Genomic DNA, 228051 nt, shown 5'->3' on the forward strand with positions numbered 1-228051 from the left:
ATTGCGCACGGCTGGGGCCGGAACCGAGGTTGATGTCCTGGCCCGCGCGCAGGTACAGGACGATGCCGGGGATGGCTGCCAGTTGCGGGCGCAATCGATCGATGAAGCCGCTGGCCGACACGTCGCGCTCGCTGCGATCTTTCAACGTGATGAAAAACCGGCCGTTGGCGATGGTCTGGTTGCTGCCGGTCACGCCCACCAGGTGGGAAAACACCTGCACTGCTGGATCGGCGCCGACGACCTGCGCCAATTGCCGGTGTTTGTCGACCATGTCGTTGTAGGAAATGTCGGCTGCCGCCTCGCTGGTACCGACCACGAAGCCGGTGTCCTGCAAGGGAAAAAAGCCTTTGGGGATGACCACGTAGCCGCCGATAGCCAATGCCAGCGTGAGGGCGAACAGCCCCAGCATGGCGTTCTGATGCGCCAGCGCATAGCGTAACCCGCGTTCGTATCCGGCCAGCAGGCGCTCACCGAAGCCGGGCCGGGCCTCGGCGCGGTGCGTCGGCCGGCGCATGCACAAGGCCGCCAAGGTCGGGGCCAGCGTCAAGGACACAACGGCGGAAATCAGGATGGTCGCCGTCGCCGTCAGGGCGAACTCCTTGAACAGCCGCCCCACCACGCCGCCCATGAACAGCAGCGGAATGAAGGCGGCAACCAGGGAAATGCTGATCGACATCACGGTGAAGCTGATCTCGCTGGCACCCTTGATCGCCGCTTCGCGCAAGCTCTCCCCGGCCTCGAGGTGGCGGTGAATGTTTTCCACGACGACAATGGCATCGTCGACCACAAAGCCTACGGCAATGACGATCGCCACCAGTGTCAGGTTGTTCAGGCTCATGCCCATGGCGTACATCACGGCCAACGTGGCAATCAGTGACACGGCCAGCACGGCGGTGACGATCAGCGTGGCCGACCACTGGCGCAGGAACAGTGCCATGACGGCCACCACCAGCAGCACCGCGATCAGCAGGGTCAGCTGCACCTCCTGCAGGGAAGCGCGAATGGTCTGGGTCCGGTCGGTGAGAACCTCCACCTGCACCGACGCCGGCAGCATCGCCTCCAGCGCTGGCAGCGCCGCCTTGATGCGCTCCACCGTGTCGATGATGTTGGCGCCCGGCTGGCGCGAGATGATCAGGTTCAGCCCCGGGCGCTCGCGCGACCAGGCCTGCACGTAGGCGTTTTCGGCGCCCGCCACGACCGTGGCGACATCGGCCACGCGCACTGGCGCACCCTCGCGGTAGGCGAGAATCAGCCCGGCGTAGTCATCGGCTTCGAACAGCTGGTCGTTGGCGGCGAGAGTGGAGAGGCTGCTGTCGCCATACAAGGCGCCCTTGGCCAGGTTCAGGCTGGTGTCCTGCAGGGTCAGGCGCAGGTCGGCCAGGGTCAGGCCGAGGGCGGCGAGCTTGTCGGCCTGGGCCTGCACCCGAATGGCCGGGCGCTGCTGGCCACCGATATTGACCAGGCCGACGCCTTCGATCTGGCTGATCTGCCGCGCCAGCACGCTTTCGACGAGGTCGCTGAGCTGGGTGCCAGGCATCTGCATGGAGCTGACGCTGAGAATCAGCACCGGGCTGTCCGCCGGGTTGACCTTGCGCCAGGTCGGCAGGCTCGGCAGATCCTTGGGCAGGCGGCCGGCGGCGGTATTGATGGCCGCCTGAACCTCCTGGGCGGCCACGTCGATGCTCTTGTCGAGGCTGAACTGCAGCGTCAGCACGCTGCTGCCGAGCGCACTGGTCGAGGTCATCTGGGTCATGCCCGGTATGGCGCTGAACTGCACCTCGAGTGGGGTGGCCACGGAGCTGGCCATGGTCTGCGGGCTCGCACCGGGCAGCTGCGCGCTGACTTGCAAAGTGGGAAACTCGGCCTGTGGCAATGGCGCCACCGGCAGCTGCGGCAAGGCCATCAGGCCGAGCACGACGCAGGCGACGGTCAGCAGCAGGGTGGCCACGGGGTGCCCGACGCACCAGCCTGACAGCGATGCGCGCGGACTCATTGCGCAGGCCCCTTAGCGCTGGCGGTGGACGATTCGCCGACCACCTGCACCCTGGCACCGGGCTTGAGCCGCGATTGGCCATCGCTGACCAGGGTATCGCCTCGGGCGACCCCCTCGACCACCGTCAGCTCGCTGTTCTGGAACAGGACTCGCAGTGGCACCGATTCCACCTCTTCACCGTTGACCCGGTAGGCAAAATGATTTTCCAGGCCGCGCTGGACCACCCGCGTCGGTACCACCAAGGCATCACGCAATGGCTCAGTCGCCAGCGAGACATTGACCAGCTGCCCGGGCCAGAGGCGGGCATGGGGGTTGGCGAATTCGGCTTTGACGCGCACGGTGCCAGTGCCACCTGCCACCTGATTGTCGATCAGCACCAGATGGCCCTCGCCCAGCGGCGCCGCACCTTCTGAGCCTTCATCCGCGCGAGCCTGGACCTGGGCGGGCGGGATCTGGCCGGCCAGTTGGTGAAGCATGGCCAGGTGGCGCTGAGGCAACGCGAACTCCACGGTGATCGGGTCCAGCTGGGTCACGCTGAACAGGCCTTGGGCGTCGCCAGCGCGCACAACGTTGCCTGGGTCGATGTTGCGGATACCGACTCTGCCGCTGGCCGGTGAGTGGATCAGCGTATGCGACAGCTGCACCTGGGCCAGGGCGACACTGGCCTGGTCGCCAGCCACGGCCGCCTCGAGCTGCTCGGTCAAGGCGTGCTGCTGGTCGAGCACCTGGTGGGAAATGCTTTTGTCGCCCCCCAGCTGGCGGTAGCGGTCAAGGTCGATCTGCGCGACTCGCAGTTGCGCCTGGCTCTGGCGCAGTTGAGCTGTGGCCTGGGCCAGAGTCGCACGAGCGGCGCGATCATCGAAGACCGCCAGCAGATCGCCGGTTTTGACCTGCTGGCCTTCCTTGACCGCGATGCGCATCAGCAACCCGTCGATCTGCGGGCGCACTTCGACGTTGTGCCGGGCCTTTACCGCGCCAATGGCGTCGAGGCTGCGCGGCACGTCGCGTTGCTCGACGCTGATGACTCGGACCGGAATCACCGGCTGGACGCCAAGGGCCGGAGCTGGCCGGCGCAGAGTCGATAACGCCACGGCGAGGCAGCAGGCCAGCAACGCAGCGAGGAGGAGTTTCGAGCGGATTTGCATGGGAGGTCGGGGCCAGCAGGGTCAGTGGATAGACCCGCTGTTATAACGCGTGGGGCAGGGCAAACCTGTCGGCAGGCCGTCGATGGCGAAGAAACTCCGGACCTTTTAGTGACATTTCATTGCCGGGCGTTTTCCAGAGCGATGCTCCGGCGGCGTCCATAGGACAAAGGCAACAGGGTGGGTACGAAAAAAAGCGGCCAGAGCCAAACTTTAAGGCTTTTCCTACAAGCTTCTCGGAATTTGCCAATGTAACAATTCTTCCTAACTCCAGAGAATCAGGGCTCGAGTCGTTACCCAGAGGTAGCTCCGATGATTGCTTTGGTAAACGTCAGATACGGCAAAGCCTTGGCCCTGCTGGCCGTGGCGGTCATATTGCTGTCGCTGCATGGCCTGACCCCCGCCTGCGGCTGCCGGGTGCTCGTCGTGTTGCTGGCGGGGTTGCTGGGCTGCGCCTGCGCAGCCTTGCAGCGTGACTTCTGGCTCAAAAGCCTGCTACTGGCAATGTTCCTGCTCAACCTGGCGGCGCTGGGCCTGGAACGCAACCAGGCGGCGCACCTGTCGTTGTTCCGGTGGCTGCAATGGTTCGTGCTGGCCTGAGCGTTGTGCTCAGCTGCCAGCGACGGCGCGCGCGGCAGTGACCAGGCACTCGGTCAACTCCGGCGAGGAGAACTTGGTCAGCACGGCATTGGCACCGGCGTCCCTGGCTTTCTGGGCGTTCATGGTGCTGTCCAGCGAAGTGTGCAGCAGGATGTAAAGCTCCTGATAATCCGGCGTTTCGCGCAGGGTACGGGTCAAGGCGAAGCCGTCCATTTCCGACATCTCGATGTCCGACACCAAAATGTTGATCTGCGCCGCAGTGCCCTGTAGTTCGAGCAGCACATCGATGGCCTCCCTGGCGCTCTTGGCGGTGTGGCATTCAAGCCCCAGGTTGCGCAAGGTCAGGATCGACTGTTGCAACGCCACCTGGCTATCGTCCACCACCAGGATCCGCGCGCCGGCCAGCAGCTGCGCATGTTCGGCTGGCAGTCCCTTGGGCGGCGCGGTGATGCGTGCCGGGGCGATACCGTGGATGACCTTCTCGATGTCGAGCACCTGCACCAGAGTGCCATCGACCTGGGTGACACCGGTGATGAAGGATTTCACCCCCGAGGCGTAGGGCGGCGGGCGAATGTCGGTGGTCAGGCAGTGGATGATCTTGCTCACCGCCTGCACATGCAGGCCCTGCTTGGAGCGGCTGACATCGGTGACGATCAGGCAGCCGGCCTCGGGCGCCAGCAACGGCTGTTCACCGATGGCGCGGCTAAGGTCGATGACCGAGAGGGCTTCGCCGCGCAGGGTGGCAACACCTTTGACATGGGGATGCGACTCGGGCAACCGGGTAAGGGGAGGGCAGGGAATGATCTCGCTGACCTTGAGCAGATTGATTGCCATCAGCTTGCCGCTGCGCAGGGTGAACAGCAGCAAGGAGAGCGAATCGGCACGGGCGTTCCTGGACATCATGCAAACCTTATGGTCGGACCGTTCGGTATGGGTTTACCGGGTGCGTATGGGGTTATCGGCGCTTGGCCGTCGAGCTTGAGTGTAGGTGGTGGCGCGGGCAGCCTGGGCTCTGCGGGCAGATGATGCATTGCCTGGCAGGCCGGTTCGAGGTCCGCAGCAGGCGCTTGACTGCCCGGTCGCTTAATCCTGTTTTAATCATGTCGCCCTTTACTCGCGCGCTGAAACACATCGCGGGTCGCCAGCGTGTAGACTGGCCGCCCTGAAATCAGCGCGTTGGACTGCCACGCCCGGCAAGCCCCGAGGCGAGCAGTCCGTAGAACCAAGGGACAAGCAATGGCCAACGACACCGTGCAACTGGCGCGTGAAAAGCGTTTCCTGGTCCTGCTGGGCATTATCTGCCTGGCGATGATCGGCGGCGCACTTTATATGCAGATCGTGCTCGAAGAAATGCCGTGCCCGTTATGTATCCTGCAACGTTACGGCCTGCTGCTGATTGCCGTGTTCGCCTTCGCCGGCGCCGCCATGCGCAGCCGCGCGGGCCTGACGGTGTGTGAGGGGTTGGTGGTGCTCAGCGCCCTGGGCGGCATGGTCGCGGCCGGCCAGCACGCCTATGTGCTGGCCCATCCTACCGAAAGCTGTGGGGTCGACGTGCTGCAGCCGATTGTCGATGGACTGCCACTGGCCAACCTGTTGCCGTCGGTGTTTTCGGTGCAGGGTTTCTGCACCACGGCCTATCCACCCGTGCTCGGCCTGTCGCTGGCGCAATGGGCGCTTGTGGCGTTCGCCCTGACTGCGGTACTGGTGCCGCTGGGCGTCTGGCGCAACCGTCGTTCATCGTCGCGGCGGGGGTCATATTGAGTTTGCACAAGCGTGCCAGGTGGGTGCGGCGAAATGCCCGATTTTTGCGGGTGCGACAATTTGGCGAGGGCCGCAAAGCCCCGTGGCGTCTAGGCTGCGGGCAGTTTTCAGGAGGTGCGACATCATGTCGCAAGCTATTGAAATCAAGCGCTATTGTTGCATAATGAGGGAATAACTGTTGTTGAGATAGCCATAGTCTTCGCAGGGTTACCTCACTACAATCGCGGCAATTTCAGCCTGGCTGAGGTTGTGCGAAGCGAGGTGCCGAGCCGCTTCACAGCGGGCTCGGCAAGCTCTCGAAGCCGTCTTGGCGTTCCGCTCCCGTACCTGCGGTGCAGCCTCGGAACCCGACGGAATGCTTCTGAAAACAGGCCGTTTTCGCCAGCGTCAACTAGCCTGCGAAGTCATAAGAAGAAAGTACTGCGTCACACAGGTCTGCCACCCAGTAGCTGCTGACTTCGAGGCAAACCCGTATTCAAATCCGATAAATGCTGGCGCTTGGCAGGTTGAAGTGTTGGCAATCAAAACACAATTGCATTGAAGCAAGCTGCTCTAGAGGTCGTGAGATGAGTAAAAAGCGTTACCCCAGACTGTTTGGCATACTGCCCTTTTTAGGCATGCTTTTTCTCGGTGGGTGCAATTGGACCCTGCTCGACCCGAAAGGGCAGGTGGGCATCGACGAGAGAAACCTGATCTATATTTCGTTCGCGCTGATGTTGCTGGTGGTGATCCCCGTGATCGTCATGGCGTTCGTCTTCGCCTGGAAATATCGTGCCTCCAACAAGGACGCCACCTACACGCCTGAGTGGGCCCACTCCACCAAGATCGAAATGGTCGTCTGGGGCGTGCCTCTGCTCATCATCATTGCGCTGGGCTACGTGACCTACGTCTCCACCCACCACCTTGATCCGTACCGCCCACTGGATTCCGACGTCAAGCCGGTCACCATCCAGGTCGTGGCGCTCGACTGGAAATGGCTGTTCATCTACCCGGAACAGGGCATCGCCACCGTCAACAAGATCGTTTTCCCGGCGAACACTCCGGTCAACTTCCAGATCACTTCCGACTCGGTGATGAACTCGTTCTTCATCCCGGCCCTCGGCGGCCAGATCTACGCGATGGCCGGCATGCAAACCAAGCTGCACCTGATCGCCAACGAAAATGGCGAGTTCGACGGTATTTCCGCGAACTACAGCGGCGCGGGTTTCACCGGCATGAAGTTCAAAGCAGTCGCCACCTCCCAGGCCGATTTCGACGCCTGGGTCAGCGAAGTCAAAGGTGCACCTAAACAGCTGGATTCGGCTGAATACGCTGCCCTGGCCAAACCAAGCGAGAAGAACCCTGTCGAGCTCTACTCTTCGTACCAGCCCAACCTGTTCCAGGTCATCCTCGATAAATACGAAGGCATGAAACCGGGCAAGGGCATGAACCACGAAGAAAAAGGCATGGCCTCGATGGAAGGGATGGACATGGGTAAGCATTCAGCTGCTGGGGCAGAGGAGTAAGAGATGTTCGGTAAATTAAGTCTGGAAGCGATACCCTTCCACGAACCGATCGTGATGGTGACGCTTGCCGTCGTCGCGGTCCTCGGGGCAGCGGTACTCGGTCTGATCACCTATCACAAGAAGTGGCTGTACCTCTGGACCGAATGGTTGACCAGCGTCGACCACAAGAAAATCGGCGTGATGTACATCCTGGTTGCCGTGGTCATGCTGATCCGCGGCTTCGCCGACGCCATCATGATGCGCTCGCAACTGGCCGTGGCCACGGGCGGTTCCACCGGCTTCCTGCCGCCGGAACACTATGACCAGATCTTCACCGCTCACGGTGTGATCATGATCATCTTCATGGCCATGCCTTTCATGATCGGCCTGATGAACATCGTCGTTCCGCTGCAGATCGGTGCGCGCGACGTTGCCTTCCCGTTCCTGAACTCGGTCAGCTTCTGGCTGTTCGTGGTCGGCGTGCTGCTGGTCAACATCTCCCTGGGTGTCGGCGAGTTCGCCAAGACCGGCTGGGTCGCTTATCCACCATTGGCGGGGTTGCAATACAGTCCTGGCGTAGGCGTCGACTACTACATCTGGTCGCTGCAGATTTCCGGCCTGGGTACCTTGCTGACCGGCGTGAACTTCATCGTCACCATTCTGAAGATGCGTGCCCCTGGCATGACCCTGATGAAGATGCCGGTGTTCACCTGGAACTGCCTGTGCACCGCTGTACTGATCGCGGCCTCGTTCCCGATCCTGACCGCTGTACTGTTCATGCTGACGCTCGACCGCTACCTGGGTTTCCACTTCTTCACCAACGAGCTTGGTGGCAACCCGATGATGTACGTCAACCTGTTCTGGGCATGGGGCCACCCTGAGGTTTACATCCTGATCCTGCCGGCGTTCGGCGTGTTCTCGGAAGTCACCTCGACCTTCGCCAAGAAGCGTCTGTTCGGCTACGTCTCGCTGGTATGGGCAACCATCGCCATCACCGTACTGTCGTTCGTGGTATGGCTGCACCACTTCTTCACCATGGGTTCGGGTGCCAACGTCAACGCCTTCTTCGGCATCATGACGATGGTGATCGCGATTCCGACCGGTGTGAAGATCTTCACCTGGCTGTTCACCCTGTATCGCGGCCGTATCGAGTTCACCGTGCCGATGCTGTGGACCCTGGGCTTCATCGTGACCTTCAGCATCGGCGGCATGACCGGCGTACTGCTGGCGGTACCGGGCGCCGACTTCGTGCTGCACAACAGCCTGTTCCTGATCGCGCACTTCCATAACGTGATCATCGGTGGTGCGGTATTCGGTTACCTGGCAGGCTTCAGCTTCTGGTTCCCGAAAGCCTTCGGCTTCAAGCTCAACGAGCGTCTGGGCAAGTACTCCTTCTGGTGCTGGCTGATCGGCTTCTACCTGGCCTTCATGCCGCTGTACGCACTGGGCTTCATGGGCATGACTCGCCGCCTGAACCACACCGACAACCCGGAGTGGACCCCATGGCTGCTGGCCGCCTGGGTCGGTGCGCTGTTCGTCGCCGCCGGTATCTTCTTCCAGCTGCTGCAACTGTACGTCTCGATCCGCGACCGTGCGAAGAACCCGGACGTTTCGGGCGACCCATGGGATGGCCGTACCCTGGAATGGTCGACCTCGTCGCCACCCCCATTCTACAACTTCGCCGAGCAACCTGTGGTTTCCGACCTGGACGCCTACTGGGGCATGAAAGAACGTGGTGATGCCACGACCAGGAAGGCCGATTACAAGCAGATCCACATGCCACGCAACACCGGCATGGGTGTGATCATGGGCTTCTTCGCCCTGATCCTGGGCTTCGCGATGATCTGGCACATCTGGTGGGCAGCTGCCATCGGCCTGGCCGGCATGGTCATCACTCTGATCGTCCGCAGCTATGACGACGACATCGATTACTACGTGCCGGCTGAAGAAGTGGCGCGAATCGAAGGCGAACATCAGGCTAAATTGGCGAACGCCGCACGTCTGAACTCCTCGGTGGGGAAGGCTTAAACAATGTCCAACGCTATTCTTAATTCGGAAGTGGCTCACGAGCACGAGCACGGTCATGATGACCACCATGACGCCGGGGGCATGACTGTCTTCGGTTTCTGGATCTACCTGATGACCGACTGCATCCTGTTTGCGTCGATCTTCGCGGGTTATGCCGTACTGGTGGACAACGTGGCGGGCGGGGTGTCCGGCAAGGACATCTTCGAGCTGCCTTACGTACTGGTTGAAACGGCGCTGCTGCTGTTCAGCTCGATCACCTACGGCTTCGCCATGCTGGCCCTGCACGCTGGCAAGAAGAACGCGGTGATGGGCTGGCTGGCCATTACCTTCCTGTTCGGCGCCGGCTTCATCGGCATGGAGATCAACGAGTTCCATCTGTTGATCTCCGAGGGCCACGGCCCGCAGACCAGCGGTTTCCTGACCGGCTTCTTCACCCTGGTGGGTACCCACGGTCTGCACGTGACCAGCGGTCTGATCTGGATGGCCGTGCTGATTGCTCAGGTCAACAAGAATGGCCTGACCGCGACCAACAACACGCGCATGAGCTGCCTGAGCCTGTTCTGGCACTTCCTGGACGTGGTCTGGATCTGCGTGTTCACCGTTGTCTACCTGATGGGGAAGATTTAAATGGCAAATGCTCACACTTCTGCCGCAGGTAGCAGCCACGGCAGTTACAAGTCCTACATGATCGGTTTCATCCTGTCGGTGATCCTGACCGCCATACCGTTCGGCCTGGTGATGTTCCCATCCATGTCGCGAGAGGCCACCCTGTGGATCGTAGTGATCTTCGCAGTGATCCAGGTGCTGGTGCACCTGGTGTACTTCCTGCACCTGGATCGCACCTCCGAGCAACGCTGGAACGTGATCGCCTTCGTCTTCTCGGCGTTGATCATCGCGTTCCTGGTGGGCCTGTCGCTTTGGATCATGTTCAGCATCCATCACTTCATGATGGCGAAGTAGGAACCCCAATGTCCGTAAAGCACTTTATCCAAATCACCAAACCGGGGATCATTTTCGGTAACGTGCTTTCTGTGGCAGGCGGCTTCTTTCTGGCCTCGCAAGGAACAGTGAACTACCTGCTGTTCCTGGCTACAGTGATTGGCACTTCATTGGTGGTGGCGTCCGGTTGTGCATTCAATAACTGCATCGACCGCGACATCGACGTGAAAATGGAGCGTACCAAGAACCGTGCACTGGTCCAGGGCCTGATCTCCACCAAGGTCGCCCTGGCCTATGCCACGCTGTTGGGCGTTGCCGGCCTCGCGATGCTGTACAGGATGGCCAACCCGATTGCGGCGCTGTTCGGCCTGATCGGTTTCGTGATCTACGTGGGTTTCTACAGCCTGTACCTCAAGCGCAAGTCAGTGCATGGCACTCTGGTTGGCAGTCTCTCCGGAGCCATGCCACCGGTGATTGGTTATGTAGCCGTCAGCGGTCACTTCGACCTGGCGGCCCTGACCCTGCTGGTGATGTTCAGCCTGTGGCAGATGCCGCACTCGTACGCGATTGCGATCTTCCGCTTCAACGACTACCTCGCAGCTTCCATTCCGGTGCTGCCGGTCAAGCGCGGTATCGTCGTGGCGAAGAAACACATCCTGCTCTACATCCTGGCCTTCGTGCTGGCGACCCTGATGTTGACCATCGGTGGCTACGCCGGCATGAGTTATCTGGCGGTGGCGGCAGCGATGGGCATGTACTGGCTGCACATGGCGTGGACCGGCTACAAGGCGGTCGACGACAAGGTCTGGGCACGCAAGCTGTTCGTGTTCTCGATCTTCACCATCACCGCGCTCAGCGTGATGATGTCGCTGGACTTCAAGGTGCCGAGCGAGCTGCTGCTCACCTACGCACATTGATTTCTGGAGCTCGATAAAAACCCCGAGGCCTTATAAGCCTTGGGGTTTTTTTTTGCCTCCCGGTAAGACCGGCGTCATCATTTTATTCAGTAATGGTATCGGCACTGCACTATTTGCAATGCCCCATTTTCAATGGTGTAAATCAGGCGATGTTCGTCGCTTTGCTCCGATTGAAACCTCTGGACAAACATCCCCGCCGAAGATTATCGTCCGCCCTGTGCCACCGCAGTGGCCAACGTCGCTCGGACGGTTCCGGGCGCTCACGTTTTCGAGGAAGTCATGGCTGACAGCTCCCGTTCGCCGCGCCGTTTTGCGCGCATTGATCGTCTCCCCCCCTATGTATTCAACATCACTGCCGAGCTGAAGATGGCCGCGCGCCGTCGTGGCGAGGACATCATCGACCTGAGCATGGGCAACCCCGACGGGGCCACGCCGCCGCACATCGTCGAGAAACTGGTCAGCGTGGCCCAGCGTGAAGACACCCACGGCTACTCGACTTCGCGTGGCATTCCGCGCCTGCGCCGGGCGATCTCGCGCTGGTACGCCGACCGCTATAACGTCGAGATCGATCCGGAAAGCGAAGCCATCGTCACCATCGGCTCCAAGGAAGGCTTGGCGCACCTGATGCTGGCCACCCTGGACCAGGGCGACACCGTGCTGGTGCCCAACCCCAGTTACCCGATTCACATCTACGGCGCGGTGATCGCCGGAGCTCAGGTGCGCTCGGTGCCACTGGTGCCCGGCGTGGACTTCTTCGCCGAGCTGGAGCGGGCCATTCGCGAGTCGATCCCTAAACCGAAGATGATGATCCTCGGCTTTCCCTCCAACCCCACCGCACAGTGCGTGGAGCTGGATTTCTTCGAGCGCGTGGTAGCCCTGGCCAAGCGCTATGACGTGCTGGTAGTACACGACCTGGCCTACGCCGACATCGTCTACGACGGTTGGAAAGCCCCGTCGATCATGCAGGTGCCCGGCGCCAAGGACATCGCGGTGGAATTCTTCACCCTGTCCAAGAGCTACAACATGGCCGGCTGGCGCATCGGCTTCATGGTGGGCAACCCGGAGCTGGTCAACGCCCTGGCACGCATCAAGAGCTACCACGACTACGGCACCTTCACCCCGTTGCAGGTGGCTGCCATCGCGGCCCTGGAAGGCGACCAGCAGTGCGTGCTGGACATCGCCGAGCAGTACCGCCAGCGCCGCAACGTGCTGGTCAAGGGGCTGCACGAGCTGGGCTGGATGGTCGAGAACCCCAAGGCGTCGATGTACGTCTGGGCCAAGATCCCCGAGGCCTATGCCCACTTGGGCTCGCTGGAGTTCGCCAAGAAGTTGCTGGCCGAGGCGAAGGTCTGCGTGTCGCCCGGCATCGGGTTCGGCGAGTACGGCGACGATCATGTGCGCTTCGCCCTGATCGAGAACCAGGACCGCATCCGCCAGGCCGTGCGCGGCATTCGCCAGATGTTGCGCGCCGATGGTTTCGACACCGGCCTGAAGCCGAAAAAAGCCGCCAAGCCGGTCTGAGCCTTCAGCCGCCGTGGTCCTGCGCTACGAGCAACTGCTCGAACTGGCGCCAGGGCACGGCGGGTGAAATCAGAAAGCCCTGCACCTGATGGCATTCCACGCGTTCGAGGAATGCCATCTCTCGGTCGGTCTCGACCCCTTCGGCCACCACGGTCATGCCCAACTTGCGCCCCAACGCCACAATGCTGCCCACGGTCGAGGCCAGGCAATGGTTTTCCAGGCACCCGGTGATCAGCGAACGGTCGATCTTCAGCTCGTTGTAGGGCGTCGACGCCAGGTTGAAATACGAGCTGTAGCCGCTGCCAAAATCGTCCTGGGCCAGACCGAAGCCCTTGAAGCGCAAGCGGCAGGCATTGGCGTAGTAGTTGCCCTCGTTGCGTACTGTGGAGTTTTCCAGCAGTTCAAAGCCGATGTCCTGGGCCTCGCCACCTTGTGCCTTGACCTGCTTGAGCAGGCGATCGGCCAGATGGCCGTCGTCCAGCAGATGGGTCGGCAGGTTGATGCTGACCTTGACCTGGTGGCCGTGCCGACGCCAGCGGCTTTGGGCTTGCACCGTCTGCTTGATCACGGTGCTGAGCAGCCCGCTTTCGAGGTTGTGCTGGATCATTGCCGGGAGGAACTGCGCCGGCAGCAGCACACCCAGCTCGGGATGTTCCCAGCGTGCGAGCGCCTCGGCGGCGACGATGCGCCGGCGGCGCAGGCACTGCTTGGGCTGGAACCAGGCACGCATCTGCCCGCGGCGCAGGGCCATGACCAGGCTGCGCCGGTCGGGGGTGTGCACCCAGGGTTCGGCGTCGCTGGCGGCAGCATGGGCGTCGGGCACCTGTTCGATCAGGGCCCGTAATGCTTCCACGCCCAGCGGCTTGCAGAGCAGGGCGAGGACCTTGAAGCCGGCAAAGCGTGCCACCTGGCTGGCACTCAGCAGCACCCGTTCGGGCAGGGTGCTCATCAGCGCCAGCGCCGGCTTGTGGGCCAGCAGGGCGAGTTCCTGAATCAGCTGGACGCCGTCCATGTTGGGCATCATCAGGTCACTGATGACCAGGTCGTAATGGCTTTGGCGCAGGCGATCCAGGGCGATGCAGCCGTCCGCCACCGCTTCGACGCTGACGTCGGCGATCTGATTGAACTGGCTCAACAGGCAATAGCGCTGGAACGGGTGATCTTCAACGATCAACACCCGGCAAATCGGCATAAGCATTCCTTGGCAGCAAGGCCCGGTGGTGGAGGTCAGGCGCAGTATTGGCGGGTCAGCAATACCAGGTCGTCGGCGTGGCGAGCTTCCCAGCCATGCTTGATGGCCCAGCCGCGGATGTGTTCGGCGTCGAGTTTGAGGCCGCGCCGGCCAAAGCCTTTGAACACCCGCAGGGCCGAGTCCTTGTCCAGTGGGTCCTTGAGGCCGGTGCGCAGGTTGACCGCGCCGGTAAGGCGCGTGAGTTCATGCTCCACCTGCAACGGCAGGCTCAGCGGCGGCACCTTCCAGCTGGCCGGGCCCCACACCGCCGGGCTCCAGATGCCCATCCAGTGCTTACCCTCGGCCTCGGTCCAAGGCAGGAAGGCCAGGGCCTGCAGCGACGGATTGGCGTCGATGCCGGCGAGGTCTTCGAGGGTCAGGAAGGCTGCGACCACCAGGCCATTCTTGCCCTGCTGGGACAGCTGGCAAGGGATCGCCAGGCGCAGGTCCAGCTGCTTGACCAGGCTGACCTGGGCGTCACGCACCAGGCAGCGGGTGACGGTGGTGCCTAGGTAGTCGGCGATCACGGTGTGGGCAAAAGCGGCCTTGACCGGCACCACCAGGGTGATCAGGCCGATGCGGTTACGCAGGCAATAGGCCGCCGACTCCTCGAACAGCTTCTGCACCGTGGTGATATTGGGGCCGTTGTTCTCGACGATAAAGCGTTGGGTGCTCATCGGTGTTCATCCTTGAGTACTGTTGATGTGGATCCATTTATTCCCCCTACTTTAAACAGGGTTGATCCACAGAAACAGACACAGGATTGCGCCAAAAAACCTTACAGATGCCGGTCGCTCAACTGCACAGCGGCTTGAGGCGCAGACGCACCAGTTGCACCCAGAACAGGTAGACGCTGGCCAGCATCAGGCCGACGCCCAGTACCGCGCAGCAGCCACCCAACGCCTGGCACTGGTGCTGCTCCTGCACCATGCGCAGCAGCTCCTGGAACAGGCCCAGGCGGCGTCGGCTGAAGAAAACTTCGCAGGAGTCGTCGTTCCATGCCTGCAGCCCGCGGCACAGCATGTCCAGCGCCACGATCAGGATGAACAAGCCGCCCGCCACGGCAAAACCGCGGTAACGGCGCCGACCGCTGGTGAAATAGCCATAGAACCACAGGATCAGCAGGGCGATGGCCGCCAGATTGAAGGCGGTCAACAGCCATGGCGTGCCGGGCGCCATGGCCATGAACAGCAGCAGGTTGAACGCGCCGAAAACGGTCAGCCAGAGCAACAGAAAAACCCATCTCACCCGCAACGCCCCTCCCGTGGGAATATCCAGCCGCGCAGCATGGCAGATTTTGCCACAGGTGCCATCCGCCCTCGGTCAGGGCAGGATGATCAAGCGGTCGGGCAATTCGTTGCGCGCCTGGGTGAGGGGCACATGTTGCTGAAGATGCACGCCGCAGTCGGCGATGCACTTGAGGAAGCCTTGCAGGGTCCGGCCCTGGCCGACCGAGGCCGTGAAGTCGCTGACGATGGCCGCCCAGGTGTCGTTGCCAATGCGGCTGGAGATACCATGGTCAACGATGATCTCCACATAGCGCTCGGCTTCTGAAACGAAGATCAGCACGCCCGTGCCGCCTTGGGTGTGGTGCAGCTGGCGTTCGAGAAACTGTCGCCGGGCCAGGTTGGCCGCGCGCCAGTGGCGCACATGGCGCGGCACCAGGCGCGTGGTGATGGCGGGGATGCGAAACAGCAGCCCGAGCACGATGAAGGTCGCCCACTGGCTGGCCAGCAACTCATGGGCATTGAGCCAGCCCGGGTAGTAGTTGACGATACCCGGCACCAGCAGGGCGGTCAGCCCGGCCCAGAGCAACGGAATGTAGGTGTAGTCATCGGCGCGTGGCGCCAGCACCGTCACCAGCTCGGCGTCGGTATGTCGCTCGACCTCGGCGATGGCCTCGGCCACCTGGCGTTGGGCGTCTTCGCTGAGCAGGGTCATGGTGTGTGCCTGTGCATGATTGAGTTCAAGTCGTTGTCCTGGCTGCCAGCCTGATAGCTTACCAACCGCCCGAGGCTCCGCCGCCGCCGAAACTGCCACCGCCGCCGCCGAAGCCTCCCGAACCCGAGCCCAGGCCGCCGCCCGAACCCCGGCCGCCGCCCAGCACGCTGCCGAGCACCGCGCCGGTCAGCACCGAGCCGCCACCCCCACCACGTCCACCACCACCGCCGCGCAGGACCATCACCAGCACGAAGACGATCAGCAGGAGGAATGCCGGCCATGGCAGGTGTTCCTGACCCCGGCCATGTTGCGCAGCCTGCTGGCGTGGTTGGGCCAGTGGGTTGCCGCCCAGTACCTGGATCATGGCGGCGACACCGCTGCGAACGCCACCGGCATAATCGCCCTGGCGAAACGCGGGGATGATCACGTTGTTGATGATGATCGACGATTGCGCGTCGGTCAGCTGGCCCTCAAGCCCGTAGCCGACTTCGATGCGCACCTTGCGTTCGTCCTTGGCCACCAGCAGCAGGGCACCGTTGTCCTTGCCCTTCTGGCCAATGCCCCAGGCACGGCCCAGCTGGTAGCCGTAGTCCTCGATGGCATTGCCCTGCAGGTTGGGCACTGTCACCACCACGATCTGCTGGCCGCTGGCTTGTTCCTGGGCTTCGAGGGTCTGCGTGAGTTGCGCGCGGGTGCTGGCGTCGAGCAGCCCGGCCGCGTCGACCACACGCCCGGTCAGCGCCGGAAACTGCGGTTCGGCCTGGGCCAGCAGGGCGCTGGCGAACAGGCACAAGCCGAGCAGCAGTGCCGGCCAGCGGAGCAGGGCAGCGGCTTTCACTGGAATTTGACAGCGGGGGCCTTGTCCGCGTCGGGGGCGGTGGCCTTGAAGTTCTCGCGTACCTGCATGTCACGGTACATGGTCATCTGCCACAGCTTGCCGGGGAAGGTGCGGATCTCGGTGTTGTAGCGCTGCACGGCAGCGATGAAATCGCGACGTGCCACCGCGATGCGGTTCTCGGTGCCCTCAAGCTGCGACTGCAGGGCCAGGAAGTTCTGATTGGATTTGAGGTCCGGGTAACGTTCGGACACCACCATCAGGCGGCTGAGCGCTCCGCTCAGCTGTTGCTGGGCCTGGTCGAACTGCTGCAGCTTCTGCGGGTCGTCGAGGGTGCTGGCATCGACCTGGATCGACGTGGCCTTGGCCCGCGCTTCGATCACCTTGGTCAGGGTGTCCTGTTCCTGCTTGGCATAACCCTTGACGGTCTCCACCAGGTTGGGGATCAGGTCGGCGCGGCGCTGGTACTGGTTTTCGACCTGCGCCCAGGACGACTTGACCTGCTCGTCGTACTGCGGAATGTTGTTGATGCCACAACCGGCCAGCAGTGTGGTGAGAAACCCGAGAAGCACCAGCTTGAGGCGGGGTGAATGGGTGATTAGCGCGTTCATGGGGCAGCTCCTGCTCGATTTGCAACAATTCGATGACAATGCGACGACGATACGGCGACGGGTCGGGTGCCTGGCGTCGCAGTTTGTGTGCAGGTTAGAAGGGGGCGGGGGGAGCGAGTTCCTCCAGGTTACAATTGTTGGCGCGCAAAATATTTTACGGCTCATGCCGAAGTTCCGGTTGCCGATACATTCTGTATCACAACTGCGGCGCTAGAGCGGTTGCCGGTCGCGGCGCGCTGGTTTCGACCAGTGTCGCCTTGTAAAGTACGCCGCCTGGTTGCAGTCCCCAGTCTACCAATACGCCTGTCCATCAAGCCGTGGGTCGTAGGCGGCTTTTTGCGAGGAGTTTCGATGCTGGGCTATACCATCGGCCAATACGGTGGAATCACCGTCATGATTCCCGGCGCGACCCTGATCGGCTGCTGGCTGTGGTTCTGCGCTTCGCGCAAGGCCGCCTACGGTTGGCTGATCACGCTGCTGGCGGCCTACACCGTGGTCGGCGCCAGCAAGATTCTCTACAAAGGCTGGGGCGTGGGCGCCGAGAGCCTGAACATCGCCGTTATCAGCGGCCACGCGATGAACACCTGCCTGGTGGTCACCACCTTGCTCAGCCTGCTGGCGCGGCAGATCGACCACCGCCTGCGCTGGTTCGGCGCGGGCCTGGGCCTGGTATTTTCCTGGTGGTTCGCCTGCTTTTGCGTGGCCCCGCACATTCACCCGCTGTCCGAGGCCCTGGCCGGCGTGCTGGTCGGCACCGTGGCCTCGAGCCTGTTCCTCTGGGCCACCCGCGACGAGCACATCGCGCCGTTTTCACGGCGGGCGTTGGCGTTCGGCTTCGTGGTGATGCTGGTCAGTGCCAGCTTTCCCAAATACACCGCCGAGGCCTTGCTGGGCCATGTGGCGGTGACCCTCTCGGGCGCCCCGGCGCCTTATGACAAGGCGCATTGGCGGGCGAAGATGGACGAGCAGCTGGATGCGCAGTGACGCTGCCGGCCGGTGGGCGGGGCAAAACCCGTGGTTTTGCCGGATGATGGCCTAGCGCCGGGCCAGGACTGTCGTCACGAAGCGCTCAGGGTCTTGCACCATCATCAGATGCCCACCCGGCAACAGCGTCATGCTCGACGCCGCCTGCAGTGCCCAGTCCGGCACATGCCAACCGTCGCGCGAATCTTTACCGGCCAGCAGGTGCACCGGTATAGGTCCGGCAAGCACCGCCCGCACGCTGTGCAGGTAGCCCTCGTCGCCCGTCACTTGCAACACTGATCCGGCTGTCGCCTGCAAGGTGCTGGCCGGCTGGTTGTTGAGCAGGTGCAGGGCCGTTGCCCGATGTGCCGGGGTGTTGTCTATGCCGGCCTTGGCCAGCCAGGTGTCCGGATGTGCGCGCAGCGTTTCGAGCATCGTTTCAGCGTCCACCGGGCTCATCCGTGCCACGCCCGCCGACCAGAACGCATCGTCCAGGGTGAAGTTGCCTTCCACGCTGACCAGCGAGGCCACGCGCCCGGGGTATCGCTCGGCGAACAGCATGGCGATGGCGCCACCCACCGAGTGACCGACCAGGTGCACGCGGTCGATGCGCTGCTCGTCGAGGTAGGCCAGCAGGTGCTCGACCTGGGCGTGGAGCGTGATAGAAGCGGGGTCGATGGCTTGCAGCGTGCCGTAGCCCAGCAGGTCGGGGGCATGGGCTGCAGCGCCATGGCGGGCGAATATCGGCAGCAGCGGGCGCAGGGTGCCGATGAGGCCGTGGATGAGCAGGTAGGGAGTCATTGAGCGTCCATGCAGCACCGATCAAAGGGCTGGGTCAGTCTGGCATTCGTTGCTGTGTTGCGGCAAGCGCTGCTTCGCCGCACCGCGCTTTCAGGTCAACGCCTGTTCTGCAGGATCCAGTAGCGACAACTGATCGACAAAGGCCGTGGCGAAGGATGCGGTGCCTACCGCTCCGGCCGCGCGCTGGGCGGCCACGGCGAACAGTGCGTGGGCTGCGGCGGTTGCCACCAGTCGGTCGCTGGTGTTGACCAGCATTGCCGCGATCAATGCCCCCAGGCTGCAACCGGCGCCCGTCACCTGGGTCAGGCGAACATCGCCTCCGCCGACTGCGTACACCTGGGCGCCGTCGGTGACGTAATCCACCGGGCCGCTGACAGCGACAACCGCGCCGCTTGCCCGTGACAGGTCTTTGATGAAAGCCAGTGCCTCGGCTGAACTGGCAGTAGTCTCCACGCCCTTGCCCCCGCCACTGCCGCCTGCCAAGGCGATCAGCTCACTGGCGTTGCCCCGGATCACCGTGGGATTGAAGTCCAGCAGCCGGCGGATCACGCCATCATATTCCGGGGCGCCCGCGCCCACGGCCACAGGGTCCAGCACCCAGGGTGTGCCCGCCTGGTCGGCTGCCTCTGCTGCCGCCCACAATGTCTCGGGGCCGCTGCTCATGAGGGCGGCAGTGTTGATCCACATGGCGTTGGCGCCCGCGGCAAATCGCTGCGGCCAGTCCATCGCCGTGCCAATGGCCGGCCCGGCGCCCACGGCCAACAGGATATTGGCACTGAGGTTGGCGGCAATGTAGTTGGTCAGGCCATAGACGAACGGTGGGGCCATCTTCAGTGCGGCCAATGACTGTCGTACGACGGGGGTATCCCAGGAGAGTGCTTGCATGGCGGTATTCGTCGCTCGGGGATGAAATAGGCAAGTATTAGGCGGGGAAGAAGTTTGATAAACCCAATAGTTTTTCCCTGCGGCATTGACCGCCAGTGCCCACGGCGTTCGAGCTGCCAGCCTTGCTGGGTTCCGCGCTCAGCCAGCCTGCGCAGGGCGGTCACACCAACGGACGAGATGGCTGCTGCGCCCCAGCACTTTAGTTGCACAACGGCCTTGATCTCTGACAAAACTGACCTATTTTTCATCTAGCACTTTATGAGCAGTCAGTCGCTGCGGTACCTCGTACCCATCCGAACATTCGGAGTGATTGCCATGGTCCTATCACCGACAGTGATCTGGATTGCGCCCGCCACCGTGCCTGAACTCGGTAAAGGCTCTTTGCAGCCCAGAACCCTCCAATTCTTACCGTCCATCTTCCGTGGTTGTCGATGTAGGCGCCTGCGGCCGATCCTGTTATTTGCCATGGTTTAGTTCCTGGACCATGGCAGATCCGTTTTTATACTGACAACAGTTCTTTTCAGAGCGAATATTCCTATGTTTGCTCGAGGAGGAGGTGTGGAGAGCATTCATCAAAGTTTTCATCTTGAGGAATTTCGCCAACTTAAAGGTGAGATCAGCACTTTGTTGCAGCGGATTGAAATGTTGATAAAGCTTTCACTGTTCGGCGGCGTGGCAATCTATGCCTGGATATTGATCCATGTATCGCCCGAGGTTGTATCAGATACTACCAAGAGCGCTCCCCAACAGAGCGATTCCATCCGGTTTCTTGGATATGCCGGCTTCCTACCCCCAGCGCTGCTGGTGTTTTCAGCGGTCATGGCCTGGCTGACCTTCCGCCACGTGAATGTGATCGCTGATTACCTGAAGCGTCTCGAAGGGCTACTAGGGATTTACAAATACGGCTGGGAAACTCACTGGCAAACGAAGCAGAGGCCTATGGAGTACTCATTGTTCGGCTTTCTTATGCTGGTGCTGGTTATCGAATGCGCTGTCAGTTTCTACCTTCAACAGCACCTTGCTGTCCTGGTGATAGCCGCGCATTGAGTCTGTTTCAGTGTTTGCAGAACAAAACCTAGTCATTTGCACCTGCTCGCCATGACGGCGAGCGTCAGGAGATGTTCACCATGGGCGAAGGTGAGGACGAGAGTCTGTATAAAGGCGAGGCGGCGCGGATCAAGTATCGTCGCGAGCAGTTGAACCTGCAGCCCTTCAACACGGATGCAGGTCGGGCCTGGGGCCTGGCGCTCTCAGGCGGTGGCATCCGCAGTGCCACGTTCTGTCTCGGCGTACTTCAGGCCTTGGCACGGACCGGGCGTAGTGACAAAGAGCGGATATTGCTGGAGCGCTTTGACTATCTTTCCACCGTCAGCGGCGGCGGCTATATCGGCGCGTTTTTCTCCAGTCTGTTCTTGCCTGATCGTCTGCGGGGAGAGGGGCAATCCCCGGCCGCCGCAGCCGCGCAGGCTTACGCAGTGCTCGCTTATGAACCCCCCGGCAAGATCAGCAGCTCGATCGATTATTCCAAGGCACCTGCGGGCAGCGGCCCGGCGGCCTGGCTGCGCGAGAACGGGCGTTACCTAACGCCGACCGGTGGTGGAGACATGTTCTATGCACTGGCGACGACGTGGCGCAACTGGCTTTCCCTGCATTTCGTGATTGGCATGCCGGTGCTCATGGTGCTTGCGTTGCTCTTTGCAGTGCAGGCCATCTTCTACCTGAACCTTTTCTGGTGCCCCTTTGCCCTGGCGGTGGGCTGGATGCTGCCCAGTGCGTTGGCCTACTGGTTGGTCATTCCTGGTCGGTCACTTGACGAGAAGCCCAATCTTGCCAACCCGGCGTGCAAGGGCACTCTGGCTGTCACGTACTGCCTGGTCGGAATTGGCCTGGTACTGCAATGGCTTGGCGATTGGCGCCGCGTGGACAATCTGGTTTTGTGCCTGGCAGTCATCACAGGCGTCGCAGGGCTGTTCGCGGCACTCTGTGTGCGCACGCTTCCCTCGGTCAAGGCTGGCAATACGGTTCGCAATTACCGCGTCGTCATGACCCGCCACCTCAGCCTGGCCATGCGCGCCTTGCTTGTTTGCTTCTTTCTCGCCTGCATTGCCAAGTTGGGGCAGGAGCTCTACACATCGCTGTTCAATCGGACCCACGCGGTCAGCGTTGGCGTATTACCCGCGCTGGTCTGGTTGATTCGCAAGTTGGCGCTACTGCGCGACGAGAAGGCCCTGCCCACCTGGTTGCCGAAGTTGCCACTGGAACTGTTGGCACTGGCCGCCGGTGTGGTACTTAGTGTGGTCGTCTGCCTGGGTTGGTCACTGGCGGCGCTGTGGTTGGTTACCAATGGCAGTGATCGACCCTTGGCGCATCATGACAGCGCGGCGCTTGTGCTGTTGGCAGTCATTGCCCTGGCGCTGACCTGGTTGTCGGGGCAATTCAAGGGTTTCCTCAACCTGTCGTCATTGCATGCCTTCTACGCGACGCGTTTGACCCGGGCCTATCTGGGCGCCTCCAACGGCAAGCGCTTCACCACAGCAGCCGATGAGTACCGCAGTGTGGCCGAGCCAATGGTGGACGATGATATTTCGCTGGATAGATTCTACGGCACCTGCACTGCCGGGCCGCTGCACTTGATCAACGTGACCATGAATCTCACTGTGGACCCGGCAGAGCAGCTGGTGCAGCGCGACCGCAAAGGCCAGCCACTGTGTCTGGCCCCCGATCAGTGGAAAGTCGATGCGACGTCCACCAGCTTCTTTCTCGATGGAGTGAGGTACCGACGCGACACGGCTTGCGGGCAACTATCGGAGATCCTGTTGCCACACACACTGGCGCAGTGGATTGGCACTTCGGGCGCTGCGTTCACCACCGGCCTCGGGCGTACCACCAGCCTGGGCCTGTCCCTGACACTGGGCCTGGCCAATATACGGTTGGGCGTGTGGTGGCCTAGTCGGTTTCTAAATGCGAGCCAGACCGGCTACGTGCCGGTTGATGGTCCATGGGTCCAGCGGTTCGCGACACAGTCCTATCTTTTCCGCGAATTTACCGCGCAGTTTCATGGGCATCGCAACGACCTGATGTACCTTTCCGATGGCGGGCATTTTGAAAATACCGGGGCCTACGAGTTATTGCGCAGTGATCGAAACATCGAACTGATCGTGATGTGTGACTGTGGCTGCGACCCGGAGTATCGGTTCAACGACCTGGCCAATCTGGTGCGATTGGCCAGGATCGATATGAAGCTTGATATACGTGAAGATACCGCCGTGTCCAAGCATTTCGAGCTCGGCCGGGTGTTTGGCACACCCGACCACTTCCAGCATTCGCGCAAGGAGCCTGGCGAAAAGTGCGCGCTGCTGTATGACGTTTTCGACATGCCCCAGGACGGTCGATCGGCGACCTTGAAGTGCCGAATCCTGGTGCTCAAGCCGCGGCTGATGACGACGCTGGGCGTCGATGTGCTGAACTACGCACAGTCCAATGAGGCGTTCCCGCAACAGCCTACCAGCGATCAGTTCTTCGACGAGGCGCAGTTCGAAAGTTACCGCCAATTAGGCCTGGCGATCGGCAGGGCTGTCTTCGGTGACATGGGTATCACCGATGTGCAGGAAAAGATGAGCCAAGCGTTATGGCGTTACCTGGCGCTGCCCTGATTCGTCATGCTTTCACGCTGAGCGGTCGGCAGCGCGTGTTCAATAGCGGCTGCCATCCCTGTGCGTGAACTGCCACTTGCCATCGGCGCCGGCCACCGCCTGAATATCATCGCTGGGATAGGCCACCGTATCCCCCGGCGTGCGGCAACCCACCTCCAGAATCACGCACATCTGCTCAGTGCGGTTGTGCAGATGATGCGCCTGCCCGCCGGCTGCAAAACCCGCCACGCTGCCCGGCTGCAATTCGATGATCTGCTCGCCCAGCAACAGCGTCGGCCGGCCCTCCAGCACGTAGATGAACTCCTCCTGCCGTGAATGAACATGATGCAGGGCCGACACGCAGCCTGGCGGCAGTTGCGTCAGGTTGACCCCGAAATGGCCCAGGCCGAACAGGTCACCGAGCGGGCGCTTGATGCGGCCGTTCATCATCGACGCGAAGGGCTCGGGGTAATGGCTGGGCCGGGTGCGGGCGGGGGCGTCGATGGCTTGGAGAGTGCAGGGCGGTGCTTCGTTGTCCGAGGGGGCCATGGCTTGTCCTCTGTACGAGTTGGGAGAGCGGGTTTGCAAATCCTAGCTCATCGCATCGCAGCCAATGTGGAAGGCACGCAAGGCCTGTGAGGACTTTCGCTCGTTATAGGATGACTAGTCATCAGTCTGTAGATTTCTGCATACACCCTGAAATTCAGTAAGCGCTCTAAAACGGTGCTTACAGCCAATCAGGCACCACCAGAAGGCTTTTTAGTAATTTTTTGATGTAATTGCTGCAATCCAAATTTATGTAGTGGTACGATCTCTTCGCCCGTGATGAGCCAGACGATACCCGAGTATCGCGCCCTCTCCGGCGGACCGGCTCTTGCCCGCCGCCGCACCGTGACCCAGCACAAGTAGAGCAGCCAACCAGGCTCGCCAGCCCTCTTCGAATCCGCGCCCTGCGCCCCCCGTTCGCCCTCCGACCCGGCGAATGCGCGGCAGGCTGGCCGTCGTATTGCCGAACGGGTTGCACAGCGTCCCTGGAGAGCGCTCGGCCGTTTTTCTTGCGTCATCCGGTTTCGCAAGCAGACTAGGTGAGCCCCACATGTTGTTAGCCTCGCAAACGTCCCGAAGAAAGTTTCTGCTTTCTTCTCTGATCGCCCTGCCAGCCATGGGCGTCATGGTCAAAGGCCTGAGCGCCGCGGCCGCCGCCGAAATGGTTGCGCCGGACCTGCACAGCTACAAGCCAACCTTCTTCGATGCCACAGAGTGGGCCTTCATCATGGCCGCCAGCGACTGCCTGATACCCGGCGGCGGGCGTGCACCTGGGGCGCTGGACACCAACGTGCCGGTGTTCGTCGACCAGCAACTGGCCCAGGGCCTGGGCAGTGACGTGTACCTGGAGGGCCCATTCGACCTCAAGGCGCCCGCGACCCTCGGCTACCAGCTGCCGTACAGCACTCAGGACATCTACCGCAAAGGCATCAAGGCTGCCCAAGCCTGGTGTCAGAAGACTCATGGCGCCAATTTCGCTGCCCTCGACGACGCCGCCAAGACCGACATGCTGCAGAACCTGCAGGCCGGCAAAATCGACTTCGCGGCCTTCGGCGAAGAGGTCATGGGCGCCAAGCTGTTCTTCGGCGAGCTGCTGAAGAACACCCGCAACGGCTACCTCGCCGACCCCATCTACGGCGGCAACAAGGGCATGAAGGCGTGGATCGCCATCGGCTTTCCTGGCGCCCGTGCCAGCTACCTGGAGTGGGTGGCGCAGCACAACGTCAAATACCCCCTGGGCCCCGTCAGCCTCAGCGGCGCCCGCGGCTAACTGCCGCGCGCCCCAACTATCGAGAGATTTATGGCAACTATTACCAATGACGAGGTCGACGTCGTTGTCGTCGGCCTGGGCTGGGCAGGCTCGCTGATGAGCATCGAACTGGCCCAGGCGGGCTTGAAAGTGCGCGCCCTGGAGCGCGGTGAAGACCGCACCAATGCCGACTTCGCCTACCCCAAACCCGCCGACGAATACGCCTACGGCGTGAAGAACAAGATCATGGTCACCCCGCGCGATGGCGCCCTGACCGTGCGTCACACCGCCACCGACACTGCATTGCCGACCCGTCAGTGGGGCGCCTTCGTGCCCGGCACGGGCGTCGGCGGCTCGGGCCTGCACTGGACCGGCGTGCTGATCCGCCCGACACCTACCGACATCAAGCTCAAGACCTACGCCGACCAGGCCTACAAGCCCGGCCAGCTGGGCGAAGGCATGACCGTGCAGGACTTCCCCTTCACCTGGGAAGAGATCGAGCCGTTCATGGACCGCTTCGACAAGATCTGCGGGCTGTCCGGCAACACCGGCAACCTGCAGGGTCGCATCATCCCCGGCGGCGACCCGTTCGAAGGGCCGCGCTCGGAGGCCTTTCCGCTGCCGGCGCTACAGGACACATTGAACACCACGATGTTCAGCGAAGCCGCGCGCAAGCTGGGTTACCACCCGTTTCCCAACCCCTCGGCCAACGTCTCGCAAGCCTGGACCAACCCCTACGGCAACCAGCTGGCGCCGTGCAACTACTGCGGTTATTGCAGCAAGTACCCCTGCCTGAATTTCTCCAAGGCCTCGCCGCAGACCGCCGTGCTCGATGCGCTCAAGCGCATGGACAACTTCTCCTACCGGGTCAACTGCAACGTGCTGCGCGTCGATCTGCACCCGGACGGCAAGACCGCGCGCGGCGTGACCTACGCCGACGGCCAAGGCAATGAAGTGTTCCAGCCGGCGAAGATCGTCGTGCTGGCGGCCTTCCAGTTCGTCAACGTGCGCCTGATGCTGTTGTCGAAAATCGGCACGCCCTACGACCCGATCAGCAACACCGGCACCATCGGCCGCAACTACGCGTTCCTCAGCAACGGTGCCACCACGCTGTTCTTCAAGGACAAGAACTTCAACCCGTTCGCCACCGCCGGCGCCACCGGGCAGATGTTCAACGACGTCTCGCCGGGCAACTTCGACGGCCCGGGCCTGGGCATCATCGGCGGCGCGAAGATCCACAGCTCGCAGTCCACCGGCACGCCGATTGGCACCTCGCTGCCCAAGGGCACCCCGGAGTGGGGCCAGGGCTGGAAGGACGGCATGGTCGACTGGTATGGCCATTCGATGAAGATCGGCATCACCACCAGTTGCATGTCGTACCGCGGCCATTACCTGGACCTCGACCCGACCTACAAGGACCCGTGGGGCCTGCCGCTGCTGCGCATCACCTTCGACTGGAAACAGAACGAGCTGAAACTGCAGCAGTACCTGCGCGGCATCGTCCAGAACATCACCCGGGAGCTTGGCCCGGACAGCTTCTCCGAGAGCTACCTGAGCATGGACTCGCATTGGGACATCACCAAATACGTCTCCACCCACAACGTCGGTGGCGCGGTGATGGGCGACTCGCCAAAGACCAGTGCGCTGAACCGCTACCTGCAGAGCTGGGACGTGCATAACGTGTTCGTGCCGGGCGGCAACGCCTTCCCGCAGAACTTCCAGGCCAACCCGACTTCGATGATCGGCGCCCTGAGCCTGTGGGCCGCGCAAGCCATCAAAGACCAATACCTGAAAAACCCCGGCCCGCTGGTGAGCGCATGAGAAACGACGCCTTGAGAAGTAGCAAACGCCGTAGCCCGTGGCTCATCCTGCTGGTGCTGGCGATCCTCCTGCTGATTGCCGCCTGGGCCTTGAGCCGGGTACTCAACAGCAGCGGCGATGCAGCGGCACAGCTGTCGCAGCCGGTCACTCCCGCGCTGATCGCCCAGGGTGAAGTGCTGGCCCGCGCCGGCGACTGCGTGGCCTGCCACACGGCCCACGGCGGCAAGCCGTTCGCCGGTGGCCTGGGCATCCAGTCGCCGATTGGCACCATCTACTCCACCAACATCACACCGGACAAGAGCACCGGCATCGGCAGCTGGAGCTACGGCGACTTCGAACGCGCCGTGCGCCGCGGCATCGGCCACGACGGCAGCGCGCTGTACCCGGCGATGCCGTTCCCGTCCTACGCCAAGGTCACCGACGCCGACAGCGAGGCGCTCTACGCCTACTTCATGAACGCCGTCGCGCCGGTGCAACAAGCCAACCAGGCCAACGACATCCCGTTCCCGCTGTCGGCCCGTTGGCCGCTGGCCTACTGGCGCAGCCTGTTCGCACCGTTGCCCGGCAGCGGCGCACCTGTGGCGGCCGCGACCGACCCGCAGATCGCCCGCGGCGCCTATCTGGTTCAGGGCCTCGGCCACTGCGGCTCATGCCACACGCCACGGGCGCTGACCATGCAGGAAAAAGGCCTGGACGACAGCTCCGCGCACTACCTGGGCGGCGCCGAGCTCAACCAGTGGGCAGTGCCGCCACTGCGCGGGGTCAAGCACTGGTCGGCGCAAGAGCTGGTCGCCTACCTGGCTACCGGCCGCAACAGCACCGCTTCGGTGGCCGGCGAAATGAAGGACGTGGTGCAAAACAGCACCTCGCACATGAGCCAGGAAGACCTGCAGGCCATCGCCGCGTACCTCAAGTCGATCCCCGGCGATGACCGCCCGGTGGCGGCCGATCTGGAGGCCCGTCGCAGCGCGACCATCCACACACTCACTGCCGCCACGGACCTGGATCTCGGCCAGCGCCTGTACCTGGACAACTGTGGCGCCTGCCACTTCGTCACCGGCCAAGGCGCACCGCGCACCTTTCCACGTCTGGATGGCGCGTCGATCATCAACAGCCCGAACCCGACTGGCTTGATCCATGTGATCCTGGCCGGGGCGCAGACGCCGTCCACTGCACAGGCGCCATCGATACTGCCGATGCCTGGGTTCGCCGGGCGGATGGATGACAGCGAAGTGGCTGCCTTGGCGACCTTCCTGCGCCAGGGCTGGGGCAACGATGCGCCGGCGGTGTCGGCGGGGCAGGTTGAGGATGTACGCAAGGGGTTGCCGGTGAAGCATGTGGGGGAGGCGGCTTTGGGGGCGAATAATGCTCAGTAAGGTGGTTTGAATTGGAGGAGGGGCCTTTTTGGGGCCTCTTTTTTATGCAAGTGGCTGGCTCACACAGCAAGCCCGGTGGCGGGGAAAAACAACTCAAAACACGTCACCCCATCCTGACTCGTCACGCTGCACCGACCGTTATGCAGCTGCATGATGGTGCTGACAATCGCCAGCCCCAGCCCGCTGGACTGGCTGGACTGCTCTCGCGCCTCATCCACCCGATAAAACCGCTCGAACAACCGCGGTAGATGCTCAGGCGCGATGGTCGCGCCATGGTTGCTGACGGCAATGGTCACGCCGTCATCGGCCTGGTTCACTGCCAGGCTCAATTTGCTGTTCGGCGCGCCGTATTTGATGGCGTTGGAACAGAGATTGGCCAGTGCCCGGCGCAGCAGTATCGGTTCGGCCCAGACTTGCCCCGCACTTGCGATACGAATGTCCATGCCGACATCGGCCGCCGGCCCTTCGAAGTAATCGGCGATGCGCTCCAGCTCTTCCTTGCCATTGAGTAGCTGGCGCTGGCCGAGTGCGCTGGTTGGATCGGTGCGGGCGAGAAACAGCATGTTGTCGAGCATGCGCGAAAGCCGTTCCAGCTCTTCGACATTGGAGGCGAGCAACGTCTGATAGCCTTCGACGCTGCGGTGTTGCTGCAATGCCACCTGGGTTTCGCCGAGCATGTTGTTGATCGGCGTGCGCAGTTCGTGGGCCATGTCCGTCGACACTTCTCCCAACTGGGTGAAGCCCTTGGAAAGCCGGTCGAGCAGCGTGTTGAACGAGTCGATCACTGGCAGCAGCTCGCGCGGTACCCCTCGGGTGTCCAAGCGCTGGGACAGGTTTTCGATGCCGATGCGCCGCGTATGCCGGGCCACCCGGCGCAGCGGCATCAGCCCGCGATGCACCAGCAGGCAGCCGCCGAACGCCAGCAGCAGTGCGGCAATGGTCGCCAGCAGGTAGATACGCAGCCGGTAGCCAGCCAGCAGGGCGGTGCGCTCGCTCATCAGCCGGCCCGCCACCACCTGCAGCTCGCCAATGTCGCTGGGCATGGTCACGGCCACCATGGCGAAGGGCACATCCTGGACTTCGGGGTAATGCTGCACATCATCGAGGCTCAGGGAGGTGGCATCGACCACGCGAGTGACGGGCGGAATGTGCAAGTTGCCCGGGTTGGTTTCCAACAGTGTATTGCCGCCTTTCAAGCTGATTCGCAGCACTGCCTCGCGGTTGCCCATCATGTTCTGGAACAGCGCCGGCTTGGTCTTGATCAGTTCCAGCACGTTGCCGTCGCTGAGAAAGGTGCGCAGCTGCTCGACCCGGCTGATCAGCGCGGCCTCGTCACGGCGCACCAGTTCGTTGACCAGCCCCCGGTACAGCCCTACACCCAAGCCGACGATGGTGATGAATGCCAGCAGCGCAAACAACAGCGCCAGGCGCAGCGTCAGTGAAGGGTGGCGTGAAGTGCTCATGGTTGCGTGTCGAATTGATAGCCGACCCCTCGTACGCTGTGGATCAACTTCAACTCGAACGGCTCGTCTATCTTCACCCGCAAGCGGCGTACGGCTACATCCACCACATTGGTGTCGCCATCGAAGTTCATGTCCCAGATGCGCGACGCAATCATCGAGCGCGACAGGACCTGACCCTGATGAGTGGCAAACAGCTGCAGCAGGGCGAACTCCTTGTTGGTCAAGGTAATGCGTTTGCCGCCCCGGACGACTCGACGCTTGATGATGTCGATCTGCAAGTCGGCAATCTCCAGGTGTTCTTCTTCGCGCGAAGGGCCGCGTTTGGTCAAGGTACGCAACCGCGCCACCAACTCGGCGAAAGAAAACGGCTTGATCAAATAGTCGTCCGCGCCCAGCTCCAGCCCTTTGACGCGGTCGGCGATGTCGTCGCGGGCGGTGAGGAACAGCACCGGCGTATCGGCCTCCTTGCGCAGCCGGCGCAGGACTTCCCAGCCGTCCATCTTCGGCATCATTACGTCCAGCACGATCACGTCGAATTCGTTCTCCAGCGCCTGATGCAGGCCATCGACGCCATCGCGTGCCAGGGTGACGGAGTTGCCAAGTTCCTGCAGGCCTTTGAGCAGGTAATTACCGGCTTTCGGCTCGTCTTCGACTACCAGGATGTTCATGAGCTTTGGCCTGCGACTGTCATGGATAACGGCCTCAATTATTGTCGGTGCAACCATAACCGTACACCTGATAGTCCAGCACATGCTCCTGGCCGGCGTGGTCCAGATAATCCAGGCGGGCCGGAACGATGCCACATTGCGCGGTCAGATCGGTCTGGGCGAGCACCTTGTCGACGTCCAGATGGGTGAAGAAACCGGGCTTGTCGTGGATGACGTTGGGCTGGGTGGTGTCGGCCATGGCGGAGCCAGCGGCGAGCAGGGTGGCGATACCGAGAATGAGCGCTTTCATGATGAGTCCTCTTGAGTGGGGCAGCGTGTTGCTGACGGGGCCACTTTATGAGGGCAGGGTGGGGGGTTGGCTGACGGGGGGATTACAAATGCGTAATGGAGTGGGAGGGGTCGTCAGGCCGGCCTGGCGGCCTCTCGGGGGCTTTGCCCCCTCCCACCTGGGCCTTGGGCGCTGCAGGTGCACGGCCAAACGCAAAATCCAGGCGAAAAAAAACCCTGCTTTCGCAAGGTTCTCAATCTTGGTGCCCCGAGGGAGACTCGAACTCCCACTCCTTTCGAAAACGGATTTTGAATCCGCCGCGTCTACCAATTCCGCCATCAGGGCTTGTGGCGGCGAAGTATAGAGAGGCTCCGACCGTTGGTCAATCACGTTTCATGGTCAAATTTTCAGAAATTTGCTAGACTTTTCAGCCCTGTATAGCCGAACACCATCATGCGCGTCGCTGATTTCTCCTTCGAACTCCCTGATTCCCTGATTGCCCGCCACCCACTGGCTGAGCGCCATGGCAGCCGGCTGTTGGTGCTCGACGGCCCGACGGGCGAGTTGGCGCATCGACGCTTTCCCGATCTGCTGGACTATCTGCGCCCCGGCGACCTGATGGTGTTCAACAACACCCGGGTGATTCCGGCGCGGGTGTTCGGGCAGAAGGCCTCGGGCGGCAAGCTGGAGATTCTGGTCGAGCGCGTGCTGGACAGCCATCGGGTGCTGGCGCATGTGCGTTCGAGCAAGTCGCCCAAGCCGGGCTCGATGATCCGCATCGACGGCGGTGGCGAGGCCGAGATGGTCGCCCGGCACGATGCCTTGTTCGAGCTGCGTTTCAATGAAGAGGTGCTGGCGCTGCTCGATCGCGTCGGGCACATGCCGTTGCCTCCTTATATAGACCGGCCGGACGAAGGCAGCGATCGCGAGCGTTATCAGACCGTGTACGCCGAGAAGGCGGGCGCGGTGGCGGCGCCGACGGCGGGGCTGCATTTCGACCAGGGGCTGCTGGCGCAGATCAAGGCCAAGGGCGTGGACACCGCCTTCGTCACCCTGCACGTCGGCGCGGGTACCTTCCAGCCAGTGCGGGTGGAGAAGCTCGAAGACCACCACATGCACAAGGAGTGGCTGGAAGTCAGCCAGGCGGTGGTCGATGCGGTGCAGGCGTGCAAGGCGCGCGGCGGCCGCGTGGTGGCGGTGGGCACCACCAGTGTGCGCTCGCTGGAAAGCGCCGCGCGCGATGGCCAGTTGAAGCCGTACAGCGGCGACACCGATATTTTCATTTTCCCGGGCAGGCCGTTCCATGTGATCGATGCCCTGGTGACCAATTTTCACCTGCCGGAATCCACGCTGTTGATGCTGGTGTCGGCGTTTGCCGGTTACCCGGAAACCATGGCGGCCTATGCCGCAGCCGTGGCCAACGAGTACCGCTTCTTCAGTTACGGTGATGCCATGTTCATCACCCGCAACCCGGCGCCGCAAGCCCCCAAGGAATCCGCATGAGTCGCACCTGCCGTATGTCGTTCGAGCTGCTTGCCACCGATGGCAAGGCGCGTCGTGGCCGCCTGACCTTTCCCCGTGGCGTGGTCGAGACCCCGGCCTTCATGCCGGTGGGCACCTATGGCACGGTCAAGGGTATGTTGCCGCGCGACATCGAAGCCACCGGGGCCCAGATCATCCTAGGCAACACCTTCCACCTGTGGCTGCGCCCGGGCACCGAAGTGATCAAGGCCCACGGCGACCTGCACGACTTCATGCAGTGGAAGGGCCCGATCCTCACCGACTCCGGTGGCTTCCAGGTGTTCAGCCTCGGCGCCATGCGCAAGATCAAGGAAGAGGGCGTGACCTTCGCCTCGCCGGTCGACGGCGCCAAGGTGTTCATGGGCCCGGAAGAGTCGATGCAGGTGCAGCGCGACCTGGGCTCGGACATCGTGATGATCTTCGACGAATGCACGCCGTACCCGGCCGACGAAGACGTGGCGCGGGTGTCGATGGAGCTGTCGCTGCGCTGGGCGCAGCGCTCGAAGAACGCCCATGGCGAAAACACTGCGGCGCTGTTCGGCATCGTCCAGGGCGGCATGCACCAGAGCCTGCGCATGCGCTCGCTCGAAGGCCTGGACAAGATCGGCTTCGACGGCCTGGCCATCGGCGGCCTGTCGGTGGGCGAGCCCAAGCACGAGATGATCAAGGTGCTCGATTACCTGCCTGGCCAGATGCCTGCTGACAAACCTCGTTACCTTATGGGGGTTGGCAAGCCTGAAGACTTGGTCGAGGGTGTGCGCCGCGGCGTTGACATGTTCGATTGCGTCATGCCGACCCGCAATGCCCGCAACGGCCACCTGTTCATCGACACCGGCGTGCTGAAGATCCGCAACGCGTTCCATCGTCACGATGATTCGCCGCTCGATCCGACGTGCGATTGCTACACCTGCCAGAACTTCTCCCGCGCTTATCTGCATCACCTGGACAAGTGCGGGGAAATGCTCGGCAGCATGTTGAATACGATCCACAACTTGCGGCATTACCAGGTGCTTATGGCTGGTTTGCGCGAGGCTATTCAACAGGGTACATTGGCCGCCTTTGTCGATGCCTTCTATGCCAAACGCGGGCTACCTGTGCCGCCGTTGGACTAATCGTCCGTACGACTTTTCGCGTCAACTTACTTTGTTACTGGAGCGCTGAATGAGCTTTCTGATCCCTGCCGCTTATGCGGATGCTGCTGCGCCTGCCGCTGCTGCCGGCCCTATGGGCGGTGGTTTCGAATGGGTTTTCCTGGTTGGTTTCCTGGTCATTTTCTACTTCATGATCTGGCGTCCACAGGCCAAGCGCGCCAAAGAGACCAAAAACCTGCTGGGCAACCTGCAAAAAGGCGACGAAGTTGTGACCTCCGGCGGCATCGCCGGCAAGATCAACAAAGTGACCGACGATTTCGTGGTCATCGAAGTTTCCGACACCGTGGAACTCAAGATCCAGAAGGGCGCCATCGCTGCAACCCTGCCTAAGGGCACGCTCAAAGCGATCTAAGCTCCAGACTTTTACCCATGTCGGGGCGCGCAAGGCGCCCCGCGTCTTGAACGGGCGGCGTGATGCTGAACAAATATCCTCTGTGGAAATACTTGCTGATCGTGGCCGTACTGGCGATCGGCTTTATTTATTCCGCACCCAATCTTTACCCTGACGACGCGGCCATTCAGGTCAGCGGCGCGAGCTCCGCGCTGCAGGTCAAGCAGGGCGACCTGGACCGTGCCAGCAAGGCCTTGGCCGATGCCGGCATTGAAGTCAAGGCTGCTACCCTTGCCGAAAACGGCAAAGGTGGCCTGCTGCGCCTGGTCAAGTCCGACGACCAGTTGCCCGCCAAGGACGTGGTCCGCAAGGTGCTGGGCGACGACTACGTCGTGGCGCTGAACCTGGCCCCCACCACGCCCAAATGGCTGCGCAGCATTGGTGCGCACCCGATGAAGCTGGGTCTGGACCTTTCCGGCGGTGTGCACTTCCTGCTGGCAGTGGACATGGACAAGGCCATCGACGCGCGGCTGAAAATCTATGAAGCCGACGTCAAGACCGAGCTGCGCAAAGAGAAGCTGCGCTATCGCAGCCTGCCGGCCCAGGGCAACTCGATCCAGCTGGGCTTCGCCGACAGCGAGACCGCCGACCAGGCGCGTGCCCTGATCCGCAAGAATTACAGCGATTTCGACATCGTGCCGAGCACCCGTGGCGACCAGCAAGTGCTGAGCCTGACCCTGACTCAGGCCAAGCTGGCGGAAATCCGCGAATACTCGATCAAGCAGAACTTGACCACGGTGCGTAACCGCGTCAACGAACTGGGCGTGGCCGAGCCACTGGTACAGCGCCAGGGTGCCAATCGCATCGTGGTCGAGCTGCCAGGCGTGCAGGACACCGCCGAAGCCAAGCGTATCCTCGGCAAGACCGCCAACCTGGAATTCCGCCTTGGCGCAGGTCCCGATGACTCGCGCGCGACCAGCGAAACCTTCGAGTTTCGCGATGGCAGCCGTCCGCCGGCAGCGGTGGAACGTGGCCTGATCATCACCGGTGACCAGGTCACCGACGCCTCGGCCAGCTTCGACGAACACGGCCAGCCACAAGTGAACATCAAGCTCGATGGCCACGGTGGCGACCTGATGAGCCGCGCCACCCGCAGCAACGTCGGGCGCAGCATGGCGGTGATCTTCATCGAGCAGAAACCGACCACCACCTACCAGAAGCAGACGGTGGATGGCGTCGAGAAAGACGTGGCGGTGCAGACCTTCACCGAAGAGAAGAAGATCATCAGCCTGGCGACCATCCAGTCGCCGCTGGGCGCGCAGTTCCGCATCACTGGCCTGAACGGCCAGGGCGAATCCTCCGAACTGGCGCTGCTGCTGCGTGCCGGTGGTCTGGCCGCACCGATGTACTTCGCTGAAGAGCGCACCATTGGCCCAAGCCTGGGTGCCGACAACATCACCAAGGGTATCCATGCATCCCTGTGGGGCATGCTGTTCGTGTCGCTGTTCATCATGGCCATCTACCGCTTCTTCGGCCTGATCGCCACCGTGGCACTGGCCTTCAACATGGTCATGCTGCTGGCGCTGATGTCGCTGCTGGGCGCTACGCTGACCCTGCCGGGCATCGCCGGTATCGTCCTGACCATGGGCATGGCGGTGGACGCCAACGTGCTGATCTTCTCGCGTATCCGCGAGGAAATCGCCGCCGGGATGACCGTGCAGCGGGCAATCAACGAAGGTTTCGGCCGCGCTTTCACGGCCATCGTCGACGCCAACCTGACCACCCTGCTGGTCGGCGGCATTCTCTTCGCCATGGGCACAGGGCCTGTGAAGGGCTTCGCCGTGACCATGTCCCTGGGTATCTTTACCTCGATGTTCACAGCCATCATGGTGACCCGCGCAATGGTCAACCTGATCTACGGCGGCCGTGACTTCAAGAAGCTGTGGATTTAAGGGGCTGACATGAAAACGATCAACTTCATGGGCGTACGCAATGTTGCGTTCGGCATCACACTGCTCCTCACGGCCCTGGCCCTGTTCAGCTGGTTTCACAAGGGGCTGAACTTCGGCCTCGACTTTACTGGCGGTACGCTCATCGAGCTGAACTACCAGAAGGCTGCGGATTTGCCGCAGCTGCGCAAGGAGCTGTCCGACGCCGGCTACAAAGAGGCGATCGTGCAGAGCTTCGGCGACACCACTGACGTGCTGGTGCGGATGCCAGGCGACGACCCGCAACTGGGCAACAAGGTCTCCGACGCCCTGCGCAAGGTCGACATCGACAACCCGGCCACGGTCAAGCGCGTCGAGTTCGTCGGCCCGCAGGTCGGCGAAGAGCTGCGCGACCAGGGCGGCCTGGGCATGCTGATGGCGCTGGGCGGCGTACTGATCTACCTGGCTTTCCGCTTCCAGTGGAAATTCGCCGTGGGCGCGATCATCTCGCTGATCCACGACGTGGTGGTCACGGTCGGTATCCTCTCGTTCTTCCAGATCACCTTCGACCTGACGGTGTTGGCGGCGGTGCTGGCGATCATCGGCTACTCGCTCAACGACACCATCGTGGTCTTCGACCGGGTGCGCGAGAACTTCCGCATGATGCGCAAGGCCAGCCTGATCGAGAACATCAACGTATCGACCACCCAGACCCTGCTGCGCACCATGGCGACCTCGATCTCGACGTTGCTGGCGATTGCCGCGCTGCTGTTCTTCGGTGGTGACAACCTGTTCGGCTTCTCGGTGGCATTGTTCATCGGCGTAATGGCGGGTACCTACTCGTCGATCTACATCGCCAACGTGGTGCTGATCTGGCTGAACCTCTCCAGCGAGGACTTGATCCCGCCGGTGAGCACTGAAAAGGTCGATGACCGCCCCTGAGCGACCGCTCTAGATCGGCCATAACCCCCTGAAAAGGCGCAAGTATTGAACTTGCGCCTTTTTTTGTGCTCCAAGGCTGGGAGTACAAGGTAACAAGACTGTTACCGACTTCAGGAGGTTCATCGTGAACAAATCGTTGCTGATTGGTGCAGTGCTGGGTGCTGTTGGCGTAACTGCCGGCGGGGCTGTGGCTACCTACAGCCTCGTCAAGAAGAGCGGCCCAGAGTACGCCGATGTTCTAGCTGTAGAGCCGATCAACCAGCAGATCAAGACCCCGCGCCAGGAATGCAAGGACGTACAGGTGACGCGCCAGCGCCCCGTGCAGGACCAGCACCAGGTGGTGGGCAGTGTGCTGGGCGCGGTAGCCGGCGGCCTGCTCGGCCACCAGGTCGGTGGCGGGCGCGGCAACACCCTGGCCACGGTGGCCGGTGCGGTCGGTGGCGGTTACGCCGGCAACAAGGTGCAAGAGCACATGCAGAACGGCGACACCTACACCACCACGCAGACTCGCTGCAACACGGTCAACGACATCAGCGACAAAGTGGTCGGCTATAACGTGAAATACCAGCTCAAGGGCCAGACCGGCCAGGTGCGCATGGACCGCGACCCAGGACCGAAGATTCCGGTGAACGAGCAGGGCCAGCTGATCCTGGGGCAGAACCCGGCGCAGCCAGCACGGTAAATTCCCTAATCGCGGTGGGTTTATCCGGAGCCATAAAAAAAGCACCCCTGAGGGTGCTTTTTTTGCGTTGCGAAACTCAGCGCTTCAGTGAAGCCGGCAGGTGCGGCTGGATCGCCGTCAGCACCGCCTTGAAGCACTTGGTGTTGCCGGCAACTACATGGCCCTTCTCGAGGAAGTCATGGCCGCCGGTGAAGTCGCTGATCAAGCCGCCCGCTTCCTGAATCAGCAGGGCGCCTGCGGCCATGTCCCATTCCGACAGGCCCGACTCCCAGAACGCATCGAAACGGCCGGCTGCGACATAGGCCAGGTCGAGGCTGGCAGCGCCGGCGCGGCGGATGCCGGCGGTCTGGCCGACCAGGGCGCGGAACATGCCCAGGTAGTTATCGAGGTTGTCCATCTGGTCGTCACGGAACGGGAAGCCGGTGCCCAGCAGGGCGCCTTCCAGGCTGGTGCGGCCGCTGACGCGCAGGCGACGACCGTTGAGCTGAGCGCCACGGCCGCGGCTGGCGGTGAATTCTTCCTGGCGAACCGGGTCCAGCACTACGGCGTGCTCGAGGCGGCCGCGGTATTTGCAGGCGATGCTGACGGCGAAGTGCGGTACGCCGCGCAGGAAGTTGGTGGTACCGTCCAGTGGGTCGATGATCCACAGGTACTCTTCGCCTTCCAGGCCATTGCCGGCGTGCATGCCGGTTTCTTCGCCCAGGATGGAGTGGTTCGGGTAAGCCTTGCGCAGGGCGTCGATGATTTTCTGCTCGGCGGCGCGGTCGACTTCGGACACGTAGTCCTTGGCTTCTTTCTCATCGACCTTGATGGTATCCAGGCGCTCGATGGAGCGGAAAATCAATTCACTGGCGCTGCGGGCGGCGCGCAGCGCGATATTCAGCATGGGCTGCATGGACGTTTCACCTAGGTCGTTAAAGAAAGCCGAACATTCTAACAGAAAAGTTTTGCGCAAACAGTGGGTCGTCGGCATTCGTAGCGTTGGGCCATGACCTTCTGTAAGATTTCCAGCCCTTGAGCGCAGCTTCGTGCGCGCTCGCCTTGCTGGAACCCACCATGCTAGAAAACATCCGCGTCGTTCTCGTCAACACCAGCCACCCCGGCAACATCGGCGGTGCCGCGCGTGCCATGAAGAACATGGGCCTGTCGCGACTGGTGCTGGTCGACCCGCTGGATTTCCCCTCCCATGAAGCCGATGCGCGGGCCTCCGGCGCCAGCGACGTGCTGGAAGGCGCGCAGGTGGTGGGCACCCTGGAAGAGGCCCTGGTGGGCTGCAATCTGGTGCTTGGCACCAGCGCTCGCGACCGGCGGATCCCCTGGCCTCTGCTGGACCCGCGCGAGTGCGGCCAGAAGAGCGTCGAAGAGGCCGGGCAGGGCGGGCAGATCGCGTTGGTCTTCGGTCGTGAATACGCCGGCCTGACCAACGAAGAGCTGCAGCGATGTCATTATCACGTGCATATCCCGTCCAATCCCGACTTCAGTTCGCTGAACCTCGCGGCGGCGGTGCAGGTGTTGAGCTACGAGGTGCGCATGGCCTGGCTGGCCGCCGAAGGGCAGCCGTCCAAGGTCGAGAAGCAGGAAGTCAATTCGGTGCGCAGCGCCGACCTGGCGACGGCCGACGAGATGGAGTCGTACTTCGGTCATCTCGAGCAGACCCTGGTGGCCATCGGCTTTCTCAATCCCGAGCAGCCCAAGCACCTGATGGCACGCCTGCGCCGGCTGTATGGCCGCAGTTCGGTGAATCGCTCGGAAATGAGTATTTTACGCGGCATCCTCACCGAGACCCAGAAAGTGGCCCGGGGCGATGCGCACAAGCGCAAGGATTGATCCATGTTCGAACGTCTGCGTGAAGACATCCAGGGTGTGTTCCACCGCGATCCGGCGGCCCGCAATGCCTTTGAGGTGCTGACCTGCTACCCGGGGTTGCACGCCATCTGGATTCACCGGGGCGCCCACGCCCTGTGGAGCATGAACCTCAAGTGGCCGGCGCGCATGCTGTCCAATTTCGCCCGCTGGATGACTGGCATCGAGATCCACCCGGGCGCCAAGGTCGGGCGGCGATTCTTCATCGACCATGGCATGGGCATCGTCATCGGCGAAACCGCCGAGATCGGCAACGACGTCACGTTGTACCAGGGCGTGACCCTGGGCGGCACCAGCTGGAACAAGGGCAAGCGCCATCCGACTCTGGAAGACGGCGTGGTGGTCGGGGCGGGCGCCAAGGTGCTGGGGCCGTTCACGGTCGGCGCCGGCGCGAAGATCGGCTCCAATGCCGTGGTCACCAAGCCGGTGCCGGCCGGTGCCACGGCGGTGGGTATTCCCGGGCGCATCATCGTCAAAAGCGATGGCGAGCAGGATGCCAAGCGCAAGGCCATGGCCGAGAAGATCGGCTTCGATGCCTACGGCGTGACCGAGGACATGCCCGACCCGGTGGCTCGCGCCATCGGCCAGCTGCTCGATCACTTGCACGCGGTGGATGGCAAGCTCGACGGCATGTGCGGCGCACTCACCCGCCTGGGCAGCGACTACAGCGCCGGCAAGCTGCCGGAGCTGGAGGATGAGGTGTTCGAGTGTGTGCAGGGGCAGCAGAAGACGGCCTTGTAGGGACATAGGGTCTCCTGTGGGAGCAAGCGAAGACCGCGAGCTCTTCGAAAATCCAGCCGGCCTGGCGGCTTCTTGCAGGCCGAGCCCGCTCCCGCAGGGTCCATCCCACTCCGGCCCCACAACAATTCATTCGTCTGCTATCATTCGCGCCGCTGTTTTGCACCCAATCCCGACTACAGCGCTAGGTCTTGTAGTTGACTAAATTGGTCGGGAATAGCATACTTGCGTCATGTCCTCACTCCCGCAAAACCGTGGTAATAGCCATGCGACTGACTACTAAAGGCCGATACGCCGTGACCGCCATGCTCGATCTGGCGTTGCATGCGCAGCATGGGCCAGTCTCGTTGGCCGACATCTCCGAGCGCCAAGGTATCTCCCTGTCCTATCTCGAGCAGCTGTTTGCCAAGCTTCGTCGCGGCAACCTGGTGTCCAGTGTGCGTGGGCCAGGTGGTGGCTACCAGTTGTCCCGCGACATGCAGGGCATCCAGGTGGCCCAGGTGATCGACGCCGTCAACGAGTCGGTCGACGCCACCAAGTGCCAGGGGCTGGGTGATTGCCATGCCGGCGACACCTGCCTGACCCACCACCTGTGGTGCGACCTGAGCGACCAGATTCACGAATTTTTAAGTGGCATCAGCTTGGCCGATCTTGTGACTCGCCGTGAGGTGCAAGAGGTAGCCCAGCGTCAGGATCTGCGGCGGTGCAACAGCGCTGGCAAGACGCACTTCCTGGGCAAGATCGAAACGTCCGCTGTCGAGTAACCGCCGTCCAGAGAGTGGCTCGTCAGCCTGATGGGACCTGATTAGGAGAATTTCAAATGAAGTTGCCGATTTACCTCGATTACTCCGCTACCACGCCGGTAGACCCGCGCGTTGCGCAAAAAATGAGCGAATGCCTGCTGGTCGACGGAAACTTCGGCAACCCGGCCTCGCGTTCCCACGTCTTTGGCTGGAAGGCCGAAGAGTCGGTGGAAAACGCTCGCCGCCAGGTCGCTGACCTGGTCAACGCCGACCCGCGTGAAATCGTCTGGACCAGCGGTGCCACCGAGTCCGACAACCTCGCCATCAAGGGCGTTGCGCACTTCTATGCGAACAAGGGCAAGCACCTGATCACCACCAAGATCGAGCACAAGGCGGTCCTCGACACCATGCGTCAACTGGAGCGTGAAGGCTTCGAGGTGACCTACCTCGAGCCCCGCGAAGATGGCTTGGTGACCCCTGAGATGATCGAAGCTGTGCTGCGCGACGACACCATCCTGGTCTCGGTGATGCACGTGAACAACGAAATCGGCACGGTCAACGACATCGCTGCCATTGGCGAGCTGACCCGCTCGCGCGGCATCCTGTTCCACGTCGACGCCGCTCAGTCCACGGGCAAGGTGGAGATCGACCTGGCCCAGCTCAAGGTCGACCTGATGTCGTTCTCGGCCCACAAGACCTACGGCCCCAAAGGTATCGGCGCGCTGTACGTCAGCCGCAAGCCGCGGGTGCGTCTGGAAGCGGCCATGCACGGCGGCGGTCATGAGCGTGGCATGCGCTCGGGTACCCTGGCTACCCACCAGATCGTCGGCATGGGTGAGGCCTTTCGCGTGGCCAAGCAGGACATGGTCGCCGAAAACGCGCGCATCAAGGCCTTGAGCGACCGCTTCTTCCAGCAGGTCGAAGGCCTCGAAGAGCTGTACGTCAACGGCAGCCTGAGCGCTCGCGTCCCGCACAACCTGAATTTGTCATTCAACTATGTCGAAGGCGAGTCGCTGATCATGGCGCTCAAGGACCTGGCCGTTTCCTCCGGCTCGGCCTGCACCTCGGCTTCGCTGGAGCCTTCGTACGTGCTGCGCGCCCTGGGCCGCAACGACGAACTGGCACACAGCTCCATCCGCTTCACATTCGGCCGCTTCACCACCGAAGAAGAAGTGGACTACGCCGCGCAGAAGGTCTGCGAAGCGGTCACCAAGCTGCGCGCTCTGTCGCCGCTGTGGGACATGTACAAAGACGGTGTCGACATCTCGAAGATCGAGTGGGCGGCGCACTAAGCAGTCGCCACCTAGAGCGACTTCCCTGATGAGTTTCAGTAAGGATCAATATCATGGCTTACAGTGAAAAGGTCATCGACCACTACGAGAATCCGCGCAACGTGGGCAAGATGGATGCGCAAGACGCGGACGTCGGCACCGGCATGGTCGGCGCTCCGGCGTGCGGCGACGTGATGCGTCTGCAGATCCGGGTCAACGAGCAGGGCATCATCGAAGACGCCAAGTTCAAGACCTACGGCTGCGGTTCGGCCATCGCCTCCAGCTCCCTGGCCACCGAGTGGATGAAGGGCAAGAGCCTGGATGAGGCCGTGACCATCAGCAACACCCAGCTGGCCGAAGAACTGGCCCTGCCGCCGGTCAAGATCCACTGCTCGGTGCTCGCCGAGGACGCCATCAAGGCGGCCGTGCGCGACTACAAGCAGAAGAAAGGTTTGCTCTAACACTGCTGCGCAAGGAGTTACCCGATGGCTATCAGCATGACAGAAGCCGCTGCCAACCACGTTCGCCGCTCCCTTGAAGGCCGCGGCAAAGGGGATGGCATTCGCCTGGGCGTTCGCACCACTGGCTGCTCCGGTCTGGCTTATGTGCTCGAATTCGTCGATGAATTCGCCGGTGAAGACGAAGTGTTCGAGAGCCATGGCGTCAAGGTGATCATCGATCCCAAGAGCCTGGTGTACCTTGACGGCACCGAGCTGGACTTCGTCCGCGAAGGGTTGAACGAAGGCTTCAAGTTCAACAACCCCAACGTGCGTGGCGAATGTGGCTGCGGCGAAAGCTTCAACATCTGAGGCCGATCGTGGGTACTCCCTGTCATTTCGCCCTGTTTGACCTGCAGCCGAGCTTTCGTCTGGACCTCGACCAACTGGCCGTTCGCTACCGCGAGCTGGCCCGTGAGGTGCATCCCGATCGCTTTGCCGATGCCTCCGAGCGCGAGCAGCGCATTGCCCTGGAAAAGTCTGCGGGCCTCAACGAGGCCTACCAGACGCTCAAGTCCGGGGCAAAGCGCGCCCGTTACCTGCTGGCCATTGGCGGCCACGAAGTGCCGCAGGAAGTCACGGTGCATGATCCGGACTTCCTGCTGCAGCAGATGCAGTGGCGCGAGGAGCTTGAAGAGTTGCAGGACGAAGCCGACCTGCCGGGTGTTGCTACCTTCAAGCGCCGCTTGAAGACGGCCCACGCCGAGCTGGACGAAAGCTTCGCCGCTTGCTGGAACGACCCGCAACAGCGCGAGCAGGCCGAGCGCCTGATGAGGCGCATGCAGTTCCTCGACAAGCTCTCCTACGAAGTGCGCCAGCTCGAAGAGCGCCTCGACGATTAACCCAGTGCCGCTCCGGTCGCACGCCTGATACCCGAATAAGCATGGCCTTACTGCAGATCGCCGAACCCGGCCAAAGTCCTCAACCGCATCAGCGTCGTCTGGCGGTCGGGATCGACTTGGGCACCACCAATTCGCTGGTCGCCGCCTTGCGCAGCGGCCTGTCCGAGCCTCTGGCCGATGAGCAGGGGCGGGTCATCCTGCCGTCTGCCGTGCGCTACCACCCTGACCGCGTCGAAGTGGGCGACAGCGCCAAGCTGGCCGCGGCCAGCGATCCGCTCAACACCATTCTTTCGGTCAAGCGCCTGATGGGCCGCGGCCTCTCCGACGTCAAGCAGCTGGGCGAGCAATTGCCCTACCGCTTCGTCGGCGGCGAGTCGCACATGCCGTTCATCGACACGGTGCAGGGCCCGAAAAGCCCGGTCGAAGTCTCTGCCGACATCCTCAAGGTGCTGCGCCAGCGCGCAGAAGCGACCCTGGGTGGCGAACTGGTCGGTGCCGTCATCACCGTGCCGGCCTATTTCGACGACGCCCAGCGCCAGGCCACCAAGGACGCCGCGCGCCTGGCCGGGCTCAACGTGCTGCGCCTGCTCAACGAGCCGACCGCTGCTGCCGTGGCCTATGGCCTCGACCAGCACGCCGAAGGCCTTGTGGCCATCTATGACCTGGGTGGCGGCACCTTCGACATCTCCATTCTGCGCCTGACCGGTGGCGTTTTCGAAGTGCTCGCTACCGGTGGCGACAGCGCCTTGGGTGGCGACGATTTCGACCACGCCATCGCCAGCTGGATGGTCGAGCAGGCGGGCCTGTCCGCCGACCTCGACCCCAGTGCCCAGCGCCGTCTGCTGCAAACCGCCTGCGCCGCCAAGGAAGCCTTGACCGACGCGCAGAGCGTGGAAGTGGTGCATGGCGACTGGCGTGCCAGCCTTACCCGCGAGGCGTTCAATGGGCTGATCGAGCCAATGATCGCCCGTAGCCTCAAGGCCTGCCGCCGCGCCCTGCGCGATTCCGGAGTGGAGCTGGACGAGGTCGGCGCCGTGGTCATGGTCGGCGGTTCGACCCGCGTGCCGCGCGTGCGCGCCGCCGTCGGCGAGCTGTTCGGCCGGGAGCCGTTGACCGAGATCGACCCGGATCAGGTAGTGGCCATTGGCGCCGCGATCCAGGCCGACACCCTGGCCGGCAACAAGCGTGACGGCGGCGAGCTGTTGCTGCTCGACGTGATTCCGCTGTCCCTGGGCCTGGAAACCATGGGCGGGCTGATGGAAAAGATCATCCCGCGCAACACCACGATTCCAGTGGCCCGCGCCCAGGACTTCACCACTTACAAAGACGGCCAGTCGGCGCTGCTGGTGCACGTGCTGCAAGGCGAGCGCGAGCTGATCAGCGACTGCCGTTCCCTGGCACGCTTCGAATTGCGCGGCATTCCGGCGATGGTTGCCGGCGCTGCGAAAATTCGCGTGACCTTCCAGGTCGACGCCGACGGGCTGCTTAGCGTCGCGGCGCGCGAGTTGGCTTCGGGCGTCGAGGCGAGCATCCAGGTCAAGCCGTCCTACGGCCTGACCGACGGCGAAATCGCCAGGATGCTCAAGGAATCTTTCCATTACGCCGGCGACGACAAGGTCGCGCGCCAGCTGCGCGAGCACCAGGTCGACGCCGAGCGCCTGCTCGAAGCGGTCGAAGGGGCCCTGCAAGCCGATGGCGAGCGTCTGCTCGACGCCGAGGAGCGCATGGTCATCGAACTGCAGATGGACGAGCTGCGCGCACTGGCTCAAGGCACCGATGGCCCGGCTATCGAACAACAGACCAAGCGTTTGTCCCAAGTGACCGACGCTTTTGCCGCTCGCCGTCTCGACTCCACGGTGAAGGCCGCGTTGGCCGGGCGCAACCTGAATGAAATCGAGGAATAACTGATGCCGCAGATCATTTTTCTGCCTCACGCCGAACACTGCCCGGACGGCATGGTGGTAGAAGCCGAGACCGGCAAGTCGATCCTGGAAGTCGCCCACGACAACCACATCGAAATCGAAAGCGCCTGTGGCGGCGTGTGTGCCTGCACCACCTGCCACTGCATCATCCGCGAAGGCTTCGATTCGCTGAATGAAGCCGACGAGCTGGAAGAAGACTACCTGGACCGCGCCTGGGGCCTTGAGGCGCACTCGCGCCTGACCTGCCAGGCCAAGGTCGGTACCGAGGACCTCACCGTCGAGATTCCCAAATACTCGCTCAACCACGCTGCCGAAGCGCCGCACTGAGACCAGGAGCCATCATGAGTCTGAAATGGGTTGATGTGCAGGAAATCGCCATCCAGCTGGCCGAGCTGCACCCCGAAGTCGATCCGCTGACGGTCAACTTCGTCAAGCTGCGCAATCTGGTGATGACCTTGCCGGAGTTCGACGACCTGCCCGAGCGCGGCGGCGAGAAGGTTCTTGAAGCAATTCAGGGGCTGTGGATCGAGGAGCGGGGCTAAGAGCTGGTCTATTCTTGGTTCGGCGGGGGCGGCCAATGGTACTTGCCCCAGTCTACGACCCTGCACAGTGCTCGATACCTTTCACAGTTAGGCATTCCCAAAGAACCCGCGTATAATTCGCGGGTTTAATTTTTCGCTTTAATCAACGTTTCTGGAGTTTCACCATGGCTGTTCAACGTACTTTCTCCATCATCAAGCCTGACGCCGTTGCTAAGAACGTCATCGGCGAGATCACCACCCGCTTCGAAAAAGCCGGTCTGCGCGTTGTTGCCTCCAAGCTGAAGCAACTGTCCAAGGCCGAGGCCGAAGGCTTCTACGCCGAGCACAGCGCTCGTGGTTTCTTTGGTGAACTGGTTGCCTTCATGACTTCCGGCCCGGTTGTTGTTCAGGTTCTGGAAGGCGAAAACGCCATCGCCAAGAACCGCGAGCTGATGGGTGCCACCAACCCTAAAGAAGCTGCTGCCGGCACCATCCGCGCCGACTTCGCTGAATCGATCGACGCCAACGCCGTCCACGGTTCGGACTCCGAAGCCGCTGCTGCCCGCGAAATCGCATACTTCTTCGCAACTACCGAAGTAACCACTCGCTAAGCTTCGGCTCGATGAGTGAAGGTGAAACCATGATTGCAACGACTGGCAAGACAAACCTGTTGGGCTTGACCCAACCAGAGATGGAACAGTTCTTCGACTCGATCGGGGAGAAGCGCTTTCGTGCCGGTCAGGTCATGAAATGGATTCACCACTTTGGCGTCGATGATTTCGACGCCATGAGCAACGTCAGCAAGGCCTTGCGCGAGAAGCTCAAGGCCTGTGCTGAAATCCGCGGCCCCGAAGTGGTCAGCGAGGACATCTCCAGCGATGGCACCCGTAAATGGGTGGTGCGCGTTGAGTCCGGCAGCTGCGTCGAGACCGTGTACATCCCCCAGGGCAAACGTGGCACCTTGTGTGTTTCTTCCCAGGCGGGCTGCGCGCTGGATTGCAGTTTCTGCTCCACCGGCAAGCAAGGCTTCAACAGCAACCTCACTGCCGCCGAAGTCATCGGCCAGGTGTGGATTGCCAACAAATCCTTCGGCAGCGTCCCGGCAACCATCGACCGCGCCATCACCAACGTGGTGATGATGGGCATGGGCGAGCCGCTGCTGAACTTCGACAACGTCATCGCCGCCATGCGGCTGATGATGGATGACCTGGGCTATGGCATCTCCAAACGCCGGGTCACCTTGTCCACCTCGGGCGTCGTGCCGATGATCGACGTGCTCGCCGACCATATCGACGTCTCGCTGGCCCTGTCGCTGCATGCGCCGAACGACGCGCTGCGCAACCAGCTGGTGCCGATCAACAAGAAATACCCTCTCAAGGTGTTGCTCGAATCCTGCCAGCGCTACATGTCCCAGCTGGGCGAGAAGCGCGTGCTGACCATCGAGTACACCCTGCTCAAGGACGTCAACGACAAGCTCGAACACGCCGTAGAGATGGTCGAGCTGCTCAAGGACGTGCCCTGCAAGATCAACCTCATCCCGTTCAACCCGTTCCCGCACTCCGGCTACGAGCGACCGAGCAACAATGCCATCCGTCGCTTCCAGGACCATTTGCATCAGGCCGGCTTCAATGTCACGGTGCGCACCACGCGCGGCGAAGACATCGACGCGGCCTGCGGGCAGCTGGTCGGCCAAGTGGCGGACCGCACCCGTCGCAGCGAGCGCTACATCGCCGTGCGCCAGCTGGGCAGCGAGGCCGAGGTCTCCCAGGCCGCTGCAACGCGCACTTGAACAACGGACGAAGAGGACCTTTATGACGTTGCGCGCCGCGCTCTTTTTGTTGCTCGCCAGCTTGCTGGCGGGGTGTGTTTCCACGGGCAAAGTCAACCCGATGGACACCCGCAAGGGGCGCGACCAGGCGCGTGAAGCCTACGTCCAGCTGGGCCTGGGCTATCTCCAGGAAGGCAACAGCGAGCGCGCCAAGACGCCGCTGCGCCAGGCCCTGGACATCGACGGCTCGGACCCGGCGGCGAATGCCGCCTTGGCTCTGGTGTTCCAGGTGGAAGGCGAGAACGAACTGGCCGAGCAGCACTTTCGCAAGGCCTTGAGCAGCAGCGGCAACGACGCGCGGATCCTCAACAACTACGGCAGCTTTCTTTTCGAGCAGAAACGCTACAAGGAAGCCTACGATATGTTTCTGAAGTCTGCGGCCGATCCGCTCTACACTGAGCGCTCGCGGGTGTTCGAGAACCTCGGCATCACCGCTCTGGCGCTGGGCCAGCGGGCCGAAGCGGGGCAATACCTGGAGCGCTCGCTGCGGTTGAACAACAAACAACCCCGTGCGTTGCTGGAAATGGCTGAGTTGTCTTACGAAGACAGGCAATATGTGCCAGCCCGGGGCTACTATGAGGGCTTCAGCCAGGTCAGCGAGCAGAACGCCCGCAGCCTGCTGCTGGGGATCCGCCTGGCGAAAGTGTTTCAGGACAAGAACAAGGCCGCCAGTTTTGGCCTGCAACTCAAAAGACTCTATCCCGGCACGCCGGAATATAAGCAATACCTGTCGGAGCAATGATGAAAGCGGCGCATCCCGAAGTTGTAGCAGCGACCCGCGTGAACCCGGGTGAGACCTTGCGTCATGCCCGCGAGAGCCGTGGGTGGTCGCTGGCCGACGTGGCCAAGAAACTCAACCTGACCCAGACCTCGCTGAGCAACCTGGAAGCCGGGGCGTTCGACAAGCTGCCGGGGCATACCTTCGCCCGTGGCTACATCCGCACCTACGCGAAATTGCTCGACATGGATCAGGCCGTGCTGGTGCAGGCCTTCGACCACATCACCGGCACCAACGCCCAGGGCAGCAGCGTGCACGGCCTGGGCAAGATCGAGGAGCCGTCGCGCCTGGCCCACAACATCCTGCGCATCGTCAGCCTGCTGTTGCTGGTGCTGGTGATCGGCGGTGGTTTCGTCTGGTGGAAAGACCAGTCCGACCAGCGCGCCAAGGATGCCCCGCCGGTGGCCATGGAGCACGTCGAGGTCGAAAGCGCCGACGGCACCACGCAGATTCATCCACTCGATGGCCCCGACGCCAGCACCGACGCCAAGCAGCCTGAAGCGCCTGCGGCGGCTGCCGGCAGCGATGCCGTAGTGGGCAGTGCGCCGGTCAACCCAAGCCCGGCGACCAGCCAGCCATCAGTGCCCGGCAGCACCCCTGCGCCGACCGTAACGGCGCCGGTCAAGCCGATGTACGGCAGCACCGCCAGTTCGACCACGCCGGTGGCACCCGTCAACACCGCCCCGGTCGCGGCTCAGCCAGCGGCCCCGGCCACGGCGGCGGCTGCCCCGACACCGACTCCGGCTGCCGGAGAAGGCCAGGTCGCCATCCAGTTCGTCGAGAACTGCTGGATCGAAATCAAGGACGCCACCGGCAAGGTGTTGTCCAGCGGCGTCAAGAAGAAGGGCGACAACATCTCGGTGATCGGCAAGCCGCCGTTCTCCGCGCGCCTGGGCTTTGCCCGCGGCGCTCAGGTCACCTACAACGGCCAGCCGGTCGACTTGAAACCATTCACCTCCGGCGAGACCGCTCGCCTGAAGCTGGGGCAATAAGTCATGCACGGCGAATCTCCTATCAAGCGGCGCGTTTCGCGCAAGATCTGGGTCGGCTCGGTGCCGGTCGGCGGCGATGCCCCGATCGCAGTGCAGAGCATGACCAACACCGACACCAACGACGTCGACGCCACCGTCGGCCAGATCGAGCGTCTGGTCGCGGCCGGCGTCGACATCGTGCGCGTCTCGGTGCCTGACATGGATGCTGCCGAAGCCTTCGGCCGCATCAAGCAGCGGGTGCAGGTGCCGCTGGTCGCCGACATCCACTTCGACTACCGGATCGCCCTGCGCGTGGCCGAGCTGGGCGTCGATTGCCTGCGCATCAACCCGGGCAACATCGGCCGTGAAGACCGCGTGCGCGCGGTGGTCGATGCCGCCCGCGACCGCGGCATCCCGATCCGTATCGGGGTCAATGCCGGCTCGCTGGAAAAGGACCTGCAGAAGAAATACGGCGAGCCGACGCCCGAAGCGTTGGTGGAGTCGGCCCTGCGTCATGTCGAGCACCTGCAGCGCCTGGATTTCCAGGACTTCAAGGTCAGCGTCAAGGCTTCGGACGTGTTCATGGCCGTCGAGGCGTACCGCCTGCTGGCCAAGCAGATCATCCAGCCGTTGCACCTGGGCATCACCGAAGCCGGTGGTTTGCGCTCGGGCACGGTGAAATCTGCGGTCGGCCTAGGTATGCTGCTGGCCGACGGCATCGGCGACACCATCCGTATCTCGCTGGCGGCCGACCCGGTCGAAGAAGTGAAGGTCGGCTACGACATCCTCAAGTCCCTGCGCCTGCGTTCGCGTGGCATCAACTTCATCGCCTGCCCGAGCTGCTCGCGGCAGAACTTCGATGTGGTCAAGACCATGAACGAGCTGGAAGGGCGCCTGGAAGACCTGCTGGTGCCGCTGGACGTGGCGGTGATCGGTTGTGTGGTCAACGGCCCGGGTGAAGCCAAGGAAGCCCACGTGGGGCTGACCGGCGGCACGCCGAACCTGATCTACATCGACGGCAAGCCATCGCAGAAGCTGAACAACGACAATCTGGTCGAGGAGCTGGAAAAGCTCATCCGCCAGAAAGCGGCCGAAAAGGTCGAAGCCGACGCGGCACTGATCGCCCGCGGCTGAACCGCCGAATAAAGAGTTTTAAGGACATTTTGTGAGCAAGTCTTTGCAAGCCATCCGTGGCATGAACGACATCCTGCCGGACCAGTCGCCCCTGTGGCGTTACTTCGAAGGCACCGTGGCTGGTTTGCTGGACACCTATGGCTATCGGCAGATTCGCACGCCGATCGTCGAGTTCACCGAGCTTTTCAAGCGCTCGATCGGCGAAGTCACCGACATCGTCGAAAAAGAGATGTACACCTTCGAGGATCGCAACGGCGATTCGCTGACCCTGCGCCCTGAAGGCACGGCTGCCTGTGTGCGCGCCGTGCTCGAGCACGGCATCAGCGGCGGCGGCCAGGTGCAGAAGCTCTGGTACGTGGGCCCGATGTTTCGCCACGAGCGCCCGCAGAAGGGCCGCTATCGGCAGTTTCACCAGATCGGCCTGGAGGTGTTCAACCTCGAAGGGCCGGACATCGACGCCGAGCTGATCGTGCTGACCTGGCGCCTGTGGGGCCTGCTGGGCATTCGCGACGCGGTCAAGCTGGAGCTCAACAGCCTGGGCACCAGCGAGGCGCGCGCGCGTTATCGTGACGCCCTGGTGGAGTTCCTCACCCAGCACATCGCCGTGCTCGACGAAGACAGCCAGCGCCGCCTGAAGACCAACCCGCTGCGTGTGCTCGACACCAAGCACCCCGAGACCCAGGCCATCCTGGTCGACGCGCCGAAGCTGGCCGACTACCTGGACGAAGAGTCGCGGGTGCACTTCGAGGGCCTGAAGGCGCGCCTCGATGCTGTCGGCATCCCTTATGTGATCAATCCCAAGCTGGTGCGTGGCCTGGACTACTACAGCAAGACCGTTTTCGAATGGGTCACCGACAAGCTCGGCGCCCAGGGCACGGTCTGCGCCGGTGGCCGCTACGACGGCCTGGTCGAGCAGATGGGCGGCAAGCCGACCCCGGGTGTGGGTTTCGCCATGGGCATCGAGCGCCTGATCCTGATGCTCGAGACCCTGGGCAAGGTGCCTGAATCCATCGCCCGCCAGGTCGATGTCTACCTCTGCGCCTTTGGCGAAGCAGCCGAGTTGGCCGGGCTGGCGTTGGCCGAGCGGCTGCGCGACGAACTGCCGACCCTGCGCCTGCAGATCAACGCCGGCGCGGGTAGCTTCAAGAGCCAGTTCAAGAAGGCCGACAAGAGCGGGGCGTTGTTTGCCCTGATTCTTGGTGACGACGAAATGGCCGCGCGCCAGGTTGGCGTCAAGCCCCTGCGCGGCCAGGGCGAGCAACAGAATATTGCCTGGGATGCTCTCGCCGAGCACCTGGCGACCTGCGCTGTGCAGGCTTGAAGCCGGCTGCCTGACGTCTCCGTCAGGCCGAATTTGTGAGAAGGAGTGTTTGGGTGTCGAATACCGAAGATGAACAGATCGCCGAGCTGAAAGACTGGTGGCAGCGCAACGGCAAGCCCTTGGTCACAGGCGGCCTGCTGGCGCTGGTGATCGTGTTCGGCTGGCAGGCCTGGACCCGCTACCAGAGCAACCAGAGCCAGGGCGCCTCCAACCTGTATCAGCAGCTGCTGGAGTCGGCGTTGACCCCGGGTGGCAAGCCGGACGCCGCGCAGGTGGCCGACATTGCCGGCAAGCTCAAGTCGCAGTATGCCGGCAGCGCCTACGCGCAGTACGGCAGCCTGTTCGTGGCCAAGGTCGCGGTCGACGCCGGCAAGCTGGATGACGCCGCTGCCGAGCTCAAGTCGGTCAACGACAAGCCGGCCAACGCCACGCTCGGCGAGCTGGCCCGCCAGCGCCTGGCGCAGGTGCTGGCCGCGCAGAACAAGGCCGATGAAGGCCTCAAACTGCTCGACGGTGACACCGACCAGGCGTTCGTCGCCACGCGCGAAGAGCTCAAGGGCGACCTGCTGGTGAAACTCGGCCGGCATGACGACGCCTACGCTGCCTACCAAAAAGCCAAGGCCGCACTGTCCGACGAGGCAGCGGTCGGTGGCCTGCAAATCAAGCTGGACGACCTGGCCAAAGGGGATGCGTGACGTGATCCGTTGGAAACATGCAGCATTGCTGGCTCTGGCCCTTCTGGCCGCGGGTTGCAGCAGCAACAGCAAGAAAGAACTGCCGCCGGCGGAACTGACTCCGTTCAAGGAAGAAGTCTCGCTGCACAAGGAATGGAGCCGCTCGATCGGCGACGGCCAGGGCAAGACCTATAACATGCTGGTACCCGCGGTTGAAGGCGAGCATATCTACGCCGCCGACGTGACCGGCGAAGTGGTTTCGCTGAACCGCATGACCGGCGACGTGAACTGGAAGAAGAGCCTCGAGCAACCGGTTTCCGGTGCCGTCGGCGTCGGTTCCGGCCTGGTCCTGCTGGGCACCCTGCGCGGTGAAGTGATCGCCCTGGACGCCAGCAATGGTGAAGAAAAATGGCGCGCCAAGGTCGGCAGCGAAGTACTGGCTCCCCCTGCCACCAACGGCGACATCGTCGTCGTACAGACCCAGGACGACCGTGTCGTCGGCGTCGATGCTGCCACCGGCACCCAGCGCTGGCTGTATGACAGCACTCCTGCGGTGCTGACCCTGCGCGGTACTGGCGCACCGATCGTCACCGATCACCTGGCCGTCGCCGGCCTTTCGACCGGCAAGGTCGTGGCCTTGGATACCCGCAACGGCGTGCCGGTGTGGGAAACCCGCGTGGCCATTCCGAGCGGTCGCTCGGAGCTGGAGCGTGTGGTCGACATCGACGGTGGCCTGCTGCTCAACAACGGCACCCTGTACGTCGCCAGCTATCAGGGCCGCATGGCCGGCCTGGATCTGGAAAGCGGCCGGGTCAACTGGCAGCGCGATGCGTCGAGCTATGCCGGTGTCGCCCAGGGCTTTGGCAGCGTCTACGTAGCCTTGGCCAACGGCACCGTCGAAAGCGTCGACGAACGTTCCACCAGCGCCCTGTGGACCAACGATTCGCTGGCCCGCCGCCAGCTGTCGGCCCCGGAAGTGTTCTCCAGCTATGTGGCTGTCGGCGACTTCGAAGGCTACCTGCACCTGCTCAGCCAGGTCGACGGTCGCTTCGTTGGCCGCGAGAAGATCGACGGCGACGGCCTGCGGGCGCGTCCGCTGGTGGTCGGCAACATGATTTATGTATTCGGTAATAGCGGTAAACTCGAAGCCCTCACCATCAAGTAAGGCTTTGACTATGCTTGAGGCCAGCCACTGACGTTTGGGTGATGGGGCTCAAGCCACCTCCTGGAGAGGTGCACGAACTTCGGCCGCTGCCTGCAGCGGCCTTTGTATTTTCTGAAATAACGCAGTGGAGAGCCGCATGGTTCCCGTAATCGCCCTGGTGGGCCGACCGAACGTCGGCAAGTCCACCATGTTCAACCGCCTGACCAAAAGCCGCGATGCGATCGTAGGCGACCTGTCTGGTCTGACTCGTGATCGCCAATACGGTGAGGCGCGCTGGCAAGGGCGTTCCTACATTCTGGTCGACACCGGTGGTATTTCCGGTGACGAACACGGCATGGACGAAAAAATGGCCGAGCAGTCGCTGCTGGCCATCGAAGAAGCCGATGTCGTGCTGTTCCTGGTCGATGCCCGCGCCGGTTATACCGCCGCCGACCAGATGATTGCCGAGCACCTGCGCAAGCGCAACAAGCGCTCTATCCTGGTGGCCAACAAGATCGACAACATCGATCCGGAAATGGCCCGCGCCGAATTCGCGCCGCTGGGCATGGGCCACGCCATCGGTGTGGCCGGTGCCCAGGGCCGCGGCGTGAACACCTTGCTCGAAGCCGCGCTGGGTGAGTTCCCGCGTGACGTCGAGGAAGAAGACCTCGGCGCCGACGTCGCCGAAGGCGAAGAGCAGGTGCGCATACCTGGGCCGAGCGAGAAGGATGGCATCAAGATCGCCATCATCGGTCGGCCGAACGTTGGCAAGTCGACCCTGGTCAACCGCATGCTCGGTGAAGACCGGGTCATCGTCTACGACCAGCCGGGCACCACCCGCGACAGCATCTACATCCCGTTCGAGCGCAACGAGGAGAAGTACACCCTCATCGACACCGCCGGGGTGCGCAAGCGCGGCAAGATCCACGAGGAAGTCGAGAAGTTCTCGGTGGTCAAGACGCTGCAGGCGATCAAGGACGCCAACGTGGTGATCTTTGTCATGGACGCCCGCGAAGGGGTGGTCGACCACGACCTCAACCTGCTGGGCTTCGCCCTGGAAGCCGGCCGCGCCATCGTCATCGCCCTGAACAAGTGGGACGGCATGCAACCGAGCGAGCGCGACTTCGTCAAGGTCGAGCTGGAGCGCCGGCTGTTCTTCGTCGACTTCGCCGACATCCACTTCATCTCGGCGCTGCACGGTACCGGCGTGGGCAACCTTTACGCTTCGGTGCAGAACTCGTTCAAGTCAGCGATCACCCGCTGGCCGACCAGCCGCCTGACGCAGATCCTCGAAGATGCGGTGCAGGAGCACCAACCGCCGATGGTCAACAGCCGCCGCATCAAGCTGCGCTATGCCCACCTCGGTGGCGCCAACCCGCCGCTGATCGTGATCCACGGCAACCAGGTCGAAAAGGTGCCGAACTCCTATGTTCGCTACCTGGAAAACACCTATCGCCGGGTGCTCAAGCTGGTGGGTACGCCGATCCGCATCGAGTTCAAGGGTGGCGAGAACCCGTATGAAGGCAACAAGAACACCCTGACCGACCGCCAGGTCAACAAGAAGCGCCGCTTGATGTCGCACCACAAGAAGGCCGACAAGAAGCGCCGCGACAAGCGCTGATCGGTCGCTTTCGAACAGCTTGCGGTCTGCGCCCGCTCCCACCTGGTACGTGGAGGCGGGTGAAGGCCGCAAGTTTTTCAGCATGTTTCATCCGCCACTTCACATGGGCTATCCTGCGCCATCACCCGCCCAGGTTCCTGCCCCATGATCAGCAGCAAGTTGCCGAATGTCGGCACCACCATCTTCACTACCATGTCTCAGCTCGCTGCCGAAGTGGGTGCGATCAACCTGTCCCAGGGTTTCCCTGATTTCAACGGCCCGCAAGGCCTGCTCGACGCCGCCGCGCAGCACGTGCTGGCCGGCCACAATCAATACGCGCCGATGACCGGCCTGCCAGCCCTGCGCCAGCAGGTGGCGGCGAAGATCGCCCGGGCCTATGCCGCCGACGTCAACCCGGACAGCGAGATCACCATCACCCCGGGTGCCACCGAAGGCATCTTCTGCGCCATCCAGGCGGTGGTCCGCCCTGGCGACGAGGTGATCATCTTCGACCCGTGCTACGACAGCTACGGCCCTTCGGTGCAGCTGGCTGGCGGCCACTGCGTGCACGTCAAGCTCGACCCGCTGGACTTCTCCATCGACTGGCAGCGCTTCACCGATGCGCTCAGCCCACGCACGCGCATGGTGGTCATCAACAGCCCGCACAACCCGACCGGCGCCTTGATTACCCGCGCCGACCTCGACCAGCTGGCTGCGCTGATCGCCGACCGGGACATCTACATCATCAGCGACGAAGTCTACGAGCACCTGATCTACGACGGCGTGCAGCATGCCAGCGTGCTGGCCCACGAACAGCTGTACCCGCGCGCGTTCGTGGTCAGCTCGTTCGGCAAGACCTACCACGTCACCGGTTGGAAGACCGGCTACGTGGTGGCTCCGCCAGCGCTGACCGCCGAGTTGCGCAAGGTGCATCAGTACGTCAACTTCTGCGGAGTGACCCCGCTGCAGTGGGCGTTGGCCGACCACATGGCCGCGCACCCGGAACACGTCGAACAGCTGCCAGCTTTCTATCAGGCCAAGCGTGACCTGTTCTGCGACCTGCTCAAGGGCTCGCGCTTTGCCTTCACTCCCGCGCCGGGCACCTATTTCCAATTGCTCGACTACGCGGCAATCCAGCCGGACATGAACGACATCGAAATGGCCCAGTGGATGACTCGCGAACACGGTGTGGCGGCAATCCCGGTGTCGGCGCTATACCAGACGGCCGAGCCCGGGCAGCGCCTGATTCGCCTGTGCTTCGCCAAACGTGAGGAGACGCTGCGCGAGGCGGCGCACAAGCTATGTCAGATCTAGCCGCCCCGTCATTAAAGCTGGCCCTGGTCCAGACCACCCTGGTCTGGCACGACCGCAACGCCAACCTGACCCACCTCGAGCCGTTGCTGGAAGAAGCCCGGGGCGCCGACCTGATCGTTCTCCCGGAGATGTTCACCACGGGTTTCTCGATGGATTCCGCGCAGCTCGCCGAGCCGCAGGAGGGGCCCACCACTCAGTGGCTGCGTGCCCAGGCACAGCGGCTGATGGCCGTGGTCACCGGCAGCGTCATCGTGCAGGCCGCCGATGGCAGCTACCGTAACCGCCTGCTCTGGGCCCAGCCCGATGGCCAGGTGCTGCACTACGACAAGCGCCACCTGTTCCGCATGGCTGGCGAGCATCAGCATTACACCGCTGGCGAGCAGCAGGTACGTTTTACCCTCAATGGCTGGAACATCCGCCCGCTGGTCTGCTACGACCTGCGCTTCCCGGTGTGGAGCCGCGACCCTGCGCACACCGACCTGATCCTCTACACCGCCAACTGGCCAGGCGCCCGGCGCCTGCACTGGAACCGCCTGCTACCGGCGCGAGCCATCGAAAACCTGTGCTATGTGGCAGCGGTCAATCGGATAGGCGTGGACGGCAAAGGCTTTGCCTACACCGGCGACAGCCAGGTGCTGGACTTCCAGGGCGAAAGCCTGGTGTGTGCGGGGGAGGCGGATGGGGTGTTTCATGTCAGCCTCAGCAGGGCTGAATTGACGGCCTACCGGGAGCGATTCCCGGCCTATCTGGATGCCGATGGGTTTGAATTGCGCTGAAGAAAGAAGCATCGATAGCGTAGGAGCCGGCGAAGCTGGCGACCCAGGCAACCCCGGACGCCCGTCATGGTTGGTCACGGGCTGCAATCTCACCCGGTCATCCGCCCGAACACCGAGGTGATGCCGTCGCCAGCTGCGCCGGCTCCTACGCCAATTCGGGTGACGCCACCGGTGGCGTAGGAGCCGGCGAAGCTGGCGAGCGATACGCCGCGATCGCCGAGCTTGTTGAACCGAGTTACTGCCTTCGCCAGCTGCGCCGGCTCCTGCATCAGGCTGCTTTCGCTTCCTGCTGGCTCAGTGAACGGTTCAGCGCGCTGAACAGCGCGCGGAAACTGGCCGTGGTGATGTTCTCATCCACACCCACCCCGTGCACTGGGCGGCCACCCGCCACGCGCAGCTCGATGTAGGCGGCGGCCTTGGCGTTGGTGCCGGCGCCGATGGCATGTTCGTTGTAGTCCATGATCTCGACACCGATCGGCAAGGCCGCCACCAGGGCCTCCAGGGCGCCGTTGCCCTTGCCGCGCCAGTTCTGGGTTTCGCCGTCGCTGTGCACTTCGACGTTGACCGCGCTGTTGCCGTTCTCTTCCTGCAGGCGGTGGCTGATCAAGGCGTAGGGCACGTTGGCTTGCAGGTATTCCTTGTGCAGCAAGGCGTAGATCTGCTGCGCGGTCATCTCCAGGCCCACGCGGTCGGTTTCGGCCTGTACCACCTGGCTGAATTCGATCTGCATGCGGCGCGGCAGGCTGATGCCGTATTCCTGTTCCAGCAGGTAGGTGATGCCGCCCTTGCCCGACTGGCTGTTGACGCGGATCACCGCCTCGTAGCTACGGCCGATGTCGGCCGGGTCGATCGGCAGGTACGGCACTTCCCAGAGGGTGTCTTCCTTCTGCTGGGTGAAGCCCTTGCGGATCGCATCCTGGTGCGAGCCGGAGAACGCGGTATGAACCAGGTCGCCGACGTAGGGGTGGCGCGGGTGCACCGGCAGCTGGTTGCACTCTTCGACGACCTTGCGCACGCCGTCGATGTCGGAGAAGTCCAGCTCGGGGTCGATGCCCTGGGTGTAGAGGTTCAGCGCCAAGGTCACCAGGTCGACGTTGCCGGTGCGTTCGCCGTTGCCGAACAGGCAGCCTTCTACGCGGTCGGCGCCGGCCATCAGGCCCAGCTCGGTGGCGGCCACGCCGGTGCCGCGGTCGTTGTGGGTGTGCAGGCTGATAAGCACGCTGTCGCGGCGCGACACATGACGGCCGAACCACTCGATCTGGTCGGCGTAGATGTTCGGCGTGGAGACTTCCACGGTGGCCGGCAGGTTGAGGATCACCTTGTTCTGCGGGGTCGGGTTCCACACTTCGATGACCGCGTCACAGACTTCCTTGGCGAATTCCAGTTCGGTGGCGCTGAAGGTTTCCGGCGAGTACTGGAAGGTCCACTGGGTTTCCGGCTGCTTGGCGGCGTACTTGACGAACAGCTTGGCCGCGTTGACCGCGATCTCCTTGACGCCCTGCTTGTCCTGGTTGAAGACGATCTTGCGGAAGGACGGCGAGGTGGCGTTGTACAGGTGAACGATGGCCTTCTTGGCGCCCTTGAGGGATTCGAAGGTGCGCGCGATCAGGTCTTCACGGGCCTGGGTCAGCACCTGGATGGTGGTGTCGTCGGGGATGTGGCCGTCTTCGATCAAGGTGCGCACGAAGTCGAAGTCGGTCTGCGAAGCGGATGGGAAGGAGGCTTCGATTTCCTTGACGCCCACGGCCACCAGGGTCTTCCAGAAGCGCAGCTTCTTGACCGAATCCATCGGCTCGATCAGCGACTGGTTGCCATCGCGCAGGTCCGAGCTGCACCAGATCGGCGCCACCGTGATGGCCTTGGACGGCCAGGTGCGGTCGGGCAGGTCGATGGTCGGGAAGGCGCGGTATTTTTTCGACGGGTCTTTGAGCATGGTCATGTGAGCAATCCTTGAGTTGCAGCCGCGGGTGAAAGGGCCTGCCGGCAAGCGAAAAAAGATGAAGGGCGAGGCGACGCGATCTAGCCAGGCAGTCGTGCACTGACCAGGCAGAGGCTGCGGTGTTGGCGAAGCTGAATGAGGGTGTGAGCTGTTTTCATGCTTCAACCCTAACCACTGGAGGTAAAGATCGCAAGCGTGCGAAAAAAATTGGTAGAAGCTGCTCTATGAGTATTTTTTACGAGAATTTATCGCGGCGTTCGGTATTTTGGACGTGCTCGATTGCGCCACGGCCTGAGCGGGCGCAATTAACGCACAGTGATTAGATCAAGGCTGAAACGCCCCGATAAAGATCGCCGGGTCGACCCGAACATCGTTCAGGCTGATGTTCCAGTGCATGTGCGGCCCGGTCGCGCGCCCGGTCGATCCGACGCGGCCCACCACTTCGCCACGGGCCAGCCCCTGGCCCATTTTCACGTCGATCTTCGACATGTGGCAGAACATGCTGATGAAGCCCTGCCCATGGTCGACGAACACCGTGTTGCCATTGAAGAAGTAATCGCCGACGAGGATGACCTTGCCTGCCGCTGGGGTCTTGATCGGCGTGCCGGCGGGCACGGCGAAGTCCAGGCCGGCGTGGGGGTTGCGCTCCTCGCCGTTGAAGAAGCGGCGCACGCCGAAGCGGCTCGACAGCGGCCCGTTCACCGGCTTGTCGAGCAGCAGGTTGCTCGGTGTACCGGGGCTGAAGCTGCGGTAGGCGGTGGTCTGCACGGCCAGCTCGGCGTTGATGCGGCTCAGGTCCGCCGGGTTCGGGTTGACCTGGCGGGTGTTCTTCAAGGTGATGTGCTGTTCGGGGTAGTGCTTGGCACCCACCGTGAACGTCAGGGTGCGGCCGCCGCTGCTCACTTGCTGAGGGCCGGGCTGGACGCTCAGCGGCACGCCGACGATGGCGCGCCAGGTGTCCTGCTCGCGCACCACCAGCACCGGCTTGCCGTCGTAACGCGCCGTTGGCGCAACAGCCCCGGTGCCCAGGTCGATCACCGCGACGCCCCCGGGCACCGGCTTGTTCAGCAAGCGGGTCAGGTAGCTGTCGGCAGCGTGGGCGCTGCAACTCAGGCAAAGCAGCAACACAGCGAACAGACGTGGCATCGGCTCAATCCAGAAGAGACAAGGTGACCGGCGTGAGGTGGTTGTCCTCCACCCGCACGTCCAGCTCGCCTTCGCCCAGGCGTGCCTTGAGGCGCTGGCCGGTGCGGGTCTGCTCGGCGCTACGGATGGCCTGGCCGCGCTCATCCAGCAGGATGCTGTAGCCACGGCCCAGGGTCGCCAGCGGGCTGACCACGTGCAGGGTCTGCATCTGCGCCTGCAACAGCTGCCGACGATCCTTCAGCGCTTCGTTCATGGCTCGCGGCAGTCGTGCGGCCAAGGCTTCGACCCGCTGCTTGAGCAGCGCCAGGGTGCGCCCCGGATGCTGCGCGGCCAAGCGGCCCTCGAGCCGCTCCATGCGCTCGCGGCGGTTGCGCAGGCGGTGTTCGAAAGCTCGGCGCATGCGCATGTCCAGGTCGTCAAGGCGCTGGGCCTGCTGGCGCAGCCGCTCGCCGGGATGGCGCAGGCGCGCGGCCATCCCATCCAGGCGCAGGCGGTCGTGGCGCAAGCGGTTCTGCATGCGCAGCAGCAGGCGTCGCTCAAGGCTCTCTACTCGGCGCACCAGGTCGCTGGAGTCGGGTGCCAGCAACTCGGCAGCGGCCGACGGCGTAGGCGCACGCACGTCGGCGACGAAGTCGCTGATCGATACATCGGTTTCATGGCCGACGGCGCTGACGATCGGCGTCACGCAGGCGTCGATGGCGCGGGCCACGGCTTCTTCGTTGAAGCACCAGAGGTCCTCCAGCGACCCGCCGCCGCGGGCCAGGATGATCGCGTCGAAACCGCGCGCATCGGCCAGTTTCAGGGCGCGGACGATCTGCGTGATGGCCTCGCGGCCCTGCACGGCGGTGGGCACCAGGGTCAGTCGCACCTGCGGCGCGCGGCGGCGGAACACACTGATGATGTCGCGGATCACCGCGCCGGTGGGCGAACTGACAATGGCGATGCGCTGCGGGTGGGCCGGCAGCGCCACCTTGCGCTCGGCGCTGAACAGGCCCTCGGCCTGCAGCTTGTCCTTCAGCGCGTCGAACGCCAGGCGCAGCGCGCCGTCGCCGGCCGGTTCCACGGTGTCGAGAATCAGCTGATAGTCGCCGCGGCCCTCGAACAACGAGACCTTGCCGCGCACCTTCACCGCCAGGCCATCCTTCAATGCCTGGCGCACGCGCTGGGCGTTTTGCCGGAACAGCGCGCAGCGTACCTGCGCACCACTGTCCTTGAGGGTAAAGTAGACGTGCCCCGAGGCAGGGCGAGCGAGGTTGGAAATCTCGCCCTCCACCCATATGTTAGTGAACACGTCTTCAAGCAGCACCCGCGCCCGGCCATTGAGCTGGCTGACGGTGAGCACTTCGCGGTCCAGGTTGAGCCTGGCGAAAGGATCTTTAATCATGCCGGGCATGATAGATGCATTCGCTGCCTGCAACCATCCCCGACCGGGTTGCTTGAGGATCGCCATGGTGTATTCACCCGAGCCACGTTCTCAAAGGTTGCGCATGCAGACCCAAGCCATTATCGCCCCGCGAATTTCCACCCTGCCGGTGCACGAGCCGCGCGCGCGTGCCATCCTCCGTTGGCTGGTGCGCAAGGACATCATCGAAGAGCAGCCGAGCACCTGCGGCGCCAGCGGCAACCGCATGGCCTACGCCATCTCGGCCGGCGCCCGGGCGGTGGTCGAGCGCCCGGAGCTGCTGCCGTTCGGCGACGTGGTCAACGGCCTGGAAGTGATCACCGACCGCTGCATCTGCACCCCCCAGGACGGTTTCCTGCAGGAGGCCGGCTGCCCGCAATGCCGCCGCGAAGTCGGCGAGGCCTTGTTCGACAGCCTGGAGGAGTGGATGCCCGGCCACACCGACAATTTCGCCTGCCCGGAATGCGGCCATGAAGACGACATCAACGGTTTCATCTTTCTCCAGCCGTGCGCCTTCAGCAACCTGGGGTTCATCTTCAACAATTGGGAAAGGGCAGGGCTGAAGAAGGCCTTCGTTGCCGAGTTCGCCGATTGGCTCGACCAACCGGTGGCCCACGTGTCGGTCTACATGAACAGCCGCTAGGCGGCATTTTTCATCGAACGTTATCTATGCCTTTATTGTCGGGGCATGTTTGGGTACAATGGCGCGCTTCCATTTTCCCGCTCGGGAGCCCCCGCGATGCTGCGTATCAGCCAAGAAGCCCTGACCTTCGACGACATTCTCCTAGTGCCCGGTTATTCCGAAGTACTGCCCAACGAAGTCAGTCTCAAGACCCAATTGACCCGCGGCATCTCGCTGAACATTCCGCTTGTCTCCGCTGCCATGGACACCGTTACCGAAGCCCGCCTGGCCATTGCCATGGCGCAGGAAGGCGGTATCGGCATCATCCACAAGAACATGACCATCGAGCAGCAGGCTGGCGAGGTGCGCAAGGTCAAGAAGTTCGAGGCCGGCGTGGTCAAGGACCCGATCACCATCGAGGCCGACGCCACGGTGCGTGATTTGTTCGAACTGACCCGCCAGCACAACATCTCCGGCGTCCCGGTGCTGCACGATGGCGGCCTGGTCGGCATCGTCACCTCCCGCGACGTGCGCTTCGAGAATCGCCTGGACATCCCGGTGCGTGAAGTGATGACGCCCAAGGAGCGCCTGGTCACCGTGCGCGAAGGCGCCGACAAGGAAACCGTTCGCGACCTGCTGCACAAGCACCGCCTGGAAAAAGTCCTGATCGTCGACGGTCAGTTCAACCTCAAGGGCATGATGACCGTCAAGGACATCGAGAAAGCCAAGGCCTACCCGCTGGCCAGCAAGGACGACCAGGCTCGCCTGCGCGTCGGCGCTGCCGTCGGCACCGGCAAGGACACCGGCGAGCGCGTGGCAGCCCTGGTCGCCGCCGGCGTTGACGTGATCGTGGTCGACACTGCCCACGGCCACTCCAAAGGCGTGATCGACCGCGTGCGCTGGGTCAAGCAGAACTTCCCGGAAGTGCAGGTGATCGGCGGCAACATCGCCACCGGCGCTGCCGCCAAGGCGCTGATCGAAGCCGGCGCCGATGCCGTCAAGGTCGGCATCGGCCCCGGCTCCATCTGCACCACGCGCATCGTCGCCGGTGTCGGCGTGCCGCAGATCAGCGCCATCGCCAACGTCGCGGCGGCCCTTGAAGGCACCGGTATCCCGTTGATCGCCGACGGTGGCATCCGCTTCTCCGGTGACCTGTCCAAGGCCATCGTGGCCGGCGCTTCCAGCGTCATGATGGGTTCGATGTTCGCCGGTACCGAAGAGGCTCCTGGCGAGATCGAACTGTTCCAGGGGCGTTCCTACAAGGCCTATCGCGGCATGGGCTCGCTGGGCGCCATGTCGCAGACCCAGGGCTCCTCGGACCGCTACTTCCAGGACTCCTCGGCCGGTGCCGAGAAGCTGGTCCCGGAAGGCATCGAAGGCCGTGTGCCGTACAAGGGCGCCCTCGGCGCCATCCTGCATCAACTGATGGGCGGCCTGCGGTCGTCCATGGGCTACACCGGCAGCGCCAACATCGAAGAGATGCGCACCAAGCCGGAGTTCGTCCGCATCACCGGCGCCGGCATGGCTGAATCCCACGTCCACGACGTGCAGATCACCAAGGAAGCGCCCAACTATCGCGTAGGGTGATAGTGAACGTGGCGCCCGCCGGCGCCACGGCTGATTAAGCAAGCGGGGCTGTTGATTCAGCCCCGTGTCGTTTCTGATTACCTCTGACGAGATTGAGTCATGGCCCTCGACATCCACGCCCACCGTATCCTGATCCTCGATTTCGGTTCCCAGTACACCCAGCTGATCGCCCGCCGCGTGCGCGAGATCGGCGTGTACTGCGAACTGCATCCGTTCGACATGGACGACGAAGCGATCCGCCAGTTCGCGCCCAAGGGCGTCATCCTCGCCGGCGGCCCCGAGTCGGTCCACGTCGCCGACAGCCCACGTTGCCCGCAGGCGGTGTTCGACCTCGGCGTGCCGGTATTCGGCATCTGCTACGGCATGCAGACCATGGCCGAGCAACTGGGCGGCAAGGTCGAAGGCTCCGAGCTGCGCGAGTTCGGCTACGCCCGTGTCGACGTGGTCGGCAAGAGCCGCCTGCTCGACGGCATCGAAGACCACATCGACGCCGACGGCCTGTTCGGCCTCGACGTGTGGATGAGCCACGGTGACAAGGTCACCAAAATGCCGGAAGACTTCCACATCCTGGCCAGCACCCCGAGCTGCCCGATCGCCGGCATGTTCAACGACGATCGCCGCTACTACGGCGTGCAGTTCCACCCTGAAGTGACCCACACCAAGCAGGGCGGGCGTATCCTGTCGCGCTTCATCCTCGACATCTGCGGCTGTGAAGCGCTGTGGACGCCGTCGAAGATCGCCGAAGACGCCATTGCCCAGGTACGCGCCCAGGTCGGCAGCGACAACGTCCTGCTGGGCCTGTCCGGCGGCGTCGACTCGTCGGTCGTTGCCGCACTGTTGCACAAGGCCATCGGTGACCAGCTGACCTGCGTCTTCGTCGACAACGGTTTGCTGCGCCTGCACGAAGGTGAGCAGGTCATGGCCATGTTCGCCGAGAACATGGGCGTCAAGGTCATCCGCGCCAACGCCGAAGCACAGTTCCTCGGCAACCTCGAAGGCGAGGCGGACCCCGAGAAGAAGCGCAAGATCATCGGCCGCACCTTCATCGACGTGTTCGACGCCGAAGCCAGCAAGCTGGACAACATCAAGTTCCTCGCCCAAGGCACCATCTACCCCGATGTGATCGAGTCGGCCGGCGCCAAGAGCGGCAAGGCCCACGTGATCAAGTCGCACCACAACGTCGGCGGCCTGCCCGAGGAAATGAACCTCAAGCTGGTCGAGCCGCTGCGCGAGCTGTTCAAGGACGAAGTCCGCCGTCTCGGCCTGGAGCTCGGCCTGCCGTACGACATGGTCTACCGCCACCCATTCCCCGGCCCGGGCCTGGGCGTACGCATCCTCGGCGAAGTGAAGAAGGAATACGCCGACCTGCTGCGGCGTGCCGACCACATCTTCATCGAAGAACTGCGCAAGGCCGACTGGTACCACAAGGTCAGCCAGGCCTTCGTGGTGTTCCAGCCGGTCAAGTCGGTCGGCGTGGTCGGCGACGGCCGCCGCTACGCCTGGGTCGTGGCCCTGCGCGCGGTAGAGACCATCGACTTCATGACCGCTCGTTGGGCGCACCTGCCCTATGAGCTGCTGGAGACGGTGAGCGGGCGCATCATCAACGAGATCGAAGGGATCTCGCGGGTGACCTATGATGTGTCGAGCAAGCCGCCGGCGACGATCGAGTGGGAATGATTGGGCGTCCGGCATTGACCGGCACGATCTAGCAAGAAATGCCCTAGAGCCCGCGTAATTGCGGGCTTTTGGCTTTTTGGGTCTGGCAAATTGAACATTTTCAGCCGTCCTGCCCTGACCGCGCCCGGATGCAAGCGTCGGTGAAGCTTGCTGCGGGTAGCCAGATGTAGAAGTCCGCCATGATCCGCAATGGTCACCGCCTGTGTGGACGAAAGCCATTGCAACCGGCGGTGTATCGTTCCATCCCATTGCTCTATGCAATGCCCACGACTCACCGCCCGTTTCGATACTCCGGATTCCCACCACCCCGGAGGATCAAGAATGGACTCTCAAGCATCCATTGCCGAGCTCGGCCAGCACCTCAAGCAGCTTCTGCAGACCGCCGTCGTCGAACTGCCAGACCTGTACCAGATGGCTCACGACACCGCGCAGCACCTGCTGCAATCCATGGGCCTGGTCGCGGACCCCGATACCCTGTACTGGCATCGGTTCCGCAACAGTCAGTCCAGCCACCGCACCTTCACCGGCTTCGAGCACGTCGGGCCGCCGGTGGAAAGCATGACGTTCACCGAGTTGCTGATGCGAAGGTTCCGGGTCGGCGACCAGGACAATGCCGACCTGCTGCACCAGATGGGCGGTTTCTATCATGCCGATGCTACGGCGCGTTTCTATGATGAGCACAACGAAGCCCGGCTGGCGCCCGCTGCGGTAATGAAAGCGCTCTGGCAGACGGATTTCAGCGCGATGTATCACCCGCGCATCAAGCGGTTCTGGGACAGCCACACCGACGCGGTGCGCAGCATGATCCGACTTAATTGCCTATGTGCGGCGGTGCAGGCGTGCCAGGACCTGGAGCTGAGACGAGCGCAGGTGCAGTGGGTCTACGACGGGTTGGGTGTGGCACGGGCCATGGCGCCCACCGTCGCCGACTTCATGGGGGAGCGGCCGGCGCTGGCCGGGGTCTCGGTGCGCCGGGTGCGGATCGCCGGTCACGACCTGATCAATGTGCTGTGTTTCGCCGCGCCCACAGGCGGCCGGCTGCTGTACCTGGCGGGGCGCCAGGCGGCGTTCGAGGGGTTCGCCAGCGATGCCGCGCTGCAGGCTTGGCTGCACGGTGAATTGGGCTATGCCCAGGGCATGGATTATCTGCTGTTGCATACGGCGCTGGTGGGTGCCGCCGACGCCGTGCTGCGCCGGCAGGCCTTCGAGGCCCTGGGGGCACAGCCGCTGGGGCAGGCACGGGCGGGCATCGAGTGCCTGGCGCTGGCCGGCGATGCGGGGAGCTGGTTGTGCGAGCAGACCCGCCTGCAGATGGCTGCCGAGGCCGACTTGCGATTGCGTGGCAACGACGACCTGCGCAAGCAATTGTGGGTGGGCTACCTGGGCGCGGGGTTGCGCGTGCTGGGCCCCAGCGCGCTGGTTGCCTGGCCTTTGGCGCTGGTGGTCGTGGTGGCGAGTGCGTCGAAGTTTGCTCTGCACGTCGATCGCGCGGTGAATGCCAATGATCCGGCGCAGCGCCAGGCAGCACTGCTGGCAGCGATTTTCAGTGGCGTCGAACTGCTGCTTAACGCAACCCTGCTGCTTCCCGGCGCCATCCCTTCACTGGCCGAGCTCGAGCCGCTCGAGGCCCTGCCACGGCTGACACCCCGGGCGCCGGCGTTGCCCGAGGCCAACGGCATCGTCAGTGTCGACGGCCTGCAATACGTCCGCCTGGACGGCCGCTTCTATCGAGTCAGGCATGATTCGCAGATGCAATGCTGGTTGATTGTCGACCCCAAGCGCCCATATGGCTTCGGCGGTAACCACCCGGTGCGCTTCAATGAACAGCTGCAATGGGAGCTGCTGGACCCGCCCTGTCTCAGAGGCGGGGGCGGGTGTCTGGGGACGGCGAGGGTGACACCCGCGCTGCCCGACGATTATGAAGTGTTCGACATGCAAACCCGTCTGTACGAGACGCCGCTATCGGCCAGGGTGCAGGTGCGTGAGCTGTATCGCCCCGAGTTCAAGAATCTGCTGGCGGGGCTTGGCCTGGAAACCGGGCACCGGCTGGAGTCGGCCCTGGCGACGATCAACCGTTTGCGCGGCCGGTTGGTCGAAGACGCCGTCGCCTTCATCGAGCAGTGGCGCGCCAACCCTCGGCCACGCTCATCACAGTGGGTGCCGGACAGCAGCCTGTCGGTGCCACTGGCGTTGCAGCGGCTGCTGCAGCAGAGCCGGGGTGTGGTTATTGGCGAGTCGCACATTGCCATTGCCAGCAAGCGTCTGCTCATCGAGAACATGCAGGCCATGGTCCGCAATGGCGTGGATACCTTGTATATGGAGCACCTGCTCAGCGACCTGCATCAGGAGTGGCTGGAGAACCTGCCGCGAAGCGGCAAGCTGCCAGCACCCTTGCAGGACTATCTGCGCGCGCTTGACCAGGGGCACGGTCTGGAAGTCTCCAGCGAATATTCCTTCACGCGCCTGGTGCAAGTCGCGCGTCGAGAGGGGGTCGAGGTGAGGGCCCTGGATTGCGCCGCCAGTTACCGGCTGGACGGCATGGATGAAGTGTTCGAATACGTCGGCGGCACCATGCGCCAGCAGGTCTTCAGTTATTACGCCTCGCGGGTGTTCGCTGCCCGCCGTGCGGCCGGCCAGGTGGGCAAGTGGGTGGCGCTGGTGGGCAATACCCATGCCTCGACCTACAAAGGAGTGCCTGGGCTGGCGCAGCTGGAGGACGTGATGTCGATACGGGTGGTGGATGCGGGGGAGGGCCAGCAGACGGGTATGACCCTGGACCCCGGGGAGTTTTTCCTGCCCTCGATGGGGCGCCCCGACGGGGTCGTCAAGGCCGACTGGCGGCTGGCGCTGAAGGTGCGGGAGGCACCTTACGAGTTCCTCGATCCCTCGCTGGCCCCGCCTGGGGTGACCCGACCCTGATCGGCCACTTGCGGTAACCATTGCCGTCAGCGGGTGCTGGATCTGCCGAGGCATACTTGGGTTCTGAATAAGCCGGTAATAGGTTGTCAATTGACAACCTAAATAATGTTGGCAGACTGGAGGTCATGGATGACACGCGCAAGGCACCCCAACAAGGACATCGAATACGCCCTCAGGTACGCCGAACATCAGGGCTGGCGATTGCAGCTCGGCGGCGGGCATGCCTGGGGCAAGCTTTATTGTCCATACAACAGCCGTGATTGTCGCTGTGGTGACCATTGCATTACCTGTATCTGGAGCACGCCCCGCGACCCCCAGGCCCATGCCAAACGGCTGCTGCGGATCGTGGATAACTGCACCGGGCCTGACGGCGGCGCCGTGTTGCTGCCAAGGAGATAGATCATGGAATACCTTTTTCGCCTCAGCTATCAGCTCGACCCCGCTGATTGCGACGTCGATGTCCTGTTGGAGCGTCTGTTCGAGGCCGGCTGCGATGACGCCCTGGTAGGCGTCGGCCTGCCAGGGCGCATGGGCCTGAAGTTTCAGCGCGAGGCGCCGAGCGCCGAAGTAGCCATGCTCAGTGCGCTGGCGGACGTCAAGGCTGCCATGCCGGGCGCTCGGCTGATCGAAGCGGCGCCGGACATGGTCGGGCTCAGCGATGCCGCCGAGTTCGTCGGGGTCAGCCGGCAGAACATGCGCAAATTGATGCTGGCCCACAGTGGCGATTTTCCGTTGCCGTTGCACCAGGGCAGCACCTCGGTATGGCATCTGGATGATATTTTTCAGTGGCTGCAGCAGCGTGGCGGTTACCCGCTGGACCCCGCAGTGCTGGAAGTCGCTCGCTGCGCCCGCCGCGCCAACCTGGCCCGGGCTCGGGCCGGGCTCGCCGGCAGCGCAGATGATCCTTTCGAAAAATGGGTCGGCTGAGCGCTGGGCTTTGCGTCGGGCCCCCCGGATAATGGCGGGCAATGCGAGGATGACAGCTTTCGAGGTTTACCGAGTTTTGAAACAGTTACAGATCGTCGATCGCAGCCGTGATCGACACTTCATGCAGCAGGCCCTGGCCCTGGCGGCCGAGGGGGCGGCGCTGGGCGAAGTGCCGGTGGGCGCGGTGCTGGTGCAGGCTGGCGAAATCATTGGCCGTGGCTTCAACTGCCCGATCAGTACCCACGATCCCAGTGCCCATGCCGAAATGGTCGCCATTCGGGCTGCCGCCCTGGCGCTGAGCAATTACCGGCTGCCCGGCAGCACGCTGTATGTGACCCTGGAGCCGTGCAGCATGTGCGCCGGGCTGATCGTGCATTCGCGGGTGGGGCGGGTGGTGTTTGGTGCGCTGGAGCCCAAGGCTGGGGTGGCGCAGAGCCAGGGGCAGTTCTTCAGCCAGGGGTTTCTCAACCATCGGCTGCAGATCGAGGGCGGGGTGCTGGCGGATGAGTGCGGTGCGATCCTGAGCGAATTCTTCCGAGCGCGAAGGGCCAAGCCGGCGGGGTAGCCCGTGTGAGCGGGCAGTGCGCGAGTGCTTGATCCTGGGCCTCAAGTCCCTGGTGGCGGGTCTGCTGGCGGTTTGCTCTTGTCCACACCCGGCACGTGCAGGTTGCTCTCGGCCACCTGGCTGCCTTCCAGCTGCGGCTGGGTTACCCAGGTCAGGATGTCGTAGTAGCGGCGTATGTTCGCCACGAAGTGCACTGGCTCGCCGCCCCGCGCATAGCCGTAGCGGGTCTTGCTGTACCACTTCTTCTCGGACAGGCGCGGCAGCATCTTCTTCACGTCCAGCCATTTGTTCGGGTCCAGTCCGTCGTTTTCCGCCAGTTTGCGGGCGTCGTCCAGGTGCCCGGTGCCGACGTTGTAGGCGGCCAGGGCGAACCAGGTGCGGTCCGGCTCTTCGATCTTTTCATCGAGGCCGTCCTTGATGCTGGCGAAGTACTTGGCGCCGCCGGCGATACTCTGGTGCGGGTCCAGACGGTTGGCCACGCCCATGGCCTGGGCGGTGTTCTGGGTCAGCATCATCAGCCCGCGCACCCCGGTCTTGGAGGTGACGCTGGCCTGCCACATGGACTCCTGGTAACCGATGGCTGCCAGCAGCCGCCAATCGACCTTTTCATCCTTGGCCGACGCCTGGAAATGCTTTTCGTACTTGGGCAGGCGTTGCTGCAGGTGCTGGGCGAAAGTGGTGGCGCCAACATAGCCAAGCACGTCGACGTGGCCGTAGTAGCGGTCCTTCAGGCGTTGCAGGGCACCGTTCTTCTTGACCTTGTCGATGTAGCTGTTGATTTCGTCGAGCAGGCTGTTGTCTTCGCCGGCCGCCACCGCCCAGCGTTGATCGCGGGCGTCGCCCAGGTCGAAGGCCACGCGCACGTTGGGGAAGTACACCTGGTTCATCGCCACTTCGTTGGAGTCGACCAGGGTCAGGTCGATCTGGCCCTCGTCGACCATGCGCAGCAGGTCGACCACTTCGACGGCGTCGGACTCTTCCCACTGCAGCGCCGGGTACTGTTTTTTCAACTCGGCCAGTTGCTCGGCGTGGCTGCTGCCCTTGAGCACCATGATTTTCTTGCCCACGAGATCCGCAGCGTCGGTGGGGCGTGATTGGCCGTTGCGGTAGATGACCTGCGGGCTGACCTCGAGGTAGGGGTGCGAGAAACGCACTTCCTGCTGGCGCGAGGCGCTACTCACCAGGCCGGCGGCGGCCAGCACCGGGCCGTTCGGCTTGCCGAGGGCACCGAAGACGTCATCGAGGTTGTCGGCGGTCTCGATCTTCAGCTCCACGCCCAAATCGTCGGCGAGCCCCTTCACCAGCTCGTATTCGAAGCCGGTCTCGCCATTGCGATCCTGGAAGTAGGTCGCCGGGCTGTTGCGGGTGACCACGCGCAATACGCCATCTTCCTTGATCCGCTCCAGGGTGCTGGGTTTATCCACGCAGCCACTGAGCAGGAAGAGGAATGCAGCTGCGATGAGCCACTTGGCACCGCGCGGTCGTAGGGCAGTTTGTGAAGGCATGGCATGCAGTATACGCAAAGCACTCGCGGCGCCATATATCGACAGAATGCGGCGAGTCTGCTAGCGACCGCAATGGGTGATTTGCCCGCAAATATAGGAAGGATCCTACCCATATCGGTAAGTATTCCTACATCGCAAGCGGCGCAGATCGGCTGTTTTCACCGCGCCCAGCGCGTTCTCACCTTGGCCTGACGAGCCGAGCGCCGTTTCGGGTGCCCTGGCCGGCGGTTTACGCTAGAATGCACGGCCTCAAAGCACACCCCTTCCCGAGGCTGTCCCGAAGATGTTGATCCTGCGCGGCGCTCCTGCCCTTTCTGCCTTTCGCCACGGTAAATTACTCGAGCAATTGAGCCAGAAAGTCCCTGCTGTCAGCGGTTTGTACGCTGAATTCGCCCACTTCGCCGAGGTCACCGGCGAGTTGACCAGCGACGAGCAGCACGTACTTGCCCGTCTGCTGAAATACGGCCCCAGCGTGCCGGTCCAGGAGCCCAACGGTCGGCTGTTTCTGGTCATGCCGCGCTTCGGCACGATTTCGCCCTGGTCGAGCAAGGCCAGCGACATCGCCCACAACTGCGGGTTGGCCAAGGTTCAGCGCCTGGAGCGCGGGATCGCCTTTTATGTCGCCGGGCAGTTCGACGAAGCCCAGGCCCAGGCGATCGCTGACACCCTGCACGACCGCATGACGCAGATCGTGCTGACGCGCCTGGACGATGCCGCCGGCCTGTTCAGCCACGCCGAACCCAAGCCGCTGACGGCGGTGGACGTGCTGGGCGGCGGGCGCGCTGCGCTGGCGACCGCCAACGTCGAGCTGGGCCTGGCCCTGGCCGACGACGAAATCGACTATTTGGTGACCAGCTTTCAGGGCCTGGGGCGCAACCCGCACGACATCGAGCTGATGATGTTCGCCCAGGCGAACTCCGAGCATTGCCGACACAAGATCTTCAATGCCAGCTGGGACATCGACGGCGAAGAACAGGAAAAAAGCCTGTTCGGCATGATCAAGAACACCTACCAGATGCACAGCGAGAACGTGCTCTCGGCTTACAAGGACAACGCCTCGGTGATTGTCGGCAGCGTCGCCGGGCGCTTCTTCCCCAACCCTGACACCCGCCAGTACGGCGCGGTGCAGGAGCCGGTGCACATCCTGATGAAGGTCGAGACCCACAACCATCCGACCGCCATCGCGCCGTTCCCGGGGGCCTCTACCGGTTCCGGCGGTGAGATTCGCGACGAGGGTGCCACCGGCCGTGGCGCCAAGCCCAAGGCGGGCCTGACCGGTTTCACGGTGTCCAACCTGAATATTCCGGGCTTCTTGCAGCCATGGGAAAAGCCCTACGGCAAGCCCGAGCGCATCGTCACCGCGCTGGACATCATGATCGACGGCCCGCTGGGCGGCGCCGCCTTCAACAACGAGTTTGGCCGCCCGGCGCTGACCGGCTACTTCCGTACCTTCGAGCAGTCGATCAGCACCCCGCACGGTGAAGAAGTGCGCGGCTACCACAAGCCGATCATGCTCGCCGGCGGCATGGGCAACATCCGCGCCGAACACGTGCAGAAAGGCGAAATCACCGTCGGCTCCAAGCTCATCGTGCTCGGCGGCCCGGCCATGCTCATCGGCCTGGGCGGCGGTGCTGCCTCCTCCATGGCCACCGGCGCCAGCTCCGCCGACCTGGATTTCGCCTCGGTGCAGCGCGAGAACCCGGAAATGGAACGTCGCTGCCAGGAGGTCATCGACCGCTGCTGGCAGCTGGGCGAGCGCAACCCGATCAGCTTCATCCATGACGTCGGCGCGGGCGGCCTGTCCAACGCCTTCCCCGAGCTGGTCAACGACGGCGGACGGGGTGGCCGCTTCGAGCTGCGCAATGTGCCCAACGACGAGCCGGGCATGGCGCCGCTGGAAATCTGGAGCAACGAATCCCAGGAACGCTACGTGCTGGCGGTCGATGCCGCCGACTTCGAGCGCTTCCAGGCCATCTGTGAGCGCGAGCGCTGCCCGTTCGCCGTGGTCGGCGAAGCCACTGCCGAGCCGCAACTGACCGTCACCGACAGCCATTTCGGCAACAGCCCGGTGGACATGCCGCTCGAAGTGCTGCTGGGCAAGGCGCCGCGCATGCACCGCAGCGCCGTGCGCGAAGCCGAGCTGGGCGATGCCTTCGACCCGGCCGCGCTGGACCTGGCTGAAAGCATCGAGCGCGTGCTGCACCACCCAGCCGTGGCCAGCAAGAGCTTTTTGATCACCATCGGCGACCGCACCATCACTGGCCTCGTGGCCCGTGACCAGATGGTCGGCCCGTGGCAGGTGCCGGTGGCCGACGTTGCCGTCACCGCCACCAGCTTCGACGTCTACACCGGTGAAGCCATGGCCATGGGCGAGCGCACGCCGCTGGCGCTGCTCGACGCCCCGGCGTCGGCGCGCATGGCGGTCGGCGAAACCCTGACCAACATCGTCGCCTCGAGCATCGGCAGGATTTCCGACATCAAGCTGTCGGCCAACTGGATGTCGGCCGCCGGCCACCCGGGCGAAGACGCGCGTCTGTACGACGCGGTCAAGGCCGTGGGCATGCAGCTGTGCCCGGAGCTGGGTATCACCATCCCGGTGGGCAAGGACTCCATGTCCATGAAGACCCGCTGGAGCGAAGAGGGCGTCGACAAGAGCGTGACCTCGCCGCTGTCGCTGATCATCACCGGTTTCGCGCCGGTGCTCGACGTGCGCAAGACCCTGACTCCGCAACTGCGCCTGGACAAGGGCGAGACCGACCTGATCCTGATCGACCTGGGTCGCGGGCAGAACCGCATGGGCGCCTCGATCCTCGCCCAGGCCCATGGCCAGCTGGCCAGCCAGGCGCCGGACGTCGACGACGCCGAAGACCTCAAGGCCTTCTTCGCGGTGATCCAGGGCCTCAATGCCGACGGCCATCTGCTGGCCTACCACGACCGCTCCGATGGCGGCCTGCTGGTTACCGCCGTGGAAATGGCTTTCGCCGGCCACTGCGGCCTGGACCTGCAGCTGGACGCCCTGGCGCACTCGCGCGAAGAGGTCAACGCCTTGCTCTTCAACGAAGAGCTGGGCGCGCTGATCCAGGTTCGCCAGGGCGCCACGGCCGACGTCCTCACTCAATTCAGCGCTGCCGGCCTGGGTGATTGCGTGTCGGTCATCGGTCGCCCGGTCAACAACGGCGAAGTGGCTATCCGCTACAACGACGAGGTCATCTTCACCGCCCAGCGCCGCCTGATGCAGCGTCAGTGGAGCGAGACCAGCTACCAGGTGCAGAGGCTGCGCGACAACGCCCAGTGCGCCGAGCAGGAGTTCGACGCGCTGCTGGAAGAAGACAACCCGGGCCTGAGCGTCAAGCTGTCCTACGACGTCAACGACAACATCGCCGCGCCCTACATCAAGAAGAACGTCCGCCCCCAGGTGGCCGTGCTGCGCGAGCAGGGCGTCAACGGCCAGGTCGAGATGGCCCAGGCCTTCGATCGCGCCGGCTTCAACGCCATCGACGTGCACATGAGCGATATCCTCGCCGGGCGTGTCGACCTCAACGAGTTCAAGGGCCTGGTGGCCTGCGGCGGCTTCTCCTACGGTGACGTACTGGGCGCCGGCGAAGGTTGGGCCAAGTCGGCGCTGTTCAACAGCCGCGCGCGGGATGCCTTCCAGGGCTTCTTCGAACGCAACGACAGCTTCACCCTGGGCGTGTGCAACGGTTGCCAGATGATGTCCAACCTGCACGAGCTGATTCCCGGCAGCGAATACTGGCCACACTTCGTGCGCAATCGCTCCGAGCAGTTCGAGGCGCGGGTGGCCATGGTCCAGGTGCAGGAGTCCAATTCGATCTTCCTGCAGGGCATGGCCGGTTCGCGCATGCCGATCGCCATTGCCCATGGTGAAGGGCATGCCGAGTTCGCCAGCGAAGATGCACTACTCGAAGCCGACGTATCCGGCTGCGTGGCCCTGCGCTTCGTCGACAACCACGGCAAGGTCACCGAGCAGTATCCGGCCAACCCGAACGGCTCGCCGCGCGGGATCACCGGCCTGACCAGCCGCGACGGCCGCGTGACCATCATGATGCCGCACCCCGAGCGCGTGTTCCGCGCGGTGCAGAACTCGTGGCGCCCGGACGACTGGAACGAAGATGCCGCCTGGATGCGCATGTTCCGCAACGCGCGAGTGTGGGTGAATTGAAGTGTCGTTGAACTAAAGGGCGGCCGCGCTGTGCACAAGCTCGCCTTCTTCGTTCCGGACAGCCATGTCGAAGCTGTCAAAAGTGCCGTGTTCGCCGCCGGTGGCGGTCGCATCGGCGCCTATGACAGTTGCGCATGGCAGGCTCTCGGCCAGGGCCAGTTCCGCCCGCTGGCAGGCAGCGAGCCTTTTGTCGGGCAGACTGGCGTGGTCGAACGGCTCGCGGAGTGGAAGGTCGAGCTGGTCGTGGCCGACGACCTGATCGGCGCCGTGGTTCAGGCGCTCAAATTGGCCCACCCCTATCAGACGCCGGCGTTCGAGGTCTGGCGCCTGGCGGATATCACCTGAGGCCTGCTCTGGGCCCCAGCCGGCAACTGCATAGCGAACCCGCACCGCTACTGCTGCAACACCCAGTACGTTTTTGCTGATCGAGTCGAGCGTAGAAAGTGGCTCGGTGGGCGTATCAGGGCCTGATTTCGATCATCGTGCCGTCGCGCACCAGCCCCCACACTTCGCGCATGTCGTCGTTCTTCATGGCGATGCAGCCGTCGGTCCAGTCCAGGGTGTTGAAGTACCATTCCGGGTAATTGTCGTCCACCGGTGTGCCGTGAATCATGATCATGCCGCCGGCGTCGACGTTCTGCGCGCGCGCCTGGGCGGCGTCGTGCAGGTTGGGGTAGGAGACGTGGATGGCCAGGTTGAAGCGGTCGCTGGTCTTGCGCCAGTCCAGCCAGTAGAAGCCTTCAGGGGTGCGGCGGTCGCCTTCGCGCTCCTTGGGGCCGCGCGGCGCCTTGCCCAGGGACACGTGGTAGGTCTTCAACGCTTCGCCGCGGCTCATCAGTTGCAGCTTGTGGGCCGACTTGAGCACCAGCACCTTGTCGATGGCGCCCGGCGCGCCGACCGGAGCAGCGATCACCACGTCCTGCTTGAGCTGGTCGACCGGCTTGGTGACGAGGGTCTGGGTAAAGGCGGCTGAACACAGCGACGCGCAGGTCATGCAGAAAACGGCTAGCAACCAACGCATGGGGCTGACTCTTGGAAAAGGCCTGAGTGGAGCATTCAACTGCGGCGCAGGGGCGGCAGGTACTCGTTGCGCACCGGAAAGTGCTGCTGCACCCGGTCGGCGAAAAAGTATTTTAAGGTATGCCCGACCGTGGGAAAAGCCAGCTCCGACCACGGGATCGCGCTTTCATCGAACAACTGCACCTCAAGGCTCTCAGGGCCGACGGCGAAGTCGAGGTCGGCCAGTTCGGCGCGGAAGAACACGTGCACCTGGCTGATGTGCGGCAGGTCGAACAGCGTATAGAGCTCAAGGTTGCTGACCCGCGCGCAGGCTTCCTCGTCGGTTTCCCGGCAGGCCGCCTGCTGCAGGGTCTCGCCGTTCTCCATGAAACCGGCGGGCAGTGTCCAGTAGCCCAGCCGCGGCTCGATGGCCCGGCGGCATAGCAGCACCTTGCCCTGCCACACCGGCAGGCAGCCGGCGACGATGTTGGGATTCTGGTAATGAATAGTGTCGCAATGCCCGCACACGTAGCGCAGGCGGTTATCCCCTTCGGGGATGCGCTGATCGACCGGCTTGCCGCACTGACTGCAGAATTTCATGCTGGGTTTCCTGATGGCTGGGCCTATCTTGGCGCCTTCCGGGCATGGGCCGCAAGCCGGCGCGCCAATTGACAAGGGGCTTGGGCAGCTCAGCGATTTTGGTGCATGATGCGGGTAGCCCTTACTAGAGAGAAGCCATGCTGGACGAGCTGCTTCGCCGTGTCAGCGAATATGTCCCACGGGAGCTTGCGACCGAGACCGACCGACGTTTCCCCGAGGCGGCCGTACTGCTGCCGATCACCCGCAGCGACGAGCCGGAGCTGGTGTTGACCCTGCGCGCCTCCGGGTTGTCCACCCACGGTGGCGAGGTGGCTTTTCCCGGTGGCCGGCGCGACCCCGAAGACCCCGACCTGATGTTCACCGCGCTGCGCGAAGCCGAAGAAGAGATCGGCCTGCCGCCGGGGCTGGTGGAAGTGGTGGGGCCGCTCAGCCCGCTGGTGTCCAAGCATGGCATCAAGGTCACGCCGTTTGTCGGCATCATCCCCGATTTTGTGCAATACCGCCCGAATGACGCAGAGATCGCCGCAGTCTTCAGCGTGCCGCTTGAATTCTTCCGCCAGGACCCGCGCGAGCACACCCATCGCATCGATTACCAGGGCCAGAGCTGGTACGTGCCGAGCTATCGCTACAACGGCTACAAGATCTGGGGGCTGTCGGCGATCATGATCGTCGAGCTGATCAACCTGCTCTACGACGCCGACATCAGCCTGCACCGCCCACCACGCCAGTTCACCACGCTCTAGCCCTGCACAATAATGACAAAGCCTGTGAGGAACAGACCATGAAGTACCGCCTGGGCGATGCCCGCGTCCAAACCCACCCGTCCAGCTGGGTGGCCCCCACCGCCACCCTGATCGGCCGGGTGCGTCTGCAGGCCAATGCCAGTGTGTGGTTCGGCGCGGTGCTGCGCGGCGACAACGAGCTGATCGACATCGGCGAGAACAGCAACGTCCAGGACGGCACGGTAATGCACACCGACATGGGCTCGCCGCTGACCATCGGCCGGAACGTCACCATCGGTCACAACGCCATGCTGCACGGCTGCAGTGTCGGCGACGGCAGCCTGATCGGCATCAATGCGGTGATCCTCAACGGCGCCACCATCGGCAGGAACTGCATCATCGGCGCCAACGCGCTGATTGCCGAGGGCAAGCACATCCCCGATGGCTCACTGGTGGTGGGCTCGCCTGGCAAGGTGGTACGCGAGCTGAGCGAGGCGCAGAAACAGATGGTCGAGGTCGGCGCTGCGCACTATGTGCACAACGCCCAACGCTATGCCCGCGAACTGGCGGTGCAGGATGACTGAGGTGATCGCTCCTCGCGAACGTCCGGTGCGCTCGCCTTGCGTCAGCGTCTGCGCGATGGACGAACAGGACATCTGCACCGGCTGCCAGCGCAGCGCCAGCGAAATCACCCGCTGGGGGCGCATGGACAACGACGAGCGGCGTGCCGTGCTCAAGCTGTGCCACGAGCGGGCCGTGGCGCAGGGGTTGGTCATGCCAGGGCCTGACGCCCTGCCGCAAGCCCTGTAGAACCGAGCTTGCTCGGGAAGGCAGCAATGCGTCAATCGGCTCTGCATTCATGTAAAATACGCGCCCTTGATCAAAGCCTTTCCCGAGGACCTGAAATGACCCGTATCGGAACCCCTCTGTCGCCGACCGCGACGCGCGTGATGCTGTGTGGCTGCGGCGAGCTGGGCAAGGAAGTCGTCATCGAGCTGCAGCGCCTGGGCGTCGAAGTGATTGCCGTCGACCGCTATGCCGACGCCCCGGCGATGCAAGTGGCGCATCGCAGTCACGTGATCAACATGCTCGACGGTGCTGCGCTGCGCGCCGTGATCGAAGCTGAAAAGCCGCACTACATCGTGCCTGAAATCGAAGCCATTGCCACCGCCACGCTGGTCGAGCTCGAAGCCGAAGGCTTCACCGTAATCCCCACCGCGCGCGCGACCCAACTGACCATGAACCGCGAGGGTATCCGCCGCCTGGCCGCCGAAGAGCTCGACCTGCCGACCTCGCCGTATCATTTCGCCGACACCTTCGAAGACTACGCCCGCGCTGTCGAAGACCTTGGCTTCCCCTGCGTGGTCAAGCCGGTAATGAGTTCCTCGGGCAAGGGCCAGAGCCTGCTCAAGAGCAGCGACGACGTGCGCAAGGCCTGGGATTACGCCCAGGAAGGCGGCCGTGCCGGCAAGGGCCGGGTGATCATCGAAGGCTTCATCGACTTCGACTACGAAATTACCCTGCTGACCGTGCGCCATGTCGGCGGCACTACCTTCTGCGCGCCAGTCGGCCATCGTCAGGAGAAGGGCGACTATCAGGAATCCTGGCAGCCGCAGGCCATGAGCCCGGTCGCGCTGGCTGAGTCCGAGCGGGTCGCCAGGGCGGTCACCGAGGCCCTCGGCGGGCGCGGCCTGTTTGGCGTTGAGCTGTTCATCAAGGGCGATCAAGTGTGGTTCAGCGAAGTCTCGCCGCGCCCCCACGATACCGGGCTGGTCACGCTGATCTCTCAGGACCTCTCGCAGTTCGCCCTGCACGCGCGGGCGATCCTTGGCCTGCCGATCCCGTTGATTCGCCAGTTCGGCCCATCGGCCTCGGCCGTCATCCTCGTGGAAGGGCAATCACAGCAGACCGCCTTTGCCAATCTGGATGTGGCCCTGAGCGAACCGGACACTGCACTGCGCCTGTTCGGCAAGCCGCAAGTCAACGGCCAGCGGCGCATGGGTGTGGCCCTGGCGCGCGACGAGTCGATCGACGCGGCGCGCAGCAAGGCCACCCGTGCGGCGCAAGCGGTGAAGGTGGAGTTGTAAAAGCTTGAGCCAAGGTCAACCGGCCAGGCGGCCTCTGGGCAGCGTTGCCCCCGAGAGGCCGCCTGGCCGGTTGCGTTTCAACGCTGGGCCAACCACCCGCGCCATCCGCCAAAGCCGCTGATATCCTCGCTACCCGCAAGCCCATAGGCCTCGCAGATAAAGCCGCTCTCCCAGCGTCCGTCAGCCAGTTGCACCTTGCCCAGGCCCAAAGGCGCCGGGATGCCGGTCAAGAATGAGCCCAGCTCGCTGCTGGGCAATTCCCAGACTTCCACTTCGATGGCCACGCCGTCTTCGGCCACCCGCAGCATGCCCGGGCGCAGCGGCGGCCCGCCGGCCAGCGCGTACAGTCGGTAGTCTGGCGAGCTTACGGTCTTCTCCAGCAACCGCGCGCCACGTTGGCGCAGCTGCCCGTTCAACGCCAGGCCCTCCAGATGCGCGCCGCACACCACCAGCCGCGCGCGGTCGTTGCGCGCGCGGCCGGTCGGGGCGGGTGCACCCTGGTAGGCGGCGGCCAGGCTGAGCAGGTACTGGTCGGTGAAGGCCCGGCCCAGCAGGGTCACGCCCCACGGCAGGCCGTTGGCCATGAAGGCGCTGGGGACGGCCACGGCGGCGTAGTCCAGCAGGTTCACGAAGTTGGTGTAGTAGCCCAGTTCAGAGTTGCGCAGCACCGGTTCGGCGGCCAGCTCGGCGAGGGTGACCGGGCGGCCGATGGTGGGCGTCAGCACGCAGTCCAGCTCGTTCATCAGGGCGTCACACTGGGCCTTGAGCTGCTGCAAGCGGTATTGCGCGCGGAAGGTCTGCACGCCATCGACGCTCGGCGCCTTGGCCAGCACCGCTCGAATCACCGGCAGGATCGCCCCGGGATCGCGCTCCATCAGCTCGCCGACCACGCTGTAGCGTTCAGCCACCCACGGCCCTTCATAGAGCAGCCGGGCAGCCTCGAGAAACGGCGACAGGTCGAGTTCGACCGGTGTGCCACCCAGTTGCTGCAAGCGTTGCACGGCGTCGGCGAACAGCTGAGCGCCCTCGCTGCAGCCAAAGAATTGCAGGTCCTCGTTGCGCGGCACACCGAAGCGGAAGGTCTGCACCACACCGAACGCCGAGCCGTCGTTCCAGGCCGGGTTGTGCCGGCTGTATTCATCCAGCGGGTCGAAGCGCGCGGTCAGCGCCAACAGGCGGCTGGCCTCGGCGGCGGAGTGGGTGAAGGTGGTGACGCAGTCCAGCGTGCGGCAGGCCGGCAGCACCCCGGCGGTGGACAGCAGGCCCTTGCTGGCTTTGAGCCCGACCAGGTTGTTCAGCGCCGCCGGCACTCGGCCGGAACCTGCGGTGTCGGTACCCAGGGCAAAGCTGGCCACACCCAGCGCCACCGCCAGCGGCGAACCGGCGCTGGAGCCACCGGACGGGTAGTCGGGCAACACGCTGTTGCGGCAGGCGCCGAAGGGCGAGCGGGTGCCGTTGAGGCCGGTGGCGAACTGATCCAGGTTGGTCTTGCCCAGCGGCACCGCACCCAGCGCGATCAGCTGGGCGACCAGCGTCGCCGAGCGCTCGGGTGTGTAGGCAAACGCCGGGCACGCCGCCGTGGTGGGAATGCCGGCCAGGTCGATGTTGTCCTTGATCGCGAACGGCAGGCCAAACAGCGGCAGGCTGTCCACCGACTGCCCATCGAGCGCGGCCAGATAGGGCTCCAGTTGCGCTTCGCTGAGCAGGTGAATGAACAGCCGGTATTCATCGTTGAGGGCGGCGGCCTTGGCGCGCAGTTCGGTCAGGAGCTGGCGCGGGGTGGTGGTGCCCTCGCGATAGGCGCGTTGCAGGCTGTCGAAATCAAGCTTCATGGCTTGGCTCCTGAGTAGGTTGGATGTCCAGAATCACTACGCGCTGCCCGGCATGCACCGCGCTGCCGGGCTGTACGCCGATTTCACGAACGCGCCCGGAAAGCGTGGCCAGTACCGGTATCTCCATCTTCATCGACTCCAGGATCAGCAGCGGCGTGCCGGCCTCGACTTCGTCGCCTACCTGCACCTGAACCTGCCACAGGTTGCCGGCCACCGGGCTGTCGACACCCTGCTGGCCGGGCGGCAGGGGCGCCTGCTCGGCGGGCTGCACCTGGCCTTCGTCGCTCTCGAAATGCGCCTGGCCGCTGGCCAGCCAGCGCTCGCGCTCGGCATTGAATGCCTGCTGCTGGTGCTGGCGAAATGCCGCGATACTGTCCGCCTCGGCGGCCAGGAAGCCTTGATAGTCGGCCAGGCGCAGCTGGCTGTGCTCAATGCCGATAGCGAAGCGCCCCAGCGGGAAATCGCGGCGGATGCGCAGCAGCTCCTCGGCGCTGACCGGGTAGAAGCGGATCTGGTCGAAGAAGCGCAGCAGCCAGGGTTTGCCGTCGAAGGCGGCGACCTGACGATAGCGATTCCACATCTGCAGGGTGCGGCCGACGAACTGGTAGCCGCCGGGCCCCTCCATGCCGTACACGCACAAGTAGGCGCCGCCGATGCCCACCGAGTTCTCGGCGGTCCAGGTGCGCGCCGGGTTGTACTTGGTGGTCACCAGGCGGTGGCGCGGGTCCAGCGGCGTCGCTACCGGGGCGCCGAGGTAGACGTCGCCCAGGCCCATGACCAGGTAGCTGGCATCAAACACGGTGCGCTGCACCTGATCGAGGTCGGGCAGGTCATTGATGCGGCGGATGAACTCCAGGTTGCTCGGGCACCAGGGGGCGTCCTTGCGCACTGTGGTCATGTACTTGTCGACCGCCAGCTGGCACGCCGGGTCGTCCCATGACAGCGGCAGGTGCACGATGCGCGACGGCACCTGAAGGTCATCGGTGGCGCACACCGCGTCCCAGACGCCGGCAATGATTGCCAGCAGCTCGGCCAGCGGTAGTTGCGCCGGGGCGTAGTGCACCTGCAGCGAGCGGATGCCCGGGGTCAGGTCGATCACCCCGGCCAGCGCCTGGGCCTCCAGCGCTTGCATCAGGGCGTGGGCGCGAAAGCGCAGGACCAGGTCCAGCTCGGCGGCGCCGATTTCCAGCAACAGGTGAGTGTCGCCGGCCAGGCGGGCGACCAGGCGCTTGTCGTCGCAGCCCAGGGTGAGGACGATCGGCGAGTGCAGCGACGTGCAGGGCATGCCCTGCAGGTCGACCGCAACGAACTGCACGCGGTCGCCGGCCTTGAGCTGGCCCAGCTGCCAGAGATCGTCGGCGATCACGCTCACCGGGCAGACGAAACCTCCCAGGCTCGGGCCATCCGGGCCGAGGATCACCGGCATGTCGCCGGTAAAGTCCACCGCGCCGATGGCGTAGGGGTTGTCGTGGATGTTGGAAGGGTGCAGGCCGGCCTCGCCGCCGTCGCTGCGGGCCCATTGCGGCTTGGGTCCGATCAGGCGCACGCCGGTGCGGCTGGAGTTGAAGTGCACCTCCCATTGGGCGGCGAAGAAAGTCTGGATGTACTCGTCGGTAAAGTATTCAGGGGCGCCGTGCGGGCCGTAGATGACGCGGATCTGCCGCAGCGCCGGCAGCTGCAGCGGATCGCCGCAGGCGCCGGCACTGCGGTCGGCGAGGGCCTCGAGCTGCAGCACGTCGCCGGCCCGTAGCGCTCGCCCGGCGTGGCCGCCGAACTGGCCGAGAGTGAAGGTGCTCTTGCTGCCCAGATAGTCCGGCACCTGGACCCCGCCCCGCAGGCACAGGTAGCTGCGCACGCCGCTGCCTTTGATGCTGCCCAGGGCCAGGGTCGCCCCTGCGGGTACCCGCAGGCTCCGGTCCATGGGCTGCGGCACGCCATCGAGAAGAATCGGCAGCGCCGCACCGGTCACCGCGATCACCGCTTCGCAGTTGAAGCGCAAGGTCGGCCCGCTCAAGGTGATCTCCAGCGCCGCACAGCCCTCGGGGTTGCCCAGCAGGCGGTTGCCGGCGCGCAGCGAGCGGCTGTCCATCGGCCCGGAGGGTGGTACGCCGACGGCCCAGTAGCCACGGCGCCCGGGGTAATCCTGGACGCTGGTCTGGGTGCCGGCGGCGAGCACTTCGAAGGTGTTGGCGCGGTACACCAGCTGCTCCAGGCAGCGGGTCCAGGGTTGGCCGCTGGCGAACGGGGCGTCCAGCAGAATCTGTTGCAGGTAGCCACGGTTGGTCTGCACGCCGTACAACTGGCTGTCGGCCAGCGCCTGCTGCAAGGCCAGGCGCGCCTGCTCGCGGTCTGCGGCCCAGCTCAGGACCTTGGCCAGCATGGGGTCGAAGTAAGCCGAGATTTCGCAGCCGGCCTCGACCCAGGTGTCGATGCGCAGCCGTTTACCGTCGGCGGCTGGCCATTGCACCTGGGTCAGCAGGCCGGGGCTGGGCTGGAAGTCCTTGCCGGGGTCTTCGGCGTACAGCCGCGCCTGGATGGCGTGGCCGCTCGGTTGCAGGCCCTGGCGCAAGGTGTCCAGGGGCGGCAACTCGCCGGCCGCCAACTGCACCATCCACTGCACCAGGTCGACGCCCCAGACCTGCTCGGTGACGCCGTGCTCCACCTGCAAGCGGGTGTTCACCTCAAGAAAGTAGAAACGCTGTTCGTCGCTGTCGAAGACGAACTCGACGGTGCCGGCGCTGCGATAGTCCACCGCCTTGGCCAGCCCGATGGCTGCTTCGCACAGTGCCTGGCTCATGCCGGGCGGTAGGTTGGGTGCGGGGGTTTCTTCGAGCACCTTCTGGTTGCGCCGCTGCACCGAGCAGTCGCGCACCCCCAAGGCAATGACCTGGCCTGCGCCGTCGCCGAACACCTGCACTTCAAGATGACGCGCGCGCTCGATGTATTTCTCGATGAATACCCCGGCGTTGCTGAAGTTGTTCTGGCCCAGGCGGCGGACGCTGTCGAACGCCTCGGCCAGTTCGCCGGCGCTGCGGCACACGCGCATGCCGATGCCACCGCCACCGGCGGTACTTTTGAGCATCACCGGGTAGCCCACGGCGCAGGCGGCGAGCAAAGCCTGATCGAGGTCGTCGAGCAGCTCGCTGCCTTCGAGCAGCGGCACGCCCTGTTCCCGGGCGAGGGCGCGGGCGGTGTGCTTGAGGCCAAACAGGCGCAGCTGGCGCGGGGTGGGGCCGACGAAGGCAATGCCGGCCGCCTCGCAGGCTTCGGCGAAGGCGGCGTTTTCAGAGAGGAAGCCGTAGCCGGGATGAATGGCCTGGGCGCCGCTGTCGCGGGCTGCGGCGAGCAGTTTATCGACCACCAGGTAGGTGGCCGAGGCCGGGCCTTCGCCCAGGCTCAGGGCGACATCGGCCTGCTGCACATGCAGGCTGGCGACGTCGGCCTCGGCGTACACCGCCACGCCCTGGACGTCGAGGCTGCGCAAGGTCCGCAGGATGCGGCAGGCAATGGCGCCGCGATTGGCGATCAACAAGCGTTGAAACATGACATAACCCCCAGAGGCCGGCGAGCGGCCCCGTTCGGGATGCGGGTCGTCCCGCAGTTTTCTGGAGTTGCCGGGGCCGTCCCCGGGCTTTCAGTCCCAGACCAGCAGTTCGGCGGGGGTCGGGTTGTAGCCATTGCACGGGTTGTTCAGCTGCGGGCAGTTGGAAATCAGCACGATCACGTCCATGTGCGCCAGCAGTTGCACGTACTTGCCGGGGGCCGAGACGCCGTCCTCGAAGGTCAGGCCACCTTCGGGGGTAACCGGCACGTTCATGAAGAAGTTGATGTTCGGCGCGATATCGCGCTTGCCCAGCCGGCCATCCGCGCAGCAGGCCCGCAGGTAGTTGTCGCGGCAGCTGTGCATGTGGCGCTTGTCCAGCGCGTAGCGCACCGTGTTGCTCTCCTGGGCGCAGGCGCCGCCGAGGGTGTCGTGGCGCCCGCAGGTGTCTTCGACGATGGTCAGCATGGGCCGGCCAAGGTTGGAATAGAGCACGCTGCCGGCGCCCAGGTAGACGTTGCCCTGGCGGCGCAGGGTGCGTTGCACGTCGTAGCGTTCGCGCGGGTTGGCCAGGCTGTAGAACAGCGTGTCCACCGCCTGGTTGCCTTCGACGTCGTGGATGCGCAGGGTTTGCCCGGCGCGAACTTCAGTCAGCCAGGGTTCGCCGGCCGGGACCAGGGCGCGGTAGTGGGCGGTCTGTGCGGTCATGGGCGATTCCTCAGGCGAACAGGCGTTCGGTGTTGACGAAGGCGCGCAGGTTTTCTGCGCGCGAATGGCGGCAGGCTTCGGCGATGCTGGCGTCGGCATGCATGAAACTCAGGTGCAGCGGTTTGGGTGCGTAATGCGGTTGCGGGTCCATCGGGTGCTGCAGCGCGGTCAACACCACCAGGGTGTCCATCGGTGCGTACAGCTCGATGTAGTCGCCGGCGCGCGAGTTGCCAGGTACGAAGTGCAGGCGGCCGTCGGCGTCGACGTCGACCCGGCTGAACAGGTTGAGCACCATGGTCAGGTCGCCCAGGCCCAGGTCCCACTTGCCCAGCTCCACCAACAGGTTGTCGACGCCGTTGCGGTGCATGGCGTTGCGCAGTTCCTGGTATCGGCCGGCGCCGTATTTTTCCTGCACCTCCTGGCGGTTGAGCACACCGCCGAGGCTGTCGCTCCAGCCGCAGGTGTCGGCGGTGATGGCCGCCAGCACCCGGCCCATGTCCGAATACAGGCAATGGCCGGCGGTGAGGCGCGCGGTGTGCTGGCCCTTGAGGCTGTCGGGCAGGTTCAGGCGCTCGGATTTCTCCGCAGCGTTGAGCAGGGTCAGGCTGACGTTGGCGCCGCCTTCGAGGTCGGTCAGGCGCAGCAGGTCGCCGCGCTTGAGCACGAAGGAGCGATGAGCGCCGCCGGGCAGCACTTCTTCGGCATACAGGGGGAAGCTCGGAGCATTCATGGAGGCAATCCTTTCAAACCGGTTGCAGGGCGTTCAACAGGGCGCCGGGCAGCACGCGCTGGCGGCTGCGGTCGCTGTTGAGCGGCAGGTCGTAGGTGATGCGCGCGCCATAGGCATGGGGCGCGTGGGGATCGCTGCGGACCTTGTCGAAGACCAGCAGGCGAGTCCCCAGGCTGAAGCCTTCGGCGAGGTCGTGGGTGACCATGAACACGGTCAGCCGGGTTTCGCGCCACAGTTCCAGCAGCAGGTGATGCATGTCCTTGCGAATGCCCGGGTCGAGGGCGCCGAAGGGTTCGTCGAGCAGCAGCACCCGCGGCTTCATGATCAAAGCCTGGGCGATGGCCAGGCGTTGCTGCATGCCGCCGGAGAGGGTGCTGGGGTACTTGTGCAACGCGTGGCCGAGGCCGACCTTTTCCAGCAGCTGCGCCGCCTGCTCGCGAGCCTCGCGCCTGGCCTGGCCGAGCAGGCGCCCGAGCAGCGGCGAGCGTGGCAGTTCCAGGCCCAGCGCGACGTTGTCGAGCACGCTCAGGTGGGAGAACACCGAGTAGCGTTGAAAGACCACGCCGCGGCTGGGGTCCGGCTCGTTGCGCAAGGCATCGCCGCCGAGCAGGATGCGCCCCTTGCTGGGTGTCTCCTGGCCCAGCAGCAGGCGCAGGAAGGTCGACTTGCCGCAGCCCGAGGTACCGACCAGGGTGCAGAACTCACCCTCGGCGATGCTCAGGTTCAGGCGTTCGAGCACCACCTGGTCGGCGTACTGCTGCCACACGTTGCAGACCTGGATAAAGCTCATGCGCGTGCCCCTTCGTACCAGGGAAAGGCCAGCCGGGTCAGGCGCTTGAGGCCCAGGTCCATCAGCCAGGCGAGCAGGGTGATCCACGCCACGTAGGGCAGGATCACGTCCATGGCCAGGTAGCGGCGTACCAGGAAGATCCGGTAGCCCAGGCCATCGGTGGAGGCGATGGCTTCGGCGGCGATCAGGAACAGCCATGCCGAGCCAAGCACCAGACGCAGGGCGATCAGCAGCCGCGGCATCAGTTGCGGTAACACCACCCGCACGATCAGCGTCCAGGTCGAGGCGCCGAGGGTCTGCGCCTTGATCAGCAGCTCGACGGGAATCTCGCGGGCGCGCTGCTCCAGGTCCCGGGCCAGGATCGGGGTGATACCGATGACGATCAGCATCACCTTGCTCAGCTCGTCCAGGCCGAAGACGATGAACAGGATCGGCAGGACCGCCAGCGGCGGCACCATCGACAGTACCGTCAGCAGCGGCGACAGGGTGGCGCCGAACAGCGGCAGGGTACCGGCGGCGATCCCCAGGCACAGCCCGGCCAGGGCGCTGATGCCCAAGCCGATCGCCAGGCGCCGCAGGCTCGCGGCGCTGTCCTGCCAGAGCAGGTAGCCACCGCTGCGCTTGTCCTCTTCGAAAGCCATGCGCTTGACCGTGTCGGTCATCTGCACGGCACTGGGCAGCAACTTGTCGTTGGGGTTCTCCGTGAGCCGGGTCGCTGAGCCCATCAGGTAGGCGCACAGCAGCAAGGCGAACGGCAGGATCACCAGCAGCAGGCGGCCGGGCCCATCGGGGCGGCGATTGATCAAGCGCATGGCAAGGCCCTCGTGGCGGATTTCACAGCTTGCCGTCGGCAGCCATCTGCACGTAGGTGGGGTCGAAACGCAGCTTGACGTTGCCCTTGTCGCCCAGGCTGGTGCCCTTGGCGAAGGTCATGCCGACCACGTTGGCATCCTTGGCGCCGTCGCCGAGCAGGCCGTGGGCGAAGGAGAACTGCGCGACCTTTTCCATGGTCGCCGGCAGCACCGGGCTGGTGGCGAACTCGAGTGCATCTTTAGGCGTGTAGAACAGCTTGGTGGTCGCCAGTTGCGCCTGGAAACCGGCGAGGTCGGTGCCGGAGGCCTTGGCCATGTGCTCGAGTGCTGCGGTGCTGGCGGCGGACTGGCCATTCATCAGTGCCACCACCTCGAACCAGGCGCCGGTCAGGGCCTTGCCCAGCGCCGGGTTGTCTTTAAGGGTGGCGCTGTTGACCACCATCATGTCCATGATCTCGCCAGGGATCCTGCTCGAGTCGAACACCTCGGTGACGCCGGGCCTGGCCTTGATGTCGGCGAGCATCGGGTTCCAGGTGGTCACGGCCTGCACCTGGTCGGTGTTGAAGGCCGCCGAGATGTCCGCGTCGGAGGTGTTGACCACTTTCAGGTCCTTCTCGCTCAGCCCAGCCTGCTCCAGCCCGCGGGCCAGCAGGTAATGAGAGACGGAGAGTTCGACGAGGTTGACGTTCATGCCCTTGAGGTCGGCCAGGGTCTTGCCTTCGCCCTTGAGCACGATGCCGTCATTGCCGTTGGAGAAGTCGCTGACCACCAGCGCGGTGCTGTCCACACCGCCGGCGGCAGGGATGGTCAGGGCGTCCATGTTGGTCATGGTGCAGCCGTCGAACTGGCCGGCGGTGTACTGGTTGATGGACTCGACGTAGTCGTTGAGTTGCACCACATCGATGGCGATGTGGTACTTGTCGGCCCATTTTTTCACGATGCCCTGGGCCCCGGCGTATTCCCAGGGCATCCAGCCAGCGTAAATGGTCCAACAGACCTTGAAATGGTCCTTGGTGGCAGCCTGGGCGGCTGAGCCGAACGTTGCGACGAGGGCCAGGCCAGCGGCGGCGAGGGCGGTCAGACGGAGTTTGCGCATGGGTTTTTCTCCAGTTGAGTAGGGCGGACAGGAGCGCGCGACACCAAGGTTCAGAACCTGTGGGTAATCGGTCTCCCGGGCTTTTATCCCGCCGTGTAACCTCAACTGGAGGTCGCCAACTCTCGGACCAGTCACTCGCCTTTGGCGAGCCGGAACCCTAGTCAGCCATTGCAAATTGTGGTGCCGCGAACCTGTGTTGACTCCTGCACTCCCTGATACAAGCGAGACGCGTGCCAAGTGGCCGGAGGCCGGGTTTGCAGGGGGATTCGGGGATTTATCGCCCATGCGGTGCGAGCAGATGGTGCGCGGTGCACTGGGAGAGGGCGCAGGGGTGACGGCCCTGCGGCGGCGGGATGGACTGTCAGCATTGTGTAAAGCATGTAACCGAGTGTGTCAAAGTCGGCACCGGACCTCGATTTCATGGTCTCATTCTGTGTCGGCGGACCCCTGGTTCGTCGACGCAGGCCCGCGTCGCGGGTCGCGCCGTTTCGCGGTCCGGGAGGCCGCCTATGTCCCTATTTCCGAAGTCCCTATCGTGTCTGCCCCGGGCAAATGTTCGCCGAATACTGCTGGTTGCCTTGGTGGGTTCGCTCGTCACGGCGTGCGCGCGCTATGAGGGTGATGGCTACTACCAATCAACCCAGGTCTACACGACGAGCCCTTATCCGTACCCCTACGGCTATAGCGGTTACGGCTACAGCGGTGGGTTCTACAGTGGCGGCTATTACCGTGGTTACAACCGCGGCTACTACCCACCACCGCCCCCCAGTTTCTACCCGGGGCATGGCTATCGGCCGCCGCCCGGTGGAGGCTTTCGTCCACCGCCGGGGCCTGGCTTCCGTCCGCCGGGGCCGGGCATGCGACCACCGCCCGGGCCCGGCATGCGGCCGCCACCGGGTAGCGGCCGGCCCGGCGGACCAGGCCCGGGCGGCGGCCACGGTTTTGGCGGCGGTCATGGGTTCGGCGGTGGCCATCAAGGCGGCTCGCGCTAGTTGTGGAGCGAAAGATCTGTCTGTGTCCATATGGGCAGATCTTCGGCGTGCGACTCAATACTCCGACAGATCCGCCAGCGGATGCCGCCCCTCCCACGCCTTGCTGAAGTGCGCATCCACCACTGCCGGCGGAATGCGTGCGACATCCGGCCAGTGCCAGCGTGGCTTGTGGTCCTTGTCGATCAATCGCGAACGCACGCCCTCGCTGAATTCGGGGTGACGACAGCAGTTCAGGCTCAGGGCGTATTCCATTTGCAGCACCTCGGCCAGCGACATATGCCGCGCGCGGTGGATCTGCTCCCACACCAGATGCGCGGTCAGCGGGCAGCCTTCGACGAGGGTGCGGCTGGCCTTGGCCAGCAGGGCGTCAGGCTGATTGCGCCAGGCACCGAGGGCCTTCCACGCGCAGACTACGTCGCTGACGTCGAGGGCCTCGTCGATCAAGGCGCGTCGTGGCAGCCATTGTGCCTCGGGCAACTGGGCCACAGCTTGCTGCTGCAGAGCCTTGAGCAGGCTGTTGAGCTGCATGGCGGTCTGTTCCTGCCAGTTGAGCTGCAACAGGCCGTGGATCAGAGCGTCCTGTTGCGAGTCTTCGAGGAAGCGGTCGGCCAGGCCCAGGTCGAGGGCGTCGCGGGCGTTGATGTGGGCCCCTGTCAGGCCGAGGAACAGGCCAAGCTTGCCGGGCAGGCGGGACAGAAACCAGCTGGCGCCGACGTCCGGGTACAGGCCGATGCTGATCTCGGGCATCGCCAGGCGGCTGCTGGGGGTGACGATGCGTACGTTGGCGCCCTGCAGCAGGCCCAGGCCACCCCCCAGCACGTAGCCGTGGCCCCAGCACAGCAGCGGTTTGGGGTAGGTGTGCAGACGGTAGTCCAGGCGGTACTCGGCGGCGAAGAAGTGTGCCGCCAGCGGCGGCACCTGGCCGGGGTGTTGGCGGCAGGCATTGACCAGCCCGCGCACGTCACCGCCGGCACAGAAGGCTTTGTCGCCATTGCCGCGCAGCAGCACGCAGACGATCTGCGGGTCCTGCGCCCAGCTTTCCAGGCGCTCGGCCAGGATCTGGATCATGGGCAACGACAACGCATTGAGGCTTTTCTCGGCGTCCAGAGTGGCGATGCCGATGCGCGCGCCGTCGACGCCGGTCAGTTCTTCGAAATTCAGATTCATCGAGTCCTCTCATGGCTGCCTCGGCCTGATCGGCCGGGGCTGGGGATATCGCTCAAGTATGGCCGCTGGTGCAAAAACCGCTGGCTGCTGGTCGGATGATTGACAAGGGCGGCCCTCACTTTTAGTGTCCGCGCATTGCGAAACGGATGGACACATGACCAGCGACGACCGTATCAAACTCGAACCCAGCTGGAAGCAGGCGCTACGCGCCGAGTTCGAGCAACCCTACATGCAACAGCTGCGCGAATTCCTGCGCCAGGAGCATGCCGCCGGCAAGGAAATCTACCCGCCCGGGCCACTGATCTTCAATGCGCTGAACCTGACCCCGCTGGATCAGGTCAAGGTGGTGATCCTCGGCCAGGACCCCTATCACGGCCCGGGCCAGGCCCACGGCCTGTGCTTTTCGGTGCAACCGGGCATCGCCACGCCGCCGTCGCTGGTCAACATCTATAAAGAGCTCAAGCGCGACCTGAACGTCGACATCGCCGCCCATGGCTGCCTGCAGCACTGGGCGGAGCAGGGCGTGCTGCTGCTCAACACCACCCTGACCGTGGAGCGGGCCAATGCTGCATCCCACGCCAACCGGGGCTGGCAGCATTTCACCGACCGCATCATCCAAGTGGTCAGCGAGCATCAGCCCAATTCGGTGTTCCTGCTGTGGGGCGCCCATGCGCAGAGCAAGAAGAAGCTGATCGACGACAGCAAGCACCTGGTGCTGACCTCGGTGCACCCGTCGCCGCTGTCTGCCTATCGCGGCTTCCTCGGCAACGGGCATTTCAGCCGCACCAACAAGTTTCTCGAGCAGCACGGCCTGGCCCCGATCGACTGGGCCCTGCCGGCACTGTGACGGTCAGCCGCGGGCGAGGCGGCGCTTGCGCCAGATGCGCAGCAGCGGCAGCAGCAGCATGCCGGCGGTCAGGCACCACACCGCCGTGGTGATGGGGCTGGCGTAGAGGATGTCGAGGGCGCCATTGGAGATCGACAGCGCCCGGCGCAGGTTCTGCTCCATCAGACCGCCGAGAATGAAGCCCAGCAGCACCGGCGACAGCGGGAAGTCCAGCTTGCGCAGGATGTAACCGAAGATGCCGATGCCGACCATGAGGAACAGGTCGAAAGTGGTGGCGTGAACCGCGTACACGCCGATCGCGGTGATGATCGCGATCACCGGCACCAGGGCCCAGTTGGGCACCGCGAGGATGCGCGTGAACACGCGGATCATCGGGATGTTGAGGATCACCAGCATGATGTTGGCGATGAACAGCGAGGCGATCAGGCCCCAGACGATGTCCGGTTGCTGTTCGAACAGCAGCGGGCCGGGGGTGATGTTGTACAGCGACAGCGCGCCGATCATTACCGCCGTGGTCCCGGAGCCCGGCACGCCGAGGGTCAGCATCGGCACCAGGGCGCCGCAGGCGGTGGCGCCGATGGCGGTTTCCGGGGCGGCGAGGCCGCGCTTGTCGCCCTCGCCGAACTCGCCGCTGGCGCCGGCCAGGCGCTTCTCGCTGGTATAGGCCACCGCGCTGGCGAGGGTCGCGCCGGCCCCTGGCAGCACACCCATGATGAAGCCCAGCACGCCGCAGCGGATGTTCACCCAGAACACCGCCGCCGCTTCCTTGAAGTTGAACATCATGCGCCCAGTGGCCTTCACCGCGACCTGCCCGCGGTGGGTCTTCTCCAGCAACAGCAGGATCTCGCTGATGGAGAACAGCCCCAGCACCAGCACGACGAATTGAATGCCGTCGGTGAGGTGGATGTTGTCGCCGGTGAAGCGGTACACACCGCTGTTGGCGTCGATGCCGACCGTGGCCAGAAACAGCCCGATCAGCGCCGCGATAAAGGTCTTCAGGGGCTTGTCGCCGGCCATGCCACCCAGGCAGACGATGGCGAAGACCATCAGCACGAAATATTCCGCCGGGCCGAAGGCGATTGCCCATTTGGCCAGCATCGGCGCGAACAGCACCATGCCGCAGGTAGCGATCAGCGCGCCGATGAACGAGCTCCAGGCCGACAACGACAGCGCCACCCCGGCCAGGCCCTTGCGCGCCATGGGGTAGCCGTCCAGGGTGGTCATGACCGTGGACGCCTCGCCGGGAATGTTCAGCAGGATCGAGCTGATGCGTCCGCCGTATTCGCAGCCCAGGTACACCGCCGCCAGCAGGATCAGTGCCGACTCGGGCGGCAGGCCGAGGGCAAAGGCGATCGGGATCAGCAGGGCCACGCCGTTGATCGGGCCCAGGCCCGGCAGCAGGCCGACCACGGTGCCGATCAGTGTGCCGCTCAAGGCGGTCACGAGGTTGTAGGGGGTCAGGGCGACGCCGAAGCCTTGCCCCAGGTATCCAAGGGTATCCATGATTCAGTTCTCCACAAAGTCGAGCAGGCCCAGGGGCAGCGGTACGTCCATGGCCTTGTCGAACAGCAGGTACAGGGCGACGCTCATCAGGCTGATGACCGCCGTGGCGGGCAGCCAGCGGCCGCCATACAGGCGCGCCATGGGGATGCCGGCCAGGACGCTGGCCAGCACGAAGCCGAGGCTCTCGAACAGGCCGGCGAACAGCAGCAGAAGGCCGGTGCAGGCGGCGATCTTCTTCACCGTGGCGCAGTCCAGCGGTGGTTCTTCGGCACTGCGCACGATGACCCCGGGGCGCCAGGCCAGCCAGGCCAGCGCGGCGGCCAGCAGGGCAAGCATCAGCAGCGGGTAGGCACGCGGGCCCACCGGTTCATAGGAAAAAGGGGCCTGGTAGGGCCACGCCATCGCGGCCAGCAACCCGCAGGCGAGCAGCAACGTCAGCGCAAAGATGCGTTGAGCGGTCATGGGCAGATCTCCGTGTCAGTCGGCACACCTGCCCCCGGGCGGGGCAGGCGTCGGCGCGTGCGCCTATGGGATGAGGCCGAATTCCCTGGCCAGCAGCTTGTAGTCGGCGACCTGCTGCTTGACGTAGGTGTCCAGCTGCGGGCCGGTCATGGCGAAGGGGAACAGTTCGCGTTGTTCGCGCAGGGTCTTGAAGTCGTCCGAGGCGAGCATCTTGTCGAAGGCGGTCTTCCACCAGGCGTACTCGGCGTCGGTCACCTTGGGGCCAACGTAGAAGCCACGCACCACCGGCCACACGATGTCGTAGCCCTGCTCGCGGGCAGTGGGGATCTGCGCCATGCCGGGTTTGTCCAGGCGCTGCTCGGAGAACACCGCCAGCAGGCGCATGCCGCCGCTTTCCAGGTGCGGCATGGAGTCGGAGATGTCGGTGCTGCCGACCTGGATGTGGCCCCCGAGCAGCGCGGTGACGATCTCGCCACCGCCTTCCAGGGCCACGTAGCGCAGCTCGCGGGGCGGGATGCCAGCGGCCTTGGCGATCAGGGCCGTCTGCATCCAATCCTGGCTGCCGACCGTACCGCCGGAGCCGATCACCACTTTGCTGGGGTCCTGGCGCAGGGCCTGGACCAGGTCGTCGAGGGTCTGGTAGGGCGAGTCGCTCTTCACCGCAATGGCGCCGTAACTGGTGCCGACAGCGGCCAACCAGCGCACCGCGCCTTCATCGAAGCGGCCGAACTTGCCTTGGGCCAGGTTGAGCAGCGAGCCGCTTGACCAGGCCACCAGGGTCCCGGCATCGGCGGGGCGCTGGGCGACCACGGCGTTGTAGGCCACGGCGCCAACCCCGCCGGGCATGTAGGTGACGCGCATCGGCTTGCTCAGCAGCTTCTCGTTGACCAGCGCACTCTGGGCCAGCTTGCAGGTCAGGTCGAAGCCGCCACCGGGTGCAGCCGGGGCGATGCATTCAGGGCGTTTGGGTTCGCTGGCAAGGGCCGGGGCGGCCAGCAGCAAAGCAGCGGTGGCCAGGTAAAGCGGGCGCAGGGATAGCATCTGGGTAGGTCTCCTGGTGTTTCTTGTTATTTTCTTCTGTCGAAAAACGCCCTCGGGGGCGTTGTTTCATAGGGTGACAATTGCCAGCCTGCGGGCATGTTAGGGCATCAACCTTTCAGCAAACTTTCACGTTAGACTCCAGCCGCATCGGCCCTTGCAGCAGCAACCGGCGTTCAGAAACAAGAGGAAAAGAGCATGCGCGTACTGCTCGTCGAAGACCATCCGCCCCTGGCTGAAAGTATCGCCCAGGCGCTCAAGAGCGCCGGGTTGAGCGTCGATGTGCTGACCGATGGCGTGGCCGCCGACCTGGCCCTGGCCAGCGAGGACTACGCCATGCTGGTGCTGGATGTCGGCCTGCCACGCCTTGACGGTTTCGAGGTGCTGGCGCGTCTGCGCGACCGTGGCAAGACTCTGCCGGTGCTGATGCTGACCGCGCGCAGCGAGGTCAAGGACCGCGTCCACGGCCTCAACCTGGGCGCTGACGACTACCTGGCCAAGCCGTTCGAGTTGACTGAGCTGGAGGCGCGGGTCAAGGCCCTGCTGCGCCGCAGCCTGCTTGGTGGCGAGCGGCAGCAGCGCTGCGGCGTGCTGGTCTACGACCTGGACACACGACGTTTCAGCCTGGCCGATGCGCCGCTGACGCTGACTTCCCGCGAGCAGGCCGTGCTCGAGGCGTTGATCGCCCGGCCCGGGCGGGTGATGAGCAAGGATCAACTGGCCGGCCAGGTGTTCGGCCTCGACGAGGAGGCCAGCTGCGACGCCATCGAAATCTACGTGCACCGCCTGCGCAAGAAGCTCGACGGGCATGCCGTGGCGATCGTCACCTTCCGCGGCCTTGGCTACCTGCTGGAGGCGACCGCGCCCGTCGTGGCGTGCCAACGCGATGCCTAATGCCGAAAGCCTGCGCTGGCGGCTGCTGCGCAACCTCGCCGCATTGCTCGTGGTGCTGATGCTGGCCAGCGGCCTGAGTGCCTACTGGAATGGCCGCGAGGCGGCCGACAATGCCTATGACCGCACGCTGCTGGCCTCGGCCCGGACCATCGCCGTGGGCATCTCGCCGACCGACGGCAGCCTCAGCGTCGACGTGCCCTGGCTGGCGTTGGACCCCTTCGCCTATGACAGCGCGGGGCGTATCTATTACCAGGTCAATGACATTCATCAGCAACCGATCTCCGGCTACGAAGACCTGCCGCCCCCGCCCGCCGACACGCCGCGCACCGACGCCTATCCGGCCCTGGCGCGGTTCTACAGTGCTCGTTATCGGGGCCAGGACGTGCGCGTGGTGAGCTTGCTCAAGCCGCTCAACGAGCCGCACATGATCGGCATGGCCGAGGTGCGCGTGGCAGAGACCGATCAGGCCCGCGAGGCCATGGCCCGCAGCCTGATGGCCGATACCCTGCTGCGCCTGGGCATGCTCGGGCTGGGCGCGCTGGGGTTGGTCTGGTACACCATCAGCGGCGCGCTCAGCCCGTTGGAACGCCTGCGCACGGCAGTCGCGGCCCGTGAGCCGGACGACCTGCGGCCACTGCCGCTGATCGAGGTGCAGCAGGAGTTGCAACCGTTGGTGCAGGCCTTGAACAGCTTCACCGAGCGCCTGCGCCGGCAGTTCGAGCGCCAGGGCCAGTTCATCGCCGACGCCGCCCATGAGCTGCGCACCCCGCTGGCGGCGCTCAAGGCGCGGGTCGAACTGGGCCTGCGTTCACCGCACGCAGACGCTTGGCAGGCGACCTTGCAGGCGGTGGCCCTGGACACCGACCGCCTGACTCACCTGGCCAACCAGTTGCTCTCGCTGGCACGGGTGGAAAACGGCGCGCGTGCCATCGCCGAGGGTGGTGCGCAGCGCCTGGATCTGGCGCAGCTGGCCCGCGAACTGGGCCTGGCCATGGCGCCGCTAGCGCATCGACGCGGTATCGCCCTGGCCCTGGAGGCCGAGCAGCCGATCTGGCTGCGCGGAGAACCGACACTGCTGTACGAGCTGTTGAGCAATCTGGTCGACAATGCCCTGGCCCACACCCCGTCGGGCGGCAACGTGGTATTGCGGGTGCGCCAGCCGGCCGTGCTGGAGGTCGAGGACGACGGCGCTGGCATTCCTCTTGCCGAGCGCGAGCGGGTCTTCGAGCGCTTCTATCGAGGCAGTACCCAAGGCACCGGCCTTGGCTTGGCAATCGTCGGCGAAATCTGCCGCGCGCATCTGGCCCAGGTCAGCCTGCATGACGGCGCGGCGGGCGGGCTGCGGGTGCGGGTGGAGTTCAGGGCTGATGTGGATTTGCCTTGATCGCCGCCTGTTCAGTCGGTTGCGCGGTGTCAATGCTCGCCAGCTTCGCCGGCTCCTGCGCTGCACACGCCCCTGGTCAACAAAACATGTCACGAGCCGCCTGCAGCTGCTCGTCGGTGATCGGCGCTCCGAGGTTCAGCCGCAGCTGCCGATACGCCGGCAGGTCGGCGAGCGCCGCGTAGGGGTGCCGGCCGCGCTGGTTGAGCAGGGTCGCTACCTGCACCACGTCGCCATAATCGGCGCGCGGTGACTCGCGCTCCAGGTCCAGGTACTGCCCGGGCACCCTGGCCAGCGCCGCCGGGAATTCCCACTTGCTGAGGATCTTGGCGCCGATCACCGGGTGGATGGAATCGATGACGTGGTTCAGGCACACCGGGTCGGAGAGCAGTTCGTTGTTGTCCTGTGCATAGGTGAGGATGGGCAGCACGCCAATCTGGTGAATCAACCCGGCCAGGGCGCCCTGGTCCGGCTGCAGGCCGTCGAACCGTCGACAGATGGCATAGCTGATGCCAGCGACTTCCTGGCTCTGCTGCCAGACCTCGCGCAGCTTGCGCTCGACCACACTGGAGCGGGCGTGGAAAATCTGTTCGATGACCAGACCGATGGCCAGGTTGCAGCTGTAGTTGACCCCCAGCCGGGTAATGGCGGTGTGCAGATCGGTGACTTCCACGGCGGCGCGCAGCAGCGGGCTGTTGACCACCTGGATCAACCGCGCTGCCAGCGCTGCATCGCGGCCGATGACCCGGCTCAGGTGGCTGACACTGATTTCGCTGTCTTCGGCCGCTTCGCGAATGGCCAGAGCCACTTCCGGGAGCGTCGGCAACACCAGGTCGTCCCTGTCAATGGCAGTCAGCAGATCCTTCTGCACCACATCGGCGAGCTCGCTCATCGGCTATCTCTAGTGAAGGTCAGCACGGCAGGCCGCGACCGGCGCCGGTCAGCGCTGGATCTCGCGGTCACGGTCCAGCGTATAGGGCAGGTCGAGCAGGGTCAGGCGGGCGCCCTCGACGCTACCCAGATGCAGATGGCCATGTTCGGCGGCGTCGGCGCGCAGCACTGCCAAGAGCTCGATGCCTTCGCTGCCCCGCGCGGCCAGTACCACGTCGCCCACGGCGCTGGCGTGGATCGGCGAGAACAGGCTGGTGCCCGGCTCCGGTACCACGTCGCCTTCGAGCCGCAGGCGGTACAGATGCTGCTTGAGCTTGCCCAGATACTGCATGCGCGCAACGATTTCCTGGCCGGTGTAGCAGCCCTTTTTGAAACTGACGCCGTCGACGGCCTGCAGATTGAGCATCTGCGGGATGAACGCCTCGCGGGTCTGCGCCATGACCTGGCCGATGCCGGCACGCACCTGGCCCAGCAGCCAGTCGTTCAGGCCGGCCTCGCGGGCGTGTTGCGCAACCACGGCGCGCGCGCGCTCGGCGTCGGCAGCCGGGACCCAGAGTTCGGCCCGGCCCGGCGACACGCGAATGGCGATCAGGCCGTCGGCGCGTACCACCGCACCGGTTTCGGCGGACAGTTCCAGGCCCAGCGCGCGCAGGGCGGCGTCGCCGTGCTCCAGGCCCAGGCGCAGCCAGGCAGCGCTCTCGTCGGTCAATTTGGACTTGGAAAACACTGCGTATTTTTTCAGGTCGGCCAACTGCGGCTCGATCAGGTCGCTGGCCATGGCCAGCAGGCAACCATCTCCTTCGAGCAGGATGCGAAAGCTCGACTGCATGCGCCCCTTCTGGGTGCAGCGTGCGCCAAGGCTGGCGAAATGATCGTTGAGGTAGTTGATGTTGCAGGTCAGCTGACCTTGCAGGAACTTGCCGGCATCGGAGCCGCGGACGGCCAGGACGCCTTCGTGGGACAGTGCGCAGAAAAAAGCGGAATCGGCCATGAGTCATCGCAGGGAGAATAGACTGGGCACCATGATAGAGCGCGCGGGGCAAAATAGGTAGGCGCCCGGGCAGTTGATTGCCGCCAGCGACGGTTACGTTTGCGCGCAGATTGGCACGCTCGTGCCAGGGCACCTTCCTGTATACTTCGCGGCCTGTTTCGAGGAGAGCTGCATGGCCATGGTTGAAGACGTTGAACTGAATCGCCTGTACTGGCATAGCCGGCGCGGCATGCTGGAGCTGGACGTGCTGCTGGTGCCGTTCGTGCGCGAGGTGTACCCGCATCTGAACGACGTCGACCGCGACGTCTACCGGCGCCTGCTCGAATGCGAAGACCAGGACATGTTCGGCTGGTTCATGGAGCGCGCCGAGTCCGAAGACGCCGAACTGCAGCGCATGGTTCGCATGATCCTCGACCGTGTCCAACCCAAGTGAAGAACGCTTCGAATATCACTGGCAGCCCTCGCGCCGCCTGCTGATCGCCTACGCGGCGGGGCAGGGCGCGGCGCTGCTGGCGTTGATCCTGCTGGATATCGGCAGCCTGGTGCGCGGGTTGGCGATAATCGCCTGCTGCGCCCACGCAGCCTGGGTGCTGCCGCACCGCATCAGCCTGAGTCATCCCGCCGCCTGGCGCGGCTTGCGCCGCGATGCGCGAGGCTGGCATCTGTATTCCCCGGCTGACGGTTGGCAGGCCGTGCAACTGCAGCCCGACTCGATCGCCCAACCCGGCTTCATCCTTTTGCGCCTGCGCCGCCCCGGCCAGTGGTTCAGCCGCAGCCAGTGCCTGCTGGGCGACTCGCTGGCTGCCGATCAGCACCGCCGTTTGCGCGTATTGCTGCGCTTGAGCCGTGCGAGGTGGGCAGCGGCACGCTAGTGCCCGGCATCTCCAGGGCTCAGTCCACAGCCAGTGCCCCTTGTAAGTCCTCCTCAGAACGCCGCGAGTATCGTGTCCTTCGCCTCCGGCAGCAGCTCTGGATAGTCCAGCGTGTAGTGCAGGCCGCGGCTTTCCTTGCGCTGCATGGCCGACTTGATCATCAACTCGGCGACCTGGGCCAGGTTGCGCAGCTCGATCAGGTCGCGGCTGACCTTGTAGTTGCTGTAGAACTCGTCGATTTCGTCCAGCAGCAAACGCACCCGGTGCTCGGCGCGCTGCAGGCGCTTGGTGGTGCGCACGATGCCGACGTAGTCCCACATGAACCGCCGCAGTTCATCCCAGTTGTGCGCAATGATCACGTCTTCGTCTGAGTCGGTCACCTGGCTGGCGTCCCACACCGGCAGGTGCTGCGGCATGGCCACCTGGGGCAGGCGGCTGACGATGTCGGCGGCGGCCGAGCGGCCATAGACGAAGCATTCGAGCAGCGAGTTGCTGGCCATGCGGTTGGCGCCGTGCAGCCCGGTGAAGCTGGTTTCGCCAATGGCGTAGAGGCCGGGCACGTCAGTCTGGCCGTGGTCGTCGACCATCACGCCACCGCAGGTGTAATGGGCCGCCGGGACCACCGGGATGGCCTGGCGGGTCATGTCGATGCCGAACTCCAGGCAGCGCTCGTAGACGGTCGGAAAGTGCAGCTTGATGAATTCGGCCGGCTTGTGGCTGATGTCCAGGTACACGCAGTCCACGCCCAGGCGCTTCATTTCGTGGTCGATGGCGCGGGCGACGATGTCGCGGGGGGCGAGTTCGGCGCGGGCGTCGAAGCGTGGCATGAAACGCTCGCCGTTGGGCAGCTTGAGGTGGGCGCCTTCGCCGCGCAAGGCTTCGGTGATCAGGAAACTCTTGGCCTGCGGGTGATACAGGCAGGTGGGGTGAAACTGGTTGAATTCCAGGTTGGCCACTCGGCAGCCCGCGCGCCAGGCCATGGCGATGCCGTCGCCGCAGGCGCCGTCCGGGTTGCTGGTATACAGGTAGACCTTGGCCGCGCCGCCGGTGGCGACCACCACGAAGCGCGCCGCGAAGGTGTCAACCTCGCCGGTGGCGCGGTCCAGCACGTAGGCGCCCAGGCAGCGCTCGCCGCTCTGGCCCAGGCGGCGCTCGGTGATCAGGTCGACGGCCACACGCTGTTCCAGCAGCTCGATGTTGGGCTGCTCCTGGGCCTTGGCCAGCAAGGTGCGAAAGATCGCCGCGCCGGTCGCATCGGCTGCATGAATGATGCGTCGGTGACTGTGGCCGCCCTCGCGGGTCAGGTGGAATTCGAAGCCGCTGTCTTCGTTCTCGCCGTGCTCATCGCGGGTGAAGGGCACGCCCAGCTGGATCAGCCACTCGATGGCCTCGCGGCTGTGCTCTACGGTGAAGCGCACAGCGTCTTCATGGCACAGCCCACCGCCGGCGTCCAGGGTGTCCTCGACATGGGACTGCACCGTGTCGCTGTCGTCGAGCACGGCGGCCACGCCGCCCTGGGCCCAGAATGTCGAGCCGTTGGCCAGGTCGCCCTTGCTGAGCACGGCGACGCGCAGCTGCGCGGGCAGGTTCAGGGCCAGGCTGAGGCCGGCCGCGCCGCTGCCGATGACCAGGACGTCGTGTTGAAACTGTCGGCTCATGAGAGGGGTCCGCGAATACGTTTATTGTTATGTGCTGGCGCAGCTGGGCGTTGGCCTGTGCACGAGGGCCTAGTATATAGGGGGGTGGAGCGGCACAATAGCAGGATGCCAGTTTTCACCGGGTGACCTTGCAAAGCGGCGCGCCCACCTCCACTTAAATAGTGGGAACTTATTACCAGCGCCCGGAATCAATAGAAGGTTGCCCCTGAGACGGGAGAACAGCGTCGGCTTTGCCGTCTGTCGGTCATGACGACCAGGGAGGCGGGCTCGACGACAAGATTATTGACGCAGCCGGCCAGGACCGCGCCGCGTTTTTCGTGCAGGCAAAGAGATTGCCTGCAGGAAACTTGCCTGGAGGGGAGAACTTTTGCCAAAAGCCCGAGTCTATGGTTGCAAGCCTGAACGCTCGCTGAAGCAACGCTCCTTCAGGTTCATCGAGGAGTGTTCATGCTAACCCAGGAAGAGGATCAGCAGCTGGTCGAACGCGTTCAGCGGGGCGATCGGCGAGCTTTCGATCTGTTGGTGCTGAAATACCAGCACAAGATTCTCGGGTTGATCGTGCGGTTCGTGCACGACACCCACGAAGCCCAGGACGTTGCCCAGGAAGCTTTTATCAAGGCATACCGGGCGTTGGGCAACTTTCGCGGTGACAGTGCGTTCTATACGTGGCTGTACCGTATCGCCATCAACACGGCGAAGAATTATCTGGTGTCCCGCGGACGCAGGCCGCCAGACAGCGACGTCAGTTCCGAAGACGCAGAGTTCTACGACGGCGATCATGGCCTCAAGGATCTCGAGTCTCCCGAGCGGTCGTTGTTGCGCGATGAAATCGAGGGCACTGTCCATCGAACCATCCAGCAGCTGCCAGAAGATTTGCGTACGGCTCTAACTTTGCGTGAATTTGACGGTCTTAGTTATGAAGACATTGCCAGCGTCATGCAGTGTCCGGTCGGTACCGTGCGTTCGCGGATTTTCCGCGCCCGGGAGGCCATTGATAAAGCCTTGCAACCTTTGTTGCAGGAAACCTGAGACAGCGGCGACAGCCAAGAGAGGAACGCAATGAGTCGTGAAGCCCTGCAGGAATCGCTGTCCGCGGTGATGGATAACGAAGCGGACGAACTGGAATTACGCCGGGTGATTGCTGCCCTGGAGAATCCTGAAACCCGTGCCACCTGGGCTCGTTATCAGGTTGCCCGGGCAGTCATGCACAAGGACCTGCTGGACCCGCACCTGGACCTGTCGGCTGCAGTTTCGGCGGCCATCGCCGACGAAGTCGCGCCTGCCAAGGCCGGCCGTGGCCCATGGCGCAGCCTGGGTCGCCTGGCCGTTGCTGCCTCGGTGACCGTTGCCGTGCTGGCCGGCGTGCGTCTGTACAACCAGAACGACATTGCGGGTGCCCAACTGGCCCAGCAACAGCCTGCCGTACAGCAGAACGTTGCCATGCCGCAGGTCAAGGGTCCGGCTGTTCTAGCCAATTACAGCGAAAGCTCGGACCAGGCGCCCGTCTTGCAGGCCCAGCCTGACCAGCGTGCGCAAGGTTACATCCGCCAGCATGCCCAGGATTCCGCTGTAAAGGGCACTGACGGTGCTCTGCCTGCTGCTCGCGCTGCCAGCGTGGAAAACCGTTAAGCGAGACCATGCGCGCCTCCTATTCGCAGCGCGCCCTTGCGTTGACAGTCACCCTGCTGAGTGGCGGCCTCACCTCCCCGGTGCAGGCTGCCACCGATGCCGCCCAATGGCTGGGCCGTTTGGCCCAGGCCGAGCAGCAGCAGGGGTTCACCGGTACGTTCGTGTATGAGCGCAGCGGCAATTTCTCCACCCACGATATCTGGCACCTTGCCAACCATGGTCAAGTCACCGAGCGCGTACTGCAGCTTGATGGACCGGCTATCGAATCGTTGCGCGTCAACGGCGCCGCCCGCTGCCTGAGTAGCGATCCCTCTTCTGCTGCGCTCAACCCCACACCCGCCTCCGAGCAGCGCTTGGATCCTCTGAAGCTCATGTCCTGGTACACCTTGACGGTCGGTGGCAGTTCGCGCGTGGCCGGGCGCGAGACCCAGGTGGTCATGCTGCGGCCCAAGGATCAACAGCGCTACGGTCTGCAGCTTTATCTCGACAAACAGACCGGGCTGGCGCTGAAGTCCTTGCTGGTGGGTGATCGCGGGCAATTGCTCGAGCGGTTTCAGTTCACCCGATTTACCCCAGGCAACCCCGACGAGCTTGAGTTGGCCGCCAGCAGCAATTGCAAGCCGGCAGTGGCCGCGCTGGTGGCCAGTCGAGCGGCAGCGGCCAGTTGGCGTAGCGACTGGCTGCCGGCGGGTTTCGAGCTCAGCGGCAGTTCGGTGCACGTCGACCCCGAGCGCAAGGTGCCGGTGGCCAACCTGATCTATGGTGATGGCCTGGCGCGCCTGTCGGTGTTCGTCGAGCCCATCGGCTCCGGGACCTCCCCGGAAAGTCGCCTGCAGCTGGGCCCGACAGCGGTGGTATCACGACACCTGGAGCAGGCGGGCACCGAAATGCTGGTGACAGTGGTGGGCGAGGTGCCCATGGGCACCGCCGAGCGCGTGGCGTTATCGGTGCGGGCTGACGGTGCGCGCTGATCGCCGATATCTTTTGAAACGGACATCTTTTGAAATACAGAGTGACACAGAGTTCATGCTTGAGGGCCGAGGCCCATGGCAACATAGCTTTCAGCGGGCCGCAGCAACATGAAACAGCAACATGAAACTTGCGCGCCCATGTTGCAAATCAATCGCATTTTTTCTATAGGTCAATGCCGCCAGGTACTGGCCTTGTCCGCCTCGGGCGCCGGGTCTCAGGACGTGGCGTCAGCTGGCACTGCTCAACCATGCTCGTTATGAACGGGAGCCGTATGTCCATACCAAGTTTGAAACCCTACCTGTCTTTCTTCGCCGCGCTGCTGATGCTCGGCCAAGTCGTGACGGCCCAGGCCGAGGCGCTGCCGGACTTCACCGGGCTGGTGGAGCAGGCCTCACCGGCGGTGGTCAACATCAGCACCACGCAGAAGCTGCCCGACCGTTCCGTGGCGGGTTCGCAGATGCCCGACCTGGACGGCCTGCCGCCAGCGTTTCGCGAGTTCTTCGAGCGCAGCCTGCCGCGCAATGCGCCCAAGTCGCCGCGCGGCGGTGATCGCCAGCGCGAAGCGCAGTCGCTGGGTTCCGGTTTCATCATTTCCGACGACGGCTACGTGCTGACCAACAACCACGTGATCGCCGACGCCGACGAGATCATCGTGCGCCTGGCCGACCGTTCCGAGCTCAAGGCCAAGCTGGTCGGCACCGACCCGCGCACGGACGTGGCGGTGCTGAAAATCGACGGCAAGAACCTGCCGACGGTAAAGTTGGGTGACTCCGACAAGCTCAAGGTCGGCGAGTGGGTGCTGGCTATCGGCTCGCCATTTGGCTTCGACCATTCGGTGACCAAAGGCATTGTCAGCGCCAAGGGCCGCAGCCTGCCCAACGATTCCTATGTGCCGTTCATCCAGACCGACGTGGCCATCAACCCCGGCAACTCGGGTGGCCCGCTGTTCAACATGGCCGGTGAAGTGGTGGGCATCAACTCGCAGATCTTCACCCGTTCGGGCGGCTTCATGGGCCTCTCGTTCGCCATTCCGATCGACGTCGCCATGGACGTGGCCAACCAGCTGAAGAAAGACGGCAAGGTCAGCCGTGGCTGGCTCGGCGTGGTCATCCAGGAGGTCAACAAGGACCTGGCTGAATCCTTCGGCCTAGACAAGCCGGCCGGTGCGCTGGTCGCCCAGGTGCTGGACAACGGCCCGGCAGCCAAGGGTGGCCTGAAGGTCGGCGACGTGATCCTGAGCATGAACGGCCAGCCGATCGTCATGTCGGCGGACCTGCCGCACCTGGTCGGCGGCCTCAAGGATGGCGCCAAGGCCAACCTCGAAGTGATCCGCGACGGCAAGCGCCAGACCCTGTCGATCACCGTGGGCGCCTTGCCCGATGAGGATCAGGACGTTGCCGCCAGCCCCAAGGCAGCCGATGAGAGCAGCAGCGACCGCCTCGGTGTCTCGGTGGCCGACCTGACCGCCGAGCAGAAAAAGACCCTCGAACTGCAGGGCGGCGTGGTCATCAAGGACGTGCAGGACGGCCCTGCCGCGTTGATCGGCCTGCAACCGGGCGACGTCATCACGCACCTGAACAACCAGGCGATCGGTTCGGCCAAGGAGTTCGCCCAGATTGCCAAAGGCCTGCCGAAGAACCGTTCGGTGTCCATGCGCGTGCTGCGCCAGGGCCGGGCGAGCTTCATCACCTTCAAGCTGGCCGAGTAAGCACTGGGTGGGAGCGGGCCAAGCCCGCTCCCACAAGGTGCAACAGTGAGCCTGCACACAACCCCCGCTATTTAAGGTACAATTCCCGGCTATTTTTCGTTGGGCTTCCTGCCCGCAGCCTTTTTGAGTGTTGATCCGTGAGTGATTTGAGTCATATCCGCAATTTCTCCATCATCGCCCACATTGACCACGGCAAGTCGACGCTGGCCGACCGGTTCATCCAGATGTGCGGCGGCCTTGCCGATCGCGAGATGGAAGCTCAGGTCCTCGACTCCATGGATCTGGAGCGCGAGCGCGGCATCACCATCAAGGCTCACAGCGTCACCCTGCACTACAAGGCGCAGGACGGCAAAACCTATCAACTGAATTTCATCGATACCCCCGGCCACGTCGACTTCACCTATGAAGTCAGCCGCTCGCTGGCCGCTTGCGAGGGCGCGCTGCTGGTGGTCGACGCGGGTCAGGGTGTCGAAGCGCAATCGGTCGCCAACTGCTACACGGCCATCGAGCAGGGCCTGGAAGTCATGCCCGTGCTGAACAAGATGGACCTGCCGCAGGCCGACCCGGATCGCGTCAAGGACGAGATCGAGAAGATCATCGGCATCGACGCTACCGACGCCGTGGCCTGCAGCGCCAAGAGCGGCATGGGCGTGATCGACGTGCTCGAGCGCCTGGTGCAGACCATCCCGGCACCGACTGGCGACATCGAGGCGCCGTTGCAGGCGCTGATCATCGACTCCTGGTTCGACAACTACCTGGGCGTCGTCTCGTTGGTGCGCGTGCGCCAGGGCCGAGTGAAGAAAGGCGACAAGATCCTCGTCAAGTCCACCGGCAAGATCCACCTGGTCGACAGCGTCGGCGTGTTCACTCCCAAGCACACCGCCACCGCTGACCTCAAGGCCGGTGAAGTGGGCTTCATCATTGGCAGCATCAAGGACATTCACGGCGCGCCGGTCGGCGACACCCTGACCCTGAGCACTACGCCCGACGTCGACGTGCTGCCCGGCTTCAAGCGCATCCAGCCGCAGGTCTATGCCGGTCTGTTCCCGGTCAGCTCCGACGACTTCGAAGACTTCCGCGATGCCCTGCAGAAGTTGACCCTCAACGATTCCTCGCTGCAATACTCGCCAGAGAGCTCCGACGCGCTGGGCTTCGGCTTCCGCTGCGGGTTCCTCGGCATGCTGCACATGGAGATCATCCAGGAGCGCCTTGAGCGCGAATACGACCTGGACCTGATCACCACCGCGCCGAGCGTGATCTTCGAAGTGGTGATGAAGAACGGCGAGACCCTGTACATCGACAACCCGTCGAAGCTGCCGGACATCTCCTCGGTCGAGGATTTCCGCGAGCCGATCGTCGCTGCGACGATTCTTGTGCCTCAGGAGCACCTGGGCAACGTCATTACCCTGTGCATCGAGAAGCGCGGAGTGCAGCGCGACATGCAGTTCCTCGGCTCGCAGGTGCAGGTGCGCTACGACCTGCCGATGAACGAAGTGGTGCTGGACTTCTTCGACCGTCTGAAGTCGACCAGCCGCGGCTATGCTTCGCTGGACTACCATTTCGATCGTTATCAGTCGGCCAACCTGTCCAAGCTGGACGTGCTGATCAACGGCGACAAGGTCGACGCCCTGGCGTTGATCGTGCACCGTGACAACGCGGCCTACAAAGGCCGTGCGCTCACCGAGAAAATGAAAGAGCTGATTCCTCGGCAGATGTTCGACGTGGCCATCCAGGCTGCCATTGGCGGCCAGATCATCGCGCGAACCACGGTCAAGGCACTCAGAAAGAACGTACTGGCTAAATGCTACGGCGGCGACGTGAGCCGTAAGCGCAAGCTGCTTGAAAAGCAGAAGGCTGGTAAGAAACGCATGAAGCAGGTCGGCAACGTGGAAATTCCACAGGAAGCCTTCCTTGCCGTGCTCAGGTTGGAATAGTCAGGTCCTATGTCACTAAATTTCCCGCTGTTGCTGGTTATCGCTGTAGCCGTCTGCGGCCTGCTGGCGCTGGTCGATCTGTTGTTCCTGGCGCCTCGCCGGCGTGCTGCCATCGCCACCTATGAGGGCAGTGTCAGCCAGCCGGAAAACTCGGTGGTTGAACAGCTGAACAAGGAACCCTTGCTGGTCGAATACGGCAAGTCGTTCTTTCCGGTGCTGTTCATCGTGCTGGTGTTGCGGTCCTTCCTGGTCGAGCCGTTCCAGATTCCGTCGGGCTCGATGATGCCGACCCTGGAAGTGGGCGATTACATCCTGGTGAACAAGTTCTCGTACGGCATTCGCCTGCCGGTGATCGACAAGAAGGTCATCCCGATCGGTGATCCGCAGCGCGGCGACGTGATGGTGTTTCGCTACCCAAGCGACCCGAGCGTCAACTACATCAAACGGGTGATCGGCCTGCCGGGTGACAAGATCCGCTACACCAGCGACAAGCAGCTCTACGTCAACGATCAGCTGGTGTCCAAGCAACTGGTCGGCGCCGAGCCGGGCAGCCTGGATACCGTGCAGCTTTACCGTGAGCACCTGGGCACGGTCGAGCACATGATTCGCGAAGAGATGAGCCGCTACCGCGCGCCACCCGACAGCCAGTGGACGGTGCCGGCCGGGCACTACTTCATGATGGGTGACAACCGCGACAACTCCAACGACAGCCGCTACTGGGATGACCCCAACATTCCCAAGGACATGCTGGGGATGGTCCCCGACCAGAACATCGTCGGCAAGGCCTTCGCGGTCTGGATGAGCTGGCCGGAACCCAAGCTCAGCCACCTGCCGAGCCTTTCCCGGGTCGGCCTGATCAAGTAGCCCAAACGGCGCCATTCTCGCAAATGGCGCCGAATGCTTTTATGGCCATGGATAGCACAAGGGGTCACACATGAAGTCTGCCGTTTCGCAAAAAGGTCTGTCCCTGGTCGGCTGGCTGATTGCACTTTTCATCATCGGGTTCATTGTTTCAGCGGCCTTCAAGGTCGTGCCGCACTACCTCGATGACATGGCGATGAAGAAGATCATCACCGCAATATCCACCGACAAGGCCGACGAAGTCAGCAGTGTCGACGATTTTTACACCCATGTCGCCAGGGGCATGCAGGTCAACAATATCCGGGATCTGGATTTGAAAACTGCGTTGAGCGTCACCGAGCAGAGGGATCAATACCTCGCTCATCTACAATATGAAAAACGTGAGCCACTGGTGGGTAACATTGACCTGGTGGTGAAATTCGACCACGAATTCAGCGTGCGTAAACCGTGAGCTTCTCTTTGAATCGCCTTGAGCGCCAGCTCGGCTACACCTTCAAGGACCAGGAACTGATGGTCCTGGCCCTGACCCACCGCAGCTACGCCGGTCGCAACAACGAGCGGCTGGAGTTTCTCGGTGACGCCATCCTCAACTTCGTCGCCGGCGAGGCGCTGTTCGAGCGCTTTCCCCAGGCGCGTGAAGGCCAGCTGTCGCGCCTGCGCGCGCGCCTGGTCAAGGGCGAGACGCTGGCCCTGCTGGCCCGTGGCTTCGAGCTGGGCGAGTACCTGCGCCTGGGCTCCGGCGAGCTGAAGAGCGGTGGCTTTCGCCGTGAATCGATCCTTGCCGATGCCCTGGAAGCCTTGATCGGCGCCATATACCTGGACGCGGGCATGGAAACCGCGCGTGACCGCGTGCTGGCCTGGCTGACCAGCGAATTCGCCAGCCTGACGCTGGTGGACACCAACAAAGACCCCAAGACCCGCCTGCAGGAATACCTGCAGTCACGGGGTTGCGAGCTGCCGCGTTACGAGGTGGTGGATATCCAGGGCGAACCGCATTGCCGGACGTTTTTCGTCGAATGTGAAATCATCCTTTTGAACGAAAAAAGCCGGGGCCAGGGCGTCAGCCGACGCATCGCCGAGCAGGTCGCGGCTTCCGTCGCCCTGATTGCCCTGGGTGTGGAGAACTGCAATGACTGATACAACCCCCATCATCGAAACCGGCGACGGCGCCGTGACCCGCTGTGGCTACGTGGCCATCGTCGGGCGCCCCAACGTCGGCAAGTCGACGCTGCTCAACCACATCCTCGGCCAGAAGCTGGCGATCACCTCGCGCAAGCCGCAGACCACGCGGCACAACATGCTCGGTATCAAGACCGAGGGCGACGTGCAGGCCATCTACGTCGATACTCCGGGCATGCACAAGGGCGGCGAGAAAGCGCTCAACCGCTACATGAACAAGACTGCCTCGGCGGCCTTGAAAGATGTCGATGTAGTGATCTTCGTGGTCGACCAGACGAAGTGGACAGAAGAGGACCAGATGGTCCTCGAGCGTATCCAGTACGTCGAGGGCCCGGTGATCGTGGCCATCAACAAGACCGACCGCATCGAGGACAAGGCCGCGCTGATGCCGCACCTGACCTGGCTGCAGGAGCAGTTGCCGAAGGCCAAGATCGTGCCGATTTCCGCTCAGCAGGGACACAACCTCGAAGCGCTGGAAGGACTGATCGCCGGCCACCTGCCGGAAAACGACCACTTCTTCCCGGAAGACCAGATCACTGACCGCAGCAGCCGCTTCCTGGCCGCAGAACTGGTGCGCGAGAAGATCATGCGCCAGCTCGGTGCCGAGCTGCCCTACCAGATCACTGTAGAAATCGAAGAATTCAAGCAGCAGGGCAAGACCCTGCACATCCACGCCCTGATTCTGGTGGAGCGCGACGGCCAGAAGAAAATCATCATCGGCGACAAGGGCGAGCGCATCAAGCGCATCGGCACCGAGGCGCGCAAGGATATGGAAGTGCTGTTCGACTCCAAGGTCATGCTCAACCTCTGGGTCAAGGTCAAGGGTGGCTGGTCCGACGACGAGCGCGCCCTGCGCTCGCTGGGCTACGGCGATCTCTGAGCCGGCGGCCGCCCAGCCGGCCTACGTGCTGCACTCGCGCGCCTATCGAGAGAGCAGCGCGCTGGTCGACTATTTCACACCCCAGGGCCGCCTGCGTGCTGTGCTGCGCAGTGCTCGCGGCAAGGCGGGTACCCTGGCCAGGCCGTTCGTGCCACTGGAAGTGGAATTTCGCGGGCGCGGCGAGCTGAAGAACGTCGGGCGCATGGAAAGTGCCGGCATCGCCGCCTGGATGGTCGGGGATGCCCTGTTCAGCGGCCTGTACCTCAACGAGCTGATCATTCGCGTACTTCCCGCCGAAGACCCGCATCCCGCGCTGTTCGAGCACTACGCTGCGACCTTGCAGGCGCTGGCCGTTGGCCGACCGATCGAGCCGCTGTTGCGCTCGTTCGAATGGCGGCTGCTCGACGACCTCGGGTATGGCTTTGCCCTGGCCACTGACGTCAACGACCTGCCCGTCGTCGCCGACGGTCTCTATCGCCTGCAGGTGGACGCCGGGCTGGAGCGGGTCGAGCTGTTTCAGCCCGGGCTGCTCAAGGGCTGCGACCTGCTGGCCATGGCCGAAGCCGACTGGAGCGCCCCCGGCGCCCTGGCCGCCGCCAAACGCCTGATGCGCCAGGCACTGGCGCCGCATCTGGGCGGCAAGCCGCTGGTCAGCCGGGAATTGTTTCGCAAACCCTGAAGCCATCGTATCCTTGCACCCTTCATTACCAGGGAGCAGCCCCGTGACTACCAGCAACCGCATCCTTCTCGGCGTCAACATCGACCACGTGGCCACCTTGCGCCAGGCGCGCGGCACGCGGTACCCCGACCCGGTCAAGGCTGCGCTGGATGCCGAGGAAGCGGGCGCCGACGGCATTACCGTGCACCTGCGCGAAGACCGCCGGCACATCCAGGAGCGTGACGTGCTGGTGCTCAAGGACGTGCTGCAGACCCGCATGAACTTCGAGATGGGTGTTACCGAGCCGATGCTGGCGTTCGCCGAGCAGATCCGCCCGGCGCACATTTGCCTGGTGCCGGAAACACGCCAGGAGCTGACCACCGAAGGTGGCCTGGACGTGGCGGGCCAGGAGGAGCGCATCAAGGCGGCGGTGCAGCGCCTGGCGCGGCTGGGTTGCGAGGTGTCGCTGTTCATCGACGCCGACGAGCGCCAGATCGAAGCCTCGCGGCGCATCGGCGCGCCGGCCATTGAACTGCACACCGGCCGCTACGCCGATGCGCAGACGCCGACCGAAGTGGCCGAAGAGCTGGGCCGCATTGCCGATGGCGTGGCGTTTGGCTTGAGTCAGGGGCTGATCGTCAATGCCGGGCACGGCCTGCATTACCACAATGTGGAAGCCGTGGCGGCGATCAAGGGCATCAACGAGTTGAATATCGGCCACGCGCTGGTGGCGCACGCCCTGTTCGTCGGCTTCAAGGGCGCAGTGGCCGAGATGAAGGCGTTGATTCTGGCGGCAAGCCGCTAAAGACTCGGGGGCTGCGGGCCCCCCGAGAGGCTGCGAGGCCGGTGGTTGCGTCAGCTCGGCACAAACGGCAATTCGCGCTTGTGCCGGGTGATGTCATAGGTGCGCACGATGATCTGATAGGCCTCGTCGCGCACCGGCTCGCCGTGCAGGAAGGCATCGATCTCGGCATAGGTCACGCCATGGGACTCCTCGTCGGGCTTGCCCGGGCGAAGTTCTTCCAGGTCGGCCGTCGGCACCTTCAGCACCAGGCTTTCCGGCGCGCCCAGGTGCCGGGCAATGGCTCGCACCTGGCCCTTGACCAGGCCACTGAGTGGCGCCAGGTCGCAAGCGCCGTCACCGAACTTGGTAAAGAACCCCATCACCGCTTCGGCCGCATGGTCGGTGCCGATCACCAGGCCGTTGTTGGCGTTGGCGATGGTGTATTGCGCGACCATGCGAATGCGCGCCTTGGCGTTGCCGACCACGAAGTCGCGGCGCGCATCGGTCAGGCCTTGCAGGTGAATCACCTGCTCGCTGAGGCCGAGCACCGCACCGGCAATGTTCACGGTGTCTTCGACGTCGGCCTTGATGAAGCGCATCGAGGCCGAGGCGTCCTCTTCGTCGTGCTGGACGTTGTAGGGCAGGCGCACGGCAATGAAGGTGTAGGCGTCGTCGCCGGTCTCGTTGCGCAGTTCCTCGACCGACAGTTGCGCCAGGCGCCCCGCGGTCAGCGAGTCGACGCCACCGCTGATGCCCAGCACCAGCACCTTGAGGCCGGCGCTGCGCAGGCACTGCTTGATGAAGGCCTTGCGCTTGTCGACCTCGGCCTGCAGGGCAGCGGTGTCGGCAAAAGGCGGTACCACGGCCAGGGCGGCAGCGATTTCGCTTTGGCGGTTGCTCATCTTGGACTCCTTGAAAGGTTGGGGCGCACATGCGGACAATTGATGAAGGTATCGCACTTCCGGGCCAGCGGTTTCAAGTTATTTGCGCGCCTTGATCACCGCGCGCATCGGGGCGGGCAGGCCTTCGACGGTCTTGCTGTGGTCGTCGGGGTCGAGGAAGTCGCCCAGCGACTGGTAACGCATCCATTCGGTGCTGCGTTGCTCGGCCACGCTGGTGACGCTGACGTCGACACACTGCACGTCAGTGAAGCCAGCCCGGCGCAGCCAAAGCTCCAGCGCCGGCACGGAAGGCAGGAACCAGACGTTGCGCATCTGTGCGTAGCGGTCCTCGGGCACCAGCACCTGATGCACGTCGCCTTCGACTACCAGGGTTTCCAGGACCAGCTCGCCGCCCTTGACCAGGCAGTCCTTGAGCGCCAGCAAGTGCTCGATGGGCGAACGCCGATGATAGAACACGCCCATGGAAAACACCGTGTCAAAACCTTCAAGGTTGGCTGGCAGGTCTTCCAGGGCAAACGGCAGGTGCCAGGCCGGCAGTTGCGGCAGGTACCGCTGCACCGCCTGGAACTGGCAGAAGAACAGCCAGTTGGGGTCGATGCCGATCACGCTGTCGGCGCCGGCGCCGAGCATGCGCCATTGGTAATAGCCATTGCCGCAGCCGACATCGAGCACGCGCTTGCCGCGCAGGTCTAGGTGCGGGGAGACCCGAGACCACTTCCAGTCCGAGCGCCATTCGGTGTCGACATGGGTGCCGAACAGGTCGAACGGGCCCTTGCGCCATGGCGACAAGCCCATCAGGGCGCTACGCACCTGCGCTCGGGTGGCGTCGTCGCAGGGGCCGTCCAGGCGCAGCCCGTCGACCAGGTCGACGTCGCTTGGTGTCAGCAAGGGCAGGGCGTCCAGCGCGCCTTGCCAGCGCGCCAGGTCGCCATGCCCCTTGGCCATCTTGCTGTCCAGCTGCGCTTGCAGAGTACCGGCCCAGGCGGCCAGCGGGGTGTCAGCCAGGCGGCGGACCAGGTTGGACAGATCAATCATGGCAGGGCGATCATCGAGGCAAAGTTGAGGCATTGGAACCACGGCAGCACTTTCGAAAAGCCGGCGGCCAGCAGCCGTTCGCGGTGCTCCTGGAGGCTGTCGGGCTTCATCACGTTTTCGATGGCGCTGCGTTTCTGGGCAATCTCCAGTTCGCTGTAGCCATTGGCGCGCTTGAAGGCGATGTGCAGGTCGGTCAGCAGTTCATGTTCCTGCTGATCATTGAAACGCAGTTTTTCCGAAAGGATCAGCGCGCCGCCCGGCACCAGGGTCTGGCGTATACGCGAGAGCAACGCCAGACGCTGGTCGGGGGCAATGAACTGCAGGGTGAAGTTCAGGGCAATCACCGAGGCAGGCTGGAACGGCAATTCAAGGATATCGCCCTCGCGCACTGCTACGGGCAGCAGCTCCTGGAACATTGAATCCTGCGCATTCAGGTACTCGCGGCAGCGTTCGACCATGGCGTGGGAATTGTCCACAGCAACCACCTGGCAGCCTTCGATGCGCACGTGGCGGCGCAGGGCCTGGGTCACCGCACCCAGCGAGCTGCCCAGGTCATAGAGCAAGGTGTTGGGTTGGGCGAACTGCGCGGCGAGCACGCCGATGTTCTCGACGATGGTCGGGTAGCCCGGTACCGAGCGCTTGATCATGTCCGGGAACACCCGCACCACGTCCTCGTTGAAGGCGAAGTCGGGCACTTCAGCCAAGGGTTGGGCGAAGAGGCGGTCGGGTTGTCTGCTCACGACGAGTTCCAGGCGAGGGTGGAAAAGCTCGGCATTTTAGCGGGGTTGGCGGCTTTATGCAGCCACGTCCAGGGACGGCTTTCCGGATTCAACGTACAGCCGGTCCCTCGCTACCTTGAGCACGCAGCCGCTTGGCCGCCAACCCCGGCGTTCGTGGGACGAGCGCTGCATATGCCACCTCATCAAGGAATATGAGCCATGCAGACAGAACCCATTCTGCAACAAGCGCAGCCGGAGCAGCGACCTCCAGTCAGGGAGCCGAGCATCCTGTTCACGGCGCAGGATTTGCACGACATCGACTTGTATTATCGGACCTATCGTCGATTACCCACCGATGATCAGCAGATACTCAGCCAATTCTCCACCACGTCGAAAGTGCTCGGTGAGACTTTGCTGACGGCAATACGCAACCTCAACCAGGGGCTGGTTCGACATGCCGAGACCTGGCCGGAGCTGGAGGAGGCGTCCGAGATGCTCGGTGTGCAGCTGAACGCCTTTTCGAAGTCGTTCACCACCACGGGCCAAAAGGTATTGAAGGTGATGCAGGCCACTGAGGCCTACGGTCGCCACGGGGCCCGGCTGGCGGAGCTTCAGACGTTGCCCATCGACCTGGAGGCCGATGAGGGTCTGGCCGAGGGCGACCTGCAGGCAGTGGAATCCCTGAGTGACCTGTTCGTTTATATGAAGGAGCAGGTCGAGAGCTACTTCAAGCGTGTCGAGGGAACCTATGAGCTGGCCAAAGCCTTCCGTGGCGCACTGAAGTACGGCCTGCAGGACCTGCTCGCCTGCGTCAATGAGGCGATGGCCGACAGTGGCATCGGCGACACGCTCAAAGAATCCGAGGCCTTCGTCGACCAGCTCACGGGGGAGATCGAGGAGCAGCAGGCCACGATCGAATACTACGAGTCAGCCTTTCGCTACAGCGCCCTGTTCGGTCCCCTCGGCTTGGCGATCAGCTATCTGACCACCGGCAATCGCGCCGATGACGCACGGGCCGCGCAGAATGCGCTGATAGCCAAGCGCGAGGAGTCGCAGCGGTGGCTGCTCCAGGCCAACCCGATAAAAGGCCGCATCTCCCAGTACGCCTTGACCCTCAGCGATATGGCCCTGTGCTTGAGCCAAACCGAGACAGCGGCGGGGCACCTGTTGAAAGTATGGCGTGATATCAAAGGTCAGATCGACGAATCCCGTACGGAGGCGAGCCTGATCACCGGCCAGGTGAAGCTGTCCACGTTTGCCCTGCGCTTTGAAAACATCATGGCGCCATGGCATGAGGTGCTGCAGCAGTCGCAGGAGTTGCTGGATCAATTCGAACAATTCGAACAATCGAAAGCCGCCAACCAAGGAATGGAACCATGACATCGATCACTTTCGTCAGCCAAGCATTACCCACTCCGGATGCCAAGGCGTTCGCCAGGAGTGTCACCGGCCTGCACCAGGCGACTCGCCTGGGATTGGGCAAGACAATGCCCACCGTCCAGGCGCGCCTGGTGACCCTCGATAACCTGACCCGCCAGACTTATGAGCAATTCTACGAGCGCAGCGCCGCCACCCATGCGGCATTGCACAACCTGGCGCTGAGCAGGGTGGCCGAGTCGGTGGAGGCGCTGAGCTCGCGCACCGATCTGGCCGCAAGCGAACAAGCCGAGCAGGTAGACGAGCTGCAGGCACTGGCCCGGTCCAAGGTGGCCCGTTCACTGGATGACATCGAACGCGACGTCAAAGGGTTGGAAAGCGGCTTGCGCAGTATCCGCGCTATCGAACCGCCGGATTTGGCCACGACAATGCAACAGCTGAGCTGCGACAGCCGGTTCGAGCAGGATCGTATCGAGGCCCGGCAGATAAAGCTGGACAAGGCGTCTGCCGGGGTCACCGATATCACCGCTGCACTCGACCTCTTCAAACGCTACGAGCTGGAGGACATTTTCAAGAAGGCCCTGCCCACCGCCGAAGAGGTGGACATGGCTGTGAAAGCGGTAAAGACCAGGAAGGTCGACAAAGAGCTGGTCAAGGCCGCGATCGCCAAAGTGGAGGAGCACATCGAGCAGTTTGGCGAAGAGCGCAAGTTCACCGCCCTGGAGCAAAAGCGTGCGGCCCTGCGAGCCGAGGTGGGCGAACTCAAGCGTGAAATCGACCAGCTCACGGCCACCCGCAAAGGCTACGACGACCAGATCGAAACGATCGCCAAGCTGCCCGGCGCCTGGCAGCACCGGGACGCCTGGGATGCCGAGGTGAGCAAAATCGTCGCCATCTATTGCGGCTTTCTGGAGCTGGGTCTGGCAGAACTGAGTCAGGATCCTGAGACGTACCTGGAGATCGAACAGCAGTTCAAGCGCATGGAAAACTTCATCGCCTCATTGCCGGAAAGCTGACCGCTGGCGGCTACTGCACCGCAATCACACACTCGAACGACTTGATCGGCTTCACCTCAGGCGCCCATGGCTGCTGGTACACCAGCAGCAGGGTGCCACTTCCCGCCTGTTTCGCTTCGAAGCGCCACATCGATTGCCCGGCACCGCCGACCACGCCGGCATCCTCCGGGTTGCTGAACACTTCCGCGCCGAGGCTGCGCAGGGCCGGTTGCCCGGCGTTCTGCATCAGCCAACGGTAGCCGGTAGTGGGGTCGCTGGGTAGGGTCAGGGTCAACCGCTGCCCGACGGCGAGGCTCACCGGGCATTCACGCTGGTTGGCGAGGGTGATGTTGTCCGGCTTCGGCGCGTGGCTGTTGCAGGCCGCGAGCGTGGCCAGGCTGGCGACGGTCAGCAAACGGGCAGCGTTCATCTACGGCTTCTATCCTTGTCGGTTGACGATCAGAACAGCACCTTTGCCACGTCCGCAAAACGCTTGGCGAAGTGCACGGTCAGGCCCTGTTTGAGGTAGTCGGGCAATTCCTCGAAGTTACCACGGTTGGGCTCGGGCAGGATCAGTTCATGGATTTTCTGTCGGCGCGCCGCGATGACTTTCTCCCGCACTCCGCCAATCGGCAGCACGTGGCCGGTCAAGGTCAGCTCGCCGGTCATGGCCACGCCTTTTTTCGGCGCCTGGTCACGGGCCAGCGACAGCAGCGCGCTGGCCATGGTCACCCCGGCGCTGGGGCCGTCCTTGGGCGTGGCACCTTCGGGCACATGCATGTGCACGAACGCCTCGTCGAAGAAGGTCGGGTCGGCGCCATACTGGGCCAGGTTGGAGCTGACATAGCTGTAGGCAATTTCCGCCGACTCCTTCATCACGTCGCCCAGCTGCCCGGTCAGCTTGAAACCGCGGTTGAGCGTATGGATGCGGGTGGCCTCGATCGGCAAGGTGGCGCCGCCCATGCTGGTCCAGGCCAGCCCGGTGATCACACCCTTGCCCGACAGCACCTGTTCGCTGCGGAACACCGGCATGCCCAGCGAGGCCTCGAGGTCCTTGGTACCGATACGGATCACCGCGTTACGGTCACCCAGCAGCTTGACCACGGCCTTGCGCACCAGTTTGCCCAGCTGTTTTTCCAGCTGGCGCACGCCGGCTTCACGTGCATAGCCATCGATCACCGCGCGCAGGGCGCTGTCGCTGATGACCAGGCGCGACTTGTCGACGCCGGCCTTCTCCAGCTGCTTGGGCCACAGGTGCCGCTTGGCGATGGCCAGCTTCTCTTCGGTGATATAGCCGGACAGGCGGATCACTTCCATGCGGTCGAGCAGTGGCCCGGGGATCGAGTCCAGGGTGTTGGCGGTGCACACGAACAGCACCTTGGACAGGTCCAGGCGCAGGTCCAGGTAGTGGTCGAGGAAGTCGACGTTCTGTTCCGGGTCGAGGGTCTCCAGCAGCGCCGAGGCCGGGTCGCCCTGGTAGCTCTGGCCCATCTTGTCGATCTCGTCGAGCATGATCACCGGGTTCATCACCTCGACGTCCTTGAGCGCCTGCACCAGCTTGCCCGGCTGGGCGCCGATGTAGGTGCGCCGGTGGCCCTTGATCTCCGCCTCGTCGCGCATGCCGCCCACGCTGAAACGGTAGAACGGCCGCCCCAGGGATTCGGCGATGGACTTGCCGATGCTGGTCTTGCCGACACCGGGCGGGCCGACCAGCAGCACGATCGAACCGCTGATCTCGCCTTTGTAGGCACCGACGGCGAGGAACTCGAGGATGCGGCTCTTGATGTCGTCCAGCCCGGCATGGTGCTGGTCGAGGACCTTGCGCGCGTGCTTGAGGTCGAGCTTGTCCTTGCCGAACACACCCCATGGCAGGGCCGTGGCCCAGTCCAGGTAGTTGCGGGTGACGGCGTATTCCGGCGAGCCGGTCTCGAGGATCGACAGCTTGTTCATTTCCTCGTCGATGCGCTTCTGCGCCGCCGCCGGCAGGGTCTTGTCCTGCAGGCGCTGCTCGAACTGCTCGACGTCGGCGCTGCGATCGTCCTTGGTCAACCCCAGCTCCTGCTGGATGACCTTGAGCTGCTCCTTGAGGAAGAACTGGCGCTGGTGTTCGCCTATCTGTTTGTTGACCTCGGCCGATATCTCTTTCTGCAGGCGTGCGACTTCGACTTCCTTGCGCAGCATCGGCAGGACTTTTTCCATGCGCTTGAGCATCGGCACGCAGTCGAGCACCGCCTGCAGCTCGGTGCCGGTGGCAGAGGTCAGGGCGGCGGCAAAGTCGGTCAGCGGCGACGGATCATTGGGGCTGAAGCGGTTCAGGTAATTCTTCAGTTCTTCGCTGTACAACGGGTTGAGCGGCAGCAGCTCCTTGATCGCGTTGATCAACGCCATGCCGTAGGCCTTGACCTCGTCGGTCGGCTCGGTGGGCTGATGCGGGTACTCCACTTCCACCAGGTAGGGCGGGCGGTGGTGCTTGAGCCAGGTGCGGATGCGCACCCGCGACAGGCCCTGGGCGACGAACTGCAGCTTGCCGTTCTCGCGGCTGGCGTGGTGGATCTTCACCAGGGTGCCGTACAGCGGCAGGTTGGAGGTGTCGAAATGGCGGGTGTCTTCCGGTGGCGTCTCCATGAAGAACAGCGCCAGCGAGTGATGCGGGGTCTTGGCCACCAGGTCGAGGGTCTCGGCCCACGGTTCTTCGTTGACGATGACCGGCAACACCTGCGCCGGGAAGAACGGCCTGTTGTGAATGGGGATGATGTAGACCTTGTCGGGCAGGTTCTGGCCGGGCAGGGCCAGCTCAGTGCTGGAGTGGGTCGAGTGTTCTATGTGGTCGCTGTCCAGATCGTCGTGACTGTCCAGGTGGTCGTGATGGTCCTGTTGATCTTGCTGGTCGCTCATGGGGCACCTGCGCAATGGGTCATGCAGCTTAGATGGGGCGATGGCGCGTCGGTTTCAATGGGCAGGTTCCAATGGGCCGCTTCAGGTTTGCCCGGGGTGGTCGATAACCTTGACATGAGCACCTGCGGGGCAGCGGGTGTGTGACTTTCATCTGCCTTGTGTGGTGTCTGGCATGATCAGTTTTGCAACACGAATTCTTGCGGGCGCGGCTTGCCTGGCCTGCAGCAGCTGGCTCAGTGCCGCTTCCCTGCAGGGCCAGGTGGTCGACCAGCAGGGCAAGCCCCTGGCCGGCGCCGTGGTCAGCCTGCATGGCGCCCCCCAGGCCGCCGTTGCGGGCGCCAAGGCGACCATGGACCAGCGCAACCAGGAGTTCGTGCCCCATGTGCTGGCCGTGCGTACCGGCACATCGATCAGCTTCCCCAACAGCGACAACATTCGCCATCAGGTCTATTCGTTCTCCGCGCCCAAGCGCTTCGAGCTGCGCCTGTACGAAGGCACGCCCACCGACCCACTGCTGTTCGACAAGCCCGGCGTGGTGGTGCTCGGCTGCAATATCCATGACTGGATGCTGGGTTACGTCTACGTCACCGACGACCCCTGGTTCGCGGTCACCGATGCCAAGGGCCAGCTCAACCTGGCCCAGTTGCCCGCCGGCCACTACAGCGTGACCCTCTGGCACCCGCAAAGCGCCGACCAGCTCAACCAGAGCGGCGGCGAGCTGGACATCGGCGCGGCCGGCGTTCACCACGACTTCTCCATGACCGTACAGCCCCCGGCTGCCGATGCCGCCAGCGCCCCCGCGCCCAGCGCGTTCGGCGATGCATTCGGCAATGCCCTCCATGAACCTCAAAAGTAGCTTTCAGGCGCGCATCGCCGGGGTGCTGATCCTGCTGTTGCTGGTGGTGGTCGGCGCGTTGACCATTGCTGTCAAGGTGGCCACCAACGAAGCGGTGCGCAGCCAGGCCGGCGAGCAGCTGCAACTCGGCTCGCGGCTGTTCGAGCGGTTGCTGGACACCCGTGGCCGGCGCCTGCGCGACGGCGTGCAATTGCTGGCGGCCGACTTCGGCTTCCGCGACGCGGTGGCCAGCGGCGACTCGGCGACCATTCGCTCGGCGCTGCTCAACCACGGCGCACGGATCAACGCCAGCGACATGTTCCTGCTCGGCCTGGACGGCCAGGTGCTGGCCAGCACCGTGGACGCCGTGGTGCCGAACACGCTCTTTCCGTTCGACCAGGCCATGCGCGACGCCCGGCGCATCGGCCAGTCGATGGTCATCGTGCCGCTGCAAGGCCAGCCGCACCTGCTGGTGGAAACCTCGGTGCTGGCGCCGCTGCCGATCGCCCGGGTCGTGGTCGGCTTTGCCATGGACAGCGCCTTCGCCCAGGAACTGCACCAGCTGAGCAACCTGGAGGTGTCTTTCCTCGCCGTCGACAAAGGCGCCGCCGGCCAGCTGATCACCACCCAACCGACGCAGATGATCGACAACCTCGCGCAGTGGATTCAGAGCAACGTCGGCCAAGGCCGGCGGGTGCTGGCCAGCGAGGAACATCAACAGAACTTTCTCAACCAGATTTTGCTGCTGTCCGGCACCCCGGACCCTGCCAGCAGCAAGGTCATCGCCCTGCTGCAAAGCCCGCTGGACGCAGCCATGGGCGCCTTTGCGCCGCTGGACCACAACATCCTGTTCATCGCCCTGGGGGCCTTGCTGGCCTCGTTGGTGGGCGCGCTGATGCTGGCGCGCAGCGTGTCGCAACCGGTGCAGGCGCTGGCGTTCGCCGCCGACCGCATCCGCCAGGGCGACTATCAGACGCAGCTGCCGGTGCAGCGCAGCGACGAGCTCGGCCTGCTGGCCAATGCCATCAACAGCATGCAGCAGGGCATTGCCGAACGCGAAGTACGCCTGGCACACAACGCCCTGCACGACGCCCTGACCGGCCTGCCCAACCGGGCCCTGGCCATGGAGCGCCTGGGCAGCGCGATTTCTTCGGACCGCCCGGTGGCGCTGCTGTACCTGGGCGTGGACAACCTGCGCGCCCTGAGCGAAAACGGCGGCCCGGCCTTCATCGACCGCCTGCTGCAGCAGATCGGTGAGAACCTGCTGGAATTCATCCGCCCGGGCGACACCGTGGCGCACCTGATCACCGACGAATTCCTGGTCCTGCTGGAAAACGTCGACGGCGCCAACGCCGTGGCCATGGCCGACAGCCTGCAACAGGTGCTGTTGCAGCCGCACCGCTTCGGTGGCCAGGACGTCAGCATCGATTGCCGGATCGGCATCGCCGCCTACCCGGCCGATGGCATCACTGCCGAGGAGCTGCTGGGCCGTGCCGCGATCGCCATGAAAGACGCTGTCGACATGCCAGGGCGCCTGCAGGTCTACCAGCATGGCCGCGACCTCGCGCACCAGCGGCAGATCCGCCTGATCCGTGACCTGCGCCGCGCCGCCACCAACGGCGAGCTGATGCTGCACTACCAGCCCAAGCTGGACATCCGCGCCCAGCGCGTGGTCCAGGCCGAAGCCCTGCTGCGCTGGCAGCATCCGCATTTCGGCATGGTCTCGCCCGGCGAGTTCATCGAGTTGGCCGAACGCACCGGCAGCATCCAGATTCTCACCCGCTGGGTGATCGAGGAGGGCATTCGCCAGCTGTCCGAATGGAACGGCCGCGGCCTGCGCATCCAGCTGTCGCTGAACATCTCCGCCGAAGACCTCACCGGCAGCGACCTGCTGGAGCGGGTCAACCGGCTGCTAACCCTGTACCAGGTGCCGGCCGAACAGCTGATATTCGAGATCACCGAAAGCGCCATCATGCGCGAGCCCCAAGCCGCCCTGCGCGTGCTCAATGCCCTGCGCAACTGCGGTATCAGCCTTTCGGTAGACGATTTCGGCACCGGCTACTCCTCGCTGGCGCACCTCAAGCGCCTGCCGGTGCAGGAATTGAAGATCGACCAGTCGTTCGTCCGCGATCTCGACGAAACCAGCGAAGACGCGGTAATCGTGCGCTCGACCATCGAGATGAGCCACAACCTGGGGCTCAAGGTGGTCGCCGAAGGCGTCGAGTACGAGCGCAGCCTGCGCCTGCTCGAGCGCTGGCAGTGCGACACCGCCCAGGGCTACCTGATCAGCCGGCCGCTGGCGCCGGCGGCGTTCGAGGCCTGGGTCAAACAACCTTTGGCCGCCCCTTCCATTCTGGTGCACTGACCATGAAGCGTCCCTTATCCTTTCTGGGCCTGGCCCTCACCCTGTCGCTGGCCTGCCATGCCCAGGCCCAGGACGGGCGGCTGATCGCCACCGGCGGGGCCACCAGCATCGACGGCGCCGCCGGCGGCGGCCTCACTCCCTGGGCGGTGATCACCAGCTATGCCGACGAGGGCCAATGGGGCGCCAGCGCCTTCGCCACCCGCGTGCTGCTGCCGGACTATCGGCTGGACGTGGCCGGCATCGCCGCCTCCTACGACAACCGGGTGGAGGTCTCCTACGCCCGCCAGAGTTTCGACCTGGGCTCGCTGGTGCACAAGCTCAGCCTGCCCGAGGACACCCTGCATCAGGACATCTTCGGCCTCAAGGTGAAACTCTTCGGCGATCTGGTCTACGACCGCCTGCCGCAGGTTTCCCTGGGGCTGGAATACAAGCATCAGGATGACTTCCTGATCCCCAGCCTGGTCGGCGCCAAGCGCGACTCGGATGTCGACGGCTACCTGACCGCCAGCCGCCTGTTCATGGGCGCCTTCTTTGGCTACAACCTGGTGGCCAACGGTGGCGTGCGCTACAGCCGGGCCAACGAGAACGGCCTGCTGGGCTTTGGCGGCGACCGTCGCGACAGCCGCAGCCTGCTCAAGGAAGGCTCGCTGGCCGTGCTGTTCAACCCGCGCTGGGCGATGGGCGTGGAGTACCGGCAGAAGCCCGACAACCTGTCGTTCGCCGGCGAAAGCGACTGGGCCGACCTGTTCATCGGCTATTTCCCCAGCAAGCATGTGTCGATCGTGCTGGCCTACGCGCAGTTGGGCGAGATCGCCACGCTGGACGACCAGAACGGCACCTATCTGTCGATTCAGGGGGCGTTCTGATGAGGACTTCTTTGAGGTGTCTTCTGCTTGGCAGCCTGGCGCTGCTGGCTGCCTGCGCCACGCAACCGCCCAAGGACGACAGCCTGTATCGAGCACTGGGCGAGCGAGAGGGAATCAACAGGATCGTCGAAGGCATGTTGATCAACGTCGCCCACGACCCGGGCATCAATCGGCATTTCCAGCACGTGGAGCCGATTCGCCTGCGTGACAAGCTGGTCGAGAAATTCTGTGTGGAAGCCGGCGGGCCTTGCACCTATACCGGTGACAGCCTGGCCGAGGCGCACAAGGGACAGAACATCGGTACGGCCGAGTTCAATGCGCTGGTGGAGGATTTGATCGACAGCATGGACGCCCGGGGCATCCCCGTGGCGACCCAGAACCGCTTGCTGGCCAGGTTGGCAGCCGAGCGGGGCGAGGTGATCAAGAAGTAGATTGTCGGACGTGCTCAGGTGGGAGGGGGCAGAGCCCCCGAGCTTTTGACCTTCAAGATCAAACCGGCCTGGCGGCCTCTCGGGGGCCTTGCCCCCTCCCACGAAAGCAGCAGCTTCAACCCATCACTTGCTCAATTTATAAGCAATGATGTAGTCGCCCATCTTGGTGCCCAGCGAGCCGTGGCCGCCGACGGTGGCCAGTACGTACTGCTGGCCGTCCTTGCCGGTGTAGGACATCGGCGTCGCCTGGCCACCTGCCGGCAGGCGGCTGGACCAGAGGATCTTGCCCGACTTGACGTCATAGGCGCGGATGTACTGGTCCAGGGTGCCGCTGAGGAAGCCCACGCCCCCACCGGTGACCATCGAACCGCCCATGCTCGGCACGCCCAGGTTCAGGCCGATCGGTACAGGCGAGCTGTCGCGGCTGGTGCCGTTCTTGTGCTTGTAGAGGATCTTGCCGGTGGTCAGGTCGACCGCCGACACATAGCCCCACGCTGGAGCCTGGCAGGGTACGCCGAATGGCGACATCAGTGGGTGCATGATCACCGCGTAAGGCGCGCCGGTGTTCGGCTGCACGCCGCTGGTCTCGCTTTCCCGCTTGCTGCCAGCTTCGACTTCGGCGCGCGGCACCAGCTTGGAAACGAACGCCATGTAGTTCGGGCTGCTGAACAGGACCTGGCGAACCGGGTCGACCGAGACCGCGCCCCAGTTGAACACGCCGACGTTGCCCGGGTAGATGATGCTGCCCTGGGTCGATGGCGGGGTGTACTGGCCTTCATAACGCAGCGACTTGAACTGGATACGGCACAGCAGCTGGTCGATCGGGGTCACACCCCACATGGCTTTTTCGTTCAGTTCCGGGGGCAGCATGTTGAGCTGAGAACGGGCCTGGGTCGGCGCGCTGTGGTCGCCTTCGACGGCGCCGCTCGGTACCTTGACTTCGTCGATCGGGATGATCGGCGCGCCCGTGCGGCGGTCCAGCACGTACAGGCTGCCTTGCTTGGTCGGCTGAATCAGCGCCGGCTTGATGCCGTCGGCAGTCTTCATGTCGATCAGGGTCGGCTGGGCCGGCACGTCCATGTCCCACAGGTCGTGGTGGGTGTACTGGTAGTTCCAGCGCACCTTGCCGGTATCGATGTCCAGGGCCACGGTGCCGGCGCTGAATTTCTCGGAACCGGCGGTGCGGTCGGCGCCCCACTGGTCAGGCATCTGGTTGCCGATCGGCAGGTAGACCATGCCCAGTTTCTCGTCGACGCTGGCCAGCGACCACATGTTCGGCGAGTTGCGGGTGTAGGTCTGGCCAGCGGGCAGCGGAGTGGTGGCGTCGGGGTTGCCGGCGTCCCAGTTCCACACCAGGTGACCGTCGTGCACGTCGAACGCGCGGATCACGCCCGAAGGCTCGCTGGTCGATTCGTTGTCGGTGACGTGGCCGCCGATGATCACCAGGTTGCGGGTGATGGCCGGTGGCGAGGTGGCGTAGTAGCCGCCCGGGGTGAACGGACCTTCGCTGGTGCGCAGGTCGACCACGCCCTTGTTGCCGAAGTCTTCGCAGACCTTGCCGGTGTCGGCGTTCAGCGCGATCAGGCGAGCGTCGGCAGTCGGCAGGAACAGCCGGCGCGGGCAGGCCGCGGCCAGCGCCTTGCCGGCGTCCGACAGCACGGCCGGCGTGCTTGGCACGTCGGTGCGGCTGAAGTTGGCTTCGTCGTAGTACGACACGCCACGGCAGGTCATGTGCGCCCAGCCGCGGAAGTCATTGCCGTTAGGGCCCTGAATCTGCGGGTTGTAGCGCCAGATTTCCTTGCCAGTGTCCGGGTCCAGTGCCAGCACCTGGCTGTGCGCGGTGCAGGCATAGAGCATGCCGTTGACCTTCAGCGGGGTGTCCTGGTTGGTGATTTCCACCGGGTCCTTGTCGGTCTTCACGTCGCCGGTCTGGATGCGCCAGGCTTCCTGCAGCTTGCCGACGTTGTCAGGGTTGATCTGGGTCAGGGGCGAGTAGCGCTCACCGAACTCGGTGCGGCCATAGCTCTGCCAGTCGCCATCGGGTTGCGCCGGGGCGCCACTGGCGGTGCCTGCGCTGTCGCGGTCCAGGGTGCCGTTGATTTCGCCCGGGTTGGTGAACTGTGCGCCGACGGCACAAGCGCCTGCCAGCACCACAGCCACGCTGAGCAAGGCCGTGGCTTTGCCGGCCGGCTCGCGCTCGACCAGCGGGCGACGGAACCATGGCAGCAGCAACAGCACGCCGAAGACGAACCACAACGACAGACGTGGCACCAGCTGCCACCAGTCCAGGCCGATTTCCCACAGCGACCACAAGGTGCTGACGAACAGCACCACGGCATACAGGCCCAGCGCCGAAGAGCGCCCGCGCAGCAGCAGGATGCCGGTCACGGCAACGCCCAGGCCTGCGATCAGGTAGTAGAGCGAGCCGCCCAGCGTGGCCAGCTTGATGCCCAGGCCGAGGATGGCCAGGCCGAGCAGCAGCAACACCACGCCGAGCAGGCTCGGCAGCAGGCGTGATCTGCTCACAGCACCGTCAGTGCTCATATGAGGTTTCTCCGTTGTTTTGTGTGCTTGAGCATAGAAGCAGGAAATCCGCGATGCCCAAGTTGTGTAAAAGTATTTCGCCGGGCCCGTCAGCCTGTCGATTGCGTCACCGCCAAGGTGTGCAAGCCAAAGACAGCGCTGTCTTTGGCGGCAGTGACAGAGCTGAAGGGTTTCAGTCAAAGGCGGCGGGAGGATATACGCCGAGTCTCGCCTTGGAAAGCCGATAAACGGACATGCACTGTTGTCGCCGCTGCAATAGTGGCCATTGGTTAACCATTGCGTGCGGCCGGCCGGCTTTTGCGGCGAATGGGCGCAATGTGTGAAATTTCCTACATACAACGGCCCCTGGCTTCTGGTGTCATCGCCCGGTCGGTTCCTGCTTCTCTTCCCGCTGCGCCCGCCCTGGGCTAAGGTGCGCACACTTTTAGTCAGGCAATCCCGGGAGAGCCGCCGTGACCGACACAAACCCCGACCCGTTGCACGGCGTCACGCTGGAACAGATCCTCAACGCCCTGGTGCAGCACTACACCTGGGAAGGGCTGGCCGAGCGCATTGATATCCGCTGCTTCAAGAGTGACCCGAGCGTCAAGTCCAGCCTGACCTTCCTGCGCAAGACGCCCTGGGCGCGCGAGAAAGTCGAGCGGCTGTACGTCAAGCTGGCGCGCACCAAGCGCTGAGCGGCGAGGGCACTCGCTTCCAAGGAAACTGTGTATGCAAGGCCGTACCCGGCACTATGAACCGCTCTTTACCCTGATTGCCGCTGGCGTCGCCTGGTTTGCCCTGGCGGGGCAGATGTACCTGGCCCTGCTCGGCCGCTGGCAGAACGACGCCAGTCTGCTGGGCGGGTTGATCAACTTCTTCAGCTACTTCACCGTCACCACCAACACCTTGGTGGCCATGGTCCTGACCTGCGCGGCCAGCGATTCGAACAGCGCCCTGCGGCGTTTCTTTCGGCGCCCCGCAGTGATCGCCGGGGTGACGGTGAGCATCGTCGTGGTGGGTGTGTCCTACAGCCTGCTGCTGCGCAATGTCTGGGATCCGCGTGGCTTCCAGTGGCTGGTCAACGAGCTGCTGCACGACGTGATGCCGCTGGTGTTCGTGGCCTGGTGGTGGTTGTACGTACCCAGCGGCAGCCTGCGCTGGCGGCACGCGCTATGGTGGATGCTGTACCCGATCCTCTATTTCGCCTACGCGATGCTGCGCGGGCACTCGATCGGGGTGTACCAGTACCCCTTCATCGACGTCAGCAAGCTGGGCTGGGCGGCGGTGATGATCAACAGCCTGGTGATATTGGCGGGGTTCGTGGTGTTGTCATTGGCGGTGATCGCGCTGGATCATTTGCCGGCTCGGCGGCGCCTTCGCTGAAACCGGCCTGGCGGCCTTTCGGGCCGCCGAGCCGGTTTAGGGTTGACGGCCGATCAGTGCGAAGCCTCGTCGTTCTCATCCAGGCGCCAATAGCCGGCGGCCTTCACCAAGCTTTCATCCAGCACACGCTCCTGCAGCAGAATCTTGCGCAGGCGCCGCGACAAGGCCGCCTCGGTGGCGATCCAGGCGTACAGCTGGCCCTCGGGCAACTGCAGGTCGGCCACGGTGCGCGCCAGGGCGTCGTCACTGGAGTGCCGGTTGACCCAGATCACTTCGACCGTGGCCGCGCTCCGCAGCGGCTGGCGTTCAGCCTCGTTCTCGATCTCGATCACCGCCAGCACCTGACGCCCGGCGGGCAGCTCTTCAAGACGCCGGGCAATCGCCGGGATGGCGGTTTCGTCGCCGATCAGCAGGTAGCTGTCGAAGATGTCTGGCACGATCAGCGAACTGCGCGGGCCGCCGATGTGCAGGAACTGGCCGGGCGCGGCCTGGGCTGCCCAGCTGGCTGCCGGGCCGTCGCCGTGCAGGACGAAGTCGATGTCCAGTTCCAGCGCGTCGAGGTCGATGCGCCTTGGCGTGTAGTCGCGCATCGCCGGCTTGGGTCCGTCGTCCTTGGGGCCGCCCAGCACCATGGTGTGCAGCGCCTGTTCTTCTTCGGCGTTGCGCGGGAACATCAGTTTGACGTGGTCATCCGCGCCCAGGCTGAGGAAACCGGCCAGCTGTTCGCCGCCCAGGGTGATGCGGCGCATGCGCGGGGTCAGGTCGGTGACCTTGAGCACCTGCAGCCGGCGGCGCTTGATTTCGTGCATGACGCGGTGGATGGCGTTGGGGTTGTGATCATTCATTGGGCAGTCTCCGCAGGGGCAGGCGAGGGGCCGTCGACGATGGCGCGGGCGGTGGCGTTGAGCAGCTCGCGGACTCGCAGGATTTCTTCCGGGCTCCAGCGACCATGGTGCAGTTGCAAGGCATGGCGCAGGTTGTGCACCGCCTCGTGGATCTCCGGCGGGCGGTCATGGCCACGCAGCGAGCGCTTGCTGACGTCGATGCGGGTGCGCACGCCGTCCAGCGCCACGGCTTGGTCGGCTACGGCCTGGCGGCCGGCGTCGGTGATGCTGTAGAGCTTCTTGCCGCCCTGAGCGTCGCCGAGGATGTGGTCGCTCTCTTCGAGGAAGGTCAGGGTCGGGTAGATCACGCCCGGGCTGGGGCTGTAAGCGCCGTCGAACATTTCTTCGATCTGGCGGATCAGGTCATAACCGTGGCAAGGCTGCGCGGCGATCAGCGCCAGCAGCAGCAGTTTCAGGTCGCCGGGGGCGAAGACCCGCGGGCCTCGGCCACCGCGTTCGCGGCCGCCACCGCGACGTTCGAAGCCGTCGCCATGTTCGCGGTGGTGGGGATGGTGATGTGGGTGATGCGCTCTCATGTGCTTTCTCCTGTCTTCTTGAGATAGATCGTAAGATATATCTTAAGAGCAGGGCAAGCACTTGTTGCGAATTGTTATCACCGTTGGTCGTATCAGCCCTTCATCAGGTTCTTGACCATGCGCTCCTGCTCGGCGAGCTCCTTTTGCCGCGCGTCGATGCGCGAGGCCAGCTGGAAGTTGTCGTTGGCCCGGCGCTTGGCGAAGTCCAGCTGCTGCTGGGCCTGGCGGAAGTCGCCGGTGAGGGCGAAGTACTCGGCGCGGGCCTGGTGCAGGCCGATGATGTTGCCGTTCAGGCCTCGGGTGTCGGCCACCATGTTCCACACATCAGGGTCGTTGGGGCGGGTCTTGAGCAGCGCTTCCAGGCCTTTTTCCGCCTCGGTGTTGCGGTTCTGCTTGAGCAGCAGCTCGATGCGCACCTGGTTGAGCGGGTAGCTGTCGGGGTACAGGCGCAGCATCTGGTCGACCCGCGCCTGGGCGTCCGGCAGGCGGCTGTTGGTGATGTCCAGGTCAACCTGGGCCAGGTTGTAGGTGATGTCGTTGGGTGCCTTGGCCAACAGCGGCTTGAGGTTCTCGCGGGCCTCGTTGAGCTGGCCGCCCTTGACCTGGGCGATCGCCAGGCCGTAGCGCGCAGCGTCGGACTTGGGATTTTCGTCGAGCAGGGCGCGAAAGCGCTTGGCCGCCATGCCGGGGGTTTCTTCATAGGTGAGCTGCACCCGGGCGCGCATCAGCTGGTAGCGCAGGCTGTCTTCGATGCCGCCGGGGGGAAATTGCTCGGCGCGGTTGCGGGTGTCGGCGATGCGCGCTTCGGTGATCGGGTGGGTCAGCAGAAATTCCGGCGGCTTGGCGTCGAAACGGTACTGGCGCATCAGCCGTTCGAACATATCGGGCATGTTGCGCGGGTCGTAGCCGGCCTTCTGCAGATTGATGATGCCGATGCGGTCGGCCTCCTGCTCGCGCTGGCGGGAGAAGGCCAGTTGCGACTGGATGGCCGCCGCCTGGCTGCCGAAAATGGTCGCCACCCCGGCATCGCCGGCGCCGGCTGCGGCCATGACGATACCGGCCAGCAGCGCAGCCATCACCGGCACCTGCATGTGTGATTGTTCTTCCATGCCACGGGCGAAGTGGCGTTGCGACAAGTGCGCCAGTTCGTGGGCAAGCACGCCGGCGTATTCGCCTTCGGTCTGGGCATTGAGGAACAGGCCGCCGTTGACCCCGACGATGCCACCCGGGGCGGCGAAGGCGTTGAGCTCCTTGCTGTCGATCAGGATGAATTCCAGCCGGCGGTCTTCCAGCTGGCTGGTCTCGGCCAGGCGATAGACGCTGGTTTCGACGAAGTCCTTGAGCTGCGGATCGGACAATTGCCCCACTTCCGAACGCAACAACGCCAGCCAGGCGCGGCCCAGCTGGTATTCCTGTTGCGGAGAAACGATGGCGGAGCTGGAGTCGCCCAGCAGCGGCAGGTCATCGGCGTGGCCCGGAAGGGCCAGCAGGCAGGCCAGGGTCAACAAGGTAGGACGCAGAAATCTCATGCACGAGGCTCAAGGCGGCGAGGAACCTTACTGTAGCCAAGTCGACAGACCACGACCAGTGGCGCCTCGGTTGGTATATCCTAGGCGGCTGATTTGTCTCGTCCGCCCATGGGCCACCGCCTGCCCGGAGAAATTCCTGTGACCGACGCTGTAGTCTGTGATGTCGAATTGGACGCCAAGGGCCTCAACTGCCCGCTGCCCTTGCTCAAGGCCAAGATGGAACTCAACCGCCTGAGCAGCGGCGCGGTGCTCAAGGTGGTGGCCACCGACGCCGGCTCGCAACGCGATTTTCGTACCTTCGCCAAGCTGGCGGGCCATACCCTGTTACAAGAACAGGCCGAAGACGGCGTCTACACCTACTGGCTGCGCAAGGCCTGAGGGCCGGCAGGGCAGGACGCGACGTTTTTTCAAACTGAAGGATTTTCGATGTTCAAGGTGCTTCGCGACTGGATTCAGCGGTACTTCTCCGACGAGCAGGCCGTGGTCCTGATGGTGTTGCTGGTGCTGGCCTTCACCGCCGTGCTGACCCTGGGTGGCATGCTCGCCCCGGTGCTGGCCGGCATGGTCCTGGCCTTCCTGATGCAGGGCCTGGTCAACGGCCTGGAGCGCCTGCGCGTGCCCACCGGCATGGCCGTGGGGCTGGTATTCACCCTGTTTCTCGGCGCGCTGGCGGTGTTCATGCTGGTGCTGGTGCCGCTGCTGTGGCACCAGTTGATCACCTTGTTCAATGAATTTCCCGGAATGCTCGGCAAATGGCAGTCGCTGCTGCTGTTGCTGCCTGAGCGCTATCCGCACCTGGTCAGCGACGAGCAGGTGCTGCAGGCCATCGAGACCGCCCGCGGCGAGATCGGCAAGTTCGGCCAGTGGGCGCTGACCTTCTCGCTGGCCAGCCTGCCGCTGCTGGTCAACGTGATGATCTATTTCGTGCTGGTGCCGATCCTGGTGTTCTTCTTTCTCAAGGACCGCGAAATGATCAGCCAGTGGGTGCGCGGCTACCTGCCGCGCGAGCGCGCGCTGCTGACCCGCGTGGCCCAGGAGATGAACCGCCAGCTGGCCAACTACATTCGCGGCAAGGTCATCGAGATCATCATCTGCGGGGTGGCCACCTACATCGCCTTCTTTGCCCTGGGCCTCAATTACTCGGCCCTGCTGGCATTGCTGGTTGGCCTGTCGGTGGTGGTGCCCTACGTAGGCGCGGTGGTGGTGACGGTGCCGGTGACGGCAATCGCATTGTTCCAGTGGGGGTGGGGCGACCAGTTCATCTACCTGATGGTGGTGTACGGCATCATCCAGACCCTGGACGGCAACGTGCTGGTGCCGTTGCTGTTCTCCGAGGCGGTCAACCTGCACCCGGTGGCGATCATCTGCGCGGTGCTGTTGTTCGGCGGGCTGTGGGGTTTCTGGGGGATCTTCTTCGCCATCCCGCTGGCGACCTTGTTCAAGGCCGTGCTGGATGCCTGGCCGAGAAATCAGCCGTCGGTGGCGCCGCTGCTCTGATGAAAGCTCGGGGATAAAAGCTCGGGGCCTCCCATGGGCCCCGGCAGGCTTCAGCCCCGATGCAACGTCTGCGCGGCTTCGAGCACCGCCGCCACATGCCCCGGCACCTTGACCCCGCGCCATTCCTGGCGCAGTACGCCCTCCTTGTCGATCAGGAAGGTGCTGCGGTCCACGCCCATGTATTCCTTGCCGTACAGCTTCTTGAGCTTGATCACGTCGAACAGCTGGCAGAGCGCCTCGTCCTTGTCGCTGATCAGCTCGAAGGGAAAGCCCTGCTTGGCCTTGAAGTTCTCATGGGACTTGAGGCTGTCGCGTGACACCCCCAGCACCAGGGTGTTGGCCGCTTCGAACTCGCCGATCGCATCGCGAAAACCCTGGCCTTGGGTAGTGCAGCCAGGGGTGCTGTCCTTGGGGTAGAAATAGACGACCACCTGGCGGCCCTTGAGGCTGCTCAGGCTGACGGTCTGGCCGTTGGTGGCCGGTGCGGTGAAATCGGGTACGGCTTGGTCCAGGCTGACGGCCATTGCATTGCGTCCTTGTTACATCGGGTTCTGTGGGCGCCATGGCTCGATCAGCGCGTCGAGGTTCAGCGCGTCGGCGAAATCGAGGAACTGATCGCGCAGCCAGCTGATCTGCACGCCGGCCGGCAGGGTCACGGTGAAGGTGGCGTTGAGCATGGTGCCGCCGGTTTGCGGGGCCTGGTAGGTGTCGCAGGTCAGGCTCTCGAGTTCGACGTTGTGGTCGATGAAGAACTGGCACAGCTCATTGATGATGTCCGAGCGGTAGGCCGAGCTGACATAGGCGACGTACGGCAGCGACAGCGGGCGGTTCTCCAGGCTGGCGCTGCGCACCACGTTGACGGTGAAGTCGTGCTTCTTGGCCAGCGAGGCGAGGCTGGTTTCCAGGCGCGCCAGGGCGTCCCAGTTGCCCGAGACCTGCAACACCAGGGCGCTGCATTCGCCGTGGCGGCTCAGGCGCGAGGTCACCACCGAGCAACGGCTGTCGTGGCTGGCGCGGCAGAGTACGTTCGTCAGCTCCATGGGGTTGGCGCCCAGGGCACTGATGACAAGGAATTGTTCGCGAACTGTGGGGGTGGACATGCAGCCTTCCTAAAGCGATGAGCGGTCGATACGCGGCAGCGCTGCCGATCAAGACCTGCGCAGGGCTCTGGAACAGGGGTTCGGGGGCTTGATGGCAGGTATGATGGCGTGCGCGAAACGGGCAATTGTGCCCACCCGTATCGATCAAAGTCTGAAGGGTAGCGAAAAGCGCGCCCGAGGGGAATGCTGGCGGCAAGCAAGATGTTCACGCAAGTGGTGGCGCAGATGCCGACTGGCAGGCGTCTTTGCTTGTGCAAGCCTGATGGCGCCAGTACCATTACGGCTCTCTTTTTCCGGCAGGAGCGGTTGCATGATTGCGGGCAGTATGGTGGCACTGGTCACACCCATGGATGCACAGGGTCGTCTTGACTGGGACAGCCTGAGCAAGCTGGTGGACTTCCACCTGCAAGAAGGCACCAATGCCATCGTCGCCGTCGGCACCACCGGCGAATCGGCGACGCTGGACGTGCACGAGCACATCGAAGTGATCCGCCGTGTGGTCGACCAGGTCGCCGGGCGCATCCCGGTGATTGCCGGCACCGGTGCCAACTCCACCCGCGAAGCGGTCGAGCTGACCACCAACGCCAAGACCGCCGGCGCCGACGCCTGCCTGCTGGTGACCCCGTACTACAACAAGCCGACCCAGGAAGGCCTGTACCAGCACTTCAAGCACATCGCCGAAGCCGTGGCCATCCCGCAGATCCTCTACAACGTGCCGGGCCGCACCGCGTGCGACATGCAGGCCGACACCGTGATCCGCCTCGCCAGCGTGCCGAACATCATCGGCATCAAGGAAGCCACCGGCGACCTGTCCCGCGCCAAGGCCATCATCGACGGCGTGCCGAGCGATTTCCTCGTGCTGTCGGGCGATGATCCCACTGCCGTCGAACTGATCCTGCTGGGCGGCAAGGGCAACATCTCGGTCACCGCCAACGTCGCCCCGCGCGCCATGGCCGACCTGTGCGCCGCTGCCCTGCGCGGTGACGCCGACCTGGCCCGCGCCATCAACGACAAGCTGATGCCGCTGCACAAGAACCTGTTCCTGGAAGCCAACCCGATTCCGGTGAAGTGGGCCTTGAAGGAAATGGGCCTGATGGCCGAAGGCATCCGCCTGCCACTGACCTGGTTCAGCGCGCAGTATCATGAACCGCTGCGCCTGGCCCTGAGCCAGTCCGGCGTCCTGGTTTAACTAGACCTGCTTTATTTTAAGGAAAGACCCTGCATGAAGCGATTGGCTGGCCTGTCCGCCCTTGCATTAGTCATTTCGAGCACCAGCGGTTGTGGTTGGCTGTATGGCGAACACGGTTACTTCCGCGATCGTGGCAATGATTACCTTGAGGCGACCCAAAACGCGCCCATGCAGCTGCCTTCCGGCGTGCAGACCGACAAGCGTCTGGACCCGCTGCTGCCGATTCCGCGCAACGTCGCCGACCAGACCACCGCCAAGGCGGCCTTCGAAGTGCCGCGTCCGCTGCCCCTGCAGGTTGCGGCTGAAGCCAGCGATTTCACCCTGCAAAAAAGTGGCGACAACCACTGGGTGCTGGCCCAGCGTGCCCCGGCCGAAGTCTGGCCCGTGGCTCACCAGTTCTTCGAGGACAACGGCTTCCAGATCGCTCAGGAACGCCCGCAGACCGGTGAATTCACCACCGCCTGGCAGCGTTTCGATACCCTATCCGGGGCCCTGGCCACTCGCCTGAAAAGCGCCGCCAGCAACGGCGACAGCGAAACCCGCGTGCGCGTGCGCATCGAGCCCGGCGTGCAGCGCAACACCAGTGAAGTCTACGTGGTCAGCGTCGAGCGGGCCGCAGGCAGCAGCGCCGACGTCGACTTCCCGGCGCACTCCACCAACAATGCGCTGGACTCGGTGCTGGTCGACCAGATGCTCGCCGGCATGACTCGCGACTCGGAGAAGGGCGGCTCGGTTTCCCTGCTCGCCGCGCACGACTACGACACGCCGTCGCGCGTGGCCCTGACCACCGACGGCAACGGCAACCCGACCCTGAGCGTAGGCTCCGACCTGGATCGCGCCTGGGCCAGCGTTGGCAGCGCACTGGACCGCGGCCAGTGGAAGGTTGAAGACATCAACCGCAGCCTGGGCCTGTACTACATCAACCTGGCCGAAAAAGCCGAGAAGAAGGACGACCAGCCGGGCTTCTTCAGTCGCCTGTTCGGCACCGCACCGACCAAGGAAGAGCGCGAGGCGCGCGCCGAGCGTTACCAGGTACGCCTGAGCAAGGTCGGCGACAACGTGCAGGTCACCGTCGAGAAGAACATCAACACCGTGGCCCCGCCCGACGTGGCGCGCCGCGTGTTGAGCATGATTCAGGACAACCTGGGCTAAGTGCGCTTCGCCAATCTGGGCAGCGGCAGCCAGGGCAACGGCACGCTGATCGCCAGCAACGACACCTACGTGCTGCTCGACTGCGGTTTCTCCCTGCGGGAAACCGAACGTCGGCTGGCACGCCTGGGGGTCACCGTCGGGCAATTGAGCGCTATTCTGGTTACCCACGAGCACGCCGACCATGTGCACGGCGTCGAACTGCTGTCGCGCAAGCACGGCGTGCCGGTCTACCTGAGCCAGGGCACCTTTCGCGGCCTGCGCAAGCCGGTCACCGTCAGCGCCTATGTGGCCTGTGGGGATACCCTGGAGATCGGCGACCTGAGCGTTGGCGTGGTCAAGGTGGCCCACGATGCCCATGAACCGACCCAATACGTGTTCAGTGACGGCAAGCGGCGCTTCGGCGTGCTGACCGACCTGGGCTCGTGGTGCAACAAGGTGATCGATCGCTACCAGGGCCTGGATGCGCTGATGATCGAGTCCAATCACTGCCGAGACATGCTGGCGCGCGGTCACTACCCTTACTTTCTCAAGCAGCGAGTCGGCGGTGACCACGGCCATTTGAACAACCACCAGGCCGCCAGCCTGGTGGCCGAACTGGGATGGCAAGGCTTGCAGCACCTGGTGCTGGCCCATCTGAGTCGCAAGAACAACCTGCCGCAGCTGGCCCGGCAATGTTTCGTCGATACCCTCGGGTGCGACCCGGACTGGCTGCAAGTGGCCGATCAAGATTCAGGGCTCGACTGGCGCCATATCGCCTAGCCCAACTACCTAGCAAGCGGAGCCCATCATGGAAAAACGTGAAGAACTCTACCGCGGCAAAGCCAAGTCGGTGTACAAGACCGACGACGCCGACCGCTTGATCCTGCTGTTTCGCAACGACACCTCGGCGTTCGACGGCAAGCGCATCGAACAGCTCGACCGCAAGGGCATGGTCAACAACAAGTTCAACGCCTTCATCATGCAGAAGCTCGAAGAAGCCGGCGTGCCGACCCAGTTCGACAAGCTGCTGGGCGACAATGAATGCCTGGTGAAAAAGCTCGACATGATTCCGGTCGAGTGCGTCGTGCGCAACTACGCCGCCGGCAGCCTGGTCAAGCGCCTGGGCGTGGAAGAGGGCATGAAGCTCAACCCCTACACCTTCGAGCTGTTCCTCAAGGACGACGCCAAGGGCGATCCGTTCATCAACGAATCCCACGTCGTGGCGTTCGGCTGGGGCACCGCTGAAAACCTCGTGCGCATGAAAGAGCTGTCGCTCAAGGTCAACGAAGTGCTGACCAAGCTGTTCGACGACGCCGGCCTGCTACTGGTCGACTTCAAGCTTGAATTCGGCACATTCCACGGCCAGATCGTCCTGGGCGACGAATTCAGCCCCGACGGCTGCCGCCTGTGGGACAAGGAAACCCGCAAGAAGATGGACAAGGACCGCTTCCGCCAGGGCCTCGGCGACGTAATCGAAGCCTACGAAGAAGTGGCCCAGCGCCTCGGCGTGCCGCTGTAAACCCCGTTGGCGCGCAAGCGTTTGATAGCACGCGAATTTTTTTGCCTTGGGGGCTTCGCTTCCGGCAAATAGGTTGGTATGATGCGCGCCATTGGAGAGATGCCGGAGTGGCCGAACGGGACGGATTCGAAATCCGTTGTACTGGCAACAGTACCTAGGGTTCAAATCCCTATCTCTCCGCCATTATGTGTTGTACGAAAAGCCCCGCGATGCGGGGCTTTTTGGTTTTTGCTATTCCTGTACTCGTTAACCCATTTCGTGCTTGCGTGGCTAGGATTACATCACCAAACAACGCTGGCCCTCAAAGCGCCCCCGCTTAGAGCTACCCTTGGCAAAGCCATGCGCAGTCATCCTGAATTCCGGGTTTCGTGCGCGATGTTCATGATCAATATACTGAGTCTGAACCTTGGCAGACATGGAACCAGTGCTATGGTGTGCGTGATCACGTAGGCGATGTAGTCTTTGGCCTCTCACAGAGTGACCTTGTGCTCAGACATGATTTTCATTCCATACATGAACGTCTTCCAGTTAGAGACCGCCAGGCGGAGGTGCCGTTTGACTGCGGCTGCATCGAACCGAGTGCTGAGGTACCTTGACCGCTAATGGCGGACCCTTGACGGTAGTGGAGAGCGTGCTGTTGCATACGACTTGCATCGTGGTCGGCGTTGCGAGGGTCGCAAGAGTGCCATCGCAAGATGTGACTAGCACGATATAGCTATGTTCTACATCGTTTCCCTTCAGCGCAGCCGAATGACTGTTCTTGCCAAGGCTCAGAACGTCCGACCTTCCTTCAATACGTCAGCCGTTTCCAGCTGGTATCCAATTAACTCGTCAGATCACGATAGGATTCGAGCACTTTCTAGAGTTGTACCGCCTGGTAGCGGTGAGAAACTTTCGACAAGGGGAGCAAGGTATCTGATTGAACTGATCTTTATGTTTGAGCAGTACCGCTATCTGCTGCAAACTTAGGCACTACCAAAAACTGTGCCATGAGTCAGAAACCCGGGTTATGGTATTAGGTACACTGAGTCGCGTTCAAACAGGTTGGTGATACCTGAAGTTTTTGCCCGCTTCAGGGTTTATCTTACTAATCCGCCGCGCATACTCTTTCCACAGGTTAATTAACCTATTTTCGCGCGAACATATTTTTTTATTGTTCCAAGACCGGCGCGGTGGGAGCGGAGTGGTCTGACTTGGTATTAAACCATAAGCATCATTATCAAGACGTTGGTTTGGTCGTTGGGGTATAGGCCAGAAATAATTTGACGATTAGTTATGTGAAAAATTCGTGATAATCGGAGGTATCACGAATTTTTCGGAACAGGGATACATTTCGTATTGATTGAAGTAGTTTTCTTATTAATACTCAAACGGGCTAAACTGGCTTTTTTCACCCGTTACCCCCGTATTCACAGGGCGTGACGGGCCAACAGTTCGAGCTCCGCACCTCGTTTTGTCATTTCAAAAAGGAAAAACGCCTGTGACCTTGATTTCCGGCCCCACTGGCCTGCCCAAGACCCGTGACCTGGTGCGCCACTACCCGGCGCAGCTGCTCGAAGCGGGTGGCGAGGTGTCAGTGAGCGCGATTCGGACACTGATCCTGGAGGAGCACGGGGTGACCGCGTCGCCGAACGTGGTGGGCGATGAAGTAAACCAGTTCTGGGCCCGGACCGGGCCTTTGCTCAGTGCCCGGCTCAAACGACCGGGAATACCGGAGGCGGTGTGCTAGGTGCTGGACAGCGTGTGGGAGGTGGCGCTGAATGAAGCCACCGCCGCGTATGCGATCGAGCGCTCGCACCACGTGCAAGAAGCGGATCAGGCGAATGCCCGGGCGGCCGTAGCGCTGGAAGAGGCGGAGCAGGCTAGGGGACGCTTCGCCGACCAGGAGCGGCAGGTCGCCTTGCTGACCGAGCAGGTGCAGCGGCTCAGCGCGCAGCTCGATCGGGCACAGGCCCAGAACGAAGAGATCCGCGGCGAGCTGCGCAAGGTGATGAACCAGCATCAGCAGCAAGGGCAGCGGCACGCCATTGAGCTGGAGCCTGCAGACGACGCATCAGGCCGAGCAGGCGCGCTTTGCGCAGACGCATGCGGCCGAGCTCGCTCGGCTTCAAGCGGTGCACCAGGAGGAGAATAGCGCGCTGCGCGCCGAGGTCAGTCGCCAGGCGGACATCTTCGAGAGCACCACCAATCACCTGATGATGGAGACCAGCCGGGTGCGCGATGCCGCCAAGCTGGAAACCGAACGACTGACTCGGGAACTGACGCACAGTCGCGACCTGGTCGACCAGCTGCGCGTGCAGCGCTCGGATGCCAAGGAGGAAAGCGCCGGGCTACGGGTGCAGGTCGAGAGCGCGGCCATGCAGCTACGCCAATTGCAAAATGCGCATGACTGGCTGGAGGCGCAGGAGGCGCCGGCCAAGGATCAAAAGGAGGAGGGCAGGGCGTAGGAGGGCTTTTCGACAGCGCTCGGCTGTTGCATGATCGCGCTATCCCCCTCTGCACTAGGCGATCGCACCACAACGCAGGTCAATTGGCACAAAATCTTCGTTGCATAACTGACATAACTCGAAACACGGTCGCGCTTGCCGGCATATTCGAAATGGGCCAAGTTCATCTGGCTCATGAGCGGCTCGGATCAGGTGGTCAGGCGTATTCACCAAATTTGAGAGCTTGTTGGGAGAATCTTTCAGTGCTGGAGAAAAACTCTTTGTGCTGATCGAACTAAATTTAACGCTCGACATTCTCCGATTCTCTCGCCAGGCTGGGTTGTGAGATGGATCCAAGAACCTAAGACATGGATATCAAGGTATGAGTAAGATCATAAAAGTAATCAGCGACTTTGATCGACTGCCTTTAAGCTGCATAACAGAGCTGAACACTGCTGCCAATGCTTCGTTTTTCTACGATGTCCGGTTTCTCAGGGCTGCTCATCATTACCCGCTGCTGCCCATACTCAAAGCATATTATATTCTTGCTTATCAGCACTCCACGCTGGTGGGTTTCACAGTTGTCTATTCGCAAAGTTCTCCAGACCCCTTTGGCTCCTTGTCCCGTGCTACCAATCTTAACTTCAACGATGATCTCGTCTGCCTGGGCCATATAATGCACAGTTATGATAGTGAGATAATTGCATCGACGGAACAGGCCGATGTCGTTCGGGGCGACATATTAAAGTCTATAAAAGCGCTGGGTACCCGGTTAGGTGCCAAGTACGTTGGTTTGATCAATATAGCCAATAATGAACTGGTGTCGGTAGGTGTTTCAGAAGGCTATCAGGCAAGTTTCATGTGGAGTCGTTACTTCATGGACATCGCCTGTGTAGACACGGTGCAAGACTACATCGCTGGGCTTCCCGCCGACGGCCGTCGGGAAATGAATCGTCAGCAACGAAAATTCCAGAACAGCCATCATCGAGCGCAGGTCCAGTCGTTGCCGGTGACCGACCTGGCGCAGATAGCCGAACTGGTCTGCGCCACCAGCGCCCGGCATGGCACCCCGGATTATTACCCGCCGTCGGTTTTCAAAACGTTTGTTGAAACCTGCGCCGACCTGATTCGCATCATCAGTGTGGAAGAGCATGATCAGATACTGGGGGTCATGGTCTGCTTTGTCCATGGTATGACCTTACATATATGGGCGGCTGGTATGTCGTATGACAAGACAGACTTCAGTCCTTATAGCGTGTGTATGCTGGAAGCATTCCGTTACGCCAAACAGGAAGGATTGACCAGCATCGAAATTGGCAGAACTAACCACAAAATAAAAACCCGCATGGGGTTTAAAGCAAAAGAGCTGTTTTCCCTTATTGCTTCTGCCTGAAACTGTTTGTTCGATTAGCAGCGTCGGGCGGCAAATAACTTGTATAAGTCGAGAATGTCTTGTGAGTAAATACGAGCAATATAATACAACATCTATCAATTACGATAAGACGCGAACTGCTGTCGGCATCGAAGTTATTTTAGGTTATCTGACCAAACTAAACAGGCCTGCCCATCTAATAACGGTACTAGATGCCGGCTGTGGTACCGGAAACTATGCGCTGGAGTTGGCGCGCGTAGGTATTAATGTTGTCTGTGCTGACTACAGTGAAAATATGTTAGCCCAGTGCAGGAAAAAAATAGAAAGTAATGGCCTGAGTAATACCGTGTGGAAACAATGTGATCTTTCGCTGTATTCCAGTGAGGGCCAAGTGTATGACGCAGTAATGTGTAATCAGTCTCTTCATCATCTGGACCCCGCGGATGATTTTAAATCGATGAAGCACTTTCTAAGTGAGGCGGCAAAATCTCTGAAAGACGATGGTGTCATCCTGATCAACACCATCACCCATAACCAGCTGGAAGACGGTGTCTGGTGGGGCAAGTTGATTGAAACAGCGGTCCATCGCATGAAGCCGCGATTTATTGAATATGAGCCACTGCAAGCGTTCTTGCGCACTATCGGTTTCCAGATTACAGATCGCGTGATCAATATCGACAGCATTATCCAGAAAACCGGTTACTTTGATCCCCACTCCTTGGCCTCACTGGAGTTTCGCCAGGGCGATTCACACTTTGCCTTGCTCGATGAAAAAGAACTGGGTGACGTTTTGAAGTGTGTCGAGCAGATGGTCGAGAAAGGGACCATTCAGAATTACATCGTCGCGCGGGATCGACTGCGACAACAGATCGGTCAATTCACGTACTACGTGATCAAAAAGATCGAGGAGTAAGCTAATCATGTCCAAAGTCATGCTGATTACTGGAGGCAGTCGCGGGATTGGCGCAGCAACTGCATTACAGGCAGTGGCGCAGGGGTACGCAGTGTGTATCAACTACCTGCGCGACGCCCGAGCCGCTCAGTTACTGTGCCAGGAACTTGAAGCTCGCGGTGGCAGAGCCATTGCCGTACAGGCCGACGTCAGTGTCGAGCGCGACGTCGAACGGTTGTTTCAGGAAGTCGACGAGCGATTGGGCCGGCTCACGGTGCTGGTCAACAGTGCAGGCACCGTAGGCCAGGCGAGTCGGCTGGAAAGCATGGACTGGCACCGGATCAGGCAGGTGTTTGCCACCAATGTGTTCGGGACGGTGATGTGTTGTAAACACGCGATTTTGCGTATGTCAAATAAACACGGCGGTACGGGTGGCGCCATCGTCAACGTTTCGTCGGCAGCCTCCCGCCTTGGATCGGCGTGCGAGTATGTGGACTATGCAGCCTCCAAGGGCGCAGTGGACAGCCTGACCATCGGTTTGGCTAAGGAGGTAGCGCCGGATGGCATCCGAGTCAACGCGGTAAGACCTGGCTTCATTCGCACCGATTTTCACGCTTTGAGCGGTGATTCGGACCGGGTCGAGAAATTTAAGTCCCGCTTGCCTATGGGGCGTGGCGGCGAACCAGAAGAAGTGGCAGCTGCTGTTTTGTGGTTGCTTTGCGAACAGTCTTCTTACGTGACCGGCAGCTTTATCGATCTGGCGGGAGGGCTATAATCGACCCGCCGTGGCAATGCCTTGAAAGTGCCAAAACTCCGTACTTATGGAATGCCCCTTTAAAGGAATACAATAATGAAAAAGACAACCACGTTAAAGTCATTGATTCAGGACAAAAATACAAGTTTCCTCATGGAAGCCCACAACGCTCTAAGCGCTAGGATTGCGCAAGAGAGCGGCTTCAAAGGGCTCTGGGCTTCGGGTCTATCGATTTCCGCTTCTCTAGGATTGTGCGATCGCAATGAAGCGTCTTGGACGCAGATTCTCGATATTGTCGAGTTCATGAGCGATCACACATCGGTGCCCATTCTAGTCGACGGTGATACCGGTTTTGGCAACTTCAACAACGTTTGGCGCCTGACAAAAAAACTCTGCCAGCGCGGCATCGCCGGTGTTTGCCTTGAAGACAAACTCTTTCCCAAGGTCAATTAGTTTATCTCCGGCGGTAATGATCTGGCCAACGCCAACGAGTTCTGCGGGAAATTGCGCGCCGCTAAAGACAGTCAGTTGGACGAGGACTTCATGGTCGTCGCCCGCGTAGAAGCACTGATCAGCGGGTTAGGTATGGATGAAGCGCTTGAGAGGGCACACAAGTATCACCGTGCCGGTGCCGACGCCATTCTGATTCACTCAAAGCGCAGGGACGCCAGCGAAGTCCTTGAGTTCACAGAGCTGTGGAAAGATCAATGCCCGGTCATCATCGTACCGACAAAGTATTCGAGTGTGGAAACCAATCTTTATAAAGAGGCTGGCATCAGCACGGTCATCTGGGCCTACCACAGCTTGCGCGCTTCCATCCATGCCATGAAGCGTATTACGCAACAGATCCAGAAAAACGAGAACGTTTCGTTCATCGAAAAAGACATCGCAACCCTTGAAGAGATTTTTCTGGATAGTGTTGCGCCAGGTTGCAGGCATTCCTGGACAACTTGGGCCTTGAAGGTTTTCGGGTAAGAGCTTCGTTGGCGCATGGAAATCCTGACGTTAAGGGCGATCGCGTCCGCTAAAAAATACGCGGACACCATCGCCCTTAATACTGGAGTTCGGAAGGTGTGTTCGCGGAACTCTTACCATCGAACGCCTCTATGTGGCGATCATTTTCGCCTAAAGCTGTCCGGAGTTAGTAGACCACTACAACTCGGCTCAACGAGCGGCTTTCCAATAGCGTTGCATTTCGAGGAACAGAAAGGAGGCTGTCCAGGTAATGAGCATCAGGCCCGTCAGCGCTTCAAGACCGGTCAGAAACTTGAGCGGGCCTACCGGCTGTATGTCGCCAAACCCAATGGTGGTGAAGGTGGTGAACGAGAAATACACACAGTCCAGCAAGCTGCCGTCGAAATGCCCCTGCAGGCTGCCCCAGTTCGTGTAGGCGATGATCAGCCAGTAGGCAAGGGCGAAGCACCAGACCTCCAGGGCATGGGCAACCATCGCGCCGAAAACGCCGATGACCAGCCTGAACCGCACCCAGTGCTTGAGGCGCGGCAACAGTAGATTCAAGCGCAACAGGCATTCGTAATGCAGAACCACCGTGCACATGACCACCAGGACATTGACCGCAGTGACTCCCAGCATCTGCACCTCGCTGACACGCCTTGGCCCATCCATGGATTGAACGAGAGGTACTCATCATTCAGGATTCAAAGACAGCCTTCTTGATCTGCGTTAGATAAACGCCAGCATGAGCGCTCACAGTGGCGGTTCTCTGACAGAGGCAGTCCTGATGAAGATGTTAAAAGTAGCCTCAAGTGCTGCGGCCCGTGCGAGTTTTCTGACTTCACGGCACATTGTCGATTTCGAGCAGACCGACTTCACGGATATCGCCGCAGCTGTCTTGACGGCAGAAGACGTGCGCAATGGTCTGGTGGCGCGGATCAGCCTGTCAGGATTCGACATCCCGATTTTCTTCGCGGTGGCAGCTGCCGACAGACTGACCGCAGACACCCTCCCGGATATCGACGCCGTGCTGATGCAGATCACTGGCGTGTTCGATCTCAACAGCGACACGGCGGAGTTCTACGGAGACAAGCTGGAAACGGCGGCCCACCTTTATGAGCTGAACCTGCTGCCCCCCTTTTTCGGGGCTCTCAAACAGTACGAGCAGTGGGGCAACTCGACCTTTGCCTGTCCCGGTCACCAAGGTGGTCAGTTCTTTCGCAAACACCCCACCGGCCGTCAGTTCTTCGAGTTCTTTGGTGAAACGCTGTTCCGTGCCGACCGCTGCAATGCAGACGTGGAGATGGGTGACCTGTTGATTCACGAAGGCCCGCCACTGCTGGCCCAGCAGCATGCTGCGCAGGTTTTCAATGCCGACAAGACTTACTTCGTACTCAACGGCACCTCAGCGTCGAACAAGGTGGTGACCACGGCGCTCCTCGCGCCGGGTGATGTCGTACTGTTTGATCGCAACAATCACAAGTCGGTGCACCAGGGCTTACCAACGAAACGCCACGGTCCCAAGCACCGTTCGCTCTTCACCCCAATAGCAACGACCCGCGTTGTTGCAGCCCGACACGTATTCCTTGTCGAACAGGTTCTTCGCGTTTACGTCCACCGACCAGTGCTTGTCGATGTCGTAACCCACCAGCGCATCCACCAGCGTCACATCGCCAGTCTTCAGCTTGCCGTACAGCGTCGGCGCGGTGTAGGCGAAGGTGTTGTCGAAGTAACGCACACCACCTCCCAGGCGCAAGCCGCCAAGCGCGCCGTCGAGGAAGCGATACGTTGCCCAGGTCGACGCCTGGTTACGCGGTATGGCCGTAAGTTGATGATCTTCCAACAGAGACCCCGGTGCGTCTTTAGTCACCCGCGCATCGGTGTAGGTGTACGACGCCATCAGGCTCAGATTACGCGTGACGTCGCTGTTGACCTCAAGCTCAATGCCCTTGGACTCGCTCTTGCCTATTTGCTGGCTGAAACCATTACTGCCCGCTACCACGTCGTGGGATTTGCTCAGGTCAAAGACTGCAGCGCTGAAGGTGCTGTTCCAGCCCTCGGGCTCATATTTCAGCCCTACTTCGTACTGTTGACTGAGGATTGGGTCGAGCAGATCCCCATTCGGCTGCGACGACTGCTGTACAGGCGTGAACGCAGTCGAATAGCTGACATACGGGGAGATGCCGTTGTCGAACTGGTACATCAAACCAGTCTGCCAGCTGAAACGGTGGTCCCAGCCGTCCAGATGAGTGCCTGCTACCGCCGCGCTGCCTGGGCGGGCCGCGCTGGCTCGGTTGCGGTATTCGCTCTGGACCCAATCCTGGCGGCCGCCCAGCAGGAAAATCCAGTTGTCATATTTGCTTTGCAGCTGGCCGTACGTGCCGTACATCTGCTGATCCAGTTGGGAGTTCTGCACGTATTGCGAAGCGTTCGGTTGCACCGGCGAGAACACCGGATTGAACACGTTGTAGGTACCACCCAAGCCCGCGTTCCAGTCCTGATTGAACGAGGTACGGTCGTAACTGGCTCCGAGCAATACAGTGTTATCCAGCGCACCAGTGATGAAGTGTCCTTCGAACTGGTTGTCCACGGAGTAGGCGACCGATTTGTTGTCGCGGTTGTACGCGGTGCTGCTCAACGTGCTGCCAAAGCCGGCCTGATTCAAATTGTTCGGCCAGGTTTCATGACGGTTCAGGCGTGACTCCATGTAGCGCGAGTTCTGACGGAACTGCCAGGTGTCGTTGATCTGATGACTGAACTCGTAACCCAGGGACCAGGTTTCGCGCTCGAAATCGTCCCAGTTCGGGTTGCCGTTGAACTGGTCCTTACCGATCTTGCCGTTGACGTTGTTCAGCAGCGTTCCGGCTGCCGGATAGCCGAGCAGCAGTTTGCTACGGTCGCGCTGATAGCTGGACAGCAAGGTCAATGCGGTGTCTTCGTCGAAATTAAGCGTCATGGATGGCGCGATATACAGACGGTCATCTGGCACTGAGTCAACCTGCGTATCGGCATTGCGGCCCAGCATCACCACTCGACCCAGGATGCGGCTATCGTCGGTCAACGGACCGGACACATCGAGCCCGAGCTGGCGGCGGTTGTTGCTGCCATAAGTAAATTTGGCCTCGCCTTGCGCGGTTTCGGTCGGTTTTTTGCTGACCAGATTGACCAGACCACCCGGCGCGTTTTCGCCGTAAAGGATCGAGCTTGGGCCACGGAAAATTTCGGTGCGCTCCAACCCATAAGGTTCGGTGGTGGTGTCATACCGATTACCCTGTAGGCGTAAGCCGTCCTTGAGCAAACCATAACCGTAGTCGGTGGCGTTGTAGCCACGGATGGAAAAAAGATCACCCGCCAGGCCGTCGCCGACGGCGAAAGGTGGCGCGAAGATACCCGGCACATAGCCCAGGATATCGGTAAGGGTCTGCGAGCCCTGATCCTGAATGCGCTGACGTGTCACCACTGAGATAGAACGCGGGGTCTCGGATAGAGGCGTGCTGGTCTTGGTGCCAACGGAACTGTTCTGTGCCTGATAACCGACAGTCTGCTGGCCTTCGGGTGCTTGTCCGGTAATGACCGAAGTAGGCAACTCCAGCGTCACGCCATCACCAGTCTGCTTGACGGGCGTGTATTCGGCGGCGGCCATGCCATGCGAACTCCAGGTACCGAGCAGCAACGCCAAGGCATTTAAGTTGGAATTTATCTTGTTGTTGCGAGCCATCTGCTTTCCCTCTCCCTTGAAGCTCCTGCGGGGCCTAGCCCCACCTGTAGCAAAATGTTTCAAAAGCGAGGAAATGTAACAGAGAGTCATTATCATTACCATTCGGATCCATCGAATCCGAACGACATAGGCATACGCCCGCACCGATCATGCAAGCTGACTGCTACGAAGGAGCACTCCACGCCGTGTTGGCTCTGCCAGCGCTTGGCTATTTCCCGATGAAATCGCTTCACTACGGCCCTGTAAGGCGCATCAGTGGCGTGGGGAAGGACTGTTGATTCGGTTGGCTCGTGATGAAAAAAGGCGCTCCGAAGAGCGCCTTTTTTAGTGGCTGCGGGTCTTTATTGCAGACTGACCTGACGCAGCTCAGGCTTGCCTTCGCCACCAATAGTGATGCGTTTAGGCTTGGCCTCTTCAGGGATCACACGCAGCAGATCGATGCTCAACAAGCCGTTGGTCAACGATGCCCCGCGCACTTCGATGTGGTCCGCCAGGCGGAACGACAGCCGGAAGGCGCGTTGTGCAATACCCTGGTGCAGATAGGTCACTGCCTTCTCGTTTTCACGTTTGCCACCGGCAACCGTCAAAACGCCTTTTTCAACCTGGATATCTAGATCCTCCTCGGCCAGGCCGGCAGCCGCGATGACGATCCGATACTGATCATCACCGTGCTTTTCGACGTTGTGAGGAGGATAGGTGTTGGGAGCCTCGCTGCGAAGCGCCGACTCGAACAGGTCGTTAAAGCGATCAAAGCCCACCGATTGACGGAACAGAGGGGCCAGCGAAAGGGTAGTAGCCATGATTCAAATCTCCTGAGTTTTCTCCAAGTGATTTAGTACGCGACCCGCTCGCGGCGTCGCGTGGGGAAAAAATTAGGGTCACTCAAAAAAAAATTCAAGAGGGGAAAATAAAATTTTTTCGCGGCGCTGGATGGCATGGGTCGGGGGGCCGCCCTGCGTCATCACGCTGAGCCGATGGATGACTACCGGGCAGCTGGGCCCCCCTTGAAAACCGGGTTGTCTCCCCTATTTTCGGAAACGATCGGGCTGGCCAGTCCGGCTGGTGCACATAGTTACCCGGGAGGTGTGTAATGGACGATCGTCAAACCGTTGAATGCCAACCTCGTAAGTCATCATTGAAGAATCTGCGCGTTCAGTGGTCGCTCATGAACGCCTATGAGCGCTTCGAACAGGTCATCGTTCTGGCGCTCGGCGTGATCATCGCGCTGGTCATCATCATGGCTCTTTTTCAGCTCTATCGACGAGTCCTGCCACTTCTGCTGGGCGGTGCGATCGATCCGCTGGACCATGGGGTTTTTCAAACGCTTTTCGGTTCGATTTTCACGGTGCTGATTGCCATGGAATTCAAGCATTCCATCGTTCGACCTGCATTTCGCAAGGACAGCATTGTTCAGGTCCGCACGGTCCTCTTGATCGCGCTGCTGGCGCTGAGTCGTAAATTCGTGATTCTCGATTCGGCAGGCACGCCAGCGACGACCATTGCGGCACTGGGTTTTGCCACGCTTGTTCTGGGGATCACCAGTTGGCTGTTGAAGGATCGCAACGACCAGAAAGCTGACTAAGCCATAGCTGGTCTTGGCTTTTTGAAGGCTCAGCCGTCCAGATCTGCATCACTTCCCGAATGCATGAGCATCTCCGAGACAGCAACGCCCAATTGCTCAAGCGTGAATGGCTTGGCGATCATCGTCATGCGGGGTCCCAGGAACTCTTCGCGGGCTGTCGCGGCCCTGGCGTAGCCCGTGACGAATACGACAGGCAGGTCCGGATAATGCTGCTGCATGATTTCGGCGAGCTGACGTCCATTCATACCGGGCAGGCCAACATCAGTGACCAGCAGGTCCAGGTGCTCGATCTGTTGCAGGGTTTCGAGCGCGTGGGAAGCGTGTTCCGCTTGAAGTACCTTGTACCCCAACTCAACTAGCGCGACATCGAGCAACAGGCGAACCGACTCGTCATCTTCAACGACCAATACTGTCCGTCCCTTGCCGTCCGAGACCGGAACAGGGTTCAGCTCGGCGCTCGCTGCAGGCTCTTCTTCGGCCTTGGGGAGAAAGAGCGTGACCGTAGTACCCTTCCCTACTTGGCTTGCCAGATGCACAAAACCGCGGCTCTGCTGGGCAAAGCCATACACCATTGATAGACCAAGACCTGTGCCTTGCCCGATCGGCTTGGTGGTGTAAAAAGGCTCAAAGACTTTGTTCAGCTGATCCTGTGCGATACCGACCCCCGTATCGCAAACCTCGATAACCACATAACGCCCTTCGCTGCCGCCAAATTGCAGGGCGGTCTGTGCATCAACGTCCACCATGCGCGTGCAGATTTTCAGTCGGCCGCCATGGGGCATGGCATCCCGGGCGTTGATTGCCAGGTTCAACAGCGCGCTTTCGAGTTGGTTGATGTCAACCCGCGCCGGGTCCAGAGGATGTTCAAACCCAAGTACAAGGTCGATTTGTTCCGTGATGCTGCGTTCAAGCAGATCACGCAGGGAATCGATCAAGGCATTTACATCGACGTTAGTGGCCTCCAGCGACTGCCGCCGGGAAAATGCGAGCAGCCGCTGAGTCAACGAAGCCGCCCGTCGCGCGGAAGTTTGCGCCGCTGCCATGAATCTGCCGAGCTCCTGATACCGAGCTTTCTCGATGCGCGAGCGCATGAGGTCCAGCGAGCCGATAACGCCCGTCAGCATGTTGTTGAAGTCATGAGCAATGCCCCCGGTCAACTGACCGACCGCTTCCATCTTCAACGACTGGCGCAGTTGTTCTTCTGCTCGAGCACGCTCCTCGCTTTCCAGTTTCAGATCCTTGAGTGCATCCTCCAAGGCCTGGGTACGCGCTCTGACCTGGTCTTCAAGGTCCTGGTTGAATTGGCGCAGCAGGATTTCATTCTGTTTTTCGGCATCAATGTCGATGATCGCGGCCGCCGCCCCCATGATCTGACCTGTGGAATCATAGAGTGGAGTGGCGCTGACTCGCGCCCATCGCGGATCGCCATTGGGCGGGGTGAATCGAAATTCATTGCCGGCCACTGCTTCACCTCTCAGGGCGCGCGCTCCGGGAAACTGTGAGGGATCGAGAGGCCTGCCGTTTTCGTCTATCGAGCTCCATTGCCGCTCAGTGGCCGGCAACCTCGAAGGGATGATGCCCTGAGGTACGAACTGTTCATAGATGGGGTTGCTGAATACGGTGCGACCCGTAACGTCCATGAAGCTCACACCGACCGGCAGGTTATCGACCAGCGCTCTGAGCTTGGCGCGTTCATCCGCCAGTTCATTGAGGCGGTCGCGCATTTCGAATTGCTTGAGCCGGGAGCGCGCGGCCGACTTTACTGCGCTGACCAGCGACGCAGAGCCCAACGGGCGCTCCAGGACGACGGTATTGGTCGCTGAACTGGGAAGACGAAGTCGCATGGACTGCGACTCCTTCCCTTGAGACTGCCTGCTGGCCAGCAGTATCAGGGGGATATCAGACCAGGGCGGCTGCTGCTCGAGGATCGACGAGAAGCGCGTCATGTCGCCCGCCAGTGATTCGTCAGTCAGAATCACTACAGCGGTATTGAGGTCGAGATGGCCGGCGAGTTCGGCCATGCTTGCGCACGCCTGGACGTCGTAGCCTTCGCGAACGAGCAATTCGGCGAGCACCAGATTATCGGCACCATACGGTGCGTTGATCAGGACGCGACTCCCTTCGAGGGAGTTTGCATCACTCACCGGATCTATCACCCAGCAGCGGGGAGTCTGGCCCGAAGTACTCGGGCGTGCCGGTCAGGACGCCGCGGAAATCAACCAGCGGCTCACCCACTTGTACACCATGCGAGTCGATTTTCAATTCTCGTATGGCATCTTCGTGAGAGCCAGTGCGGTGTTTGAGCACCGAAATCGCCTTGCGCAAACGCCCTTGAGCTTCAAAAAAACGGATGAGGAGGACCGTATCGGCAATGTAGGAAATATTCAGATTGGTGGTCATGGTGCCGACCAAACCCTGTTGTGGATTGATCAGGAAGGTCACTACGCCTAGTTGGCTCAGGTAAGACAGCAACTCATGCATTTGCAGGATCAGCTGCTGCTCTTCGGGCATGGCAGCCAGATAGCCCGTCAAGCTATCGACCACGATCATTCTTACCCCGCGGTTCTCGACTTCACTGCGTACACGCCATGCAAACTCTCCGGGCGACAGCTCGGCTGGGGAAATCTGCTGGATGACCAGACGACTACTTTCGATGTGTTTACGAAGGTCCAGGCCCATGTTCTCGGCCCGCTGCAACAGGGTACCGACGCGCTCATCGAACTCATAGATCGTGCATTTTTCACCACGCTCGCACGCCGCTGCGAGGAACTGCAAAGTGATGGTGGTTTTGCCGGTGCCCGCAGGGCCCGTGATCAGCGTACTCGTGCCTCGCACCGGGCCGCCGTTGAGCAATCGATCAAGGCCAGCAACACCGCTTGATACTTGCTGATCTTCAAATTTCACACGGTGATTGGCCGAGATCAATCGCGGGTAAACCTGCAGCCCGCCTTCCTCGATCACGAAGTCGTGATACCCGGCAATGAAATTGACCCCGCGCAGCTTCTGCACCTGCAGGCGTCTACGGGCAGCACCAAACTCCATGGTCAGCCTTTCGAGCGTTATCACTCCATGGCAGAGGCTATGCAGATGGTTGTCTCGTATGCCATCGGCGGTGGTCATGTCATCGACCAGCAGAACAGTGATATTGCGGCCGGCAAAATATTGCTTCAACGCCAGAACCTGACGCCGGTAGCGCAGGGAATCCTGCGCCAGCAGTCTCATTTCCGAAAGGCTATCGAACACCACTCGCGAAGGTTGTAGCGCTTGCACCCGTTGCTGGATCAAGCCAATAGTGTCGCCGAGCTCGGCTTCCCACGGGTGCAGTATGGATTGCTGCCTGTTTTCACCCAGCACCTCCTCGGCGGCGGATAGCTCGAATAGATCGAGTCCGGTGAGATCCCAGCCGTGGGACTGGGCCACGAACTCCAGTTCCTCAGCCGTCTCGGAAAGGGTGACGTAGAGCGCTCGCTGTCCTTGTTTCACAGCCTCCAGAAGGAACTGCAAAGCCATGGTGGTTTTGCCAGCCCCGGGGGTGCCTTCAATCAGATACAGGCGGTTGGAAGGCAGTCCACCCTTGACGATGAGATCCAGTCCCTGATTTCCTGTCGAGACCTTGGTGTTGAGTGACGTGGGCAATCAGGTAACTCCAAAAAAAGACAGCCAAGGCGCACTACCGACTTTGACGATGGAGTGCCCCGCAGGGGGTGGTGCACTAAGGTGGACTTTGCAATCGTAAGCATGTTCAGTGGTCAGCCTATCATCCCTGAATGCTAAAATCGCCCACCTTGGCAGGCCTCGGAATGCCACGGGGGAGGGGTAACGAGCAATGGCCCGGAGTCCTTCACATGGCATCCACAGTAAGGGTCGGTTCTACCTTCGCGTCCGGCTGGCGTAGGCGAATCCAGCCTTCATATCAACGTCTCACGAGCGTATAACGGTGGCCCGATTGAACCAGGAATCAAACTGCCGTGGCTGAACTGGATGCCTTCCGAGAGCGGTGCCGCAGCGCGAGGCTCAGTTATCTCTATGCCCATGCGCGGGTCGCCGACATGAGCCTGGCCCGGCACACCCAAGGGGCGCTGTGGAATGCCCGGGTGCGCGAACTGGATCGGTGCCTGGCGCTGTGGGCTCGATTGCCGCATCTGTATCCCACCATGATAGGGGTAGCCGCCTGCGCCCCTGAGTGATCGCTGTAGGCCTGAGTCTTGAATGGCACCTTGCTACCTTTGCAAAGAACGTGTCGCTGGCGATGACATGAAAGAGCAACGTGTACGCAAAACGGGATTTCGACGACACGTTGTCATCCTCATGTCGCCGCCGGCGACATGACACAGGAACCTGTACGCGAAATCAGCTTTCTGCGACACGTCCCATGGATCAAGGAAATCAACGCTGCACTGAGGCCGCTATTTCACTCAACCGCCGCTCCGTCGTCTCTTCAAACAACACCCCTAGAGCTTCCAGCTGCTCGGCGTCGAGCCCGCCTGCTGCTTCGAGCCCCAGCATGAAGCCTTCGGCGCGGGCGCCTGCCTTGACGCCTTGCAGCATGCTGTCCGACTTTTCGATCGCGGCCAGTAGCCTGGAGGCGGTTTTGCCGACGTTTTGTTCCAAATTGATTCGGTCAATGTCCATCGCTTTTTCCCTGCAAGGCCCGCACTAGACAGGTTGATAAAGTAAAGGGACTGTTTTTCGCTCGAATATCCCAATTTGGGCTATTTCGCGGCGTACGGTTAACTAGCTCGGCCTTTTCATCGAGCCGACAGGTATAGCCCCATGAACAACGAATGGATTCATTTTCCGCCGATTGGTTTGGAACAATTCGCGTCGCGCGAGGATATCGTCGAGGCCGTTTGCCGATGTCTGATGCTTGGCTGGAAACAGGTTTCGGATGAAGGCCGCGTCGAGCTGGGCTTCGACCCGGAACGGGCCGAGCTGATTGAGGAAGAAGGCCTGACCTATCTGGCCTGCATCTTTATCGACTGCGCCAATGCCACGCTGGACCAGGCGCGGGCAGCCAAGGTCCGGCGGTTGCGGGCATCGGATGTGGTGGGTCTGGTCGGACGCGTAGAAGCCGGCGAAGCTGGCGAGCGAGGCGACCCTCAACGCCGGGTTTGATTGGGCATGGGCTGCGATTCCGGCAAATGATTCAATCGGCTACCGAGGTGATGCTTTCGCCAGCTGCGCCGGCTCCTACAACGGTTCGCGATGCCCCATAGGTCGGGTAGGAGCCGGCGAAGCTGGCGAGCGATGCGGCCCTGGACGCCAGATTTGATTGGCCATGGGCTGCGATTCCGGCAAATGATTCAACCGGCTACCGAGGTGATGCCTTCGCCAGCTGCGCCGGCTCCTACAACGGTTCGCGATGCCCCACAGGTCGCGTAGGAGCCGGCGAAGCTGGCGAGCGATGCAACCCTGGACGCCAGGTTTGATTGGCCATGGGCTGCGATACCGGCAAATGATTCAATCGGCTACCGAGGTGATGCTTTCGCCAGCTGCGCCGGCTCCTACAACGGTCCGGGGGTGCCCAGGTCGTGTAGGAGCCGGCGAAGCTGGCGAGCGTTGCAACCCTGGACGCCAGGTTTGATTGGCCATGGGCTGCGATAGCGGCAAATGATTCAATCGGCCACCGAGGTGATGCTTTCGCCAGCTGCGCCGGCTCCTACAACGGTCCGGGGTGCCCAGGTCGTGTAGGAGCCGGCGAAGCTGGCGAGCGTTGCGGCCCTGGACGCTAGATTTGATTGGCCATGGGCTGCGATAGCGGCAAATGATTCAATCGGCCACCGAGGTGATGCCTTCGCTAGCTGCGCCGGCTCCTACAACGGTTCGCGATGCCCCACAGGTCGCGTAGGAGCCGGCGAAGCTGGCGAGCGATGCAGCCCTGGACGCCAGGTTTGATTGGCCATGGGCTGCGATTCCGGCAAATGATTCAATCGGCTACCGAGGTGATGCTTTCGCCAGCTGCGCCGGCTCCTACAACGGTTCGCGATGCCCCACAGGTCGCGTAGGAGCCGGCGAAGCTGGCGAGCGATGCAACCCTGGACGCCAGGTTTGATTGGCCATGGGCTGCGATTCCGGCAAATGATTCAACTGGCTACCGAGGTGATGCCTTCGCTAGCTGCGCCGGCTCCTACAACGGTCCGGGGGTGCCCAGGTCGTGTAGGAGCCGGCGAAGCTGGCGAGCGTTGCAACCCTGGACGCCAGGTTTGATTGGCCATGGGCTGCGATTCCGGCAAATGTTCAACCGGCTACCGCAGTGATGCCTTCGCCAGCTGCGCCGGCTCCTACAACGGTTCGCGATGCCCCACAGGTCGGGTAGGAGCCGGCGAAGCTGGCGAGCGAGGCGACCCTCAACGCCGGGTTTGATTGGGCATGGGCTGCGATGCCGGCAAATGATTCAACCGGCTACCGAGGTGATGCTTTCGCCAGCTGCGCCGGCTCCTACAACGGTCCGGGGGTGCCCAGGTCGTGTAGGAGCCGGCGAAGCTGGCGAGCGTTGCAACCCTGGACGCCAGGTTTGATTGGCCATGGGCTGCGATAGCGGCAAATGATTCAATCGGCCACCGAGGTGATGCTTTCGCCAGCTGCGCCGGCTCCTACAACGGTCCGGGGTGCCCAGGTCGTGTAGGAGCCGGCGAAGCTGGCGAGCGTTGCGGCCCTGGACGCTAGATTTGATTGGCCATGGGCTGCGATTCCGGCAAATGATTCAACTGGCTACCGAGGTGATGCCTTCGCCAGCTGCGCCGGCTCCTACAACGGTCCGGGGGTGCCCAGGTCGTGTAGGAGCCGGCGAAGCTGGCGAGCGATGCAACCCTGGACGCCAGGTTTGATTGGCCATGGGCTGCGATTCCGGCAAATGATTCAACCGGCTACCGAGGTGATGCCTTCGCCAGCTGCGCCGGCTCCTACAACGGTTCGCGATGCCCCACAGCTCGCGTAGGAGCCGGCGAAGCTGGCGAGCGATGCAACCCTGGACGCCAGGTTTGATTGGCCATGGGCTGCGATACCGGCAAATGATTCAATCGGCTACCGAGGTGATGCTTTCGCCAGCTGCGCCGGCTCCTACAACGGTCCGGGGTGCCCAGGTCGTGTAGGAGCCGGCGAAGCTGGCGAGAGAAGCAACACCGGACGCCAGGCTTGATTGGCCATAGTAGCCACCTGTGGCCAGCCGAAAGCCAGGTTCACGGGGCTCAGCCGAATTGATCGACCAGCTCCAGGCGCTTCACCCGGCCGTCCACCGGCAGCACCGCCCCCGGCGCGATCACCGCATTGGCGCCTATCTTGCAGCCATCGCCCACCAGGGCGCCGAATTTGCTGACGCCGGTTTCGATGACGGCGTCGCCGTAACGGACACGGATATCGGCGCCGTCCATCTCGTTGCGGTAGTTGGCGATGATCGCTCCGGCTTCGACATTGACCCGTTCACCCAGCAGCGAATCGCCGACGAAGTTGAAGTGCGCGACCTTGCTGCCGTCGAGCATGAACACCGTCTTGAGCTCGCAGCTGGGCCCGACGATGCAGTCGGCGCCCAGGTACACGCCGCCGCGCAGGTAGGCGCCGGCGGCGACGAAGGCGTTGCCGCCGATGATGATGGCGCCCTTGAGCACGGCGCCGTTTTCGACCGTGGCGGTTTCGTGGATCGCGATGTCGCCCTGGCGTTGGTAACCCGGGCCGAGGCGGTCGAGCAGGGTGCGGATGTGGGTTTCGCAGTGCTGGGTGATTTGCCAGGGCGCCAGCGCGGGCAGATCAAGGCCAGGCCAAAGGCGGATGTAGCGGGAAACATCGGGTGTGTGCATGTTTGGAACTCCCGGAGGCGGCCGCCTCATTCGATACCCAGGCGATGGGCCAGGCGCGCCAGGTTGGCGCGGTCCAGGTTGAGGTCGCGGGCAGCGGCGGCCAGGTTGCCGTTGTGGCGTTGGAGGGTGTTTTGCAGCAGTTGTTTCTTGAACTGGTCGACTGCTTCACGAAAGTCGACCGGGCCCTCAGGCGTGGCCAGGGCCTGCGCTTGCGCCGTCGCTGCAGGCGTCTGGGTGTCCACCGGCAGATCGAGGTCCTGCACGTCCAGCGACAGAACGCCGTTGCGCTCGCTGTCCGCCGCACGTTTGCGCAACTTGAGCACAGCACGGGCCAGCAGGTATTCCAGCTCGCGGATGTTGCCGGGCCAGGGGTAGGCGGTGAGCGCGTTGCGTGCGGCGGCGCTCAAGCGCAGCGCCGGCAGGCCGACGCGCCAGCGGTTTTCCTCGGCGAAGGCGCCGGCCAGTAGAAGGATGTCGTCGCGGCGCTCGCGCAGCGGCGGCACGGGCAGCGGGTAGACGCTGAGGCGGTGGTAGAGGTCGGCGCGAAAGCGCCCGGCGCGGACCTCGGCAATGAGGTCGCGGTTGGTGGCCACGAGCAGGCGGATGTCGACGGTGTGGCTCTTGTCCGAGCCGACCCGTTGCAGGTGGCCGCCTTGCAGCACCCGCAGCAGCTTGGCCTGCACGGCCAGCGGCAGTTCGCCGATTTCATCGAGAAACAGCGTGCCGCCATGGGCCATCTCGAATTTGCCCAGGCGGTTGTCGATGGCCCCGGAGAAGGCGCCTTTGACGTGGCCGAACAATTCACTTTCCACCAGATGCTCGGGCAGGGCGGCACAGTTGACGCTGATCATCGGCTTGCCCGCGCGCGCCGAATGTTCGTGCAGGTGGCGGGCCACCAACTCCTTGCCCACGCCGGTTTCGCCGGTGATCAGCACGGTGAGGTCGCTCGGTGCCACCAGTTCGATCTCGCTGAGCAGCTGCTTGAACGCCGCGCTCTGGCCGATCATCGGTTGCACCGCCGGTTGCCGCGCCAGGCGCCAGGCTTCGGCGCGGCCCCGCTCGCCCTCGACGCTGCGGCGCAGCTCGTCGAAGTGCGCGGCGGCGACCACGGTAGCGGCGGCCAGGCGGGCGAAGGTTTCCACGGTGTGCAGGTCGGCGTCGGTGAACTGCCCGACCTGCAAGGCGTCCAGGGTCAGCACGCCCCAGACCTGCTCGTTGATGCGCAGCGCGCAGCCCATGCAGTCATGCACCGGCAGGGCACTGCTGCCGATCAAGCCGTCGTAAGGGTCGGGCAGGCCGCAGTCGGTGGCGAACAGTATGGCCCCCGGTGCGTCGACGATGGCCTGCAGGCGTGGGTGGCTGGCCACTGGATAGCGCCGCGCCATGGCGTCGATGGCCAGGCCGTGGGCCGCCTGGGGCACCAGCACGGCGCCGTCCAGGCGCAGCAGGGCGACCGCATCACTGGGCAGCAGGTTGAGCAGGGCGTGCAGCACGCGCTGATAGCGGATCTGCGCCGGGATCTCCTCGGCCAGGTCGCTGAGCAATGGCAGCAGCGCCCGCAACGTCTCGGTCTGCTGGGTCGAATTGACCTGTTTTTTCATGAGGAGGTCTTTTTGACTATGTCGCTATGACACTATTTGACGTCATAGCCATTGATTTATAAGGATTTTATTCCTGGCACGACGGTTGCTCTTTCCACTGCAGGCATTACCTTACTGGAGCACGACCATGCTGACTACTGAGCAACGCGCCATCATCACCGCCACCGTACCTCTGCTGGAAACCGGCGGCGAAACCCTGACCACGCATTTCTATCGGACCCTGCTGGCCGATCATCCCGAGGTGCGCCCGCTGTTCAACCAGGCGCACCAGGCGGACGGAACCCAGCCGCGCGCGCTGGCCAATGGCGTGCTGATGTACGCGCGCAATATCGACCGCCTGGAAAACCTCGGGCCCTTGGCCGGGCAGATCATCAACAAACACGTGGCGCTGCAGATCCTGCCGGAGCATTACCCGATCGTCGGCCGCTGCCTCTTGCAGGCCATCGGCGAGGTGCTCGGCGCCGAGATTGCCACCGATGCGGTCATCGATGCCTGGGCCGCGGCCTATGGGCAATTGGCCGATCTGCTGATAGAGGCCGAGACGGCTGTGTATGCGGCCCAGGCCGCCGCGCCCGGCGGCTGGCGTGGCGCACGGGATTTCCAGGTGTTGTCCAAGGTGGCCGAGAGCAGCGAGATCACTTCGTTCTATCTGCAGGCGGTGGACGGCCAGGCGGTGATCAGTCACCAGCCGGGCCAGTACATCGGCTTGCGCCTGTGGGTCGACGGTCGGGAAGTGCGCCGCAACTATTCCTTGTCGGCCGCTGGCAACGGCCTGGGCTACCGCATCAGTGTCAAACGCGAAACCGGCGGTGTGGCTTCCAACTTCCTGCATGACCGCATCGAGGAAGGCCACGTGCTGCAACTGTACCCGCCGTCAGGGCAGTTCACTCTCAATGGCGGCGACAAGCCGCTCGTGCTGATCAGCGGCGGAGTGGGCATCACGCCCACCTTGGCCATGGCCGACGCGGCGCTGGCGGCAGGCAAGCGGCCGGTGGTCTTCATCCACTACGCCCGCAATGCCCAGGTGCAGGCCTTTCAGGGCGAGCTGGCCCGCTGGCAGCAGACGTATGCGCAGTTCAAGGGTTACGTGGTGCACGAGTCGGCCGGCGGCGTTGCCGATGCCGTCGGCCGGCCAGATGTCGAGCACTTGGCGCAATGGTTGCCCACTGACCGCGACCTCGACGCCTACTTCCTCGGACCCAAGCCGTTCATGGCGTTCATCGACCAGGCCCTCGCCGAGCTGGGCGTGCCGGCAGGGCAGCGGCATTACGAGTTCTTCGGCCCGGCGCAGAGCTTGGCGCAGGCACTTGCCTGAAACCCTTGCCTGATCCTGCACTTGTGCCGTGGCAGGGGGCATTTCATGAAACGACCCGGGCAAACGCCGGTCGCAATCATCAAGCGCCTTTCACCACGGAGACTCATGCTCATGGCTAACGATACTGCAACCACGCCGGTCTGGTTGATCACCGGCTGCTCCACCGGCTTCGGCCACGAACTGGCCAAGCTGGTCATCGCCCGCGGCTGGCGGGTGGTCGCCACCGCGCGGGACAAGTCGCGGGTCGCCGAACTGGCCCGGGGCGCCGAGAAGCGGGTGCTGACGGTTGACCTGGACGTGACCCAGGCCGATCAGGTCAAGCAGGTGGTCGCCGCCGCCCAGCAGCGCTTCGGCCGCGTCGATGTGCTGGTCAACAATGCCGGCTACGGCTACCAGAGCTCGATCGAGGAAGGCGAGGAGCAGGAGATTCGTGCGCAGTTCGACGCCAACGTCTTCGGCCTGTTCGCCATCACTCGGGCAGTGCTGCCGATCATGCGCGCCCAGCGCAGCGGGCACATTATCAACATCACCTCGGTGGCGGGGCTGATCGGCTTCCAGGGCTCTGGCTACTACGCGGCCTCCAAGCACGCCGTGGAGGGTTTTTCCGATGCGCTCAGTGCCGAGGTCAAGCCGCTGGGCATCTCGGTCACCTGCGTCGAGCCGGGGCCGTTTCGCACCGACTGGGCCGGGCGCTCGCTGCGCCAGACGCCGTCGCGTATCGATGATTACAAGGAGACTGCGGCCAAGCGCCTGGACTCGACCAAACAGTCCAGCGGCACCCAGGCCGGTGACCCGGTGCGGGCTGGCGAGGCGATGATCGCCTTGACCGAAAAGCCTGATGCGCCGCGCCATCTGGTGCTGGGCAGCTGGGGCTACGAGACGGTGCTGGCGGACCGCCAGGCACGGCTCAAGCAGATCGAGGCGGTGCGCGATATCAGCATGGGAGCGGATTTTCCGAAAAGCTGAAGTCGGGCAGTGGCCTGCTTTACATTTACGGCCACCGACCTACTATCGATCCAATACCGCCTCAGGTCATTGGAGAACCCATGCTTACCATTCAGGAACTCAACGCCTTCATCGCCAACCCGGCCATGCACGACAGCGTCACGCAAGTCTGGAACCTGGTCGGCGAGCATTACGTCCAGGCCCAGGCGACGCTGACGGCCGAGACGGCGATGGAGCGGCGGGAGTTGTCGTTCCATGACCACGTGCGCTTGCTCGGCTACCTTTGCGTGCTGCTGGAGGGCGTACCCGGCGACCTGGTGGAGATCGGCGTGTGGAAGGGCAAGTCGCTGGTGCTGATGAACGAGATCAGCAACCGCCAGCGTCGCGTCATCGGCATGGACCCCTTCGCGCTGCCCAAGCAGTTCGAGGAGTTCGACCACTATCGCCGGCAGTTCCTTCCGGACGCCCTGTTCATTCGCGGTTTTTCCGAGTTCTGCGCCGAGCACTTCTACAAGATGGCGCCCAAGGTGGCGCTGCTGCACATCGACGGCGGGCACACTGGGCGCAATGTGCTGCTGGATTTCCTGCTGTATTCGCCCAGCGTGGTGTCGGGCGGCTTCGTGGTGTTCGACGACTACGGCGACTTCCAGCACTCCCCTGAAGTCGGCCCGGCCGTTGACTTGCTGCGTGCCGGCGGCTACTTCCAGGGGTTCCATGTGCTGGGGCCGGTGGGCGGGTTCGAGAACAGTTACGTGTTGCAGCGTCTTTAAGCTTCCCGCGCCGTGACGCCAGCGGCATGCCGCCCGGCGACGTAGCCAAAGGTCAGCGCCGGGCCCAGGTTGATGCCCCCCGAAGGGTAGAAACCGCCCATCACGCTGGCCATGTCGGTGCCCACGGCGTACAGACCATCGATCACGTTGCCAGCCTCGTTGAGGACCTGCGCCTGGCCATTGGTCTTGAGTCCGGCGAAGGTGCCGAAACTGCCGGGTCGTACTTTTACCGCATAGAACGGACCCTGCTCGATGGGCGCCACGCAGGGGTTGCCGGAGGTGATCAACGGGTCGCCCATCTTGCGGTTGTAGGCGGTATTGCCACGGCCGAACTCGGGGTCTTCGCCACGGCGGGCGTGCTCGTTGAAGCTCATGACCGTCTGCACCAGGGTCGGCGCGTCAATGCCGCAGGTGCGGGCCAGTTCCTCGATGTTGTTGCCGCACTTGAGGTAGCCATTGCGCAGTGCCGGCCCCACCGGCAGCGGGAACGGACGGGCGATGCCCAGGCCGAAACGGCGCTGGAAGCGCTGGTCGCAGATCAGCCAGGAGGCCACTTCCTCACCCTCCGGCGCCTGAGCGACCATGGCGGCGGTGTAATCGTAATAGCCGTCGGCCTCGTTGCAGAAGCGCTTGCCGGTGGACAGCACGCCGATGATGCCGGGCTTGCCGCGCTCGATGATGTGCGGGAAGTGGCCGTGGCGGCCGTCGGCATAGGGCACCCGGGAGACCGGAGCCCAGGCGGCGGGGGAGGCGACGTCGGTGTCGAGCACGCCGCCCGCCGCTTCGCCGAGGCGGATGCCATCGCCCGAACACTCTTCGGGTGGCAGTGCGAGGTGCTCGGCCCCGGTCGGGGTGCGCGGGAACAGCGCCTGGCGCCGCTGACGATCGTGGGCAAAGCCGCCGGCGGCGAGCACCACGCCCTTGCTTGCGCGTATGCGTAGCGGCCCCCTGGGGGTGTCGACGGCAGCGCCGACCACCTTGCCCGCGTCGAGCAGCAACTCGCGCGCCGGTGCCGACTCGATCAGCAGCACGCCCAGGTCCTCGGCGGACTTGGCCAGGCGCCCGGTCAGTGCCACGCCGTTGACCAGCTGCATGGCGCGGCCGTGCAGGGCCAGGTCACGCAGGTGCCTGAGAAAGCGCTTGGTCACATGCACGAAGGAGCGACGCGAGCGGGTCATGGTCAGAAACGCGCCGAGGTCCGGCCCGGCCATGATCGGCATGCCAAGGAATGAAGTTTCCCGCATGGTCTTGCGCATGCGTTTGATCAGCCGACCCATCTTGCGGCCATCGTAGGGCGCGGCGATTACCTGATGGCCTTGGGTGGCAGCGCCGGGGACATTGCCGTGCACGTCGGGTATGCCATTGCCATCGGCCCACTGCAGCGCCGTGTGCTGCTCGAAGAACGCCACCATGTGCGGCGCGTTGTCGAGAAAAGCGTCGACACGTTCGGCGTTGTAGCGGCTGCCCAGTTCGTTTTTGAGATAGGTGCGCGGCTGCTGCGGGTCTTCGTGGATGCCAGCGCGCTGCGCCAGCGGGTTACCTGGCACCCAGGCCCAACCCCCGGACCAGGCCGTCGCGCCGCCGAAGTACTGATGCTTTTCCACGACCACGACCCGCAGGCCGTGCCAGGCGGCAGTGACAGCGGCGGCGAGGCCGGAGGCGCCGGAACCGATCACCAGCAGGTCGCAGTCGATTTCACGGGCATGGGGCAGGGTGTTCATGGTCACGGCGGCGGCACCTTGAGGGACATTTCATGATTTCTGGCTTGAAGAATAATGGAATCGAGTTCTAAATAACAGCTACCTGCTGACTGCCAGACGAGCTGCCCATGACCTCACAGATTTTCTCCCTTGCCGCCCTGACGGTGCTTGAGCTGTCCCCACCGGACATGATCGAAGCGGCAGCTCGCGCGGGTTACAGCCATGTGGGCCTGCGCCTGGAACCGGCCACGGCCGAGGAGCATCACTTTGCCTTGATGACCGACCTCGCATTGCGCCAGCAAACGGCCAAGGCGCTGCGCGATACCGGAGTGAAGGTGCTGGACATCGAAATACTGCGCCTCAAGCCGCACACCGAGGTGAAGGAGTTCGAGCGGTTTCTCGACGTTGGCGCGCAATTCGGGGCCACCGAGCTGCTGATTGCCGGCAACGATCCGGACGAGGGGCGGCTCACCAACCACTTTGCCGAGCTGTGCGACCTGGCGTTGCCCTTCGGGATTTATCCACATCTGGAGTTCATGCCCTGGACCGACTCGCCCAACCTCGGCCATGCCCTGCGGGTGGTAGCCAATGCCGGACGGCCGAACGGCTGCGTGCTGGTCGATGCCTTCCATTTCAACCGCTCGCGCTCGTCGCTGGCCGATCTTGCCGCTGCGGTGCAGACCAACCCGCAGCGCTTTCGCTACGCGCAGATGTGCGACGTGCTGGGGCCGGTGCCCGACGACATGGCCGAAATTTTGCGCCAGGCGCGCACCGAGCGACGTTTTCCCGGCGATGGTGATTGTGACCTGCCCGGGTTGTTGGCGGCGCTGCCCCAGGGCGTGCCCATCAGCATCGAGGCGCCAACCCGCCAGCAGCAGCCGCTCGACGGTTACGAGCGCGCGGCAGCGGGGCTGGGCAAGATGCGCAAGCTTCTGCGCTGAAATCCAAATCTCGCGGGCTCTGCCCGCTCCCACGCAAGTGTCGGGGGTGATGCCCCCTCCCACCGGCCGTCCGCGCGGCCTATCACCGCCAGACAGCCGTCTGCACCACCTCTCCACTGCGCGCGGCCTCGGCGATCGCTTCGACGATCAGCAGGTTGCGCAGCCCATCGCGCGCGGTCACCAGCGGCTGCGCCTGGCCACGAATCACTGCGCAGAAATGCGCCAGCTGTCGCGCCAGCGGGTCATCGCGCTGCGCCGTCGCCACGCTGCACTCGAACGGCTTGAACCACGAGCGATCAGCCGGCTGGCCGTAGCGTTTCAAGCGCAGGGTGGGCACCGACAAAGTGCCGTCCTTGCCGCTGATGACGTAGCAATCCTCGTCGGCATAGCGGGCGTAATCGGGATTTTCCCCGGAGGTCTGTTCCCAACTGCGCGCGCTGGCGGCGCTGTCCGACAGCAGGAAGGTGCCGAGCACGCCATTGGCGAAGCGCAGGCCGATTGCCACTGTGTCTTCCACGGCGAAGCCCCGCGCATGGCTGGACTGCATCGCTTGCACGGCGACGATCTCGCCGCACAACGAGCGCAGGTTGCCGATCTCGTGAATCAGGTTGATCAGAATCGGCCCGCCGCCCTCCTGACGCCGCCACGGCGCGGCGTCGAAGTAATCGTCCGGCTTGTAGAACAGGGCGCTGCCCTGCACCGCGACCAGGTCGCCCAACTGCCCCTCGGCGATCAACTCCCGGGCCCGCTGCAGCATCGGGCTGTGGGCGCGGTGATGACCGACCAGCACCTTGGCGTCGACGGCCTCGGCCCGCTCGCACAGGTGCAGCCCTTGTTCGACGCTGTGCGCCAGCGGTTTTTCCACCAGCACCGCGACCCCGGCTTCGATGCAGTGCAGGGCCTGCTCGACGTGCAGGGCGTTAGGGGTGGCGAGGATGACGCCGTCCGGTTGCTGCGCGGCGAACAGCTGCGCGAGGTCGGCGTACTGAGGCACGCCAAGCTCCGTCAGGTACGCGGCTGCGGCGGGCAATGGGTCGACCACCGCGAGCAATTGGCAGTCGGCGCTGGCCCGTACCAGCTCGACGTGGCGGCGGCCGATGGCGCCGATTCCAGCGATGGCAATTTTCAGTTTTGGCATGGCAGCAGGTCCTGTTTTTTGTCCGATTATTTAGAACCGAATTCCACTTAATCGCAACCTGTGCAGTTGATTCTTGTCACACCTTCAAGGCGCTGGCCAGCGCCGGGGTGTCGGACCCCGGGCAGACCTGCGCCGGCATCGGCACGGCGTTATATGCCACCGGCCTGGGCATCGCCATCGCGCTAGGCTGTGTGGTGTTCCATAATCTGTTTCAGGACCGCCAGGAGCGCATCAACGATCTGCTCAAGATGCTGCTGATTCACGCGGCCATGGGCGCGCGGCCCCGGGCCGAAGTGCACCTGGCCGCCCCTGCGGCGCCGGGCCACTACCGTACGGCATAGGCAATACCCATTGGCGGCGGCCACCTCGGCCGTCGCTTCGATCAAGGACTGACTGCGAGCCTGGCCATGCACAGGATTCTGCCGTACTGGCGTCACCTGACGCTTCTTGCGCTGCTGCTCGCCCTGATCAGCTGCGCACCGTCGAACAGCAAGGCACCGGCGGTGCAGGTGCACATCGTTGCCATCAATGACCTGCATGGCTACCTGCAAGCCAACCCCTGGGTCTACCGCGACGCCAGTGGCGCCAACCACACGCTCGACGCCGGTGGCCTCGCCACCCTTGGTGGCATGCTCGACCAGCTGCGCGCCGCCGATCCGCAATTGCTCTTCGTCGGCGCCGGTGACCTGGTGGGCGCAAGCCCAGCCATCTCCGCGATGTGGGCCGACGAGCCGACGCTGCTGGCCCTGCATGACATGGGGCTGCGCCTGAGCGCCGTGGGCAACCATGAACTGGACAACGGCAAGGCCGAACTGCTACGCCTGCGCGACGGCGGCTGCAGCTCTTCACGACCGGCCAAGGCCTGTCGTTTTCACACGGATTACCCCGGCAGCGGTTTTCCCTACATTGCCGCCAACCTGATCGACACCCAGACCGGCAAGCCGCTGCTGCCGGCCTATCGCATCGAACAGAGCCACGGCATCAAGGTAGCTTTCGTCGGCGCGGTCCTGCGCGATGTCGCTCAGGTGGTCAGCGTGCGGGGCATGCAGGGCCTCAAGGCGGTGGACGAGGCCGAGTCGATCAACCGGGTCATCCCCGAGCTCAAGGCCCAGGGCGTCGACGCCATCATCGCCTTGATCCACCAGGGCGGCGAAACGCCCGAGGCGGTCGACCAGCAGGATTGCAAGCAACTGAGCGGCAGTATCGTCGAGGTTACCCGGCGCCTGGACCGGGCGGTGGACGCGGTGATCAGCGCGCACACCCACCGCGGCTATCTGTGCCGGGTCGATGGACGGCTGGTGACCCAGGGCAGTTCCTACGGCCATCTGCTCACCCAGCTGACCTTGACCGTCACGCCCGGCCAGCACCAGGTGACCTCGGTCAGCGCCGTCAACCTGCTGGCAGACCCTGCGCGTTATCCCCCTGACGAAAAGCTGGCAGCCTTTGAGCAGCAAGTGCAAACCCGCAGCAACGCCGTGCTCCTGCAGCCTGCCGGGCGCATCGCCGCGCCGATGATCAGCAACCGCCCGGACCCCAGCGGCGAATCGGCGCTGGGTGACCTGATCGCCGACTCGCACCTGGCGATGACCCGCGACCTGGGCGCGCAGATCGCCCTGATGAATCCCGGCGGCATCCGCAACAACCTGGCTCTGGCCCCCGGCCAGGATCAATTGACCTACGCGCAGCTGGCGCAGGTGCAGCCGTTCGGCAACACCCTGGTGCTGGTCGACCTGACCGGCGCCCAGTTGCTGGCGCTGCTCGACCAGCAGTGGAACGGCGACCAGTTCAAACCGCTGCAGGTGTCCAAGGGCCTGAGCTACCGCTGGGATGCCCAGCGCCCGGCCGACAGCCGGGTGGTGCCGGGCAGCCTGACCTACAACGGCGTTCCGGTCGCCGCCGAGCGCGTCTACCGGGTCGTCGCCAACAGCTTCCTCGCCGAAGGCGGCGATCACTTCACCGTGTTCCAGCAGGGCACCCGCCGCCAAGACAGCGGCCTGGGTGATCTGGACGCCACCGTGGCGTACCTGCAAGGCAACACCCGCCGCGGCATTGCCGTGGGCGCGAGCGAGAGTGCAGGGCGCTATCAGCGGGTGAATTAAAGGTACGAACCTGTGCCAGCCAGATGTCCGTCAACGTTGCGCGCGGACAAATGCGGGGGCCATCGCGTCCCGTTCTCGCGGCGACAGGCCTACTCGTTCGGCCAATGTCCGCCAGTGGCTGACGGCATGAGCGCAGTCGGCGATGATTTCATCGGCTGCTGCCAATGGCACTCGAAAAACTACCGCGACCTCACGTGCCAACTCGAGGTCCAGGGCATTGTCATGTTCGGTGATGTTGAGCTTGAGCCCATCGCCGTGGGCAACCGGATTGAGGTCATAAGCAGCCGACAATCGCCAGCCTTTGCCGGGTACCAGGATGAACCCGTGGTTGCGTAAATGGTCATCGGTGTTGGACACCAGGATACTGAACACGATGCGCGACCACAGCTCCCGGAGGTCTTGTTTGGGGTTGGCTCCGTGGCGCATGAGCACCTCGGCCAGCTCCAGATAACTTGCCCCGCTGCTGGCATCGTCGCCGTCCTGGCGGCCCGTCAGGGTCATCGCCGAAGCGAAATGCAGGCGTTGGCCCTGGGCATTGCGGTCGAAGCGTTTGACCATAAAACAGTGGTGCTCACTGGCGTAGCGCCTGGCGGTTGCCGGCGCGACATCCAGCCCGCACGCCTTGGCAAGCGCGTTGACCACCAACTCCCAGCCCCCTACATCGTAGTCGTCGCGCAGCGAGGGAAATTTGGCGATCCATAAATGGTTGTCATCATCGACCACGCTGGCCTTCGGCCGAGCACCGCCGAGCGAGCCGCCTGGTGCAATCAGCATCCGCAGCCATTCGCGGCCTTCGGTGAGGGAGTTGTCGGCATCGCGCTCGATCTCCAGGCTGGCGCGCTCCAGAACACGCAGCTCGACAAAGGGCGGGGCGGCGTAGTCAGTCTGGTGGTCGAGAAAAGGTCCGGTATCGTTCAGGCGATAGCGCAGGGCCCCGACCCTGTAAAGGTCGTGGACTCCCAGGAGAAAATCGGTTTCGGACAACCGGATTCTTTGGTCCAGGCCGTCACGCAGGTCCCGCTCATGACGACGCTTCATCAGCAGTCGCCCCCAACGATCAGGGCTGGAGTCGGCAAACACGCCAAACATCGCATGCCCTGATTGCGGATATTGAGCACCGGCATACGGGCCGATTGCAGGATCGATCGGCACGCTCCCGATGGCAGGATCCAGCAGAGCGAGCGGGTCGTTTTCATATTCGAAACGTTCGCTTTGCCGAGTCTTGCGCGCGTGCAGCCAACCCAGGCGCCGGGGGGCATCCAGCCCTGCCCAGTCGGCGTATACGGCGATCATGAGCGATTATCCTTTGGACGGCGCGGAACCAGCGCCGCTAGCGCATCGCTGGTGTACGAGGCAGGCGCCTCGCGCACAGGATCTGGCGCGGCGACCGGGGTGGCGGGCTCTACAAAGGTTGCGCGGGGCGATGCCTGCGGTATCACGGCGTTTGGCGCCGGCTGACGTGCTGATCCGCTTCCTGCCCGCGTGGCCGGCAACAGACGCGCGTCCTGCAGATGGCGGCCCAGCTCATCTGCGGCAGCGAGTTGGGCCAGGTCGCTTTCCACCCCCAGCACCTGCATGACCGAAAGGTAGGCTCCTATAGTACTGCCCGGTGACCCGCGCTCAAGGGCGCGAAGGGTCATCAGCGACATGCCGGCGCGTTCTGCTGCCTGTTTGGCGGTGATCTTGCGGCGCAGGCGGGCGAGCTTCAGGCGTTCGCCGAAGTCGGCGAGGAGCCGCTCGGTAGCCGGGAGCAATGCGGCGGTCGTTTTAGCCATGCCATTATTCCTGCGTTCAAGAGGTTCGAATGCAGGAATAATAGCAGAGGATGAATCTCTCTAAATGCTATTATTCTATCATTATGTTAGCATATATGACGTAATAATGGCGGCCTGCTCGCTTTAAACGACCTCCGCGCTCAACCGTGCGATCTCCTCATCCTCCAGCGACGGCAACACCCGCACCTTGCCTGCCACCCCCAGCCAGCCCAACCCTGCGCAGACCCACTCGCGCACGGGCGCATCGTGTTCACCGATACCGCCGGTGAACACCAGCAGGTCCAGGCCCTCCAGCACCGCCACCATGGCCGCGATCTGCTTGCGTGCGGCCTGGCAGAACATCTCGATGGCCAGCGCCGCATCCGCGTCGTGGCCCGCCGCGGCGTGCAGTTTGCGCATGTCGCTGGCCAGGCCCGAGATGCCCAGCAGGCCGGACTGATGGTCGATCAACTGCGCAAGGGCGTCGGCGTCGAGCTTGTTGTGACGCAGCAGATAGATCAGCACCCCGGGGTCAAGGTCGCCGCTGCGGGTACCCATGACGATGCCGCCGCTGGGCGTCAGGCCCATACTGGTGTCGACGGACTGGCCCTGATGGACGGCGGTGATGCTGGCGCCATTGCCCAGGTGGGCGATCACCAGGCGCGGCGGCACCTCATTGCCCAACTGGCGAACGATGGACGCACAGGACAGGCCGTGAAAGCCGTAGCGTCGCACGCCCTGTTCGCGCAGCTCGCGCGGCAGGGCGAGGGTGCGAGCCACCGATGGCAGGTGCTGGTGAAAACCGGTGTCGAAGCAGGCCACCTGGGGCACGCCTTTGAAGAATCGCCCGGCTTCCTCGATCACTTTCAGCGCAGCCGGCACGTGCAGTGGAGCAAAAGCGCTGGCCTGCTCAAGCTGGGTCAGTACCTGCGCATCGATCAACGTCGGCTGATACAGCTGCGACCCGCCATGCACCAGCCGATGGCCGATGACGTCCAGCGCCGGCAGCTGCATCTGCTCCAGGCGCTGCATGACCCCGGCCACGCTACCGTCGGCCAGGGGCTCACGGTCCACGCCAGTGGCACTGAAGGCGGCGTCCTGGCTGCCGAGGCCCTCGGCTTCGCCGCTGAGCAGGGTGTCGAGCTGGCCCTGGCCAACCAGATAGACACCGAACTTGAGCGACGACGAACCGCTGTTCAGCGCCAGGACGGTCTTCATGCCTGCCATTGCCATTGCAGGATCTCCGGCAGGTCTTCGCCCTGTTCGCTGATGTACAGCTTGTGCCGCTCGATGCTGCTCCAGTAGCGCTTCTGCGCCTTGTCCACTTCGCCGTGCAGGCGCGGCACGCGCATGATGGCGTCCAGCGCCAGCTGGTAGCGGTCGAGATTGTTCAGCACCACCATGTCGAACGGCGTGGTGGTGGTGCCCTCGTCGCGGTAGCCGCGCACGTGGAAGTTGTCGTGGTTGGTGCGCCCGTAGGTCAGCTTGTGGATCAGCGTCGGGTAGCCGTGGAAGGCGAAGATCACCGGCTTGTCGGCGGTGAACAGCAGGTCGAAGTCGACGTCGGTCAGCCCGTGCGGATGGTCGGCGCGCGGTTCGAGCACCATCAGGTCGACCACGTTGACCACGCGGACCTTCAGGTCCGGCACGTACTCGCGCAGCAGGGTCACGGCGGCCAGGGTCTCCAGGGTCGGCACGTCGCCGGCGCAGGCCATGACCACGTCCGGCTCGCCGTCACCCTCGTTGCCCGCCCATTCCCAGATGCCGGCGCCCGCGGTGCAGTGACGCACGGCGGCGTCCATGTCCAGCCACTGCCATTCCGGCTGCTTGCCGGCGACGATCAAGTTGACGTAGTGGTGGGTGCGCAGGCAGTGGTCGGCCACTGAGAGCAGGCAGTTGGCATCCGGCGGCAGGTAGATGCGCACGGTGTCGGACTTCTTGTTGGCGACATGGTCGATGAAGCCGGGATCCTGGTGCGACAGGCCATTGTGGTCCTGGCGCCAGACGTGGGAGGTGAGCAGGTAGTTGAGCGAGGCGATCGGCTTGCGCCAGGGAATGCTGCGGGTTTCCTTGAGCCACTTGGCGTGTTGGTTGAACATCGAGTCGATGATGTGAATGAACGCCTCGTAGCACGAAAACAGGCCATGGCGGCCGGTCAGCAGGTAGCCTTCCAGCCAGCCTTCGCAGAGGTGTTCGCTGAGCACCTCCATTACCCGGCCGTGCTGGCTGAGGTTGATGTCGACATCTTCGACCTTGGCCATCCAGGCCTTGCCGGACACTTCCAGCACCGCTTCGAGGCGGTTGGAGGCGGTCTCGTCCGGGCCGAACAGACGAAAATTCCTGCTCGCCAGGTTGAGCTTCATCACGTCGCGCAGGAAACCGCCAAGCACCCGTGTCGCTTCGGCGCGAACACCGCCGGGCGTCGGCACCGCCACCGCGTACTCGTGGAAATGCGGCAGGGCCAGCGGTTCGAGCAACTCGCCGCCGTTGGCGTGGGGGTTGAAGCCCATGCGCTGGTGGCCGGTGGGGGCGAGCTCGGCGTACTCGGCGACGAACTGGCCGTTGGCGTCGAACAGCTCTTCGGGCCGGTAGCTTTTCAGCCAGCCTTCCAGTTGCTGGACGTGCTCGGGGTTGCTGAACTCGGCAATCGGCACCTGATGCGCGCGCCAGGTGCCTTCCACCGGCAGGCCGTCGACGGTCTTGGGCCCGGTCCAGCCTTTGGGCGTGCGAAAGATGATCATCGGCCAGCGTGGCCGCGGCACATCACCGCCCTCGGCGCTGCGCGCGCTGGCCTGGATGTCGCGGATCTTGCCCAGGACGATGTCGAGGGTGGCGGCCAGCGCCTGGTGGACCTGCTCCGGGTCGTCGCCCTCGACGCGGTACGGCTCGTAGCCGTAGCCCTGCATCAGCGCGTCGAGTTCGGCGTCGTCCAGCCGCGCCAGCACCGAGGGGTTGGCGATCTTGAAGCCATTAAGGTGCAGGATCGGCAAGACGGCGCCGTCGCTGGCCGGGTTGAGGAATTTGTTCGAGTGCCAGCTGGTGGCCAGGGCACCGGTCTCGGCTTCGCCATCGCCGACCACGCAGGTGACGATCAGGTCGGGGTTGTCGAACGCCGCGCCATAGGCGTGGACCAGCGAGTAGCCCAGTTCGCCGCCCTCATGGATCGAGCCCGGGGTTCGCGCGGAAACGTGGCTGGGAATGCCGTTGGGCCAGGAGAACTGCCGGAACAGACGATGCAGGCCGTTGGCGCTGCGCTCGATGGCCGGATAGCGCTCGGTGTACGAGCCTTCCAGGTAGGTGTGCGCGACCAGCCCCGGGCCACCGTGACCGGGGCCGGTGATGAAGATCATGTTCAGGTCGTTTTCGCGGATCAGCCGGTTGCAGTGCACGTAGAGGAAGTTCAGCCCCGGCGTGGTGCCCCAGTGGCCAAGCAGGCGGCGCTTGATGTGCTCAAGGCGCAGCGGTTCCTTGAGCAGCGGGTTGTCGGCCAGGTAGATCTGCCCGACCGAGAGGTAGTTGGCGGCACGCCAGTAGGCGTCCATCTTGCGAAGTTGGTTTGAGGAAAGAGTCTTGTCTGAAGAAAGAGTCTTGCGCATGCTGTTCTCCGCGGTGAGCGCGGCTCGGATGAGCCGCGCGCGGTGCCTTGGTTCGCTGTAATGCGCGCATCAGCGGTGCAGAAAGGGGGGTTACTGCAGGCCCTCCAGAAAGCCACGACCAGGGGTGAGGTTCCACGCCGAAATGATCGGCGCATTTGAATGTTTGGCGTCCAGCGCCAACACGCTGAGCGACGCCGTGGCCAGCGGGAAGTGCCGTGCCTCGGTCAGCGGCAGCTCCAGCCAGCGGGTGGCCAGCACACCGCCGACGTGGCCGTGGGCGAACACCGCCACGTCGCCGCTGAGGGTGCGCAGGTGCGCGATCACGCCGTCGATGCGCGCCGTCATCTGCGCGGCCGATTCGCCGCCGGGGCAGCCGTCGCTGAAGATGTTCCAGCCGGGCCGGCGCTCGCGGATCTCCACCGAACGCAGGCCTTCGTAGTCGCCGTAGTCCCACTCGGCGAGGTCCTGCAGCACTTGCGCGGCATCGCCCAGGCCAGCCAGTCGGCTGGTCTGGCGGGCACGTTGCAACGGGCTGCTCAAGACATGGCTGAAGTTGAAACTACGCAGCAACGGCGCCAGGGTACGGGCCTCGTCTTCACCCTGGGCGGTCAGCGGGATATCGGTACGGCCGGTGTGCTGGCCGGTCAGCGACCATTCGGTCTGGCCGTGGCGCACGACGAAGATGCGCAAGGGAGCCTGCTCGCTCATGGGCGTTGTTCCATCCCTTCGTTGTAGGTGCCCAGCGCAGCGGCGCGGTTGCACACGGCGCGGTGCAGCAGCTCGCGCTGGCCCGCTTCGACGTTGGCGGGTTTGCCGTCCCAGGCACTGAGCGCCGGTTGCTGCAGGGCGCGACCGTAGGAGAAGGTTACCGCCCATGGCAGCGCCTGGCCTTGATGCATGTCATTCAAATGCGCCGAGGCCAGCTCGGCCGACTGTCCGCCGGAAAGAAAGGCGATGCCGGGCACGGCAGCCGGCACTGCCCGCAGCAGCACCTGCACAGTGGCGTCGGCGACTTCCTTGACCGAGGCCTGTTCGGCCGCCTCGCTGCCACTGGTGACCATGTTCGGCTTGAGCAGCATCCCTTCGAGCACCACGCCCTGGGCGTTGAGTTCGGCGAACACGGCGTGCAACACGCGCTCGGTGACTTCGCTGCAGCGCTGCAACGAGTGGGCGCCGTCCATCAGCACTTCCGGCTCGACGATTGGCACCAGGCCAACTTCCTGGCACAACGCGGCGTAACGCGCCAGCGCATGGGCGTTGACCGCGATGCCGGCATCGGAGGGAATGCCGTCGCCGATGTTGATCACCCCGCGCCACTTGGCGAAACGTGCGCCGAGCTTGAAGTAGTCCTCGAGGCGCTGGCGCAGGCCGTCGAGGCCTTCGGTGACGGTCTCGCCGGAGTGGCCGGCCAGTGGCTTGGCGCCCAGGTCGACCTTGATCCCGGGGATCAGCCCCCGCTCGCGGATGACGTCGATGAACGGCGTGCCGTCGAGTTTCTTCTGGTGGATGGTTTCATCGAACAGGATCAGCCCGCTGACGCTCTCGGCCAGGCGCGGCGTGGTAATCAGCAGCTCGCGGTAGGCGCGGCGCATTTCTTCGGTGTCTTCGATGCCTTGCTCGACGAAGCGCTTGCGGCAGGTCGAGGCGCTTTCGTCCATCGCCAACAGGCCCTTGCCGTCGGCGACCAGTGCCTTGGCGATATCGCTCAGTGCTTGAGTGTTCATCAGCAGCCTCCTTATGTCAGAGAACCAGTAGTCCAAAGATTCAGCCGCGCCCTCTGCGGCGCGAGGTACAGGGGTGTGACCATAGCCTATGGGAGATGTTCGGCGCCTGAAGATGAACAAAATCAGCGCTTCCAAGCTCCGTCACTGGCTACCAGGGCTTTGTGTATCGCCTCGTTCCAGTGCCCTTGGGCTAGGTCATAAGCCCCGAAGCTGCCCTCGAACTGCCAATAGGCCCAGGCAAAATGGCGCTTCTCGGCGGCGTTCACCACAGCAATTGTCCAGGCCAGGCGGTCGGCCGTGGGGGCCGCCTCGTAGGCGCCGAACTCACCCAGCAGCACCGGCCGGTCATGGGCCCTGGCCCAGTCGGCGATGACGTCGAACTCGTGGTACAGCTTGCTGCGTGAGGCCTGGTCGCCCCAGTGCACGTCGTGCTGGTCGCGGATATCCGCCCGCGTCCACGGCGCGCCCTGATGGGTGAAGCTGAAGGGATTGTAATAGTGCAGGGTGACGATCAGATGGCGGTCGGTGTCGGGCAGCTGCAGATCGGGCAGGGCAGTGAAGTAATTGCCCTTGGCCGGGCCGACGATCACCCCGCGCTGCGGGTTGCTCTGCCGAATCGTCGCCAGGACCTCAGCCAGGAGCGCGTTCCACTTTGCGACGGTCAGCTTGCCGCTGGGCTCGTTGAGCGCCTCGAACAGGACCGTGCCAGGCGCATCGCGAAAGCGCACAGCGACCTGGCCCCAGAACGCCAGAAGCCTGCTGCGGCAGGTCTCGGCGTTCTGCGCACAGGGGTGGAAGTCATGCTCGTCCAGGATCACCTTGAGCCCGGCGGCGCTGGCTTGCTGCACCACCGCATCGAGGCTGTGCAGCCATTGCGGGTCGAGTCGGTCGTGCGCGTCCATGTGGGCGAAGGCCTGCAGATTGACCCGCACGGTCTGGAAGCCACCGGCGGCGATGACCTTGAACAACTCGGGCGTGAACCGTGCCTTGGCCGGATCGCTCCACAGGGGGTCATAACCCAGCACATTGATGCCTCGGCCCAGCGATTGCGCCGAGTCGAATACATCCTGCGCCTGCACCATCGCGCCGTGCAGCAGGCACAGGCCCAAGGTGGCCGCGCACAGGCGGACGATCAAGCCTCGTCCTCGGCGTACAGGCAGACGAAGCACAGCTTGTTGCCTTCCGGGTCGCGGCAATAGGCGGCGTAGAAGCCAGGGCCGTACTGTGGACGCAGGCCGGGGGCGCCTTCATCGACGGCCCCCAGCGCCAGGGCAGTGCGCCAGGCGTTGTCGACCTGGCTGTCGGAGGCCGCGCGAAAGCTCACCTGGGTGCCATTGCCCCAGCTGGCCGGCTGGCCGTTGAACGGCAACTGCACAAAGAACTGCGGGTAGCGCTGGCCGGGCAGCTGCCAGCCGGCGCCATCCGGGCCGGCGTCCTCATAATCCACCAGACGCACCAGGCCCAGCGGCAGAAGAACCGCGTCGTAGAAGGCAATCAGGGCAGGAAGGTCGCGGGCGCCGAGCTGGATGTGGCTGAACATGGGAGGCTCCTGAGAGGTGCGCGGTTGGACGCACGGCATGTGGGAGGGGGCGTGGCCCCTTGAGGCCGCCAGGCCGTTTGGTTGTCTAGTTGTTTGCATGCATCGACAGCTCGTGCGCTGCGCACGCTCCCACACCCGCAGTACGACCTGCGCAGCTACAGCGTCGTGCTGCCCTGCACCGGCAACGGCGGTGCAACGACCACAGCAAAGGTAGCAAACAAAGCGCTGGCCAAGGCGAACGCCACGATCACCCCGGCCATGGGCCGCGGCGTGCCGTCGGCGAAGATGCCCACCAGCCCCGAGCCGAAGATGCCGGTGCCGTATTGCAGGGCACCGACCAGCGCCGACACGGCGCCGGCCATGTGCGGATAGCCATTAAGGGCGCCAATGATCGAGTTGGCGATAATCAGCCCGGTGGCGCCGACGAAGACGAACAGCGGCACGACCAGGCCTGGCAAGCCGCCCCATTGCGTCCAGGCATCCAGCGCCACCACGCAGGCGGCGCTGGCACCCAGCCAGCTGCCATAGCGCAACAGCGTATCGCTGCCGACCCGGCGCACCAGCCGCGCATTGAGCCCGTTGGCCAGCATGATGCCGACGATGCCGGCACCGAACAGCAGGCCGTAGACCTGCGGCGACACGTGGTAATAGCTGATGTAGGCGAACGGCGTACCGGCGATGTAGGCATACAGGGCGCCATAGAAGCAGCCGCCGGCGCCGATGTAGGCGACGATGCGCCGTTGCGCCAGTAGCTGGCCGTAGCGGCGCAAGGCACCGCTCAAGGGCAATTGACTGCGCCGCTCGGCGGGTAGCGTTTCGGGCAGCAGGGTCAGGGCCAGCCAGGTGATGAAGCCGAACACCGCCAGCGCCCAGAAAATCGCTCGCCAGCTGCCGAGCGTGAGAATCAGGCTGCCGATGCTCGGGCCCAGCAAAGGGGCCACCGCCATCACGCTCATCAGCGTCGAGAGCATTTGTGCGGCGCGGTGGCCTTCGTACAGATCCCGCACCATGGCCCGCGCCAGCACCACGTTGGCGCAGGCGCCCACCGCCTGCACGGCGCGCCAGCCGATCATCCAGCCAATGTCGTTGGCCAGCGCACAGCCGGCAGAGCCGATGATGAACAGCAGCAGGCCGGCGACGATCGGCCGCTTGCGACCGTAGCGATCGCCGATCGGGCCCCACAGCAACTGGCCCAGGCTGAAGCCCACCAGGTAGCCGGACAAGGTCCAGGCCACTTGCCCCGAGTCAGCGTGCAACGACTCGCCCATGGCCGGCATGGCAGGCAGATAAACGTCGGTGGAGACCGAGGCGAAGGCCATGAGGGCGCTGAGGATCGCCAGGATCTTCAGGCTTTGCCTATCGGAAGGAGGTGAGTGCTGCTGCGATGACTGGTGATCTGATGACATGGGGCGAAGCGTTACCCGTTGGCGTGGCGCGATGCAGGCGCGCGAAGGTCAAAGCACTACTGTAGAGGGCCGCACGCCCGGCAACAATCTCTTTGCGAGGTGCAGAACATTTCAGGTCGTGGGTGCTTTGGCAATGGTCGCAGGCGCCACAGCGGTCTAGGATTAATCCGGTGCAGGTGGCGACCACGTGCCTGCAATACGTGAAGCGCATGATCGGAGCCCGGCGCCCCCCGCGTGATGGCGCCTTCGAAAGGGGACCGACAGCCTGAACGATTCACCTGAGGAGAGATGTCCATGTCGACCGAATCCAAGTGCCCCTTCAACCACTCCGGCCCGAATCACCCGGCCGGCGGTGGCACGACCAACCGTGACTGGTGGCCCAATCAACTGAACCTGAAGATCCTGCATCAGCATTCTTCATTGTCCGATCCCATGGACCCGGGCTTCGACTATGCCGAGGCGTTCAAGAGCCTGGACATCGAGGCGGTCAAGCGCGACCTGCATGCGCTGATGACCGACTCGCAGGACTGGTGGCCGGCCGACTTCGGCCACTATGGGCCGTTGTTCATCCGTATGGCCTGGCACAGCGCCGGCACCTACCGCACGGCTGACGGCCGTGGCGGCGCCGGCTCTGGCCAGCAGCGCTTCGCCCCGCTCAACAGCTGGCCCGACAACGTCAGCCTGGACAAGGCGCGGCGGCTGATCTGGCCGATCAAGCAGAAGTACGGCAACAAGATTTCCTGGGCCGACCTGATCATCCTCACCGGCAACGTCGCGCTCGAATCCATGGGCTTCAAGACCTTCGGCTATTCGGGCGGTCGCGCCGACGTCTGGGAGCCGGACGAGGACGTGTACTGGGGCTCGGAGAAAACCTGGCTGGGCGGCGACCCGCGCTACGGCAAGGCCGAGTCCGGCGACGGCGTGCTGGTGGCCGAGCCCGACCAGCATGGCAGCGAGCAGAGCCGCACCGACCCGGCCGGGCGCAACCTGGAAAACCCGCTGGCCGCCGTGCAGATGGGCTTGATCTACGTCAACCCGGAAGGCCCCGAAGGCGTGCCCGATCCGGTGGCCTCGGCCAAGGATATCCGCGAAACCTTCGGCCGCATGGCCATGAACGATGAAGAGACCGTGGCCCTGATCGCCGGTGGCCACGCCTTCGGCAAGACCCACGGCGCCGGCCCGGCCGACAACGTCGGGCCGGAACCGGAAGCCGCCCCCATCGAGCAGCAGGGCTTTGGCTGGAAGAACAGCTACGGCACCGGTAAGGGCGCCGACACCATCACCAGCGGACTGGAAGTGACCTGGACCTCCACGCCCACGCGCTGGAGCAACCAGTACCTGGAGAACATGTTCCGTTTCGATTGGGAGCTGTTCAAGAGCCCCGCCGGTGCCCACCAGTGGCGGCCGGTCAACGGTGGCGGGGCAGGCACCGTGCCCGATGCCCACGACCCGAGCAAGCGCCACGCGCCGACCATGCTCACCTCCGACCTGGCGCTGCGCTTCGACCCGATCTACGAGCCGATCGCCCGGCGCTTTCGCGACCACCCCGAGCAGTTGGCCGACGCTTTCGCCCGCGCCTGGTTCAAGCTGACCCACCGCGACATGGGCCCGCTGGCCCGCTACCTGGGCCCGGATATCCCGGCAGAAGAACTGCTCTGGCAGGACCCGCTGCCGGCGCTCGATCACCCACTGGTGGACGAGCAGGACATCGCCGCGCTCAAGAGCAAGATCCTCGCTGCCGGCCTGTCGGTGTCGCAGCTGGTGGGCACCGCGTGGGCATCGGCCTCGACCTTCCGCGGCTCGGACAAGCGCGGCGGCGCCAATGGCGCGCGCATCCGCCTGGCGCCGCAGAAAGACTGGGCGGTCAACCAGCCGCAGCAACTGGCTCAGGTGCTGAGCGCCCTGGAGCAGATCCAGAATGACTTCAACGGCTCGCAAGCGGGGGGCAAGAAGATTTCCCTGGCCGACCTGATCGTGCTGGCCGGCGGTGTCGGCGTCGAGGAAGCCGCGCGCAACGCCGGCCACGCGGCCCTCGTACCGTTCAGCCCAGGCCGGGTGGATGCCTCCCAGGAGCAGACCGACGTCGAGTCGTTTGCGCTGCTGGAGCCGATCGCCGATGGCTTTCGCAACTACCTCAAGGGGCGCTACCGCGTCTCGGCCGAGGCGTTGCTGGTGGACAAGGCGCAACTGCTGACCCTCACCGCACCCGAAATGACTGTATTGGTGGGTGGCCTGCGGGTGCTCGAAGTCAACGATGGCCAGGCGGCCCACGGCGTGTTCAGTGACCGCGCCCAGGCCTTGACCAACGACTTCTTCGTCAACCTGCTGGACATCAACACCGAGTGGCAGCCGGTGACACAGTCACCGGACCAGTTCAACGGTCGCGACCGCAAGACCGGCGCCGCCAAGTGGACTGCCACCCGCGTCGACCTGGTGTTCGGCGCCAATGCCCAGTTGCGCGCCTTGGCGGAGGTGTATGCCAGCAGCGACTCGGCAGAGAAGTTCGTCGCCGATTTCGTCGCAGCGTGGACCAAGGTGATGAACCTGGATCGCTTCGATCTCGTGAAAGGTTGATCGAAAGCGGGACCGGGCTTGCCCCCGTCAACGCCGCCTGTGGCCTCACCCAGATTGGCGTAGGAGCCGGCGTAGCTGGCGAGGGCATCACCTCGGTGTCCGGGTAAATCATCTGATGGCATCGCGGCCGATGGCCAATCAAGCCTGGCGTTCGGGGTCGCTCCGCTCGCCAGCTTCGCCGGCTCCTACGCCACCTGTGGGGTCACCGGATTGGCGTAGGAGCCGGCGTAGCTGGCGAGGGCAACACCTCGGTGGTTGGGTGGATCATCTGATGGCATCGCGGCCGATGGCCAATCAAGCCTGTCGTTCGGGGTCGCTCCGCTCGCCAGCGCCTGTGCGCCCCGTGATGGAAGGGGCAAAGCCCCCGATTCTCGACTTCAGCCCTTCCACCCCGAGCCACGAATCACCTCGCAGAAGTTGCCCCGCACGAAGCGCGGGTCCTTGTCGGCCAGCACGTCGGCCTTGACGTTGCCGAACGTGGTCTGCGGCTTGTGCTTGATGCCGTCGTAGAAGGCTTGAATGATGTCTTCCTTGAAATGCTCGGTACGCGGGTGCAGGCGCACGATGGCCTCGCGCTCGGCATCGCTGTATTCGTTGTAGGTCAGGCCCAGCACGTCCATCTCCACACCGGCGGTGACCAGGGCGATCACGGGGTGCATGTGCTGCGGGATGCCGGGTGTGGTGTGCAGGGCAATGGCCGTCCATACGGTGCCGATGTCGGCTTCGGCAATCTGGTGGCCGCGCAGGAAATCCCGCGCCGCATTGGCGCCGTCCACTTCGAAGCGTTCGCAGGCGCTGCTGCATTTATGGGTCAGGCCCATATCGTGGAACATGCACCCGGCGTACAGCAGCTCGCTGTCGAACTCCAGGCCCCGGCGCTGGCCGGCCAGCGCGGCGAAATGATAGACGCGGCTGGAATGTTGAAACAGCAGGTCGGGCGCCGTGTCGCGGACCAGTTCGGTGATTTCGCGGGCCATGGCGCTGTCGGGGGTCTTGAAGTCATACATGCAGGTGATCTCTGTGCCGGGGGTGGAATTCCATTGTCGGCTCGTGCACACTTGTCCTCAATCGTCGTTATGCGACGTTTACTGCCATATGCGGATCATTGCCGCCACGGAGCCCGACATGGCCGATCAACCGCGAACCATCGCCATCCTGGCCTTGCCTGGTGTGCAACTGCTGGACGTCTGCGGGCCACTGGACGTGTTCGCCGAAGCCAACCGCTCTGCAGATCGCGCGCTTTACCAGCTCCGCGTGCTGGGCACGCGGCCGGGTCCGATCGGCAGCTCCTCGGGCGCCAGGCTCATGGCCGATGCCACGCTGCAGGACACCGACGAGGCCATCGACACGCTGCTCGTCGCCGGCTGCCCGGACGCCGCGCAACGCCCGGTGGATGCGGCACTGACGCAATGGCTGCAGCGCCGCGCGCCAGGACTGAGGCGCCTGGGCTCGGTGTGCACCGGCGCTTTCATTCTGGCCCGCGCCGGTCTGCTCGAAGGCCGGGAGGTCACCACCCATTGGGCTGGGGCCGAGCAGCTGGCTGCCGAGTTTCCCGGGGTCCGGGTGCAGGTCGATGCGATTCACGTGCGCGACGGCAAACTGCGTACAGCGGCCGGCGTTACCGCTGGCCTGGACCTCGCCCTGGCGCTGGTCGAGGAGGACCACGGCCCGGCCCTGGCCAGGGACGTGGCAGCGCATCTGGTGATGTTCTTCAAGCGCCCGGGCGGGCAGTTGCAGTTCAGCCGCAAGGGCGAGGCGGTGCCCACCGGCCGCTCGGCGTTGCAGGAGATTCAGCGCTACATCAGCGCCCATCCGGCAGCAGACCTGAGCATCGAGCAGCTGGCGAAGCGGGCAGGGCTGAGCCCGCGGCACTTTGCCCGGCTGTTCCAGGCCGAGGTGGGCGAGACGCCAGCGGCGTGGGTGGAAGCGGCGCGCATCGAGCGCGCTCGTCAGGCCCTTGAAGGCGGTAAGCTGGCGCCCAAGCAGGTGGCTGCGCTGTGCGGTTTTGCCAGTGTGGATGTCCTGCGGCGGGCCTTTACCCGCCGGCTGGGGGTCAGCCCTGCCGAGTTTCGCCGTGGCTTTGTCTGAGTGCTGGCAGCCGCTGCCAACTTATGAGGCCGGCAAGGGTCCATTGTGTTGAGTCCGTGCGACACACCCAAAGGAGCCTTCTACATGCCTGGCCAGAACACTTCCTTTCATGAACTGCTGCATCGTATCGCCGCCGGCGCCACCGAGCTGAGTGCGCCAGAAGATGTCGATACCACTTCGCAACTGATCAGCTTCGGTTTCGCCACGGCCGACTTCGTTCAGCACGACGGGCACCTGACCTACACCAATGTGCGCATCACACCCCAAGGGCGCGGCTACGTAGCTGACTGGGACGGACCACATGGTTCGGCGATACGCTGACTGCTGCCTTGCGCCCTGCCCACATAAAGGTGGGCGGGGCAGAGTCCCCGAGAGGCCGCAAGCCAGGTGCAATACCGGTCAGAACTTCCCGGTCCCGGCCCCCTGGGTATTGGGGTATTCCCACTGTTGCACGATCTTGTCCTTGATCAGCAGGCGCTTCTCCTTGAGCTTGGTCACTTCATCGTCATTGGCCGCAGCTTTTTCGGCATCGACCACGGCGGCGTCGGCACCCTGGTATTCGTCCAGCAGCCGGCTGAGCTTTTCGTCGCCCTGGCGACGCTTGTCGACTTCGGCCTTGCTGACGTTGAGGTCTTCGTACAGATCGTGTTTTACCGGCATGGGTATGTTTCTCCCTGTAGCCCGCAGGTTGCGGGGTTGAGAATAGTCGCGGTGCACTATCTGTGACCCCCGTGCAGTGGCGATTTGTTCCCAGAGGCTGTACGAATTCCGGGCGAACTGATGGCGCCGATGCCCAGTAATGGCTGGGGGCGATATATACTGCGCGCCATTGTTCAAGGGAGAGCCCCGTGGCTATCGATATTCACTGGATCCGCGACGACGCCAGCCTGGCCGCCCATTGCGCCGCCTGGCAGTCCCTTCCCTTCGTGGCGGTCGACACCGAGTTCATGCGCGTCGACACGTTTTACCCGATTGCCGGGCTGATCCAGGTCGGCGATGGCGCCAGCGCGTTCCTCATTGACCCGCTGACCATCCAGCAATGGCAGCCGCTGGCGGCGTTGCTGGAAAACCCGGCGGTGGTCAAGGTGCTGCACGCCTGCAGCGAAGACCTCGAGGTGCTGTTGCGCCTGACCGGTAGCCTGCCGGCACCATTGTTCGACACGCAGTTGGCGGCCGCCTATCTGAACCTGGGCTTTTCCATGGGCTATTCACGGCTGGTGCAGGAGGTGCTCGGGATCGAGCTGCCCAAGGGCGAAACCCGTTCCGATTGGCTGCAACGGCCGCTGTCCGACACGCAGGTGAGCTACGCCGCCGAAGACGCCGTGCATCTGGCCGAGGTGTACGCCCAACTGCGCCCGCGCCTTAGCGACGAGCGCGCCGCCTGGGTGCTGGAAGACGGCGCCGAGCTGGTCGCGCAACTGCGTCGCGAGGTCGACCCCGACGAGCTTTACCGCGAGGCCAAGCTGGCCTGGAAGCTGTCCCGGGCGCAGCTGGCTGTGTTGCGCGAGCTGTGTGCCTGGCGTGAGCGCGAGGCCCGCGCCCGCGACGTGCCGCGCAACCGCATCGTGCGCGAGCATTCGCTGTGGCCGCTGGCCAAGACCCAGCCGGACAACCTGCAGGCGCTGTCGCGCATCGAAGACATGCACCCGCGCACCGTACGCCACGATGGCGAATTCCTCCTCGAGCTGATCAAGCGCAGCGCCAGCCTGCCGCCCGAGCAGTGGCCCGCGGCCGTGCCTGAGCCGCTGCCGGTCGAAGCGGCCGCAGTGCTCAAGCAACTGCGCGCAGTCGGCCAGGCGCAGGCGGAGCGGCTGGGGATTGCCCCGGAACTGATGCTGCGCAAAAAAAACCTCGAAGCCCTGCTCAAGAGCGGCTATCCGAATGGCCCTTGGCACTTGCCGGAAAGCCTGCGTGGCTGGCGCCGCGAACTCATGGGCGACGCGCTGTTGCACTGCCTGGCGCAAAGCTCGGCAACGTCAGCCTCGGCAACGCCAGGCTCGAACGAATCAGAGAAGCTGTCATGAAACGCATTTGCTCGATCTACAAAAGTCCGAAACGCAACGAAATGTACCTTTACGTGCTCAAGAGCGACGGCCTGGAGCGCGTGCCCGAAGGGCTGCTGAGCGTGTTCGGCAAGCCGGTGCACGCTTTCGACCTGGTGCTGTCGCCCGAACGCGCGCTGGCCCGCGAAGATATCCACACGGTGCTCGAACACCTCGACAGCCAGGGTTACCATTTGCAGATGCCGCCCGCCGAGGACGAATACATCGAGCATTTGCCCGAAGAATTGCTGCGCCGCAACGATCCCATCTGAGCGCCGCCGACAACCCCGCTTTCCACTTTCACGGCCTGCGGCCCAGTGCCGCCGGCACGCTCTTGCACAGGTTTCATGATCATGCGCGTTCTCATCGCAGAACAGGATTACGCCGTTTACGCCCAGCTGTTGCGCGAAGCGGCCCCGGACCTGGACGTCTGCACCAGTGGCGATTCCGCCGAACTGGCCCGGTTGGCGGCGGATTGCCCGGTGTGGCTGGGTCAGCCTGACCTGCTGGCCACCCTGTTGCGCCAAGGCCATTCGCCACTGTGGCTGCAGTCGACCTGGGCGGGGATCAAACCGCTGCTGGCCGAGGGCCTGCAACGCAGCTATCGGCTGACCCGCGCGGTGGGCATCTTTGGCCAGGTGATGGCCGAATACATGCTGACCTACATGCTCGGCCACGAGCGCGAAGTGCTCGGGCGCCTGGTCAGTCAGGTCGAGCGCAAATGGGACAACCGCCCTGGCCGCGGCCTGGCCGGGCGACGCGTGCTGGTGGTGGGCACTGGCGACATTGGCCAGCGCGTAGCCGAATTTCTCCAGCCGTTTGGCGTCAAGCTGTACGGCGTGGCCCGCACCGCGCGCAGCCAGGCGCCCTTTGTCGAAGTGGCGGCCATCAGCGAGCTCGGCCGCCTGGTGGGCGAGGTGGACTACGTCCTCAACCTGCTGCCGGACACCCCAGAGACCCACGACCTGTACGACGCGGCGCTGTTCGCCCGGTTCAATCCCGAGGCGCTGTTCATCAACGCCGGGCGCGGCGTGGCCGTGGTCGATGCCGACCTGGTCGAGGCGCTCAAGCAGGGCCACCTGGCGGGCGCCGTGATCGACGTCTGCCGCCAGGAGCCGCTGCCCCAGCGGCATCCGTTCTGGACCGCCTGGGGCCTGCTGTTGACCGGCCACAGCTCGGCGCCCACTTCGCCGACAGCGATGGTGCAGGTGTTCGTCGACAACCTGCGCGCCTGGCAGCAGGGCCAGCCGTTGCGCGGTGAAGTGGATTTCGTGCGCGGGTATTGAAACGCGAGCTGCGCACTGCGCCCGGTGTGGGCGGGTGCGCAGCGCCCGAACGGTTACAGGCTGAAATCTCCCTCGGCCGCCAGCTCGCTCAGCGGCTTGCGTGGGCTTGGGGTTTCCCGGGCCTGGAGGAAGTCGGCCAGGGTGGCCTTGTCGCCCAGTTTGCCGATCGCGATCGCCGCATGCAGGTCGTAGCCTTCGGGAATCTTCAGCTCGCTGCGCGCCAGGGCCTGGTCGAAACCGGCCATGCCGTGGGTGTGCCAGCCGCTGATGCTGGCCTGCAGGGCCAGGTGCGCCCAGGCTGAGCCGGTGTCGAAGGTGTGCCACAGCGCCGGGCTTTCTTCACTGGCGCCCGGGGCGGTGAAGGTGGTCTTGGAGATCACGATCACCAGCGCCGACGCGTGCTGCGCCCAGCTGCGGTTGAACTCGTTGAGCAGGCCCAGGTAGCGCTGCCAGTTCGGCGTGTCGCGGCGCGCATAGAGGAAGCGCCATGGCTGCGAGTTGTAGGCCGACGGCGCCCAGCGCGCGGCTTCGAGAAAGCTCAGCAGGGTTTCTTCGCTGATTGCCTCGTCGCTGAACGCGCGGGGCGACCAGCGCTGGATGAACTGTTCGTGGATGGCGTAATCGGCGACGCGGGTATTCTCACTCATGGGGTGCGGATTCCAGACCGTGGGTTGATCTGCTTTGATAACCAATGTCATCGCCACACGCAAGTAAATACTACCGCCAGTCGCCGCTGGCGCAACGGCCACTTGGCCAGCTGGGCGCGGCGCACTAGACTGCCGCGCTCGATTCACAGCAGCCGCTTCAAGACAGGACAACCGCACCATGGCCGGCAATCTCGAACCTTTCTGGATGGGCAAGACCCTCGAACAGCTCAGCCCCGTCGAGTGGGAGTCGCTGTGCGACGGCTGCGGCCTGTGCTGCCTGCAGAAACTCGAGGACGAGGACGACGGCAGCGTCTATTACACGCGCATCGCCTGCAAGCTGCTGGACCTCAAGAGTTGCCAGTGCAGCAACTACCCTGAACGCAAGGCGCTGGTCCCCGACTGCATCCAGCTCACCCCAGGCCAGGCCGACCAGTTCAAATGGCTGCCGCCGACCTGCGGCTACCGCCTGGTCAGCGAGCGCAAGGACTTGCCGGCCTGGCATCACCTGGTCTGTGGCGACCGCGAGCAGGTGCACAAGCAACGCATCTCGCAGTCCGGGCGGATGCTCAGCGAGAAAGACGTGGCCGAGGACGACTGGGAAGATTACCTGATCTTTCGGGCGGGTTGATCGCGGGCTGGGTTGGATAAAGCGGCCGGGCGACCTTTGCCACACCGGATGGCACCTTCAGGCGGGCCGGCCCGGCGCGAAAGCAAAAAAAACCCCGCATCGGCGGGGCTTTTTATTGCAGGGGTATCAGCTCTTAGGCGTCCTGCCCTGGCGCTTCTCGATCGCGTCGATCAGGCGCTTGGCCAGGGCCGGATAGTTCTCGTCGAAGTGGTGGCCGCCAGGCAGCTGGACCATTTCCCCGACTGCGCCAGGCTCGGTGCAGCCGGTCTCGTCCTTTTCCTCGATGCCGTAGATGCACAGCACTTTCTCCGCCGGCAGTCTGGCTTCTTCCGGCCCGGTAGGCGCTTCCTTGCCTTCCTTGCCCAGCCAGCCTTCAACTTCGATCTCGAAGCTGCCGCTGCGGGCGAATGCCAGCAGGATCACCGCGTCCACGCGCTTTTTCTCGTCGGCAGGCAGGGCATTGTAGATCGCCGGCAGCACGTCGGCGCCGAACGAGAAACCGGTCAGCACGAAACGCTTGGTGCCCCACTTCTGCCGGTAATGCTGCATCAGCTCGGCCAGGTCGTTGGCGCTCTGCTCAGGGCTCTTGTGCTGCCAGTAGTAGCGCAGGGTGTCGATGCCGACCACCGGGTAGCCCAGCTTGGCCATTTCGCCGGCGACATCGCGGTCCAGGTCGCGCCAGCCGCCGTCACCGGAAAGGAACAGCGTCACAGTGTCGCTCGGCTGGCCGGCCGGTACTTCGATCACCGGCATGTTCGGCGCGTCGCTGTCGTCGTCCACCAGGTAGTGGCTGAGCTGGTTCTTCAGCACCTGCGGCAGGTGCACGTCGTAGTCGCTGATGCTGGTGTCGGCGTTGCTCTGGCCGCGCACGAACGCCGCGCTCGGGTCATCCGGGGCGTCGTTCCAGGCGGCGGTCCAGTGGCCGTGCTCGGCCTTCTGCGGCAGGGCGAGGGTGCAGCCCTTGGGGTCGATGTCGAACCCCACGGAAATCGCCCGTGCCTGGTCGTTGCTTTGTCCGGCCAGCCAGCGCCAGGCCAGGTTGGCCCCCGAGCCGATGCCGCCGACCAGGGTCGGTGCACCCTTGAGGTATTGCAGGCTGTCGTCAAAGGCCTTTTGTTGGGCCTGGCAGTCGCCGTCCGGGAGAATCACCTGGATGATCCTCGCGTTGGAATCCTGGCTCAGGCTGACCAGTTGCGAATTGTTCAGCGCCTGATCGGCCGGCACGGCCAGGGCGACCTGGGCTTCGTCCGGCTCGCCGGGGATCACCTGGGTCACGGCTGCACCATCGGCGGTCTTGAGTTGTTTCACGGCAGGTTGTGGGGCAGGGCGGTTGATCCACCAGTAGCCAATACCCGCTGCTACCAGCAGCACCACGAGTACGGCGACCAGCAATCGCCAGGAGCGTCGAATCATCAGCGTTTCACCAATCCAGTCAGGCCGCCCGCAATCAGGGCAGCGGTATCGGCCAGTGCCACCAGCGGGTCGAGACCTGCGGGCACGGCCATGTAACGGGGTTCCCAGTCAGGCTGGAATTTGTCTTTGAAGCGGCGCAAGCCCTGGAAGTTATACAGCTGTTCCCCACGGCGGAACACCATCGAGCCCAGGCGCTGGGTGAGCGGCGCGCCGCGCCGAGGCTGCAGCCCCGAGAGCGGCACCATGCCCAGGCTGAACCGCGCGTAGCTCTTGTTCTTATAATGTTGAATCAGGCCGACCATCATGAATTCCATGGTCAGTTTCGGCGCATCGGGGTGCGCACGCATCAGGTCAAGGCTGGCCAGTTCGCTGCTGTGGGTTTCCAGCAGGTTGGAAAAGGCCACTGGCTTGCCTTCGAAATGGACGATGGCAATGCGAAAGTGCGACAGGTACTCATCGCTGAAACGGCCAAGCGAGAAGCCTTTCTCGCGCACGTTCTTGCCGGTCAGCCAGGCATCGGAGATCACTCGCAGCTCTTCAAGCGGCGCCTGGCCAGGCTCGTACACCTCCAGCGAGAGGCCGTCGCGGGTGCCGCGGTTCCAGGTGTAGCGCAGGTCCTTCATCTCCTTGCCCTTGGCTTCGAGATCGAACTTGCGCAGGTCGACCCGCGCTTCCTCGCCCAGCTTGATCGCGGTCAGGCCGATGTCCATGTAGAACGGCAGGTTCTCCGCGCGCACCTGGTAGAACACCGGGCGAGCGTGATGGAAGTCGCAGAGGTCGCGGAACTGCCAGATCATCTCGGCGCGCTGCTGGGTCGGGCCGATGGGGTCGTACAGCGCCACCAGGCTGCGGCCACGGCGCGCGTACATCAGGAAGGCCTCGTCCTTGGGGTGGAACAGCAGCGCCTTGTCACCGGTCAGGGCCAGGCCACCGTCGGGTTGGTCCGAGGCCTGGAGGATCTTCGCGGCGCGCTGGATCTCATCGGCCGTGGGCAGGTGAATGGTCGGCCGCGCGGTGCGCAGCAACCAGGTCAGGGAAACGATCACCAGCACCACGGCGCTGCCCAGGGCGGCGCGCAGGCCGCGTGGAGCATCGGCGTCGAGGGTGAATTGCCACCACAGCTGGTTGCTATAGGGCACGTCCTGGTAGGCGAACAGCAGCAGCCAGATCGACGCGCCGACCACGCTGGCGCTGGCCAGCACATAGAACGGCGAGAACGGCAGCTCGAGCAGGCGGCTGGGGCGGTAGAAGGAGCGGCGGAAGATCGACAGCAGCGCGGCGGTCATCACCAGCAGCGAGGCTTCTTCCCAGTCGAAACCCTTGAGCAGCGAGAGCAGGGCGCCGGTCAGCAGCAGGATCATGGTCAGCATCCAGGCCGCCGACAGGCGCCGGCGCAGGCCTTGGGCCAACAGCAGGCAGAGCACGCCGATCAGGCTGGCGCCGAAGTGCGAGGCGTCGATCAGCCGGTGCGGCAGCAGAAAGCCCATGTGCTCCAGGCGGGTGTCGATCTCCGGGGTCGCCCCGGAGAACAACAGCACCACGCCGGAGAGAAACACCAGCACCGCCAGGATCGGCGCGGCCATCCCGGAGCCGACCCGTACTGACTGCTTGGCCAGCAGCCGCCGGCCTTCATTGATCAGCAAGGCGACGCAGGCCAGCAGCAGCGGCAGCATCACGTAGATCAGGCGGTATAGCAGCAGGGCAGCGGCCAGGGGCGCGGCGCCCAGGTCGTTGGCAAAGGCGGCCAGCAGGATGGCCTCGAACACGCCGACGCCCCCGGGTACGTGGCTGAGCACGCCGGCGGCCAGCGCCAGCAGATACACCAGCACGAAGGCGCCGAAGGGCGGTGCTTCGGGCAGCAGCAGGTAGAGCACAGTGGCGGCCGCCAGCACGTCGAGGGCGGTGATGACCAGCTGCAGCAGGGTCAGCTTCAGGCCGGGTAGGCGCAGGGTGCGCCGACCCACCTTGACCAACAGGTTGTGCGCGATCGGCTGCTCGGGCAGGCGCCGCCGATAGATGCCGGCACCCAGCGCCAGCGCCAGGGCCAGGATCGCCCCGGCCACCAGGCCCAGCAGCCACGGCGACAGGTGCAACGCCTCGGACGCGGCTGGCAGGTTGCTCAAGGTGGCCAGAGCGGCCAACGGGGGCAAGGCACAGCCCAGCGACAGGCTGGCGAACAGTGTCATGCGCGCCACTTCGCCGGCACCGATGCCTTCGCGCGAGTACAGACGGTAGCGCACCGAGCCGCCAGAGAGCATGGACAGACCGATGGCGTTGCCGATGGCGAACGCGGTGAAGCCGCCCAGCGCAAGGGTTTTAGGCTTGAGGTCTACCGAGGCATAGCGGCTGGCCGACCACTCGTAGCCCAGCAACACGATGAAGCCGAAGGCCGTGGCGGCGAAAGCGCCGAGCAGCGCGGAGTTCGGCGTGTCGGTGACCGAGTCGTGCAGCGCGTAGATGTCCAGCTCGCTGAGCAGGTGGTGGCAGGCCACCATGGCGATGCAGAACAGCAAGAGGGTGACGGCCAGCCCCAGGGGCTGCCGATATTTGCTGATCCATTCACCCAGGCGCGGGCGGGGGTGGATCGGGTCGGGAGCGGTTTCAGGCACCGCAGGGTCAAGGGTATTCGGCGAGTCGGGGCGCATCAATCACCTCTTGGATAATGCGCAACAGGATGAGGGTATCCAATCAAGTTACCAATCCTTACGAAGAAAATAATTCAGTACATATTAACCTGTAAGACAATTCTACAGGCCCGCTGCTTCAGCTATAGGGGAAGTTTCACGAGGCGTCCACCCATGGGTGGACCACATTTTTGCCGTTCAGTGCGACAGCCGCTGCAGCGCTTTTTCCTGCGCAAACAAAAAAGGCCACTCTTTCGAGTGGCCTTTTTCGATGTTGGTTGCGGGAGCCGGATTTGAACCGACGACCTTCGGGTTATGAGCCCGACGAGCTACCAGACTGCTCCATCCCGCGTCTGTGGGGGCGCATTCTACGGATAAAGCGGTGGGTGTCAAGCAAAGGTTTGGATTTGGTCTAAAATTGATGCCTCGCTGCCGATTGGCAGTCCACCTCTGCCGGACCAGGCTTGCTCGGGAACCGACCTCAACAGCCGATCAAAGAAACCAGCAGACACAAAAAAGGCCACTCTTTCGAGTAGCCTTCTTTGATGTTTGGTTGCGGGAGCCGGATTTGAACCGACGACCTTCGGGTTATGAGCCCGACGAGCTACCAGACTGCTCCATCCCGCGTCTGTGGGGCGGATTTTACAGCGTGACGCTGGGCTGTCAACCGCTAGTTTGCAGAAAACTCTTCGCGTTCAATCGCTTAGCGCCAGGGAAAAGCGCTGAGAGGCAGGCACGGCAAGGGCTGGCGGCCTATCGACTACGCTTTTTCGATTGAGAAAATAAATTCTGCAGCGCCGGGTTTCATGGATTCTCGTCGGCTACGCCTGCCGTTGGTCCGTGGTGGATGCGATAATGCGCATCTGTTTGTTTCCATGACTGGCGGTACATGACCCAGCGCAAGATCATCCACGTCGACTGCGACTGTTTCTACGCCGCCATCGAAATGCGCGACAACCCTAGCCTGGTCGGCAAGCCGCTGGCGGTGGGCGGCTCGGCCGAGCGGCGCGGGGTCATCGCCACCTGCAACTACGAGGCGCGGGCCTATGGCGTGCGCTCGGCCATGTCGTCCCGCCACGCGCTCAAGCTGTGCCCGGACCTGACCATCGTCAAGCCGCGCATGGACGCTTATAAGGAAGCGTCGCGGGAGATTCACACGATCTTTCGCGAATACACCGAGCAGATCGAGCCGCTGTCGCTGGACGAGGCCTACCTGGATGTATCCGACTGCGCGCATTTCTCCGGCAGCGCGACGCGCATCGCCCAGGACATCCGGCGCAAGGTTTCGCAACGTCTGCATATCACCGTCTCGGCGGGGGTGGCACCCAACAAGTTTCTCGCCAAGATCGCCAGCGACTGGCGCAAGCCCAACGGCCTGTTCGTGATTACGCCGGGCGAAGTGGAGGCCTTCGTAGCCGACCTGCCCGTGGCCAAGCTGCACGGTGTGGGCAAGGTCACTGCCGACAAGCTGGCGCGCCTGGGCATCGAGCATTGCCGGGAGCTGCGCGAGTGGAAGAAGCTGGCGCTGGTGCGCGAATTCGGCAGCTTTGGCGAGCGCCTGTGGAACCTGGCCCACGGCGTCGACGAACGCGCGGTGCAGAACGACAGCCGGCGCCAGTCCATCAGCGTGGAAAACACCTATGACGTCGACCTGCCGGACCTGGCCAGTTGCCTGGAGAAGCTGCCCGAGCTGATGGAAACCCTGGCCGGCCGGATGCAGCGCATCGACAGCAGCTACAAGCCGGGCAAGCCCTTCGTCAAAGTGAAATTCCACGACTTCACGCAGACCACCCTCGAACAGGCAGGGGCAGGGCGCGATCTGGCCAGTTATCAACAGCTGCTGAGCCAGGCGTTTTCCAGGGGAGGTAAGCCGGTGCGGCTGCTGGGGATTGGGGTCAGGCTGCTGGACCTGCGCGGCGCGCATGAGCAGTTGGAGTTGTTCGGCTGACAGGGAGGGGGGTGAGTGCAAGACGCGCGAGAGGGCACCAGGCCGGTTTCGCGCGCCGCACTTGCAGTGCAATGAGGCCAGTTGCCTGGCCTCGGTGGGGTTCAGCGACGCACGCGAGCCTGCAGGAAGGCCAGCACGTCGGCCACCGGCAGGGCCTGGGCCTCGCTTTCGGTGCGGCTCTTGTACTCCAGGTTGCCTTCGGCCAGGCCGCGGTCGCTGATCACGATGCGATGGGGGATGCCGATCAGCTCCATGTCGGCGAACTTGATCCCTGGGCTGGTCTTCTTGTCGCGATCGTCCAGCAGCACGTCGAAACCGGCGGCGGTGAGGTCGGCGTAGAGTTTGTCGGTGGCCTCGCGGACCGGCTCGGTTTCATAGCGCAGCGGCACCAGAGCGACCTGGAACGGCGCCAGGGTATCGCTCCAGATGATGCCGCCAGCGTCGTTGTTCTGCTCGATGGCGGCGGCCACCACGCGCGATACGCCGATACCGTAGCAGCCCATGGTCAGGGTCACCGGCTTGCCGTTTTCGCCCAGCACCTGGCACTTCATCGCTTCGCTGTACTTGGTGCCCAGCTGGAAGATATGGCCGACTTCGATGCCGCGTTTGATCAGCAAGGTGCCGTTGCCGTCCGGGCTTGGGTCACCGTCGACCACGTTGCGCAGGTCGGCGACTGGCGGCACGGGCAGGTCGCGCTCCCAGTTCACGCCGAAGTAGTGCTTGTCGTCGATGTTGGCGCCCACGCCGAAGTCGCTCATCAGTGCCACCGAGCGGTCGATGATGCACGGCAGCGGCAGGTTCAGCGGGCCCAGGGAGCCGGCACCGGCGCCGATGGCGGCGCGCAGTTCAGCTTCGCTGGCCATGACCAGTGGGCTGGCCACCTGGGGTTGGTTGGCTGCCTTGATTTCGTTGAGCTCGTGGTCGCCGCGGATGATCAGGGCGATCAGCTTGCCTTCTTCGGCCGCATGCACCACCAGGGTCTTGACCGTCTTCTCGATCGGCAGGCCGAAGTTTTCCACCAGCTGGGCGATGGTCTTGGCGTTGGGGGTGTCGACCAGGCGCAGCTCCTGGGTGGCGGCAGGGCGCGCGGTTTCCCGTGGGATGGCCTCGGCCTTTTCGATGTTGGCAGCGTAGTCGGAGCTGTCGCTGAACACGATGTCGTCTTCACCGGACTCGGCCAGCACGTGGAATTCGTGGGAGCCGGCGCCGCCGATCGAGCCGTTGTCGGCTTCCACCGGGCGGAACTTCAACCCCAGGCGGGTGAAGATGTTGCTGTACGCCAGGTGCATGCGGTCGTAGGTCTGCTGCAGCGAGGCCTGGTCGGCGTGGAAGGAGTAGGCGTCCTTCATGATGAATTCGCGGCCGCGCATCAGGCCGAAGCGCGGACGAATCTCGTCACGGAACTTGGTCTGGATCTGGTACATGTTGATCGGCAACTGTTTATAGCTGTTGAGCTCGTTGCGCGCGATGTCGGTGATCACTTCTTCGTGGGTCGGGCCGGCGCAGAACTCGCGATCATGGCGGTCCTTGAGGCGCAGCAGCTCTGGGCCGTACTGCTCCCAGCGGCCGGATTCCTGCCACAGTTCAGCGGGCTGGATGCCGGGCATCAGCACTTCGAGGGCGCCGGCGGCGTCCATCTCTTCACGGACGATGGCTTCGACCTTGCGCATGACCCGCAGACCCATCGGCAGCCAGGTGTAAAGGCCCGAGGCGAGCTTGCGGATCATGCCGGCGCGCAGCATGAGCTGGTGGCTGATGACGACCGCGTCGGAAGGGGTTTCTTTGAGCGTGGCGAGCAAATATTGACTGGTGCGCATGATAGGCCGTTGTCTGTCGCTGAATTTTATAGAAGCTGGGCATTGTACGGGGTGGTGACGGCGGGAGCAAAGCGGGGTGTGGCACTACTTGCAGGCAGGTTCAGGCGGTGGCGGCGGGCTGCGGATGTTTCTTCTCTATATATAGAAGAGCAAAAGCCCGGCATGAGCCGGGCTTTCGTGAAGCGTGCGATACCTTGCTGCGAGCTGGCGCTCGCCTCGATTACAGGATCGAGATTGGGTAGTCGACGATCAGGCGGAACTCTTTGGTGTCGCCGTCGGATTGAGCGGCGTCGGCGTAGTGGAACGCTTGACGAATACGGAACGACAGGTCCTTGGCAGGGCCCGACTGAACAACGTACTTGGCTTCCAGGTTGATTTCGTGGTGACGAACGTCGCTGGCGTTGTTGTGCGAGTCGATACCTACGCCGTCTGCGTCCCGTGCGTAGTAAGCACTGTCAGCCGACACTTTGGTGTAGTCGATGTCCCAACCGTAGATGTAACGGCTCATGAAGCTCAAGCCAGGCACGCCGTAGGAGGCCATGTTCAGGTCATAGCGAGCCTGGACCGATTTTTCGCCCGGACCGTTGAAGTCGGAGTACTGGATGGAGTTGGCCAGGAAGATCGAGTCGCCGCCGCGGTTGTTGTCACCCACGCCGATGTAGTCGAAAGGCGAGTTGCCGTTGACTTTCTGGAAGGCCAGGGTCACGGTGTGAGCGGTCAGGAAGGAGTACGCTGCCGACAACGAGTAGGTGTTGTTGGTGATATCGCCTGCTTTGGCATCACCCGAATCGCGGGTGTTGTAGTAGTTCAGGTCGAAGGTCAGCGACTGAGTATCGCTCAGCGGCAAGGCGTAGTTCAGGTTGCCGTAGTACTGGTTGTACACGTCTTCCAGTTTCAGGCCATATACCGAAGCCGACAGGGCGTCGTTGATCTGATACTTGCCACCGGCATAGGTAGCGGACTTGGCCGATACGCCGGCGTAAGTTGCCCAGATTTCGCCATCGCGGTTGGTTTGCGATTCGCTGGTGGCCGAAGTGAAGCGACCGGCTTCCAGGTCCAGGCCCTTGATTTCGCTGCTCTGGATGGTGGCACCGGTAGCGGTCTGTGGCACCAGGCGCGAGCCGCCTACAGCAAACACCGGCGAGGTGGTTGGCTGCTGGTCACCGATTTTCAGCTCGGTTTTCGAGAAGCGGATTTTCAGAGCGGCGCCGGCTTTGCCGAAGCTGTCCGATGGATCGCCGTCGTTGCCCACTACGGTGTTGTTGGTACCGGTGGTGCCTTTGCCGCCATCCAGTTTCACGCCCAGGTAGCCGAATGCGTCAACGCCAAAGCCTACGGTGCCTTGGGTGAAGCCAGAGCTGAATACGCCCTGGAAGCCTTGAGTCCAGTCGATGGCATCATGGCTGCCGTTCTTGTTGTCACGGTTGAAATAATAGTTACGCAGCAACACGTTCAGGGTGCTGTCTTCCACAAAACCCTTGGCGTCTGCCTGGTCACTGACGAAGGCTGCTGCCGAGGCCAGTTGGGTGCTGGCGGCGGTGACTGCCAGTGCGATTGCGCTCCACTTCATCACTTTCATCGTGACTTGCTCCTTTGGTTTTTAGGAAGAGTACTGCCAGCCCACCTGGTTTTTTATCTGGGCCAGCTCTTTCTTTTTTTGCCGATCCGGCCAGGCCGTCCCGACGGGTTCGTTGATTCGTTCCAGCCCGGTTAGAGGCGGTGTCGCCTTGCATCGCATCCTTGTGGCCGAAGCGCGTGCCCTTGTCTGAAGCCTTTGCAAAAGGCTGTTCCCCCGAGGGCTCGCAACCTGGATCAAGTTCCAGGTTTTTGCTTCTACACACTCCAGCAAACTTGCTCGCATCCGTCCTGCCCGTGTCGGCCAGGTCGTCTATACGAGTGATATAGCAACAAGCGTGCACAAAGGTGACATCTTCTAACAAATTTTTCACAACTTTTTCTGCGCTGTGGTGGAACCCCCCGAAAACACTGGGGTCTCCCCGGTTTTCAGGCATTTGCTAGCAATCTTCTGTTACCTCGCCACGCTTAACCTGGCAGTCAGGTTGTTACCGCTTAAGTCCGAAAGTGGGAAGGCGGCTTCCCACTTTGCGCACTGAGTTCAGCCGTTATGGCTCTTTTTGGTGCGAAAAGTAGCGCTGAGGATTTTGATGCTAGCCGATGGCGAAACTTTCGCAAAGCAATCGGATAGACGGAATTTCTCGGCGTGGAAGGCATTTAGGCATATGTCCTCGTGTGAAATATCGGCTTTGATCGGCGCCCTGCAGGCCTATAGTGAACTTATGCTCGCTAATGGTGCGGCTGGCACCAAAGCGCGCCAGGCGGTTCAACGCGGTATAGACCGCTGCCTTGCGCCGGGGCAGGGCAGCCCGATTCATTAATCCATGCCATTTAAGGGTGCATTTGCCGAGCGGGATGATTGCACCCCTGATCGCCTGTATCCTGTGGCGATTCCCTGAATTGCCCCTCCCGGAGACTTGACGGTGTTCAATCTGGACCCACGGCTGCAACAAGACACTCATCATCTGGGCGACCTGCCGCTCAGCCGCGTACTGCTCAGCAACGACGCGCAGTACCCTTGGTTCATCCTGGTGCCGCGGCGTGACCAAGTGAGCGAGTTGTTCGACCTCGATGAACAGGACCGCCGACAGCTGTGGCGCGAAACGGAGCTGCTCGCTCAGCGCCTGAGCACCGCCTTTGGCGCCGACAAGATCAACGTCGCGACCCTGGGCAACGTGGTCGCCCAGCTGCACATGCATGTCATCGTGCGTTATCGCAACGATGCCGCCTGGCCCGCGCCGGTGTGGGGCAAGCATCCCGCGCAGTCTTACAGCGCCGAACAGCTCGCCGACCTGCGGCACAGGTTCAATACACTAATGGCTGAAGATTGCAGTTATGTTGAGGCGCAAGCATGAGCCTCGAAGAACGCGTCAACGATCTGGAGAGCCGCCTGGCGTTTCAGGACGACACTATTCAAGCGCTCAACGACGTGCTGGTGCAGCAGCGCAATGTGGTCGACCGCCTGCAGCAGCAGATGGCTGCGCTGCTCAAGCGCCATGAAGAGTTGGTGGGGCAGTTCGAGTCCGTGGAAGAAGAAGCGCCACCGCCGCACTATTGAAATGCTGGGCCCTGAAAAAACAAAACCGCGAAGCCTGTTCGCGGTTTTGTTTTTTGCGCCGGCGCTGTCAGCGACGCGGTGAGGCCGCGATGACGTCTTCGGCCTGCAGGCCCTTGTCGCGGTTCATCACCGAGAACTCCACGCGCTGGCCTTCGACCAGCACCCGGTGGCCTTCGCCACGGATGGCGCGAAAGTGCACGAAGATATCGTCGCCCGAGTCGCGGGAGATGAAACCAAAGCCCTTGGAGGTGTTGAACCACTTCACTGTGCCGGTATCGCGGTTGCTCATGTCGTAGTTGCCAGCCGGGGCCGCAGCGGCCTTGGACACGCGGTAGAAGCTCACGCCCAGGTGCAGTGCCACGGCGATCATGGCGCTGGCCAGGCTGAACAGGATGGCCGGTTGGCTGCCGATCATCGGCAGGGGTGCCAGCAGGGCGATGGTCTGCAGGACCACGGCGAGGACCAGCAGGGCGCTGGAGAGGATCTGCAGTTGATGGCGGCTGCCGCGGTGCCAGTAGGGCACGACCGGGGCGATCAGCAGGTTGAGCAGGCCGAAGAACGCCAGGTAGACAGCATCGGGTTGTTCCAGGTAGGGGAGCGCGTCGGCGCGCAGGTTCGGTATGAAAGACAACAGCAAGGCTGCTGCGCCCGTTACGAGGTGAACGATTTTCAACATTTTGAGTGACTCACTTTAAGACGGACAGCTTGAGGAAGAGCTGCCATGGCGCGGTTCGCCGAGAAACGGAAGCGGCGCTGATCACGTGCCAGGACAAGCCTATGCACCGAGCTCGATAGAAAGCATGCGGCGGCACCCGACCAATTTAACAGCAAAGCTTGGGGCTCTCAAATCAAGCGCTTAGAGCCAAGTGCAGGGCTCTGGCAAGGGCTGCGCGCGAGGCCCGGTCTTGCTAGAGTAAATGTCCATTTATCGATATGTTTCAAAATGAAAGGGGAATGGCATGGCAATTGATATCGGTATCAGTGAGGCGGATCGCAAGTCCATCGTCGATGGCCTGTCGCATCTGCTCGCCGACACTTACGTTCTTTATCTCAAAACCCACAACTTTCACTGGAATGTGACCGGCCCGGCCTTCCGTACCCTGCACCTGATGTTCGAGGAGCAGTACAACGAGCTGGCCCTGGCGGTGGACTCCATCGCCGAGCGTATTCGCGCTCTGGGTTTCCCGGCGCCGGGTACCTACACCACCTATGCGCGCCTGTCTGCAATCAAGGAAGAGGAAGGCGTGCCGCCGGCCAACGACATGATCAAGCAATTGGTCGAGGGCCAGGAGGCGGTGGTGCGCACGGCCCGCAGCCTTTTCCCGCTGCTGGACAAGGTCAGCGACGAGCCGACCGCCGACCTGCTGACCCAGCGCATGCAGATCCACGAGAAAACGGCGTGGATGCTGCGCTCGCTGCTGGAAAACCAATAACCGAAGCGCCTTGAGCGCGGCACACCAGGCCCAAATGTTTGCAAGACATTTGGGCCTTTTTTGTGGCGCTGGCCGGGCGGCGTCGCTGGCCAGAGCCTGTGGGCAAATGGTCAGTCTGAAGGGTTTCCGCAGGCGCCGGGCGCAGCGCCGGAACCGGTTACAAATGCCCCGCTGCAGGCCGCTTGGCGGTGGTTTTAAATGGTTTTGTCGCCGGAATCGAGGCAGTCGTCTACTTCGCAGGGTGCGCAAGTACTGTCCGATCCGCTCAGTTCAAGGAACCGAACCATGCTCAGCTCATCCGAAGCCATCGCCCCCGTCATGACCTGCACCCGAAGCCGCCCGTCAGGCGCCCATTGTGACCAGCCCGGCATCGACCCGTTCGAAAAGCAGTTCAACATGCACCTGGCCCAGCCCCTGTCGCGCTCGGTCCGCCTCAACGGCTTCGCCACCTGCCTGCGGCTGGAGGAGATCTACTGGAAGATTCTCGAGCGCATTGCCCGGTCCAACGGCTGCTCGGTCAATGCCGTGCTCTCGCACATCGACCGTCAGGTGCACTTGCGCTTTGGCGGGGTGCGCAACTTCAGCGGCCTGGTGCGAGTGGTATGCGTGGTGCATTTACTCGAATACCCGGTCGGTTCCTGAAGTCGCCGTGCTGCACAGCCTTGATTAACCGGATATAATCTCGCTCTTTGTTGCTCGGCGCCGTGGGCGCTGACTCTTCGTTGCTGGTTATTGCGCGCCGTCGGCGCTGCGGTTATCGAGATTTTTTCCATGCCCATGTACGACTATCAATGCCAATCCTGCGGTCATCAGCTGGAGGCGATCCAGAAGATCAGTGCGCCGCCCTTGACCGACTGCCCGGCATGCCAGGCCCCGGCCCTGAAGAAAATGCTGTCGATGCCCGGCTTTCGCCTGAGTGGCAGCGGCTGGTATGAAACCGACTTCAAGACCGGGGCTAAAAAGAACCTGGCCGGCGGCGACAAGCCCGACTGATTGATCTGCACCCGCTGGATCCAGCACTATGTGGCCCATTCGAGGCCTGCTGGGCCTCTCCCGAACACCGAATTGCGAGAAGAAACCACCATCATGATGCGCAGCCATTATTGCGGCCAACTGAACGAGAGCCTGGAAGGTCAGGAAATTTCCCTATGCGGCTGGGTCCACCGTCGTCGGGACCATGGCGGGGTGATTTTCCTCGATATCCGTGACCGTGAGGGCATGGCGCAGGTGGTCTTCGACCCGGATCGCGCGCAGAGCTTTGCCGCCGCCGACCGAGTGCGCAGCGAATATGTGGTTCGAGTCACCGGCAAGGTGCGTGCGCGCCCGGCCGGCGCGGTCAACCCGAACATGGCATCCGGTGCCATCGAAGTGCTGGGCTACGAGCTCGAAGTGCTGAACGAAGCGGAAACCCCGCCGTTCCCGCTCAACGAGTTCTCCGACGTCGGCGAAGAGACCCGCCTGCGGTATCGCTTCATCGACCTGCGCCGTCCGGAGATGGCCGAGAAGCTGCGCCTGCGTTCGCGCATCACCACCAGCATCCGTGGCTACCTTGACCAGAACGGCTTCCTCGACGTCGAGACGCCGATCCTCACCCGCGCCACCCCCGAGGGCGCCCGTGACTACCTGGTACCGAGCCGCACCCACCCCGGCAGCTTCTTCGCCCTGCCGCAATCGCCTCAGCTGTTCAAGCAGTTGCTGATGGTCGCCGGCTTCGATCGCTACTACCAGATCGCCAAGTGCTTCCGTGACGAAGACCTGCGTGCCGACCGTCAGCCGGAATTCACCCAGATCGACATCGAGACCAGCTTTCTGGACGAGAGCGAGATCATCGCCATCACCGAGAAGATGGTGCGCCAGCTGTTCAAGGAAGTGCTCGACGTCGAGTTCGATGCCTTCCCGCACATGACTTTCGCAGAAGCCATGCGCCGCTTCGGTTCCGACAAGCCCGACCTGCGCAACCCGCTGGAGCTGGTGGACGTCGCCGACCAGCTCAAGGAAGTCGACTTCAAGGTGTTCAGTGGCCCGGCCAACGATCCCAAGGCCCGCGTTGCCGCGCTGCGCGTACCTGGCGGGGCGAGCATGCCGCGCAGCAAGATCGACGACTACACCAAGTTCGTCGGCATCTACGGTGCCCGTGGCCTGGCTTACATCAAGGTCAACGAGCGCGCCAAGGGTGTTGAAGGCCTGCAGTCGCCGATCGTCAAGAACATCCCCGAGGCCAACCTCAACGTCATCCTTGATCGCGTCGGCGCGGTCGACGGCGACATCGTCTTCTTCGGGGCCGACAAGGCCAAGATCGTCAGCGAAGCGCTGGGTGCCCTGCGCATCAAGCTGGGCCACGACCTCGACCTGCTGACCTGCGAGTGGGCACCGATGTGGGTGGTCGACTTCCCGATGTTCGAAGAGAACGACGACGGCAGCTTCTCGGCCCTGCATCACCCGTTCACGGCACCCAAGTGCAGCCCGGCCGAGCTGGAAGCCAACCCGGCGACCGCGCTGTCGCGTGCCTACGACATGGTGCTCAACGGCACCGAACTGGGGGGCGGGTCGATCCGTATCCACCGCAAGGAAATGCAACAAGCCGTGTTCCGCCTGCTGGGCATCCAGGAAGCCGAGCAGGAAGAGAAGTTCGGCTTCCTCCTCGACGCGCTCAAGTACGGTGCTCCGCCCCACGGCGGCCTGGCATTCGGCCTTGACCGCTTGGTGATGCTGATGACCGGCGCGCAATCGATTCGTGAAGTCATCGCCTTCCCGAAAACCCAGAGCGCCGCCGACGTCATGACCCAGGCACCGGGTGTAGTCGATGCCAAGGCGCTGCGCGAGCTGCACATCCGTCTGCGCGAGACGCCGAAGGCGGAGTAAGGCGGGTGAGGGGCACGGCTGGCCGCTGCCCCTTTCGCAGGACCGCAAGCAGGTTTTTGAACAAAGAGAATTCTGGAGCAATAAATGGCTGGTCATTCCAAGTGGGCGAACATCAAGCACCGCAAAGAGCGTCAGGACGCCAAGCGGGGCAAGATCTTTACCAAGTGGATTCGTGAGCTGACCGTTGCCGCCCGCGCCGGTGGTGGCGATCCGGGTTCAAACCCGCGCCTGCGCCTGGCGCTGGACAAGGCCCTGGGTGCCAACATGAGCCGCGATATCATCGACCGCGCCGTGGCCCGTGGCACGGGCGCGGCCGGCAGCGACGACGTCGAGGAACTCAGCTACGAAGGCTACGGCCCGGGGGGCGTCGCGGTCATGGTCGAGTGCATGACCGACAACCGCAACCGCACCGCCGCCGCCGTGCGCCACGCCTTCAGCAAGTGCGGTGGCAACCTGGGCACTGACGGTTCTGTGGCTTATCTGTTCGACCGCAAGGGCCAGATCAGCTTCGCCGCTGGAGTCGACGAAGACGCCTTGATGGAGGCGGCCATGGAGGCCGACGCCGACGACGTGGTGGCCAACGCCGATGGTTCATTCGACGTGTTCACCTCGTTCGCCGGTTTCTATGGTGTGCGCAACGCCCTGGAAGCTGCCGGTTACCCGGCGGCCGACGCCGAGATCGTCATGGTCCCGACCACCAGTGCCGAGCTCGACCTGGAGGGCGCGGAGAAGGTCCTCAAGCTGATCGACATGCTCGAAGACCTCGACGATGTGCAGAACGTCTACTCCAATGCCGAAATCCCCGACGAGGTCATGGCCCAGCTCGGCTGAGCCATTGCCCGGGCGACCAGCCCTCGAACTTGAAGCCGGAGTCGCCAGGCCGCGGGAAATACGCGACCATGCGGCTCCGGCTTCTGCCATCCGGCGCCTGGCGCCCGGAGTCACCCTCATGCTGCAGGCTTTATGACGTTAATTCTTGGCATCGACCCCGGTTCGCGCATCACCGGTTATGGCATCGTGCGTGACCTGGGGCGCGGCTGCGAATATGTGGCCTCCGGTTGCATCCGCACCGGTAGCGGGTTGTTACAGGAGCGCCTGCAAATTGTCTTTCGCGGCGTGCGTGAAGTGATTCAGACTCATGGACCGGTCACCATGGGCATCGAAAAGGTGTTCATGGCGCGCAATGCCGACTCCGCGCTCAAGCTCGGGCAGGCCCGCGGTGCGGCCATCGTCGCCGCCGTGGAGGAGGGCCTGGAGATCGCCGAGTACAGCGCTACTCAGGTCAAGCAGGCCATTGCCGGCACGGGTGGGGCCAACAAGGAGCAGGTGCAGATGATGGTCATGCACCTGCTCAAGCTGACCCAGAAGCCGCAGATAGACGCCTCGGACGCCCTGGCCATCGCCCTGTGCCATGCCCACACCCGCTCCAGCCTGATACCTCACGGGCTGACGGGGGCGCGCAGCCGCGGCGGCAGGTTGCGCCTGTGATGGCGCAACAGCTGGGCAATTCACGCACACGCAATGATTCGGGAAGCACACAGTGATTGGACGTTTGCGCGGCACCCTGGCGGAGAAGCAACCGCCGCATCTCATTCTGGACGTCAACGGCCTGGGCTACGAGCTCGAAGTGCCGATGAGCACCCTGTACCGCCTGCCGGCGCTGGGCGAGGCGGTGACCTTGCACACCCATCTGGTGGTGCGCGAGGACGCGCAGCTGCTGTATGGCTTCTACGAGCGGCGCGAGCGCGAACTGTTTCGCGAGCTGATCCGCCTCAATGGCGTCGGCCCCAAGCTGGCGCTGGCCTTGATGTCGGGCCTGGATGTAGATGAATTGGTGCGTTGCGTTCAGGCTCAAGACACCTCGGCACTGGTAAAGATACCCGGTGTCGGCAAAAAGACCGCCGAGCGCCTGCTGGTCGAGCTCAAGGACCGCTTCAAGGCCTGGGAGACCGTGCCCAGCCTGTTCCAGCTGGTGCCCAGCGGCCCGCAGGGGCCGGCGCCGGTCAATACTGCCGAAACCGACGCCGTCAGTGCGCTCATCTCGTTGGGCTACAAGCCTCAGGAGGCCAGCCGCGCGGTGGCGGCCATCGACGCCAAGGGGCTGACCAGCGAAGAGCTGATCCGCCGCTCATTGAAAGGAATGATCTAAATGATCGAAGCCGACCGTCTGATCACCGCCACCGGGCGCGACCGCGAAGAGGTCCAGGATCGCGCCATCCGCCCGTTGAGCCTGGCCGAGTACATCGGTCAGCCAACTGTGCGCGAGCAGATGGAGCTGTTCATCCAGGCCGCGCGCGGGCGCAACGAATCGCTCGACCACACCTTGATCTTCGGCCCGCCGGGCCTGGGCAAGACCACCCTGGCCAATATCATCGCCCAGGAAATGGGCGTGTCGATCAAGAGCACCTCGGGCCCGGTGCTGGAGCGCCCGGGGGACCTGGCGGCGCTGCTGACCAACCTCGAGCCGCACGATGTGCTGTTCATCGATGAAATCCATCGTCTCTCGCCGATCGTCGAGGAAGTGCTGTATCCGGCCATGGAGGACTTCCAGCTCGACATCATGATCGGCGAAGGCCCGGCCGCACGCTCGATCAAGCTCGACCTGCCGCCGTTCACCCTGGTCGGCGCCACAACCCGGGCCGGCATGCTCACCAACCCGTTGCGCGACCGCTTCGGGATCGTCCAGCGCCTGGAGTTCTACAGCACCCCGGACCTGGCCACCATCGTCAGCCGCTCGGCGAGCATTCTCGGCCTGCAGATCGAAGACCAGGGCGCTTTCGAGATCGCGCGCCGGGCCCGTGGCACCCCGCGTATCGCCAACCGGCTGTTGCGCCGCGTCCGCGATTTCGCCCAGGTCCGGGCCCAGGGCCACATCACCAAGGCCATCGCCGACCTGGCGCTGAACATGCTCGACGTCGACGAACGCGGCTTCGACCACCAGGACCGCCGCCTGCTGCTGACCATGATCGAGAAGTTCGACGGCGGCCCGGTGGGGGTCGACAGCCTGGCCGCCGCGATCAGTGAAGAGCGCCATACCATCGAAGATGTGCTGGAGCCCTACCTGATCCAGCAGGGCTATATCATGCGCACCCCGCGCGGGCGTGTGGTGACCCGCCATGCCTACCTGCATTTCGGCTTGAACATTCCCAATCGCCTGGGCGAGATGCCAGTCACGGACGAGCCCGATGAGCTGTAACGCGAGTGATCGAATGAACGTTTCGGCTGTCTCAGGGCTGTTGCCGGAGATATTCGTCTGCAACGCCAGCCTGAACGCGGCCAGAACGATAAAAAAACAGTTGCCTGACCCGATTGGCAACCCGAGGAGTAAGCACTAGAGTATGCGCGCGCAAAACGGGCTTGAGCCTTTTGCACACCGCTGTCGCGTTTATTACGAGGACACCGATGCAGGGGGCGTCGTTTATTACGTCAATTACCTGAAATTCATGGAGCGGGCTCGTACCGAGCGCCTGCGCGAGCTGGGCTTTGCCCAATCCTCGCTGGTGCAGGACAACCTGCTTTTCGTGGTGCACTCCACCCAAACGCGCTATCACGCGCCGGCCCGTCTGGACGACGAGTTGCTGGTGAGTGCCCAGGTGGTGGAGTTGAATCGCGCCAGCCTGCGATTTTCCCAGCGGGTGACGCGAGTGACAGATGATGTGCTGCTCTGTGAAGGGCAGTTTCTGGTGGCCTGCGTGCGCGCCGACAATTTCAAACCCCGGGCCATTCCCACAGCAATGCGTGCGGCCTTTGCCGACGCCAGCGGGCCGGGTACAACTCTAGAGCAGGAGAACTAAGCGTGGAAGCTAACGTCGTCGACCATACCTCCATGTGGAGCCTGGTCAGCAATGCCAGTATCGTTGTGCAACTGGTGATGCTGATCCTGATTTCCGCATCGATCACATCCTGGGTCATGATCTTTCAGCGCAGCAACATGCTGCGTGCCGGCAAGCGCGCCCTGGACAGCTTCGAGGAGCGTTTCTGGTCGGGCATCGACCTGTCCAAGCTGTACCGTCAGGCGGGCAGCAACCCGGATCCGGATTCCGGTGTGGAGCAGGTGTTTCGCGCCGGTTTCAAGGAATTTTCCCGTCTGCGTCAGCAGGCTGGCGTCGACCCTGATGCGGTCATGGAAGGGGTAGGGCGGGCCATGCGCGTGGCGGTCTCACGCGAAGAAGAAAAACTCGAGCAGAGCCTGCCGTTTCTCGCCACCGTCGGTTCGGTCAGCCCGTACATCGGCCTGTTCGGTACCGTGTGGGGCATCATGAATTCCTTCCGTGGCCTGGCCACGGCGCAGCAGGCGACCCTGGCCACCGTTGCTCCGGGCATCTCGGAAGCCCTGGTGGCCACCGCCATCGGCCTGTTTGCCGCCATTCCGGCGGTGATCGCCTACAACCGCTTCGCCGCTCGCAGCGAAACCCTGATCAATCGTTACTACACCTTTGCTGACGAGTTCCAGGCCATCCTGCACCGCAAAGTGCACACCAGCGAAGAGTGAGCAGGTAAACCCAATGATTCGAGGTCGCCGTCCAAAACGCAAGCCGGTCGCCGAGATGAACGTAGTGCCTTACATCGACGTGATGCTGGTACTGCTGGTCATCTTCATGGTCACCGCACCGATGCTCAACCAGGGCGTTAAAGTCGACCTGCCCAAGGTTTCCAGCGAAGCCTTGCCGCAGGACAACAACACCCAGGTTCTGACCATTTCCATCAAGGCTGACAAGACCTACTACTGGAACGTCGGCAGCGAAGTCGACACCGACAAACAGCAGGCCAAGGCGCTGACCCTGCCCCAGATGACCCAGGCGGTGACTGCAATCATCGCCCAGGGCACCCAGGCGGGCAAACACACCCAGGTCTTCATTCGTGGCGACAAGTCCGTGGACTACGGTTCGGTCATGGGCGCCATGGGTGGGCTGCAGAAGGCGGGTGTGGGTAACGTCGGCCTGATTACCGAGGCGCCCTGATGCGACATCGAGAGCCCTCCGCCTCGGAAAGCTACTACTGGCCCACGGTGTGGGCCGTGGCCCTGCACATCCTGATCTTCGGCATGCTGTTCGTGAGCTTTGCCATGACGCCTGACCTGCCCGAGTCCAGGCCGATCGTGCAGGCCACGCTCTATCAGCTCAAGTCCAAAAGCCAGGCCACCCAGCAGACCAACCAGAAGCTCGCCGGCGAAGCGAAGAAATCCGCTGCGCGCCAGACCGAGGTCGAGCAGATGGAGCAGAAGAAGGTCGAGCAGGAAGAGATCAAGGCCGCGCAGGAACAAAAGAAAGCCGACGCTGCTCAAAAAGCCGAACAAGCCAAGGCTGCCGACGAAGCCAAGAAGGCCGATGCCCAAGCCAAGGCTGAAGCGGCCAAGGCCGCCGACGATGCCAAGAAGGCCGATGAGGCGAAAAAGGCCGACGACGCCAAGAAGGCTGCCGACGCGAAGAAAGCCGAACAGGCCGACATCGCCAAGAAAAAGGCCGAAGAGGAAGAAGAGAAGAAAGAAGCCGCCGAGGAAGCCAAGAAGCAGGCTGCCGAGGACGCCAAGAAGAAAGCCGCCGAGGACGCCAAGAAACAGGCTGCCGAAGACGCCAAGAAGAAAGCTGCCGACGACGCCAAGGCCGCTGCAGCCGCTGCTGCCGCCGATGCGAAGAAGAAGGCCGCCGAAGACGCGAAGAAAACCGCCGACGCCGCCAAGAAAAAGGCCCAGGACGCTGCGCGCAAATCGGCCGAAGAGAAGAAGGCGCAGGCACTGGCCGATCTGCTCTCCGACAAGCCGGAGCGTCAGCAGGCCTTGGCCGAAGAGCAGGGCGACCAGACAGCGGGCAACTACGACGACCTGATTCGTTCGCGCGCCGCCGAAGGCTGGACCCGTCCGCCATCGGCTCGCAAGGGCATGACGGTGGTATTGCAGATCAACATGCTGCCTGACGGCACCGTCACTTCGGTGAGCGTGGCCAAGTCCAGCGGCGATGGTCCGTACGATGCCTCGGCCGTGGCTGCGGTCAAGAACATCGGCCGGCTTACCGAAATGCAGGGCTTGAAACCGAACGAATTCAATCCCTATCGTTCATTCAAGATGACATTCACACCTGAGGACCTAGCCTTGTGATTAACCTTCTTCGAGGACTGCTTGTCGTTCTTTGTTGCGCAGCGGGTTTCGCCGCTGCCGACGAAAAGAACATTCTGGTCACCAGTGGCAGCGACCGGGCCACCCCGATTGCCGTGGTACCGTTCGGCTGGCAGGGCGGCACCGTGCTGCCCGACGACATCGCCGACATCGTCAGCAACGACCTGCGCAACTCCGGCTTCTACGAGCCGCTGGCGCGCCAGAACATGATCAGCCAGCCGACCCAGGCCAGCGAAGTCATCTTCCGCGACTGGAAAGCGCTGAACGCCCAGTTCCTGATGGTCGGCAGCATCGTGCCAGCCGGTGGTCGCCTGCAGGTGTCCTACGCGCTGTTCAACGTGGCCACCGAGCAACAGGTGTTGACCGGCAGTGTGTCGGGAACCACCGAGCAACTGCGTGACATGGCGCATTACATCGCCGACCAGTCGTTCGAAAAGCTCACCGGCATCAAGGGTGCGTTCTCTACCCGCATGCTCTACGTGACCGCTGAACGTGCCTCGGTGAACAACACCCGCTACACCCTGCAGCGCTCGGACTATGACGGCGCCCGCGCGGTCACCTTGCTGCAATCTCGCGAGCCCATCCTGTCGCCAAGCTTTGCACCCGACGGCAAGCGAATTGCCTATGTTTCGTTCGAACAGAAGCGTCCGCGCATCTTCGTGCAGAACATCGACACCGGTCGTCGCGAGCAGATCACCAACTTCGAAGGCCTGAACGGCGCACCGTCGTTCTCGCCGGACGGTCGCAAGCTGGCCCTGGTCCTGTCCAAGGACGGCAACCCGGAGATTTATGTAATCGACCTGGCTTCGCGTCAGTTGACCCGGGTCACCAACAGCCCGGCGATCGATACCGAACCGTTCTGGGGTAAAGACGGCGCTACTCTTTATTTCACTTCCGACCGTGGCGGCAAACCGCAGATCTACAAAACGTCGGTGGGCAGCGGCAACGCCGACCGTGTGACTTTTATTGGTAACTACAATGCCAATCCAAAGTTGTCGGCAGATGAAAAGACGCTGGTCATGATTCATCGGGCGGATGGTTTTACCAACTTCAAGGTGGCGGCGCAGGATTTGCAGCGCGGTAGCGTAAAAATCCTCACAGATTCGACTCTTGACGAGTCGCCCACTGTTGCACCCAACGGCACCATGGTAATCTACGCCACCCGCCAGCAGGGCCGGGGAGTCTTGATGCTCGTGTCGCTTAACGGACGCGTCAGGATCCCGCTTCCAACCGCTCAAGGCGAAGTCAGAGAACCTTCGTGGTCCCCTTACCTGAACTGACGCGGCGCTTTACGTTTTACTTAACACACTGGGGTTCATTAGGAGTTTCAAGATGGAAATGCTGAAGTTTGGTAAGTTCGCTGCTCTGGCTCTGGCCATGGCTGTAGCTGTTGGTTGCTCGTCCAAAGGCGGTCAAGACGCTGGTCAAGGCGGCGCTGCTGTAGATCCTAACGCTGGTTACGGCGCAAACACCGGTGCCGTTGACGGCTCCCTGAGCGAAGAAGCCGCTCTGCGCGCTATCACCACTTTCTACTTCGAATACGACAGCTCGGACCTGAAGCCAGAAGCTATGCGCGCTCTGGACGTTCACGCCAAGGACCTGAAAGCTAGCGGCGCCCGCGTCGTTCTGGAAGGTAACACCGACGAACGTGGCACCCGCGAGTACAACCTGGCTCTGGGCGAACGTCGCGCCAAGGCTGTTCAGCGCTACCTGGTTCTGCAAGGCGTAGCTCCTGGTCAACTGGAAATCGTTTCCTACGGTGAAGAGCGTCCAGTTGCTACCGGCAACGACGAGCAATCCTGGGCTCAAAACCGTCGCGTCGAACTGCGTAAGTAATTCGTCATGCGAACGTGCCGTCGTGCTGTAACTGCTCTGGCTTTCGCCCTGCCACTCGTGGCCTGGGGCGCGGTTCCCGTAGTGGATAGCAATGATGCTGGAGGCTATTCCAATAGCACCGCCAGCAGCAACGCTCCGCCGGCGGGTTACGGTACGAACGGCGCCTATGCCGGGGGAGGTGCTTCGGCACCTGTCTCGGCACAGGGTCAGCTGTTCATGCAACTGCAACAAATGCAGGAAGACATCGCGCGTCTGCGCGGTCAGGTTGAAGTCCAGCAAAATGATATCCAGCAGCTCAAGCAGCAGGCGCTGGAGCGTTATCAGGACCTCGACGGTCGTATCCAGGCGATTCAGCAAGGCTCTGCCGCCGCTGCGCCAAATAATTCCCCTGCCAGTGGCGGCGTCAGCGCCGCTGGCACGCCAGCCCCGGCTGGCCAGGATGCCCAGGCTCCTGCAGCGGCCCCGTCCGCGAGCAGCGAGCCGGGGGATCCGGCTAAAGAAAAACTCTATTACGACGCCGCCTTCGATCTGATCAAGGCCAAGGATTTCGACAAGGCCAGCCAGGCCTTCTCGGCTTTCCTGCGTAAATACCCGAACAGCCAGTACGCCGGCAACGCCCAGTACTGGCTTGGCGAGGTCAACCTCGCCAAGGGTGACCTGCAGGGTGCTGGCCAGGCCTTCGCCAAGGTCAGCCAGCTGTACCCCAAGCACGCCAAGGTGCCCGACTCGCTGTACAAGCTCGCTGACGTAGAACGCCGGCTTGGCCACACCGACCGCGTCAAGGGCATCCTTCAGCAAGTGGTCTCGCAATACCCTGGCACTTCCGCCGCGCAACTGGCGCAGCGTGACCTGCAAAAGATGTAAGCTTGACCCGCTGATCAAAAACCCGCTCATGCAGCGGGTTTTTTATTGGGGCTTTTTGCTAGAATGTCGCTCCTTTTTTGACTCACGCCTGTCTGGATCACGCGCTCGCGGTTTCGGACAGTTGCCCAACGGAGGCCTTCAGCCTGTTCAGCTGTCGTGCCCGTGGATGCCATGCAAGACACATTACGCATTACCGAGGTGTTTTACTCGTTGCAGGGTGAAACGCGCACCGCCGGCTTGCCCACGGTTTTCGTGCGCCTGACCGGCTGCCCCCTGCGCTGCCAATATTGCGACAGCGCCTACGCCTTCACCGGCGGCACCCTGCGTACCCTGGAATCGATCATGGAGCAGGTGGCCAGCTTCAAGCCGCGCTATGTCTGCGTCACCGGTGGCGAGCCGTTGGCCCAGCCCAACGCCATCCCTTTGATGCAAATGCTCTGCGACGCCGGCTATCAGGTGTCGGTGGAGACCAGCGGATCGCTGGACATCTCGGCGATCGATCCGCGAGTCAGCCGCGTGGTCGACCTCAAGACCCCCGGTTCCGAGGAAGCCCACCGCAACCGTTACGAGAACATTGAGCTGTTGCGACCAAACGACCAGGTAAAGTTCGTGCTCTGCTCGCGCGATGACTACGACTGGGCAGTGTCCAAACTGATCCAGTACGGGCTGGAGCGGCGGGTCGACGAGGTGCTGTTTTCCGCCAGCCACCATCAGCTGAGCTCCACTGACCTGGCCGACTGGATCGTGGCCGACAACCTGCCGGTTCGCCTGCAGATGCAGTTGCACAAAATTCTTTGGAACGACGAGCCGGGGCGCTGATATGAACGAGCAGAACACCACGCACAAACGTGCAGTCATCCTGTTGTCCGGCGGCCTGGATTCGGCCACCGTGGTCGCCATGGCCAAGCAGGCCGGCTACAGCTGCTACACCATGAGCTTCGACTACGGCCAGCGCCACCGTGCCGAGCTCAATGCCGCCGCCCGCGTCGCCAGGGACTTGGGCGTGGTCGAACACAAGGTGATTGGGCTGAACCTCAATGGCATCGGCGGCTCCGCCCTGACCGACAGCAGCATCGATGTGCCAGAAGCTCCGGGCGAAGGCATCCCGATCACCTACGTGCCGGCGCGCAACACGGTGTTCCTGTCCCTGGCCCTGGGTTGGGCCGAGGTGCTCGGCGCCCGCGATATCTTCATCGGCGTCAACGCCGTGGATTACTCCGGCTATCCAGACTGCCGCCCCGAGTTCGTCGAGGCTTTCGAGCGCATGGCCAACCTGGCCACCAAGGCCGGCGTGGAAGGCCAGGGCTTCACCATTCAGGCGCCCCTGCAGAACCTCTCCAAGGCCGACATCGTCAAGGCCGGCGTCAAGCTGGGCGTGGACTACAGCCTCACTGTGTCCTGCTATCAGGCCGACGACAACGGCCACGCCTGCGGCAAATGCGACAGCTGCCGCCTGCGCGCCGAAGGCTTTGCCGCGGCAGGTGTGGAAGACCCAACACCCTATTTTTGAAAATATTTTGATTTAAGTGTTGAAATATCTTTAGAAATCAGTATTATGCGCACCACGAAACGGGTCGTTAGCTCAGTTGGTAGAGCAGTTGGCTTTTAACCAATTGGTCGTAGGTTCGAGTCCCACACGACCCACCATTTCGAAAAGCCGGAAATCTTTGGATTTCCGGCTTTTTTTTGCCTTTTTGTCGACAGGAGCGCACAGCTGCCGATGGCCCCAGCGGCCCGGTGTATACTCGCTCCCCTGACAATAATCAGCGCTTGCAGGCCCTCGCCACCATGACGCAAATCTCCGAACGCCTCCTCGTCCAGGCCCACCTCGACGCCAAGCAGCCCCACGCCCTCAGCGCCGACGAAGAGGCCTTCTACCGCAGCGCCATCGCCGCCGAGCTCAAGGCCCAGGATGCGGTGCTGGTCGCTCACTACTACTGCGATCCGGTGATCCAGGCCCTGGCCGAGGAAACCGGTGGCTGCGTGTCCGACTCGCTGGAGATGGCCCGTTTCGGCAATCAGCATGCGGCGCAGACCGTGGTCGTCGCCGGCGTGCGTTTCATGGGCGAGACGGCAAAGATCCTCAATCCGGAAAAACGCGTGCTGATGCCGACCCTCGAAGCGACCTGCTCGCTGGACCTGGGTTGCCCGGTGGAGGAGTTCTCGGCCTTCTGCGATCAACATCCGGAACGCACCGTGGTGGTCTACGCCAACACGTCCGCGGCGGTCAAGGCACGCGCCGACTGGGTGGTGACTTCCAGCTGCGCGCTGGAAATCGTCGAGAGCCTGATGGACAACGGCGAGAAGATCATCTGGGCACCGGACAAGCACCTGGGCCATTACATCCAGAAGAACACCGGCGCCGACATGCTGCTGTGGGACGGCGCCTGCATCGTCCATGAGGAATTCAAGTCGCGTCAGCTGGAGGATATGAAGGCGCTGTACCCGCAGGCCGCAATTCTGGTGCACCCCGAGTCGCCGGAGTCGGTGATTGCCCTGGCTGATGCGGTGGGCTCCACCAGCCAGCTGATCGCCGCCGCGCAGCGCTTGCCCAACCAGACCTTCATCGTCGCCACTGACCGCGGCATTTTCTACAAGATGCAGCAGCTATGCCCCGACAAGATCTTCATCGAGGCGCCCACCGCCGGCAACGGCGCGGCTTGCCGCAGCTGCGCGCATTGCCCGTGGATGGCGATGAACACCCTGCAGCGCACCCTCGACTGCCTGCGCGCCGGCAGCGGCGAAATCTTCGTCGACCCGGCGCTGATCCCTCAGGCGATCCGGCCCCTTAAACGCATGCTCGACTTCACTCAGGCCGCACGCCTGAAGCTCTCCGGCAACGCCTGATCAACGCCCGCCGGTCTTGGCTGGCGCAGGCGTTTGCTCAGCTCCAGCCAGTTGCTCAGGGCCAGCATCAGGCCCACGCCGACCAGTGCGGTGAGCAACTGGCTGGCGAAGCGGTCGTCGTTCAGCGCGTTGACCATGTCGGCCAGCGGCGCCAGCAGCACGCCGAGACAGAAGATTTCCAGCGAATGCCTGCCCATCGCCGCCACTTGCCTGCTGAGCCAGTGCTGCAGCCAGGCGCCCTCGCGGATCAGGCTGGCGGTGCAGTAGGCCAGGGCCAGGAAGTGCAGCAGCCGCGCCGGCGCCAGGTTGGTCTTGCTCACCGGGTATAACAGCTCGGCGATCCAGCCGGGCATCAGCGCTGCGTGCAGCGCAGGCCACTTCCAGGTCAACGCCAGCAGGGCGCTGAGCACCAGGAAAGCGGCCAGCAGCAGAAACAGGGGTTGCTCCAGCAGGGGGCGATCGTCGGTGACGGCGCCGTACTCGCGGCGCACCGCCATGGCCCCGCCGAATACGAACAGCACCTGCCAGGCCAGGGGGTTGAAGTACCAGAGGCCATTGTCATGGGCCGGGATGTTCCAGCCCTGCCACTGCACCAGCGCATACAGCGCCAGCGACCCCAGCACCACGCGGCCGGGCCTGCGCAGCAGCGCGGGGAGGATCAGCGGCAGCGCCGCCAGCAGCACGATGTACAGCGGCAGCGGGTCCATCAGGTTGGGCTTGAAGCGCAGCAGCAGTTCGTCGACCAGCGCCTGCTGAGGGTTGCCGATAAAGTAGCCAAGGTTCATCGACTGCACCATATCGCGGGTCTCGACGTAGTTGTTGGCCACGAAGACCATGCCCATCAATAGCACCAGCAGGAAGATGTGCACTACATAGAGCACCCAGGCGCGGCGCAGGATGTGCACGCTGGCGATCAGCCAGCCATCGCGTCGGGCAATCCTGCCGTAGGCCATCACCGCCGCATAGCCGGCGAGAAACACGAACACCTCGGCGGCGTCGCTGAAGCCGAAGTTGCGCAGGGTCAGGTTGGCCCAGGGGTTCTGCGGAATGTGGTCCCAGAAGATGAAGATCAGCGCCAGGCCGCGGTAGAAGTCGATGCGATGATCGCGGCGCGGGGTCATGACCGGGGGAAGGGCGTGTGTCATAGGGGTCAGGCTCTTGTCGATGGCGGCACCACCTGCCGTGGGCGAGGCGCCGCGGAGGTTCACCGTTTTTGCACCGAAATGCAAAAAGCGGTTATTACTGAATGTCTCAAAGGCGCCTGCAAGGCATGGATTGCCCGCATTTCTGTGCGAAAATCAGACTTTTCCGCCCGACCGCAGATCGCCATGGCCTATACCATCAGTAACAAACCCCTGACTCATGACGATTTCGTCTACCTTCAGGACCAGCTCGAAAAACATGCCACCGGCCACTCGATCGCGGGCGTGTCGGAGATGGACGGTTTCTTCGCTGCCGTTATGTCCTGCGCCGAGGTGATTGCCTTCGACCGGTGGTACCCCGCTTTCTGGGGCGGGCCGGAACTGCTGCCCAAGTGGACCAGCGAACGCGATTTCCAGCGTTTCTTCGACCTGCTGGTGCAACACATGAACCAGATCGCCATGCTGATGGCGGACTACCCCGATGACTACTCGCCCATCTTTAACCTGGCCGACGATGACGAGACCCTCGACGTGGTCGACTGGTGCCTGGGCTATGAGCGCGGGGTGGCGCTGGACGGCGGCTGGACCGAGCTGCCGGAGCAACAGGGGCTGCTGCATGCATTGATCGTGATGCAGACTCTGGAATACACCGAGGCCGAGGCGGACAACCCGCTGGCCGGGCAGGATCCGGCGCAGCTGATTCGTTATGCGGCGCTGGGGCTGCATGAATACTGGTCGCAGCAGCGCGAGGAAGAGGTGCCGGAATTGCAGCCGGTACGCGTCGACACCAAGGTCGGGCGCAATGACCCGTGCCCCTGCGGCAGCGGCAGGAAGTTCAAGCAGTGCTGCATGGGTGCAGCGTCCAGCTGACCTGCCTTGCCCCGCAGGACCGAGCTTGCTCGGGAATGGGGCGCTGGTTCCCGGGCAAACTCGGTCCTGCAGCTACCCCCTGATCAACTTGTCCCGCAACTCCCCATCCTCCGGCTGCCAATACTGCGGCTTGCCCGCGATCAGCGCGGCCGCCGGCACCCCATCGCGGAACACCACGCGGTTGCTCGCCAGCGCTGGCACCTTGCTGCCCGGCAGCAAGGTGCCGACCAGGTTCAGTGGGTCGCTGGCGCTGATTGCGACCAGGCTGGCATCCACAGGCCGCTTGCGCACCTCGCGCAGCACCGCCACCGCCTCGGGCAGGGCGAACTGCTCGCCGGCCAGGCCGCTGACAAAACGCCCGCCGCGGATCTCGCCACGGGCCTCCAGACGATGGAAGGTGCGCAGCAGCTCGCGCCAGCTCGGCAGCCACTCGGCCTCACGCTCCAGCAACCGCCAGAACACCACGCCGTAGCGGCGCAGCAAGGTCAGGGCAATGTGTTCGAGCAGCTCCGATCGATCGACACTGTCGGCCGCGGGTCGGCGCAGCAGGCCCCAGCGCCCGGCATCGTCCATGCCGCCGATGAAGGCGCCGCGGCCTCGGCGCGGGCTGCGGCTCTGGCGCTTGCCAGGTGGCGTGATCAGGGCTCGCAGGCCGGCAAAGCTGTCGGCACTGGCCAGGCCGGCCGCGACCAGCTCCTGCAGCGCGGTTTCCAGCTCGCTGGGCAATAGCCGCGCTTCGCCGGTCAGCTCGTCGAAAAACGAGGCGCCCTGTTCGCTTAGCGCGGCGTGCACCTTTTGCGCCCTCGGGGTCAACTGCTCGGGATCGAACGGCTCGCTCAGGCCGCGCCACAGATTGACCCGGTTGCGCGGCAACAACACGATCGGCGTGCTGCGCAGCGTCGCGGTGACGCCTTTGCTCGCAGCGGCAAGGCGCGTCCACACGGTCTTGCCCGAGCGGCAGGCTTCGTCCAACCAACTGGAGGTGTAGTCCTTGAGCCGTGGTGCGAGCAGTTCGTGCTCCCACGCAGCGGCCGCTGCCGAAAAGCCCTCGAACTGCCCGAGTACTTCGCCCAGCGCGGCCTGACCCTGCAGCTGGGTGGCCGGCGCCAGGTGTTGCCAGTCGAACAGAAAACGCATGAAGTCTTGCAGCGACACCGGCTCGATCTCGCGGCGCAGGCGCTTGACCGTGTAGCGGTGAATACGCGCCAGCAGGTGGCGTTCGCACCATTGGGTCTCACGCACGTTGGGCACAAACTGCCCGCGCAACACGTAACCTTCGCGCTCCAACACTGCCAGCGCCTGTTCCACCTCTACCGGTGGCAGGTCCAGCGGTGCGCAGATCTGCCCCAGGCGCAGCGGGCCGAAGCCGCTCAGCCGGGCACGGACGATTTCCACCTGGGCCGCCTCGCGCGACCAGGCTTCGGCGAACCCTGGCAGCGGTTGCAGCGCCGGCCGCAACGCCGCTTGTGGATAAATCGCCTGGAGGCAGGTGAGCCGCTCGATCGGCAGCCACAGGTGCCGTTCGCCGCTGCCAAGACAGGTGGCGCGGCCGCTTTGGGCCAGGCCCTCGAGCCAAGCTTGCCAGAGGGGATGGGCGTCCACCTCGGCCTGTTCGACCACCCCGAGGGTCATCAGCGCTTCGTGCATCTCGTCGCGGTTGGCCGGGGCCGGCCAGGCTTGCTCGGCCACCGAGTCGATGGCGTCGGCGTCCAGGGCGCCAAGGTCATCGGCCGACTGTGGCTCGCTCCAGCGCCGGCTGAGCACCGCCTGGGTGCGCCGCTCTTCCAGCGGCGCGTCGTCGAGAAACGCGTAGGGCCGGGCATTGAGGATCGCCGCCGCCAGGGGCGAAGGCGCCGGCAGGTCGCGGGCGATCAAGCGCACCTGGCCTTGCTCCATGCGCCGCAGCAGGGCCAGCCAGGCCTCGCTGTCCATGGCCTCGTGCAGGCAGTCGTCGAGTGTCTGTTCCACCAGTGGGTGATCGGGGATCTCGCGCTCGCCGACCAGGTTCTCCAGGCAGGCAATCTGGTCTGGGAACACCGTGGCGATCAGGTCCTCGCTCTTCATCCGTTGCAGCTGCGGCGCCACTTTGCGCCCGCCTGCATAGCGCGGCAGGGCCAGGGCGGTGTTGGCATTCCAGCGCCAACGCACGCCGAACAGCGGTGCTTCGAGCACGGCCTGCACCAGAATCTGCTCGGCGCTGTTGGAGTGCAGGTAGCGCCAGACCTCGTCGAGCTCGAAGCTGTGGGTGGTGGACAGCGACAGCACGATGGCGTCCTCGCTGGCCGCCGCCTGCAACTCGAAGTTGAAGGTGCGGCAAAAGCGCTTGCGCAGGGCCAGGCCCCAGGCGCGATTGACCCGGCTGCCGAACGGGGTGTGGATGATCAGCTGGGTGCCACCGGACTCGTCGAAGAAGCGCTCCATGATCAGCGTGTCCTGCGAGGGCAGGGCGCCCAATGCCTGGCGAGTGCGAGCCAGGTAGTCAAGCAGTTGCTCGGCGCTGTCCAGGCCCAGACCGAGGTCATGCTGCAGCCATTGCACCAGCGGCGCCAGCTCGCCGCCGCTGGTGCTCAGGCGCTGGTCGATATCGGCCTGCAGGCGCGCCACCGCCACCGACAGCTCGTCACTACGCCCAGGCGCCTCGCCCAGCCAGAACGGAATGTTCGGCGGCATGCCTTGGGCGTCCTCGACGCGCACTCGCCCGGTGTCGATACGCAGGATGCGGTAGGAGGTGTTGCCCAGCTGGAAGATGTCGCCGGCCAGGCTCTCGACCGCGAAGTCTTCGTTGACGCTGCCGATGTTCAGGCCTTGGGGCTCTAGGATGACGCCATAGTCGGCGTTGTCCGGGATCGTGCCGCCACTGGTCACGGCGGTCAGCTTGCTGCCGCGGCGGCCGCGCAGCAGGCCAGTCACCGCATCGCGATGCAGATAGGCGCTGCGCACGCCCTGGCGGCCGCTGTAGCCTTCGGCGAGCATGCGCAGCAGGGCCTGGTAGTGCCTTTCGTCCAATGTCTGATAGGGCATGGCCTGGCGGAACAATGCCAGCAGCTGGTCTTCATGCCACTCCTGGCAGCTGACCTCGGCGATGATCTGCTGCGCTACGACGTCGAGTGGCGCCACTGGCACGTGGAGGATATCCAGCTCGCCGCGGCGCACGCAGTCAAGCAGGGCCACGCATTCGATCAGGTCGTCGCGCGAGGTGGCGAACAGACGCCCCTTGGGCGTGCCCCCGACCTGGTGGCCGGAGCGGCCGACCCTTTGCAGAAACGCGGAAATGCTGCGCGGCGAGGCGATCTGGCACACCAGGTCGACGTCGCCGATGTCGATGCCCAGCTCCAGCGAGGCGGTGGCCACCAGCACTTGCAGCTCACCGGCCTTGAGGCGTTGCTCGGCCAGCAGGCGCTGTTCCTTGGCCAGGCTGCCATGGTGCGCGGCCACGGCTTCGCGGCCCAGGCGGTCACTGAGATGGCGAGTCATGCGCTCGGCCAGGCGCCGGGTGTTGACGAAGATCAGGGTGGTGCGGTGCTCGCGGGCCAGCGCGGCGAGGCGGTCGTAGACCAGCTCCCAGACATCGTTGGCCAGCACCGCGCCGAGCGGCACCGGCGGCACCTCGATGGCCAGGTCGCGCGGCCGCGCGTGGCCGATGTCGACGATGGCGCAGGGGCGCTCATGGCCGACCAGAAAACGCGACACCCGCTCGATGGGTCTTTGCGTGGCCGACAGGCCGATGCGCCGCAACGGTTGCCCGCTCAAGGCCTGCAGACGCTCCAGGCTCAGCGCCAGGTGGCTGCCGCGCTTGCTGGCGGCGATGGCGTGGATCTCGTCGACGATCACCGTGCGTGCCGAGGCCAGCATGCGTCGCCCCGAGTCCGAGCCGAGCAGTACGTACAGCGACTCAGGGGTGGTGACGAGAATATGCGGCGCCCGCTTGCGCATGGCGTTGCGCTCTTTTTGCGGGGTGTCGCCGGTGCGCACGGCGGTCAGGATTGGTACCACCGGCAAGCCCATGCGCGCCAGCTGCTCGCTGATGCCGGCCAGCGGGTTCTGCAGGTTGATCTGTATATCGTTGGACAGCGCCTTGAGCGGTGACACGTACACCACCAGGGTCTGCTCGGGCAGCTGGCCGCCATGGGCCAGGCCCTCGCGGACCAGCTCGTCGATCACTGCAAGGAAGGCCGTGAGGGTCTTGCCCGACCCCGTAGGCGCCGCGATCAGGGTCGAGCGCCCAGCCTGGATCAACGGCCAGGCCTGGGCCTGGGCCGCCGTCACGGCCGGGAAGCACTGGTCGAACCAGGCCCGCGTGGCCGGGTGAAAGCCGTGCCACAGCGGGTCGTTGCGCGCGGGGAGATTCATACCCGATTAATGCGGGCACGAAGGCAAGGTTGCAAGGTTGTTCGTCGGGAGGGGTAACGGATTCCGTTATCGGGAGCTGTACGGGTTCCAAGACTATTTGCGTTGGTGTTGTGCCTCGCTGCCTTCAAATATCCAATAACAGGCGTCGCGACAATAGTTTCATTTTCGACCAGCTCCTTGTAGGTCGACCCTCAACCCTCTATAAGCGCTTATATAGTAGGATTATTCATTCATACCATTGCGGTCTAATTGTTTTTAGCGGGGACGAAAACACCTGAATCGGGCGTATATGCGCGGCTGGATGTGGGAAGGGCCAAGCTCCAGAGCCGTCAAGACTGAAGATCAAACCGGCTTGCCAAGTCTTGGGTGGCTTTCCCTTCCCACGTTGGTTCGTGCTTAATCGTCTGTGTAAGGTAAGGCAAAGGTCAGGCGTCTAACGACCATTTCCGTGTTGTAGGTCACATAGAGATATTTTGGGGGTGTAGCTTCGGCATCAATTTCGTATTTGTCCCATCCTCCGGTGGGGGGTAGCGGGTAGGGCAATCGATTATAGCCCCGCGATTCCAGTGGGTTCCCCAACCTTTCCCTCGTCTCAATCTGCGTTCGGCCCGCATAATGCTCGGGGATCGCTCCCTCGAATATTCCAATTTCATCATCGTCTTCCAGGATATGTATGGATATTTTGCTTACGATGCCGCTATCGGCATCTATACCGATTTCAATTCCGTTCGCAGGGACGGTGTACTGCGATTCACTGCCTTCAAATACTTCAATAATAGGCGTCGCGCCAATAGTCTCGTTGGCAACCAGCGCCTTGTACGTCAAGCCCAAGCCAGCTATGAGCGCTTCTATAGTAGGATTATTCATTTATACCATCGCGGTTTAATTGTTTGGGCGGGGACGAAAATACTTGGATCGGGCGTATATGCGCGGTTGGATGTGGGAAGGGCCAAGCTCCAGAGCCGTCAAGACTGAAGATCAAACCGTCTTGCCCAGTTTTGGGTGGCTTTCCCTTCCCACGTTGGTTCGTGCTTAATCGTCTGTGTAAGGTAAGGCAAAGGTCAGGCGTCTAACGACCATTTCCGTGTTGTAGGTCACATAGAGGTATTTTGGGGGTGTAGCTTCGGCATCAATTTCATATTTGTCCCATCCCCCGCTGGGGGGTAGCGGGTACGGCAATCGATGGTAGCCCTTCGATTCCACTGGGGTTCCCAACTTTTCTCTGGTCTGCGCCTGGGTCTGCCCGGCATAACGCTCGGGCAGAGCCCCTTCAAAGATCCAGCTTTCGTCGTCCGGTTTCAGGATATCTATAGATACCTTCGTAACTATCCCGCTAGCAGCATTGATGCTGAGTTGGACTCCGTCAACAGGGATGGTGTATTGAAGGTGGCTCCCTTCGGATATCTCGATTGGGCGCGCTGCGTTGATCTTTTTGCTGGCTCCCAGCTCCCGATATGCCCAGCCTAAACAGGATATCAGGGTCTCTACAGTAGGAGTGTTAATTAATATCATCCCAATCTCATATTCTAATTGTGCAGGTCATTCCTCGCTCTTTCGAGCGCTCTCTTATCCATGCCTTGCTTGTTACCAAGGGCCATGTTCGTCGAGCAGGCCACGTGCGTATGCCAGACGGTTCTCTGATGCTTGTAGGAAATTTCCTAACATTGGTGAATAAAGTATTGTTAGCTGCAGACTCAGTGTTAGGGGGGGGCGCCCTCCAGCGGCTAATGTTCAGGTCAGCAGCTGGGGGTACTTAGGTGCAAGTCAATCGTCTGGATGGGGGAGAATGAAAGTCAGATGGCTAACCATCATTTCAGTGTCGTAGGTTACATAAAGATATTTTGAAGGCAGTCTACCCTCATCGAGTTCGTATTTGTCCCATCCGCCGACTGGGCTCAGAGGGTAAGGCAATCGATGATAGCCCTTTGACTCCAGTGGGGCCCCCAGTTTTTCCCGCGTCTGCGCCTGAGTACGCCCGGTATAGCGCTCAGGCAGCGTGCCATCAAACATCTCGCTTTCTTCATCGTCATCTTCAGGGAGTATGCTTATTGAGAGTTTCTCTACGATATCACTAGCGGATAGGATGGTAAGAGAAACGCCTTTTGCAGGATTGGTATATTGCTGGAGGCTTCCTTCATAAACGTCAATCACAGGCGTATCAGCAACGATGTTGTTGGTGATCAACTCTTGATGTGTTGAGCCTAAATGGTTGATGATTGCTTCTACTTCCAGACTGTTCATTCGTGCCTTCCCAGTTATTGAGTAGGGGTTGTTTATACTTGATTCGGCGCGCATGTGCGGTTGCAGAGGAATATGGCAGGAGGCAAAACCCTCGGGCTTATGATGTCGAAGATTAAGGCGCCTTGCGATCACTCGAGGGGCCTTGCCCCTCCCGCGTCGGCTCACTTCGATCATCTGTAACGGGCAGGGCAGGGGTCAGACGGTTAACTATCATTTTCCGTGTTGTAGCTCACGTAAAGATATTTCAGGGATACAGCTACGGTATCAATTCCGTATGGGTCACATCCTCCGCTCGGGGGCAGAGGGTACGGCAATCGCTGGTAGCCCTTCTATTCCACTGGGGTTCCCGAGCGGTTGATATTCAGATCAACAGCTCGGGGCGGCTTACCCTCCTCCAACTTTGGTCCAAGTCATTCAGCTGTATAGGGCAGAATGAAAGTGAGACGGTCCACCATCATTTCAGTGTTGTAGGTTACATAAAGATATTTTGTGGGTAGCCCACCTGTATCGAGTTCGTATTTATCCCACCCTCCGACTGCGCTCAGCGGGTAAGGCAATCGATGATAGCCCTTTGACTCCAGTGGAGGGCCCAGATTTTCCCTTGTCTGCGCCTGATTCCGCCCGGTATAGCGCTCAGGCAGAGTGCCGTCAAAGATCTCATTCTCCCTCTCGCCATCTTCATGCTGTATGCGTACTGAGAGTTTCACTGCTATACCGCTAGCAGCCAGGATCGTAAGAGATATCCCTTTCGCAAGTATGGTGTATTGCTGGGCACTCCCTTCAAAAATCTCAATCATAGGTGTATCAGCTACGATATGGTTGGCGATCAGCATTTGGCGTGTTGAGCCTAGATTCTTGATGATTGCTTCTATTTCCAGACTGTTCATTCGTACCATCCCAGTTTTCGGTTGTATTCATGAAGCTCCGCTCTGGCTACTTCTAGTGCGGTCTCATCAAAGCCATGCTGAAGTAAACCTTTCTTAATTGCGTCAAAATTTGAATTGACAGCATTCTTCAAATTGCTAGCATCCAACAGCTGTTTGTCGGCGGAATTGCGACCGCCCATGGTCTCGCTAAATTGATGGTGTATTTCTGACGGAATAGTAATGCTTGCTGCATTTTTTATGAATTTCACTTGCTGTTCAGAGTTCACGTCAGGCCTTTCATTTGTGAGAAATCTCTCCAAAGCCCGTCGAGACGGTATGTGATCCACATCCATCCCATCCTTTCTGCTTCTGCTGCTCAAATCATTATAACCACCCACTTCCAGCAATTCGGCCGGAGGGCGGGTTTCCATGATGAGGACGGGCGGCATCTGAGTGCCGGGGAAGATCAGTATCTGCGCGCCAAGCTCGACATCGTTGTCGCCTACGTCGACTTTGACCGGGGAGTTCAGCGGCATCAATGCCGCGCCCCGGTAGATGGCCGGCTTGGGTTGTTCGGCCGGCAGGCTGGTGGACGCGGAGGTCTGAGTGCCGGGCGGCGCTGCCGGGGTCCAAGTGAAGATCCTTGGCGGTGAATCGAGGCGAGCACTGTATTGCTGGTTTTCTTCGTCCCAGGTGGCCTCCAGCACCGGGACCGCGCCAGGCACCGGGACCACGAACAGATGGGCCTGATTGCCGGACGGGCGAATCATCAGCGAATGCGCGAGGGTGATCGACTCACCGCGCTCGGCAATGCCTTCGAGGTCAAGTCCGTTGGTGTCGAGCAGATCGCTGAGTGGGGTACTCAGCGCTACCCGGCGCTCGCCGTTGGCCAGGCTCGAGGGCCAGGCAAGGGCAAGGATGCCGACCAGAAAACCGCTGACCACACCGGCGGTTATCACCCCGGCAGCCGCCAGTTGGCCGACGGCGCTACGGATCGCGGCTTGCAACGCGGCCAGCTGCTGGGGAGGGAAGGGGGCTGCTCCAAAACCTCGGGCGCCGAGGATGGTCGACCCCGCCTGCGCGTTGTTGTACGCGTAGGTTCGGCTGGCTTCGAAGGCCTGTTGCAGAGCGGTGAATGGCGATCGCTGCGCCGCGCGCGCCGCTTGTGCCGCCGAATTCGCTGACTGCTGCGCGTCACGCGCGACGACCGCCTGGTTCAATCGAGCTTCGGCCTGTGCAGCCCGGGACTGCAATTGGCCGAAGGCCATGGCCGCTGCTTCCAGGTAGCGTGCCGACTCGCTATGAAAAAGCGCGGTATACAGTGCATGACTTGAACTGCCAGGGCTTGCCGCCTGCTGCAGACCGAGAAGCGAGTTGAGCGCCTCGAGCTCGGGTTTGCTCAGGGGCGGGCGAGCGGAGCGTATACCCGTGGCGGGCGCGCTGCCCACAGCGTTTCGATGGATTGCGGCAAGCTGGGCGGCGCCGGACTGGTGCTGCTGGAGTAGCTGACTGACCCTGTGCTGCTGAAGGTCTCCGATCGCGGCGATGAGTTCGTTTTGAGCGAAACCAGGTAGTTGCCAGATCTGCAGCGGGATCTCATTTCTGAGACGCTCGAGTCGCGCCTCAAGCAGAGCGATGGAGGCATCCAGATCGCCCGGCTCGGCGTCTTCTGCCTGATCCCGTAACTGACCCAGCTCATTCAAGGAATCACTCAGGATTCTGGAAGCCTGCGCAAGGGCTTTCAGTTGGTGGGCAGCTCGGTAACTTTCACCCAGTGGGCCGTCGATGCCTAGCCAACTTCTGATCTCCTGGGGCGAGGAGCTTTGGTTGTGCTCTCTGAATCGTTGCGCGGCGATCTGATCGGTCAAAAAGAACGGCAGATGGCCGCTGGCGGCATAGGCTTTAACTAGATGCTGCGCATAGGCTGTTTGTTTACTTTGAACAAGGCCGAGGATGGCTTGGTGTTCAGCTGCGGCCCTTTGCCTATCGGCAAGATTGCCATCGGGGTTGGCTGCCTGCTTCGCTGAGGCTGCTTCAGCGGCCACAGTGCTGGGGGTGTTCTGGTGAACTGCGGCATATTCCGAGTCTATTGTTCTAATGTGCCGCCGTGATTCATTCAGCACCCGGCCTGCGTGGCCGGGTGCACCGGTCGTGCTGGCCTTGCCCCAACTTGAGCCGGGTAGACCTGTGTCGTTATATTCTGGCTTTGGGTTGATGTAGCCCTCTATATAGTCGAGGGGTAAATGTATACTTTGATCTTTCTGGTCCATGGCATAGATCTCCTTGGTGTTACCAAGGGCCATGTTCGGCGCGCAGGCTGCGTGCGTATGCCAGACGGTTCTCTGATGCTCGTGGGAAATTTCCTATGATTGGTGAGGAAAAAGGATGGTTGGCAGCCGGCCCACGCAAAAAAGGGGGCAAAGCCCCGAGCTATTGACGTTGAAAGTCAACAGCTCGGGGGCTTTGCCCCCTCCCACTCAGGCCCGACCTGGCCCCTGCCAGGGTTAGTCCTGTACAGCCGTTGGCTCACCCAGCGGCCATTAAGGGTATTTGCGACGGTCCGGCGCAGGCGGGAAATACTGGTACAGCCAAGTCTCGCTCAACGTATGGTCGTTGCTCTTGAGGAACAGGCGCATGTTTACCGGCTCGACGCTGTCGCTGTCCGGATACCAGTCGAAGCTGACGCGGTAGCCCTTGATGTCTGGGCGGGCCAGCACAGTAATGTCCTGCACCTTGCCCTGGGTGACGCTGACGATGGGTTCGATCTTCGCATCGGCCGCCAGGCGTTCCAGGCCACCGCCGACGAAGTCCACGGCAAAGCGCCGCGCCCAGACGTCCGGGTAATGCTCGCCCGGCGCCCAGCCTTCGAGAAAGCCGCCCATTCCCGAACGCGTGGTCTGCACCCGCGCCAGTGGCGTGCTCACGGGCGGCAGCGCGCTCCAATAGAGCTTGTAGCCGAAGGTCAGCGAGTCGCCGGCGACCACCGGTTTCTTCGGCGTCCAGAACGCAACGATGTTGTCCAGGGTCTCGCCAGTGGTCGACAGCTCCATCAGGTTGACCGAGCCCTCGCCCCACGGCGTGGTTGGCTCGACCCACAGGCTCGGGCGCTGGTTGTACCAGTCGACGGTGTCTTCATAACTGGCGAAGTCGTGGTCGGTCTGGACCAGGCCGAAACCTTTCGGGTTGTTGTCGGCATAGGCGTTGAACTGCAGCTTGGGCGGGTTGTTCAGCGGACGGCAGATCCACTCGCCGTTGCCGCGCCACATGGCCAGGCGATCAGAGTCGTGGATCTGCGGGTGAATGGTGTCGCACATGTGCCGCTCGTCGGTGCCACAGCTGAACATGCTGGTCATGGTCGAAATGCCCAGCTGTTCGATGTCGGTACGCGCATTGATGTGCGCGGTGACTTCCATCACCACCTGTTCGGCCTGGCAGTCGATGTCGAAGCGGTAGGCGCCGGTGGCGCTCGGCGAGTCGAGCAGGGCGTAGACCACGAAGCGGGTGCCGTCCTTGGTCGGGCTTTCGAACCAGAACTTGGTGAAATCGGGAAACTCTTCCTGCTTGTGGGCGTAGGTGTCGATGGCCAGGCCACGGGCCGACAGACCGTACTGGCCGGTCTTGTCCACGGCGCGAAAGTAGCTGGCGCCGAGGAACGAGAGAATGTCGTGGTGGTCGATTTCCGGTTGCTTGAACAGGCGAAAACCAGCGAAGCCGAGGTCGCCGGTCAACTGCTTGGTGTCGACCCCGGCGTTCTCGTACTTGAACAGCGACGGGCGGAAGTGCACCTCGCGCGCCTGCTGGCTGTCCTTGTCGACGCTGTACATGCGCACCGGCTGCTTG

Annotated in this window: 212 protein-coding genes, 5 tRNA genes, 4 pseudogenes and 1 riboswitch (2 of these 222 only partly in view); of the genes and pseudogenes, 132 read left to right on the forward strand and 89 right to left on the reverse strand. The window is 63.2% G+C overall.

From position 1 onward, the window contains the following. Together SFA35_RS05295 and SFA35_RS05300 are read right to left on the reverse strand one after the other, a co-directional pair. A protein-coding gene (locus tag SFA35_RS05295) for a multidrug efflux RND transporter permease subunit (RefSeq protein WP_320575962.1) crosses the window boundary here: on the reverse strand, window positions 1-1993 show its 5' portion. Its footprint begins 1082 nt before the window's first position; the window shows 1993 of its 3075 coding nt (coding positions 1-1993); its start codon is at window positions 1991-1993; the stop codon falls past the left edge of the window. Continuing rightward, window positions 1990-3138, reverse strand: a complete 1149-nt coding sequence (locus SFA35_RS05300; protein ID WP_320575964.1) for an efflux RND transporter periplasmic adaptor subunit — start codon at window positions 3136-3138, stop codon at window positions 1990-1992. Before SFA35_RS05300 ends, SFA35_RS05295 begins: the two co-directional genes overlap by 4 nt. Before the next feature lie 309 nt (window positions 3139-3447). Here SFA35_RS05300 and SFA35_RS05305 point away from each other — a divergent pair, with 309 nt between their 5' ends. Then, window positions 3448-3735, forward strand: a complete 288-nt coding sequence (locus tag SFA35_RS05305; protein WP_320575966.1) for a hypothetical protein — start codon at window positions 3448-3450, stop codon at window positions 3733-3735. A 9-nt stretch (window positions 3736-3744) separates the two neighbouring features. Here the strand turns inward: SFA35_RS05305 and SFA35_RS05310 are convergent, their stop codons facing one another. Next, window positions 3745-4635 carry a chemotaxis protein gene (locus SFA35_RS05310; RefSeq protein ID WP_320575968.1) on the reverse strand — a complete coding sequence of 297 codons (891 nt, stop codon included), beginning with the start codon at window positions 4633-4635 and terminating at the stop codon, window positions 3745-3747. Window positions 4636-4971: 336 nt separating this feature from the next. On the opposite strand from SFA35_RS05310, the gene SFA35_RS05315 reads away from it, so the two are divergent. The 6 genes from SFA35_RS05315 to cyoE all read left to right on the forward strand — a co-directional run bounded on the left by SFA35_RS05315 (window position 4972) and on the right by cyoE (window position 10864). Next, window positions 4972-5496: a disulfide bond formation protein B gene (locus SFA35_RS05315; RefSeq protein ID WP_320575975.1), complete on the forward strand. Its 525-nt coding sequence runs from the start codon at window positions 4972-4974 to the stop codon at window positions 5494-5496. Window positions 5497-6062: 566 nt separating this feature from the next. Then, window positions 6063-7001 carry a ubiquinol oxidase subunit II gene (gene cyoA, locus SFA35_RS05320; RefSeq protein ID WP_320575977.1) on the forward strand — a complete coding sequence of 313 codons (939 nt, stop codon included), beginning with the start codon at window positions 6063-6065 and terminating at the stop codon, window positions 6999-7001. Window positions 7002-7004: 3 nt separating this feature from the next. Next, window positions 7005-9008, forward strand: a complete 2004-nt coding sequence (gene cyoB, locus SFA35_RS05325; protein WP_320575979.1) for a cytochrome o ubiquinol oxidase subunit I — start codon at window positions 7005-7007, stop codon at window positions 9006-9008. A gap of 3 nt (window positions 9009-9011) precedes the next feature. After that, window positions 9012-9635, forward strand: a complete 624-nt coding sequence (gene cyoC / locus SFA35_RS05330; RefSeq protein WP_320575981.1) for a cytochrome o ubiquinol oxidase subunit III — start codon at window positions 9012-9014, stop codon at window positions 9633-9635. Continuing rightward, window positions 9636-9968 (forward strand): cytochrome o ubiquinol oxidase subunit IV, encoded by a 333-nt coding sequence (cyoD, locus tag SFA35_RS05335; RefSeq protein ID WP_320575983.1) that lies wholly within the window; start codon window positions 9636-9638, stop codon window positions 9966-9968. Between the two features lie 8 nt (window positions 9969-9976). After that, window positions 9977-10864: a heme o synthase gene (gene cyoE, locus SFA35_RS05340; protein ID WP_320575984.1), complete on the forward strand. Its 888-nt coding sequence runs from the start codon at window positions 9977-9979 to the stop codon at window positions 10862-10864. Between the two features lie 86 nt (window positions 10865-10950). On the opposite strand, the gene SFA35_RS26660 is transcribed toward cyoE, so the two are convergent. Beyond that, window positions 10951-11055, reverse strand: a complete 105-nt coding sequence (locus SFA35_RS26660) for a type II toxin-antitoxin system YoeB family toxin (RefSeq protein WP_414058497.1) — start codon at window positions 11053-11055, stop codon at window positions 10951-10953. Between the two features lie 88 nt (window positions 11056-11143). Between SFA35_RS26660 and alaC the strand changes: the two genes are divergently transcribed. After that, window positions 11144-12385 (forward strand): alanine transaminase, encoded by a 1242-nt coding sequence (gene alaC, locus SFA35_RS05345; protein ID WP_320575986.1) that lies wholly within the window; start codon window positions 11144-11146, stop codon window positions 12383-12385. A 4-nt stretch (window positions 12386-12389) separates the two neighbouring features. Here alaC and SFA35_RS05350 read toward each other — a convergent pair whose 3' ends face one another. From SFA35_RS05350 to SFA35_RS05375, 6 genes are all read right to left on the reverse strand, one after another. Then, window positions 12390-13577 carry an EAL domain-containing response regulator gene (locus SFA35_RS05350; RefSeq protein ID WP_320575988.1) on the reverse strand — a complete coding sequence of 396 codons (1188 nt, stop codon included), beginning with the start codon at window positions 13575-13577 and terminating at the stop codon, window positions 12390-12392. A gap of 35 nt (window positions 13578-13612) precedes the next feature. Beyond that, window positions 13613-14293, reverse strand: a complete 681-nt coding sequence (locus SFA35_RS05355) for a hypothetical protein (RefSeq protein ID WP_320575990.1) — start codon at window positions 14291-14293, stop codon at window positions 13613-13615. A gap of 118 nt (window positions 14294-14411) precedes the next feature. Continuing rightward, window positions 14412-14864, reverse strand: a complete 453-nt coding sequence (locus tag SFA35_RS05360; protein WP_320575992.1) for a hypothetical protein — start codon at window positions 14862-14864, stop codon at window positions 14412-14414. 75 nt (window positions 14865-14939) lie between these two features. Continuing rightward, a complete protein-coding gene (locus SFA35_RS05365; protein ID WP_320575994.1) occupies window positions 14940-15557 on the reverse strand; it encodes a TPM domain-containing protein in 618 nt (205 codons plus the stop codon). 58 nt (window positions 15558-15615) lie between these two features. Then, a complete protein-coding gene (locus SFA35_RS05370; RefSeq protein ID WP_414058528.1) occupies window positions 15616-16401 on the reverse strand; it encodes a TPM domain-containing protein in 786 nt (261 codons plus the stop codon). Continuing rightward, on the reverse strand, window positions 16392-17003 hold the full coding sequence (locus SFA35_RS05375; protein WP_320575998.1) for a LemA family protein: 612 nt from the start codon (window positions 17001-17003) through the stop codon (window positions 16392-16394). Before SFA35_RS05375 ends, SFA35_RS05370 begins: the two co-directional genes overlap by 10 nt. A gap of 351 nt (window positions 17004-17354) precedes the next feature. Between SFA35_RS05375 and SFA35_RS05380 the strand changes: the two genes are divergently transcribed. Beyond that, a complete protein-coding gene (locus tag SFA35_RS05380; RefSeq protein WP_320576000.1) occupies window positions 17355-17987 on the forward strand; it encodes a hypothetical protein in 633 nt (210 codons plus the stop codon). Between the two features lie 51 nt (window positions 17988-18038). On the opposite strand, the gene SFA35_RS05385 is transcribed toward SFA35_RS05380, so the two are convergent. After that, window positions 18039-18767, reverse strand: a complete 729-nt coding sequence (locus tag SFA35_RS05385; protein ID WP_320576002.1) for an alpha/beta fold hydrolase — start codon at window positions 18765-18767, stop codon at window positions 18039-18041. A 90-nt stretch (window positions 18768-18857) separates the two neighbouring features. Continuing rightward, on the reverse strand, window positions 18858-19652 hold the full coding sequence (locus SFA35_RS05390; RefSeq protein WP_320576004.1) for a hydroxyethylthiazole kinase: 795 nt from the start codon (window positions 19650-19652) through the stop codon (window positions 18858-18860). Window positions 19653-20210: 558 nt separating this feature from the next. Between SFA35_RS05390 and SFA35_RS05395 the strand changes: the two genes are divergently transcribed. Beyond that, the gene (locus SFA35_RS05395) at window positions 20211-20699 is read left to right on the forward strand and encodes a hypothetical protein (protein ID WP_320576007.1); all 489 of its coding nucleotides are present in this window, start codon (window positions 20211-20213) and stop codon (window positions 20697-20699) included. Window positions 20700-20779: 80 nt separating this feature from the next. Then, entirely contained in the window at window positions 20780-23305 is a 2526-nt protein-coding gene (locus SFA35_RS05400; protein ID WP_320576008.1) for a patatin-like phospholipase family protein, read from the forward strand. A gap of 39 nt (window positions 23306-23344) precedes the next feature. Here SFA35_RS05400 and SFA35_RS05405 read toward each other — a convergent pair whose 3' ends face one another. Then, window positions 23345-23833: a cupin domain-containing protein gene (locus tag SFA35_RS05405; RefSeq protein WP_320576010.1), complete on the reverse strand. Its 489-nt coding sequence runs from the start codon at window positions 23831-23833 to the stop codon at window positions 23345-23347. A gap of 622 nt (window positions 23834-24455) precedes the next feature. On the opposite strand from SFA35_RS05405, the gene SFA35_RS05410 reads away from it, so the two are divergent. The 3 genes from SFA35_RS05410 to SFA35_RS05420 are packed head-to-tail and all read left to right on the forward strand — an operon-like array spanning window position 24456 to window position 28276. Continuing rightward, window positions 24456-25100, forward strand: coding sequence for a gluconate 2-dehydrogenase subunit 3 family protein (locus SFA35_RS05410; protein ID WP_320576012.1), 645 nt, complete (start codon window positions 24456-24458; stop codon window positions 25098-25100). A gap of 30 nt (window positions 25101-25130) precedes the next feature. Next, window positions 25131-26900 (forward strand): GMC family oxidoreductase, encoded by a 1770-nt coding sequence (locus SFA35_RS05415; protein ID WP_320576014.1) that lies wholly within the window; start codon window positions 25131-25133, stop codon window positions 26898-26900. Next, window positions 26897-28276, forward strand: a complete 1380-nt coding sequence (locus SFA35_RS05420; protein WP_320576016.1) for a cytochrome c — start codon at window positions 26897-26899, stop codon at window positions 28274-28276. The genes SFA35_RS05415 and SFA35_RS05420 overlap by 4 nt, the downstream gene beginning before the upstream one ends. A 59-nt stretch (window positions 28277-28335) precedes the next feature. On the opposite strand, the gene SFA35_RS05425 is transcribed toward SFA35_RS05420, so the two are convergent. The 4 genes from SFA35_RS05425 to SFA35_RS05440 form a co-directional block, all read right to left on the reverse strand. Next, window positions 28336-29739 carry a heavy metal sensor histidine kinase gene (locus SFA35_RS05425; RefSeq protein ID WP_320576018.1) on the reverse strand — a complete coding sequence of 468 codons (1404 nt, stop codon included), beginning with the start codon at window positions 29737-29739 and terminating at the stop codon, window positions 28336-28338. Then, the gene (locus tag SFA35_RS05430; RefSeq protein ID WP_320576020.1) at window positions 29736-30407 is read right to left on the reverse strand and encodes a heavy metal response regulator transcription factor; all 672 of its coding nucleotides are present in this window, start codon (window positions 30405-30407) and stop codon (window positions 29736-29738) included. The genes SFA35_RS05425 and SFA35_RS05430 overlap by 4 nt, the downstream gene beginning before the upstream one ends. Before the next feature lie 34 nt (window positions 30408-30441). Next, window positions 30442-30696: a DUF2790 domain-containing protein gene (locus tag SFA35_RS05435; RefSeq protein WP_320576023.1), complete on the reverse strand. Its 255-nt coding sequence runs from the start codon at window positions 30694-30696 to the stop codon at window positions 30442-30444. Between the two features lie 239 nt (window positions 30697-30935). After that, window positions 30936-31020 (reverse strand) — tRNA-Leu (locus SFA35_RS05440). 108 nt (window positions 31021-31128) lie between these two features. On the opposite strand from SFA35_RS05440, the gene queA reads away from it, so the two are divergent. From queA to SFA35_RS05470, 6 genes are all read left to right on the forward strand, one after another. Beyond that, on the forward strand, window positions 31129-32178 hold the full coding sequence (gene queA / locus SFA35_RS05445; RefSeq protein WP_320576025.1) for a tRNA preQ1(34) S-adenosylmethionine ribosyltransferase-isomerase QueA: 1050 nt from the start codon (window positions 31129-31131) through the stop codon (window positions 32176-32178). Between the two features lie 14 nt (window positions 32179-32192). Continuing rightward, entirely contained in the window at window positions 32193-33308 is a 1116-nt protein-coding gene (gene tgt, locus SFA35_RS05450) for a tRNA guanosine(34) transglycosylase Tgt (RefSeq protein ID WP_320578847.1), read from the forward strand. A gap of 49 nt (window positions 33309-33357) precedes the next feature. Then, window positions 33358-33699: a preprotein translocase subunit YajC gene (gene yajC / locus SFA35_RS05455; RefSeq protein ID WP_320576027.1), complete on the forward strand. Its 342-nt coding sequence runs from the start codon at window positions 33358-33360 to the stop codon at window positions 33697-33699. Window positions 33700-33761: 62 nt separating this feature from the next. Next, window positions 33762-35630 (forward strand): protein translocase subunit SecD, encoded by a 1869-nt coding sequence (gene secD / locus SFA35_RS05460; RefSeq protein WP_320576029.1) that lies wholly within the window; start codon window positions 33762-33764, stop codon window positions 35628-35630. 9 nt (window positions 35631-35639) lie between these two features. Continuing rightward, on the forward strand, window positions 35640-36548 hold the full coding sequence (gene secF / locus SFA35_RS05465) for a protein translocase subunit SecF (protein ID WP_320576031.1): 909 nt from the start codon (window positions 35640-35642) through the stop codon (window positions 36546-36548). A 124-nt stretch (window positions 36549-36672) separates the two neighbouring features. Beyond that, entirely contained in the window at window positions 36673-37230 is a 558-nt protein-coding gene (locus SFA35_RS05470) for a glycine zipper 2TM domain-containing protein (protein WP_320576033.1), read from the forward strand. A gap of 76 nt (window positions 37231-37306) precedes the next feature. Here SFA35_RS05470 and suhB read toward each other — a convergent pair whose 3' ends face one another. Next, window positions 37307-38125, reverse strand: a complete 819-nt coding sequence (gene suhB, locus SFA35_RS05475; RefSeq protein ID WP_320576035.1) for an inositol-phosphate phosphatase — start codon at window positions 38123-38125, stop codon at window positions 37307-37309. Window positions 38126-38286: 161 nt separating this feature from the next. Here suhB and trmJ point away from each other — a divergent pair, with 161 nt between their 5' ends. From trmJ to SFA35_RS05580, 21 genes are all read left to right on the forward strand, one after another. Continuing rightward, the gene (gene trmJ, locus SFA35_RS05480; RefSeq protein WP_320576038.1) at window positions 38287-39057 is read left to right on the forward strand and encodes a tRNA (cytosine(32)/uridine(32)-2'-O)-methyltransferase TrmJ; all 771 of its coding nucleotides are present in this window, start codon (window positions 38287-38289) and stop codon (window positions 39055-39057) included. A 3-nt stretch (window positions 39058-39060) separates the two neighbouring features. Beyond that, a complete protein-coding gene (gene cysE, locus SFA35_RS05485; protein WP_320576040.1) occupies window positions 39061-39834 on the forward strand; it encodes a serine O-acetyltransferase in 774 nt (257 codons plus the stop codon). A 263-nt stretch (window positions 39835-40097) separates the two neighbouring features. Continuing rightward, on the forward strand, window positions 40098-40595 hold the full coding sequence (gene iscR, locus SFA35_RS05490) for a Fe-S cluster assembly transcriptional regulator IscR (protein WP_320576042.1): 498 nt from the start codon (window positions 40098-40100) through the stop codon (window positions 40593-40595). A 56-nt stretch (window positions 40596-40651) separates the two neighbouring features. Continuing rightward, window positions 40652-41866, forward strand: a complete 1215-nt coding sequence (locus tag SFA35_RS05495; protein WP_320576044.1) for an IscS subfamily cysteine desulfurase — start codon at window positions 40652-40654, stop codon at window positions 41864-41866. A 53-nt stretch (window positions 41867-41919) separates the two neighbouring features. Next, the gene (iscU, locus tag SFA35_RS05500; RefSeq protein WP_320576046.1) at window positions 41920-42306 is read left to right on the forward strand and encodes a Fe-S cluster assembly scaffold IscU; all 387 of its coding nucleotides are present in this window, start codon (window positions 41920-41922) and stop codon (window positions 42304-42306) included. A gap of 24 nt (window positions 42307-42330) precedes the next feature. Beyond that, window positions 42331-42654, forward strand: coding sequence for an iron-sulfur cluster assembly protein IscA (gene iscA, locus SFA35_RS05505; protein WP_320576048.1), 324 nt, complete (start codon window positions 42331-42333; stop codon window positions 42652-42654). 8 nt (window positions 42655-42662) lie between these two features. After that, window positions 42663-43184 carry a co-chaperone HscB gene (gene hscB / locus SFA35_RS05510; protein WP_320576050.1) on the forward strand — a complete coding sequence of 174 codons (522 nt, stop codon included), beginning with the start codon at window positions 42663-42665 and terminating at the stop codon, window positions 43182-43184. A gap of 41 nt (window positions 43185-43225) precedes the next feature. Further along, window positions 43226-45088, forward strand: a complete 1863-nt coding sequence (gene hscA / locus SFA35_RS05515) for a Fe-S protein assembly chaperone HscA (protein WP_320576052.1) — start codon at window positions 43226-43228, stop codon at window positions 45086-45088. 3 nt (window positions 45089-45091) lie between these two features. After that, window positions 45092-45433: an ISC system 2Fe-2S type ferredoxin gene (gene fdx, locus SFA35_RS05520; protein WP_320576054.1), complete on the forward strand. Its 342-nt coding sequence runs from the start codon at window positions 45092-45094 to the stop codon at window positions 45431-45433. Window positions 45434-45447: 14 nt separating this feature from the next. Then, window positions 45448-45648, forward strand: a complete 201-nt coding sequence (iscX, locus tag SFA35_RS05525; protein ID WP_320576057.1) for a Fe-S cluster assembly protein IscX — start codon at window positions 45448-45450, stop codon at window positions 45646-45648. Between the two features lie 164 nt (window positions 45649-45812). Next, a complete protein-coding gene (gene ndk / locus SFA35_RS05530; protein ID WP_320576059.1) occupies window positions 45813-46238 on the forward strand; it encodes a nucleoside-diphosphate kinase in 426 nt (141 codons plus the stop codon). A gap of 29 nt (window positions 46239-46267) precedes the next feature. Then, window positions 46268-47416, forward strand: a complete 1149-nt coding sequence (gene rlmN / locus SFA35_RS05535; RefSeq protein ID WP_320576061.1) for a 23S rRNA (adenine(2503)-C(2))-methyltransferase RlmN — start codon at window positions 46268-46270, stop codon at window positions 47414-47416. A gap of 22 nt (window positions 47417-47438) precedes the next feature. Beyond that, on the forward strand, window positions 47439-48197 hold the full coding sequence (gene pilW, locus SFA35_RS05540; protein WP_320576063.1) for a type IV pilus biogenesis/stability protein PilW: 759 nt from the start codon (window positions 47439-47441) through the stop codon (window positions 48195-48197). Further along, window positions 48197-49225 (forward strand): RodZ family helix-turn-helix domain-containing protein, encoded by a 1029-nt coding sequence (locus tag SFA35_RS05545; protein ID WP_320576066.1) that lies wholly within the window; start codon window positions 48197-48199, stop codon window positions 49223-49225. The genes pilW and SFA35_RS05545 overlap by 1 nt, the downstream gene beginning before the upstream one ends. A 3-nt stretch (window positions 49226-49228) precedes the next feature. Beyond that, window positions 49229-50338: a flavodoxin-dependent (E)-4-hydroxy-3-methylbut-2-enyl-diphosphate synthase gene (gene ispG / locus SFA35_RS05550; protein ID WP_320576068.1), complete on the forward strand. Its 1110-nt coding sequence runs from the start codon at window positions 49229-49231 to the stop codon at window positions 50336-50338. A 31-nt stretch (window positions 50339-50369) separates the two neighbouring features. Next, window positions 50370-51659 (forward strand): histidine--tRNA ligase, encoded by a 1290-nt coding sequence (gene hisS, locus SFA35_RS05555; protein ID WP_320576070.1) that lies wholly within the window; start codon window positions 50370-50372, stop codon window positions 51657-51659. 53 nt (window positions 51660-51712) lie between these two features. Next, window positions 51713-52354, forward strand: a complete 642-nt coding sequence (locus SFA35_RS05560) for a tetratricopeptide repeat protein (protein WP_320576072.1) — start codon at window positions 51713-51715, stop codon at window positions 52352-52354. Next, window positions 52347-53498 (forward strand): outer membrane protein assembly factor BamB, encoded by a 1152-nt coding sequence (gene bamB / locus SFA35_RS05565; RefSeq protein WP_320576073.1) that lies wholly within the window; start codon window positions 52347-52349, stop codon window positions 53496-53498. The genes SFA35_RS05560 and bamB overlap by 8 nt, the downstream gene beginning before the upstream one ends. Window positions 53499-53634: 136 nt before the next feature. Next, on the forward strand, window positions 53635-55098 hold the full coding sequence (der, locus tag SFA35_RS05570; RefSeq protein WP_320576075.1) for a ribosome biogenesis GTPase Der: 1464 nt from the start codon (window positions 53635-53637) through the stop codon (window positions 55096-55098). Window positions 55099-55242: 144 nt separating this feature from the next. Further along, on the forward strand, window positions 55243-56391 hold the full coding sequence (locus SFA35_RS05575; RefSeq protein ID WP_320576078.1) for a pyridoxal phosphate-dependent aminotransferase: 1149 nt from the start codon (window positions 55243-55245) through the stop codon (window positions 56389-56391). Beyond that, window positions 56379-57167: an amidohydrolase gene (locus SFA35_RS05580; protein WP_320576079.1), complete on the forward strand. Its 789-nt coding sequence runs from the start codon at window positions 56379-56381 to the stop codon at window positions 57165-57167. The genes SFA35_RS05575 and SFA35_RS05580 overlap by 13 nt, the downstream gene beginning before the upstream one ends. 89 nt (window positions 57168-57256) lie before the next feature. On the opposite strand, the gene SFA35_RS05585 is transcribed toward SFA35_RS05580, so the two are convergent. From SFA35_RS05585 to xseA, 4 genes are all read right to left on the reverse strand, one after another. After that, a complete protein-coding gene (locus tag SFA35_RS05585; RefSeq protein WP_320576081.1) occupies window positions 57257-57436 on the reverse strand; it encodes a hypothetical protein in 180 nt (59 codons plus the stop codon). Continuing rightward, window positions 57436-59106 carry a 2-isopropylmalate synthase gene (leuA, locus tag SFA35_RS05590; RefSeq protein ID WP_320576083.1) on the reverse strand — a complete coding sequence of 557 codons (1671 nt, stop codon included), beginning with the start codon at window positions 59104-59106 and terminating at the stop codon, window positions 57436-57438. The genes SFA35_RS05585 and leuA overlap by 1 nt, the downstream gene beginning before the upstream one ends. 324 nt (window positions 59107-59430) lie before the next feature. Then, entirely contained in the window at window positions 59431-60252 is an 822-nt protein-coding gene (locus SFA35_RS05595; RefSeq protein ID WP_320576085.1) for a peptidoglycan DD-metalloendopeptidase family protein, read from the reverse strand. Window positions 60253-60256: 4 nt separating this feature from the next. Continuing rightward, on the reverse strand, window positions 60257-61636 hold the full coding sequence (gene xseA, locus SFA35_RS05600; protein ID WP_320578849.1) for an exodeoxyribonuclease VII large subunit: 1380 nt from the start codon (window positions 61634-61636) through the stop codon (window positions 60257-60259). Between the two features lie 103 nt (window positions 61637-61739). Here xseA and SFA35_RS05605 point away from each other — a divergent pair, with 103 nt between their 5' ends. From SFA35_RS05605 to tadA, 7 genes are all read left to right on the forward strand, one after another. Beyond that, entirely contained in the window at window positions 61740-62297 is a 558-nt protein-coding gene (locus SFA35_RS05605) for a sugar ABC transporter ATPase (RefSeq protein ID WP_320576087.1), read from the forward strand. 96 nt (window positions 62298-62393) lie between these two features. Continuing rightward, complete coding sequence (guaB, locus tag SFA35_RS05610; RefSeq protein WP_320576095.1) at window positions 62394-63863, forward strand: IMP dehydrogenase; 1470 nt, start codon at window positions 62394-62396, stop codon at window positions 63861-63863. Window positions 63864-63962: 99 nt separating this feature from the next. Continuing rightward, window positions 63963-65540 carry a glutamine-hydrolyzing GMP synthase gene (guaA, locus tag SFA35_RS05615; RefSeq protein WP_320576097.1) on the forward strand — a complete coding sequence of 526 codons (1578 nt, stop codon included), beginning with the start codon at window positions 63963-63965 and terminating at the stop codon, window positions 65538-65540. Between the two features lie 321 nt (window positions 65541-65861). Beyond that, window positions 65862-68459: a membrane-targeted effector domain-containing toxin gene (locus tag SFA35_RS05620; RefSeq protein WP_320576100.1), complete on the forward strand. Its 2598-nt coding sequence runs from the start codon at window positions 65862-65864 to the stop codon at window positions 68457-68459. Between the two features lie 129 nt (window positions 68460-68588). After that, complete coding sequence (locus tag SFA35_RS05625) at window positions 68589-68858, forward strand: hypothetical protein (RefSeq protein ID WP_320576102.1); 270 nt, start codon at window positions 68589-68591, stop codon at window positions 68856-68858. A gap of 3 nt (window positions 68859-68861) precedes the next feature. Continuing rightward, window positions 68862-69386, forward strand: coding sequence for a DNA-binding protein (locus SFA35_RS05630; protein WP_320576103.1), 525 nt, complete (start codon window positions 68862-68864; stop codon window positions 69384-69386). Between the two features lie 121 nt (window positions 69387-69507). Further along, on the forward strand, window positions 69508-69951 hold the full coding sequence (tadA, locus tag SFA35_RS05635; RefSeq protein ID WP_320578852.1) for a tRNA adenosine(34) deaminase TadA: 444 nt from the start codon (window positions 69508-69510) through the stop codon (window positions 69949-69951). A 41-nt stretch (window positions 69952-69992) separates the two neighbouring features. On the opposite strand, the gene mltF is transcribed toward tadA, so the two are convergent. Next, window positions 69993-71456, reverse strand: coding sequence for a membrane-bound lytic murein transglycosylase MltF (gene mltF / locus SFA35_RS05640; protein WP_320576105.1), 1464 nt, complete (start codon window positions 71454-71456; stop codon window positions 69993-69995). Window positions 71457-71739: 283 nt separating this feature from the next. Between mltF and purL the strand changes: the two genes are divergently transcribed. Continuing rightward, window positions 71740-75636 carry a phosphoribosylformylglycinamidine synthase gene (purL, locus tag SFA35_RS05645; protein ID WP_320576108.1) on the forward strand — a complete coding sequence of 1299 codons (3897 nt, stop codon included), beginning with the start codon at window positions 71740-71742 and terminating at the stop codon, window positions 75634-75636. 30 nt (window positions 75637-75666) lie between these two features. Further along, on the forward strand, window positions 75667-75981 hold the full coding sequence (locus tag SFA35_RS05650) for a YqfO family protein (protein ID WP_320576110.1): 315 nt from the start codon (window positions 75667-75669) through the stop codon (window positions 75979-75981). Window positions 75982-76096: 115 nt separating this feature from the next. On the opposite strand, the gene SFA35_RS05655 is transcribed toward SFA35_RS05650, so the two are convergent. Further along, window positions 76097-76657 carry a L,D-transpeptidase family protein gene (locus tag SFA35_RS05655; RefSeq protein WP_320576112.1) on the reverse strand — a complete coding sequence of 187 codons (561 nt, stop codon included), beginning with the start codon at window positions 76655-76657 and terminating at the stop codon, window positions 76097-76099. Between the two features lie 35 nt (window positions 76658-76692). Next, window positions 76693-77235, reverse strand: coding sequence for an NUDIX hydrolase (locus SFA35_RS05660; RefSeq protein WP_320576115.1), 543 nt, complete (start codon window positions 77233-77235; stop codon window positions 76693-76695). A 137-nt stretch (window positions 77236-77372) separates the two neighbouring features. On the opposite strand from SFA35_RS05660, the gene SFA35_RS05665 reads away from it, so the two are divergent. The 4 genes from SFA35_RS05665 (at window position 77373) to purT (ending at window position 80044) form a co-directional block, all read left to right on the forward strand. Beyond that, a complete protein-coding gene (locus SFA35_RS05665) occupies window positions 77373-77978 on the forward strand; it encodes a CoA pyrophosphatase (RefSeq protein WP_320576117.1) in 606 nt (201 codons plus the stop codon). 38 nt (window positions 77979-78016) lie between these two features. After that, complete coding sequence (locus SFA35_RS05670) at window positions 78017-78541, forward strand: gamma carbonic anhydrase family protein (protein WP_320576118.1); 525 nt, start codon at window positions 78017-78019, stop codon at window positions 78539-78541. Further along, window positions 78534-78767, forward strand: a complete 234-nt coding sequence (locus tag SFA35_RS05675; protein ID WP_320576120.1) for a DUF1289 domain-containing protein — start codon at window positions 78534-78536, stop codon at window positions 78765-78767. Before SFA35_RS05670 ends, SFA35_RS05675 begins: the two co-directional genes overlap by 8 nt. Before the next feature lie 95 nt (window positions 78768-78862). Continuing rightward, window positions 78863-80044, forward strand: a complete 1182-nt coding sequence (purT, locus tag SFA35_RS05680) for a formate-dependent phosphoribosylglycinamide formyltransferase (protein WP_320576122.1) — start codon at window positions 78863-78865, stop codon at window positions 80042-80044. A 77-nt stretch (window positions 80045-80121) separates the two neighbouring features. On the opposite strand, the gene atzF is transcribed toward purT, so the two are convergent. From atzF to SFA35_RS05720, 8 genes are all read right to left on the reverse strand, one after another. Beyond that, the gene (atzF, locus tag SFA35_RS05685) at window positions 80122-81876 is read right to left on the reverse strand and encodes an allophanate hydrolase (RefSeq protein ID WP_320576124.1); all 1755 of its coding nucleotides are present in this window, start codon (window positions 81874-81876) and stop codon (window positions 80122-80124) included. After that, window positions 81866-85420: a 5-oxoprolinase/urea amidolyase family protein gene (locus SFA35_RS05690; protein WP_320576126.1), complete on the reverse strand. Its 3555-nt coding sequence runs from the start codon at window positions 85418-85420 to the stop codon at window positions 81866-81868. The genes atzF and SFA35_RS05690 overlap by 11 nt, the downstream gene beginning before the upstream one ends. 90 nt (window positions 85421-85510) lie before the next feature. Continuing rightward, window positions 85511-86125: an urea amidolyase associated protein UAAP2 gene (locus SFA35_RS05695; protein ID WP_320576129.1), complete on the reverse strand. Its 615-nt coding sequence runs from the start codon at window positions 86123-86125 to the stop codon at window positions 85511-85513. 10 nt (window positions 86126-86135) lie between these two features. Further along, window positions 86136-86855 (reverse strand): urea amidolyase associated protein UAAP1, encoded by a 720-nt coding sequence (locus SFA35_RS05700; RefSeq protein ID WP_320576131.1) that lies wholly within the window; start codon window positions 86853-86855, stop codon window positions 86136-86138. A gap of 13 nt (window positions 86856-86868) precedes the next feature. Then, on the reverse strand, window positions 86869-87645 hold the full coding sequence (locus SFA35_RS05705; RefSeq protein ID WP_320576133.1) for an ABC transporter ATP-binding protein: 777 nt from the start codon (window positions 87643-87645) through the stop codon (window positions 86869-86871). After that, on the reverse strand, window positions 87642-88457 hold the full coding sequence (locus SFA35_RS05710; RefSeq protein WP_320576135.1) for an ABC transporter permease: 816 nt from the start codon (window positions 88455-88457) through the stop codon (window positions 87642-87644). The genes SFA35_RS05705 and SFA35_RS05710 overlap by 4 nt, the downstream gene beginning before the upstream one ends. 22 nt (window positions 88458-88479) lie before the next feature. Then, window positions 88480-89553 carry a putative urea ABC transporter substrate-binding protein gene (locus SFA35_RS05715; protein ID WP_320576137.1) on the reverse strand — a complete coding sequence of 358 codons (1074 nt, stop codon included), beginning with the start codon at window positions 89551-89553 and terminating at the stop codon, window positions 88480-88482. Between the two features lie 70 nt (window positions 89554-89623). Beyond that, window positions 89624-89725, reverse strand: a riboswitch (guanidine-I (ykkC/yxkD leader). 874 nt (window positions 89726-90599) lie between these two features. Then, window positions 90600-91712, reverse strand: a complete 1113-nt coding sequence (locus SFA35_RS05720) for an enoyl-CoA hydratase/isomerase family protein (protein ID WP_320576139.1) — start codon at window positions 91710-91712, stop codon at window positions 90600-90602. 154 nt (window positions 91713-91866) lie between these two features. Here SFA35_RS05720 and ung point away from each other — a divergent pair, with 154 nt between their 5' ends. Continuing rightward, on the forward strand, window positions 91867-92559 hold the full coding sequence (gene ung, locus SFA35_RS05725; RefSeq protein WP_320576141.1) for a uracil-DNA glycosylase: 693 nt from the start codon (window positions 91867-91869) through the stop codon (window positions 92557-92559). Between the two features lie 3 nt (window positions 92560-92562). Here the strand turns inward: ung and SFA35_RS05730 are convergent, their stop codons facing one another. The 3 genes from SFA35_RS05730 to SFA35_RS05740 form a co-directional block, all read right to left on the reverse strand. Beyond that, window positions 92563-94062, reverse strand: a complete 1500-nt coding sequence (locus tag SFA35_RS05730; RefSeq protein WP_320576143.1) for a tripartite tricarboxylate transporter permease — start codon at window positions 94060-94062, stop codon at window positions 92563-92565. A 3-nt stretch (window positions 94063-94065) separates the two neighbouring features. Then, the gene (locus tag SFA35_RS05735; protein ID WP_320576145.1) at window positions 94066-94524 is read right to left on the reverse strand and encodes a tripartite tricarboxylate transporter TctB family protein; all 459 of its coding nucleotides are present in this window, start codon (window positions 94522-94524) and stop codon (window positions 94066-94068) included. A 63-nt stretch (window positions 94525-94587) separates the two neighbouring features. After that, complete coding sequence (locus tag SFA35_RS05740) at window positions 94588-95565, reverse strand: tripartite tricarboxylate transporter substrate binding protein (RefSeq protein WP_320576147.1); 978 nt, start codon at window positions 95563-95565, stop codon at window positions 94588-94590. A 195-nt stretch (window positions 95566-95760) separates the two neighbouring features. Between SFA35_RS05740 and SFA35_RS05745 the strand changes: the two genes are divergently transcribed. Together SFA35_RS05745 and SFA35_RS05750 are read left to right on the forward strand one after the other, a co-directional pair. After that, window positions 95761-96456: a response regulator gene (locus tag SFA35_RS05745; RefSeq protein ID WP_320576149.1), complete on the forward strand. Its 696-nt coding sequence runs from the start codon at window positions 95761-95763 to the stop codon at window positions 96454-96456. After that, a complete protein-coding gene (locus SFA35_RS05750; RefSeq protein ID WP_320576151.1) occupies window positions 96449-97840 on the forward strand; it encodes a sensor histidine kinase in 1392 nt (463 codons plus the stop codon). The genes SFA35_RS05745 and SFA35_RS05750 overlap by 8 nt, the downstream gene beginning before the upstream one ends. Window positions 97841-97916: 76 nt before the next feature. Here the strand turns inward: SFA35_RS05750 and SFA35_RS05755 are convergent, their stop codons facing one another. Continuing rightward, a complete protein-coding gene (locus SFA35_RS05755) occupies window positions 97917-98729 on the reverse strand; it encodes an HDOD domain-containing protein (protein WP_320576153.1) in 813 nt (270 codons plus the stop codon). Window positions 98730-98777: 48 nt separating this feature from the next. Further along, complete coding sequence (locus tag SFA35_RS05760; protein ID WP_320576156.1) at window positions 98778-99719, reverse strand: folate-binding protein YgfZ; 942 nt, start codon at window positions 99717-99719, stop codon at window positions 98778-98780. A gap of 178 nt (window positions 99720-99897) precedes the next feature. Between SFA35_RS05760 and SFA35_RS05765 the strand changes: the two genes are divergently transcribed. Both SFA35_RS05765 and SFA35_RS05770 read left to right on the forward strand, forming a co-directional pair. Next, the gene (locus SFA35_RS05765; RefSeq protein ID WP_320578854.1) at window positions 99898-100152 is read left to right on the forward strand and encodes a succinate dehydrogenase assembly factor 2; all 255 of its coding nucleotides are present in this window, start codon (window positions 99898-99900) and stop codon (window positions 100150-100152) included. Next, on the forward strand, window positions 100136-100591 hold the full coding sequence (locus SFA35_RS05770; protein ID WP_320576158.1) for a protein YgfX: 456 nt from the start codon (window positions 100136-100138) through the stop codon (window positions 100589-100591). The genes SFA35_RS05765 and SFA35_RS05770 overlap by 17 nt, the downstream gene beginning before the upstream one ends. Window positions 100592-100644: 53 nt before the next feature. Here SFA35_RS05770 and nadB read toward each other — a convergent pair whose 3' ends face one another. Further along, the gene (gene nadB, locus SFA35_RS05775) at window positions 100645-102249 is read right to left on the reverse strand and encodes an L-aspartate oxidase (RefSeq protein WP_320576159.1); all 1605 of its coding nucleotides are present in this window, start codon (window positions 102247-102249) and stop codon (window positions 100645-100647) included. Window positions 102250-102696: 447 nt separating this feature from the next. Here nadB and rpoE point away from each other — a divergent pair, with 447 nt between their 5' ends. From rpoE to pdxJ, 11 genes are all read left to right on the forward strand, one after another. After that, the gene (gene rpoE / locus SFA35_RS05780; RefSeq protein WP_003252049.1) at window positions 102697-103278 is read left to right on the forward strand and encodes an RNA polymerase sigma factor RpoE; all 582 of its coding nucleotides are present in this window, start codon (window positions 102697-102699) and stop codon (window positions 103276-103278) included. Between the two features lie 30 nt (window positions 103279-103308). Continuing rightward, on the forward strand, window positions 103309-103878 hold the full coding sequence (locus SFA35_RS05785; protein ID WP_320576160.1) for a sigma-E factor negative regulatory protein: 570 nt from the start codon (window positions 103309-103311) through the stop codon (window positions 103876-103878). 8 nt (window positions 103879-103886) lie between these two features. After that, window positions 103887-104849 carry a MucB/RseB C-terminal domain-containing protein gene (locus SFA35_RS05790; protein WP_320576162.1) on the forward strand — a complete coding sequence of 321 codons (963 nt, stop codon included), beginning with the start codon at window positions 103887-103889 and terminating at the stop codon, window positions 104847-104849. 278 nt (window positions 104850-105127) lie between these two features. After that, entirely contained in the window at window positions 105128-106558 is a 1431-nt protein-coding gene (locus SFA35_RS05795; protein WP_320578855.1) for a DegQ family serine endoprotease, read from the forward strand. 137 nt (window positions 106559-106695) lie between these two features. Further along, a complete protein-coding gene (lepA, locus tag SFA35_RS05800) occupies window positions 106696-108492 on the forward strand; it encodes a translation elongation factor 4 (RefSeq protein WP_320576164.1) in 1797 nt (598 codons plus the stop codon). Between the two features lie 9 nt (window positions 108493-108501). Beyond that, a complete protein-coding gene (gene lepB / locus SFA35_RS05805) occupies window positions 108502-109356 on the forward strand; it encodes a signal peptidase I (RefSeq protein ID WP_320576166.1) in 855 nt (284 codons plus the stop codon). Between the two features lie 70 nt (window positions 109357-109426). After that, a complete protein-coding gene (locus SFA35_RS05810) occupies window positions 109427-109804 on the forward strand; it encodes a DUF4845 domain-containing protein (protein WP_320576168.1) in 378 nt (125 codons plus the stop codon). Beyond that, entirely contained in the window at window positions 109801-110490 is a 690-nt protein-coding gene (gene rnc / locus SFA35_RS05815) for a ribonuclease III (protein WP_320576171.1), read from the forward strand. Before SFA35_RS05810 ends, rnc begins: the two co-directional genes overlap by 4 nt. After that, entirely contained in the window at window positions 110483-111412 is a 930-nt protein-coding gene (gene era, locus SFA35_RS05820; RefSeq protein WP_320576173.1) for a GTPase Era, read from the forward strand. The genes rnc and era overlap by 8 nt, the downstream gene beginning before the upstream one ends. Beyond that, a complete protein-coding gene (gene recO / locus SFA35_RS05825; RefSeq protein WP_320578857.1) occupies window positions 111405-112091 on the forward strand; it encodes a DNA repair protein RecO in 687 nt (228 codons plus the stop codon). Before era ends, recO begins: the two co-directional genes overlap by 8 nt. A 43-nt stretch (window positions 112092-112134) precedes the next feature. Beyond that, a complete protein-coding gene (gene pdxJ / locus SFA35_RS05830) occupies window positions 112135-112875 on the forward strand; it encodes a pyridoxine 5'-phosphate synthase (RefSeq protein WP_320576175.1) in 741 nt (246 codons plus the stop codon). Between the two features lie 50 nt (window positions 112876-112925). Here the strand turns inward: pdxJ and nadE are convergent, their stop codons facing one another. The 3 genes from nadE to cmoA all read right to left on the reverse strand — a co-directional run bounded on the left by nadE (window position 112926) and on the right by cmoA (window position 115531). Beyond that, entirely contained in the window at window positions 112926-113756 is an 831-nt protein-coding gene (gene nadE / locus SFA35_RS05835; protein WP_320576178.1) for an ammonia-dependent NAD(+) synthetase, read from the reverse strand. 78 nt (window positions 113757-113834) lie between these two features. Continuing rightward, window positions 113835-114791, reverse strand: a complete 957-nt coding sequence (gene cmoB / locus SFA35_RS05840) for a tRNA 5-methoxyuridine(34)/uridine 5-oxyacetic acid(34) synthase CmoB (protein WP_320576180.1) — start codon at window positions 114789-114791, stop codon at window positions 113835-113837. Further along, a complete protein-coding gene (gene cmoA, locus SFA35_RS05845) occupies window positions 114788-115531 on the reverse strand; it encodes a carboxy-S-adenosyl-L-methionine synthase CmoA (protein WP_320576182.1) in 744 nt (247 codons plus the stop codon). Before cmoA ends, cmoB begins: the two co-directional genes overlap by 4 nt. A gap of 198 nt (window positions 115532-115729) precedes the next feature. Between cmoA and SFA35_RS05850 the strand changes: the two genes are divergently transcribed. Together SFA35_RS05850 and SFA35_RS05855 are read left to right on the forward strand one after the other, a co-directional pair. Further along, window positions 115730-116890, forward strand: coding sequence for an alpha-xenorhabdolysin family binary toxin subunit A (locus SFA35_RS05850; RefSeq protein WP_320576184.1), 1161 nt, complete (start codon window positions 115730-115732; stop codon window positions 116888-116890). Continuing rightward, window positions 116887-117903, forward strand: a complete 1017-nt coding sequence (locus SFA35_RS05855) for an alpha-xenorhabdolysin family binary toxin subunit B (RefSeq protein WP_320576185.1) — start codon at window positions 116887-116889, stop codon at window positions 117901-117903. The genes SFA35_RS05850 and SFA35_RS05855 overlap by 4 nt, the downstream gene beginning before the upstream one ends. Window positions 117904-117913: 10 nt before the next feature. On the opposite strand, the gene SFA35_RS05860 is transcribed toward SFA35_RS05855, so the two are convergent. Both SFA35_RS05860 and lon read right to left on the reverse strand, forming a co-directional pair. Then, entirely contained in the window at window positions 117914-118312 is a 399-nt protein-coding gene (locus SFA35_RS05860) for a protease inhibitor I42 family protein (RefSeq protein WP_320576187.1), read from the reverse strand. A gap of 29 nt (window positions 118313-118341) precedes the next feature. Next, the gene (gene lon / locus SFA35_RS05865) at window positions 118342-120777 is read right to left on the reverse strand and encodes an endopeptidase La (RefSeq protein ID WP_320576189.1); all 2436 of its coding nucleotides are present in this window, start codon (window positions 120775-120777) and stop codon (window positions 118342-118344) included. A gap of 172 nt (window positions 120778-120949) precedes the next feature. On the opposite strand from lon, the gene SFA35_RS05870 reads away from it, so the two are divergent. Genes SFA35_RS05870 through SFA35_RS05885 form a run of 4 tightly spaced genes read left to right on the forward strand, consistent with a single transcriptional unit; the run spans window position 120950 to window position 125274 of the window. Beyond that, the gene (locus tag SFA35_RS05870) at window positions 120950-121633 is read left to right on the forward strand and encodes a methylamine utilization protein (protein WP_320576191.1); all 684 of its coding nucleotides are present in this window, start codon (window positions 120950-120952) and stop codon (window positions 121631-121633) included. After that, entirely contained in the window at window positions 121617-123977 is a 2361-nt protein-coding gene (locus SFA35_RS05875) for an EAL domain-containing protein (protein ID WP_320576193.1), read from the forward strand. The genes SFA35_RS05870 and SFA35_RS05875 overlap by 17 nt, the downstream gene beginning before the upstream one ends. Before the next feature lie 2 nt (window positions 123978-123979). Then, window positions 123980-124843 (forward strand): DUF3034 family protein, encoded by an 864-nt coding sequence (locus SFA35_RS05880; RefSeq protein ID WP_320576195.1) that lies wholly within the window; start codon window positions 123980-123982, stop codon window positions 124841-124843. Continuing rightward, complete coding sequence (locus tag SFA35_RS05885) at window positions 124843-125274, forward strand: group 1 truncated hemoglobin (RefSeq protein WP_320576197.1); 432 nt, start codon at window positions 124843-124845, stop codon at window positions 125272-125274. Before SFA35_RS05880 ends, SFA35_RS05885 begins: the two co-directional genes overlap by 1 nt. A 123-nt stretch (window positions 125275-125397) precedes the next feature. Here the strand turns inward: SFA35_RS05885 and SFA35_RS05890 are convergent, their stop codons facing one another. Next, the gene (locus SFA35_RS05890) at window positions 125398-127818 is read right to left on the reverse strand and encodes a glucose/quinate/shikimate family membrane-bound PQQ-dependent dehydrogenase (protein WP_320576198.1); all 2421 of its coding nucleotides are present in this window, start codon (window positions 127816-127818) and stop codon (window positions 125398-125400) included. Window positions 127819-128270: 452 nt separating this feature from the next. Here SFA35_RS05890 and SFA35_RS05895 point away from each other — a divergent pair, with 452 nt between their 5' ends. Together SFA35_RS05895 and SFA35_RS05900 are read left to right on the forward strand one after the other, a co-directional pair. Next, complete coding sequence (locus SFA35_RS05895) at window positions 128271-128495, forward strand: VF530 family protein (protein ID WP_320576200.1); 225 nt, start codon at window positions 128271-128273, stop codon at window positions 128493-128495. Window positions 128496-128529: 34 nt separating this feature from the next. Next, window positions 128530-129183, forward strand: a complete 654-nt coding sequence (locus SFA35_RS05900; RefSeq protein ID WP_320576202.1) for a Pr6Pr family membrane protein — start codon at window positions 128530-128532, stop codon at window positions 129181-129183. A 53-nt stretch (window positions 129184-129236) separates the two neighbouring features. Here SFA35_RS05900 and SFA35_RS05905 read toward each other — a convergent pair whose 3' ends face one another. From SFA35_RS05905 to SFA35_RS05915, 3 genes are all read right to left on the reverse strand, one after another. Next, complete coding sequence (locus SFA35_RS05905) at window positions 129237-130028, reverse strand: siderophore-interacting protein (RefSeq protein ID WP_320576204.1); 792 nt, start codon at window positions 130026-130028, stop codon at window positions 129237-129239. Next, a complete protein-coding gene (locus tag SFA35_RS05910) occupies window positions 130025-130603 on the reverse strand; it encodes a PadR family transcriptional regulator (protein ID WP_320576206.1) in 579 nt (192 codons plus the stop codon). Before SFA35_RS05910 ends, SFA35_RS05905 begins: the two co-directional genes overlap by 4 nt. Window positions 130604-130695: 92 nt before the next feature. Beyond that, window positions 130696-132132, reverse strand: a complete 1437-nt coding sequence (locus SFA35_RS05915) for a M48 family metalloprotease (protein ID WP_320576208.1) — start codon at window positions 132130-132132, stop codon at window positions 130696-130698. A gap of 108 nt (window positions 132133-132240) precedes the next feature. On the opposite strand from SFA35_RS05915, the gene SFA35_RS05920 reads away from it, so the two are divergent. Both SFA35_RS05920 and SFA35_RS05925 read left to right on the forward strand, forming a co-directional pair. Further along, window positions 132241-132510, forward strand: coding sequence for a sulfurtransferase TusA family protein (locus tag SFA35_RS05920; protein ID WP_320578859.1), 270 nt, complete (start codon window positions 132241-132243; stop codon window positions 132508-132510). Window positions 132511-132558: 48 nt separating this feature from the next. Beyond that, the gene (locus SFA35_RS05925; RefSeq protein ID WP_320576210.1) at window positions 132559-133629 is read left to right on the forward strand and encodes an AI-2E family transporter; all 1071 of its coding nucleotides are present in this window, start codon (window positions 132559-132561) and stop codon (window positions 133627-133629) included. Between the two features lie 50 nt (window positions 133630-133679). On the opposite strand, the gene SFA35_RS05930 is transcribed toward SFA35_RS05925, so the two are convergent. Further along, window positions 133680-134153 (reverse strand): peroxiredoxin, encoded by a 474-nt coding sequence (locus SFA35_RS05930; RefSeq protein WP_320576212.1) that lies wholly within the window; start codon window positions 134151-134153, stop codon window positions 133680-133682. A 15-nt stretch (window positions 134154-134168) separates the two neighbouring features. Beyond that, a complete protein-coding gene (locus SFA35_RS05935) occupies window positions 134169-134729 on the reverse strand; it encodes a glycine cleavage system protein R (protein WP_320576214.1) in 561 nt (186 codons plus the stop codon). Between the two features lie 310 nt (window positions 134730-135039). Between SFA35_RS05935 and dapA the strand changes: the two genes are divergently transcribed. The 5 genes from dapA to SFA35_RS05960 all read left to right on the forward strand — a co-directional run bounded on the left by dapA (window position 135040) and on the right by SFA35_RS05960 (window position 138751). After that, window positions 135040-135918, forward strand: a complete 879-nt coding sequence (gene dapA, locus SFA35_RS05940) for a 4-hydroxy-tetrahydrodipicolinate synthase (protein WP_320576215.1) — start codon at window positions 135040-135042, stop codon at window positions 135916-135918. Window positions 135919-135951: 33 nt separating this feature from the next. Continuing rightward, window positions 135952-137070, forward strand: coding sequence for an outer membrane protein assembly factor BamC (gene bamC, locus SFA35_RS05945; protein ID WP_320576216.1), 1119 nt, complete (start codon window positions 135952-135954; stop codon window positions 137068-137070). Next, on the forward strand, window positions 137071-137829 hold the full coding sequence (locus SFA35_RS05950) for an MBL fold metallo-hydrolase (RefSeq protein ID WP_320576217.1): 759 nt from the start codon (window positions 137071-137073) through the stop codon (window positions 137827-137829). It begins immediately after the preceding gene. A 28-nt stretch (window positions 137830-137857) separates the two neighbouring features. Next, complete coding sequence (gene purC / locus SFA35_RS05955; RefSeq protein WP_320576219.1) at window positions 137858-138568, forward strand: phosphoribosylaminoimidazolesuccinocarboxamide synthase; 711 nt, start codon at window positions 137858-137860, stop codon at window positions 138566-138568. A gap of 93 nt (window positions 138569-138661) precedes the next feature. Then, window positions 138662-138751: transfer RNA gene (locus tag SFA35_RS05960), tRNA-Ser, on the forward strand. Between the two features lie 345 nt (window positions 138752-139096). Here the strand turns inward: SFA35_RS05960 and SFA35_RS26665 are convergent. Beyond that, window positions 139097-139276 (reverse strand): DUF932 domain-containing protein, encoded by a 180-nt coding sequence (locus SFA35_RS26665; protein ID WP_414058498.1) that lies wholly within the window; start codon window positions 139274-139276, stop codon window positions 139097-139099. Between the two features lie 772 nt (window positions 139277-140048). Between SFA35_RS26665 and SFA35_RS05965 the strand changes: the two genes are divergently transcribed. The 7 genes and pseudogenes from SFA35_RS05965 (at window position 140049) to aepX (ending at window position 144987) form a co-directional block, all read left to right on the forward strand. Continuing rightward, window positions 140049-140297 (forward strand): hypothetical protein, encoded by a 249-nt coding sequence (locus SFA35_RS05965; protein ID WP_320576221.1) that lies wholly within the window; start codon window positions 140049-140051, stop codon window positions 140295-140297. Then, a complete protein-coding gene (locus SFA35_RS05970; RefSeq protein WP_320576224.1) occupies window positions 140298-140702 on the forward strand; it encodes a hypothetical protein in 405 nt (134 codons plus the stop codon). After that, the gene (locus SFA35_RS05975; RefSeq protein ID WP_320576225.1) at window positions 140683-141015 is read left to right on the forward strand and encodes a hypothetical protein; all 333 of its coding nucleotides are present in this window, start codon (window positions 140683-140685) and stop codon (window positions 141013-141015) included. The genes SFA35_RS05970 and SFA35_RS05975 overlap by 20 nt, the downstream gene beginning before the upstream one ends. A gap of 361 nt (window positions 141016-141376) precedes the next feature. Further along, entirely contained in the window at window positions 141377-142387 is a 1011-nt protein-coding gene (locus SFA35_RS05980; RefSeq protein ID WP_320576226.1) for a GNAT family N-acetyltransferase, read from the forward strand. A 61-nt stretch (window positions 142388-142448) separates the two neighbouring features. Beyond that, window positions 142449-143279 (forward strand): class I SAM-dependent methyltransferase, encoded by an 831-nt coding sequence (locus SFA35_RS05985; protein WP_320576228.1) that lies wholly within the window; start codon window positions 142449-142451, stop codon window positions 143277-143279. A 7-nt stretch (window positions 143280-143286) separates the two neighbouring features. After that, window positions 143287-144033 carry an SDR family oxidoreductase gene (locus tag SFA35_RS05990; RefSeq protein WP_320576230.1) on the forward strand — a complete coding sequence of 249 codons (747 nt, stop codon included), beginning with the start codon at window positions 143287-143289 and terminating at the stop codon, window positions 144031-144033. Window positions 144034-144165: 132 nt separating this feature from the next. Beyond that, window positions 144166-144987: pseudogene (gene aepX / locus SFA35_RS05995) on the forward strand (phosphoenolpyruvate mutase). A gap of 189 nt (window positions 144988-145176) precedes the next feature. Here the strand turns inward: aepX and SFA35_RS06000 are convergent. Then, window positions 145177-145605 carry a potassium channel family protein gene (locus SFA35_RS06000; RefSeq protein ID WP_320576232.1) on the reverse strand — a complete coding sequence of 143 codons (429 nt, stop codon included), beginning with the start codon at window positions 145603-145605 and terminating at the stop codon, window positions 145177-145179. A 148-nt stretch (window positions 145606-145753) separates the two neighbouring features. Here SFA35_RS06000 and SFA35_RS06005 point away from each other — a divergent pair. After that, window positions 145754-146464: pseudogene (locus SFA35_RS06005) on the forward strand (Orn/Lys/Arg decarboxylase N-terminal domain-containing protein); the annotation flags it as partial. Here SFA35_RS06005 and SFA35_RS06010 read toward each other — a convergent pair. Beyond that, a complete protein-coding gene (locus tag SFA35_RS06010) occupies window positions 146465-148609 on the reverse strand; it encodes a TonB-dependent siderophore receptor (protein WP_320578862.1) in 2145 nt (714 codons plus the stop codon). A gap of 416 nt (window positions 148610-149025) precedes the next feature. Continuing rightward, entirely contained in the window at window positions 149026-149484 is a 459-nt protein-coding gene (locus SFA35_RS06015) for an Hsp20 family protein (RefSeq protein ID WP_320576234.1), read from the reverse strand. A gap of 290 nt (window positions 149485-149774) precedes the next feature. Here SFA35_RS06015 and SFA35_RS06020 point away from each other — a divergent pair, with 290 nt between their 5' ends. Beyond that, entirely contained in the window at window positions 149775-150266 is a 492-nt protein-coding gene (locus SFA35_RS06020; RefSeq protein ID WP_320576236.1) for a phosphate-starvation-inducible PsiE family protein, read from the forward strand. A gap of 29 nt (window positions 150267-150295) precedes the next feature. On the opposite strand, the gene SFA35_RS06025 is transcribed toward SFA35_RS06020, so the two are convergent. Together SFA35_RS06025 and SFA35_RS06030 are read right to left on the reverse strand one after the other, a co-directional pair. Then, a complete protein-coding gene (locus SFA35_RS06025) occupies window positions 150296-152410 on the reverse strand; it encodes a response regulator (protein WP_320576239.1) in 2115 nt (704 codons plus the stop codon). Further along, window positions 152403-153902, reverse strand: coding sequence for an ATPase domain-containing protein (locus tag SFA35_RS06030; protein ID WP_320576240.1), 1500 nt, complete (start codon window positions 153900-153902; stop codon window positions 152403-152405). Before SFA35_RS06030 ends, SFA35_RS06025 begins: the two co-directional genes overlap by 8 nt. A 332-nt stretch (window positions 153903-154234) precedes the next feature. On the opposite strand from SFA35_RS06030, the gene SFA35_RS06035 reads away from it, so the two are divergent. Beyond that, the gene (locus SFA35_RS06035) at window positions 154235-154453 is read left to right on the forward strand and encodes a hypothetical protein (protein ID WP_320576242.1); all 219 of its coding nucleotides are present in this window, start codon (window positions 154235-154237) and stop codon (window positions 154451-154453) included. Window positions 154454-154652: 199 nt separating this feature from the next. On the opposite strand, the gene SFA35_RS06040 is transcribed toward SFA35_RS06035, so the two are convergent. Further along, a complete protein-coding gene (locus tag SFA35_RS06040; protein WP_320576243.1) occupies window positions 154653-154898 on the reverse strand; it encodes a hypothetical protein in 246 nt (81 codons plus the stop codon). A 141-nt stretch (window positions 154899-155039) separates the two neighbouring features. Between SFA35_RS06040 and SFA35_RS06045 the strand changes: the two genes are divergently transcribed. Further along, window positions 155040-155381 (forward strand): hypothetical protein, encoded by a 342-nt coding sequence (locus SFA35_RS06045; RefSeq protein WP_320576245.1) that lies wholly within the window; start codon window positions 155040-155042, stop codon window positions 155379-155381. 2072 nt (window positions 155382-157453) lie between these two features. Here SFA35_RS06045 and SFA35_RS06050 read toward each other — a convergent pair. Beyond that, the gene (locus tag SFA35_RS06050) at window positions 157454-158059 is read right to left on the reverse strand and encodes a transferase (protein WP_320576246.1); all 606 of its coding nucleotides are present in this window, start codon (window positions 158057-158059) and stop codon (window positions 157454-157456) included. 26 nt (window positions 158060-158085) lie between these two features. Continuing rightward, complete coding sequence (gene norR, locus SFA35_RS06055) at window positions 158086-159660, reverse strand: nitric oxide reductase transcriptional regulator NorR (protein ID WP_320576247.1); 1575 nt, start codon at window positions 159658-159660, stop codon at window positions 158086-158088. 127 nt (window positions 159661-159787) lie between these two features. Between norR and hmpA the strand changes: the two genes are divergently transcribed. From hmpA to SFA35_RS06070, 3 genes are all read left to right on the forward strand, one after another. Next, complete coding sequence (hmpA, locus tag SFA35_RS06060; protein ID WP_320576248.1) at window positions 159788-160975, forward strand: NO-inducible flavohemoprotein; 1188 nt, start codon at window positions 159788-159790, stop codon at window positions 160973-160975. A gap of 111 nt (window positions 160976-161086) precedes the next feature. Next, entirely contained in the window at window positions 161087-161941 is an 855-nt protein-coding gene (locus tag SFA35_RS06065) for an oxidoreductase (protein WP_320576249.1), read from the forward strand. 80 nt (window positions 161942-162021) lie between these two features. Beyond that, window positions 162022-162690, forward strand: a complete 669-nt coding sequence (locus tag SFA35_RS06070) for a class I SAM-dependent methyltransferase (protein ID WP_320576250.1) — start codon at window positions 162022-162024, stop codon at window positions 162688-162690. On the opposite strand, the gene SFA35_RS06075 is transcribed toward SFA35_RS06070, so the two are convergent. Beyond that, window positions 162687-164411, reverse strand: a complete 1725-nt coding sequence (locus SFA35_RS06075; RefSeq protein ID WP_320578864.1) for an FAD-dependent oxidoreductase — start codon at window positions 164409-164411, stop codon at window positions 162687-162689. The two genes, SFA35_RS06070 and SFA35_RS06075, sit on opposite strands and share 4 nt — an antisense overlap. A gap of 107 nt (window positions 164412-164518) precedes the next feature. Here SFA35_RS06075 and SFA35_RS06080 point away from each other — a divergent pair, with 107 nt between their 5' ends. After that, a complete protein-coding gene (locus SFA35_RS06080; protein ID WP_320576251.1) occupies window positions 164519-165331 on the forward strand; it encodes a sugar phosphate isomerase/epimerase in 813 nt (270 codons plus the stop codon). Window positions 165332-165413: 82 nt separating this feature from the next. On the opposite strand, the gene SFA35_RS06085 is transcribed toward SFA35_RS06080, so the two are convergent. After that, window positions 165414-166469 (reverse strand): Gfo/Idh/MocA family oxidoreductase, encoded by a 1056-nt coding sequence (locus tag SFA35_RS06085; RefSeq protein ID WP_320576252.1) that lies wholly within the window; start codon window positions 166467-166469, stop codon window positions 165414-165416. 80 nt (window positions 166470-166549) lie between these two features. On the opposite strand from SFA35_RS06085, the pseudogene SFA35_RS06090 reads away from it, so the two are divergent. Then, window positions 166550-166810, forward strand: a pseudogene (locus tag SFA35_RS06090) (MotA/TolQ/ExbB proton channel family protein); the annotation flags it as partial. A gap of 66 nt (window positions 166811-166876) precedes the next feature. Beyond that, a complete protein-coding gene (locus SFA35_RS06095; RefSeq protein ID WP_320576253.1) occupies window positions 166877-168568 on the forward strand; it encodes a bifunctional metallophosphatase/5'-nucleotidase in 1692 nt (563 codons plus the stop codon). 30 nt (window positions 168569-168598) lie between these two features. Here SFA35_RS06095 and SFA35_RS06100 read toward each other — a convergent pair whose 3' ends face one another. From SFA35_RS06100 to SFA35_RS06140, 9 genes are all read right to left on the reverse strand, one after another. Beyond that, window positions 168599-169861: a HipA domain-containing protein gene (locus SFA35_RS06100; protein WP_320576254.1), complete on the reverse strand. Its 1263-nt coding sequence runs from the start codon at window positions 169859-169861 to the stop codon at window positions 168599-168601. Then, window positions 169858-170343, reverse strand: a complete 486-nt coding sequence (locus tag SFA35_RS06105) for a helix-turn-helix transcriptional regulator (protein ID WP_320576255.1) — start codon at window positions 170341-170343, stop codon at window positions 169858-169860. The genes SFA35_RS06100 and SFA35_RS06105 overlap by 4 nt, the downstream gene beginning before the upstream one ends. Window positions 170344-170466: 123 nt before the next feature. After that, window positions 170467-171540 carry an acetate/propionate family kinase gene (locus SFA35_RS06110; RefSeq protein WP_320576257.1) on the reverse strand — a complete coding sequence of 358 codons (1074 nt, stop codon included), beginning with the start codon at window positions 171538-171540 and terminating at the stop codon, window positions 170467-170469. Further along, the gene (locus tag SFA35_RS06115; RefSeq protein WP_320576259.1) at window positions 171537-173918 is read right to left on the reverse strand and encodes a phosphoketolase family protein; all 2382 of its coding nucleotides are present in this window, start codon (window positions 173916-173918) and stop codon (window positions 171537-171539) included. Before SFA35_RS06115 ends, SFA35_RS06110 begins: the two co-directional genes overlap by 4 nt. 90 nt (window positions 173919-174008) lie before the next feature. Then, window positions 174009-174626, reverse strand: a complete 618-nt coding sequence (locus tag SFA35_RS06120; protein ID WP_320576263.1) for a histidine phosphatase family protein — start codon at window positions 174624-174626, stop codon at window positions 174009-174011. Beyond that, window positions 174623-175642: a class I fructose-bisphosphate aldolase gene (locus SFA35_RS06125; protein WP_320576265.1), complete on the reverse strand. Its 1020-nt coding sequence runs from the start codon at window positions 175640-175642 to the stop codon at window positions 174623-174625. The genes SFA35_RS06120 and SFA35_RS06125 overlap by 4 nt, the downstream gene beginning before the upstream one ends. A gap of 122 nt (window positions 175643-175764) precedes the next feature. After that, entirely contained in the window at window positions 175765-176778 is a 1014-nt protein-coding gene (locus SFA35_RS06130; protein ID WP_320576267.1) for a glycoside hydrolase family 5 protein, read from the reverse strand. After that, complete coding sequence (locus SFA35_RS06135) at window positions 176775-177182, reverse strand: VOC family protein (RefSeq protein WP_320576269.1); 408 nt, start codon at window positions 177180-177182, stop codon at window positions 176775-176777. The genes SFA35_RS06130 and SFA35_RS06135 overlap by 4 nt, the downstream gene beginning before the upstream one ends. A gap of 155 nt (window positions 177183-177337) precedes the next feature. Continuing rightward, window positions 177338-178588: a multidrug effflux MFS transporter gene (locus SFA35_RS06140; protein WP_320576271.1), complete on the reverse strand. Its 1251-nt coding sequence runs from the start codon at window positions 178586-178588 to the stop codon at window positions 177338-177340. A 294-nt stretch (window positions 178589-178882) separates the two neighbouring features. On the opposite strand from SFA35_RS06140, the gene katG reads away from it, so the two are divergent. Further along, window positions 178883-181162 carry a catalase/peroxidase HPI gene (gene katG, locus SFA35_RS06145; RefSeq protein ID WP_320576273.1) on the forward strand — a complete coding sequence of 760 codons (2280 nt, stop codon included), beginning with the start codon at window positions 178883-178885 and terminating at the stop codon, window positions 181160-181162. 377 nt (window positions 181163-181539) lie between these two features. Here the strand turns inward: katG and SFA35_RS06150 are convergent, their stop codons facing one another. Further along, window positions 181540-182169 carry an HD domain-containing protein gene (locus SFA35_RS06150; protein ID WP_320576275.1) on the reverse strand — a complete coding sequence of 210 codons (630 nt, stop codon included), beginning with the start codon at window positions 182167-182169 and terminating at the stop codon, window positions 181540-181542. A 118-nt stretch (window positions 182170-182287) separates the two neighbouring features. On the opposite strand from SFA35_RS06150, the gene SFA35_RS06155 reads away from it, so the two are divergent. Next, window positions 182288-183250: a GlxA family transcriptional regulator gene (locus SFA35_RS06155; protein ID WP_320576276.1), complete on the forward strand. Its 963-nt coding sequence runs from the start codon at window positions 182288-182290 to the stop codon at window positions 183248-183250. Window positions 183251-183334: 84 nt separating this feature from the next. Continuing rightward, the gene (locus tag SFA35_RS06160) at window positions 183335-183571 is read left to right on the forward strand and encodes a hypothetical protein (protein WP_320576277.1); all 237 of its coding nucleotides are present in this window, start codon (window positions 183335-183337) and stop codon (window positions 183569-183571) included. 78 nt (window positions 183572-183649) lie between these two features. Here SFA35_RS06160 and SFA35_RS06165 read toward each other — a convergent pair whose 3' ends face one another. Then, window positions 183650-183910, reverse strand: a complete 261-nt coding sequence (locus tag SFA35_RS06165; protein ID WP_320576278.1) for a DUF465 domain-containing protein — start codon at window positions 183908-183910, stop codon at window positions 183650-183652. Window positions 183911-184098: 188 nt separating this feature from the next. Between SFA35_RS06165 and rnd the strand changes: the two genes are divergently transcribed. From rnd to SFA35_RS06180, 3 genes are all read left to right on the forward strand, one after another. Beyond that, entirely contained in the window at window positions 184099-185274 is a 1176-nt protein-coding gene (gene rnd, locus SFA35_RS06170) for a ribonuclease D (protein WP_320576280.1), read from the forward strand. Continuing rightward, window positions 185271-185564, forward strand: coding sequence for a YcgL domain-containing protein (locus SFA35_RS06175; RefSeq protein WP_320576282.1), 294 nt, complete (start codon window positions 185271-185273; stop codon window positions 185562-185564). Before rnd ends, SFA35_RS06175 begins: the two co-directional genes overlap by 4 nt. An 81-nt stretch (window positions 185565-185645) precedes the next feature. Then, window positions 185646-186578 carry a D-2-hydroxyacid dehydrogenase gene (locus SFA35_RS06180; protein WP_320576287.1) on the forward strand — a complete coding sequence of 311 codons (933 nt, stop codon included), beginning with the start codon at window positions 185646-185648 and terminating at the stop codon, window positions 186576-186578. 53 nt (window positions 186579-186631) lie between these two features. On the opposite strand, the gene SFA35_RS06185 is transcribed toward SFA35_RS06180, so the two are convergent. Further along, complete coding sequence (locus SFA35_RS06185) at window positions 186632-187225, reverse strand: nitroreductase family protein (RefSeq protein WP_320576289.1); 594 nt, start codon at window positions 187223-187225, stop codon at window positions 186632-186634. A 178-nt stretch (window positions 187226-187403) separates the two neighbouring features. Here SFA35_RS06185 and SFA35_RS06190 point away from each other — a divergent pair, with 178 nt between their 5' ends. Then, window positions 187404-187853 carry a YcgN family cysteine cluster protein gene (locus tag SFA35_RS06190; protein ID WP_320576291.1) on the forward strand — a complete coding sequence of 150 codons (450 nt, stop codon included), beginning with the start codon at window positions 187404-187406 and terminating at the stop codon, window positions 187851-187853. A gap of 126 nt (window positions 187854-187979) precedes the next feature. Here SFA35_RS06190 and SFA35_RS06195 read toward each other — a convergent pair whose 3' ends face one another. The 4 genes from SFA35_RS06195 to SFA35_RS06210 all read right to left on the reverse strand — a co-directional run bounded on the left by SFA35_RS06195 (window position 187980) and on the right by SFA35_RS06210 (window position 192517). Next, a complete protein-coding gene (locus tag SFA35_RS06195; protein ID WP_320576293.1) occupies window positions 187980-189266 on the reverse strand; it encodes a virulence factor family protein in 1287 nt (428 codons plus the stop codon). After that, window positions 189266-191911, reverse strand: coding sequence for a bifunctional lysylphosphatidylglycerol flippase/synthetase MprF (gene mprF / locus SFA35_RS06200; RefSeq protein WP_320576295.1), 2646 nt, complete (start codon window positions 191909-191911; stop codon window positions 189266-189268). Before mprF ends, SFA35_RS06195 begins: the two co-directional genes overlap by 1 nt. Window positions 191912-192165: 254 nt before the next feature. Then, window positions 192166-192242 (reverse strand) — tRNA-Met (locus SFA35_RS06205). 198 nt (window positions 192243-192440) lie between these two features. Next, a tRNA-Met gene (locus tag SFA35_RS06210) sits at window positions 192441-192517 on the reverse strand. Window positions 192518-192779: 262 nt separating this feature from the next. Here SFA35_RS06210 and dinB point away from each other — a divergent pair. After that, window positions 192780-193838, forward strand: a complete 1059-nt coding sequence (gene dinB / locus SFA35_RS06215; RefSeq protein ID WP_320576298.1) for a DNA polymerase IV — start codon at window positions 192780-192782, stop codon at window positions 193836-193838. Window positions 193839-193939: 101 nt separating this feature from the next. On the opposite strand, the gene SFA35_RS06220 is transcribed toward dinB, so the two are convergent. The 3 genes from SFA35_RS06220 to SFA35_RS06230 form a co-directional block, all read right to left on the reverse strand. Continuing rightward, window positions 193940-195655 carry a proline--tRNA ligase gene (locus SFA35_RS06220; protein ID WP_320576299.1) on the reverse strand — a complete coding sequence of 572 codons (1716 nt, stop codon included), beginning with the start codon at window positions 195653-195655 and terminating at the stop codon, window positions 193940-193942. Window positions 195656-195875: 220 nt separating this feature from the next. Then, window positions 195876-197234 (reverse strand): OprD family porin, encoded by a 1359-nt coding sequence (locus SFA35_RS06225; protein WP_320576301.1) that lies wholly within the window; start codon window positions 197232-197234, stop codon window positions 195876-195878. Beyond that, entirely contained in the window at window positions 197149-197667 is a 519-nt protein-coding gene (locus tag SFA35_RS06230) for a hypothetical protein (protein ID WP_320576303.1), read from the reverse strand. Before SFA35_RS06230 ends, SFA35_RS06225 begins: the two co-directional genes overlap by 86 nt. A gap of 486 nt (window positions 197668-198153) precedes the next feature. On the opposite strand from SFA35_RS06230, the gene SFA35_RS06235 reads away from it, so the two are divergent. Together SFA35_RS06235 and SFA35_RS06240 are read left to right on the forward strand one after the other, a co-directional pair. Next, complete coding sequence (locus SFA35_RS06235) at window positions 198154-198585, forward strand: HIT domain-containing protein (RefSeq protein WP_320576305.1); 432 nt, start codon at window positions 198154-198156, stop codon at window positions 198583-198585. After that, window positions 198582-198788: a SlyX family protein gene (locus SFA35_RS06240; RefSeq protein ID WP_320576308.1), complete on the forward strand. Its 207-nt coding sequence runs from the start codon at window positions 198582-198584 to the stop codon at window positions 198786-198788. Before SFA35_RS06235 ends, SFA35_RS06240 begins: the two co-directional genes overlap by 4 nt. A gap of 67 nt (window positions 198789-198855) precedes the next feature. Here SFA35_RS06240 and SFA35_RS06245 read toward each other — a convergent pair whose 3' ends face one another. After that, window positions 198856-199464 (reverse strand): cold-shock protein, encoded by a 609-nt coding sequence (locus tag SFA35_RS06245; protein ID WP_320576310.1) that lies wholly within the window; start codon window positions 199462-199464, stop codon window positions 198856-198858. 283 nt (window positions 199465-199747) lie between these two features. On the opposite strand from SFA35_RS06245, the gene SFA35_RS06250 reads away from it, so the two are divergent. The 19 genes and pseudogenes from SFA35_RS06250 (at window position 199748) to nadA (ending at window position 214742) form a co-directional block, all read left to right on the forward strand. After that, a complete protein-coding gene (locus tag SFA35_RS06250; protein WP_320576312.1) occupies window positions 199748-200221 on the forward strand; it encodes a Dps family protein in 474 nt (157 codons plus the stop codon). Between the two features lie 318 nt (window positions 200222-200539). Continuing rightward, complete coding sequence (locus SFA35_RS06255; protein ID WP_320578866.1) at window positions 200540-200863, forward strand: ribbon-helix-helix domain-containing protein; 324 nt, start codon at window positions 200540-200542, stop codon at window positions 200861-200863. Between the two features lie 129 nt (window positions 200864-200992). Next, window positions 200993-201214 carry a zinc ribbon domain-containing protein gene (locus SFA35_RS06260; RefSeq protein ID WP_320576314.1) on the forward strand — a complete coding sequence of 74 codons (222 nt, stop codon included), beginning with the start codon at window positions 200993-200995 and terminating at the stop codon, window positions 201212-201214. Between the two features lie 93 nt (window positions 201215-201307). Then, entirely contained in the window at window positions 201308-203083 is a 1776-nt protein-coding gene (gene aspS, locus SFA35_RS06265; protein ID WP_320576316.1) for an aspartate--tRNA ligase, read from the forward strand. Window positions 203084-203167: 84 nt separating this feature from the next. Further along, a complete protein-coding gene (locus SFA35_RS06270; RefSeq protein ID WP_320576319.1) occupies window positions 203168-203914 on the forward strand; it encodes a YebC/PmpR family DNA-binding transcriptional regulator in 747 nt (248 codons plus the stop codon). A gap of 132 nt (window positions 203915-204046) precedes the next feature. Beyond that, window positions 204047-204571: a crossover junction endodeoxyribonuclease RuvC gene (ruvC, locus tag SFA35_RS06275; protein WP_320576321.1), complete on the forward strand. Its 525-nt coding sequence runs from the start codon at window positions 204047-204049 to the stop codon at window positions 204569-204571. 52 nt (window positions 204572-204623) lie between these two features. Next, complete coding sequence (ruvA, locus tag SFA35_RS06280) at window positions 204624-205232, forward strand: Holliday junction branch migration protein RuvA (RefSeq protein WP_320576323.1); 609 nt, start codon at window positions 204624-204626, stop codon at window positions 205230-205232. After that, entirely contained in the window at window positions 205233-206279 is a 1047-nt protein-coding gene (ruvB, locus tag SFA35_RS06285) for a Holliday junction branch migration DNA helicase RuvB (RefSeq protein WP_320576325.1), read from the forward strand. A gap of 142 nt (window positions 206280-206421) precedes the next feature. After that, a pseudogene (ybgC, locus tag SFA35_RS06290) lies at window positions 206422-206890 on the forward strand (tol-pal system-associated acyl-CoA thioesterase). Next, window positions 206880-207575, forward strand: a complete 696-nt coding sequence (gene tolQ / locus SFA35_RS06295; RefSeq protein ID WP_320576328.1) for a protein TolQ — start codon at window positions 206880-206882, stop codon at window positions 207573-207575. Before ybgC ends, tolQ begins: the two are co-directional and overlap by 11 nt. Window positions 207576-207588: 13 nt before the next feature. Next, window positions 207589-208044: a protein TolR gene (gene tolR / locus SFA35_RS06300; RefSeq protein WP_320576330.1), complete on the forward strand. Its 456-nt coding sequence runs from the start codon at window positions 207589-207591 to the stop codon at window positions 208042-208044. Then, entirely contained in the window at window positions 208041-209177 is a 1137-nt protein-coding gene (gene tolA / locus SFA35_RS06305) for a cell envelope integrity protein TolA (RefSeq protein ID WP_320578868.1), read from the forward strand. The genes tolR and tolA overlap by 4 nt, the downstream gene beginning before the upstream one ends. Beyond that, the gene (gene tolB, locus SFA35_RS06310) at window positions 209174-210475 is read left to right on the forward strand and encodes a Tol-Pal system beta propeller repeat protein TolB (protein WP_414058499.1); all 1302 of its coding nucleotides are present in this window, start codon (window positions 209174-209176) and stop codon (window positions 210473-210475) included. The genes tolA and tolB overlap by 4 nt, the downstream gene beginning before the upstream one ends. Window positions 210476-210527: 52 nt before the next feature. After that, window positions 210528-211031: a peptidoglycan-associated lipoprotein Pal gene (gene pal / locus SFA35_RS06315; RefSeq protein ID WP_320576332.1), complete on the forward strand. Its 504-nt coding sequence runs from the start codon at window positions 210528-210530 to the stop codon at window positions 211029-211031. 6 nt (window positions 211032-211037) lie between these two features. Continuing rightward, window positions 211038-211895 (forward strand): tol-pal system protein YbgF, encoded by an 858-nt coding sequence (ybgF, locus tag SFA35_RS06320; RefSeq protein ID WP_320576334.1) that lies wholly within the window; start codon window positions 211038-211040, stop codon window positions 211893-211895. A gap of 171 nt (window positions 211896-212066) precedes the next feature. Continuing rightward, complete coding sequence (gene queE / locus SFA35_RS06325; RefSeq protein ID WP_320576336.1) at window positions 212067-212714, forward strand: 7-carboxy-7-deazaguanine synthase QueE; 648 nt, start codon at window positions 212067-212069, stop codon at window positions 212712-212714. 1 nt (window position 212715) lies between these two features. Continuing rightward, window positions 212716-213405, forward strand: a complete 690-nt coding sequence (queC, locus tag SFA35_RS06330; protein ID WP_320576339.1) for a 7-cyano-7-deazaguanine synthase QueC — start codon at window positions 212716-212718, stop codon at window positions 213403-213405. Window positions 213406-213466: 61 nt separating this feature from the next. Next, window positions 213467-213542 (forward strand) — tRNA-Lys (locus SFA35_RS06335). A 141-nt stretch (window positions 213543-213683) separates the two neighbouring features. Beyond that, entirely contained in the window at window positions 213684-214742 is a 1059-nt protein-coding gene (nadA, locus tag SFA35_RS06340) for a quinolinate synthase NadA (RefSeq protein ID WP_320576341.1), read from the forward strand. Here the strand turns inward: nadA and SFA35_RS06345 are convergent. Then, window positions 214706-215863 carry an OpgC domain-containing protein gene (locus tag SFA35_RS06345; RefSeq protein ID WP_320578872.1) on the reverse strand — a complete coding sequence of 386 codons (1158 nt, stop codon included), beginning with the start codon at window positions 215861-215863 and terminating at the stop codon, window positions 214706-214708. The two genes, nadA and SFA35_RS06345, sit on opposite strands and share 37 nt — an antisense overlap. 207 nt (window positions 215864-216070) lie before the next feature. On the opposite strand from SFA35_RS06345, the gene SFA35_RS06350 reads away from it, so the two are divergent. Further along, complete coding sequence (locus SFA35_RS06350; RefSeq protein ID WP_320576343.1) at window positions 216071-216754, forward strand: UPF0149 family protein; 684 nt, start codon at window positions 216071-216073, stop codon at window positions 216752-216754. 72 nt (window positions 216755-216826) lie between these two features. On the opposite strand, the gene SFA35_RS06355 is transcribed toward SFA35_RS06350, so the two are convergent. The 7 genes from SFA35_RS06355 to SFA35_RS06385 all read right to left on the reverse strand — a co-directional run. Continuing rightward, window positions 216827-221104, reverse strand: a complete 4278-nt coding sequence (locus tag SFA35_RS06355; RefSeq protein ID WP_320576346.1) for a DEAD/DEAH box helicase — start codon at window positions 221102-221104, stop codon at window positions 216827-216829. 396 nt (window positions 221105-221500) lie between these two features. Further along, the gene (locus tag SFA35_RS06360) at window positions 221501-221971 is read right to left on the reverse strand and encodes a hypothetical protein (protein WP_320576347.1); all 471 of its coding nucleotides are present in this window, start codon (window positions 221969-221971) and stop codon (window positions 221501-221503) included. Between the two features lie 165 nt (window positions 221972-222136). Beyond that, entirely contained in the window at window positions 222137-222616 is a 480-nt protein-coding gene (locus SFA35_RS06365) for a DUF6392 family protein (protein WP_320576349.1), read from the reverse strand. Between the two features lie 252 nt (window positions 222617-222868). Continuing rightward, entirely contained in the window at window positions 222869-223345 is a 477-nt protein-coding gene (locus SFA35_RS06370; protein ID WP_320576351.1) for a DUF6392 family protein, read from the reverse strand. Between the two features lie 410 nt (window positions 223346-223755). Beyond that, window positions 223756-224232, reverse strand: a complete 477-nt coding sequence (locus tag SFA35_RS06375; RefSeq protein WP_320576353.1) for a hypothetical protein — start codon at window positions 224230-224232, stop codon at window positions 223756-223758. Next, window positions 224229-226481, reverse strand: coding sequence for an S-type pyocin domain-containing protein (locus SFA35_RS06380; RefSeq protein WP_320576355.1), 2253 nt, complete (start codon window positions 226479-226481; stop codon window positions 224229-224231). The genes SFA35_RS06375 and SFA35_RS06380 overlap by 4 nt, the downstream gene beginning before the upstream one ends. 270 nt (window positions 226482-226751) lie before the next feature. After that, a protein-coding gene (locus SFA35_RS06385; protein WP_320576360.1) for a glucan biosynthesis protein D crosses the window boundary here: on the reverse strand, window positions 226752-228051 show its 3' portion. 326 nt of this gene lie beyond the right edge of the window; only the last 1300 of its 1626 coding nucleotides appear in the window; the start codon falls outside the window, past its right edge — the gene reads right to left on this strand; its stop codon occupies window positions 226752-226754.

Source organism: Pseudomonas sp. HR96, from assembly GCF_034059295.1.
Classification (GTDB): domain Bacteria; phylum Pseudomonadota; class Gammaproteobacteria; order Pseudomonadales; family Pseudomonadaceae; genus Aquipseudomonas.

Coding starts and splice junctions, on each gene's coding strand:
- SFA35_RS05300 (WP_320575964.1), bottom strand. CDS start 3,138: ATGCAAATCCGCTCGAAACTCCTCCTCGCTGCGTTGCTGGCCTGCTGC.
- SFA35_RS05305 (WP_320575966.1), top strand. CDS start 3,448: ATGATTGCTTTGGTAAACGTCAGATACGGCAAAGCCTTGGCCCTGCTG.
- SFA35_RS05310 (WP_320575968.1), bottom strand. CDS start 4,635: ATGTCCAGGAACGCCCGTGCCGATTCGCTCTCCTTGCTGCTGTTCACC.
- SFA35_RS05315 (WP_320575975.1), top strand. CDS start 4,972: ATGGCCAACGACACCGTGCAACTGGCGCGTGAAAAGCGTTTCCTGGTC.
- cyoA (WP_320575977.1), top strand. CDS start 6,063: ATGAGTAAAAAGCGTTACCCCAGACTGTTTGGCATACTGCCCTTTTTA.
- cyoB (WP_320575979.1), top strand. CDS start 7,005: ATGTTCGGTAAATTAAGTCTGGAAGCGATACCCTTCCACGAACCGATC.
- cyoC (WP_320575981.1), top strand. CDS start 9,012: ATGTCCAACGCTATTCTTAATTCGGAAGTGGCTCACGAGCACGAGCAC.
- cyoD (WP_320575983.1), top strand. CDS start 9,636: ATGGCAAATGCTCACACTTCTGCCGCAGGTAGCAGCCACGGCAGTTAC.
- cyoE (WP_320575984.1), top strand. CDS start 9,977: ATGTCCGTAAAGCACTTTATCCAAATCACCAAACCGGGGATCATTTTC.
- SFA35_RS26660 (WP_414058497.1), bottom strand. CDS start 11,055: ATGTTTGTCCAGAGGTTTCAATCGGAGCAAAGCGACGAACATCGCCTG.
- alaC (WP_320575986.1), top strand. CDS start 11,144: ATGGCTGACAGCTCCCGTTCGCCGCGCCGTTTTGCGCGCATTGATCGT.
- SFA35_RS05350 (WP_320575988.1), bottom strand. CDS start 13,577: ATGCCGATTTGCCGGGTGTTGATCGTTGAAGATCACCCGTTCCAGCGC.
- SFA35_RS05355 (WP_320575990.1), bottom strand. CDS start 14,293: ATGAGCACCCAACGCTTTATCGTCGAGAACAACGGCCCCAATATCACC.
- SFA35_RS05365 (WP_320575994.1), bottom strand. CDS start 15,557: ATGACCCTGCTCAGCGAAGACGCCCAACGCCAGGTGGCCGAGGCCATC.
- SFA35_RS05375 (WP_320575998.1), bottom strand. CDS start 17,003: ATGAACGCGCTAATCACCCATTCACCCCGCCTCAAGCTGGTGCTTCTC.
- SFA35_RS05380 (WP_320576000.1), top strand. CDS start 17,355: ATGCTGGGCTATACCATCGGCCAATACGGTGGAATCACCGTCATGATT.
- SFA35_RS05385 (WP_320576002.1), bottom strand. CDS start 18,767: ATGACTCCCTACCTGCTCATCCACGGCCTCATCGGCACCCTGCGCCCG.
- SFA35_RS05390 (WP_320576004.1), bottom strand. CDS start 19,652: ATGCAAGCACTCTCCTGGGATACCCCCGTCGTACGACAGTCATTGGCC.
- SFA35_RS05400 (WP_320576008.1), top strand. CDS start 20,780: ATGGGCGAAGGTGAGGACGAGAGTCTGTATAAAGGCGAGGCGGCGCGG.
- SFA35_RS05405 (WP_320576010.1), bottom strand. CDS start 23,833: ATGGCCCCCTCGGACAACGAAGCACCGCCCTGCACTCTCCAAGCCATC.
- SFA35_RS05410 (WP_320576012.1), top strand. CDS start 24,456: ATGGTCAAAGGCCTGAGCGCCGCGGCCGCCGCCGAAATGGTTGCGCCG.
- SFA35_RS05415 (WP_320576014.1), top strand. CDS start 25,131: ATGGCAACTATTACCAATGACGAGGTCGACGTCGTTGTCGTCGGCCTG.
- SFA35_RS05420 (WP_320576016.1), top strand. CDS start 26,897: ATGAGAAACGACGCCTTGAGAAGTAGCAAACGCCGTAGCCCGTGGCTC.
- SFA35_RS05425 (WP_320576018.1), bottom strand. CDS start 29,739: ATGAGCACTTCACGCCACCCTTCACTGACGCTGCGCCTGGCGCTGTTG.
- SFA35_RS05430 (WP_320576020.1), bottom strand. CDS start 30,407: ATGAACATCCTGGTAGTCGAAGACGAGCCGAAAGCCGGTAATTACCTG.
- SFA35_RS05435 (WP_320576023.1), bottom strand. CDS start 30,696: ATGAAAGCGCTCATTCTCGGTATCGCCACCCTGCTCGCCGCTGGCTCC.
- queA (WP_320576025.1), top strand. CDS start 31,129: ATGCGCGTCGCTGATTTCTCCTTCGAACTCCCTGATTCCCTGATTGCC.
- tgt (WP_320578847.1), top strand. CDS start 32,193: ATGTCGTTCGAGCTGCTTGCCACCGATGGCAAGGCGCGTCGTGGCCGC.
- yajC (WP_320576027.1), top strand. CDS start 33,358: ATGAGCTTTCTGATCCCTGCCGCTTATGCGGATGCTGCTGCGCCTGCC.
- secD (WP_320576029.1), top strand. CDS start 33,762: ATGCTGAACAAATATCCTCTGTGGAAATACTTGCTGATCGTGGCCGTA.
- secF (WP_320576031.1), top strand. CDS start 35,640: ATGAAAACGATCAACTTCATGGGCGTACGCAATGTTGCGTTCGGCATC.
- suhB (WP_320576035.1), bottom strand. CDS start 38,125: ATGCAGCCCATGCTGAATATCGCGCTGCGCGCCGCCCGCAGCGCCAGT.
- trmJ (WP_320576038.1), top strand. CDS start 38,287: ATGCTAGAAAACATCCGCGTCGTTCTCGTCAACACCAGCCACCCCGGC.
- cysE (WP_320576040.1), top strand. CDS start 39,061: ATGTTCGAACGTCTGCGTGAAGACATCCAGGGTGTGTTCCACCGCGAT.
- iscR (WP_320576042.1), top strand. CDS start 40,098: ATGCGACTGACTACTAAAGGCCGATACGCCGTGACCGCCATGCTCGAT.
- SFA35_RS05495 (WP_320576044.1), top strand. CDS start 40,652: ATGAAGTTGCCGATTTACCTCGATTACTCCGCTACCACGCCGGTAGAC.
- iscU (WP_320576046.1), top strand. CDS start 41,920: ATGGCTTACAGTGAAAAGGTCATCGACCACTACGAGAATCCGCGCAAC.
- iscA (WP_320576048.1), top strand. CDS start 42,331: ATGGCTATCAGCATGACAGAAGCCGCTGCCAACCACGTTCGCCGCTCC.
- hscA (WP_320576052.1), top strand. CDS start 43,226: ATGGCCTTACTGCAGATCGCCGAACCCGGCCAAAGTCCTCAACCGCAT.
- fdx (WP_320576054.1), top strand. CDS start 45,092: ATGCCGCAGATCATTTTTCTGCCTCACGCCGAACACTGCCCGGACGGC.
- iscX (WP_320576057.1), top strand. CDS start 45,448: ATGAGTCTGAAATGGGTTGATGTGCAGGAAATCGCCATCCAGCTGGCC.
- ndk (WP_320576059.1), top strand. CDS start 45,813: ATGGCTGTTCAACGTACTTTCTCCATCATCAAGCCTGACGCCGTTGCT.
- rlmN (WP_320576061.1), top strand. CDS start 46,268: ATGATTGCAACGACTGGCAAGACAAACCTGTTGGGCTTGACCCAACCA.
- pilW (WP_320576063.1), top strand. CDS start 47,439: ATGACGTTGCGCGCCGCGCTCTTTTTGTTGCTCGCCAGCTTGCTGGCG.
- SFA35_RS05545 (WP_320576066.1), top strand. CDS start 48,197: ATGAAAGCGGCGCATCCCGAAGTTGTAGCAGCGACCCGCGTGAACCCG.
- ispG (WP_320576068.1), top strand. CDS start 49,229: ATGCACGGCGAATCTCCTATCAAGCGGCGCGTTTCGCGCAAGATCTGG.
- bamB (WP_320576073.1), top strand. CDS start 52,347: ATGCGTGACGTGATCCGTTGGAAACATGCAGCATTGCTGGCTCTGGCC.
- der (WP_320576075.1), top strand. CDS start 53,635: ATGGTTCCCGTAATCGCCCTGGTGGGCCGACCGAACGTCGGCAAGTCC.
- SFA35_RS05575 (WP_320576078.1), top strand. CDS start 55,243: ATGATCAGCAGCAAGTTGCCGAATGTCGGCACCACCATCTTCACTACC.
- SFA35_RS05580 (WP_320576079.1), top strand. CDS start 56,379: ATGTCAGATCTAGCCGCCCCGTCATTAAAGCTGGCCCTGGTCCAGACC.
- SFA35_RS05585 (WP_320576081.1), bottom strand. CDS start 57,436: ATGCAGGAGCCGGCGCAGCTGGCGAAGGCAGTAACTCGGTTCAACAAG.
- leuA (WP_320576083.1), bottom strand. CDS start 59,106: ATGACCATGCTCAAAGACCCGTCGAAAAAATACCGCGCCTTCCCGACC.
- SFA35_RS05595 (WP_320576085.1), bottom strand. CDS start 60,252: ATGCCACGTCTGTTCGCTGTGTTGCTGCTTTGCCTGAGTTGCAGCGCC.
- xseA (WP_320578849.1), bottom strand. CDS start 61,636: ATGATTAAAGATCCTTTCGCCAGGCTCAACCTGGACCGCGAAGTGCTC.
- SFA35_RS05605 (WP_320576087.1), top strand. CDS start 61,740: ATGCAGACCCAAGCCATTATCGCCCCGCGAATTTCCACCCTGCCGGTG.
- guaB (WP_320576095.1), top strand. CDS start 62,394: ATGCTGCGTATCAGCCAAGAAGCCCTGACCTTCGACGACATTCTCCTA.
- guaA (WP_320576097.1), top strand. CDS start 63,963: ATGGCCCTCGACATCCACGCCCACCGTATCCTGATCCTCGATTTCGGT.
- SFA35_RS05620 (WP_320576100.1), top strand. CDS start 65,862: ATGGACTCTCAAGCATCCATTGCCGAGCTCGGCCAGCACCTCAAGCAG.
- SFA35_RS05625 (WP_320576102.1), top strand. CDS start 68,589: ATGACACGCGCAAGGCACCCCAACAAGGACATCGAATACGCCCTCAGG.
- SFA35_RS05630 (WP_320576103.1), top strand. CDS start 68,862: ATGGAATACCTTTTTCGCCTCAGCTATCAGCTCGACCCCGCTGATTGC.
- tadA (WP_320578852.1), top strand. CDS start 69,508: ATGCAGCAGGCCCTGGCCCTGGCGGCCGAGGGGGCGGCGCTGGGCGAA.
- mltF (WP_320576105.1), bottom strand. CDS start 71,456: ATGCCTTCACAAACTGCCCTACGACCGCGCGGTGCCAAGTGGCTCATC.
- purL (WP_320576108.1), top strand. CDS start 71,740: ATGTTGATCCTGCGCGGCGCTCCTGCCCTTTCTGCCTTTCGCCACGGT.
- SFA35_RS05655 (WP_320576112.1), bottom strand. CDS start 76,657: ATGCGTTGGTTGCTAGCCGTTTTCTGCATGACCTGCGCGTCGCTGTGT.
- SFA35_RS05660 (WP_320576115.1), bottom strand. CDS start 77,235: ATGAAATTCTGCAGTCAGTGCGGCAAGCCGGTCGATCAGCGCATCCCC.
- SFA35_RS05665 (WP_320576117.1), top strand. CDS start 77,373: ATGCTGGACGAGCTGCTTCGCCGTGTCAGCGAATATGTCCCACGGGAG.
- SFA35_RS05670 (WP_320576118.1), top strand. CDS start 78,017: ATGAAGTACCGCCTGGGCGATGCCCGCGTCCAAACCCACCCGTCCAGC.
- SFA35_RS05675 (WP_320576120.1), top strand. CDS start 78,534: ATGACTGAGGTGATCGCTCCTCGCGAACGTCCGGTGCGCTCGCCTTGC.
- purT (WP_320576122.1), top strand. CDS start 78,863: ATGACCCGTATCGGAACCCCTCTGTCGCCGACCGCGACGCGCGTGATG.
- atzF (WP_320576124.1), bottom strand. CDS start 81,876: ATGAAGCTTGATTTCGACAGCCTGCAACGCGCCTATCGCGAGGGCACC.
- SFA35_RS05690 (WP_320576126.1), bottom strand. CDS start 85,420: ATGTTTCAACGCTTGTTGATCGCCAATCGCGGCGCCATTGCCTGCCGC.
- SFA35_RS05695 (WP_320576129.1), bottom strand. CDS start 86,125: ATGACCGCACAGACCGCCCACTACCGCGCCCTGGTCCCGGCCGGCGAA.
- SFA35_RS05700 (WP_320576131.1), bottom strand. CDS start 86,855: ATGAATGCTCCGAGCTTCCCCCTGTATGCCGAAGAAGTGCTGCCCGGC.
- SFA35_RS05705 (WP_320576133.1), bottom strand. CDS start 87,645: ATGAGCTTTATCCAGGTCTGCAACGTGTGGCAGCAGTACGCCGACCAG.
- SFA35_RS05710 (WP_320576135.1), bottom strand. CDS start 88,457: ATGCGCTTGATCAATCGCCGCCCCGATGGGCCCGGCCGCCTGCTGCTG.
- SFA35_RS05715 (WP_320576137.1), bottom strand. CDS start 89,553: ATGCGCAAACTCCGTCTGACCGCCCTCGCCGCCGCTGGCCTGGCCCTC.
- SFA35_RS05720 (WP_320576139.1), bottom strand. CDS start 91,712: ATGAATCTGAATTTCGAAGAACTGACCGGCGTCGACGGCGCGCGCATC.
- ung (WP_320576141.1), top strand. CDS start 91,867: ATGACCAGCGACGACCGTATCAAACTCGAACCCAGCTGGAAGCAGGCG.
- SFA35_RS05730 (WP_320576143.1), bottom strand. CDS start 94,062: ATGGATACCCTTGGATACCTGGGGCAAGGCTTCGGCGTCGCCCTGACC.
- SFA35_RS05735 (WP_320576145.1), bottom strand. CDS start 94,524: ATGACCGCTCAACGCATCTTTGCGCTGACGTTGCTGCTCGCCTGCGGG.
- SFA35_RS05740 (WP_320576147.1), bottom strand. CDS start 95,565: ATGCTATCCCTGCGCCCGCTTTACCTGGCCACCGCTGCTTTGCTGCTG.
- SFA35_RS05745 (WP_320576149.1), top strand. CDS start 95,761: ATGCGCGTACTGCTCGTCGAAGACCATCCGCCCCTGGCTGAAAGTATC.
- SFA35_RS05750 (WP_320576151.1), top strand. CDS start 96,449: ATGCCTAATGCCGAAAGCCTGCGCTGGCGGCTGCTGCGCAACCTCGCC.
- SFA35_RS05755 (WP_320576153.1), bottom strand. CDS start 98,729: ATGAGCGAGCTCGCCGATGTGGTGCAGAAGGATCTGCTGACTGCCATT.
- SFA35_RS05760 (WP_320576156.1), bottom strand. CDS start 99,719: ATGGCCGATTCCGCTTTTTTCTGCGCACTGTCCCACGAAGGCGTCCTG.
- SFA35_RS05765 (WP_320578854.1), top strand. CDS start 99,898: ATGGTTGAAGACGTTGAACTGAATCGCCTGTACTGGCATAGCCGGCGC.
- nadB (WP_320576159.1), bottom strand. CDS start 102,249: ATGAGCCGACAGTTTCAACACGACGTCCTGGTCATCGGCAGCGGCGCG.
- rpoE (WP_003252049.1), top strand. CDS start 102,697: ATGCTAACCCAGGAAGAGGATCAGCAGCTGGTCGAACGCGTTCAGCGG.
- SFA35_RS05785 (WP_320576160.1), top strand. CDS start 103,309: ATGAGTCGTGAAGCCCTGCAGGAATCGCTGTCCGCGGTGATGGATAAC.
- SFA35_RS05790 (WP_320576162.1), top strand. CDS start 103,887: ATGCGCGCCTCCTATTCGCAGCGCGCCCTTGCGTTGACAGTCACCCTG.
- lepB (WP_320576166.1), top strand. CDS start 108,502: ATGTCACTAAATTTCCCGCTGTTGCTGGTTATCGCTGTAGCCGTCTGC.
- SFA35_RS05810 (WP_320576168.1), top strand. CDS start 109,427: ATGAAGTCTGCCGTTTCGCAAAAAGGTCTGTCCCTGGTCGGCTGGCTG.
- era (WP_320576173.1), top strand. CDS start 110,483: ATGACTGATACAACCCCCATCATCGAAACCGGCGACGGCGCCGTGACC.
- nadE (WP_320576178.1), bottom strand. CDS start 113,756: ATGAGCAACCGCCAAAGCGAAATCGCTGCCGCCCTGGCCGTGGTACCG.
- cmoB (WP_320576180.1), bottom strand. CDS start 114,791: ATGATTGATCTGTCCAACCTGGTCCGCCGCCTGGCTGACACCCCGCTG.
- SFA35_RS05850 (WP_320576184.1), top strand. CDS start 115,730: ATGCAGACAGAACCCATTCTGCAACAAGCGCAGCCGGAGCAGCGACCT.
- SFA35_RS05855 (WP_320576185.1), top strand. CDS start 116,887: ATGACATCGATCACTTTCGTCAGCCAAGCATTACCCACTCCGGATGCC.
- SFA35_RS05860 (WP_320576187.1), bottom strand. CDS start 118,312: ATGAACGCTGCCCGTTTGCTGACCGTCGCCAGCCTGGCCACGCTCGCG.
- lon (WP_320576189.1), bottom strand. CDS start 120,777: ATGAGCGACCAGCAAGATCAACAGGACCATCACGACCACCTGGACAGT.
- SFA35_RS05870 (WP_320576191.1), top strand. CDS start 120,950: ATGATCAGTTTTGCAACACGAATTCTTGCGGGCGCGGCTTGCCTGGCC.
- SFA35_RS05875 (WP_320576193.1), top strand. CDS start 121,617: ATGAACCTCAAAAGTAGCTTTCAGGCGCGCATCGCCGGGGTGCTGATC.
- SFA35_RS05880 (WP_320576195.1), top strand. CDS start 123,980: ATGAAGCGTCCCTTATCCTTTCTGGGCCTGGCCCTCACCCTGTCGCTG.
- SFA35_RS05885 (WP_320576197.1), top strand. CDS start 124,843: ATGAGGACTTCTTTGAGGTGTCTTCTGCTTGGCAGCCTGGCGCTGCTG.
- SFA35_RS05890 (WP_320576198.1), bottom strand. CDS start 127,818: ATGAGCACTGACGGTGCTGTGAGCAGATCACGCCTGCTGCCGAGCCTG.
- SFA35_RS05900 (WP_320576202.1), top strand. CDS start 128,530: ATGCAAGGCCGTACCCGGCACTATGAACCGCTCTTTACCCTGATTGCC.
- SFA35_RS05905 (WP_320576204.1), bottom strand. CDS start 130,028: ATGAATGATCACAACCCCAACGCCATCCACCGCGTCATGCACGAAATC.
- SFA35_RS05910 (WP_320576206.1), bottom strand. CDS start 130,603: ATGAGAGCGCATCACCCACATCACCATCCCCACCACCGCGAACATGGC.
- SFA35_RS05915 (WP_320576208.1), bottom strand. CDS start 132,132: ATGAGATTTCTGCGTCCTACCTTGTTGACCCTGGCCTGCCTGCTGGCC.
- SFA35_RS05920 (WP_320578859.1), top strand. CDS start 132,241: ATGGGCCACCGCCTGCCCGGAGAAATTCCTGTGACCGACGCTGTAGTC.
- SFA35_RS05925 (WP_320576210.1), top strand. CDS start 132,559: ATGTTCAAGGTGCTTCGCGACTGGATTCAGCGGTACTTCTCCGACGAG.
- SFA35_RS05930 (WP_320576212.1), bottom strand. CDS start 134,153: ATGGCCGTCAGCCTGGACCAAGCCGTACCCGATTTCACCGCACCGGCC.
- SFA35_RS05935 (WP_320576214.1), bottom strand. CDS start 134,729: ATGTCCACCCCCACAGTTCGCGAACAATTCCTTGTCATCAGTGCCCTG.
- dapA (WP_320576215.1), top strand. CDS start 135,040: ATGATTGCGGGCAGTATGGTGGCACTGGTCACACCCATGGATGCACAG.
- bamC (WP_320576216.1), top strand. CDS start 135,952: ATGAAGCGATTGGCTGGCCTGTCCGCCCTTGCATTAGTCATTTCGAGC.
- purC (WP_320576219.1), top strand. CDS start 137,858: ATGGAAAAACGTGAAGAACTCTACCGCGGCAAAGCCAAGTCGGTGTAC.
- SFA35_RS05980 (WP_320576226.1), top strand. CDS start 141,377: ATGAGTAAGATCATAAAAGTAATCAGCGACTTTGATCGACTGCCTTTA.
- SFA35_RS05990 (WP_320576230.1), top strand. CDS start 143,287: ATGTCCAAAGTCATGCTGATTACTGGAGGCAGTCGCGGGATTGGCGCA.
- SFA35_RS06000 (WP_320576232.1), bottom strand. CDS start 145,605: ATGCTGGGAGTCACTGCGGTCAATGTCCTGGTGGTCATGTGCACGGTG.
- SFA35_RS06010 (WP_320578862.1), bottom strand. CDS start 148,609: ATGGCCGCCGCCGAATACACGCCCGTCAAGCAGACTGGTGATGGCGTG.
- SFA35_RS06015 (WP_320576234.1), bottom strand. CDS start 149,484: ATGGCTACTACCCTTTCGCTGGCCCCTCTGTTCCGTCAATCGGTGGGC.
- SFA35_RS06020 (WP_320576236.1), top strand. CDS start 149,775: ATGGACGATCGTCAAACCGTTGAATGCCAACCTCGTAAGTCATCATTG.
- SFA35_RS06040 (WP_320576243.1), bottom strand. CDS start 154,898: ATGGACATTGACCGAATCAATTTGGAACAAAACGTCGGCAAAACCGCC.
- SFA35_RS06045 (WP_320576245.1), top strand. CDS start 155,040: ATGAACAACGAATGGATTCATTTTCCGCCGATTGGTTTGGAACAATTC.
- SFA35_RS06050 (WP_320576246.1), bottom strand. CDS start 158,059: ATGCACACACCCGATGTTTCCCGCTACATCCGCCTTTGGCCTGGCCTT.
- norR (WP_320576247.1), bottom strand. CDS start 159,660: ATGAAAAAACAGGTCAATTCGACCCAGCAGACCGAGACGTTGCGGGCG.
- hmpA (WP_320576248.1), top strand. CDS start 159,788: ATGCTGACTACTGAGCAACGCGCCATCATCACCGCCACCGTACCTCTG.
- SFA35_RS06065 (WP_320576249.1), top strand. CDS start 161,087: ATGGCTAACGATACTGCAACCACGCCGGTCTGGTTGATCACCGGCTGC.
- SFA35_RS06070 (WP_320576250.1), top strand. CDS start 162,022: ATGCTTACCATTCAGGAACTCAACGCCTTCATCGCCAACCCGGCCATG.
- SFA35_RS06075 (WP_320578864.1), bottom strand. CDS start 164,411: ATGAACACCCTGCCCCATGCCCGTGAAATCGACTGCGACCTGCTGGTG.
- SFA35_RS06080 (WP_320576251.1), top strand. CDS start 164,519: ATGACCTCACAGATTTTCTCCCTTGCCGCCCTGACGGTGCTTGAGCTG.
- SFA35_RS06085 (WP_320576252.1), bottom strand. CDS start 166,469: ATGCCAAAACTGAAAATTGCCATCGCTGGAATCGGCGCCATCGGCCGC.
- SFA35_RS06095 (WP_320576253.1), top strand. CDS start 166,877: ATGCACAGGATTCTGCCGTACTGGCGTCACCTGACGCTTCTTGCGCTG.
- SFA35_RS06100 (WP_320576254.1), bottom strand. CDS start 169,861: ATGATCGCCGTATACGCCGACTGGGCAGGGCTGGATGCCCCCCGGCGC.
- SFA35_RS06105 (WP_320576255.1), bottom strand. CDS start 170,343: ATGGCTAAAACGACCGCCGCATTGCTCCCGGCTACCGAGCGGCTCCTC.
- SFA35_RS06110 (WP_320576257.1), bottom strand. CDS start 171,540: ATGAAGACCGTCCTGGCGCTGAACAGCGGTTCGTCGTCGCTCAAGTTC.
- SFA35_RS06115 (WP_320576259.1), bottom strand. CDS start 173,918: ATGCGCAAGACTCTTTCTTCAGACAAGACTCTTTCCTCAAACCAACTT.
- SFA35_RS06120 (WP_320576263.1), bottom strand. CDS start 174,626: ATGAGCGAGCAGGCTCCCTTGCGCATCTTCGTCGTGCGCCACGGCCAG.
- SFA35_RS06125 (WP_320576265.1), bottom strand. CDS start 175,642: ATGAACACTCAAGCACTGAGCGATATCGCCAAGGCACTGGTCGCCGAC.
- SFA35_RS06135 (WP_320576269.1), bottom strand. CDS start 177,182: ATGTTCAGCCACATCCAGCTCGGCGCCCGCGACCTTCCTGCCCTGATT.
- SFA35_RS06140 (WP_320576271.1), bottom strand. CDS start 178,588: ATGTCATCAGATCACCAGTCATCGCAGCAGCACTCACCTCCTTCCGAT.
- katG (WP_320576273.1), top strand. CDS start 178,883: ATGTCGACCGAATCCAAGTGCCCCTTCAACCACTCCGGCCCGAATCAC.
- SFA35_RS06150 (WP_320576275.1), bottom strand. CDS start 182,169: ATGTATGACTTCAAGACCCCCGACAGCGCCATGGCCCGCGAAATCACC.
- SFA35_RS06155 (WP_320576276.1), top strand. CDS start 182,288: ATGGCCGATCAACCGCGAACCATCGCCATCCTGGCCTTGCCTGGTGTG.
- SFA35_RS06160 (WP_320576277.1), top strand. CDS start 183,335: ATGCCTGGCCAGAACACTTCCTTTCATGAACTGCTGCATCGTATCGCC.
- SFA35_RS06165 (WP_320576278.1), bottom strand. CDS start 183,910: ATGCCGGTAAAACACGATCTGTACGAAGACCTCAACGTCAGCAAGGCC.
- SFA35_RS06175 (WP_320576282.1), top strand. CDS start 185,271: ATGAAACGCATTTGCTCGATCTACAAAAGTCCGAAACGCAACGAAATG.
- SFA35_RS06180 (WP_320576287.1), top strand. CDS start 185,646: ATGCGCGTTCTCATCGCAGAACAGGATTACGCCGTTTACGCCCAGCTG.
- SFA35_RS06185 (WP_320576289.1), bottom strand. CDS start 187,225: ATGAGTGAGAATACCCGCGTCGCCGATTACGCCATCCACGAACAGTTC.
- SFA35_RS06190 (WP_320576291.1), top strand. CDS start 187,404: ATGGCCGGCAATCTCGAACCTTTCTGGATGGGCAAGACCCTCGAACAG.
- SFA35_RS06195 (WP_320576293.1), bottom strand. CDS start 189,266: ATGATTCGACGCTCCTGGCGATTGCTGGTCGCCGTACTCGTGGTGCTG.
- mprF (WP_320576295.1), bottom strand. CDS start 191,911: ATGCGCCCCGACTCGCCGAATACCCTTGACCCTGCGGTGCCTGAAACC.
- dinB (WP_320576298.1), top strand. CDS start 192,780: ATGACCCAGCGCAAGATCATCCACGTCGACTGCGACTGTTTCTACGCC.
- SFA35_RS06220 (WP_320576299.1), bottom strand. CDS start 195,655: ATGCGCACCAGTCAATATTTGCTCGCCACGCTCAAAGAAACCCCTTCC.
- SFA35_RS06225 (WP_320576301.1), bottom strand. CDS start 197,234: ATGAAAGTGATGAAGTGGAGCGCAATCGCACTGGCAGTCACCGCCGCC.
- SFA35_RS06230 (WP_320576303.1), bottom strand. CDS start 197,667: ATGCCTGAAAACCGGGGAGACCCCAGTGTTTTCGGGGGGTTCCACCAC.
- SFA35_RS06240 (WP_320576308.1), top strand. CDS start 198,582: ATGAGCCTCGAAGAACGCGTCAACGATCTGGAGAGCCGCCTGGCGTTT.
- SFA35_RS06245 (WP_320576310.1), bottom strand. CDS start 199,464: ATGTTGAAAATCGTTCACCTCGTAACGGGCGCAGCAGCCTTGCTGTTG.
- SFA35_RS06250 (WP_320576312.1), top strand. CDS start 199,748: ATGGCAATTGATATCGGTATCAGTGAGGCGGATCGCAAGTCCATCGTC.
- SFA35_RS06255 (WP_320578866.1), top strand. CDS start 200,540: ATGACCTGCACCCGAAGCCGCCCGTCAGGCGCCCATTGTGACCAGCCC.
- SFA35_RS06260 (WP_320576314.1), top strand. CDS start 200,993: ATGCCCATGTACGACTATCAATGCCAATCCTGCGGTCATCAGCTGGAG.
- aspS (WP_320576316.1), top strand. CDS start 201,308: ATGATGCGCAGCCATTATTGCGGCCAACTGAACGAGAGCCTGGAAGGT.
- SFA35_RS06270 (WP_320576319.1), top strand. CDS start 203,168: ATGGCTGGTCATTCCAAGTGGGCGAACATCAAGCACCGCAAAGAGCGT.
- ruvC (WP_320576321.1), top strand. CDS start 204,047: ATGACGTTAATTCTTGGCATCGACCCCGGTTCGCGCATCACCGGTTAT.
- ruvB (WP_320576325.1), top strand. CDS start 205,233: ATGATCGAAGCCGACCGTCTGATCACCGCCACCGGGCGCGACCGCGAA.
- tolR (WP_320576330.1), top strand. CDS start 207,589: ATGATTCGAGGTCGCCGTCCAAAACGCAAGCCGGTCGCCGAGATGAAC.
- pal (WP_320576332.1), top strand. CDS start 210,528: ATGGAAATGCTGAAGTTTGGTAAGTTCGCTGCTCTGGCTCTGGCCATG.
- ybgF (WP_320576334.1), top strand. CDS start 211,038: ATGCGAACGTGCCGTCGTGCTGTAACTGCTCTGGCTTTCGCCCTGCCA.
- queE (WP_320576336.1), top strand. CDS start 212,067: ATGCAAGACACATTACGCATTACCGAGGTGTTTTACTCGTTGCAGGGT.
- queC (WP_320576339.1), top strand. CDS start 212,716: ATGAACGAGCAGAACACCACGCACAAACGTGCAGTCATCCTGTTGTCC.
- nadA (WP_320576341.1), top strand. CDS start 213,684: ATGACGCAAATCTCCGAACGCCTCCTCGTCCAGGCCCACCTCGACGCC.
- SFA35_RS06345 (WP_320578872.1), bottom strand. CDS start 215,863: ATGACCCCGCGCCGCGATCATCGCATCGACTTCTACCGCGGCCTGGCG.
- SFA35_RS06350 (WP_320576343.1), top strand. CDS start 216,071: ATGGCCTATACCATCAGTAACAAACCCCTGACTCATGACGATTTCGTC.
- SFA35_RS06355 (WP_320576346.1), bottom strand. CDS start 221,104: ATGAATCTCCCCGCGCGCAACGACCCGCTGTGGCACGGCTTTCACCCG.
- SFA35_RS06360 (WP_320576347.1), bottom strand. CDS start 221,971: ATGAATAATCCTACTATAGAAGCGCTCATAGCTGGCTTGGGCTTGACG.
- SFA35_RS06365 (WP_320576349.1), bottom strand. CDS start 222,616: ATGATATTAATTAACACTCCTACTGTAGAGACCCTGATATCCTGTTTA.
- SFA35_RS06370 (WP_320576351.1), bottom strand. CDS start 223,345: ATGAACAGTCTGGAAGTAGAAGCAATCATCAACCATTTAGGCTCAACA.
- SFA35_RS06375 (WP_320576353.1), bottom strand. CDS start 224,232: ATGAACAGTCTGGAAATAGAAGCAATCATCAAGAATCTAGGCTCAACA.
- SFA35_RS06380 (WP_320576355.1), bottom strand. CDS start 226,481: ATGGACCAGAAAGATCAAAGTATACATTTACCCCTCGACTATATAGAG.